Below are 186,452 nucleotides of genomic sequence, written 5' to 3' on the forward strand. Positions count from 1 at the left end.
GGGCCCCACCGGCATCGTCGGGGTCATCGCCGATGCGGCAGTCCAGGTCGGGGTCAGCTCGATCTCGGTGTGGGCGGCCGTCCCCCACTACGCCCACCACACGCCCTCGCCCAAGGCGACGCGGGCGATCGTGTCCCGGCTCGAGGAGCTCCTCGACGCACCCATCGAGCACGCCGACCTCGACGAGGACGCCCGGGCCTGGGAGAACGGCCTCGACGCCCTGGCCTCCGAGGATTCCGAAGTCGCCGAGTACGTCGAATCCCTCGAGGAGGCGCAGGACACCGCCGACCTGCCGGAGGCGAGCGGCGACGCCATCGCCAAGGAGTTCGAGCGCTACCTGCGCAAGCGCGGCACCGAAGGCTGAGGCGCGATCCGCCGATCGCAGCTCAGGACTGGATGTCGGTTTGGCCCATCAGACTCGGACGCCAAGAAGTGCGTCGAGCGCCCGGGCCAGCACCCCCGGCGCGGAGGCCTCCGGGCCGCCCACGGACAGCGTGCGTTCGGTCCAGGCGTCGACCGCCGCCAGGGCACGCGGCGCATCGAGGTCGTCGGACAGTGCCGCCCGGATCGCTGCGACCGTGTCGTCGGCGTCGGGTGCGGTGTTGACCGACAGGGCCTCGCGCCAGCGCTCCAGCCGGCTCTGCGCCACGACGAGCAGCTCGTTCGTGTAGTCCCAGTCCGACCGGTAGTGCTGGGCCAGCAGGACGAGCCGGATGGCCATGGGATCGACCCCGTCGGCGCGCAACTGCGACACCAGCACGAGATTGCCCCGGGACTTGCTCATCTTGTGGCCATCCAGGCCCACCATGCCCGCGTGAGCGTGCAGGGCGGCATAGGACTCGACGCCGACGGCGCTCGCCTGGGCAACGGTCATCTCGTGGTGCGGGAAGATCAGGTCCGAACCGCCGCCGTTGACGTCCATCGGGACGCCGAGCCGGTCGAGCGCGATGGCCGTGCACTCGACGTGCCAACCGGGCCGCCCCGCCGGCAGTCCCTCGAACTCCCAGGACGGCTCGCCGTCGCGTGCTGCGCGCCACAGGAGCGGGTCGAGCGCGTTGCGTTTGCCGGGTCGGTCCGGGTCACCGCCCCTCTCGGCGAAGACGGCGAGCATCTCGTCGCGCGTCCACCCCGAGACCTGGCCGAAACCGTGAACCTGAGACAGGTCGACATAGAGGTCGGGGCCGTCGGCGTCCTCGTTCGGGAGTTCGTATGCCGTCCCGCTGGCGATCGTGCGCCGCACCAGGTCCGCGATCGTCGGGAGCGCCTCGACCACACCGACGTAGTCGTCGGGCGGGAGCACCTGCAGGGCGGTCATGTCCTCACGGAAGAGGTCGGCCTCGGCCACGGCGAGGTCGCGCCAGTCGATCCCGTCGCGCTCGGCACGTTCGAGCAGCGGGTCGTCGACGTCGGTGACGTTCTGGGTGTAGTGCACCTCGTGGCCGTTGTCGCGCAGGACCCGACCCACGAGATCGAACGCGACGTAGGTCGCGGCGTGACCGAGATGCGTCGCGTCGTAGGGCGTGATGCCACAGACATAGAGCCGCGCGACCGGGCCGGGTGCCACGGGTCGCAGCTCACCGCTGCTCGTGTCGTGCAGGTGCAGGCCCGCTCCGTCTCCGGGAATGGCGGGCAGGAAGGGGGTCGGCCACGAGATCACGAGGGAAGCCTACGGCGCACCGGTCAGAGCGCCGGCCACGGGATCGCCGGCCACCCGGGACGGGGCAGAGGGTGGCGGCGCTCGTCGAGCAGGGACCGTGCCCGATCGGCCAGTGCCGCCAGTTCCGGCCCGGTGAGGAGTGGTGCCAACGCGGCACGGAGGTCCCCTTCGACGAGGCCGTTCAACACTGCACGGACCTTGTCCACGTCAGAGTCGGGGAGGACCTCCCCCGCCCAGCCCCACAGCACCGTCCGCAGTTTGGGCTCGACCCCGAGGCTCACCCCGTGGTCGACGCCCCAGAGGGTGTCGTGCACGCGGAGCAGGTGGCCACCCTTGCGGTCGGAGTTGTTGATGAGGGCGTCGAAGACGGCGGCCGAGCGGACCGCAGCGTCTGTGGCGTGGGCGACGACCACTTCCTCACCATCGGGCGTCTCGCCGCGCAGCACTTCTCGCCATCCGGGAGGCACGTCGGGCGGGGGCAGCACGTCGACGACCATGCCCGGCGCCAGGTGCGGCTCGCCGACCCACTCCTGGGTGGCGGCCGGCCCCCAGGGACCCTCGTGCAACACGGTCGTCGGAACGATTCCGAAGCCGCCGGCTTCACTGATCAGGTATGCCGCCCGCTCACGACCTGCGAGCGTCCCGTCGGGGTAGTCCCACAACGGTCTCTCCAGAGCCACCGGCTTGTGGATGGCCAGCCGCGATGCGTCGTCCAACGTGACCCGCACCAACACGGCCCCGTTGGACGACTCGGTGATCCGGCCAAGCGGCTGGACCTCCCCCGACGCGAGAAGCCGCTCCGTGTCGTCCGCCAACGGTCAGCGCCGGTAGCCGTTGGCCCGTGGGCAGATGTGCCCCTCCGGGTCGAGCGGCTGCCCACAGAACGGGCAGGGCGGGCGCCCGGCGGCCACGATGGCCTGACACCGCCTCGCGAAGGCGCGCGCGGCGGTGGGGTCGAGCACGACCCGGACCGTGTCGGAGGGCTCGGTGTCCTCGGGGTCGGAGTCGTGGCACTCGATGACGATCCGTGAGCGGTCCTCATCCCAGGCGAGGCTGACCGTGTCGACCCGGAACTCGTCCTCGATGGGCGTCTCGAGGGCCTCGGTGTCCGCGTGGTGCTCGGCCACGGCGTCCGACCCTTCCGGGCCACCCACGGTGTCGAGCAGGTCCGCGATGCGGTCGGCGAGGATGCTCACCTGGACCTTTTCGATCGAGACCGAGACGAGCCGGCCGGCCCCGCGTGCCTGCAGGAAGAAGGTGCGGCCACCGGGAGGGCCGACGGTGCCGGCGACGAAGCGCTCTGGCGGGTCGAAGTCACTGATCGCCATGCGCGCAGACTAACCCGAGAAGCCCCACGGGAGTTCGAGCCGATGCCGTCCGAGCAGGTCGGCGTCCTCCAGAATCGCCCGGGTGGGCCCATCTGCCGCGACGATCCCGTCGGAGAGGATCACCGCTCGCTCGCAGAGCTGGAGGGCGAAGGCGAGGTCGTGCGTGACCATCAGCAGCGTGACGTCGAGGGACTGGATGAGCTCGGCCAGTTCACGACGGGTGGTGGGGTCGAGGTTCGAGGAGGGTTCGTCGAGGACGAGGATCTCGGGCTCCATGGCCAGGACGGTCGCGATGGCCACCCGACGGCGCTGTCCGAACGACAGGTGGTGCGGCGCCCGATCCGCGAACTCCGACATGCCCACGGCGGCCAGGGCTGATTCGACTCGGGCATCGAGCTCTGCGCCGCGCAGGCCCAGGTTCGCCGGACCGAAGGCGACGTCGTCGCGGACCGTGGGCATGAAGAGCTGGTCATCGGGGTCCTGGAAGACGATCCCCACGCGGCGTCGGATCTCGAGGTGGTTCCCCGACTCCACCGGGAGTCCGGACACCGAGACCGAACCTGCTCCGGCCGTGAGGATGCCGTTGAGGTGCAGCACCAGCGTCGTCTTGCCTGCGCCGTTGGGGCCCAGTAGGGCGACCCTCTCGCCGCGGTGGACGTGCAGGTCGACTCCGAAGAGCGCCTGGTGACCGTCCGGGTAGGCGAAGGCAAGGCCACGGATGTCGAGGACTGGGGCGCTCATGACACCACCACGGCCACGAGGGTGACGAGGGCGAGAGCGCCGGGCAGAAGGCCATGCCCCCACTGTGTCGGCGTGGCCCGCAATGGATCCGTGACCGGCATGCGTCCGGTGTAGCCGCGGGACATCATCGCGAGGTGGACCCGTTCACCGCGCTCGTAGCTGCGGATGAAGAGGGCGCCGGCACTCGTCGCGATGACCGGCCACGACCGGACCGAGCGCGGTGCGAAACCACGGGACTCACGGGCGACCTTCATGCGCTGGGCCTGTGATCCGACGACACCGAGGTATCGCACCATGAAGGCAAGGATCTGCACGAGCCGGTCCGGCACGTGGAGGTGCTGGAGGGCGCGCACGAGATCCCGGCTCGACGTCGTCGTCGCGAAGGCGACCGCCATGAGGACACTCGTCGTCGCGGTGACCAACAGTGCGAGGCCGGCCTCCAGCCCCGGTCGCGACACCGTGACCGGGCCGATCGTCGTCCGGGGTCCGGTCGCGACGAAGGGCAGGACGACGGCGAAGACGACGAAGGGCGTCTCGACGACCAATCGGGACAGCACGTGACGGACGGGTACCCGGGTCAGGGCGACGACGATCACTGCAACCGCGAGAGTCGCCGCGCGGGCCAGGTGTGCGTCTCGGGGCAGAGCCACGACGAGCAGCACGAAGACGACGAGCCCGATGAGCTTGACGTGGGCCGGGAGCCGGTGGACGGGGGAGTCGCCCTCGACGTGCAGGTGGTCCCCGAGTTGCCCGCCCACCTCAGTCCTGGTCGTCGGTCGTGCCGCGACGGCGCAGCAGGTGCATGAGGCCGAACGCGACTGCCGCGACCACCACGACGCCGATGAGCCCGGCAAGCCCGCCCGACAGTCGGGCATTGTCGATCCCCGCCACGCCGTAGTCGGCCAGTGGCGAGTCACCCGTGGCGTGTTCGCCCGCGCTGTCGATGAAGCCGAGCTTCTCGGCGACGAACTCGAGTCCGTCAGGGTGCCCCGACGCCCAGAACGACACGATTGCGGCCAGGACCACACAGACGACCAGTCCTGCAACCACGAGACGTGGGGTGGTGATCGGCTGACGAGGGGCGGTGGTCATGCTGGGACCTCCGTACGGATCTGGAGCGGACGGGCGGACAGGAGGCCCCTTGCGCCGTGGACGAGGTCGGGACGCGTGGCGATGATGCTGCCGACCGCGAGCAGCGTGATGACGCCCTCACCGATACCGATGACCGTGTGCCAGCCCACCATCGCGGCCGTCAGCTCACCGAGCGGGATCGGCGCACGTCCGCCCACGGCATACAGCGCCGTGAAGGCGAGTGCGGCGGTCGGCACCGAGACCAGTGCGGCGACTCCCGCCAGCGCGGGAACGACCTTGGGTCCGGCGGAGCGGGCCACGCGTCGCAAACCGACGAAGACGAGCCAGCCGGCCCAGACCCCGACAAGCGCCATGAGCGTGATGTTGGTCCCGAGGGCCGTGATGCCACCGTCGGCGAAAAGGAGCGCCTGCACCGCGAGCACGACCGTGAGACACAACGTGGCCGTCCACGGCCCGACAAGGACTGCAGCCAGGGTGCCGCCGAGCAGGTGCCCGGACGTCCCCGCTCCCACGGGGAAATTGAGCATCTGGGCCGCGAACACGAACACGGCCACGAGGCCGGCGAGTGGAGCCGTGCGGTCGTCGAGCTCACGCCGAGCCCGGCTCAGGGCGAGGCCGACGCCAGCGACAGCGACAGCCGCCGTGGCCACCGAGGTCGGGGCGTCGAGGAAGCCATCGGGGACGTGCATGTCGGAGCCCTTTCGCACGGGCACGTGCTTGTTGCACATGCTTTGCAACAAGCACTCTATCCGGTGCCCCCACCGACCGTGGCGTCGCCCGGCGGGACCACCGCGGAAGGTTTCTGATGACGGCGGATCGCGTCGCCCGCCGAGTTCACTGCGAGCACCATCTGGCGCTCGCCGGTCCGCCGGACCACCGAGACCGAGGCAGGGTCAACGTGGACGCGCTGCAGCCCGCGCAGCCCGGCACCCAGGGCGTCCGTGAGGGCCGCCTTGATCGGGTCACCGTGACTCACCGCCACCCAGACCGCGTCCGGCCCCTGCTCCGCCTCGACCTCGGCATCGATGCGCCCCAGCGCGGCCACGACCCGTGAGGACATCTGCGCGAGGGACTCCCCGGCATACTCCTCACTGTCCGGGAAGCGCGCCGATTCCGGGTCGTCCTGCACGGTGCGCCACAGCGGCTCCGAGGTGAGCTCGGCCAGGGGCCGACCGGTCCACGCGCCGTAGTGGCACTCCCCCAGATCGTCCACGATCTCGGGCGTGGCATCGGGCAGGAGGATCTGCGACGTCTCACGGCAGCGCTGAAGAGGGCTGGTCACGAGACGGGCGACCCGAACTTCTGCGTCCACCATCCGCGCGGCCAGCCGGGCCACCTCTTCCCGCCCCCGTTCGGTGAGACCCACACCCTCGGTCCAGCCGGCGAGCACGGCGTTGGCGTTCGCCACGGAGTGTCCGTGTCGCACGAGCAGAAGCAGGGCCACGGCGCCCACTGTAGGCAACAATGGCGCGCGTGATCATCGACAAGGCGCTCTACAGCGCTGGCCGTCGCGAATCCTGCGGAGACCTGAGCGACGAACTCGACACCCTGCGCTCCGGTGGCCGGACCAACGACTTCCTGTGGATCGGCCTCAAGGACCCGACCATGGCCGAGCTCGAACACGTCAACGACGAGCTCGGTCTGCAACTGCACCCGCTCGCCATCGAGGATGCCGTGAGCGGTCGCCAGCGGGCCAAGATCGAGCTCTACGGCAGCAACGTCTTCGTCGTGCTCAAGACCCTCAGTTACATCGAGGCCACGTCGGACATCGAAACGGGCGAACTGATGGTCCATGTGGGCGAGCACTTCGTCCTCACGATTCGTCGTGGGGAGTTGAGCCCTCTCGCGGGGGTGCGCAAGAAGCTGGAGGACGACCCGGCCAAGCTGGCCATGGGTCCGATGTCGGCACTGCACGCCATCATGGACCGGGTCGTGGACGAGTACCGCAACATCGACGTCGAGGTCGCACGCGACGTCGACGAGATCGAGGAGGAGGTCTTCAGCGACGGTCTGGTCTCCTCCGACACGATCTATCGCCTCAAGCGAGAGGTCCTCGAGTTCCGTCGGGCCATCACGCCGCTCATCACACCCCTTCGGATGCTCCACACGAGCCCCCGGTCCCCCGTCCACCACGACGAGCTGCGGCTTCTCTTCCGGGACATCGACGACCACCTGCACTTCGTGTCCGACCGCATCGAGTCCTACGACCGGCTTCTCACCGATGTGCTCAGCGCCAACCTCGCCAAGATCTCGGTCCAGCAGAACGCCGACATGCGCAAGATTTCGGCCTGGGTTGCCATCGCGGCAGTGCCCACGATGATCGCGGGCATCTACGGGATGAACTTCGACAACATGCCCGAATTGCGTTGGCACTACGGCTATTTCGCCGTGCTCGGACTCATGGCCGCAGCGTGCGTCGGCCTGTTCGTCACGTTCAAGAAGGTGAAGTGGCTCTGATGCCCGCACCCACGATTCCCACGGTCAGGTCGCGGTGATCCACCCAGCTCCGAGCGCGAGGAACATGATCGCGCCGAGCACGACGCGGTAGGCAATGAACGACATGAGCGAGTTGCTCTGGACGAACTTGAGGAGCCACGCGATCGAGGCGTAGGCGACGACGAACGCGACGACACAGCCCGTGATGATCGGACCGACTCCGAGGACCTTGAGGGCATCGACGTTGTCGAGCGTCTCGTAGATGCCCGCACCGGTGAGTGCCGGGATCGCGAGGAAGAACGACAACTCCGTCGACGTGACCCGGTCGATGCCTCGCATGAGGCCGGCGGAGATGGTCGCACCCGAGCGCGACACACCGGGGATCAGCGAGAAGCACTGCACGAGGCCGATGACGAGACCGTCCTTGACGGTCAGCGCGTCCTCACCGCGCTGGATGCCCTCCGACTCGAGCTGGTCGTGGCGCCTCTCCGCGAACCACATGACGGCACTCCAGAGCACGAGCGCGCCGGCCACGACCCACAGGCTGCGCAGCGGCCCGGAGATGAGGTCCTTGAGCAGCAGGGCGACGACGACGACCGGGATGGAGCCGACGATCACGGCCCAGGCCAACTGGTAGTCGTGGTGCTCCCGGGCCTCCGCGCTGCGGAGGCCGGCCACCCACGCGAGGAAGAGACGCAGGATCTTCTTGCCGAAGTACGTGAACGTCGCGAGGATCGCGCCGATCTGGATCAGGGCCGTGTATGCCGTGACCGCCGGCGCGTCGACCGGCATCCCCAGCAGCTTCTCGGCGATCGTCAGGTGGCCGGTCGAGGACACCGGAAGGTACTCGGTGAGCCCCTCGACGATGCCGAGGACGATCGACTGGAAATAGCTGAGCTCGACAGGAACGTCGACGGCAGGAATCACGTGGTGGGACCTTCGCTGGCGGTGGTCGGGACGACGTCGGACATGGTGCGCAGGGTAGCGACCCGCTCTTCGAGAGTCAGTGCGAAGGGCGACACGTTGAGGGTGGTCACGCCGGCGGCGGCATAGCGTCCCACCCGTTCCTGAATGCGGTCTGGGGGTCCGATGAGAGCGGTCGAGTCGATGAACTCGAAGGGCACCGCCGCCGCAGCGTCACGGTGCTGGCCCGCGAGGAAGAGCTTCTGGATGCGCGCCGCTTCCTCCTCGAAGCCCATCCGGCACGCGAGCTGGTTGTAGAAGTTCTTCTCCCGGGAACCCATGCCCCCGATGTAGAGGGCGGAATAGGCGGCGACGGCCTGGGCACCGGCCTCGACGTCGTCGGTGATGACGACCGGGACGGTGGGCACGACGTCGAAGCCGTCGAGCGGGTTGTCCTCGGTTCCTCGCGCGGCTGCACGGCGACCCGCCGAGATCGACTCGACGAGCTCACCCGAGTGCTCGGGCGAGAAGAAGATGGCGAGCCAGCCGTCGGCGATCTCCCCGGCCAACTCGAGATTCTTGGGTCCGACCGCAGCGAGGTAGATCGGCAGGTGGTCCTGCGTCGGCGAGATCGTCAGCTTGAGAGCCTTCCCGGGACCATCGGGAAGGGGCAGCGTGAAGTGCTCCCCGGCATACTCCACGCGTTGGCGCGACAGCGCCGCCCGAACGATGTCGACGTACTCACGCGTGCGGGCCAAGGGCTTCGCGAAACGGACGCCGTGCCATCCCTCACTCACCTGCGGGCCGGACACGCCGAGCCCGAGCCGGAATCGGCCGCCGGACAGGTGGTCGAGCGTGGCCGCCGTCATTGCCGTCATGGCAGGAGAGCGCCCGGGGATCTGCATGACTGCGGACCCGAGACCGATCTGCTCGGTCTTCGCCCCGATCCACGCGAGGAAACTCACCGCGTCGCTGCCGTAGGCCTCGGCGACCCACGCCGAGTCATAGCCGAGCCAGTCCGCCTCCACGGCGAGGGCGAGCATGTCCTCGCTCGAGGACAGTCCCATGTATCCGAGGTTGACTCCGAGTCGCATGCGCCAACCGTAGTGGTGGCCGGCTACGGCCTCGGCACCGATGCAGGATCAGCGTTGCGCGTCGTCCTCGGTGCTGTCGTCCTCGGCGTCGCCGTCGAACTCGTCCTCGTCGTCGAAGTCCTCGTCGTCGAGCCCGGAGTAGACGCCGTCGTCATCGTCGTCGTCCTCATCGAGGTCGTCGTCCTCGTCATCGTCATCCCCGTCGTCGAGGTCGTCGTCCTCGTCATCGTCAGGGCCGTCGTCGTCGCCGGTGTAGACGTCGAGCGGCGTCATCTCGCCGTAGGCCTCGTAGAGCGCGTTGTCATAGGTCTCGAACGCATCCAGCAGGTCGTCGTAGGCGGCAGCGACCGTCGGGTCGTCCTCACCGCGACGGCCGGCGCAGGCCTCGAGGTGGCGTTCGAAGGCGGACACGAGGAGGGAAAGGGCGGCACGCGGGTCGGCGCTCATAGTCCAGAACGGTAGCGCCTCGTACCGCACAATGGGTCGATGGTCGAATATGAGTATCGGGTCCTGTCGTTCGGACGCGAGACCGCGCGGGGCGACATCCGCCGAGCGCTGACCGAACACGCCGAGTACGGGCACTGGGAGTTGCACCGGACGCGCATCTACATCGGTGGCATCACGCGAACGTGGTTGCGCCGCAAGATCATCCGCGTGCCCCGGGCGTCCTGACCGGCGCCGCAGCCTGCTCGGAGCGATCAGCTCGTCTCGATGAGACGCAGCAGCACGCGCGTGCCGAAGCGGAGGGACTCGACCGGCACCCGCTCGTTGATGCCATGGAACATCGGCGCGAAGTCGAGGTCGGCGGGCAGGCGGAGCGGAGCGAAGCCGTAGCCCGTGATGCCGAGGAGGGACAGCGCCTTGTTGTCGGTCCCGCCCGACAGGCAGTAGGGCAACACCTCGGCCTCCGGGTCCTCCGCCTGGAGTGCGGCGACCATGGCCTCGACGAGGGGGCCCTCGAACGGTGCGTCCAGGGCGATGTCCCGGTGGAGCACCTCGATCTCCACGTGTTCGCCCACGAGGTCCTTGATCGTCTGCATGAGGTCCTCCTCGTGTCCGGGGAGGAAGCGGCAGTCGACGTTGGCGCTGGCGTGTTGCGGGATGACGTTGTGCTTGTAGCCGGCGTCGAGCATCGTCACGTTGCTCGTGTCCTGGAGCGTGCCTCTGACGAAGCCCTGCGCCCCGCCCAGGTGCTCGAGCAAGTCCTCAATGTCCTCGTCGGAGTAGCTGACACCGGTGAGCTCGCTGAGCCCGTCGAGGAGGGTCCGGACCGACGGAATGTATTCGCGCGGCCACTTGTGCGCCGCCAGTCGGGTGATGGCCTCGGCCAGACGCGCGATGGGATTCTCGTCGTTGGGGACCGACCCGTGGCCGGCGCGACCGGTTGCGGTGAGCCGGATCCAGGCGATGCCCTTTTCCGCGGTCTGGAGGAGGTAGGCGCGCTTCTCGCCGCCGTCCTTGGTCGGGATGGTCACGCTGTAGCCGCCGACCTCACTGATGGCCTCGGTGACGCCGTCGAACAGCTCCGGTCGGTTCTGGACGAGGTGGTGCGAGCCCTTGATGCCACCGGCCTCCTCGTCGGCGAAGAACGCGATGACGAGATCCCGGGGCGGAACGATGCCCTCGCGGGCGATGTGTCGCACGCTCGCCAGGATCATCGCGTCCATGTCCTTCATGTCGACCGCCCCACGGCCCCAGATGCATCCGTCCCGCTCGAGTCCGGAGAACGGGTCGACCTCCCAGTCGTCGGCGTTGGCGGGCACGACGTCGAGGTGACCGTGAATGCACAGGGCGCCGCGTTCGCGGTCGGCTCCGGGGATGCGCACCACGACGGACGCCCGCCCGGGGTCGGACTCGATGATTTCGGGTTCGAGTCCGACCTCTCGCAGCAGTCCGGCCACGTGGTCCGCAGCGGCCCGCTCCCCCGGTCCGGAACCGTCGCCGTAGTTCGACGTATCGATGCGAATGAGGTCCTGGCAGATGCCGACGACCTCGTCCTCCGGGCGGCTGTGCGCGGTCTCCGTCATGCGTCCCAGCCTAGGCGGGAGGCCCGATTTCATGTTGTGCCGGTAGGCGTGTAAAGTTCCGGCTCGTTGCAGGAACCGCCCACAGGGTCCTGGAACACACCCGGTCCGGGTGGCGGAATTGGCAGACGCGCTAGCTTGAGGTGCTAGTCCTCGTATAGAGGGTGGGGGTTCAAGTCCCCCCTCGGACACAGAGTGCGCCCCGAGTCTCTGCAGGTCAGAGACTCGGGGCGCTTTCTTGTCCCGCGGCCGATCCCCGGCCTGAAACCGAAGGTGCCACCTCAGCGGCGGCGGGACGGCGAAGCGGGCGCGCCCGCCTCCGGGGTGCCCAGGACACCGCGATTGCGGACGATCAGGCCGAACGCCGCCGCGATCGGGAACATCAGGACGCCGTAGACGGCGGACGGCACGGACATCTGGGCGTTGCCGATGACAGTGAGCGCCATGGCGATCGCGAGCGTGCTGTTGTGGATGCCGATCTCGAAGCCACTCGCCACCGCCTGGTCCTCGGTGAGTCCGAGCCGTCGCGGCACGAAGTAGCCCACGCTGAGGCTCAGGATGCAGAAGAGCGTGGCGATGAGGCCGACCTCGGCGAGGTAGGTCGTGATGTTCTCCTTCTCGGTCCACATGGCACCGATGACGACGAGAAGGAGCAGGACAGCGGATGCGGTGCGCACCGGTCGATCCATGCGGTCGGCAAACTCGGGAGAACGCCGCCGCACGAACATGCCGATGAGCACGGGGATGAGCACGATGGCGAAAACCTGGAGCAGCTTGTCGAACTGGAGGCCGATGTCGCTGGACTCGTCCACGAAGTGCCCGATGGCCCATCCCGTGATGAGCGGCAGCGTGACGATGGCGATGACCGAGTTGATGGCGGTCAGGGTGATGTTGAGCGCCACGTCTCCCCGGAAGAGGTGGCTGTAGAGGTTGGCAGTCGTCCCACCCGGCGAGGCCGCGAGGATCATGAAACCGACAGCGAGCAACGGCGGCAGTCCGAACAGTTCGACCAGTCCGAACGCCACGAGCGGCAGGACCAGGAGCTGGCACACCAGGGCGATCACGACCGCCCGCGGACTCTGCCGGACCCGGCGGAAGTCGTCGGGCGTGAGCGACAGTCCCAGGCCGAACATGATGATGGCCAGCGGAACGGGCAGGCCAATGGTGAGCAGCGCGGAATCCATTCGCGGAGGCTACCGGCGCGTTAGCTCCCTGAGGGCTGGAAGGCGGTGGCGGCTTCGTTGAGTCGAGCGAGAGGGCCGGCAACCGCCGCCTGTCCGGGCTGACTCAATTTCTCCTCGCCTGCGGCCTGCGCCAGCTCGTCATTGATGTCGCCGACCTTGGATCGGACCGCCTCGGCGTCATCATCGCGCACGCCCTTGGTGACGTCGCGCAACAGGCCCTGAATCGACTTGGCGACATCCGGGTCGAGGTCGTCGGCCGAGAGGCCGGTGACCGCGGAGCTCATCTCGTCGACGGCATTCGTGACGGCCGCGCCCGTGTCGACGGCGTCCGTGGGGGTCGTCGACGGCGTGGACGTCACGGTCTCCCTGACCGTTGTGGTCGGGTTCGGAGTGGAGGACGTGGGGGTCGGCTCGGGCGTCTCACTCGTCGGGGTCTCGCTCGGCGTGGACTGCGACGTGGACGGTCCCGGATTCGGGTTGTCACCCGAGTTGTCGTTCTGGCTCAGGATGTACCAGATCCCGGCGGCGGCGAGAGCAGCCGCGAAGAGGAGCAACCAGATCCAGGCACGCGAACCACGGCGCTCCGGTTCGTCGTAGCCGTACCGATCGGTCTCGTATGCCGGCTCGCTCCACTCCTGCTGCCGTGGCACCACCGCGGTCGGCGCGGCAGCGGCGGCGGGCCGGAGCACCTCCGTGGCCGCGGGGGCCCGGTGCGCCTGCAGGAGCTCGGCCACCTCGCGCCCGGACTGGGGACGGTGGGCCGGGTCCTTGGCCAGGAGCCCGTTCACGAGTCCGGCGAGGTCCGCCGGGGTGTCCGGCCGCAGGTCGCGCACGTCGGCAGGGACGTCGTGTGCGTGCTTCATGAGGATGGCGACCGGGGTAGGCGCGGTGAACGGTGGCTGACCCGTGAGCAGGGTCGTGAGGACGCAGCCCAGGGCGTAGAGGTCGGCTCGCGAGTCGACGCGTTGCCCCGTGGCCTGCTCCGGCGCGAGGTACTCGGCCGTCCCGACGATCGTGTCGGTCATCGTGAGCTGGTGGTGTCCCAGCGCCTCGTCCACGAGCTGGGTGATGCCGAAGTCCAGCACCTTGACCGTGCCGTCGGCGGCGTAGGAGATGTTGCCCGGCTTGATGTCGCGGTGGATGATCCCGGCGTCGTGCGCCGCCTGCAGCGCGCCGGCGACCTCGTAGCCGATGGTGCGCACTTCCTCGACCGGCAGCGGACCGGAGTCGCGCACCTCCTCGGCCAGCGTCGGGCCGGGCAGCAACTCCATGACGAGGTAGGCGGTGTCGGCCTCGACCCCCGTGTCGTAGACGGTCACGATGTGCGGGTGGTTGAGGGCGGCCGTTGCTCGAGCCTCGCGCCGGAACCTCTCCCCTGCGTTGTCGCTGTCGGGCCCGGTGAGGTCGAGCGTCTTGACCGCGACCTCACGCCCGAGCATCTCGTCATCGGCGCGCCAGACGACCGCCATGCCGCCGCGGCCCAGCGGTGCTCCCAGACGGTAGCGACCGCCGAGCAGCCGTCCTTGCGTCGTGCTCAATGCATCTCCTCGAGTGGGCGTCCGTTCGACCCTAGTCCCTCCCGTAGCCTGTGAACGTGCTGCCCCAGATCACCGCGACGCGGTTCCTGACACCCCTTCGGGAGGGCGGCTCCCTGCCGGGGCTGGTCGAGGCCTCGGACTGCGGCACCTACGTCATCAAGTTCCGTGGTGCCGGGCAGGGCCTCAAGGTGCTCGTGGCCGAGGTGATCGTCGGTGAACTCGCCCGCAGGCTCGACATCCGGGTCCCCGAGATGGCCGTCGTCGACCTGCCTGCGGCCATCGCGCGCTACGAGGCGGACGAGGAGGTCCAGGACCTCCTCAAGGCGAGCCTCGGCGACAACCTCGCGGTCGACTTCCTCCCGGGATCCTTCGGCTACGACGGATCACGCACACCGTCGCCGGACGAGGCCGCGGACATCCTGTGGCTCGACGCCTTCACCGCGAATGTCGATCGCACGTGGGCCAACCCCAACCTCCTCGTGTGGCACCGGCAGGTGTGGGCGATCGACCACGGCGCCGCAATCTGGTTCCACCACTCGTGGCCGAGTCGGGGCGCCGATGCGGCCCGCTTCGCCGCTCAGCCCTTCGACCTGAGCGAGCACGTCCTGCGGGATGTCGCCGGGGATCTCGCTGCTGCCCATTCCCGGGCCGCGTCGGCGCTGACGCCCGAAGCTCTCGCTGACGTCGTCGCGCTGGTCCCCGAGCAGTGGCTCGAGCCGGCACCCGGTCTCGATGACCCGAAAGCCGTGCGGACGGCATACGTCGAGCATCTGTCGCGTCGTCTCGAGAACGCCACCGCGTGGTGGGAGGCCGCATCATGAGCCACCCGTACCAGTACGTCGTCCTCAAGTGCGTGCCCCGCGTGGACCGCGGCGAGTGCCTCAACGTCGGCGTGGTCCTCTACTCGCAGTCGGCCGGCTTCCTGCGCGCGGCGTGCCACGTCGACGAGGCACGACTGCGTGCGTTCGCGACCGACCTCGACATCGAGGCGGTCACTGCGTCGCTCGTCATCGTGGACGACGTCTGCGCCGGGAAGACGGGCGGCGGGCGGCCGACGCTGGCCACACCCGGGAAGCGGTTCGGCTGGCTCAGCGCCCCGCGCAGCACGGTGATCCAACCGTCAGGGGTCCACGGCGGCACCACGGACGACCCCGAGGCCGAACTGCGGATGCTGCTCGACCAGCTCGTCCGATGACGTCGGCTCCGCCACCGGCGGCACCCCCGTTCGCCCTCGTCCCGGCGTCGTACGTCTACCTCCGACGCGGCGACGAGGTGCTCCTCCAACGGCGCGCGAACACCGGCTACATGGATGGTCACTGGATCGCGGGTGCAGCCGGTCACGTCGAACCCGGTGAGACTGCGCTCCAGGCTGCCGTGCGAGAGGTCGCCGAGGAGATCGGCGTCGTCGTGGACCCCCACGACCTCACCCTGGTGACGGTCATGCACCGGACGAGCGGCACCGACGATCCGATCGAGCAGCGCATCGACTGGTTCTGGAGCGCAACCCGCTGGGCCGGCGAGCCTGAAATCCAGGAGCCGCACAAGTGCGCTGATCTGGCCTGGCACCGTCTCGATGCTCTTCCCGAGCCGGTCCCGGCCTACGAGCGCATCGTGCTCGACGGTCTGACGACAGGGCTGCCCGCAACGACGGCCTTCGGATTCAGCGACCCTGACGTGGCAACGACGACTCGGCCAGAGAGGGCCGGGATCGTGTGCCTCTGCGGCTCGGCGCAGTTCGTGGACCGGATGCGTGAGGCCAACCGAGCGCTGACCCTGGCCGGTGAGGTGGTCCTCGCTCCCGCCGAGATGGGCGGTGACGTCACGCCCGAGCAGAAGTCCACTCTGTCGGCCCTGCACCTGCGCAAGATCGACCTGGCGGACCGGGTGCTCGTCGTCAACCCGGGCGGTTACGTGGGCGAGTCCACGCGCAGGGAAATCGCACATGCACGCGCCACCGGCAAGCCGGTCTCCTTCACCGATCCCGCCTGACCGGACGTGCTCAGCGGACGCGCAGGGCCCAGGCCGCGACGGCACCGGCCGCGGCGACGTTGAGGGAGTCCACTCCCCCAGCCATCGGGATGGTCACGACGACGTCGGCGCCGTCGACCGTGCGCCGGCTGAGGCCGTCACCCTCCGTTCCCAGCACGAGGGCGAGCCGCTCGGGCGGGTTCGCAGCCAACTCGTCAAGACTGACGGCGTCGTCGCTGAGCGCCAGTGCGGCCACCGTGAAACCGTTGTCCCGCAAGAGATCCATGCCACCCGGCCAGGGGTCGATGCGCGTCCACGGGACCTGGAACACCGTCCCCATCGAGACGCGGATGGCCCGACGATAGAGCGGATCGGCGCACCGAGGTGTGACGAGCACGGCGTCCATACCCAGAGCTGCGGCACTGCGAAACACCGCACCCACGTTCGTGTGGTCGACCACGTCCTCGATGACGAGGACCCTGCGTGCCTTCGCGACGACCTCCGCCACGGGCGCCAACTCGGGTCGCTGCATCGACGCCAGAGCGCCCCGGTGGAGGTGGAAACCCGTGAAGCCTTCGATCACGTCGTGGTCGGCGACATAGACGGGTATGCCGTCCTGCTCGGCCTGCGTGACCAGGTCACCGAGGTCGGTGAGCCAGCGCTCGGCCATGAGGTAGGACCGCGGTCGGTGGCCGGCGGCGAGGGCGCGACGGATCACCTTCTCCGACTCGGCGATGTAGAGCCCGCGCTCGGGCTCGCTGCGCCGCCGCAGGGCGACATCGGTGAGGCCCACGTAGTCGTGGACGCGCTCGTCGTCTGGGTCAGTGATGCGGATCGGCACGAGGAGAGGCTAGAAGATCAGTGCGCGGATCAGGATCCCGGCACCGGCCAGGGCGCAGAAGCCCAGGACCGCCGACCGCAGGTGGGAGTGCGAGAGTCGGGCTCGCAAAGGTGCGGCGACGGCATACCCGAGCAGGACGAACGGCACCCAGGTGAGGCCGGCGAGGAGCTGGTGCCGGGTGAACTCGCCCACGAGACCCAGCGACACCATGGAGATCACGGCGCCGAGCAGGAAGAAGGCGGCGAGGGTCGCGCGCAACCGCTCGGGCCGCTCGTGCTGGAGGACGAGTGCGAGGAACGGTCCTCCGATGCTCGTCGCCGTGCCGGATATCCCCGCGAGGCCACCAGCCCCCACGGCGGTGACCGGGGTGTTGCGCACCTGCCACGACGTCAGGGACGCCGCCACGGTGACGAGGATGAGCATCGCCACGCCGATCGAGATGGACCGGACGGACAGCAACGCCACCGCAGCCACACCGAGCGGTGTGAGCAGCAGACGCCCCGCCACCGACCACGTGAGCGACCGCCACGCGATGTCGGCCTCCGCATGGAGCAGCTGCAACACCGGAAGCGAGAAGCTCGTGACGAGGAGCGACCCCGGCATGAGCTCCGGAGCGAAGGTCACGACGAACGGTGCCGCGACGACCGCGAGACCGAAGCCGATCGAGGACTGGACGAAGGCACCGGCCAGGAGGGTGAAGCCGAGCCCGAGAATGACGGGCCAGGTGGTCACGAGAACCAGACCATCCGCACGATCGCGACGATGCCGATGACGACGATGACGGCCCGCAGCACGTTGGGCGGGAGTCGCCGGCCCACCTTTGCTCCGATGACGCCACCCAGCAGTGACCCTGCCGCGATCAGTCCGGCCGCCGCCCAGTTGACCTGTTCCGGTGCAACGAGGACGAACGTCACGGCAGCGACGACATTCACGATCGTCGTGAGGACGTTCTTCATCGCGTTGAGGCTCTGCAGCGACTCACTCGTCAGCGTCGTGAGCAGCCCCATGAGGATGACGCCCTGCGCCGCACCGAAGTAGCCGCCGTAGACCGCCGTGACGAACACACAGGCCATGAGGACGGCGATCCGCGATCCGGTGTGGTCGTGCACCGACATCGGTGCCTCGTCGCCCCGGCGCGCCGACGTCCACGCGGTGATGCGTGGCCCGACGGCGACGAGGACGACACCGAGGGCGATCAGCGCGGGAACGACGGCCTGAAAGGCCGCCGGGTCGAGGACGAGAAGCAGAACGGCACCGGCGATGCCGCCGAGCAGTGACATCGGCACCCACTTGCGCAGCGTCCGACCGGCACCGCGCAACTCGTGCCGGTAGCCCCACGAACCCGTGAGGCCACCGGCGACGAGGCCGATCGTGTTGGACACGTTGGCCGTGACCGGCGCGTATCCGAAGAACAACAGGGTGGGGAAGGTGACGAGTGTGCCCGACCCCACCACGGTGTTGATGGTTCCGGCGACGACACCGGCAAGGAGGATGAGCGCGGCTTCTGCGGCGCCCACCTCAGCTCTCGCGCGGCGGGTTCGGCTGCGTCGGCGGAGTCGGTGCAGCCGGCTGGGTCGGCGCGGCGGGCTCCTGCTCGACCGGTGCCGGGCGCGGCGGGACCGCGTCGGCCGGAGGCGTCAGCGGAGGCTGCTGGCGAGCCGGCGGCATCGCGTGATCCTTGGCCTCGCGCTGCGCTTCGCCGGCCTGGTCGCGGGCCTCGGCGAGCGCCTGCGCGGGGTCGACGAGTTCGGTCTGGTCGAACGGCGTCGACAGGTCCTCGCCCGGCTCCCACGCGTCGGAGTCGTCGTCGTTGAAGCCGCCGCCGCCCTCGCCGCGGCCCAGTGCGCCGCCGATGCCCTTGAGCGCATCGGTGAGCTCGCTCGGGATGATCCACATCTTGTTGGAGTCACCGCGGGCGATCTGCGGGAGCACCTGGAGGTACTGGTAGGCGAGCAGCTTCTGGGTCGGCTTGCCGCGGTGGATGGCGTCGAAGACCTGCTGGATGGCACGGGCCTGGCCCTGGGCCTCGAGGACTCGCGCCTGGGCCGAACCCTCGGCCCGCAGGATCTGGCTCTGCTTCTCACCCTCGGCCGTGAGGATGTTGGACTGCTTGACACCCTCGGCGTTGAGGATCTGGGCGCGACGCTCACGCTCGGCCTTCATCTGCTTCTCCATCGACTCCTGGATCGACATCGGCGGATCGATGGCCTTGAGCTCGACGCGGTTGACGCGGATGCCCCACTTGCCCGTCGCCTCGTCGAGCGCGCCACGCAGCTGCGCGTTGATCTGGTCACGACTCGTGAGGGTCTGCTCGAGGTCGAGCGAACCGATGACGTTGCGGAGCGTGGTGACGGTGAGCTGCTCGATGCCCTGGATGAAGTTCGCGATCTCGTAGACCGCGGACTTCGCGTCGATGACCGTGTAGTAGATGACGGTGTCGATGTTGACGACGAGGTTGTCGCTCGTGATCACCGGCTGCGGCGGGAAGGAGACGACCTGCTCGCGAAGGTCGATGTTGGCGCGCACCTTGTCCACGAACGGCACGAGGAAGTGAATGCCGCCCTCGAGCGTGGAGTGGTAGCGACCGAGGCGCTCGATGATGAGTGCCGTCTGCTGCGGCACGATCCGCACCGTGCGGACGAGGACGATCACTGCGAACAGCAGCAACAGCCCCAGGATGACGAGTTCGATCATGGTTCCCCTCGGGATCAGTGACGGTCGGCGGCGACGATGGCCGTCGCACCGTGAATGGCGATGACACGAGCGTCGTCGCCCGGACGCAGCGGCTCGGAGCCCTGCGCGATCCGGGCCGACCACGTCTCGCCGGCAAGCTTGATGCGCCCGTCGGTGTCGGTGACGGTCTGGAGGACCCGCGCCTCGCGGCCGACGAGGCTGGACGCACCGATGCTGTGGTCCAGCTCCCCCTCCGTGAACTTGCGCTTGACGATCGGGCGCACGACGAACAGGAGGAGCCCACCCACGATGATGGCGACGATGACCTGCACGGTGGCGTTGCCACCGAGTCCGGCCGCGAGGCCGCCGGCGAGCGCACCACCGGCGAGCATGACGAACACGAAGTCGACCGTGGCCGCCTCGATCGCGGCGAGGATCAGGGCGACCCCCACCCAGGCAACCCACGGATTGTCGGTGAGCCACTCCATGACACTCCCCTTTCGTGCCGTCGCCCTCGACGGCCTCTTGTCAGGACAACGATCCCATGCGATGAATCGTGTCCGTCATCGGGACCACGCTGCATATCTCGCGCCGCGCTGTTCGAGTTCGAGCGGCAGCCCGAACGTGGCACTGAGGTTCTCGGCGGTCAGGGTGATCTCGAGGGGCCCCTGGGCCACGACTCGACCGTCACGCATCAGCAGGACGTCGGTGAAGTTCGGCGGAATCTCCTCGACATGGTGGGTGACCAGAATGAGGGCCGGTGCCATCACGTCCCCGGCGATGGCACCCAGTCGGGCGACAAGGTCCTCGCGGCCACCGAGGTCGAGGCCTGCCGCCGGCTCGTCGAGGAGCATCAACTCGGGATCGGTCATGAGCGCCCGAGCGATCTGCACCCTCTTGCGTTCACCCTCCGACAGCGTGCCGTAGGTGCGGTCGGCCAGATGGCCGGCGCCGAGGGCACCGAGGAGCTCACCGGCCCGGGCATGGTCGAGGTCGTCGTAGTTTTCGCGCCAGCGACCGACGACGCCGTAGGACGCCGTGACGACGACGTCACTCACTCGCTCCCCACCGGGGATGCGTTCGGCCAGCGAGACCGATGCGAGACCGATGCGGGGGCGGAGCTCGAACACGTCCACGGCACCGAGCACCTCGCCCAGGACGCCCGCGACACCGCGAGTCGGATGCATGCGCCCCGCGGCCAGTTGGAGGAGCGTCGTCTTGCCGGCACCGTTCGGGCCGAGCACGACCCAGCGCTGCCCCTCCTCGACCTCCCAGGAGATGTCGTCGAGCAGCGTCGCTCCCCCGCGGACGACGCTCACACCCGCCATCGCCAGCACATCGCTCATGACCGGAACCCTAGTTGAACCAGGCGTGCCTACGATGACGGCATGCCCGAGCTGCCCGCATCCGTTCGGATCGCCCTGTGGGCCACGTCCGCGTGGACCCGAGGGGAGGAACTCGAGGACGCTCTGACGTCCGCGCTCCCCGACATCGACGCAGTCGGCGCCGGGGTCCGCACGCTCGACCTGTGGCGCGACCTGGGCGAACGCACCGTCCTCGTGGCGCTGCCGGCCAGTGGTGACACGACCGGCCTTCCGGGGTGCTCGCCCGACGCCCGCGCCGCCGCTGTCGACGCCGAGGAGTGCCTCGTCGCACCGGGTCTCGGCGCGCTCCTCGTCCCGACCTGGTCCACCTTCGGTCCCCCCGGAGCCACCGGTCCGGACGCGGGAACGCGACTGGACTGGACGGCATACGACTGCGATCCGGTCCCCATCCACCGCGTCGAGGCGCTCGATCCGCGGGAGTCGACCCGACTCCTCACGACCACGGTTCTCGAGATGACCGCGCAACTCGACGCGCTCGGAGGTCAACCGTTCGACGCTGCCGCAGCGCGCGAGGCACTACCCAAACCGGGTGCGTGGGCCCTGCCGGAGGAACTCCCCGGCACGACTCTGCGGGCCATCACCTTCGCGGCGAGCATCGGCGCTGCGGCGGCCGCCGGGATCGATGGCCCCCAGGACGCCCTCGACAGCCGAACACACCACCGGCGCCTCGACCTGCTCCGAGAACTCCACCGCGTCGCCGAACGCGCTCTCGCCGACGCGACGAACGCCGGAGTCGTCGCCGTCGCTCACCCGAGGACGTCGCGATAGACCGTCAGGGTCTCCTCACCGATCCGCGACCACGAGAACGACTCCACCGCCCTGGCACGGCCGGCCCGACCGAAACGCCCCGCACGATCCTCATCCGAGACCGCCTCGTTGAGTGCCGCCGCGAGATCCGCCACGAACCGGTCCGGGTCGACGGGCGTGCCCGATCCGTCCTGCACCTGGTCGATCGGGACGAGCCAGCCCGTCTCGCCGTCGACGACGACCTCGGGGATGCCGCCGGTGGCCGTGGCCACGACGGGGAGATCGCACGCCATGGCCTCGAGGTTGACGATGCCCAACGGCTCATAGACCGACGGGCAGACGAAAACCGTTGCGGCAGAGAGCATTGCGATGACCTCGTTGCGCGGAAGCATCTCCGGCACCCAGACGATGCCGTCGCGGTGCTCGCGCAGTTCGGCGATGAGTCCCTCGACCTCGGCCTTGATCTCCGGGGTGTCCGGGGCACCCGCCAGCAGCACGAGCTGGACCTCCGGAGGAAGCTCGGCGGCAGCCCGAAGCAGGTAGGGCAGACCCTTCTGCCGCGTGATCCGTCCGACGAAGATGACGCTGGGGCGGTCGGGGTCCACGCCGTGCCGACGCACCGTGTCGAGGTCCTCCGCGCGCTTCCAGAGTTCGCTGGCGATCCCGTTGTGGACGACCCGCACCTTGTCGGGGTCGATCGACGGGTAGCTCCGCAGCACGTCCTTGCGCATCCCGTCGCTCACCGCGATGACGGCAGCGGCGCCCTCGTATGCCGTCCGCTCGATCCACGAGGACAAGCGGTAACCGCCGCCGAGTTGCTCGGCCTTCCACGGCCTCATGGGCTCGAGGCTGTGCGCGCTCACGACGTGTGGGACGCCCTCGAGGAGCGACGCCGTGTGCCCTGCGAAGTTCGCGTACCAGGTGTGTGAGTGGACGAGGTCCGTCCCGCCGCAGTCGGCCGCGATGGCGAGGTCGACGCCCATCGTGACGAGCGCGGCGTTGGCTCCCTCGAGGGCCGGCAGGTCGGCGTACCCCGACGTTCCCTCCTCGTCGCGGGGCGGGCCGAAAGCCCGCACGCGGACGTCGATGTCGCCCCGCTCCCGCAGAGCCCGGGTCAACTCGGCGACGTGCACCCCCGCTCCGCCATAGATGGTGGGTGGGTACTCCTTGCTGAGGATGTCGACGCGCACGGTCCGACCCTAGCGCCGACCGGCATTGGTGAGACGCGGCTCACACAACCGGTGTCGTTCCACTAGGTTGGTTCCATGGCTTACCGCAGCGGTGGACCCAAGGTGCTCGTCATCGTCCTCGCAGGTGGGGAGGGCAAACGGCTCATGCCGCTCACCGCCGACCGAGCCAAGCCAGCAGTGCCGTTCGGCGGCATCTATCGCCTCATCGACTTCGCCCTCAGCAACGTCGTGAACTCCGGCTACCTCAAGATCGTCGTGCTGACGCAATACAAGTCGCACAGCCTCGACCGACACGTCACCAAGACGTGGCGCATGTCGACGATGCTCGGCAACTACGTCGCCCCGATCCCGGCCCAGCAGCGGGTCGACAAGTCCTGGTACCAGGGCAGCGCCGACGCGATCTTCCAGAGCCTCAACACCATCACCGACGAGCGTCCCGACATCGTCGTGGTCGTCGGAGCGGACCACGTCTATCGCATGGACTTCTCGCAGATGGTCGACCAGCACGTCGAGTCCGGCGCCGGGGTGACCGTCGCCGCCATCCGCCAGCCCATCGGCATGGCCGACCAGTTCGGTGTCATCGAGGTGGAGCACGACGACCACACGCGCATCAAGGCGTTCCGCGAGAAGCCGAGCGACCCCGACGGCCTCCCCGACTCCCCCGACGAGATCCTCGCGTCCATGGGCAATTACGTCTTCGACGCCGAGGTCCTCCAGGACGCCGTCACCCGCGACTCCGAGAACCGGGACAGCGCCCACGACATGGGTGGCGACATCGTGCCGGCCCTCGTCGCGCAGGGTGCGGCCTACACCTACGACTTCAAGAAGAACGTCATCCCCGGCGGAACCGAACGCGACCAAGGATATTGGCGCGACGTCGGGACGCTCGACTCGTACTTCGACGCGCACATGGACCTCATCTCGATCCATCCGGTCTTCAATCTCTACAACTACGACTGGCCCCTGTTCACGAGCTACGGCCCCTACCCACCGGCCAAGTTCGTCCACGGCGCTTCGGGTCGCTTCGGTGAGGCCCTCAACTCGATGGTATCCCCCGGCGTCATCATCAGCGGCGCCCGCGTGAACTCATCGGTGGTCTCCCCCGACGTCACCGTCCACAGCTACACCGAGATCGACGACTCGGTCATCCTCGATGGCGTCGACATCGGTCGAAACTGTCGCATCCGCCGCGCCATCATCGACAAGAACGTGCACGTGCCCGAAGGGACCGCGATCGGCTTCGACGCCGAACTCGATCGGTCGCGGGGCTTCACCGTCACGGACTCGGGCATCACGATCGTCGGCAAGGGAACGGTCCTCGGGTCGTGACCCGCGCGCGCATCGGCGTACAGGTCCAACCGCAGCACACGGCATACGCGGATCTGCGCCGCATCTGCTCGCAGGTCGAGGAGCTGGGCGTCGACGTGCTCTTCAACTGGGACCACTTCTTCCCGCTCAACGGCGATCCGGACGGCGTCCACTTCGAGTGCTGGACGATGCTGGCAGCCTGGGCAGAGGCGACCGAGCGCGTGGAGATCGGTGCCCTCGTGACGTGCAACTCCTACCGCAATCCGCAGCTGCTCGCCGACATGGCCCGGACCGTCGACCACATCTCGGCCCGCGGAGGTGAGGGCCGCCTGATCCTGGGCATCGGGTCCGGTTGGTTCGAGCGCGACTATCTCGAGTATGGCTACGAGTTCGGTTCTGCCGGAGGCCGATTGAACGCCCTCGATCGCGACCTTCCGCTCATCAAGGAGCGCTGGAGCAAACTGAACCCAGCGCCGACCCGGTCGATCCCGGTCCTCATCGGTGGGGGCGGTGAGCGCAAGACCCTCCGCATCGTGGCCGAGCACGCCGACATCTGGCACGGGTTCGGCGACGCCGAACGGATCGCCCACAAGCACGCCGTCCTCGACGAGTGGTGTGAACGCGTCGGGCGCGATCCCGCGAGCATCGAACGTTCCGCGGGGGTCAGCCCGCGCCCCGGCCGCTTCCCCGAGGACGTGCGCGACTACGCCGCTGGCGCAGAGGCCCTGTATGCCGTGGGGACCCGTCTGTTCACGACCGGACTTCACGGACCCTCACCCGACCTCGGTCCGGTGCGTGATCTCGTTGCGTGGCGGGACGCGGTCAACTCCTAACCTGAGCAGGTGACCACGCCGACCACGCCCGATCAGTCCCCCACGCTGCTCGTCACCCTCACCGGTGACGACCGACCGGGTGTCACCAGCGCCCTCTTCGACGCCGTCGCCCCGACCGGAGCCCTGGTCCTCGACCTCGAACAGGTCGTCGTGCGCGGGCAGTTGACCCTTGGAGTGCTGCTGCGTCCGTCCGGGCACGTGTCTGACGTGCGCGAGGCCGTGGGACGGGTCGCCGAGGACCTCGATCTCAGCGTCACCATCGCCGATGGCCGCGGCGACAACCGCAGGCGACCCACGGGCCGCGCCGCCGTCGTCGTGCTCGGTGCGCCGTTGCGCGCCCGCGCCGTCGCTGCCGTCTCGCGCTCGGTCGCCGCCCACGGGGCCAACATCGACCGCATCCGGCGGCTGTCCCGCTATCCCGTCACGACCCTCGAGTTCGACGTCAGTGGCGCCGACCTGCACTCCCTGCGGCGGGAACTGTCACTCGTCGCCGCCGAGGAGTCCGTCGACATCGCCGTCTCCCCGGCCGGTCTCGCTCGCCGCGGACGCCGGCTCGTCGTCATGGACGTCGACTCGACGCTCATCCAGGATGAGGTCATCGAACTGCTCGCCCGGCATGCCGGCCGCGAGGCCGAGGTCGCTGCGGTGACCGAGCGGGCGATGGCCGGTGAGCTGGATTTCGCCGAGAGCCTGCACGCACGCGTTGCCACCCTGGCCGGCCTGGATGCGAGCGTCCTCGAGGAGGTCCGTCAGGCCGTTCGGCTCACCCCCGGCGCGCGGACACTCGTGCGAACGCTCAAGCGTCTTGGGTTCACCGTGGCTCTCGTCTCCGGCGGCTTCATCGAGATCGTCCAACCCATCGCCGACGAGCTCTCCATCGACCACGCCCGAGCCAACCGCCTCGAGGTCGTGGACGGTCGCCTCACTGGTCGTGTCGTCGGTGGAGTCGTCGACCGCGAGGGCAAGGCCGCAGCACTGCGTGAGTTCGCCGAGGAGGCCGGGTTGCCCCTGGCGCGGACCGTGGCCATCGGTGACGGCGCCAACGATCTCGACATGCTCGGCACCGCCGGACTGGGGATCGCATTCAACGCCAAACAGGTCGTGCGCGAACAGGCTGACACAGCCGTGAACGTGCCCTATCTTGACGCAGTACTCCACCTGCTCGGAATCACCCGGGAAGAAATCGAGGAGGCCGACGACGCCGACGGCACACCGACACCCGCGCCTGCCGTCGAGCACGGCTGAATCCTCCTAGGCTGGTCCAATGCCCCGCTTTCCATCCACGACACCGACCCTCTTCATCATCGGTGGTGCCGAGGACCGCGTCGGTCGCGCTGCGCTGCTGCGCCGATTCGTCCGCATCAGTGGGGGACGGCGAGCTCGGCTCGTGATCATCCCGACCGCGTCGTCCTTCCAGGACGAAGTCGTTGCGTCCTATTCCGAGGTGTTCACGCGATTCGGGGTTTCGTCCATCGAGGTCGTCAATCCGCAGTCGCGTCGTGACGCCCACGTCCCGGAGGCGGTTGCCAGGATCGATGACGCCACCGGCATCTTCATGAGCGGCGGGTCGCAGTTGCGACTGTCGCAGTTCTTCCCCGGCACCCCGCTGGGCGACGCCCTGCACCGGGCACACGCGCGCGGGGCCGTGGTTGCCGGCACGTCGGCCGGAGCGTCGATCATGAGCGAGTTCATGATCTCCATGGGCGACGAGGGCATCACACCGGTCCAGCGCGCCAGCCAGATCAGCGCCGGGATGGGATTGCTCAAGGGCGTCATCGTGGACCAGCACTTCGCCCAGCGATCGCGCTATGGGCGGCTGATGTCCGTCGTGGCGTCCTCGCCCAGCCTGCTCGGCGTCGGGATCGACGAGGACACCGCGATCGAGGTCACCGACGGCACGCGCTTCACGGTCCATGGACGCGGCGGAGTTCTCGTGATCGACTGCCGCGATGTCACGACCGACGCCCCGGATGCGCGACGCGGCGCACCGCTGCTCGTGTCCGGTGCACGGATCCACACGCTCCCGGCGGGCGCGACCTTCGACCTCAGCACGGCCGAACTCGTGGATTTTGTCGAACAGCACCCCGACGTCGGCGTCACGATCGCCTCCGCGAAGTCCTGATCGCCCGAGCCCACGAACTGCACGATCCTCAACACCAGCACCGCAGCACCACCGCACCACCAGCAGCGCCAGGCACCCACCGCACCACACCTGCCAGCCTCGAGGAGTCCGATGTCCCAGGATCGCCCGACCCCCAGCGGCCCCGCCGCCCCGGAGCTCACCATCGTCGAGTCGCGCGTCTATCGCGGCGGCAACGTCTGGTCCTATGATCCTGCGATCCATCTCGTCGTGGATCTCGGAATCCTCGAGGAGTACCCCACCGACCTGCTCGACGGCTTCACGGACCACCTCCTCGAACTGCTGCCGGGCATCGAGAACCACACGTGCTCTCGCGGGGTCAAGGGCGGCTTCGTCCAGCGGCTGCGGGAAGGCACGTGGCTGGGCCACGTCAGCGAACACGTCGCCCTCCAGCTGCAGCAGGAGGCCGGGCACGACCAGCGGCGCGGCAAGACGCGCATGGTCAAGGGCCAACCCGGGCGCTACAACGTCATCTACGGCTACTCCGACGAAGGCGTCGGCATGGCGGCGGGACGTCTCGCCGTCCGGCTCGTGAACAACCTCGTCCGCGCCGAGGAGGGGTTCGACTTCCGCGAGGAGCTCGACACCTTCCTCCGTCGAGCCGACCGCACCGCCTTCGGCCCGTCGACCGCAGCCATTCTCGAGGAGGCCGTGAGCCGCGACATCCCCTACATCCGCCTCAACAGCGCGAGCCTGGTCCAGCTCGGCCAGGGAGTCCACGCTCAACGCATCCGCGCCACGATGACCTCCAAGACCGGCGCCCTCGCCGTCGACATCGCCTCCGACAAGGACCTCACGACCAAGCTCCTCGGGTCCGCCGGCCTCCCGGTCCCCAAGCAGGAGACCGTCCGTGGCCCCAATGACGCCGTGGCCGCCGCGCGACGAGTCGGTTACCCCGTCGTACTCAAGCCCCTCGACGGCAACCACGGCCGTGGCGTCTGCCTCGACCTCCAGACCGATGACGAGGTCCGCGAGGCCTTCCACGTCGCCCGCGAACAGTCGCGGCGCGGCAACGTCATCGTCGAGTCCTTCATCACCGGCAAGGACTACCGCTGCCTCATCGTCGGCGGACGCATGCAGGCCATTGCAGAGCGGGTGCCCGCCCACGTCGTCGGGGACGGCGAACACACGGTCGCCGAACTGGTCGACATCACCAACTCGGATCCCCGCCGCGGTGTCGGCCACGAGAAGGTCCTCACGAGGATCAAGGTCGATGCCGCCGCCGAGCAGCTCGTGCACGACCAGGGCTTCGCCATGGACGAGGTTCCCCCGCAGGGGACGATGGTCAAGCTCGCTCTCACCGGCAACATGTCCACCGGCGGCATCTCGGTCGACCGGACGTTCGACGCCCACCCCGACAACGTCGAGATCGCCGAGGAAGCCGCGCGCATGGTCGGCCTCGACGTGGCCGGGATCGACTTCATCTGCCCCGACATCGCCTCCCCCGTGCGCGAGACCGGCGGCGCGATCTGCGAGGTGAACGCCGCACCGGGGTTCCGCATGCACACGCACCCGACGATCGGCGAGCCACAGTTCATCGCCAAGCCCGTGGTCGACCTGCTGTTCCCACCCGGTGCACCGTCGCGCGTTCCGATCGTCGCCGTGACGGGAACGAACGGCAAGACGACGACCTCGCGCATGATCGCCCACATCATGAAGGGTGTCGGCCGCAAGGTCGGCATGACCTCCACCGACGGCATCGTGGTCGACGAGCGACTCGTCTTCAAGGCCGACGCATCCGGTCCCAAGTCGGCACGCATGGTCCTCCAGAACCCCCGTGTCGACTTCGCCGTCATGGAGGTCGCGCGAGGTGGCATCCTGCGCGAAGGGCTCGGCTACGACCGCAACGACGTCGCCGTCGTCACCAACGTTGCCCCGGACCACTTGGGCCTGCGCGGCATCGAGACGGTCGAGCAGTTGGCCGACGTCAAGGCTGTGGTCGTGGAAGCGGTGCCCCGCAACGGATTTGCCGTCCTCAACGCCGATGACGCACTCGTGCGCAAGATGCGTCGGCGCTGCTCCGGCTCGATCGTCTGGTTCACGACGTCGACACCCGGCACGGCGGTTCGGGACTTCGTCGATGAGCACTGCCGACGTGGTGGGCGGGCCGTCGTCCTCGAACCCTCCGACAAGGGCGACATGATCGTCATCCGGCACGGTCGTCGGTCCATGCAACTCGCGTGGACCCACCTCCTGCCGTCGACGTTCGGTGGCACGGCCATGTTCAACGTCTCCAACGCCATGGCAGCGGCAGGCGCCGCGTTCGCGATCGGAACCGGGCTCCACGAGATCCGTCAGGGCCTGCGAACCTTCTCGACGAGTTACTACCTCTCCCCCGGCCGCATGAACCAGGTGAACGTCAACAACGTCGACGTCATCGTCGACTACTGCCACAACGCTCCCGGCATGAAGGTGCTCGGCGAGTTCGTCGAGCGCTACGCCGAGGCCAAGTCGGGCGCCACCGAACTCGGCAAACTCTCCCGACTGGGCGTCATCGCGACCGCCGGCGACCGCCGGGACGCCGACATGCGCGAGTTGGGCACGATCGCCGCGCAACACTTCGACGTCATCGTCGTCCGCGAGGACGAGCGCCTCCGCGGGCGCAAGCCCGGCGAGACAGCCGGACTCGTTGCCGAGGGTGCGAAGGCCGCGATGGCCGACGGGGCCCGTTGCCGTCAGGTCGAGATCGTCACCGACGAGCTGTCTGCGGTGCGGCACGTCATGGCACGCGCCAACCCCGGCGACATCGTCGTGGTGTGCGTCGACCAGCACGGTGTCGTCATGAACGAGCTGGAGACCATGACCAAGCAGGCCCAGCCCGGCACGCACACAGCAGGGTCAGTCGCCGATCCTGACCTCGACCCGACGACCATCACGGCGGAGGCGCACGTCAGCGGCGAGGAAGCCACGGGTCAGGGGCTGGCCGAACACGAGGCGGACGACACCGAGGTTGGCTCGACCGAGGACCCGAAGGATGTCGTCGACCCCGACGAAGCACCTGAGGCACCACAGCACTGACAGCCCGTGCCCGTGATCGTCGTGCGCTCAGGGCACGACGATCACGGGCACGGGCGCGTGCCGAACGATCTTCGTCGCGCTCGACCCCAGGAAGATCCGCTCCACGAGGTTCTCGCGCGTCGAGCCGACGACGAGCACGTCGTCCCGCTCCCAGCCGATGGCGTCCAGAGCCCCCGCCCACGTGCGGCCGGCCCCGACAACGGTCGTGACATCGTCCGGCAGGATGTCTGCCTCACCCAACGCCTCGAGCGCGCGCTCCTGAGCCGTGACCGCCTGATCGACCCAACTCCGGAGGACCTCGTCCTCGGCGTCGAAACCGACCTCCGGCGGATACATGGTCCGGCCCCGGACGGCGAACGTCGCCAGTCGCAGGCTGGCTCCGACCTCGCGGCAGATCCTGGCGGTCCGTTCGAGGGTGGATCGGGACGAGTCGTCTCCACGGAAGGCGCAGGTGGCCCGCCCGACGCGACTGCCGGCCGGCTGTTGGTGGCCACGAGGCGCCAGGGCCACCGGGACGGGTGACGAGTGCAGCAGTCGGTTCGCGGTGGAGCCGAGGTTCACCTGGCCATGCCCGGCCTCCGCCGAGGACCCGATGACGAGCATCGCCACGTCATCGCGCGCGGCGACCTCGAGGAGTCCCGTCGCGACAGAGCGAGCCGCCACGGATCGCGTGGTGGTGGTGAGGTCACTCGCGATCTCGGCCACCAACTGGTCCGCCTCCGCCACGGCAGCTGCGCCCTGCTCGGCCGCCCAGCGACTGAAGTCGCGGTCCGCGGCCCCCATGACCGGTGTGGGCCACGAAGCCGGCACAACGGCAACGACCTCGAGGGGGATCTGGCTCGACCTCGCCAGGGTCACGGCGAGTTCGAGCCCGGACCGATCGTCAGCGCCTCCGCGGAAGCCGACGACGATCGTCACGACGCCTCCTCATCCGCGGTCTGGAGCCGGGAATTGCGGCGCCCCCACAGGAAGTAGAAGGCGAGGACGACGGCGAGCCAGATCCCGAAGACGATCCACGTCGTCGCAGCGAGGCCGGACAGCACGTAGGCGCAGACGATGATCGTCAGCACCGGCGTCACGGGGTAGCCCGGAACCTTGAACGGACGGTGGAGATCGGGACGGGTGCGACGGAGGACGAGCACGCCGAGTGCCACGACCGAGAACGCCATGAGGGTGCCGATGGAGACCGTGTCCCACAGATAGTCGGACGGAACGAAACCGGCGATCAGGGCGACGACGACCCCGACGACCACCGTGTTGAAGACCGGTGTGAGCGTGCGCGGGTGCACCTCGGCGAAGCGATCCGGGAGCATGCGGTCGCGTCCCATCGCGAAGAGAATGCGGGTCTGACCATAGAGGGTCACCAGGGTCACCGAGAAGATCGAGATCACCGCCCCAGCCGCGAGGACCGTCCCGGCGACCGCATTCCCGGTGATGTTCTCCAGGATCACGGCCAGACCGGCGCTCTGCTGCTCATCGCTCGAGAACTCCTCCAGTGGCTGGGCCCCGACGCCGGCAAGTGCCACGAGGACGTAGACCGAGATGACGATGACCAGGGCGGCCATGAGCGCCCGCGGCAACGCCCGTTGTGGGTCCTTCACCTCCTCACCGGCTGTCGATACGGCATCGAGACCGATGAAGGAGAAGAAGATCGTTCCGGCGGCCGCACTGATCCCGGCCGAACCCGACGCCCAGAAGTTGTCGAAGCGGTCGGTCTGGAACGCTGTCAGACCGATGATGATGAAGAGGACGAGCACGGCGAGCTTGACGAGCACCATGATCGTGTTGGCCCTCGCAGACTCACTCGCACCCCGCACGAGCAACAGGGTGCAGAGGAGGACGAGCACCACGGCCGGCAGATTGATGATGCCGGTGGTGTTGTCCTCGAACGGGATCGGGCTGTACGACAGCGCGTCCGGGAACGGCATACCGATCGTCTTGTCCAGGAACTCGTTGAGGTAACCGCTCCACCCGACGGCCACGGCGGAGGCGGCCACGCCGTACTCGAGGAGGACGCAGGCGGCAATCACCATGGCGACCAGTTCGCCGAGGGCGTGGTACGCGTAGGAGTAGGTCGAGCCACTCACGGGAATGGCGCTGGCCAACTCCGCGTAGCAGAGCGCCGACAGGCCCGCCGCGAGTCCGGCGATGATGAACGAGATGATGACCGCCGGCCCTGCGTCGGGCACGGCTTCCTGCAGTACGAAGAAGATGCCCGTGCCGACCGTGGCACCGACGCCGAACATCGTCAGGGCGAACGTCCCGATGGTTCGGTTGAGTTCGGGTCCGGCGTGATGGTGCTCGGGGTGACTGGGATCGGTGGCGAGCGCGATCGGCTTCTTGCGCGTCAACTGCTGCGACAACGAGATGGTCATGGCCACTCCCCTGCTCGGCGGGATGTTCACGATCTGTACTCGTGAACGTAGACCCATCGGAGCGGGTTCGACCACAACTTGGCCGGAGCACTCAGTCGCGGCGCCCGGCGAGCTCCCCCGCATAGGCCGTCAGCGCGCGGCGGTAGCGCAAGACGTCCTCATCCGTGCTTCCCTGTGCCACCACGCTCAACAGGCGGCCGAGCGCTTCCTCGGATCGCCCGGCCGAGCTCAGCGCGAGAGCGAGGAAGCCCGCAATACCCACCGACTCGGGACGGTCCTGCGCCAGCGACTCGAGCAGCTGCACGGCCTCTTCCGACCGCCCCACGTTGCGCAGGGAAGAAGCCAGCTGGACCACGGCCCGGTGCCGGAACGGTTCGCGCAGACCGGAATTCAGCGCTTCACGGTAGAGCTCGATGGCCCGTTCCTCCTGACCGGCGGAGTCGAAGGTTCCGGCGTACTCGTAGGTGATCCGCGCATCTCCCGGGTGGGCCGCGACCAGTTCCGCACCTCTGCGGATGCGCCCCTCGGCGTCCTCGTCCGCCCACAGTGCGGTGATCTCGTCCTCGGCCTGGTGCTCCCCTCGGGCCCCGACCACCTTGCGTCGGATGGTTCCGGCATCGTCGGACCGCGCTCCCGTGCGAGCCAACCAGTCGTAGACATCCTGACGCTCCGCGTGGCACATGAGTGCGACGACGTCGCCGTCGTGCGCGCCCGCCACGAGCGCCTCGAGCCCCGCGAGCTCCGTATCGAAGGACGCGACGTCGGCCACGCCCGCCCGCTGGAGTCCGATCCGGAAGTGTCCCTCGATGTCCTCACGGGTCCGCCCCCGCAGGTAGTGGGGCTTGTGCAGCAGGACGATGTGATCGGCTCGGTGTCCGGCGATCTCGCCGAGGTTCTCGAGGATCTCGTCGGTCCGGTCGCCGCTGGCTCCCAGTCCGAGGTGGACCCTCGAACCCGGCTGCCGCAGCCCGTCGGTGACGTCCATCAGGGCCTCGAGGCCGGCCTCGTTGTGCGCGAGGTCGATGACGACCGTGCACTCTCCGCCGTCGGCACTGGCCGTGCTGTAGGTGTTCATCCGCCCCGGGTTGAGGTCCGCGTCGGGGCGGAAGGACCGCAGTCCTTCGACGACCGCCGCCCGATCGAGGCCCAGTCCCAGTGCTGCCGCGGTCGCCGCCAGGGCGTTGGCCACGTTGTGTCGCGACAGGCCACTGATCGTCATCGGGACGTCGACGACCTTGATGAGCGGGTCGCTCGTTCCGTCCGTGATCACGGTGATGCGATCGTCGAGGACGGTGATCGCGCGACCCCCGATTCCCAGGGCCTCACGAATGGCGGGTGAGCTGGGGTCGAGTGTGAACACCCACGGCTTGGCGGAGGCGCCGGCACGCATGGCCCACACTCGGGGGTCGTCGCCGTTGAGCACGGCCCAGCCGGCGGGGCGCGTCGCGCGGGTGATGATCGCCTTGACCTCGGCGAGTTGGTCGACCGTGTCGACGCCCTGGAGTCCGAGGTGGTCGGCCGTGACGTTGGTGACGACGGAGACATCGTTGTGGGCGACACCCAGGCCCTTGAGGAGCATTCCTCCGCGCGCGGTCTCGAGGATGCCGATCTCGACTCCGGGCGCTCCGAGCACACCTCGCGCACCAGCAGGTCCCGAGTAGTCGCCCGGCTCGATCATGGTGCCGTGGTCGACGACTCCATCGGTGGAACTCCACGCGGTGTGCTTGCCCGCGGTCATGGCGATGTGCGCGAGGAGGCGGGTCGTCGTCGTCTTCCCGTTGGTGCCGGTGATCGATGCCACCGGGATGCGAGGAGTGACGATCCGAGGCGGGGGCCCATCGGGGGCGGCACGGACAATGTCGGCCTGCTCGGCCACGACGTCGTGTCCACGCAGCCAGGCATCGAGAACCGGAGCAACGGACTCGCCGAGCGCTTGGGCCGAACCGCGGCGCCGCCACACGAAGGCCACGACCACCACGGACCGGTCGTTGCCCGACCGCGCACGGACTCCGAGCCGGCTGGTTCCGGACGCGCGTGACACGTGCCGGACGGCTCGCTCCGCGAGCCGGGCGAGAACTGCCTGCCGCTGTTCGGTTCCGGGCGCTCCCGCCTGGACGGCACGGAGTCCCGCTGTCCGCGCGACAGCGCGGATGGTCTCCTTGTCCGCATTAAGGTATGCCGTGAGGTCGAGGGTGACCTTGACCGCCGGCTTGGGGAAATAGAGGTTGGGTCCCTCCAGGACCCGGACCTCGGTGGCGGTCACGGACGGCACGTCAGGGGTCGTCACGGTGGGTGCACTGCTGAGGTCACTGGTCACCTCGCCGAGCCTAGTTCGTCGCAGCGCGTTCAGAAGCCCATCGCGTGCACGCCGCCGTCGACGTGGACGATCTCGCCGGTCGTCGCGGGGAACCAGTCGGAGAGCAGGGCCGCGCAGGCCTTGGCGGCGGGCACGGCGTCGTTGACGTCCCACCCCAGTGGAGCGCGTTCGCCCCAGGAGTCCTCGAACGTCTGGAACCCGGGGATCGACTTCGCGGCCGTGGTGCGGATCGGCCCGGCTGCGACGAGGTTGCAGCGCACGCCCTTGGGACCGAGGTCGCGGGCGAGGTAGCGGTTCGTCGATTCGAAGGCGGCCTTGGCCACACCCATCCAGTCATAGACCGGCCACGCGAACTTGGCGTCGAAGGTGAGCCCCACCACCGACGAGCCGGGGCTCAGAAGGGGCAGCGCGGCAACCGCGAGGGACTTGAGCGAGTAGGCCGAGGCGTGCATCGCGGTGGAGACGTCCTCGAACGTGCCCTCGAGGAAGTTGAACGCACCCTGGGGGGCGAACCCGATCGAGTGGAGGACACCGTCGAGGTGGTCAACGTGTTCGCCGAGCCGAGCGGCCAGGGTGTCCAGGTGATCGGTGTCGGTGACGTCGAGCTCGACGACGGGTGGGGTCGTCGGCAGCCGCTTGGCGATGGTCGACGTGATCTTCATCGTCCGGCCGAAGGAGGTGAGGACAACTTCAGCGCCCTGCTCTTGGGCGAGCTTGGCGACGTGGAAGGCGATCGAGGAATCCATGAGGACTCCGGTGATGAGCAGCTTCTTGCCCTCGAGCAGCATCGTGTCGTTCTCCTTGTCGGTGGCGTGCGGGGTGGAAGGGAAGGTCAGTGGCCCATGCCGAGGCCGCCGTCGACGGGGATGACGGCGCCCGTGACGTACGCCGCGTCGTCGGACGCGAGGAACCGCACGACGGCTGCAACCTCGGCCGCCTGCGCAAAACGACCAGCCGGTATGCCGGCCTTGTAAGACTTCTGGGTGTCCTCCGGGAGCGCTGCGGTCATGTCGGTCTCGATGAATCCGGGCGCCACGACGTTGGCGGTGATCCCCCTGCCGCCGAGTTCACGCGTCACCGACCGGGCGAGGCCGACGAGGGCCGCCTTGCTGGCCGCATAGTTCGCCTGTCCGGGCCCGCCGTAGAGGCCGACGACACTCGAGATCAGGATGATGCGTCCGCCCCTGGCCTTGATCATGCCGGTGCTCGCCCGCCGGACGCAGCGGAACGTCCCGGCGAGGTTGGTGTCGATGACCGCGTCGAAGTCCTCGTCGCTCATCCGCATGAGCAGACCGTCCTTGGTGATGCCGGCATTCGCGACGAGCACCTGCACCGGCCCACCGAAGATCTCCTCGGCCGCACCGAACGCCTCATTCACCGACTCGGTGCTTGTCACGTCGCAGGTGACGGCGCGCAGACCCTCGGGGGCCTGGCCGTTGCGACTCGTCACGATGACGTTGTCGCCAGCATCTGCGAAGGCCTGGGCGATGGCGAGACCGATGCCTCGGTTGCCCCCGGTGACGAGGACATTGCGTGCGCTGCTCATGGCGCCCGACGCTAGTGGACTACCCACCGGTAGCCCTCATCGCCGCTGCGGAGTGGGACGTTCAGGTTGCGGACGTACAGTGGTCAGGTGAGCACGATCCGGCGAGGCGAGCCGACGGTGCAGTCCGTCACGAGTGCACGGTCGCGAGCCGACGACGACATCAACGCGAGGATGAAGCACTACCTCGTGACGATGGGGATCCGCACGGCCTGCTTCTTCCTCGCCGTCGTGACGCAGGGGTGGGTGCGCTGGACCTGCGTGGCCCTGGCCGTCGTCCTCCCCTACATCGCGGTGCTCTTCGCCAATGCCCGGTCACCTCGTGCGGCCGGTCGCCTCGCACCGGTCACGCCGCAAGAGCCCCACCGGGAGCAGCTGGAGAAGTGAGCGATGCGTCCCTGACCTGTAGTGCCAAGGCCTGTCGCGAGATGGCCACGTGGGCTCTCTTGTGGAACAACCCGAAGGTTCACACTCCCGACCGACGCAAGGTCTGGCTCGCGTGCGACGAGCACCGCGTGACCCTGGGTGACTTCCTCTCGCTGCGTGGCTTCCTGCGTGCGACCGTCCCGGTCGACGACATCCCCGCGGACGCCGGCTGAACAGGAGCCGCCCCGACGGGCGGGTCCGCCTCGGTCTCAGCCGCCGATGGCGCTCATGGGTCGGATCGGCTGCACGAAGTCGGGGTCGGCGATCCCGTGCCCCTTCGCCTTGCGCCACATCTCGCCCGTGATCAGGTCGGCGAGTTCGTCGTCGCTGGCACCATCCCGCATCGGACCACGGAGGTCGGTCTCGCGCTGCGAGAAGAGGCAGTTGCGGACCTGCCCGTCGGCCGTGAGGCGCGTGCGGTCGCAGGCACCACAGAACGGTGCGCTGACGCTGGCGATGATGCCGACCGACGAAGGGCCACCATCCACGAGGAAGCGCTCCGCCGGTGCGCTCCCGCGATCGGCTGCGGGCAGCGGTGTGAGCGTGAAGCGCTCCGACAACCGGGAGCGGATCTCGTCAGCCCCGATCATCGTCGAGGCATCCCAGCCGTGCTGGGCATCGAGCGGCATCTGCTCGATGAACCGCAACTCATAGCCCCGCTCGAGACACCAGGCGAGTAGGTCCGCCACGGAGTGGTCGTTGATACCGCGCATGGCAACGGCGTTGACCTTCACCGGCACCAGCCCTGCGTCCCTGGCCCCGGCCAGGCCGGCCTCGACGTCGGCGAGTCGGTCGCGACGCGTCAGGTCGGCGAACTCCTGGGGGTCAATCGTGTCGAGACTGACGTTGACCCGGTCCAGCCCGGCCGCAGCGAGTGGGGCTGCGAGTCGAGCGAGACCCACCCCGTTGGTCGTCATGGCGATCCGAGGTCGGGGCTTCAGTGCCGCGATGCGGGCCACGACCTCGGTGACGGAGCGGCGCAACAGGGGCTCCCCGCCCGTGAGTCGCACCTGCTCAACGCCCAGTCCGACGAAGATCGAGACGAGCCGGACGAGTTCGTCGTCGGTCAGCATCTCCGGCTTGGCCAACCACGGGAGCCCTTCGGCGGGCATGCAGTAGCGGCAGCGCAGGTTGCACCGGTCGGTCACCGACACCCTGAGGTCACGCGCGACGCGACCGTACTGGTCGGCCAGGCGAGCGGCTGTCGGGGTGGTGGACATGGTCCCATCGTAGGCCGGGTAGGGTGACCGCGTGTTTCGGCGTCTGTTCACCCCCCGTTGGCTGGGTGCGCTCGCCATCGCGCTGCTCTACGCCGTCGCGGCATATCACCTCGGGCACTGGCAGTACGGTCGCCACGAATACAAGGTGGAGCGCAATGCCCTCCTCGACGCCCACTACCGCGCTGCCCCCGTTCCCGTGCGTCAGGTGCTCGATGACCGTCCGGTGAACAGGTCGGACGCCGACTGGACCAAGGTGACCGCGACCGGGACCTACCACGGCGAGCAGTTGCTCGTGCGCAACCGTCCCAACAACGGGGTCTACGGCTACGAGGTCCTCGCTCCCCTGCACCTCGGCGACGGGACGACCGTGGTCGTCGACCGGGGGTGGGTGGAGAACTCACCTCGCGGTGCCGCAGTCGTGCCGGAGGTGTCGGAAGCCCCCGCGGGTGAGGTCACCGTCACCGGCTGGGTTCGCCCGGCGGAGAACTCCGACGACAAGCGCCTGCCGTCCGGTCAGGTGGCCAGCGTTGCCAAGCCCGACGTCGAAAAGGCCTGGGGCAGAACGGTGCTCGACGGCTACATCGTCCTCGACTCCGAGGTGTCGGCCGACGGCACCACTCCTCCGCGGCCAGACCGCCTCGAGGACCCCGATCGCAGCCTCGGGCCGCACCAGGCCTATGCGTTCCAGTGGTGGCTCTCCATGCCGGTGGGGATGCTGCTCATCTGGTTGGGGCTGCGACGTGAACTGCGTGACGAGCAACCCGACCGACCGGCGAAGCCCAAGAAGGTTCGCATCTGGGACGAAGAGGACTACTAGCACCCAGTCCTCCGGGCACACGCCGACGGCGCCCTCTCCTACGAGAGGGCGCCGTCTGCGTCGTACGCGGGACGAGCCTCAGGCGTGCGTTCCTCGGCGACGGACGACTGCTGTGGTGCCGGCAGCGGCTCCGATGAGCAGGGCGAGCGCGCCACCGATCGCGGCCGGATTCATGCCGTCGTCAACGAGGTCGGTCTCCACAACCGGACCCGTGGGAGTCGGCGTCGTGGACGGCGTCGTCGGCGTGGTCGGCGTCGTGGTCGGAGTCGTGGTCGGGGTCGGCGTCGTGGACGTGGTCGGAGTCGTGGTCGGGGTCGGAGTCGTGGACGTGCTCGGCGTCGTGGTGGGCGTCGGCGTCGACGTGACGGGCACACAGAGGGACTTGTCGACGTCCTCGAGGGCGACGCCCTCGCCGTTGGTCTTCCAGTTGTCGTCCCAGTTGAGGCCCGGGTAGCTCACCTCATCGCCACCGTTCCCGGCGATGTAGGTGAACGGCGGGATGACGTCCTCGCGGTTCTGGTGCTGGTCGTGACCGTTGTCCTTGACGATCGACGCAGCATCCACGGTGATCACGACGAACGGGTTGGTCTCCGACGCGGTCGCGTGGCAGATGGTGATGTTTGCGTTGGGGTCGGCCTGCGCCGCCGCTGCAAAGACGACGCTCGAGGCCCCCACCATCGAAAGTCCGAGTGCTGCGCCCGCCAGTCGACGGGTCATGTGCCGTGCCATGTCTTGTTTCCCTCCACCAAAGGTTTCCCCGGAGGTGCACAGGTCGCACATCCCCCACCCTTGACCATCACAAAACCTTGCAACGCATGCCGGGCATCGGGCCCAAATTGGCCCGAAAGGACCAACCGGATGGCCCCGAGCGCGTCCGAAGTATGGCCCGAACTGACTAGGGCGACGTGGTCGCCACAGCCGGCCCATCCGCAAACTGTGTGGTGTAGAGGTCGTGGTAGAGACCACCTCGCTGCAACAGCTCGGCATGGGTGCCGCGCTCGACGATCCGTCCGCCGTCGAGCACGAGGATGAGGTCGGCATGCCGGACGGTGGAGAGCCGGTGAGCGATCACGAGCGCCGTGCGTCCGTCTAGCGCGGTGTCCAGGGCCCGTTGCACGGCCACTTCGCTCTCGCTGTCGAGGTGCGCGGTGGCCTCGTCGAGCACCACGAGACGTGGACCCTTGAGCAGCAGGCGCGCGATCGCGATGCGCTGCTTCTCCCCGCCGCTCAGACGGTGCCCCCGATCCCCGACCACGGTGTCCAGCCCCGCAGGCAGTCTTTCGACCAGGCTCCACACCCGAGCCGCGCGAAGTGCGGCCTCGAGATCGGCATCGGAAGCCGAGGGCGCGGCATACAGAAGGTTGGCCCGGATCGTGTCGTGGAAGAGGTGCGCCTCCTGCGTGACGACCGAGACGGTGTTGCGCAACGAGTCCAGGGTGACCGTCCGCAGGTCGGCCCCGTTGATGCGCACAGCTCCGCTCGTCGGGTCATAGAGGCGGGCCACGAGCCCCGTGAGGGTCGACTTGCCGGCGCCGCTCGGGCCGACGAGGGCCACGAGCTGCCCCGGTTCGATCGTGACGTCGATGCCATCGAGGACGACGGATCCGGCGTCGCGGTCCCCGGTCGCGGACGCCTCGAGCGAGCTGAGCGAGACCTCACTCGCGGCCGGATAGGCGAAGCCGACCCCGTCGAGATCCACTCTCACGGGCCCGCTCGGCACGGCAGTCGCGCCCGGGGCCTCGGCCACCAGCGGCTCGAGGTCCAGGACCTCGAAGACACGCTCGAACGAGACGAGTGCGGTCATGATGTCGACCCGGGCGTTCGAGATCGTCGTGAGGGGACCGTAGAGGCGGGCCAGCAGCGCGGTGAGCGCCAGCAGAGTGCCGACCGTGAGGGCGCCGTTGACGGCCATCACCCCGCCGAAGCCGTAGACGAGCGCCGTGGCGAGAGCGGCCACGAGCGTGAGCCCCACGAAGAAGACGGAACGGTTCACGGCGATGCGGACGCCGATGTCGCGAACCCGACCAGCCCGCTGCGAGTACTCACGATCCTCGACCTCGGGGCTGCCATAGATCTTCACGAGGAGGGCCCCCGCGACGTTGAAGCGCTCGGTCATGCGGGTGCCGAGCTCGGCGTTGAGACCCATCTGGTCGTGCGCCATCGCCGCCAGCCGGCCACCCATGGCGCGTGCCGGAAGCAGGAACAGCGGCACGAGGAGGAGCGACGCCAGGGTCAACTGCCAGGAGAGCACGAGCATGGCGCCCACGATGAGCACGAGCGAGACCCCATTGCTCACCACGCTGGAGAGCACCGAGGTGAAGGCCTGCTGGGCGCCGATGACGTCGTTGTTGAGCCGGGACACCAGCGCTCCCGTCTGGGCGCGGGTGAAGAACGCGATCGGCTGGCGCAGCACGTGTGAGAACACCTGCGTTCGCAGGTCGACGATGAGGCCCTCGCCGATGCGCGCCGAAAGCCACCGCGAGACGAGCGTGACGATCGCGCTCACGACCGCGAGAGCGGCCACGAGCAATGACAGCCGCACCACCAGGCCCGAATCGCGGGGATAGATGCCGTCGTCGATGAGGCTCTTGAGCAGCAAGGGCGTCGCGACGATGAGGGCTGCGTCGACCACCACGAGCGCGAGGAACGCCGCGATGATCCGGCGGTAGGGGCGTGCGTACGACAGGACCCGTCGGGCCGTCCCCGGTGCGAGCTCCTTGCCCCTGACGCTGGAGTCCTTGCTCAGGCTCTGGAGGACCTGCCAACCGGCCATGCTCATGTCGCGGTCACTCTCGCCCGGTCACGTCGTGTCATGCGTTCATCCTCGATCCTCAAGTGCACGTGAGGTCAACTCGCGCACCTGACTCAACCACGCGACACCGACAGCGCATTCCCCTCGGGGTCACGCGGAAGGTCGGTCGCCGCCGCCTCGAGAGCCGCTGGGCCTCGCACGCACGCCACACACTCAGGCGAGGGTGACGAGGTCCTTGTAGTCCGGACCCCACAGGTCCTCGACGCCGTCCGGAAGGAGCAGGATGCGCTCGGGCTCCAGGGCGTCGACGGCTCCCTCGTCGTGCGTCACGAGCACGACGGCGCCCTTGTAGGTCTTGAGGGCTCCGAGGATCTCGGCGCGCGAGGCCGGATCGAGGTTGTTGGTCGGCTCGTCGAGCAGGAGGACGTTGGCGGACGACACGACGAGGAGGGCCAGCGACAGTCGCGTCTTCTCACCACCGGAGAGGACTCCGGCGGGCTTGTCGACGTCATCCCCTGTGAAGAGGAACGACCCGAGCACCTTGCGGACCTCGGTCTCCCCCAACTCGGGAGCCGACGACTTCATGTTGTCGAGAACCGACCGGTCGACGTCGAGGTTCTCGTGTTCCTGGGCGTAGTAGCCGATCTTGAGCCCGTGGCCCGGTTCGACCCGGCCGGTGTCCGGGGCATCCACTCCCGCGAGCATGCGCAGGAGCGTCGTCTTGCCGGCGCCGTTGAGGCCCAGCACGACGACCCGCGAGCCGCGGTCGATGGCAAGGTCCACGTCCGTGAAGATCTCGAGCGACCCGTAGGAGCGCGACAGCCCGCTCGCGCGCAGCGGCGTCTTGCCACACGGAGCCGGATCCGGGAAGCGAAGCTTGGCGACGCGGTCGCTGACCCGCTCGGTCTCCAGACCGGCCAGCAGTCGCTCGGCCCGCCGGGCCATGTTCTGGGCAGCGACCGTCTTCGTCGCCTTGGCGCGCATCTTGTCGGCCTGAGCCATGAGGACGCCGGCCTTCTTCTCGGCGTTCGCCCGCTCGCGCTTGCGGCGGCGCTCGTCGGTCTCGCGCTGCTGGAGATAGGCCTTCCACCCGAGGTTGTAGATGTCGAGCTCGGCCCGGTTGGCGTCGAGGTGATAGACCTTGTTGACGACGGCGTCGAGCAGGTCGACGTCGTGCGAGATGACGATGAGCCCACCCTTGTAGCCCTTGAGGTGGTCGCGCAACCAGACGATGGAATCGGCATCGAGGTGGTTAGTCGGCTCGTCGAGAAGCAGGGTCTCCGCGCCGGAGAACAGGATGCGGGACAGTTCGATGCGGCGGCGCTGGCCACCGGAGAGGGTCCCGAGCGTCTGGTCCAGGTGCCGCTCCTCGAGGGCCAGGGCACTCGCGATCGACGCGGCCTCGGACTCCGCGGCATACCCGCCGGCGGCGAGGAACTCGCCCTCGAGGCGACCATAACGGCGCATGGCCTGTTCGAGCCTGTCACCGGTCTGTTCGGACATCGCCTTCTCGGCGGCCCGCAACTCCCGCACGATCCGGTCCAGTCCACGCGCCGACAGGATGCGGTCGCGGCCGGTGACGTCGAGGTCACCCGTCCGCGGGTCCTGAGGCAGATAGCCGACCTCCCCCGACGACGACACCGAACCCGCGGCCGGCTGGCCGGCCCCGGCGAGGACCTTGGTCAGCGTGGTCTTGCCGGCGCCGTTGCGCCCGACGAGCCCGATGCGGTCGCCCGCGGCGACCCGGAAGGAAGCGTTGTCGAGAAGGAGTCGGGACCCCGCGCGCAGCTCGATCGCGGCGGCAGTGAGCACAGGAAAGTCCTTCGTCGGGGAAACTGGGGTGGATGAACAGGCGCACCGCTCACGCACCGCGGGCCTTTCGCCCCTTAGTCTAAGTGGGCCGTGCACGGCACGGAAAACGCGATTCATGGGAGGCCTTGGATGAGCTTCAACGACGACGTCCGTCTCGACACCTCGCAGGTGGAGTCCGGTGGCGGCGGCGGAGGCGCGCCCGGCGGCATTGTCGTCGGCGGTGGCATCGGCGGCATCATCCTGCTCATCCTCAGCCTGATCTTCGGCATCCCGATGGGCACCGACCAGCAGACCGCTCCCCCGAGCAGCCAGGAGCAGGTCGACGGAACGAGCGGCAACGCGTTCGAGAACTGCAAGACCGGCGCGGACGCCAACGCCGACGTGCAGTGCCGCGTCATCGGCACCGTGAACTCGGTGCAGGCCTTCTGGACGGCCGAGCTCCCCCGCTACCAGAAGCAGTGGCAGCCCACCAAGACCGTCCTCTACTCCGGTGCCACCCAGTCGCAGTGCGGCACAGCCAGCAACCAGGTCGGTCCGTTCTACTGCCCGCTCGACCAGAAGGTCTACATCGACGCCGACTTCTTCGCGATCCTCACGCAGCAATTCGGGTCCGACGACGGTGCCCTCGCGCAGGAGTACGTCGTCGCCCACGAGTACGGCCACGCCCTGCAGGACCAGCTCGGCCTGCTCGGGCGAGCGCAGCAGGACCCGCAGGGCGCCAACAGCGGTGCGGTCCGCATCGAGCTCATGGCCGACTGCCTCGCCGGAGTTTGGGCCCAGCACGCCTCGACGGCCAACGGACCTGACGGCAAGCCCTACCTCAAGCAGCTCACCGAGGCGGACATCAAGAGCGCCCTGTCGGCCGCCGCCGCCGTGGGTGACGACCGCATCCAGGAGAAGACCCAGGGCCAGGTGAACCCGGAGGCCTGGACGCACGGATCGGCGGAGGCCCGCCAGCGCTGGTTCCTCCAGGGATACAAGACCGGCGACCTCAACCAGTGCAACACCTTCAACGTCGACCAGGTGAGCTGACCCGCCGCTCCCCCGATGTCATCGACTGGACCGCCCCGCGCCCATCGCGCCGGGGCGGTCAGTCGTTCTCGGGGTACTTCTTGTCGAGTTCCTGCAGGAGCCGGTGAGCGGCGAGCTCCACCTTCTTGTGGCGCCATTCCGACGCGCGGTACACACAGGCGATGAGGGCGCTGCGGTGCACCTTGTCGAAGTCGCCGACAACGAACGCGTGGCGCGCCTTGGTCTCGTCGTTCGCGCCCTCCGTGAGCCCGAGGTGCCACGCACCGTAGGCCGCCCAGTCGTTGTCCTCGAGGAACGCGTTCTGCGTATCGGCGTCGGGCTGCACCTGACCCCAGTCGCTGTCGAGGACGACCTTGCCCTGGGCGATGAGGTCACGACAGTGCCGGACGGCCTTGCGGTTCACCGTGTAGGAGGCCATGCCCCCATCATGCGCCGGGACCGTCGTCGATGCTCACCTGCACGGCCCGGGCCCGCCGCACGACCTCGTCCAGGACGGCCCGGCGCGGGTCGGCGATGTCATAGAACTCCCGTCGCGCCAGGTCCCGCAGCGTCGCCAACCGCGGGTCGCTGAGGACGTCCCTCACCAACGTCTTGTCCCCGCCGACGACAAGACCATCCGGTATGCCGTCCGGCACCGTTCGCAGGAGGTGCTCGGCGACCGCTCGGACGAGTTCGTCGGCCTGGTTGCCCCGGCGTCGCGCGAACCGCTGCTGCGACCACCCACCCGCCGCCGTGCGCGACTGGACGTGACGCGTCCCGACCTTGTGCGCGACGAGAGCGGACCCGGAGACGTGCGCCACGGCATACCCTCCGCGTCTGATCAACAGGACGGCAAGGTGCGGTGCCTCGAAACGCGAGATCCCGACGACCCGCTGGGGGCCGTCGGGATTCGCGGTGTCGAAGCGCTCGCGCCACGCGGGGTACCGCTCAGGCGAAACCTCAACGACTCGGGTCATGAAGACATTGTCGAATGTTGAATCTAGATATTGAAACCCAGGGCGCGCAGCTGCTCGCGACCGTCGTCGGTGATCTTGTCCGGACCCCACGGCGGCATCCAGACCCAGTTGACGCGGTAGGACGCCACGAGCCCTTCGAGGGACTGCGCCGTCTGGTCCTCGATGACGTCGGTCAGCGGGCACGCCGCGGACGTGAGCGTCATGTCGATGACGGCGTGGTTCTGGCCGTCGACGGTGATGCCGTAGACGAGGCCGAGGTCGACGACGTTGATCCCGAGCTCGGGGTCGACGACATCACGCAGGGCCTCCTCGACATCAGCCACATTGGCCTGTGCGGTGGTCTCGCTCATGACGTTCCTTCCTTCGCCGGGATGGGCGTGGTCTCGGTGCTGTGACCGCTCTGGTGCAACGCGTCGGTGAAGGCCATCCATCCGAGGAGGGCGCACTTGACGCGGGCGGGGTACTTGCCGACGCCGGAGAGCGCGACACCGTCGCCGATGACCTCTTCGTCGCCCGGGTCCTCACCCTTGGACGTGAGCATGGCCTTCATCGCCTCGTAGGTCGTGAGGACCTCGGAGAGCGGGCGACCGATGGTCTCCTCAGCGAGGATCGACGTCGACGCCATGCTGATCGAGCAGCCGAGGGCGTCGTAGGACACGTCGCGCACGACGGGCCCGTCGGGGGTGTCCTCGACGTGCACGCGCAGGGTCACCTCGTCGCCGCACGTCGGGTTGACGTGGTGCACCTCGGCCTCGAAGGGGTCGCGGAGACCGGCATGCTGCGGGTTCTTGGAGTGCTCGAGGATGAGCTGCTGGTAGAGGTCCATCAGCCGGCCATCCCGAAGATCTGCGGGACGGTGTCGAGCGCGGTGAGCAGCGCGTCGACCTCGTCGACGGTGTTGTATGCCGCGAAGCTCGCTCGCGTCGTCGCCGCCACCTTGAAGCGGCGGTGCAGCGGCCACGCGCAGTGGTGACCGACCCGGACGGCGACGCCCGAGCCGTCGAGCACCTGGCCGACGTCGTGAGCGTGAACGCCGTCGACGACGAACGCGACCGTGCCGCCTCGCGACTCGAGGTCGGACGGACCGACGACCGTGACCCACGGCCGGGCCGCGAGACCCGCGAGCAGCCTCTCGGTGAGGGCGAGCTCGTGCGCATGGATCCGGTCCACTCCCCCGATGGACTCGATGTAGTCGACGGCGGCGGCGAGACCGATCGCCTGCGCGGTCATCGGCACACCGGCCTCGAAGCGCTGCGGCGGCGGGGCGTAGGTGCTGCCCTCCATCCGGACGGTCTCGATCATCGACCCACCGGTGAGGAACGGCGGCATCGCCTCGAGCAGCTCGCGCCGGCCCCAGAGGACGCCGATGCCGCTCGGGCCGAACATCTTGTGGCCCGAGAACGCGAGGAGGTCGACGTCGAGGTCGGTGACGTCGACGCCGAGGTGCGGCACCGACTGGCACGCATCGAGGACGACGAGGGCGCCGACCTCGCGGGACCGCGCCACGATCTCGGCCACCGGGTTGACCGTGCCGAGGACGTTGGACGCGTGGACGAACGCCACGACCTTGGTCCGCTCGGTGAGCAGCTCGTCGAGCCCCGAGAGGTCGAGCCGGCCCTCGTCGGTGACGGGGACCCACCGCAGGGTCGCGCCGGTGCGCCGGCACAGCTCCTGCCACGGCACGAGGTTGGCGTGGTGCTCCATCTCGGTGACGAGCACCTCGTCGCCCTCGCCGAGCGCGAACCGCTCGCTGCCCGGGATGCCGGGGTGCGGGCTGTTCGAGAACGCGTAGGCCGCGAGGTTCAGCGACTCCGTGGCGTTCTTGGTGAAGACGACGTCCTGCGCCTGCGCGCCGATGAATGCCGCGATGCGCTCGCGGGCACCCTCGTAGGCGGCCGTGGCCTCCTCCGAGAGCGCGTGCGCGCCGCGGTGCGGTGCCGAGTTGAGCCGCTCGTAGAAGTCACGCTCGGCGTCGAGCACCGCCGTGGGCTTCTGTGACGTGGCGCCGGAGTCGAGGTAGACGAGCGGCGCACCGTCGCGCACGGTGCGCGCGAGGATCGGGAAGTCGGCCCGGATGCGGGCGACCTCCTCGGTCGTGAACGGTGTCGCGGTCATGTCGGTGCTCCCGGTCAGGCGTTGGCGGGGGTGGCGGCCTCGTCGGTCGCGGCGGCGGGCGCGGCCTGGAAGCGGTCGTAGCCCTCGGCCTCGAGGCGGTCGGCGAGCTCGGGGCCACCCTGCTCGGCGATCCGGCCGTCGACGAAGACGTGGACGAAGTCGGGCTTGATGTAGCGCAGGATCCGCGTGTAGTGGGTGATGAGCAGGACACCGGAGCCGGTGGCCTCCTTGGCGCGGTTGACGCCCTCGGAGACGATGCGCAGCGCGTCGACGTCCAGGCCCGAGTCGGTCTCGTCGAGGATCGCGATCTTGGGCTTGAGCAGCTCCATCTGGAGGATCTCGTGGCGCTTCTTCTCGCCGCCGGAGAAGCCCTCGTTGACGCCGCGGTCGGAGACGGCCGGGTCCATCTTGAGGTCAGCCATCGACTGCTTGAGGTCCTTGACCCAGGTGCGGAGCTTGGGGGCCTCGCCGTCGATCGCGGTCTTGGCGGTGCGCAGGAAGTTGCTCACCGTGACACCGGGGACCTCGACGGGGTACTGCATCGCGAGGAAGAGGCCGGCGCGGGCGCGCTCGTCGACGCTCATCTCGAGGACGTCCTCGCCGTCGAGGGTGACCGTGCCGCTCGTGATCGTGTACTTGGGGTGGCCGGCGATCGAGTAGGCGAGGGTCGACTTGCCCGAGCCGTTGGGGCCCATGATCGCGTGGGTCTCACCGGAGTTGATGGTGAGCGTGACGCCGCGGAGGATCTCCTTGGTGCCCTGCTCGGTGTCGACGGTGACGTGGAGGTCACGAATCTCGAGGGTGCTCATGTGCTCAGTTCTCCTGGTTCAGGGCGACGTAGACGTCGTCGCCCTCGATCTTGACGGTGTGGACGGCGATGGGCGCCGTGGCGGGCGGCCCCGACGGGTCGCCGGTGCGGATGTCGAAACGGGAGCCGTGCAGCCAGCACTCGAGGGTGCAGCCGTCGAGCTCGCCCTCGGAGAGCGAGACGTTGGCGTGGCTGCAGGTGTCGTCGACCGCGTGGACGTCACCGTCGGCGGTGCGCACGATCGCGACGATGCGGCCGTCGATGTCGGCCGCGGCCGCGCCGATGCTCGGCAGCTCGTCGAGCGCGCAGACGCGCACGAAGTCGGCGGTGGTCTCCCGGACCTCGCTCATGCCACGCCCTCGAGCTCGCGGTCGATGGCCTCCATGAGGCGCTCCTCGACCTCGGGGACGCCGATGCGGCCGACGATCGAGGCGAAGAAGCCGCGCACGACGAGGCGCCGGGCGGTGTCCTCGTCGATGCCACGGGCCTGCAGGTAGAAGAGCTGCTGGTCGTCGAAGCGACCGGTGGCCGAGGCGTGACCCGCGCCGGCGATCTCGCCGGTCTCGATCTCGAGGTTGGGCACCGAGTCGGCGCGGGCGCCGTCGGTGAGGATGAGGTTGCGGTTGAGCTCGTAGGTGTCGGTGCCCTCCGCCGCGGCGCGGATGAGGACGTCGCCGACCCAGACGGTGTGGGCGGTCTCGCCCTGAAGCGCGCCCTTGTACTCGACGTTCGAGTGGCAGTGCGGCGCCTCGTGGTCGACGAAGAGGCGGTGCTCCTGGTGCTGGCCGGCGTCGGCGAAGTAGACGCCGAGGCCCTCGAAGGAGCCGCCGGGACCGGCATACGAGGCGTTGGTGTTGAGCCGGACGATGCCGCCGCCGAGGGTGACCGCGATGTGGCGGACCTTGGCATCGCGGCCGACGACGACGTCGTGCTGGCCGAGGTGGAGGGCGGTGTCGTCCCACTCCTGGACGCTGACGAGCGTGACGTCGGCGCCATCGCCGACGACGACGGACAGCAGCTCCGAGTACTGGGCGTCGCCCTCGTGGCGGAGCACGATCGTCGCCTTGGCGAAGTTGCCGACGCGCACGAGCGTGTGACCGTGCGAGAGCGCGCCCTCGCCGGTGAGGGTGAGGCGGACCGGCTCGGTGAGCTCGGCCTCGGCGGGCACGTCGATCACGAGGACCGACTCGGCCTGGGCGGTCGCGACGACGGCAGCGCGGTCGGCGGGCTTCGGAGCACCGCTCCCCTGCCAGTCCTCGTGCGACACGGTGGAGACGGTCACGCCCTGGGGCAGCGACTCGTCGCGACGCAGCGCGGTGCCGGCGGTGTCGGCGAAGAGCGCCTGAAGTCGGTCGACGGGGGTGAAGCGCCACTCCTCCTCACGGCCGCTCGGCAGCGGGAAGTCGGCGACGGCATACGACGTCTTCCGCTCAGCGCGCGACTGGTCGGGGACGAAAGCGGCAGCAGAGTCGGTGTGCCCCGGCTGCTCGGCGGACTGGGGCTTGTTGGCCAGAAGGCTCATCAGCCAACGGCTCCTTCCATCTGAAGCTCGATGAGGCGGTTCAGCTCGAGGGCGTACTCCATGGGGAGTTCCTTGGCGATCGGCTCGACGAAGCCGCGCACGATCATCGCCATCGCCTCGGTCTCGGACATGCCTCGGGACATGAGGTAGAACATCTGGTCCTCGGACACCTTGGAGACCGTGGCCTCGTGACCCATGGTCACGTCGTCCTCGCGGATGTCGACGTAGGGGTAGGTGTCGGAGCGGCTGATCGTGTCGACGAGCAGCGCGTCGCAGACGACGCTCGACTTCGACCCGTGTGCGCCCTCCATGACCTGCACGAGACCGCGGTAGGACGTGCGACCGCCGCCACGTGCGACCGACTTCGACACGATCGTCGACGAGGTGTTGGGGGCCGCGTGGACCATCTTGGAGCCGGCGTCCTGGTGCTGGCCCTCGCCCGCGAACGCGACGGAGAGCGTCTCGCCCTTGGCGTGCTCGCCCATGAGGAAGACGGCGGGATACTTCATCGTCACCTTGGAGCCGATGTTGCCGTCGATCCACTCCATCGTCGCGCCCTCGGCGCAGGTCGCGCGCTTGGTGACGAGGTTGTAGACGTTGTTGGACCAGTTCTGGATCGTCGTGTAGCGCACGCGGGCGTTCTTCTTGACGACGATCTCGACGACGGCGCTGTGCAGCGAGTCCGACTGGTAGATCGGCGCGGTGCAGCCCTCGACGTAGTGCACGTACGAGCCCTCGTCCGCGATGATCAGGGTCCGCTCGAACTGGCCCATGTTCTCGGTGTTGATCCGGAAGTAGGCCTGGAGCGGGATGTCGACGTGGACGCCCGGTGGGACGTAGATGAACGAGCCACCCGACCACACGGCCGTGTTGAGCGCGGCGAACTTGTTGTCACCGGCGGGGATGACCGACGCGAAGTACTCGCGGAAGAGGCCCTCGTGCTCGCGCAGGCCGGTGTCGGTGTCGACGAAGATGACGCCCTTCTCCTCCAGGTCCTCACGGATCTGGTGGTAGACGACCTCGGACTCGTACTGGGCCGCGACACCGGCGACCAGACGCTGCTTCTCGGCCTCGGGGATGCCCAGACGGTCATACGTCGCCTTGATGTCCTCGGGCAGGTCCTCCCACGAGGTGGCCTGCTTCTCGGTCGACTTCACGAAGTACTTGATGTTCTGGAAGTCGATGCCGGTGAGGTCACTCCCCCACGTCGGCATGGGCTTCTTGCCGAAGAGGCGCAGCGACTTGAGGCGGAGGTCCTCCATCCACTGCGGCTCGCTCTTGCGTCGCGAGATGTCGAGGACGACATCCTCGTTGAGCCCGCGCTTCGCGGTCGCGCCGGCAGTGTCGCTGTCGGCCCAGCCGTACTCGTAGCGGCCCAGGTCCTTCAGACCCGGGTTCAGCTCCTCGATGGTGCTCATCGCGAAGACCTTTCTGTTGACATCTCAGACTTGGTGGGAACGAACGTCGTGCACACGTGATCTCCGTGCGCGAGAGTGGCAAGTCGTTGCACGTGGACGCCGAGCAGACGCGAGAACGCGTCTGTTTCAGCGTCACAGAACTGGGGAAATTCCCGAGCGGCGTGCTGGACGGGGCAGTGCCCCTGGCACAGCTGTATGCCGGAGAGCGCAGTGAGTGGGGCCTCGCCGTGCTCGCCGACCGGACGTGCGGATGCCGCAAAGCCGTCGCGCGTCAGCGCGGCGACGAGGGCCTCGACCCGAGCGGCAGTGTCCGTACCCACGGCAGCCAGCTCCCCGGCATACCGGGTCTCGAGTTCGCCGACCCGGGACTCCGCGAACTTCCGCACGGCCTCGGGGCCGACCTCGGTGGCCAGGAAGCGCAGGGCCTCCGTGGCGAGGTGGTCGTAGTCGGACTCCAGCGCCTGGTGCCCGCCCTCGCTGAGGACGAACGACCGGGCGGGGCGACCGCGACCGCCGGTCGTCGTGGCCTCCCGGTCGGCGATGAGACCGGACTCGGTGAGGTTGTCGAGGTGGCGCCGGACCGCCGGCACCGTGAGGCCGAGCTCGTCCGCGAGAGCCGCACACGTGATCGGGCCACGCTCACCGATGGCCTGCAGGACCCGGTCGCGCGTGCGCGACTCCAGAACCTGTGGCACCGCTGCGGTGGCCGGGATATTCACAACAACGATGTTACGTAATTGCCCCGCCAGAGGTAAACGAAGGTGAACCTAACCCCTCAGGCGTCGTCGCCGTCGGGTTCGGGCAGGAAGACCGACGGCATCCGGTGACGTCGGGGCGCAACTGCCTCGGGACCGAGAAGCCGCTCCCTCAACGGGGCGGTCAACACTCCGAAGGGCGCCTGGAGGACGTAGCCGTAGGCGATGACGAGGCCGGTCAGCCCGGGGTTGAGCACGAGTCCGACGATGATCGCCACCACGACGAGACCCGTGCCGATCCAGGCATTCCGACTCTGGGGCGAGAGCAGGTTGCGGAACGAGCGGAACCGGATCGAGGTGACCATGAGGATGGCCGGGACGAAGCTGATGATCACCGGCACGATGAGCGAGGTGTCGTAGGCCCCGGACTGCGGTTGGTTCAGGGCAAAGATCGTCGCCATGACGACCGCAGCCGCCGCCGGACTGGGCAGTCCGACGAAGTAGCGCTTGTCCGCGGTCGGGTCGACGGTGACGTTGAACCGCGCGAGGCGGAACGCCGCACACGCCAGCCAGAAGTAGGCCGCGAGCCACGACAGCACGGGATATTCGGGCAGCGCCCAGGTGTGCACGAGGATCGCTGGCGCGAATCCGAACGAGATGAGATCGGCGAGCGAGTCCATCTGGAGTCCGAACGGCGACGTGGCCCCGACGAGGCGCGCGACCCCGCCATCGGCGATGTCCATGATGATCGACACAGCGATGAGGACAGCGGCCCAGGTGAACTCCCCCCGGAACGCCAGCAGCACCGAGGACAGCCCGCTCATCATGTTGATGATCGTGAAGATCGTCGGCGCGGTGACGCGCAGTCGCTCGCGCTTGCTCAGCTGGCGCAGCGAGACGACCTCGGCACCCGTCGGGGAGACGAGCCGCCAGCGGTCGAACCGGCGACGTTTCGCAGGGGCGTTGTCGCTCACGAGACCGCGTCCGCGGAGGGCCATCGTGCGATGACGGTCTCGCCGGCGACAACGCGCGCGCCGGCCCGAACCGTCAGGTCGACCTCCGGCGGCACGAAGACGTCCATGCGGGAGCCGAACTTCATGAGTCCGATGCGTTCGCCCGTGGCGAGTTCGTCGCCGGCCGCGACACGGGTCACGACCCGTCGCGCCATCAGACCGACGATCTGGCGGAAGTGGACGGCGCGCACCTGCCCGTCGACCTCGCGCTCGATGACGAGATCGGTGCGCTCGTTCTGGTGTGCGCTCTCATGCTTATAGGCCGCGAGCCACCGTCCCGGCTTGTAGGTCACCTCGCGCAGCCGCCCGCCGTAGGGCGCCCGGTTGATGTGGACGTCGAAGGCCGAGAGGAAGATGCTCACCTGCTGCCATTCGCCCTCCGGCGCGACACCGTCCTGGCCGGGGCCGGCATACATGACCTTGCCGTCGGCAGGCGAAACGACCGTGTCGGCGTCGAACGCGGCCCGGTCGACGTCGGGGCGCCGCTCGGGGTCACGGAAGAAGAGGGCAACGGCAGCGGGAAGCGCACCGAGGGCGAGGGCCGCACCTCGCCGCCCGGCGAGGGCCGCCACGAGGGCGGGGACGGCTGCCACGGCAGTGGCCGGGGCGGCCTCGCGGTCGATGGTGACCATGTGACTCCTTGGGTCGAGTGGGGGCCAGCCTAGGATGTCCGCCGTGTCTGCAGTCGAGGTCATCGGTCTGCGCCGTGACGTCGGCGCGGTGCGAGCCGTCGACGACGCCTCGTGGTCTGCCCAGTCTGGCGCAGTGACGGCGGTCCTCGGACCCAACGGGGCAGGCAAGACCACGACGATGGAGTGCCTCGAGGGCCTCCAGCGCCCGACCGCCGGAGTCGCACGCGTCCTCGGCGTCGACCCGTGGCACGCACCGGCCGAGCACCGCGCCCGTGTCGGCGTGATGCTCCAGGAGGGCGGACTGCCGGTGACGACGACGGCCCGCCGACTTCTGCACCACATCTCCCGGCTCCACGCCGCCCCCGCCGACATCGAGGCCCTCATGGCCCGACTGGGTGTGGATCGCGTCTCCGGTCGGTCGATTCGCCGCCTCTCGGGCGGTGAGCGTCAACGCGTCGCACTCGCCGCCGCCCTCGTCGGTCGCCCTGATGTGGCGTTCCTCGACGAACCGACTGCCGGCCTGGATCCCCACGCCCGGCTCGACGTCTGGGACCTCATCCGCGAGACCGCGACCGCGGGAGCCGCCGTCGTCGTCACGACCCACTCGTTCGAGGAGGCCGAACGCCTCGCCGACCATGTCGTCATCATGAGCTCCGGGCGGGTCGTCGCCGAGGGGTCGCTCGACGAGGTGCGCGCCGGCGACACGCTCGAGGAGCGCTACTTCGCGCTCACGGCCGGAGGCCGCCGATGAGCTCCCCCATCAGCCCCGCGCCCGCCACTGTCCCGGGTCCGGCAACCGGTCCGGCGACGCCGGTGCAGCGCTGGCTCGCTCAGGCCAGGTTCGAGACGATGACGATCCTCGGACACGGCGAGCAGCTCCTCGTGGCCCTCGTCCTCCCAGCCATGGCCCTCGTCGGACTCGCCCTGAGCGACGTCCCCGATCTCGGTCCCGGGCGGCGCATCGACGTCGCGACCGCTGGCGTCCTCGCGCTCGCCGTCGTGTCCACGGCCTTCACCGGGCAGGCCATCGCGACCGGCTTCGACCGCCGCTACGGCGTCCTGCGTTTCCTCGGCGCGAGTCCTCTCGGGCGCGACGGCCTCATCCTGGGCAAGCTCGGTGCCGTCGGAGTCGTCATCACGGTGCAGCTCGTGGTCCTCGGTGGATTGGCCGCCGTGCTCGGCTGGCGCCCGGAGGCAACGGGACTCGTGCCGGCCCTCGTCACCGTCGCCCTCGGCGCCGCGGCCTTCCTCGCCCTCGGGCTCCTCCTGGCCGGCACCGTCCGCGCCGAGGGTGTGCTCGCGCTCGCAAACCTCGCTTGGGTCCTCCTGCTGGGACTCGGAGTCCTCCTCCCGACGGATCGGTTGCCCGACGCGGTGCAGGGTCTCGCCCGACTCCTGCCCTCGGGCGCCCTCGGGGACGGCCTGCGCCTCGCACTCGTCGAGGGGCACTGGCCGCTGGCCCAATGGCTCGTCCTGCTCGTCTGGGCCGGGCTCGCGGGCGCTGCGACCGTCCGCTGGTTCCGCTGGTCCGACTGACTGCGGCACGACCACAAACGTGACGTATGCCGGGAGGCGCGCTCCCGGCCTACGTCACGTTGTGTGTCGCGGGGATTCTCAGGCGACGTCGGCCGCCAGCTCGACCCGATCGCCACTCTCCGGCGCCCGCGCGGGAACCGGGCGGCGCGACCTCAGGGTGAGCAGCGCGATGACGAGGGCGACACCGACGAAGAGGGCCGACGTGTGGAAGGCCGTGTCCGTGCCGGGCACGAAGCGCCCGGGAATCGACGCCGACGCGTAGACGCTGACGATGACGGCCAGCCCCACTGCCCCGCCGAGCTGCTGGGCCGTCTGCAGCAGACCCGAGACCGTCCCCGCGAGCGATCGGTCGACGCCGCCCAGGACGATGACCGATACAGGCATGAACACGAGCGCAGCCGACGCGCCGTTGAGGACGAGCGGTCCGAGCAGGTCGAGGGCGTAGGTGCTCGACTCCGAGATGTTGGCGAGCCACAGGAAACTGCCCGTCAGGCCCGTGGCGCCGAGGATGACGAGCTGGCCTGCGCCGACCCGGGCGACGAGACGGGCGGCCACCCGCGACACCGCGAAGATCGCCAGGCTCAGCGGCAGGAACGCCGCGCCCGTCGCGATGGGGCTGAAGTCGAGGACCCGCTGGAGGTACTGCGTCACGAGGAAGAACGTCGAGAACTGCGCCCCGACGACGAGCATCATGACGACGAGGGCGGCGCCGCGCTGACGGTTGCGGACCAACCCGAGCGGGAGCAGCGGCGCGGCCACGCGCGCCTCGGTCCGGACGAACGCCGCAAGGAGCACGGCCCCGAGGGCGAACGAGACAAGCGTCGAGGTCGCGAGCCACCCCGCGTCGGCGGCGCTGATGAAGCCGTTGACGAGGGCCACGGCGCCGACCGTGGCCGAGACCGCGCCGACGACGTCGAAACGGCTCGTCTGCCGCGGAGTCTCGGTCACGAAGCGACGTGCGAGCAGGAGGACGGCGACACCGATCGGCACGTTCACGAAGAGGGTCCAGTGCCAGCTCAGCACCTCGGTCAGCGCTCCGCCGAGCAGGAGGCCCAGCGAGGCGCCGGCCGAGGACACGGCTGCGAACAGCGCGAGCCCGCGGTTGCGAGCAGCCTCGTCGGGGGCGCTCGTCGTCACGAGGGCGAGCACTCCGGGCGCGGCGAGTGCGGCGCCGATGCCCTGAAGGGTGCGGGCCGCGATGAGCCACTCCGGGGTCGTGGCAAGTCCGCCGAGCAGGCTGGCGACGGTGAAGACCGCCAGGCCGACCTCGAACGTGCGCAGACGGCCGAGGACGTCACCGAGACGACCGCCCAGGAGCAGGAGGCCACCGAAGGCGAGGGTGTAGGCGTTGAGCACCCAGGACAGGCTTGCCGGAGTGAACCCGAGGTCGGTCTGGATGTGTGGGAGGGCCACGTTCACGACCGTGGCGTCGAGGACGAGCATGAGCTGGGCGATGAGGACGATGCCGACGCCGATCGCGGCGCGTCGTCGTTGCTGGTTCTGCGGGTCGGGGAACGTGCGTGGCACGTCGGTCGTGCGGGTGGAGTCGGTGGTGCTGGTCGACATCTGTGCCTCAGGCTTCGCGAGTCATGGGGGTGAACGCCGTCGCCCGAGTGCGGGCGCGGTCACGGGGGCGCGGCGACAGTGGCGCGCGGTGGGACGTGGAGAGGTGGGACCGGTGCAGGCGCAGGGCCTGGGCGGTCGGACGCAGGGTCGTGCTCATGGGTGCCGGACTCCTCTGTGGTCGGCGAAACGGCGTAGTATTAACGGAGAGCCACTCCGGTTCTGCAGTGACCACAATACGGAGACACTCTCCGTTTTAGCAAGGAGACTTCTGGTGACGCCTGCGAAGACTGGTCGAGCCACCCTTGACAGGGCGGCGGAATCCGTTGTGGCACAGGCGGATTCGTCTCCTGAGGCGGCCGCGGAAGCGGAGGAGAATGTTCGGCCGATGCGCGCCGATGCACGCCGCAACTACGACAAGATCCTCGCCACGGCCCGCATCGTGTTCGCCGAGAAGGGCACCGACGGGTCGCTCGACGAGGTCGCCAAGCGTGCCGGAGTGGGCGCCGGGACGCTCTACCGACACTTCCCCACCCGCGAGGCGCTCATCGACGCGCTCATGAAGGACTGGGCCGACAGGGTCTCCGCCGACGCCGATGCGGCCATCGCCACGGACCTGCCCGCGCGCGCCCTGCTCCTGGGCTGGTTCGGGCACTTCGTCGAGCACATCACGCTGCACCGTGGCGCCGCGAGCAAGATCTGCGCCGCGATGGACGACCCCTCCTCCCCCATGTTCCGCAAGTGCCGAGTCATGGGTGACGCCAACCGTCGCGTCGTCGAGCACCTCGGGGCGCGCGGTGAGCTGCGGGGTGACGTCGATCCCGCCAATGTCATGCGCCTCGTGAGCGGGGTGGCCAGCGTTGCCGACATGAGCCCCGAGGGGCTCGACGTCCGCCCCATGCTCGAGGTCGTCGTGGACGGGATCGTCCGCCCCTGATCCGTCCTCCCCTCCCCCACCACGACAGTGCGCCGCCGACGTTGATGTCGGCGGCGCACTGTCGTCACCCACCACGGGTGGGGGTCAGGCGCTGACCCTCAGCAGCGGGTTGCGCCTTGGTGGCGCCAGCGACGGTGGGCGCAGGCCCGGAGGTGACCACGCCCACCGCCACGAAGGTTGGGCGGTCAGCTCGTGGCGACCGCCGCGTCGTCGACGACGAACGACGTCTGCAGGGACGAGTCCTCGTTCATGAGGAACTTCACGACGACAGTCCTGCCCTTGTACGCCGTGATGTTGAACGACTTCTGCGTGTAGGTCGCGTTGGTGCCCACGTTGGAGTAGGTCGCCAGGGTCGTCGTCGACGAGCCGTCGACGATCTGGACCTTCACGGTGTCGTAGGCCGTCGAGCCGGACTCCGCCGTGTCGGTGCGCAGCCAGAAGGACAGGGTCGCTGCGGTGGCGGTCGACGGGATCGCGACGCTCTGCTGGACCGTCTCGGTCGACGTCGACCCGTTGCCACCGAGCCACGCCTTCCACGCTCCCGTCCGTGCGGGGCGACCCGAGTTGTTGGTGATGGGGCCCGACGTGCCTGTCCAGCTCACCGCACCCGACTCGAAGCCCGGGTTCTGCAGAAGGTTGCCGGTCGGCTGCGGCGTCGTGCCGTAGTCCTTTGCTGCATAGAGCCACAGCATGTGCCCGATGAGATCGGCTCCGCGGTCCAGCGCCGTCGCGTTGATGTTGCTCGTCGTGTCGCAGGACGAGTGGTAGCACGGGTCGAAGGCACGACCCGCGGTCCCGCCCCACTTCTGGGCCTGACTGCTCGACTTGAGGGTCTCCGCGCCGCTGAAGATTCCGGCGGTGGGGATGCCGTAGGACCGGAAAGCCGCATGGTCGCTGCGCCCCTGGACGTCGATGTACTCCCAGGGGATGCCCTTGGCGGTGTACCAGGCGGTGAGCTCGTCACGGGCTCCGTTGCCTGCCGGGTTGTCGTCGTAGACGAAGTACCCGGGGTTGGGTGAACCGATCATGTCGAAATTGAGGTAGACCTTGATCCGGTTCTTCTCGGTCGTCGACAGGCTGCTCATGTAGTGCTTGGAGCCGAGGAGGCCGAGCTCCTCGGCACCCCAGAACGCCACGCGCAGACGGTTCTTCGCAGTCTGGCCGCTCGCGGCATACGCCAGCGCCGACTCGAGCACTCCTGCACTGCCGGATCCGTTGTCGTTGATCCCGGCACCGTTCGACACGCTGTCGAGATGGCCGCCCAGCATGACGACGTTGTTGGCGTGGCCGACGGGCCATTCGGCGATGAGGTTCGAGGACTGCCCGGCAGACGTGCTGAACGTCTGCACGGTCGTGGTGAATCCTGCATCGTCGAGCTTGCCCTTCACGTAGGCGATCGAGGCGGTGTATCCGGCTCGGCCGGTGTAGCGATTGCCTCCGTTGGCCGTCGCGATCGACTGCAACTGGTTCAGGTGGGCCTGGGTGTTGGCCAGCGAGATGTCGGGGCTGGCTGCCGCGGTGGCTGTGGCGGTCGACGTGGCGCTGCGCGCAGCAGCCGTTGACTCCGCCTGCGTCGCGGGCGCCAGGGCGACACCGGCCGCGACCAGGGTCACGGTCATGGGGGCGAGGGCGCCCCGAAGGTTGGTGGGCATGAGGTCTCCTTGAGGTCAGCACAAGGGCCGGGCCGACGCTCGGTGAGAGCGCCGACCCGGCCCGGGACAACTAGCTGGTGGCCAGCGCCGTGTCGTCGACGACGAACGACGTCTGCAGGGAGGAGTCCTCGTTCATGAGGAACCGCACCGTGACCGTCTTGCCCTTGTAGGCCGCGACATTGAACGACTTCTGCGTGTACGTCGCGTTGGTGCCCACGTTGGTGTAGGTCGCCAGCGTGTTCACCGTCGAGCCGTCGACGATCTGGACCTTCATCGTGTCGTAGGCGGTCGAGCCGGACTCCGCCGTGTCGGTGCGCAGCCAGAACGACAGGGTCGCCGCAGTGGCGGTGGACGGGATCGCGACGCTCTGGTTGATCGTCTCGGTCGACCTCGAGCCGTTGCCACCGAGCCACAACTTCCAGGAACCCGTGCGGGCCGGACGACCCGAGTTGTTCGTGACCGGGCCGGACGTGCCGGTCCAGTTCACCGCGCCCGACTCGAAGCCCGGGTTCTGGAGGAGGTTGCCCCCGGTCGGCGGCGGGGTGGTGCCGCCGTCGCAGGCCTCGCTACCGGCCGGCACCGAGATGGCGTTGAACGCCGCCTCCACGGACTTGCACGTCTGGCTCGTGGCGCCGTACAGCTCCTTGGCGGAGGCGATGGCACCGTTGCGGGCTGCCGCGTAGTTGCTGCTCGAGGTCAGCTTCGTCGAGAGCGTGCGGTACCAGACCTTCTCGATGTTGCTGCGGCCTGCGCCGGTCACCGCGGGAGCCCCGCCACAGGTCGGGCTGTTGTAGCTCACGCCATTGATGGTCTTGGCGCCCGAACCCTCGGAAGCCATGTAGAACCAGTGGTTCAGCGCACCGGACGAGTAGTGCGGATCGAGGTTCTTCGTGTTCGTCGACCAGCAATCGGGGCTCGAGCCATCCTTGCTCGGCTTGTCCATGTAGCGCAGCGGCGTGCCGTTGCCGTTGATGTTGATCTTCTCGCCGATGAGGTAGTCACCCACGTCGGCCGAGGAGTTGGCGTAGAACTCGACGGCGGCTCCGAAGATGTCTGAGGTCGCCTCGTTGAGGCCGCCGGCGTCGCCGCTGTAGTTGAGGTTCGCGGTGTTCTCGGTGACGCCGTGCGACATCTCGTGGGCGGCCACGTCGATCGAGGTGAGCGGGTGCGTGTTGCCCGACCCGTCGCCGTAGGTCATCTGGGTGCCATCCCAGAACGCGTTGACGTAGGAGTTCCCGTAGTGGACCCGGCTACGAGCACCGGTGCCGTTGTTCCAGATGCCGCGGCGACCAAGGACCGAGTTGTAGTACGCGTAGGTCTTCTCGGCGCCGTACTGCGCGTCGACACCCGCCGTCTGGCGGCTCGTGCTCGAGCCGTTCCCCCACACGTTGTCCGCGTCCGTGAACTGCGTGCCCGTGCCGGACGTCGAGCCGTTGAGATCGGTCGTGTGGTTGCCGAGTGAGTCCTTGAGCAGCCAGCTGCTGCCGGACTGGATCGTGTTGAGCGTGACCGTGCCGGAGTACATCGAGCTGCCGGAGCCGTGCTTGATGTCGTCCCACGACTGGAGGATCGCTCCGGTGTCGGCGTCGACGAGGGTGTGGAGTCGGGTGGGGGTCTGGTCGGCCTTGATGCCTTCGGTGATGACCTCATAGGCGAGTCGCGCCGCACCGTCACCGGCCCAGACGACGAGCTCGCTGTCCTCGACGTTCGCCGGCGAGGCCTTGCGGGCGTTCGCCGTCGCAACCGAGGACGCCTGGGCTTCGGTCTTCCTGGGGGTTGTCGAGGCCACGGCAACCTTGCCGGAGGCGTTGACGTGGGCGTCCTTCCTGGAACCGTTCTTCTTCTCGAGCACGAGGTCACCGCCGATGACGCGCAGACCCTTGAAGGTGCGGTTGTAGCGGATGTGCTGGGTGCCGTCCGGATCGGTCACGACCGACGTGACGACGAGCTTCTCGTCGGCAGACAGGCCGAGCGCCGCGTGGTCGGCGGCGGTGTCGACCTTTGCCGTGGGCGCCGGGCTGGGGCCGGCCGGGGCGCCGTAGGCCCCTGCGAGGGGCAGGGCCAGGGGCAGGGCCAGGGCGAAGGTGACCGCCATGGCACCGGTGGAACGTCGGAACACGTCGTACCTCTTCTCGTTCGGACCGCACGGGGTGATGTGCGATCACGGATGGAAGCGTCGTCCCCCTCCGGAGCGGCCACAGGTTGTGCCGCGGGCTTCGGCGCGTCTCGAACCCAAGCGGCGAACACCGCTGCGCGTCAACGAAACTGACCAATCCTTTGCCAAACCCGGACTTTGTCAGCCGGGAGCACACCGAGAGTCAAGCCCGGGTCAAGAAATGGTCAAGTGGGTGAAGCGGACTCCCCTGTCGATGAGGCGAGGCAGGGCTCGGGACATGCCCTCGGACGTCGCACCATCGGGTCGGTTGAAGTGTCCGATGACGACGTCGCCGGGCTTGACTCCTGCCATCGCGCGCACGATGGCCCCGCGCGATGCCGTTGCGCCGCTGTCCGCGTTGACGGAGAAGCCCGCCACGGGCTGCCCGAGGCGTCGGGCAATGGTGGCCGCGACGGTGTCGACGTGGGCCGTGCCCGGTCGGAACCATCGCGGGCGGGCACCGGTGCGCTCGAGGAACCAGGGGGTTGCTGCCTCGATCTCGTCGACCACCTCACCCACGTCTCGGGTTCCGTGAATCCCGTATGCCGTCCGCTCCCGAACCGTGAGCGGCCGGTGCCGGTGCCCGTGGTTGGCCAATTCGAACAGGGGGTCGTCGGCGAGCTCGTGCGCGAATCCTCGATTGGCCTCGATCCAGCGCGTGTTGAGGAAGAGCGTCGCCGGGACGGCGAGCCGGCGCAGGGTGGCCAGGAGGTCGTGGTCGACCGCACTCCCCTTCCCTGGGCCACCGCACGCGTCGAAGGTGAGAGCGACCGCTCCATCGCGGCACGCCCCCACGACACCGGGAACGTCGAGTCCGAAGGCTGTCGGCCGCGCACCGTCGAACTCCTCGATGAGCTCGCGTCGAGTCGGGACCGCCATCTCACCCACAGGGGTGCGCCCCGGCGTGGCAGTCGGCCTCGTGCGTGTCGTGGCACTCGCAGGTGGAGCAGGTGAGGAACTCGGGGTCCCCGTGGGCGCAGCGGACGCGCCCGACCCGTCGGTGTGCGGGTCGACCTGCGCCCGCTGCGTTCCGCAGCCCGCCAGCAGCAGAGCGCCGAGCAGCACCGCATGCCGACGTCGCAGCACGTGCGACTCCCCCGCGCGTGACTCCCCCACCTGTGGCTCCCCATGTCCGTGCGCCCGGTGCTCCCCACCGGGACTTCCCCTCTGCCGGTGCCGTCGTCGGCACCTCGGCAACGGTCCCATACCCTGCGGTGGTGAGCATGCCGTTTCCGCAGAACTACCACCGCATCCTGTTCGCCAACCTCGTGGCGCAGGTCGCGATCATCGTCTCGGGTGGGCTCGTGCGCCTCACCGGCAGCGGACTCGGCTGCCCGACGTGGCCCCAATGCGTGCCCGGCTCATACGTTCCGGTGCCGCACCAGGAGCAGGGGTTCCACAAGATCATCGAGTTCGGCAATCGCACGCTGACGGGCGTGCTCGGCATCATCGCGATCCTGGCCGTCATCGCCGTGTGGCGGTGGGCACCGGTGCGCCGCTTGAAGATCGCTGCCGTCACCGTCCTTGCCGGCGTCGTGCTCCAGGCCGTCCTCGGCGGCATCACCGTGCTCACCGAACTGCACCCCGTGACCGTGGCCACGCACTTCCTCGTGTCCGCCGCTCTCGTGGCGGCCGCGGCATACCTCTGGTTTGCCCGGACCGAACCGGAGGGTGAGCCGCGCCCGCTCGTCCACGCCCTCGTCCGCCGCGTCGCCGTGGGCACGACCGCGGTGGGTGCCGTCGTCCTCGTGCTGGGGACCGTCGTCACGGGCTCGGGTCCCCACTCCGGGGATGCCGAGGCACCGGCGCGCTTCGGCTTCGACCCACGCACGATCTCGTGGCTGCATGCCGACGCCGTCATGCTCTTCGTCGGCCTGGTGGTCGCCGTGTGGCTCGCCACTCGCCTGTCGTCCGCCCCCGCGCCGACCAGCCGGGCGTGGCAGACCGTCCTCCTCGTGACCCTCGCCCAGGGCCTGATCGGCTACACCCAGTACCTCACCGACCTGCCCGAGGTGCTGGTGCTGACGCACATGTTCGGCGCCGCGGCGCTCGTCGTGGCCCTCGTCAACGGCCTGGTCCACCTGCGCGAGATTGCACAAGACTAGTTGCACAAGAGTTCTTGTGGGTCTATGGTCGCACCATGACCCCCACTGAACGACCCCACGAACAGTCGCCGTCGCGCACCCCCGACGGCGTCCGGACCATCACCGACGCCAAGGCCCTGTCGGCCATGGCCAACCCCTTCCGCTCACGCATGATGGACGCGCTCAAGGTCGACGGGCCCTCCACCGCGTCGGGCCTGGCCGCCCGCACCGGGCAGGCAGTGGGCTCGGCCAGCCATCACCTCAAGGTCCTCAACGAGGCCGGGCTCGTCGAGGAGGCACCCGAGCTCGCCAAGGACAGGCGCGAGCGCTGGTGGAAACTCGTCGACCCGGGAACGCGGTGGTCGCGCGCCGACTTCGCGTCCGACACCGCGGCTGTGACGGCGGCGTATGCCGCGGAGGCGCTCGCACTCCAGCGCCAGTTCGAACGGGTCCAGGAATGGAACGCCAACGCAGCCACCGTTCCCGAGTGGGACGACGCCGCGTTCGCGACGCAGAACTGGATGCGCCTCTCCCCCGCCGAGATGCGCGAGATGGCCGAGGAGCTCGTCGAGATCCTCGTGCGCTGGAGTCGGCGCGACGTACCCGACGACGGCGTTGAGCGCGAGTCGGTCTTCGTCTTCGCCCGCGGCTTCCCGGCGCAGCCATGAGTGTTCTCGGGAAGACCCTCACTCCCCCACCCGGGCCGGGCCACAACTTCCGACTCCTCTGGGCCGGCGAGGGCATCAGCGTTCTCGGGTCGATGACGACCACCGTCGTCTTCCCCCTCATCGCCGTCACGCGCTTCGACGCCGGCCCTCTCTGGATGGGCGTCCTCGCCGGCGCCATCTGGTTGCCCTGGCTCGTCCTCGGCCTCGTCGCCGGAGCCTGGGTGGACCGCTCCGACCCACGTCAGGTCATGATGCGTGCCGACCTCGCGTCGGCCGCCATCGTCGGCAGCGTCCCGGTCGCCTGGGCCTTCGACGTCCTCACGCTCCCCCATCTCGTGGTGACCGCGCTGGGACTGGGCTGCTGCACGGTCTTCTTCCGGACGGCATACGCAACGTTTGTCCCCCGCGTCGTCGCGAGCGACGACCTCGAACGCGCCAACGCACGGATCTACGGAACCGAGTCGGCCATGCAGATCGCCGGTCCCGGGATCGGCGGACTTCTCGTCCAGCTCCTGTCGGCCGCGTATGCCGTGGTGCTCGACGTCGTGACCTTCCTCGCCTCGTGGTGGTGTCTGGCCCGGATGCGCACGGAAGAGCTGGGTGCAGGCCCGGAGCGCGCTCCCCGCGAGCCGTTGGGTCCGCAGATCCGCGAGGGGGTCGCGATCGTCGTACGCGACCCGTATCTCCGCTTCATCTCGATCCTCGGGAGCGTGGGCAACTTCGCCCTGACCGGCTACGGCGCCCTCATGGTGCTCTTCATGGTGCGGGACCTCGACCTCGCGCCCGGCTCGGTCGGCTTCGTCCTGGCCGCGGGTTCGGTCGGTGGGCTCCTCGGCGCCACTCTGGCGACCAGGGCCACCCGATGGTGGGGTGACGCCGGGGCACTGCGCTGGCTCCAGGTCATCGGCGGACCGCCCGCGCTGCTCATCGGGCTCGCGTGGCCCGGCGCCGGCGTGCTGCTCGTCGTGGTCGGCTCGTTCTTCGTCGGCCTCGGCGTCGTGGGCGCGAACGTCGTGCGTGCGTCCTTCCGGGTCCGCTACACGCCGGCTGAGCTGCTCGGCCGGACCATGGCGACGTCGTCGGTGCTGAACTTCGGAACCATGCCGTTGGCCGGCCTCGTCGCCGGGCTGCTCGGATCCTGGATCGGCGTGAGGGAGACGATCCTGCTCATGGCCGCGGTCCACGCCATGGGTTCGCTGGCGGTGTTCGTCGGGCCCTATGCGCGCGGGCGGGACCTGCCGGATCAACCGATGAAAGGACGGGCTCGCCATCACCAACCAGCCTGAAGGTGCCCGGTAACGTCACCGCTCTCGTGGCGAGCTCCGCAGGCCCCGCACGTCCGGGCGAAGCGCTGCCATGGACCGCATCCGCAGAACGCCGAACCACAGCCCGGCACCGTAGGCCAGGTCATCCAGACGATGAGCCACGACATACCTCACCGGATCCAGCTCGGCATGCACCCGGTGCCTGTCCGCGAGACCCTCGGCCACGGCCGCGACCACGAGAGCACGCCGGGCCCGAGGCGACCGCGTGGCCAACAGGACGGTCAACGGCCAGTAGTGCCTGTTCAGCGCGGCAGCCGTCTGCCACAGCACGGCGACACTTCCCTCCAGCGTGAGCACCGCGGCCGCCCGCAGCGGGCGCTCACTGCGAGCGAGCCGGCGTGACGTGCCCAGAGTGGCGAACGCCGCAGCGCCGAGAGCCACGGGAACCGACCAACGGCGCTGAGCTTGGCGGCGTCGATCACCGAGCCTCCGCCGATCGCGATGATGACGTCGCACTCCTGCTCTGCGTAGAGCGCGTGTGCCCTGCGAATCTCATGGTCCTTGGGGTTGGGCGTGACCTCGCTCCAGATGATGGGGGCCAGCCCCTCCTCCTTGAGCACCGCGAGCAGCAGTGACACCCAGCCGGCCTCGATGATGCCCGGATCCGTCACGAGGAACGGCCGACGGGCACCCAGGCGAATGGCGGCGTACCCCGCCTCGCCCACGGAGTCGGCTCCGAACACCACCTCCGGTGCGTGGAACTTCGCCAAGGTCGACGGAGCCTGAACGTCATGACGTGGCGGAAGGAGGGCTGACACCACGGCGCCTCCTCACTCGGGTCAACGACAGAAGATCCCGCCGGCGAGTCCGGACCCCGTCGTTGGGACGCACTCACCTTAGACGCCCGGGCTGCGCCGGTGCGTGCCCGGGAGGGAGAGGGCGTACCTCTCCATGAGGGCAGGTATGCCGTCCGGAGACTCAGCGGATCCCTCCGCCGACGTCCACGACCGACCCGTTGAGCAGCCCACCCGGGACCGAGCAGCAGTGCACGATGGTGGCGGCCACCTCCTCCGGCTCGTGCACTCGCTGGGTGAGCTGGTGTTCTGCCAGTTTCGACGGGTCTGCCAGCCCGTACAGGCGAGCCGTGGCGTCGAGCATCGCGGTGCGCGTCGCTCCCGGTGAGACCGCCACAGCGCTGACCCCGGTGCCGACGAGATCAGCTGCCAGCCCACGCACCAGGCCGATGACGGCGTGCTTGACAGCCGCGTACGCCGACAGCCCGAACATCCCCCGTGTACCGGCTGTCGACGCAATCGCCACGAAGCGGCAGCCCGACGGGTCAGGACCGGAGAGCATCACTGGAATGGCGGCCACCGCCGCGTTCCACACGCCGAGCACGTCCACCTCCCAGAGGGTCTGGAGGTCCCCTGGCGGCGTCTCCCAGGCACAACGACCACCGACCATCACTGCTGCCGCCGCGACGACCACATCCAGCCGACCCCAACGATCCTGCGCCAACGACACCGCCGCGCGAAGGGCCTCAGCGTCTCGAACGTCGGCCACGAACGCCTCGATGGCGTCACCGAGGTCTGCCAGATCATCGAGGTCCGACACCGACGCCAGCGGGTACTCGACTCCCTGCATACCGTGGCCATCGCCCAGGCAGGCGTCGAAGGCCACGACCCGGTAGCCGCTCGCCACGAGTGACCGCACCGTTGCCGCGCCCACCCCCCGGGCCGCTCCGGTGACGAGGGCGACCCGGGATGCACTCACGTTCGGCTGACGCCCAGCACCCGGGTGAAACCCGTGGGCACGATGACGTCCTCCGGTGTGAGGTCGTGGATCGAGGAATGGCCGAGCCCGAGCAGGGCCGAGTCAATCCCCCCGCGCAGGATGTCCAGGACATTCTCGACACCGGGTTGGCCACCGGCTGCGAGACCCCACAGGTAGGCCCGCCCGATCATCACCGCTTTGGCGCCGAGAGCCAGTGCCTTGACGACGTCGCTCCCTCGCCGGATCCCGGAGTCGAGGACCACCTCGACGTCGTGTCCGACAGCGGTCGCAATGGCCGGCAGCGCACGAATGGGCGCCGGCGTGCTGTCGAGGTTGTTGCCACCGTGGTTGGACACGGAGATGGCGGTGACTCCCGCGTCACGAGCAGCCAGCGCGTCGTCGACCCGGCAGATGCCCTTCAACATGAACGGTCCACCCCACGTCTCGCGCAGCCACGCAACGTCCTCCCAACTCGGCGGCGGTGTGGTCATCCACTCGCCGTAGGCACCGAAGAAGGTGGGCGCTTGGGCGCCTGGCTCTGCCAGATTCGGAGTACTGAGGTCGGGAAGGCGGCCGGACCGGACGAAGTCGGCCAGCCACCGGGGACGGCGCAGGACTTCGGGCGCGAACTTCGCCATCGCCTTGAGGTCGAGTCGCTCCGGGATCTTGGGACTCCCCCAGTCTCGCCCGTGGGAGAACGACCAGTCCAGTGTGGCGATCAGCCCGACCGCCCCGGCGTCGCGGGCACGATCCATCCGTCGAACCATTGCGTCGCGGTCACCCATCCAGTACGTCTGGAAGAACGTCTGCGGGTTGGCCTCGACCACGTCGGCCAACGGCTTGCTGGCGAACGAGCTCAGCCCCATCGCCGTTCCCCGTGCGGCAGCTGCCCTCGCAACGGCGACCTCGCCCTCCGGGTGCACTGCTTGCACCCCCGTGGGCGAGATCAGCACGGGAAGCGAGATGTCCTGCCCCATGATCGTGGTGGACAGGTCTCGCTTCGCGGCCAGCCCGGCCACATGGGGCGCCAGTCCGAGCTCCCCGAACGCCGCGGTGTTGTCGCTGTAGGACACACCCTTCTCGGATCCTGCCAGGAGCGCGGAGTACACGGACGGTGGCAACCGTCGCTTCGCCCGTTGTTGAGCCTCGTTCACCGTCTCGAACCACTGGCCCATGTGGCCTCCTCCTCGTGTCGTCCAGATGACGCTAGGACGCTGACGGAGACGTGTGAACTGCCCGTCCGAAGGGGACGGAGCCCACCCCGACCTGCCGGATCAGCCGATGGAGAGATGGACCAGCGGGTCGATGGCGACCGCGAGGAACAGCAACGTCACATAGGTGATCGAGAAGTGGAAGAGGCGCATCGGCTTGAGCACCTTGGTGGCGGCACCCTGCTTCGCGAGGTGAAGGAGTCGGTGCGCCTCGCCGATGAAGAGGCCGCCACTGGCCAGGGCGGCGACGAGATAGATCCAGCCCATGTCGGCAACCGGGACCAGAGTCAGTGACACGGCGACCATGACCCAGCTGTAGGCGACGATCTGCCGGGCGACGGCGATGGCACCACGCTCCACCGGGAGCATCGGGACGTGGGCGTTGGCGTAGTCGTCCTTGAAGGCCATCGAGAGCGGCCAGTAGTGCGGCGGCGTCCAGAAGAAGATGACGAGGAACAGGATCACCGCCGGCCACCCGACGGTGCCCGTCACCGCGGACCAACCGATGAGCGTCGGCATGCAGCCGGCGACGCCGCCCCAGACGATGTTCTGCGGCGTCCGCCGCTTGAGGATCATCGTGTAGAGCACGGCGTAGAGCGCGATCGCGGCCAGGGACAGGAGCGCCGACGCGACGTTGACGAACGCGACGAACCACGCTGTGGAGATCACCGTGAGCGCCAGGCCGAAGATCACGCCGGCTCGCGGGGTGATCTCACCGGTGACCATGGGCCGGTTCTTCGTGCGGTCCATGAGGGCGTCGATGTCGCGGTCGTAGACACAGTTGAACGTGTTGGCCGCGCCGGCACTCAGCGTGCCACCGACGAGCGTCGCCACGACGAGCCACAGGTCGGGCACCCCGCGCGCTGCCAGGAACATCACCGGAACCGTTGTCACGAGCAGCAATTCGATGATGCGAGGCTTTGTGAGGGCGACGTAGTTGCCGACCGATCGCTTCCAACCGGTCGTCGGCGACGCCGTCGAGGTGGTGGTGATCGGGGCGGTTGCCACGGCGTCCTTCGGGGTCATTCGCGGTGCGAGGGGGCTGTGAAGTCACTGCGAGTCTAACCGTGGGGTCCGATGTGGTGAGACACGGTCGTCCCATGCCCGGTGGTGCGGTCTAGGGTGGGATCGACGGTTTGACCTGCATCACATTCCTCGACGTCAGAGAGGCTCCTCCGTGACCACTACCCCGACGAAGGCAGGCAAGGGTTCGACCCGCCGCGCCTCGGCTGCAGCCGCCGCTCGTTCCACCGACCTGGCCCGCCCGACGGCTCGCAAGGCCAAGTGGAACGACCTCGATGTCCGAGCGGTCGACACCGTCCGCGTCCTCGCGGCCGACGCCGTCCAGAAGGTCGGCAACGGGCACCCCGGAACGGCCATGAGCCTGGCCCCCGCGGCATACCTGCTGTTCCAGAACGTCATGACGCACGACCCGTCCGACCCGACCTGGCTCGGCCGTGACCGGTTCGTCCTCTCGTGCGGCCACTCGAGCCTCACCCAATACATCCAGCTCTACCTCTCCGGCTACGGCCTCGAACTCAAGGACCTCAAGGCGTTGCGGACGTGGGGCTCGCTGACCCCCGGCCACCCCGAGGTCCACCACACGCCCGGCGTCGAGATCACGACCGGTCCGCTCGGCTCCGGGCTCGCCTCCGCCGTCGGCATGGCCATGGCGCAGCGTCGTCAGCGCGGCCTCCTCGACCCTGATGCAAAGGCGGGCACGAGCCCGTTCGACCACCACGTCTGGGTCATTGCCTCCGACGGTGACCTGATGGAAGGCGTTGCCTCCGAGGCCAGCTCGCTCGCCGGCCACCAGGAGCTCGGCAACCTCACCGTCGTCTACGACGCCAACCAGATCTCGATCGAGGACGACACCGACATCTCGTTCTCCGAGGACGTGGCGATGCGCTACGAGTCCTACGGCTGGAACGTCGTCGACGTCGACTGGCGCCAGAGCAACGACCCGGCGGGATCGGCCGACTACGTCGAGGACGTCGACGCACTGCTCACTGCACTCACCGCGAGCAAGAAGTCGTCGAAGCCGACGCTCATCCGCCTGCACACCGTCATTGCCTGGCCCTCCCCCACCAAGAAGGGCACCGGCAAGTCCCACGGCTCCGCCCTCGGGGACGAGGAGATCGCCGGACTCAAGGAGTTGCTCGGCTTCGACCCCAAGAAGACGTTCGAGGTCGACAAGGACGTCCTGGCGCACGCCCGCAAGGTCAAGGCACGGGGCAAGGCCGCGCACAAGGACTGGAACAAGGGCTACGCGGCGTGGCGCCGCAAGAACAAGGACGCCGCCGCCCTCCTCGACCGTCTCGTCGCCGGCGACCTGCCCGACGACTTCGAGAAGGCGCTGCCGACCTTCCCCGCCGACGAGAAGGGCATCGCGACCCGCGCTGCCTCCGGCAAGGTGCTCGGCGCCCTCGCCCCGGTGCTCCCCGAGCTGTGGGGTGGCTCCGCCGACCTGGCCGAGTCCAACAACACGACGATGACGGGTGAGCCCTCCTTCATCCCCAAGTCGAAGCAGACGCACGAGTGGAAGGGCGGCCCCTACGGCCGCACGCTGCACTTCGGCATCCGCGAGAACGGCATGGGCATGATCCTCAACGGGATCGCGCTCGAGGGTCTGACCCGCCCCTACGGCGGCACCTTCCTCGTCTTCTCGGACTACATGCGCCCGGCCGTTCGCCTCGCCGCGATCCAGCAGTTGCCGGTGACCTTCGTCTGGACCCACGACTCCATCGGTCTGGGTGAGGACGGTCCCACCCACCAGCCCATCGAGCACCTCGCCTCGCTGCGCGCCATGCCCGGCCTGGACGTCGTGCGTCCCGCTGACGCCAACGAGACAGCGGCGGCATGGGGTGCCATCCTCCGCAACGCCGCGCCGGCTGCCCTCGCGCTCAGCCGTCAGGCGCTCCCGACCGTCGACCGGTCGACCCACGCCAAGGCGAGCAACGTCGCCAAGGGCGGATATGTCCTCATCGACGGAGGCGACGACGGCAAGCAGGCCCCCGAGGTCATCCTCGTCGCCACCGGCTCCGAGGTCTCCGTCGCTCTCGAAGCTCGACTCGCCCTCGAGAAGTCGGGTGTCTCCACACGCGTGGTGTCGATGCCGTGCCGCGAGTGGTTCGACGCCCAGACCAAGGCCTACCGCGACAAGGTGCTCCCGCCCGCCGTGCGCGCCCGCGTCAGCGTCGAGGCCGGCGTGGCCCAGGGCTGGCGCGAGATCGTCGGCGACGCCGGCCGCTCGATCAGCATCGAGCACTTCGGTGCCTCGGCCGATGCCGGAACGCTCTTCCGTGAGTTCGGCTTCACTCCTGACGCCGTCGTGAAGGCCGCGAAGGAATCCATCAAGGCTGCACAGGCCGATGCCACGGTCGCCGGCGCCGTCGAGACCGCACCGCGCAGTCGCAAGGACACCGGAACCGACGTACCCACCACCAAGAAGCCTGCCCGCAAGAGCGCGGCAACGGCTGGGAAGTGAGTTCTCATGACCACCAACAACACCGCTCTCAAGGGACTCGCCGACAACGGCGTCTCCATCTGGCTCGACGACCTCTCGCGCGAGCGCATCAGCTCGGGGAACCTGCAGGAGGTCATCGACACCAAGGGCGTCGTCGGCGTGACGACCAACCCGTCGATCTTCCAGGTGGCACTGTCCGACGGTGAGGCCTACAGCGAGCAGGTCGCGCAGCTCGCAGCCGACAACGCCACGCTCGACGAGGCCGTCACCGCCATGACGACCCAGGACGTCCGTGACGCCTGCGACGTGATGCTTCCGGTCTTCCAGGCCAGCAACGGCCTCGACGGCCGGGTGTCGATCGAGGTCGACCCGCGGCTCGCCCACGAGACCGACGCAACGGTCGAACAGGCAAAAGAGCTCTCGGCTCTCGTTGACCGCCCCAACCTGCTGGTCAAGATCCCGGCCACAGTCGAGGGCCTCCCCGCCATCAGCAAGGTTCTCGCAGAAGGCATTTCGGTCAACGTCACGCTGATCTTCAGCCTCGACCGCTATCGCGCGGTCATGAACGCATTCCTCACTGGCCTCGAGCAGGCCCGCGAGGCGGGCAAGGACATCAGCACGCTCGAGTCGGTCGCCTCCTTCTTCGTCTCGCGCGTCGACACCGAGATCGACAAGCGCCTCGACGCGATCGAGGGAGAGGATGCCGAGAAGGCCAAGGCCCTCAAGGGCAAGGCGGGCATCGCCAACGCGCGACTGGCCTACCAGGCCTACGAAGAGGTCTTCTCGACTCCACGCTGGAAGAGCCTCGAGGCCGACGGAGCCAAGCCACAGCGGCCGCTGTGGGCGTCCACGGGAGTCAAGGACCCGGCATACCCCGACACGATGTATGTCACCGAGCTCGTCGCACCGGGAACCGTCAACACGATGCCCGAGAAGACGCTCGACGCCGTCAAGGACCACGGCGAGATCACGGGCAACACGATCGCGGGCACCTACGAGGAGGCAGCGAAGGTCCTCGACGACCTCGAAGGCCTCGGGATCTCGTACTCCGAAGTCACGGCGCTCCTCGAGAAGGAAGGCGTCGACAAGTTCGAGAAGTCGTGGGGAGAGTTGCTCGACGGCGTGCAGTCCGAGCTCGACAAGGCCTCGCGATGAGCAGCCTGGAGGTCACCGCTCGGGGCGCCGCCGCCGACGCGATCGGCAACCACGTCCCGGACCTCGTGCGCGACGAGGTCGCCAGCAAGCTCTTTGCTCAGGACGCCACGCTGTGGGGCAAGGCGGCCGAGGAGGAGTCGGCCAAGCGGCTCTCCTGGGTCGGGCTCCCCCGCTCGTCACGGCCACTCCTCGGCGAGATCGCGGCGCTGCGCGAGGAACTGCGCGGCGACGGCGTCTCTCGGATCGTCCTCTGCGGCATGGGCGGCTCGTCCCTCGCGCCCGAGGTCATCTGCGCCACCGCTGGCGTCGACATCGTCGTGCTCGACTCGTCCTCACCCGACGTCGTCCGGCGTGCCATCACCACCGACCTCCAGAAGTCCGCGGTCGTCGTCTCGTCGAAGTCGGGCTCGACCGTGGAGACCGACTCGCAACGGCGCGCCTTCGAGGCGGCCTTCACCGAGGCCGGCATCGACCCGACCACCCGCATCGTCGTCGTGACCGATCCCGGCAGTCCTCTCGACGAGGAGGCGCGTGGTGCGGGGTACCGGGTCATCAACGCCGATCCCCATGTCGGCGGGCGCTATTCGGCACTCACGGCCTTCGGGCTCGTGCCCTCCGGGCTGGCCGGTGCCGACATCGGTGCCCTGCTCGACGACGCCGAGGCCGTGGCCGACCTCCTTGCCGCCGATGACGAGGGCAACCCGGCCCTGCGCCTCGGTGCTGCGATGGGTGGCACGAAGCCGCTGCGCGACAAACTCGTCCTCGTCGACGCCGGCACTGAGAACGTCGGCTTCGGTGCCTGGGCCGAGCAGCTCATCGCCGAGTCGACCGGCAAGGACGGCACCGGCATCCTCCCCGTCGTCGCCGACGGGCAGGCACCCAAGCACACCTACGCCGACGCCAATGTCGTGCGCCTTGTCGCCATCGGTGACGAGGACGACTTCGACGCCGACGCGGACAGCACGTTGCGTCACCCGGACTCCGTCGCGGCGGAGCAGCCCGGGCCGGCCGACCCCACCCCCGAGGAGAATCTCGGCGACAGCGGATCAGTCATCAGCGTGGCCGGGAGCCTCGGCGCCCAGTTCCTGCTGTGGGAGGCCGCCACGGCGGTCGCTGGGCGGCTGCTCGACATCAACCCGTTCGACCAGCCTGACGTCGAGAGTGCCAAGAAGGCCGCCCGAGGTCTGCTCGACGCGGCCGGCTCGCAGGAGGAGCCGCCGGCCTTCGTCGACGGTGCCGTCGAGGTGCGTGCTCTCGGAGGTGACTGGCTCGGGGATGCCGCGACGCTGCCGAGTGCCCTCGTCGCGCTCGTTCGCGAACTCGACAAGGAGCACGGCTACATCGCGATCATGGCCTACCTCGATCGCGAGCAGGATGCCGACCTCGAGCACGTGGCCCGGGCCCTCTTCGACCGTGTCGGAAGGCCGGTGACCTTCGGTTGGGGGCCCCGGTTCCTCCACTCGACGGGCCAGTACCACAAGGGCGGTCCGGCCAACGGGGTGTTCATCCAGGTCACGGCCGACCCGCAGGAGGACCTCGCCGTGCCCGGACGCGAGTTCACCTTCGGCGAGTTCATCGCGGCCCAGGCCGGCGGCGACGCCCAGGTGCTCGCCGAGCACGACCGCCCCGTCCTCCGCCTCCACCTCACCCAGCACGGGCGCGGCCTGAGCCAGGTTCGCGCGGCCCTCACATCTCCAGGAGCCTGATGAGTCCGGCGCGCATCTCCGCCACCCACAACCCGCTCCGGGACCCGCGCGACAAGCGGCTCCCCCGCATCGCCGGACCGTGCAGCCTCGTGCTGTTCGGCGTCACGGGCGACCTCGCGACGAAGAAGCTCATGCCGGCGATCTATGACCTCGCCAACCGCGGACTGCTCCCGCCGGGCTTCTCGCTCATCGGCTTCGCGCGCCGCGACTGGGCCGATCAGGACTTCGGCAAGATCGTCTACGAGTCCGTCAAGCAGCGCTCCCGCACCCCGTTCCGTGAGGACGTCTGGCGTTCGCTCAGCGAGGGCATCCGGTTCGTGCCGGGGACCTTCGACGACCCCAAGGCGTTCGACCTCCTTGCCGAAACCGTCAAGGACCTCGACGAGCAGCGCGGCACGGGTGGCAACCACGCGTTCTACCTCTCGATCCCGCCGTCGTTCTTCGCGACCGTCTGCGAGCAGCTCAAGCGGTCGGGACTGTCGACGCCGGAGGAGGGCTCCTGGCGGCGCGTCGTCATCGAGAAGCCGTTCGGGCACGACCTCAAGAGCGCACGTGAGCTCAACGAGATCGTCGCGGAAGTCTTCCCGGCCGACTCGGTCTTCCGGATCGACCACTACCTCGGCAAGGAGACCGTCCAGAACCTCCTCGCCCTGCGCTTCGCCAACCAGATGTTCGAGCCGGTCTGGAACAGCCACTACGTCGACCACGTCCAGATCACGATGGCCGAGGACATCGGCATCGGAGGACGGGCCGGCTACTACGACGGCATCGGCGCAGCCCGCGACGTCATCCAGAACCACCTCCTCCAGCTCCTGGCCCTCACCGCCATGGAGGAGCCGGTCTCGTTCGATGCCGACCACCTCCGCAGCGAGAAGGAGAAGGTCCTCTCGGCGGTGCGCCTGCCCAAGGACCTCGCCAAGGGCACCGCCCGCGGTCAGTACGCCAAGGGCTGGCAGGGCGGCGAAGAAGCGATCTCCTATCTCGAGGAGGACGGCGTCGCCGCCGCTTCGACGACCGAGACGTATGCCGCGGTGAAGCTCGAGATCGACACTCGCCGTTGGGCGGGTGTCCCGTTCTACCTGCGCACCGGCAAGCGACTCGGGAAGCGCGTCACCGAGATCGCCGTCGTCTTCAAGAAGGCGCCCCACCTCCCGTTCACCGACACCGCGACCGAGGAGCTCGGTCAGAACGCGGTCGTCATCCGCGTCCAGCCGGACGAGGGCGTGACCATGCGCTTCGGCGCCAAGGTCCCCGGTGCCCAGATGGAGGTGCGCGACGTGACGATGGACTTCGGCTACGGGCGCGCGTTCACCGAGAGCTCTCCCGAGGCCTACGAGCGCCTCATCCTCGACGTGCTCCTCGGCGAGCCGCCGCTCTTCCCCCGGCACGAGGAGGTCGAGCTCTCCTGGGAGATTCTCGACCCGATCGAGGAGTTCTGGGCCAGGAGCGGTGCAGCCATCGACCAATACACCTCCGGCACCTGGGGACCCCAGAGCGCCGACGACCTCATGCGCCGCGACGGCCGTGAATGGAGGCTCCCGTGACCACCGCACGACGTCCTGCGCTCCTGTCCCACGTCGATTCCTCGAGGGGGTCCCGGTGATCGTCGACCTCCCGAGCACCACGACGGCCGACATCTCCAAGCGGCTGGTCCGACTGCGTTCCGAGACGGGCTCGATGGCCCTGACCCGCGTCCTGACCCTCGTCGTCGTCGTCGACGAGAGCGATGCTGACGCGGCCATCGAGACGGCGAACGACGCGAGTCGCCAGCACCCCTGCCGGATCATCGTCGTCGTCATCGCGAACCGTCGCGGCGCGGCGCGGCTCGACGGGCAGATCCGCATCGGCGGCGACGCCGGGGCGAGTGAGGTCGTCGTCCTCCGCCTCTTCGGTCCGCTCGCCTCGCACGGCCGGGCCGTCGTCACGCCGCTCCTCCTGGCCGACGCGCCCATCGTGGCGTGGTGGCCCACCGAGCCGCCGAAGGATCCCTCGGCCGACCCGATCGGCGAGATGGCCCAGCGCCGGGTCACCGACGTCTCACGCGTCTCCGGCACGTCCAAGAGCCCGCTCACGCGACTCGCCTCGGCCTACAGTCCCGGCGACACCGACCTCGCCTGGTCTCGCATCACCCTGTGGCGAGCCCTCCTCACGGCCGCCCTCGACCAGGCTCCATTCGAGCCCGTCACGTCGGTCGTCGTGACCGGTGGAGGAGACTCCCCCTCGGCGAAGCTGCTCGCAGGTTGGCTGGCCCACCGGCTCAAGGTCCCCGTGAGTCTTGTCCCGTCGCGCAACGGCAGCGGCATCATCAGCGTGCGACTCGACCGTCCGAGCGGGCCTCTCGACCTCGTCCGCCCCCAGGACGGCACGACGGCGCTGCTGTCCCAGCCCGGTCGTCCCGAGCGCACCATCGCCCTGCCTCCGCGCAGCGATGCGGAGTGTCTCGCCGACGAGCTCCGCCGTCTCGACCCGGACGAGGTCTACGCGGACGCGCTCCGACTGGGACTCGACCACGTGTCACACAGCCGCCGCACGTCGACCCAGGCACAGCGCAAGGGCATCACTCCCTCCGTGGCCGAGACCCGCGAGGACACCGAGCGGTTGCGCCGCGAGGCGCGCGTCGGAGTCGCAGCGGCCATGATCGAGGCACCCATGCCCGAGAAGGTCGACGACCCCAAGAAGGTCAAGAAGGCCGCGGCCCGCAAGCTCGACACGGTGCGCGCCAAGCGCGAGAAGAAGGCCTGAGAGGACCTCGACGATGACCGACGACACCCGCAGCCAGCCGACCCCCGACGGAGACGGCGGTGCCGCCCCCGAGGTCGTCGTCCACCCCGGCAAACAGGAACTCAGCGATGCCATCGCGGCCCGGCTCGTCACGGCCCTCATCGACGCCCAGGCCGAACAGGACGTCGTGCAGGTCTCGCTCACGGGCGGCTCACTCGGCTCCGACCTGTGGGCCTCGGTGGCAGCCCTACCGGCTCGCGCCGCCGTGGACTGGGCCCGGGTCGAGTTCTGGTGGGGGGACGAGCGCTACCTCCCGGCCGGGGACGCGGACCGCAACGACGTCCAGAACGACGCCGCAGGCCTGGCGTCTCTCCCAGTCGACCCGACACGCATCCACCGGGTTCCCGGCCCCGACCGGTCCGAGTCCGCGGAAGCCAGCGCGACGGCATACGGGGAAGAAATCCGAGCCACGGACGCAGGTGCGTTCGGCATCATGATTCTCGGTGTCGGACCCGACGGGCACATTGCGTCGCTCTTCCCGGGGCATCCTGCCCAGCAGACGACCGACGCCATCGCGGTGGCGGTGCACGACTCCCCCAAGCCGCCACCGGACCGGGTGAGCCTGACGTTCGAGGCGCTCCGCCGCTCGCGCGAGGTGTGGTTCATCGTTGCTGGCGCCGACAAGGCGGAGGCCGTGGCGAACGGTGTCGCGGATGCCGGACCCGACGTCAACTCCGCAGCCCAGGTCAAGGGCGAGGAGCGGACCCTCTGGCTCATCGACGCGGACGCCGCCACGGCACTCCCGACCGACTGATTGCGCGGTTGGGACAGCTCGCTTGGCGCTCGCTGTCCCAACCGCGCAATCAGTGGGGCGACTACTGGATCAGGCCGCGCTCACGCAGGGCCCCGAGGGCCTCGTCGAGGATTGCTTCGCCGTCCTTGTCGGAGCGACGCTCCTTCACATAGGCCAGGTGCGTCTTGTAGGGCTCGACCTTGCTCGGCGCCGGCGGGTTGTCCTTGTCCTGACCGGCCGGGAAACCACACCGCGGGCAGTCCCAGGTCTCCGGGATCTCGAGGTCGGGCTCCTGCGCGAAACTCGGTCGCGTCTCGTGGCCGTTCGAGCACCAGAACGAGACGTGGATGCGCGGAGCAGCCTCGCCGCGCTCGGCCTCGCCCATGGGGCCGGCCCCCACTCGACTGCCACGGATCGCGTTGCCACCGGACATCGCCATCGGTTGCTCTCTCTCGGTTCAGGAGGACCTGCTGCGCAGGGTCGTCAGGAATGGATCAGGAGGCGAAACGGTCAAGCACACCGAGTCCGACGATGCAGACGAACCACACCACCGCCACGGCAATCGTGATGCGGTCCAGGTTGCGCTCGGCGACCGACGAACCGCCCAGGGAAGTCGACATGCCACCGCCGAACATGTCGGAGAGACCTCCGCCCTTGCCCTTGTGGAGCAGGATGAGCAGGGTGAGGAAGAGTCCACCCAGGACCAGCAGGGCCTGGAGACCGATGCGTACCGCGTCCACGGCGCTCCTTCGGTTGGTTCGTGAGGTGTGCGCCCGGTGGGGCGCCGCTACAGGATACCTGCCGCGTCAGCTCGTCTTGAGATGGTCGCGGTAGCGGCAGATCGCCGCGAACTCGACCGGATCGATCGACGCACCGCCGACGAGGGCGCCGTCGACGTCCGCCTGCTCCATGATCGCCGCGACGTTGCCGGACTTGACCGAGCCGCCGTAGAGGATACGAACCCGGTCGGCCAGGTCGCCGGAGTACAGCTCCGCGAGGAGCGTGCGGATCGCGCCACACACCTCCTGGGCGTCGGCAGGGGTCGCGACCTCGCCGGTTCCGATGGCCCACACGGGCTCATAGGCGATGACGATCGAGGCGGCCTTGTCGGCCGGGAGGCCCTCGAGACCGGCCCGCACCTGGTCGAGCACGTGCTCGACATGCGTCCCGGCCTGGCGAATCTCGAGCCCCTCGCCGACGCAGAAGATCGGCACGAGGTCGTTCGCGTAGGCCGCGGCCACCTTGGCGTTGACCGTCTCGTCGGTCTCGCCGTGGTATTCACGCCGCTCGCTGTGACCGACGGTGACGTAGGTGCAGCCGAGCTTGGCGAGGAACGCACCGCTCACCTCGCCCGTGTAGGCACCGCTCTGGTGCTTCGACAGGTCCTGCGCGCCGTACTTGATCGCGAGGCGGTCACCGTCCACGAGCGTCTGCACGCTGCGCAGGTCGGTGAACGGGGGCAGCACCGCAACCTCGACCGCGGCGTGGTCGTGCTTGGCATCCCGCAGGGTCCAGTCGAGCTTCTGCACCAGGTGGGTGGCCTGGAGGTGGTCGAGGTTCATCTTCCAGTTGCCCGCGAGGAGCGGGACGCGCTGGGGTGACTTCGTGGCCAAGGTGGTGGCGCCTTTCAGGATTCGTCGAGGACGGTGAGTCCGGGCAGCTGCTTGCCCTCGAGGTACTCGAGGCTGGCGCCGCCGCCGGTGGAGATGTGACCGAACTGGTCATCGGTGAACCCGAGCTGGCGCACGGCAGCGGCCGAGTCGCCGCCACCGACGACGGTGAGGGCGCCGTCCGCGGTGATGTCCACGAGCGCCTTGGCGATCGCGGCAGTGCCGGCGGCGTAGGGCTCCATCTCGAAAGCACCCATGGGGCCGTTCCAGAAGACGGTGCGGCAGTCCGCGAGCTTCTCGGCGAAGAGCGTCGATGACTCCGGGCCGATGTCGAGGCCCATCCGCTCGGACGGGATCGCGTCGACGGCCACGACGTCGTGCTCGGCGTCGGCCGAGAACTCGGTGGCGGCCACGACGTCGACGGGCAGGACGATCTCGACGCCGCGCTCCTGCGCCTGCTCGAGGTAGCCCTTGACGGTGTCGACCTGGTCCTGCTCGAGCAGGCTCTTGCCGACCTCGTGCCCCTGGGCCTTGAGGAAGGTGAAGACCATGCCGCCACCGATGAGGAGCCGGTCCGCCGTCTGGATGAGGTTGTCGATCACCGCCAGCTTGTCGGACACCTTCGCGCCACCCAGCACCACGGCATACGGGCGCTCGGGGTCGGTCGTGAGCCGACGCAGCACGTCGACCTCGGTCTCGACCAGACCACCGACGGCCGAAGGCAAGAGGCGCGCCACGTCGAAGACGGACGCCTGCTCACGGTGGACGACCCCGAAGCCGTCAGAGACGAAAACGTCTGCGAGAGAAGCCAATTGGCCCGCGAACTCGGCTCGCTCCTCCGCACTCTTGGCCGTTTCTCCGGCGTTGAAGCGCAGGTTCTCGAGAAGCACCACGTCGCCCTCGCCCGCTCCATCGACGGCGGACCGGGCGCCCTCCCCCACCGTGTCGGTGGCGAAGGTGACGTCGCGGCCGAGCAGCTCCCCGAGCCGCGTCGCGACGGGAGCCAGGGAGTACTTGGCCTCCGGCACGCCCTTGGGCCGCCCGAGGTGCGCGGCCACGATGACCCGCGCACCCGCGTCGGACAGCGACTTGATCGTCGGAACGGACGCGCGAATCCGCCCATCATCAGTAATGGCCGGTGATCCCGTTGAGTCGTTCTCCAGGGGAACGTTGAGGTCGGAGCGAACGAGGACGCGCTTGCCCCGCAGGTCGCCCAGGTCGGCGATCGAGTGCATGTGGTGGTGGCCTTTGCTGGAGGTCAGAGGGACGAGCCGACGAGCGTGACGAGGTCGGCGAGGCGGTTGGAGTAGCCCCACTCGTTGTCGTACCAGCCAACCACCTTGACCTGGTTGCCGATGACCTTGGTCAGGCCGGCGTCGAAGATGCAGGAGGCCGGGTCGGTCTCGATGTCCTTGGACACGATCGGGTCCTCGGTGTAGACGAGGATGCCCTTGAGCGGGCCCTCGGCCGCCTTCTTGATCGCGGCGTTGACCTCTTCGACGGTCGTGTCGCGGCCGGCCTCGAAGGTGAGGTCGGTGGCCGAGCCGGTCGGGGTCGGGACGCGCAGGGCGTAGCCGTCGAGCTTGCCCTTGAGCTCGGGCAGGACGAGGCCGATGGCCTTGGCGGCACCGGTCGACGTCGGGACGATGTTGAGAGCGGCGGCGCGGGCGCGACGGAGGTCCTTGTGCGGCGCGTCCTGCAGGTTCTGGTCCTGCGTGTAGGCGTGGATGGTCGTCATGAGGCCCTTGACGATGCCGAACTCGTCGTTGAGGACCTTGGCCATCGGGCCGAGGCAGTTCGTCGTGCACGACGCGTTGGAGATGATGTTGTGGCTCGCCGCGTCGTAGTCGCCGTCGTTGACGCCCATGACGATGGTGACGTCCTCGTTCTTGGCCGGGGCCGAGATGATGACCTTCTTGGCGCCACCCTCGAGGTGGACCTTGGCCTGCTCGGCGTCGGTGAAGATGCCCGTGGACTCGACGACGATGTCGGCGCCGACCTCTCCCCACGGGAGCTTCGCGGGGTCGCGCTCGGCAAAGGCCTTGAACGTCTTGCCGCCGGCGGTGATCTCGGTGTCGGTCGAGGTGACGTCACCGTCGAAGCGGCCGAGGATCGAGTCGTACTTGAGCAGGTGGGCCAGCGTGGCGTTGTCGGTGAGGTCGTTGACGGCAACGATCTCGATGTCGGCGCCGGACGCGATCACGGCGCGGTAGAAGTTGCGGCCGATGCGACCAAAGCCATTGATACCAACGCGGACAGTCACGAGCAGTCTGCCTTCCGGGAGGGAGCGGGCGTGGCCTTGCCACGGCACCGGGATACGAACCAAACCCTAATGGTGTGACTCCGGTCACCCCTCAGTGGTCCGAAGTACGGGCAGGTAACATGGCCGCCCCATTATCGGGTGACCCCACACCGGCCCGCTCGACCCGACCTGCCATCCCGGGTTGAGAGGGCTTTTGTCGGGTCCGGCCGGGTCACGTCGGCGCGCACGACGCACGCGTCCAGCTGGACGCACCGCAGCTCAGGCGGCAGCGGCCGCGGACTGAATCCACGCCACGACGCGGGCTGGGCTCTGCAGGTCGGCCCAGGTGACTCGCACGACGGTGTAGCCGAGGCGACGGAGGCGATCCTCGCGACGCTTCTCCGCAAAGAGGGCGTCCAGCCCACCGTCCGTGTACTTCACCTTGCCGTCGAACTCGACGATGACCTTCGTCCCCTCAACGACGAAGTCCACTCTCGCGACGACCTCCCCGTCGATGTCGAGGATCTGCACCTGGGGAACGAGTCGTATGCCGGCGGCGAGCGCGAGAATGGCCAGCCGCGTCTCCCCGACCGACTCGCGGCGACCGTCCATGAAGCCGAACATCGACCTGCATCGCGCGCTCTGAGGATGGCCCCTGACGGTTTGGTAGGCGGCTCGCAGGGCTTCCTCCTCGACCAGTCCTTCGTGCAGGGCGTAGTCGACAGCCACCGTGCCCGACGTCGCCCCCTGGTCCATCGTGTAGCGGATCAGCGTGGAGGGCACATCGCACAGAGTCATCCCGTCGAGGTCTTCGACATCGCCGTACAACGGGCGAATCCGAAAGGACTGCGTCAGCACCTCGTGATTCACAGGGCGAACGAGGTCGACCCGCTCGGGGATCGTGGGCCACACCGGCACCTTGCGCATCACGAGGTTCGTCGCGTGGCTGAGGCGCGCGTCTGGATACAGGATCAGCCCGGCATGGGCGAGCCTGCGATGGGTCTCCACGTCGGAGAGTTGCGCCTGCCCATGGGCGTGAACTCCACGGCATACGGGCTCGATCACCTTGCGCTGTCGAAGGCGCGCGAGGCTCTTGCGGTCGTGCCCGAGGGCCGCCGCTTCGGAGGTGGTGAACAACTCGAACTCGGTGCGCCCCGTAGGGAGTGGATCTGTCATGCGATCGAGCCTGAAGCGACCTCGACGACCCGGCCAGAGGCCCGGTGAGATCTGTGGACAAGAGACGCCGCCCGACATGGCTGTGGACAACCGACTCGCAGCCGCATGACCCGACAAGGGGCCACTCGACCCCGACTGGGAACCCGGGCCGAGCGGCCCATTATCGGGTCACCCGATAAAGGGCCGCCCCGATGCGGGTCAGGTGTCGAGCATGTCCGGCGTGAGATCGGCGTCGGTCCCGGGGATGCCCAGCTCCTCGGCGCGCTTGTCGGCCATGGCGAGCAGGCGCCGGATCCGCCCGGCCACTGCGTCCTTGGTCATGGCGGGCTGGGCGAGCTGGCCGAGCTCCTCGAGGGAGGCCTGCTTGTGCTGGAGTCGCAACTGGCCGGCTTCACGCAGGTGGTCCGGGATGTCGTCGCCGAGGATCTCGAGCGCGCGTCCGACGCGGGAACCGGCGGCCACGGCCGCACGTGCCGATCGGCGGAGATTGGCGTCGTCGAAGTTGGCCAGACGGTTGGCGGTCGCCCGCACCTCGCGACGCATCCGCCGCTCCTCCCACGCGAGCACGGCGTCGTGGGCGCCGAGCCGCGTGAGCATCGCCCCGATGGCGTCTCCGTCACGGATGACGACACGATCGATGCCGCGGACCTCGCGTGCCTTGGCCTGGATGCCGAGGCGACGTGCGGCTCCGACGAGGGCGAGGGCGGCTTCGGGACCGGGACAGGTGAGCTCGAGCGCCGACGAGCGTCCCGGCTCGGTGAGCGATCCGTGCGCGATGAAGGCGCCACGCCAGGCCGCCTCGGCGTCGCACACCGATCCGGACACGACCTTGGGCGGGAGCCCTCGGACGGGCCGGCCCCGACCGTCGATGAGTCCGGTCTGGCGGGCGAGAGCCTCGCCGTCCTGCACGACGCGGACGACGTAGCGACTCCCCTTGCGCAGCCCCCCGGCGGCCAGGACGAGGATCTCGGGCGACTGGCCATAGAGCTCGTGGATCTCACGGCGCAGTCGCCGCGCGGCGTTCGCCGTGTCGAGCTCCGCCTCGACGACGATGCGCCCCCCGATGATGTGCAGCCCACCTGCGAACCGCAGCGTGGCGGCCACTTCGGCCTTTCGGCAGCACGGCTTGGTCACCTCGTGGCGGCTGAGTTCGTCCTTCACCTTCGCCGTCATAGCCATGCCGGTCATCCTGCCACGCGTCATCAGGGCCGCCGGCCAGAGCCGAGGACGTCCTGCAATGCGGTCGCCAGACGCAGCCGGTCATGCTGGGTCGGGGCGGTCGAGTTCGCGACCCGGTGGACGTGGAGTTCGGCTCCGAGTGCGGCACAGGCCTCCTCGAGTTCGCCCTGGTCCTCGACGACTGACGGGTCGGCGAGGACCGCGTCGAGGCGGATCCCCGGCGCGTGCGCCGCGAACGACTCGAGGTGGTGGATCGCACTGAAACCAGCTGTCTCGTTGGTCACCATCTCGAGGTTGAGGACGAGAAGCCGACGGGCACGGGTCACGGCCAGTGCGTCGGCGAGGTCGGGCACGAGGAGGTGCGGCATGACGGAGGTGAACCACGAACCCGGGCCAAGGATGACCCAGTCCGCGGCGCGGATCGCGGCAATCGACTCGGGATAGGCGGGTGGGGCGTCGGGCAGCAACCTGAGGTCCTGCACCTTGCCCTTGGTCGTGGCGACCTGCGCCTGGCCCCGGACGAGCGTGACCTCCGTGGGCGCCTTGGGATCGGCCCCGAGAACGTCGGCCTCGATGTCGAGGGGCACCGACGCCATCGGGAGGACGCGACCCCGGGCGTTGAGCAGGCGCCCCACGAGTTCGAGTCCCGCGACCGGGTCCTCGTGCAGCTCCCAGAGCGCGACGATGAGGAGGTTGCCGAGGGCGTGCCCGCCCAGGGGTCCGGTGCCCTCGAAGCGGTGCTGGAGCACGTCCCGCCACGTGTGCCCCCACTCGGTCTCCTCGCACAGAGCCGACAGCGCCATGCGCAGGTCGCCCGGGGGCAACACCCCGAACTCACCGCGGAGCCGACCGGACGATCCACCGTTGTCCGCGACCGTGACGATGGCCGTGATCTCGTCGGTGACGAAGCGCAGCGCGGCGAGCGAGGCGGCCAGACCGTGTCCCCCGCCCAGCGCCGCGACGACCGGCCCGCTCACTCGCGCCCCAGGTCGCGGTGCACGAGGAAGGTCTCGATCCGGTCGGACTTCAGCCGCTCGGCCAACGCCTCGGCCATGGCGACCGACCGGTGCTTGCCCCCGGTGCACCCGATGGCGATCGTGGCGTAGCGGCGACCCTCCGAGTGGTAGCCGCGCGTCACCGGCTCCATCAGCGCCTGCACGCGTTCGAGGAAGTCTCCCGCGTCACCCTGACCGAGGACGTACGCCGAGACCTCGGGATCCCGTCCGTCGAGCGCGCGCAGCTCCGGCACCCAGAAAGGGTTGGGCAGGAAGCGCATGTCGAAGACGAAATCCGCGTCGAGGGGCACGCCGTACTTGAACCCGAAGGAGAGCAGCGCGAGCCGCAGCGACGGCCCGGTCCCCGCACCGAAAAGCGGGGCGACCTTGCGCGACAGCTGGTGGACGTTGAGGCCCGAGGTGTCGACGACGATCTGGGCCCGGGAACGGAGGTCGCGCAGGATCTCGCGCTCGCGCTGGATGCCGTCGAGGAGCCGGCCGTCACCCTGGAGGGGATGCGGTCGACGCACGGATTCGAATCGCCGGACGAGCGCCTCGTCGGTGGCGTCGAGGAAGAGGAGCTGCGGGGTCCAGCCGGCCGAACGCAGGTGCTCGGTCGCACTCTCGAACTCGGTGAAGAAGTGCTGGCTGCGGACGTCGACGACGGCCGCGATCCGGATGGCCCGGCCCTCGGCGCGGGCCTGGGTGCCGAGCTCGGCCATGGCCGAGAGCAGTTGCGGCGGAAGGTTGTCGACGACGTACCAGCCCTGGTCCTCCATGACGTTGGCCGTCGTCGTCCGACCGGCACCGCTCATGCCGGTGACGATGACGAAGTCGGCACCAGATGGGTCGCTCGGTCCCCAATCAGCTCCGGGGAGGGAACCTTCAGGCATCGTTGCCCCTCTCGTCGTCGATGATCTCCCCGGTCATGAGGTTGACCGTGGGCTCCATCGGTGTGCCGCTCAGTTCACGGTGAATCGTTGCCGCCAGCGTAGGCCCGATCCCCGAGACCTCGGCGAGTTCGGCGGGCTCGGCGGCGCGGATCTTCTTGACCGAGCCGAAGTGGCGCAGCAACGCCTTGCGCTTGACCTCGCCGAGACCCGGTATGCCGTCCAACGCCGAGTTCGTCATGGCCTTGCTGCGGCGTTGCCGGTGGAAGGTGATGGCGAAGCGGTGCGCCTCGTCACGCAGTCGCTGGAGGAGGTAGAGGCCCTCGCTGGTGCGCGGCAGGACGACCGGGAAGTCCTGCCCCGGAACCCAGACCTCCTCGAGTCGCTTGGCCAGTCCGACGACGGCGACGTCGACGATGCCGAGGTCCTCGATCGCCCTGGCCGCGGCATTGACCTGCGGCAGGCCACCGTCGACGACGACCAGTTGCGGCGGGTAGGCGAACCGGGTCGGCCGGCCGGTCTCCTCGTCAAGTCCGCGGGGTTCGTCGCGGTCCTTCAGGTAGCGACGGAAGCGGCGGGTCAGCACCTCGTGCATCGCTGCCGTGTCGTCGATCGTCACGGGACCCTCGGACGGTGCGGCGTCGCCGTCCTCGTGTCCACGGATGATGAACCGGCGGTACTCCCCCTTGCGCGCCAGTCCGTCCTCGAAGACGACCATCGACCCGACGACCTGCGTCCCCTGGACGTGACTGATGTCGTAGCACTCGATCCGCAGCGGTGACTCGTCGAGCTCGAGGAACTCCTGCAGTTGCTGGAGCGCCTGCGACCGCGCGGTGAGGTCTCCGGCCCGGGCCACCTTGTGCCGGGCCAGACTCTGGGTGGCGTTGCGCTCGACGGTCTCCATGAGCGTCTTCTTGTCGCCGCGCTGGGGCACCCGGAGATCAACCCGGCTCCCGCGCAGGCCCGAGAGCCAGTCGCCCATCGACGCGGCGTCCTCGGGGAGGACGGGCACGAGGACCTCGCGCGGCACGCCTTCGCCCTCCTCGCCGCCGTAGAGCTGCTGGAGGAGGTGCCCGACCACCTCGGGCACGGTCTCGAACTCCTTCTCGGCGACCCATCCGCGTTGCCCACGGATGCGCCCGCCACGGACATGGAACACCTGAACGGCCACTTCGAGCTCGTCGTCGGCGAGGGCGAAGACGTCGGCATCGGTGCCGTCCCCGAACACGACCGCCGACTTCTCGAGGACCCGCTCGAGCGCGGCGATGTCGTCGCGCAGCCGGGCCGCCTGCTCGAACTCGAGCGCGTCGGACGCCTCCCGCATCTTCTTGTCGAGCCGCTTGACGAACCTCGAGCTCTCCCCCGCCATGAAGTCGCAGAACTCCTCTGCGATGGCGCGGTGCTCGTCGGCGTCGACGCGACCGACACAGGGTGCGGAGCACTTGTCGATGTAGCCGAGCAGGCACGGGCGCCCAACCTGCCCGGCCCGCTTGAAGACGCCGGCCGAGCAGGTGCGCATCGGGAAGACGCGCATCGCCTGGTCGAGCGTCTCCCGGATCGCCCACGCGTGGGCGTACGGGCCGAAGTAGCGGGTCCCCTTGCGCTTCGCACCGCGCATGACCTGCGCGCGCGGGAACTCCTCGCCCATGGTCACGGCCAGGTAGGGATAGGACTTGTCATCGCGGTACTTGACGTTGAACCGCGGGTCGAACTCCTTGATCCACGAGTACTCGAGCTGGAGCGCCTCGACCTCGGTCGTGACCACGGTCCACTCGACGCTGGCGCCCGATGTGACCATGGATGCCGTGCGCGGGTGCAGCTGCCCGATGTCCTGGAAGTACGACGACAGCCGCGACCGCAACGACTTGGCCTTGCCGACGTAGATGACGCGGCCGTCCTTGTCCCGGAACCGGTAGACCCCGGGATCGGTCGGGATCTCCCCCGGCTTCGGGCGGTAGGACGACGGATGAGCCACACCGCAACCCTAGGACGCGGCACCGACGTTGCCACACGGCATACGCGATCGACGGGACCACACGGCATACGGAGAAAGAAGGACGGCGTATGCCGTCCGCTAGCTGACGCTGATCCCGTCCGCTCCCACGGTCACGGACTTCGCAGGCAGTGCCGACGTGGCCGGTCCCTGCTTCACCTCTCCCGTCGCGATGTCGAACTTGCTGCCGTGGCACGAGCAGTTGATCGTGCCGCCGTCGACGCCCGTCACGGTGCAGCCCTGGTGGGTGCAGACTGCCGAGAAGGCCTTGAAGTCACCGTCCGTGGGTTGCGTGATGACGACCTTGGCGTCCGCGAAGATCTTGCCGCCGCCGACCGGGATGTCCGCCGCCTTGGCGAGGTCCTGGGCAGCTGACGCCGCCGAGGAGGCCGCGTCCTTGACGTCGTCGACGGCGGTGCCCGCGTCGGTCCCGCAGGCGGTCAGGCCGGCCCCGGCAATGGCGACGACGCCGGCCGCTCGAAGTGCTTCCCGGCGACCGCAGCACGCGAACGGTGTCGCGGCTTCCTCGACTGTCGGGTCCTGTCGCTCCACTGTTGCCATGATCGTCAACCTCTCGTCGGCGAAAGTAGTTCGGTGGGTAGCCAGTATGCCGACGGTTCCTGTTCGCCGCCTGTGGAGATTGCACAAGAAACTGTGCACCACGACCTTGGTAACGACTCTGCACAATCTCGACAAACCTGCCCGGAAACAGGGGTTGGCGTGGCTATTGTTCGCGGTGCTCGCACACCCGTCGCGGGCTCCTCGACACCGCGTCGCAGGAGAAGAAATTCAGGAGGAAACGTGGCTCAGCGTTCCGTCATGACCATGGGTGCATCACTGCTGGTGGCCTCGATCGCACTGGCCGGCTGTGGCTCCCGCGGCGACAGCGGCGACAGCAGCGACAGTGGTGACACCGGCAGCAGCAGCAAGGTTGCCAAGATCGGCGTTATCGCGCCCCTCTCGGGCGACCTGTCCGCGCTCGGCAAGGGCATCCAGCACTCCGTCGAGCTCGCCGTCAAGCAGGCCAACGACTCCAAGGCCATCCCCGGCTGGACCCTCGAGGTCGAGGCCGTGGACGACGAGGGCAAGGCCGACGTCGGCAAGAACGGCGCGACCAAGCTCGCCGGAGACGACCAGGTCGTCGGTGTCGTCGGCAACCTCAACTCGAGCGTGTCGCAGCAGACCCAGCCGGTCTTCGCCGCCGCCAACATCACCCAGATCTCCCCGGCCAACACCGGCCCCACGCTGACCCGTGGCGCCGACCTCAACGCGCCGGCACGTCCCTACAAGACGTTCTTCCGCACCTGCGCGACCGACATCGCCCAGGGTGGCTTCGCGGCCAAGTTCCTGATCGACCAGGGCATCAAGACGGTCGCGACGATCCACGACAAGAAGACCTACGGTCAGGGTCTGGTGTTCCACTTCACCGAGGCCTACAAGGCCGCTGGTGGCACCGTGGTCGCCGCCGAGACGATCAACCCGGACGAGTCCAACTACGCCCCGGTCGTCTCCAAGGTCGCCCCGTCCAAGCCGGGTGCTGTCTTCTACGGTGGCGAGTACCCGCAGGCGGGCCCGCTGTCCAAGCAGATGAAGGCCGGTGGCCTCAACGTCCCGCTCATGGGTGGCGACGGCATCTACGACCCGAAGTTCATCGAGCTCGCGGGCTCGACGTCCAACGGTGACCTGGCCACGTCGGTCGGCGAGCCCACCGACGCCACGGACGCCGGCAAGAAGTTCCTTGCCGAGTACGAGGCCGCCAAGTACCCCGAGCCCTCTGCGGCCTACGGTGGCTACGCCTACGACGCGGCGAACGCCATCATCGAGGCCCTCAAGGTCTCGCTGAAGGACGCCGCTGACGCCAAGAGCGCCCGCCAGGCCACGGTCGACGCGGTCGGCAAGGTCTCCTTCGACGGTGTGACCGGCAAGGTCTCCTTCGACGAGTACGGCGACACGACCGTCAAGGTCATCTCCGGCTACAAGGTCGAGGGCGGCAAGTGGACCTTCGTCAAGTCCGAGAACGTGGGCTGATCCGGCATAACGCCACACAGCTGACGTAGTGAATTCGAGCAGGGGCGGGCGCAAGTCCGCCCCTGCTTGAATGTGCCAGCCCCACACACAGAGAGGACCGGCTCAACGATGACCGAGTTCCTGCAACAGATCGTGAACGGCTTGACCCTCGGGTCGCTGTACGCGCTGATCGCCGTCGGCTACACCGTCGTCTACGGCATCGTCCAGCTCATCAACTTCGCCCACGGCGAGGTCTTCATGATCGGCGCGTTCGGCGCGCTGGCCACGTGGACCGTGCTGTTCAAGGGCCAGCACGGACTTTGGGTCCTGCCGATCATGGTGCTCGGCGCCGTGATCGTGTCCGTGCTCACCGCAGTCGTGATGGAGCGCATCGCCTACCGGCCTCTGCGCGGAGCTCCACGACTCGCCCCGCTCATCACCGCCATCGGAATCTCGATCTTCCTCCAGGAGGCCGTGCGCCTCTTCTACCCCGGCGCCAAGAGCAAGCTCACCTTCCCCGAGATCGAGGTCGTGAGCGGAACCGCCCTCCAGGTCGGTGGCCTCACGATCCAACGCGCAGCGGTGTTCACCGTCGGCGCGCTCGCCGTGTCCGCCGTCCTCCTCTGGTTCTTCGTCAACCGGACGCGGCTGGGCCAGGGCATGCAGGCCGTCTCGCAGGACCCCGACACCGCCCAGCTCATGGGCATCAACGTCAACCGGATCATCGTCATCGCGTTCGCACTCGGTGCAGCGCTGGCGGCCGTGGGCGGCGTGGCGCAGGGTCTGCTCAACTCCAACATCGACTTCCGCATGGGATTCCTCGCCGGCCTCAAGGCCTTCACGGCGGCCGTCCTCGGCGGCATCGGCAACATCCAGGGAGCCATCGTGGGTGGCCTCACCCTCGGTATCGCTGAGTCGATGGCCACCCAGTTCATCCCCGGCCAGTTCGGTGGATCGGCATGGAAGGACGTGTGGGCGTTCGTGCTCCTCATCCTCGTTCTCGTCTTCAGGCCCCAGGGCCTCCTCGGCGCCCGGGTGGTGGACCGCGCATGAGCACCTCGACACCCGACCTCACGCACGGCGCCGGCCACGGCGACCACGACGACCACGTCACAGTCCCGCTCCTCGAGCGCTTCCCCGGACGTGGCAGCGCGGCGGCCTGGCCCCTCGGCCTCGTCGGCGTCCTCCTTCTCGTCGGTGGCACGTTCCTCTCGTGGAGCTACACCGGCGACGTCCTCGGCGACCTGTCCATCAACTTCTACCCGGGCGGCGTGCAGATCTGCATGATCGTGCTCGGGCTCGTGGCACTCGCCTTCCTGCTCGCCCACCGGGGACCCCTGAGTCGACTCGGTGACTGGCTCGACTCGGCCGCCGCCGTGCGCAACCTCGGCCTCGGAGCCGTGGCCTACATGGCCGTGGCGATCGGCGTCATCGCCTACGAGTCCGGCGGACTCATCAACGTCAACCCCGGTGGTTGGGTCTCGCTCGTGGGCGCCCTGCTGCTCGCCGCCTCCGGGCTCATGCTCGTGTCGCGGCAGCACAAGGACCCGCTCTTCGCCAAGACCACGTCGTGGTTGGAGATCTGCGCGATCATCGTCCTCATGGCCCTGGTGCTCTTCGGAGCGGCCTACGCCCTCGGCATCGGCGACGGCGCGAGTTTCGTGCTCTTCCTGATGTTCGTCGCGGCGGCTGCGACGGCGCTCGCCAAGTCCGGCGTGTTCACGTGGATCGGGCTCATCGCGCAGAAGAACCGTCCGGTGCTCATGCTCGGCGCCTTCGCGGTGGCGTTCCTCTTCCCGTTCACGCAGGGCGGATCCGACGAGAACATGTCGATCGCCACGCAGGTTCTGATCTTCGCGGCGACCGCCCTCGGCCTCAACATCGTCGTGGGTCTGGCCGGCCTGCTCGACCTCGGCTACATCGCCTTCCTCGGCGCCGGTGCCTACGTCGGAGCAGTTCTGTCGAACTCGGCGTTCGCCACGATCGGGTGGAAGCCCCCGTTCCTCGTGGTCGTTCTCGTGGGCGCGATCTTCTCGTCGATCCTGGGTCTCATCATCGGCTCGCCGACGCTGCGCGTCTCCGGTGACTACCTCGCCATCGTGACGCTGGCCTTCGGTGAGATCTTCCGCTTCACCATGGGCAACCTCGACGGCAACAACGGCCCCGACCTGACCAACGGCCCCAACGGCGTCCCGGCCATCCCGGATCTCAACTTCTTCGGGTTCGACTTCGGGCAGCCGCACAACGTCGCCGGCATCACGCTGGGACGGTTCGCGAACTACTACTTCCTCCTGCTCGTCATCGCGGCGATCATCATCTTCGTCTTCGTCCGGCTCAACAACAGCCGGATCGGGCGGGGCTGGGTCGCCATCCGTGAGGACGAGAAGGCGGCCGAGGCCATGGGCGTCAACGTCTTCGGTCTCAAGCTGTTCGCGTTCGCCGGTGGCGCGTTCCTGGCCGGCATGGCCGGAACGGTCAAGGCCCACCACGATGTGTCGGTCACGCCCGACCAATACATCTTCCTCGAGTCGGCGTTTCTCCTGGCCGCCATCGTGCTCGGCGGTATGGGCACGGTCGCCGGCGTCCTCGTCGGTGCGACGATCCTCAAACTCCTCCCCGAGAAGCTGCGGTTCATCGCCGACTACCGACTGCTCATCTTCGGTCTCGTGCTCGTCCTCATGATGCGCTTCCGTCCGGAAGGCATCATCGCCAACCAGCGTCGCAAGCTCGAATTCCACGAGGACGACGAGGACTTGGCGGAGCGCATCGAAGAAGTCCACCTCGAGGAAGCGGAGGCCAAGGCATGACCGTCACCGACACTCCCCCACCCCCCGCAACCCCGTCGACCGTCGGTGCCCCGATCCTCGAGGCGCGTGGCGTCACGATGCGCTTCGGTGGTCTCACGGCGGTCAAGGACGTCGACATGACCGTCAACGAGGGCGAGATCGTCGGTCTCATCGGCCCCAACGGTGCCGGCAAGACGACGTTCTTCAACTGCCTCACGGGTCTCTACAAGCCGACGGAGGGTGTCGTCACCCTCTCTGGTCAGGTGATCCCCCCGAAGCCGCGCGCCGTCGTGGTTGCCGGGATGGCCCGCACGTTCCAGAACATTCGTTTGTTCGCGAACATGACGGCCCTCGAGAACGTCATGGTGGGGCGCTACTGCCGCACCAGCTCGATGGCGCTCACGTCGATCCTGCGCGGCCCGAAGTTCCGTCGCGAGGAGGCAGCCACGCGGGCCCGCGCCCAGGAGCTCCTCGAGTTCGTCGGCCTCGGCGACTCGGCGGAGAACCTCGCGCGCAACATGCCGTACGGCGACCAACGGCGACTCGAGATCGCTCGAGCGCTGGCCACCGACCCCAAGCTCATCCTTCTCGACGAGCCCACGGCCGGCATGAACCCGCAGGAGACCAAGCAGGCCAGTGACCTCATCTTCCGCATCCGCGACAGCGGTCTGGCGGTCGTCGTGATCGAGCACGACATGAGGTTCATCTTCAACCTGTGCGACCGGGTCCTCTGTCTCGTCCGCGGTGAGGTGCTCGTCCAGGGTTCGCCCGGCGAGGTCCAGTCCGACCCGCGCGTCATCGAGGCCTACATCGGTGGCGGCGATGACGACGAGGATGACGACCCCACCCCGTCCCTCGATGCAGGTACGACCCAGGAGGAGCAGCAGTGAGCGCCATGCTCGAGGTCAAGGACCTCGTCGTCGCCTACGGCAAGATCAAGGCCGTCAAGGGCATCAGCTTCACCGTCGACGAAGGTGAGGTCGTCACCCTGATCGGCACCAACGGTGCCGGCAAGACGACGACGCTGCGGACCATCTCGGGTCTGCTGCGCCCGGCCAGCGGCTCGATCCGCTTCCAGGGCAAGCGCATCGACAGCTCTCCGGCGCACGACATCGTCACGCTGGGTCTGGCCCACTCCCCCGAGGGGCGGCGGATCTTCCCGCGGCTCACGGTCGAGCAGAACCTTCTGCTGGGGGCCTTCTCCCGCCGCGACAACGACGTCAAGAAGGATCTCCAGGCGGCCTACGACCTCTTCCCGATCCTCGGGGAGCGCAAGGCCCAGGCTGCGGGAACCTTCTCCGGTGGCGAGCAGCAGATGCTCGCGATGGGTCGGGCCATGATGAGCCGCCCCAAGCTGCTCATGCTCGACGAGCCGTCGATGGGTCTGTCGCCGCTCATGATGAAGACCGTCATGTCCACGGTGACGACGCTCCAGGAGCAGGGCACGACGATCCTGCTCGTCGAGCAGAACGCCCAGGCAGCCCTCAAGCGGGCCACGAAGGGCTACGTCCTCGAGGTCGGCAAGATCGTCCTGTCGGGCACGGGTCAGGAGTTGCTCACGAGCGACGACGTCCGCAAGGCGTACCTCGGCGAGGACTGATCCCGCAACCTCCGACCCGCGCGGTCGAGAGAGCCGAGAAAGTGCCGCTTCCCTTCACAGGGAGGCGGCACTTTCTCTACTCTCGGCTTCCTGTCCAGATCGAACTGACGGTGTATGCCGCCCGCTCGCCTCAGGCGCTCTTGCGCGGCGTCCGCTTCGTGGCCCTGGCCGTGGTCGCCTTCGTGGGAGTGGTCTTCTTCGCCGCATTCGTCGTCGACGCGGTCGTCTGGCCCGCGGTGGCTGCGCGAGCGGCCGCAGTGGCCTTGGCCGTGGTGGTGGCCGTCTTCGTGGAGGCTGCCTTCTTTGAGGTCGCCTTCGTGGTCGAGGACTTCTTCGTCGCTGCCTTCGAGCCACCCGCCGACTTCTCCGCTGGTGCCTTCTGTGCCGCTGCCGCTCTGCCGCTCGTCGGCCGGCTCACGGTTCGCGAGGTCTTGGCGATGACGGGCGCAAGGAATCGGCCCGTGTGGCTGTCGGGGTTGGCCGCGACCTGCTCGGGCGTACCCGTTGCGACGATGGTGCCGCCCTTGTTGCCACCCTCGGGCCCGAGGTCAACGATCCAGTCGGCGCTCTTGATGACGTCGAGGTTGTGCTCGATCACGAGGACGGTGTTGCCCTTGTCGACTAGCCCCTGGAGGACGCCGAGCAGCTTGCGGATGTCCTCGAAGTGCAGACCCGTGGTCGGCTCGTCGAGGACGTAGATCGTGCGCCCGGTCGATCGCTTCTGGAGTTCGGTCGCGAGCTTGACTCGCTGAGCCTCACCACCGGAGAGCGTCGGCGCCGGCTGACCGAGGCGCACATAGCCCAGCCCGACCTCGTTCAACGTGATCATGTGCCGGGCGATGGCAGGCACCGCGGCGAAGAACTCGGCAGCCTCCTCGATCGGCATGTCGAGCACATCGGCGATCGTCTTGCCCTTGAAGTGCACCTCCAGCGTCTCGCGGTTGTAGCGCGCGCCGTGGCAGACCTCGCACGGGACGTAGACGTCCGGCAGGAAGTTCATCTCGATCTTGATCGTGCCGTCACCCGAGCACGCGTCGCAGCGGCCGCCCTTGACGTTGAACGAGAACCGCCCCGGCTGGTAGCCGCGCATCTTGGCCTCGGTCGTGGTCGCGAAGAGCTTGCGGATCGCGTCGAAGACACCGGTGTAGGTCGCCGGGTTGGACCGCGGAGTGCGGCCGATCGGACCCTGGTCGACGTGGACGACCTTGTCGAGGTGCTCCAGACCGGTCACGGTCTTGTGCCGGCCCGGCACGTGTCGAGCGCCGTTGAGCTTGTTCGCCAACACGTGGTACAGGATGTCGTTCACGAGGGTCGACTTGCCCGAACCGGACACGCCGGTGACGGCCACGAGGTTGCCGAGGGGGAAGCTCGCGGTGACGTCGTGCAGGTTGTGCTCGCGGGCCCCGACGACCGTGACCTCGCGTCCCTTCTCCTGCGGTCGGCGCACCGCCGGCAGGGGGATCTCCTCACGGCCGGACAGGTACTTGCCGGTGAGCGACGTCTCGTGGGTGAGCAGGTCGGCGACGGTGCCGGAGTGGACGACCGCTCCCCCGTGCTCACCGGCTCCGGGACCGATGTCGACGACCCAGTCCGCGGTGGCGATGGTGTCCTCGTCGTGCTCGACGACGATGAGCGTGTTGCCGAGATCGCGCAGTCGGGTCAGCGTCTCGATGAGCCGGTGGTTGTCGCGCTGGTGCAGACCGATGCTCGGCTCGTCGAGAACGTAGAGCACGCCGACGAGTCCGGACCCGATCTGGGTCGCGAGCCGGATGCGCTGAGCCTCACCGCCGGACAGGGTGCCCGCCGGTCGGTCGAGCGAGAGGTAGTCGAGGCCGACGTCGAGGAGGAACCCGAGCCGGGCGTTGATCTCCTTGATGACGCGCTCGGCGATCTGCTTCTCGCGGACGGTGAAGTCGACGTGCTCGAGGAAGCCCGCCGAGTCCGAGATCGGGAGGGCACACACTTCGGCGATGCTCTTGCCGCCGATGAGGACGGCGAGCGACTCGGGCTTGAGGCGGCTGCCGCGGCAGGCGGGGCAGGGCACCTCGCGCATGTAGCCCTCGTAGCGCTCGCGGCTCCACTCGGAGTCGGTTTCGGCGTGCCGACGCTTGACGAAGGGGATCGCACCCTCGAAGCCCGTCGTGTAGGACCGCTCGCGCCCGAACCGGTTGCGGTAGCGCACGTGCACCTTGTGGTTGCGGCCGTGCAGCAGCGACTCCTTGGCCCGCTCGGGCAGGGCCCGCCACGGCTGGTCGACGCTGAACTTCATCTCCTCGGCGAGAGCACCCAGGACGCGTTGGAAATACTCCGACGCTCCACTGCCCGAGGCCCAGGGAGCGATGGCACCCTCGGCGAGCGACAGGTCCTCGTTGGGCACGACGAGTTCGGGGTCGACCTCGAGCTCGGTGCCGATACCGGTGCAGACCGGGCAGGCGCCGAACGGCGAGTTGAACGAGAACGAGCGCGGCTCGACCTCGTCCATCGCGAGTGGGTGGTTGTTGGGGCAGGCCATCTTCTCGGAGAAGCGACGCTCGCGCGGCAGCTCACCCTCGCCGGAGCCGTCGGCGTCCTCGGGGGCGTCGACGAACTCGATGATGACCACACCACCGGCCAGACCGAGGGCGGTCTCGACGGAGTCGGTGAGTCGACGCTTCGACGACGCGTCATCGCCCTTGGCGACGAGGCGGTCGACGACGACGTCGATCGTGTGCTTGATCTGCTTCTCGAGCGTCGGTGGCTCGGTGAGCGACACGACCTCGCCGTCGACCCGAGCCCGGGCGAACCCCTTGGACTGGAGCTCGGCGAACAGGTCGACGTATTCGCCCTTGCGGGCCCGCACGACGGGAGCCAGCACCTGGAAGCGAGTCCGCTCGGGCAGGGCCAGCAGCTGGTCGACGATCTGCTGTGGGCTCTGACGGGTGATCGGCTCGCCACAGGTCGGGCAGTGCGGACGCCCGGCCCGGGCGAAGAGGAGTCGGAGGTAGTCGTAGACCTCGGTGATCGTGCCGACCGTCGACCGGGGGTTGCGGTTCGTCGACTTCTGGTCGATGGACACTGCCGGCGAGAGTCCCTCGATGAAGTCCACGTCCGGCTTGTCCATCTGACCGAGGAACTGGCGCGCGTAGGCCGACAGTGACTCGACGTAGCGCCGCTGCCCTTCGGCGAAGATCGTGTCGAACGCCAGCGACGACTTGCCCGACCCCGAGAGGCCAGTGAAGACGACGAGGGAGTCACGGGGCAGATCGACCGACACGTCCTTGAGGTTGTGCTCCCGAGCGCCACGCACGATGAGGCGGTCGTGGGTGGCACTTCCGGAGCGTCGGACGGGCGCAGGGGTCACGGCAGAAGTCACGATCACCATGCTAGGTGTCGCCACCGACAGCCTCCGACCCTCAGCGTCCGCAACGGCTCGTGAGGACCTCTCCGGGCCTACAGTGACGAGCGTGAGCCTGCGCCCGCTGCTCGTCACGACCGCTGTCCTCTCCGTGCTCCTTCCGGCCACGGGCTGCACGTCGGACGACTCGGCCACGCCCGCGCCCCGCCCGTCGGTCGGTGCCCGCCTGGACTGGCAGCGCCTGTCCCTGCCCGAAGGGCAATCCCCCGTCACCCTCACGGTCACCGAGGACCGGGTGCTCGTGGGCACGTACGGCGCCAGCAGACCGCATCCCCACCTCCTCTCGACCACGGACGGCGACACCTGGCACGAGGTGCCGCTCGCCCCTCGCTCGCCCTACGCGTTCGAGGGCCGGTGGTTCCAGATCGTGACCCATGCCGGCCGCGTCGACGCCATCGCCGGCGCCCGGGGCGGCGCCCACGGCAACTACCGCTGGACGACGTGGACCGGCACCGAGGATGGCGTCGCCGAACAGGAACAACCCTTCGGGGTCTTCGGCAGCTATGGAGCGGGAGACCTTGCCGGCATCGCGTATGCCGCTGGGTCGCCCGTGATTCTCGGCGCCTGGCAGAGCGAACGCACGGGACTCGACATCGCCACATGGACTCGAGCGGGGACGCGCTGGTCCCGGCAGCCCTCTACGGCAACACCCCTCGGCAGCACCGCGGAGTCACTGGCGGCCGGCACCGCCATCGCCTCCGCGGGGGACGGCGTCGTCGTTGCCGGTTCGGTCACCCGGCTCGCCAGTGGTTCGGTCACCGTCGGGGCGGCACTCTGGTCCGCACCCGGATCCGGTGGCCCGTGGACCCGCCTCGATCTCCCCGGGGCGCCAGCGACGGATGGACCCGGTCTGGCGGACTCCGCCACCTGCACACCGCACTCCTGCCTCGTCGTCGGGACCGAGGACGGACGGTTCGCGGGCTGGGACGTGACGGAGGGCGCGGCGCGGCGAGCGGACGGCATACCGGAGATTTCGGTGACGGAGAACAGGTCGGTCGTGGCACCCGTCATGGTCGGCGAGAAGGACGACATCGTCCTCGTTCCGACGCCCCGGGGGGCGGTCGTGGCCCGGCGAGCCGGAACGACGTGGTCGACCACCGACGGTCCGAGTGGGACGCCGACCGCCGCCATCCCCCACGGCAACGACCTCTGGGTGATCACGACGGACGTGCAAGGTGGGGGCACGTTGTGGCGTGCGCGCGTACGGTGACCTCGTGACCGATCTCCTCGATGCCCTCGACCGTCAGACCACGCTCCTCGTCGCCGACATCCGCGCCCTCGACGACCTCTCGGCGCCGAGTCTGTGCCCCGGCTGGAGCAGGGACCACGTGCTCAACCACATCGCCCGCAACGCCGAAGCCCTCTCACGGCTCGTCGGGGCGGCCGTCGACGGAACCGGCGAGACGATGTACTCGTCACCCGAGGGTCGCGACGCCGACATCGACGCCGGCGTGGGCCGGCCGGCCGCGGTGGTCGTCGATGAGGTGGCGGCGACCGCGGTCCCCCTGGCCGAGGACCTGAGGCGCCTCGGCCCGGAGCACCGCGACATCGAGCTCGAGCGAACGCCCGGCGGACCGACGTTCAAGGGCGGCATGCTGCCCTTCATGCGGCTGCGTGAGGTGGTCTACCACCACGTCGACCTCGACACCGGCTTCGGTTTCGACGACCTCGACGGCGAGCTCCAGACGCTCTTCATCGAGAACGAGATCAAGCGTCAGCAGGGCGGTCCGAGCCCGTTGTCGGCCACGATCCGCAGCACTGAGGGCGACACGTGGACCCTGGGTGACGGCGCCACCGAGGTCACCGGCACTCGCGGCGCAATCCTCCGCTGGTTGGCGCGTCAGGATCCGTCCGGCGTGACCTCGTCCGGCGACCTGCCCTCCCTGACGGCTGGGCTCTGACCATGGGCACCCCGTCCGACTACACCGGCGACGTCTCCCCCGGCGGGCCGACCGACGTCCGCGAGCTGACGCACCTCGTCATCCGCAAGATCGCCGTGTCGGAGATGTCGAACAACGTCTATCTCCTGACCTGCCGCGCCACCGGCGAGCAGCTGCTCATCGACGCCGCCGACGAACCCGGACGGCTCGGGCACCTCATCGGCGAGGGGACCGGCGACCTGGGCCACGTCGTCACGACCCACCAGCACTGGGACCATGTGCGAGCCCTGCCCGACGTCGTCGGAGCGTTCGGTGCGACGACCTATGCCGGCGAGGAGGACGCCGATGCCCTGCCGGTCGACGTCGTCGTCCGACTCGTGCACGGGGACGTCATCACGTTCGGGGACTGCACGCTCGATGTCGTGCACCTGCGGGGGCACACGCCAGGGTCGGTCGCCCTGGCCTACTCCGACCCGTCCGACGGCGGGCACATGCACCTCTTCACCGGCGACTCGCTCTTCCCCGGCGGCATCGGGAACACCAAGAACCCCGGCCAGAGCTTCGACAGCCTCATCGAGGACGTCACGACGCGCGTCTTCGACGTCTACGACGACTCGACCTGGGTCTATCCGGGTCACGGCGGCGACACCACGCTCGGCGCCGAGCGGCCCCACCTCCCGGAGTGGCGCGAACGCGGTTGGTGACCAGGACGCGGCCGGGCGCGGCTCGGTCTCACCGTGTGGCCCGGATCACGGGACACGACGCCCGGATCTAGCCTGTCGTGGTGTCGCGTCTCGAGTCCGTCCCCGCTCCCCTGCTCGTCCTCGCCGGGATCGTCTCCGTCCAGTTCGGCGGAGCACTCGCAGCCACGCTCGTCCCCGAGATCGGTGCCGGCGGCTCGGTCGTCATGCGGCTCCTCTTCGCGACGGTCATCCTCGTCGCCATCGCGCGGCCCCGCTTCCGTGGACACTCGCGCCGGGCGTGGCTGACAGTCGTCGGCTTCGGGCTGGCGCTGGGACTCATGAACTTCACGTTCTACGGATCACTCGCCCACCTGCCCATCGGTGTCGCCGTCACCGTCGAGTTCCTCGGACCCCTCCTGCTTGCCGCCTCGCTGTCCCGCCGCCCGATCGACTTCATCGCCGTGCTCGCCGCCGCCGGTGGTGTCCTCCTGATCTCCGAGGCCCTGTCCGTGCCCTTCGCCGATCTGGACTGGACCGGGCTGGGACTGGCCGGGATGGCGGGAGCCTGCTGGGCGGCATACATCATCTTCAGCGGGCGGACGGGAGCCGAGTTCGACAAGCTCGAAGGGCTCGCGCTTGCCATGATCGTCGCAACCCTCGTGACCCTGCCGTTCGGGCTCGCGTCGGTGCCCGAATGGACCGGCGAGACACTCGCCAAGGGTCTGGGCATTGCGGTGCTGTCGTCGGTGCTGCCGTACTCCCTCGAACTCACCGCGCTGCGCCGACTCACCGCGCAGGTCTTCGGCATCCTGCTCAGCCTCGAGCCTGCCGTCGCTGCCCTCGCCGGGCTCATCATCCTCAGCCAGACCCTCGACGGCATCCAGCTGCTCGGCATGGCTCTCGTCGTCGTCGCCTCCGCGATCGTCCTCGGCCTCGGAGCGCGCAAGGACCCCGCCGAATCGACGGGGTCCTGACGCGTTCGAGCGAGGTATGCCGGGTGGCTCAGTCGCCCTTGTAGAAGCCGTCGTCGTCGCTCGAGTCGGGGCCCTGGCCGGCACCGACCTGGGCGAACTCCGCCTTCGCGTCGCGCTTGGACTTCCAGAGGCTGGCCACGGTCGTGACGCCGAGGATGACGACGATCGCGCCGAGCGAGACAGCGATCGGGATCTCCGGGACGTCGAAGTGCTCGCCGCCGTTGATGAACGGCAGCTCGTTCTCGTGCAGCGCGTGGAGGATGAGCTTGACGCCGATGAAGGCGAGCAGCACGGACAGGCCCAGGCTGAGGTAGACGAGCTTCTGGAGCAGGCCGCCCAGGAGGAAGTACAGCTGGCGCAGACCCATGAGGGCGAAGAGGTTCGCGGTGAGGACGAGGTACGGCTCCTTGGTGAGGCCGTAGATCGCCGGGATCGAGTCGAGTGCGAAGAGCAGGTCCGTGGTGCCGAGCGCCAGGACGACGATGAAGAGCGGGGTGACGACGCGCTTCGCGTTCTCCTTGACGAAGAGCTTGTTGGTCCACTCCTTCGTCGAGGGCAGGGTGTTCTCGACCCACTTCATGAAGCGGTTCTCCTCGTACTCCTCGTCGTCGCTCTCACCCTCGGTCGCGAGCTTGACCGCGGTGTAGATGAGGAAGGCGCCGAAGATGTAGAAGACCCACGAGAAGTTGTTGATCGCCGCGGCCCCGAGCCAGATGAAGATGCCTCGCAGCACGATCGCGATGATGATGCCCCACATGAGGGCGGTCTGCTGGAACTTCTCGGGCACGGCGAACTTCGCCATGATCAACAGGAAGATGAAGAGGTTGTCGACCGACAACGAGTACTCCGTCAACCAGCCGGCATAGAACTCGCCGGCGAGCTGGCTTCCGTGGCTCATCCAGACCCAGATGCCGAAGACGATCGCCGCGCCGATGTAGAACGACAGGGCGACGACCAGTTCCTTGGTCGAGGGACGGTGCGGGTTCCTGGCGATCATGATCACGTCGAACAACAGGACGGCGGCAGCAAGGCCGATCGTAAGGAACCACTGCCACGGGGCGACGTTCATGGATTCCGTCGCCGCGGGGAGCGCGGTGGAGAGGGTGAGCAACGCGGACAACCTTTCAAGGGTTGGGGACATGGCCCGGAGGTCTCTCCCGCCCAAGGGCTGGACCGGCTCCCCGGGCTCGCCGTGGGGCGAGCCGTGATGACGAGGACACCGCGCTGGGGATACTCCCCTCCGCTGGTCAGGATTCTCTCACGGCTCCGCGCGTGAGATGAATCCTGACCACCGGAGTGGGCCCGCTCCGGGTGGTGTGCTGCAGGGGGCGCAATATCCCGCGCCTCTTGCAGCACACCCGCGGCGAGGGCCCTGAGCCTGTGGATGACCGCGGGACCGAGTTCGCCAGGTCCGGCAGGCTGGACACATGACGGATCCGCGCCGACACCGCCTCCCCCGCGCCGAGCGGGCACGACGCGCTGCCTTGATCGCGGAGGAGCATGCAGGTCTGGCCCACCGCAGGGATCTCCGCGAAGTTGGCGTGAGCCGGGCCGACGTGCGGTCCGAAATAGCGGCCGGCCGATGGTCCGCGATCGGTCGCCACACCGTGGCCATCACCACGTCCCAGCCCTTGACGGGTGAGGCGGCACTGTGGCATGCGGTGTGGGAGAGCGGTTCGGGCGCCGTACTCGACGGCGTGAGCGCGTTGGAGGCGGCAGGACTGAGCGGTTTCACGGCCGATCACGTCGACGTCGCCATCCCTGCCAACCATCACGTCCACAAGCTCCCGGGCGTACGGGTCCACCGGCGCCGCGACATCGGACCGGTTCGAGGTGCCGGGATACCTCGCACGACCGTGGAGTGGGCCGCGATCCGGGCCGCTCAGTGGGCCCGCACGGACCGTACTGCGGTGCTCATCCTGTGTCTCGTGGTGCAGCAACGACTCGTCGCACCGGCACGTCTCCTCGAGATCTGGACCACGACACGCGGGGGTGCCCGACGTGGGTTGCTGCGGCAGGTCATCCCGGACATCTGCGACGGGGCGCACTCGCTGGGTGAGCTCGACTTCGGTCAACTGTGTGTGGACCGTGGACTCCCGCCACCATCCCGCCAGGTGGTCCGGACCATGGCGCGAGGGCGGGCCTACCTCGACGCGTTCTGGGAGGACATCGGACTGCTGGTCGAAATCGACGGCGGCCACCACGCAAGGGCACTCGCACCCGTCGACGACGCGCTCCGCCAGAACGACGTCACGCTCACGGATGCCGTGGTGCTGCGCATCCCCGTGCTGGGTCTTCGGCTCGAATGCGACGCGTTCATGGACCAAGTGGTCCGGGCTCACGAACTCCTCACCGAACGCAGGGCCGCCTGACCCCTCAACAACAGCAACCGTGATGCACAAGGGCAGCATGTTGCGCCTTCTGCATCACAACAGCCTCACCTACGCTGCGATCGTGCCCACTCGCCGGTCGGTCGTCCTCGCAGCGGCGGCCTTGCCTCTCGCGGCGTGCGGCAGCCCGGGCACTTCAACCACCACGCCGTCCGAGGAGACTCCCCGAGCCATGCGAATCACCTACGGCGAGGACACGAGCCAGTTCGCCGAACTGACCCGGCCCGAGGGCACCAGCAAGGGCGTCGTGGTCGTCATCCACGGCGGCTTCTGGAAGGCGCAGTACGACCTGGGCCTGGGCCGGCCCCTCGCCCGCTCCCTCGCCGAGCACGGCTGGACCGCGTGGAACATCGAGTACCGCCGCGTCGGCAACGGCGGCGGCGCCCCCGAGACCTTCGACGACGTGCACGCCGCGATCGACCTGCTCGCCTCGATCCCGGACGTCGACCTCTCCACCGTCCTCACCCTCGGGCACTCCGCGGGCGGTCACCTCGCCGTGTGGGCTGCGGGACGGCACCGGTATGCCGCGTGGTCCGGAGCGTCCGTCCGGGTCACCGGCGCGCTGTCCCAGGCCGGGGTCCTCGACCTTCAGCGGGCAGACCGCGAGGACCTCGGGGCGGGCGCGGTCCAGCGACTCCTCGGGCACCCCGCGACAACCGACGACGAGGCCTACGACCCGCAGCAGCACCTGCCTCTTGAGGTGCCTGTGCGGTGCATCCATGGCCGGGCGGACGACACCGTGCCGACCGACCAGTCCACGAACTACGTGGCTGCGGCGACCGATGCCGGTGCCGACGCGGCAGTGGACCTCGTGGACGGAGACCACTTCGTCGTCATCGACCCCGGCAGCCAGGCATGGACACGTCAGCTCGAACTGCTCGACGAACTCGCCGGCCACGCCTGAATCGCCGCCGCCGGCCGACGCGCCAGCGTCGAACCACGACAGCTCGGGTCAGGGACGCTGGCGCTTCGGGAGCTTGGCCACGACCAGCTCGTACGACGTGTCGATCGCCTCACGCAGCGCCTCGTCGGGGATGGCGCCACCAACGGTGAGCGTGTTCCAGCCGTGCCGGCCGATGTAGGGCGACACCGCTGCATCGTCCGGGAACTCCGCGATCCACTCGTCGGCCTCGGCCCGGGTGCCCAGCTTCACGCCCACGGTCGGCTCGTCGCCGGACCCGAGTCCACCCAGGAAGGCGAAGATCTTGTCCCCGACCTTGGCCACGTCGTCGCCCTCCCACGGCTGATCGGCCCACGCTCCGGGCTTGGCCAGGGCGTAGGCAGACACCTCCTCGGGCGTCATGCCACGCCCGATGCCGAGGACGACGCAGACATTCTCACTTGGTGGCCTCGTTCATCTGCCGGAGCTCCTTCTTGAGGTCACCGACCTCGTCGCGGAGGCGAGCAGCCAGCTCGAAATGGAGGTCGGTCGCGGCCTGGTGCATCTGCGTCGTGAGCTCCTGGATGAGGTTCGCGAGATCGCCCGCCGCCATCGTCCCGACCCGCCCCGCACCCGCAGTCGCCTGATCGGCGGCCAGGGCGCCACGCCCGCCACGGCCACCGCCGTCGGCCTTCCCGCGCGACCGGGCCCGACCCGAACCCAGTAGGGCCTCGGTGTCCGCGTCCTCGCGCTCGAGCAGGTCGGTGATGTCGGCGATCTTCTTGCGCAACGGCTGCGGGTCGACGCCGCGCTCGAGGTTGTAGGCGATCTGCTTCTCGCGGCGCCGCTGGGTCTCCTCGACGGCCTCCTGCATCGAGGGAGTCACCTTGTCGGCATACATGTGGACCTGGCCCGACACGTTGCGGGCGGCGCGACCGATGGTCTGGATGAGCGAACGCGAGGACCGCAGGAAGCCTTCCTTGTCCGCGTCGAGGATGGACACGAGCGACACCTCGGGCAGGTCGAGTCCCTCACGCAGGAGGTTGATGCCGACGAGGACGTCGAACTCGCCCATTCGCAACTCGCGCAGCAGCTCGACCCGTCGCAGGGTGTCGATGTCGGAGTGGAGGTAGCGAACACGCACACCCTTGTCGAGGAGGTAGTCCGTGAGGTCCTCGGCCATCTTCTTGGTCAACGTCGTGACGAGCACCCGCTCGTCCTTGGCCGCGCGCTCGTTGATCTCGTGGAGCAGGTCGTCGATCTGGCCCTTCGTCGGCTTGAGGACGATCTCGGGGTCGACCAGTCCGGTGGGTCGGATGATCTGCTCGACGACGCCGTCTGCCTGGGCGAGCTCGTAGTTCCCCGGCGTGGCCGACAGATACACCGTCTGGCCGATGCGCTCGAGGAACTCCTCCCACTTGAGTGGCCGGTTGTCCATCGCGGACGGCAGGCGGAAGCCGTGGTCGACGAGGGTGCGCTTGCGCGACATGTCGCCCTCGAACATCGCCCCGATCTGCGGAACGGTCACGTGCGACTCGTCGAGGACGAGCAGGAAGTCCTCGGGGAAGTAGTCGAGCAGGCAGTTCGGCGCCGAACCGGGGCTGCGCCCGTCGAGGTGCATCGAGTAGTTCTCGATCCCCGAACAGGACCCCACCTGTCGCATCATCTCGATGTCGTAGGTCGTGCGCATCCGGAGCCGCTGGGCCTCGAGCATCTTGCCCTGTGCCTCGAACGCCTTGAGCTGTTCCTCGAGCTCGTGCTCGATCCCGGCGATGGCCCGCTCCATGCGCTCCGGGCCGGCGACGTAGTGCGAGGCCGGGAAGACGTACATCTCCGACTCCTCGCGCACGACCTCACCGGTGAGCGGGTGCAGCGTGTAGATCTTGTCGATCTCGTCGCCGAAGAACTCGACGCGCACCGCGAGCTCTTCGTATTGCGGGATGATCTCGACGGTGTCGCCGCGCACCCGGAACGTGCCGCGCGTGAACGCCAGATCGTTGCGCGTGTATTGCATCTGCACGAACCGCCGCAGCAGGTCGTCGCGATCGAGCTCGTCGCCGACGCGCAGTTGCACCATGCGGTCGACGTACTCCTGCGGCGTCCCGAGGCCATAGATGCACGACACCGACGCGACGACGATGACGTCACGCCGGGTCAACAACGAGTTCGTCGCCGAGTGCCGCAGGCGCTCGACCTCGTCGTTGATCGACGAGTCCTTCTCGATGTAGGTGTCCGTCTGCGGGACGTACGCCTCGGGCTGGTAGTAGTCGTAGTAGCTGACGAAGTACTCCACCGCGTTGTTGGGCAGCAACTCCCTGAATTCATTCGCGAGTTGGGCGGCCAACGTCTTGTTGGGCGCCATCACGAGGGTCGGCCGCTGCACCTGCTCCACGAGCCAGGCCGTGGTCGCCGACTTGCCCGTGCCGGTCGCGCCCAGGAGCACGACGTTCTGCTGACCGGCGTTGATCCGCTCGGCGAGGTCCTTGATCGCGGCCGGCTGGTCACCGGCCGGCTCGAACTCGGACTCGACCTTGAACGGGGCGACGGTGCGCTTCAGGTCGGTGGTGGGACGCATACGACAACGGTATGCCGTGCCACCGACAGTCCCCCACGCCATGCCTTGGACAGTCCCGTATGCCGGCCGCCCGCCTCCCCGGGATCCCGCGCCCGGGTGCCACGATGGTTCCGTGACGACGACCCCGACTTCGCTGCCCGCACCCCGCACGCCCGACCCCCACTCTGCACCGACACTGCGCTGGGGCGTCCTCGGCCCCGGCTACATCGCCCGGGCGATGTCGACGGCCCTCGCCGCCGAGACGGACCAGGTCATCCAGGCGGTGGCGTCACGCGACCTGAGCCGAGCGCAAGGATTCGCGGACGACTTCGGCGCGCACACGGCATACGGGTCCTATGACGAGCTGGTCAACGACCCGAACGTCGACATCGTCTACGTCGCGACCCCTCACTCAGAGCACCACGAGCACGCGCGGCTCGCGCTCGACGCAGGCAAGCCGGTGCTCGTCGAGAAGGCGTTCGCCCGCAATGCCGCAGAGGCGCGCGACATCCTCGACACCGCGCGGGACAGGGGTCTGCTCGCGATGGAGGCGATGTGGACGCGCTTCCTGCCGGGTGTCGACGTCGTGCGCCAGTGCCTCGAACAGGGCCTCCTCGGCGAGGTCGAAAACGTCTTCGCCGACCACGGCCAGCCACTCTTCCCCAACGGCCCGCAGCGGCTCTCCGATCCCGCACTGGCCGGCGGAGCCCTCCTCGATCTCGGCATCTATCCGATCAGCTTTGCCAACTTCGCCCTCGGCGGCATCACCTCCGTCGCCGCGACCGGCCGCCTCACCGATGAAGGCGTCGATGCGGAGGAGACCGTCCTCGTGACGGGCGCCGGTGGCCGTGGGGTGCTCCACGCCACCATGACCTCGCGCACGCCCACGACCGCGAGCATCAACGGCACCGCCGGGCGTCTCGAACTCGGCGACCCGGACGATCCGAACAACCGGTGGTACGCACCGTCGCGGGTCCGCTTCGTCTCCCGCGATACGACGACCGACATCTCGTGGGAGCCCGAGGACCGGATGCACGGGCTGCACTTCGAGGCCTGCGAGGCGGCGCGACTCGTCGATGCCGGGCTGACCGAGAGCCCGTTGCTGCCCGCTGCCGAGACGCTCCGGATCATGGAGGTCCTCGACGAGGTGCGCTCACAGATCGGGGTGCGCTACCCCGGCGAGTGACCCTCGTGGCCCACGACGCGGTCGTGCACCGAGTCGAACCACGGCTCCTTCGCCTCGGCGTAGTCCCCCGTCGACAGCACCCTTGACGCCAGGTCCTGCTTGAGCTCGGAGTACTCCCTGCGCCCCTCCGGGTCGGCCCGAAGCCAGTCCCGGAAACCCAGCGCCCAGCGGTAGCCCGGGCCGTCGACCTCACGCACGTGGACGTGCGCGACGCGTCCCGGGTCGGCACTGCCGTGGAACCGCTTGGGCCACTCCGTCCCGTCCTTGCCGTTGTCGTGCGCCACTCCCCCGATCCGCGGAAAACCCTTGCGGGACAACGCTTCCAGGAACGCGGGCTCGTCCGCGTCAGCGAGCGACCGCACCCCCACCTGGAGGTCGATGACGTCCTTGGCCAGCAACCCGGGCACCGCGGTGGATCCGATGTGCTCGATGGCAACAGCCGTGTCCCCCAAGGCTTTTCGCAGTCGCGCGATGAGGCGTTCGGCCTGTGCGGGCCACTCCGCGTTGGGCTCACTGAGCGTCAGTGCGTCAGGACGACGAGCCCGTATGCCGTGAATCAGGTTCTCGTTGAACGGTTCCAGCCGTTCGGCCCAGATCCGTCGCACCCGCTGATCGAGGTGCTCACGGGTGCCGTTGTTGTCGAGCCAGATGTCGGCGGCGGCCCGGCGCGCGTCGTCGTCGGCCTGGGCGTCGATCCTGGACTGCGCGTCCTCGGCGCTCATCCCCCGGTCGCGGACGAGTCGGGCGAGGCGCTCCTCCTCCGTCACGCCCACAACGATGACGAGGTGGTAGTCGGCGCCCATGCCCTTCTCGACGATGAGTGGCATGTCGTGGACGAGGATGGCGTCGTCGGGTGCGCCCGCCATGAGCTCGGCCGTGCGCTTCCAGATCGCGGGGTGGGTGATGCCCTCGAGGTCCTTCAGCGCGGCCGGCTCCGTGAAGACGACACGTCCGAGAGCCGGACGATCGAGGGCTCCATCGGAGCCGAACACCGCGTCACCGAAACGTTCACGGATGGCCTGGAGGGCCGGCATACCGGGTTCGACGACCTCGCGGGCCACGGCGTCCGCGTCGACGACCACGGCACCGAGGTCCCCAAGCGTGCGAGCCACCGTCGACTTGCCGGAACCGATTCCGCCGGTCAGACCCACACGAAGCATGGGGTCAACGTACCCGTCACGACATAGGGTCGCCTTCATGACCTCGGCCCTCGTGGTGGGTCTCGTGCTAGCGGGGCTCGCCGTCCTCGCACTCGTCTGGTGGGTGACCCGGCTCCGAGCCGCACTGGCACGGAGCCAACACGAGATCAGTCGGCTCGAGGGGGTGGCCCTGCGCCGGGCCGACCAGGTGTCCGTGCTGAGCCACGAGGTCCGCACGCCACTCGCCCTCATCAAGGGCCCTTCTGGTGCGTGTCCATCGCGGCGGCCATCGACGGCGAGGTCGTGGCCGGAGTCATCGCTGCACCCGCCCTGGGTGAGGTCTATGCCGCCGATCTGACCGGCGTCACCGTCAACGGAGTCCCCGCCGCCCCACGACGCCGTGAGCGCGAGCTCGACTCGCTGGTCGTCTCGACGTTCCCCCGCGACCTCGACCTCGAGACCGTCGGCGACAACGCCCTGGCCGCGAGCGGGCGCCTCGTCCACGCGTACGGAGCCGTGCGCACGCTCGGCAGCGGCGCCCTCGGTCTGGCCATGGTTGCCACCGGACGGGCGGACGCGACCTTCGACCTGCACACGAACGCGTGGGATGTCGCCGCCGGGGCCTTCATGGTGCGACTGGGCGGTGGCCGCTATCACGGCTGCGAGGACGGCGTCGTCGACGACGACCCGCGCACGTCCTACCAGCGCCCGGCCTACTGGTCGACCGCCGCCGACGTGGACCACCCCACGCTGCGCGACCTCGTCACCGAACTCGCGACCTGATCCCCCGGCGGGTTCGCCCTGCCGACTCCGCTCAAGGAATCAGGTGCGGCAGCCCGCTGGCGTGAGCCCACAGGACAACTGGGGGTACACGTATTCGACGGACGGACGTGCGGCCGCGATCAGGGTCGGGTCCACGCGTTCGGTCCCGGCGATCGGACCGGATGCCCCCGACAGGGCCACGGCACTGCCGGAGCGGACAGCGATCACGACCGATCCATGCGAGACCGTCGGCTGGTTCGCGAAGGAGCTGAGTGCCAGACCGTCACTCCACGGACCACTGAGCGCTTCGACGATCCCCCGGGTGGTTCCGTCACTGGCGGTGACGCAGGCGCGACTCTGGGAGCGGAGCTCGTTCATGAACGCCGAAGCATCCGCAGTACTCGGGAAGAACAGGTAGGCCTCGCGGTCGGCACGCCCATCGGCCGCACTGGTGCTTCGCGAGTCGTAGCTGTAGGCGTTGCCCCGCGCTGCGACCGGGAAGATGTCGGTGCCACAGGCGCCAGCAAAGCTGCTCGATGGCCTCCACGAGTCGGCGTGCAGCAGGCTGACAGGTCGTTGGGTCGTTGGAGTCGAACCACTCGCGGACGGCCGCGGCCCGGTGGATGCGCTCGCACCGGGGTTCGGTGCCGCAGTGGACGAGGAGCTCGCCGTCGGCGTCGACGACACCGACGTCGAGGCCGTCGCTGAGGGGCTTGCCGTCGGCGACCCGGTTGGCGAACCGGTCGGCGTGACCACGGGCGTCCCGTCGAGGATCGGCGATGGCCTGGCCGGCAGGGCCTCATCGGGGCCGATCCGGTCGCTCAGGGCGAATGCGCCGACGGCAATCACGGCGGTGGCGGCGGCCACGGCGACGGTCCCGAGCATCCGGCGGCGGCGTCGGCGCGCCCGGCCAGCGCCGACGATGTGCTCGGCATACTCCTGCGACATCGGTGTCGGCGAGACGGACCGTAGTCGGGCGCGCAGCTCGTCTTCGCTGATCGGGCTCATGACAACCATCCTTCTTCGACGCGCTCGCTGTTCATCCGGGCCAAGGCCCGTGAGCAGGTCGATTTCACTGTTCCTACGGAAATCTCGAGTTCTTCTGCGACCTGACTCTCAGTGAGGTCGAGGTAGTAGCGCAGGACGATGATGGTCCGCTCCCGCGTCGACAGGCCGGCGAGTTCGTGCACGATCGTGTCGCGCTGCTCGACGGTGGTGTGACCCGCTTGGGTGCTGAGATGGTCGTCGCCGATGTCACCGAGTGCGGGCTCGAGGTGGCGTCGACGCCACCGGTCCGTGTTGAGGTTGACGAGGATCCTGCGCGTGTATGCGTAGGCACCCTCGGGCCGGACCTTCCCCCAGTTCAGGTAGGTCCGGATCAGCGCTTCCTGCACGAGGTCCTCGGCCGCCGTCCGGTTGCCGGTGAGCAGCACCGCCACTCGCGACAGGCGCGTCTGCACCCCTTCGACGAACGCCGTGAACTCGGCGTCCATCCGCTCCGGTGTCCCCATGCCGCCCCTCCATTCGACCCTCTTGTCACCCATCCCTACGAGAGAGAGGCGTCGGGGGTTGAGTGTTCCAGCAGAAATTCTCGCGCGCCTCCGCACAGGCCGAAGGCCCGGCTCCCCGCAAGGGGAACCGGGCCTTCAGTGGTGAGCGGACGGCATACGGAATCCGTATGCCGGTGGGCTCAGTTTCCGGTGAGCTTCTCGCGCAGCGCGGCGAGGGCCTCGTCGGAGGCGAGGGTGCCCTCGGCGACCGGCGGAGCGGCCGGACGCGAGTCCGAACCGTCAGCGTCGGACGACGACGAGGACGAGGACGAGTCGCTGCTGTAGGACGTGGCGGTGTCGCCACCGGCAGCGGCCTCGGCGTCGGCCTTGGCGGCCTCCTCGACCTGGGTGCGGTGCGCCTCCCAGCGAGCGTGCGCCTCGGCGTACTGCTTCTCCCAGACCTCACGCTGCTTCTCGTAGCCCTCGAGCCACTCGTTGGTCTCGGGGTCGAAGCCCTCGGGGTACTTGTAGTTGCCCTGCTCGTCGTACTCGGCAGCCATGCCGTAGAGGGTCGGGTCGAACTCGGTGAGTCCGGCGCCGTCCTCGTTGGCCTGCTTGAGCGAGAGCGAGATGCGACGACGCTCGAGGTCGATGTCGATGACCTTGACGAAGATGTCGGCGCCGACGGTGACGACCTGCTCCGGCAGCTCCACGTGGCGCTCGGCCAGCTCGGAGATGTGGACGAGGCCCTCGATGCCGTCCTCGACGCGAACGAACGAGCCGAACGGGACGAGCTTGGTGACCTTACCCGGGACGACCTGGCCGATGGCGTGCGTGCGGGCGAAGTGCTGCCACGGGTCCTCCTGCGTCGCCTTGAGCGACAGGGAGACGCGCTCGCGGTCCATGTCGACGTCGAGCACCTCGACGGTGACCTCGTCGCCGACCTCGACAACCTCGGACGGGTGGTCGATGTGCTTCCAGGACAGCTCCGAGACGTGCACGAGACCGTCGACGCCGCCGAGGTCCACGAACGCACCGAAGTTGACGATGGAGGACACGACGCCCGAACGGACCTGGCCCTTCTGGAGCTCCTTGAGGAACGTCGTGCGCACCTCGGACTGCGTCTGCTCGAGCCACGCGCGGCGCGACAGGACGACGTTGTTGCGGTTCTTGTCGAGCTCGATGATCTTGGCCTCGATCTCCTTGCCGACGTACGGCTGGAGGTCGCGGACGCGACGCATCTCGACGAGGGAGGCGGGGAGGAAGCCGCGCAGGCCGATGTCGAGGATGAGACCACCCTTGACGACCTCGATGACGGTGCCGGTGACGACGCCGTCCTCTTCCTTGACCTTCTCGATGGTGCCCCAGGCGCGCTCGTACTGCGCACGCTTCTTGGAGAGGATGAGGCGGCCTTCCTTGTCCTCCTTCTGGAGAACGAGGGCTTCGACCTCGTCGCCGACGGCGACGACCTCGTTGGGGTCGATGTCGTGCTTGATCGACAGCTCACGCGAGGGGATGACGCCCTCGGTCTTGTAGCCGATGTCGAGCAGAACCTCGTCGCGGTCGACCTTGACGATGCGGCCTTCGACGATGTCGCCATCGTTGAAGTGCTTGATCGTCGCGTCGATGGCGGCGAGAAGGTCTTCCTCAGAGCCGATGTCGTTGATGGCAATCTGAGGGGCGGTCGTGTCGACCGTGCTGGCAGTCATGTAGTAGGAACTCCGATGTGGACAGATGGATTCGATGGGTTGGTACTGAGTGCGTTCGGCCCGTCCCCGGGCCCACAAGGGCACGCGAGAACACACACGAATGCTCGTCCACCTTACCGAGGTTGTCAGTGCACGGTCAAAGCGGGGTATGCCGGTGAGTGACTCCGTGGGACGGCGCACCGCCGGGACCGGCGAGACCCATGCCGCGAACCGCGCGTGGTGGGACGGCGAGGCCGCCGACTACTACGCCGAACACGGCTCGTTCCTCGGCGACGAGGAGTTCGTGTGGGGGCCCGAAGGGTGGACCGAGGAAACCCTGGGCCTGCTGCAGGCGTCCTCCGAGCAGCGCATCCTGGAGATCGGTGCGGGCGCCGGCCAGTGCGCTCGGTGGCTGACCCGACACGTGGGGGCGTCGGTCGTCGCGACGGACCTCTCGGCCGGGATGCTGCGCGTCGGCGCGGACGTGAGTCGACGCACGGGCGTCTCTCCCCCGCTGGTGCAGTGCGACGGTCTGGCGCTCCCCTTCGGTGACGCGACCTTTGACACCGTCTTCACGGCATACGGCGTCGTTCCGTTCGTCGCCGACAGCGCCGCGGTCATGGCCGAGGTGGCCCGCGTGCTGCGCCCGGGCGGCCGGTTCGTCTTCTCGACGACCCACCCGATCCGGTGGGCGTTCCCTGACGATCCGACCGAGACGGGGCTCGTTGCTCGGCTCAGCTACTTCGACCGGACTCCGTATGTCGAATCGGATGCGTCCGGGCACGCGACCTACGTCGAGCACCACCGAACCCTCGGTGACCGCATCCGCGAGATCGTCGCCGGTGGACTGCTCGTCGAGGACGTCGTCGAACCCGAATGGCCGCTGGACAACACCGAGACGTGGGGTGGCTGGTCCCCGACGCGTGGCGCGATCATCCCCGGCACCGCGATCTTCGTCTGCCGCAAACCCTGATTGACCACGCTGCCACCACCTGGCGGGTCACACGACAGGGCCCCGTCACCGGGGAGGTGACGGGGCCTTGTCGTCGGCAGAGTGGGAGCGGGTCAGCGGCGGTGGATGTCCGCCCGGCTCGTCGTCTCGGCGTTGTCGCCGAAGACGTCAAGGGTGTTGGTGCCATTGTCCGCGCCCGCGTAGGCGTTGCCATCGTCGTTCCGGCCTGCCGGCGTACGCGGCAGGGACTCACCACCAGCGTTCCGTGCACCCCGCCACAGGAAGAAGCCGATGAGACCGGAGAGGAGCCCGAGGAGACCGGTGATCAGCGGGAGCTTGCCGACGAGACCCAGCTTGGAGTCATTGGCCTTGGCGTCCTTGATGTTCGCGGCGATCGTCTCGTCGGTGAAGCCGAAGTCGAGGTCGAGGACCGTCTGCCCGTTGTCGAGCTTGCGGACCTGCTGCTCGGTCTGGTTCTGGATGGCACCCGTGCGGGGGTCGATCCACATCGTCTTCAGGGACGAGTAGGTGCCCTGGATGCCGGAGGAGATCTCGGCCGGCTCGTCCTGGACGTCGATGACGAACTTGTAGGTGTTCCAGCCGTTGACCTCCTCCTCACCCTCGAAGGTCGCGTCGACCGTGCGGCCGAGGATGCCGTCCCAGAAGGGGTAGGTCTTCTTCTCGACGTCGAACGGGAACTTGTTGATGAGCCCCTCGTGGGTCTGCTCGATGCCGTACTTGCTGTCGTCCTTCGACGCGATCGCCATGCCTGTGCGGCGATCCGTGGCGAACCGGTCCGTGGTGGCACTCACGAGGCGCTTGTCGGGGTCGGTGTCGTCGACGCAGTCCGGCGAGTCGCCGTTGGGGTCGGTCAGGAGACACGTGAAGGTGTCAAAGACCACGACTCCCCCGTCGGACTTCTGGCCGTCGGAGACCGTGTGGCTCAGGGCCTTGACCGGCGCGCTGCCACCGGCCGGGAGAACAGCCGCAGTGCCCGTGAGACGGGTGTAGGAGTCAGTGTCGAGCGGGGTCTTCTTCACCGCCCCCGGGACATAGGCGACCGCGAGGAGCGCTGTCATCAGGAGGAAACCAGCAAGGCCCATGAGAACCAGACCGATGATTCTGCGCATCAGTGGGGACACCTTTGTCTCAAGTGGAACGCGAACGGAAGTGGTCGAGACCCTACCAGTCAGTACCGCGTCCGGGCTGCTGTCCGGGCCGGTGAGGTGGGTCTCCCCTACAGTGCCCCCATGAGCACAGGGCCAGCACGCACCGCACCCGTCGGTGCGGTCACCGTGATCCCGGCGCTCGATGGCCTGCGCGCCGTCGCCGCCACCCTGGTCATCCTGACCCACGCGGCCTTCCTGACCGGCTTCGGAGCGACCGGCGACCTGGTGGGACGGCTGTGGTCCCGCGGCGACTTCGGAGTGGGGATCTTCTTCGCCCTCTCTGGTTTCCTCCTCCACCGGGGCCTCATCGCGGCACCCTCGGGCAAGGTTGCCGTGGGCGCCTATGCCCTCCGCCGGGCAGCCCGCGTCCTGCCCGCATACTGGGTCACGCTCGCCGCTGTCGTGGTGTTCGCCAACCCACCCCTGCGTGACTGGCTGCTGCATGTCGCCGGCCTCCAGATCTATGTCGGCGACGCGTGGATCTCGTCCTTCAACCAGTCGTGGAGCCTGGCGACCGAGATCTCGTTCTACGTTGCGCTTCCCTTCGTCGTCATGGCGCTCAGCCCGCTCCGACGACGGCACCCCGCGGGGCCGCTGGTCGTCATGGTTGTCGCCATCGTGGGACTCACCCTGCTGTCGGTCCTGCGCAGTGGCGAAGTGTTCGGCGTCGACGTGATCACCCACATGTGGCTCCACGCGCGCGGCCCACAGTTCCTCATCGGGATGCTGTGCGCAGAGGCGCTGTTGCTCCCCGATCACGCGATCTCGCGCACTCTGCACAGGTGGGGCGGTGACACAGTGGGATGCCTCGCCGTCGCCGGTGGCGCCTACCTGTTGTCGACCACCGCAATCACCGGGCCCCTGACCGTGGCACCGGCGACGGGCTCCGAACTCCTCGTGCGATCAGCCCTGGGCACCCTGGTCGCGTTCTGCCTGCTGCTGCCACTGACCCATGGGCGACCCTCCACCTACTCGCACGCGTTGAGCCTGCCCTGGATGCGCTGGCTCGGGGTCATCAGCTACGGCGTCTTCCTCTGGCACCTCCCGGTGTTCATGGCGATCTACGACGTCACGGGAGTCGCCAACTTCACGGGGGGACTCCTCCCGCTGCTCGCAGTCGGGCTCCCTATCACCCTGCTTCTGTCAGCGGTCAGCCACTACTGGGTCGAAGTGCCGGCTTCACGCCTCGCCGGACGGGTGCTCGCGCGGCGGCGACATCGCCAGCACGAACGCACCCAGCACGAGGAGTCGCAGGGAGCCCTCCAGAGCTGACCCACCGACGGCGCCGGGGGCCAACCACGCCTGGGCGACGGCGGCGGACAACGCCAGGAGGGCGGCGGCCGTGAGGACCCACTTGTGCCGGCCCCCGGAGAATCTGGTCACGGCCACGCCGACGAGCCCCACTGCCAGCCCTGCGGGACCGGCGATCACGGCGGCCCCGATCAGGAGCCCCACCGTCACGCGGAGATCGTGGTGGCGAACGTCGGGCATCGCCGGATCCACCGACGGCGCCTCGGTGCGGCCTCGTCGCCGTTCGGGCCACAGCGCGCCGACGAAGACCACCCCAGCGAGCAGGAGTCCAACGAACAGTCCCCATCGATACCGAGTGTCCGGCGCGAACGTGATGACGAGCGTCCCGGAAGCCTCCGCAGGCACGACGAAGCCCTGCCTCCGGCCGTCCACGACCTGCGGCTCGAGTCGGGTGCCGTCCAACCGCGCCTGCCACCCCGCATTGGCGTTGTCCGCCATCACGAGAAGTCGCTGGGGGCCGGACGCGATGGCTCCGTGAACCTCGGTCGGGCTCACCCGGTTGCTGCTGACCGTCGCCCCCGACGGGCTGTCGTCGGCACCGTCGTCGCGGGTGAGGATGGCTGAGCGCGGGACCAGGCCACGCCAGACGCCAACCTCGATGCGATGGGATTCCCTCGAGTCCAACTCCACGGGCTCGCACGCAGACCAGGTGATGTCGGCCAGCCCGAGGAGACCCTCGTGCGTGGCCGTGGCCGACGTGCGCACGGTGCGACCATCGACGGTCACCTGCGGACCAGACCCACACGCAGCGACCTCGGCGGCTGGCTGTTGGAAGGGGTGACCGAGCAGCTCGATCTCCTCGAGCTCCAGGGACGCGAGACCCGGACGTCCCGGACCCGGAACGTTGACGAAGGTGACCGTGATCCGACGGCCGGTCATGGCAGGGAACGTCACCACGCCGTGTTCGGGGAGCCTGCGCGTGACCTCGGTGCCGTCGACATCCACCGTGAGCGCCGGGGCGGCCTTCCTGGCCCAGTCCCCCCGCACCTGGAAGCGAAGGGCGTCGATACGGGTCGGCTCATCGAGGGTGAGGGTGACCGAAGGGCTGCGATCCGACCCGGAGGGGCTCCACGCCGTGCGCGCGTCCGAATCGATGAGCGCGCTGGGGAGCTCGGCGGGTGCGTACCCGCGCTGACTGGACGCCTCGACCTTCACACCCGCAACGTCGAGGAGGCTCGCCGCCGGCGCCTGCGGGTCGACTCCCAGGGTGCCCCGCAAGGAACTCGTCCCCGCAGCGAGTCCCGTCACGTCGCGGGTGAGTGCTCCCGACGATTCGGGATCCAGGAGCATCCCCGGCAGACACCGGATCTCGTTGTGGACCGCCGAGCATCCATCCCGACCCGGGAGGTCGGCACCCAGAATCGCGCTGTCGGCCGGCACGCCGGCGGCCGCGCGTTCAGGCGTCCGGACAACTTCTCGAGGTTCGATGCCAGGGATGCGAACGTCCGCGAGCCCGGTGAGGGTGCTCGCCGGTGACCCCGCAGTGGTGGCCGTGATCCGGACCCGGAGAGTGGTCGTCGGTTCGGAGGGCAACGAGATCGCCGTGCGCTCCCCCGACGTCGACAACCGCGATTCGACAGAACCATGGTCGGTGGACACGACCACTCGGGTGGCGATACCCAGCGCGTCCCCGAACCGGTCCCGGCTCGTCAGAGGCAGGATCGACACCGACGGCAACTGCACGGCACGTCCGAACTCCACCCGGAGCTCGGGAGACGCATCCCCGGTCACGACCCACGAGGTGGTGGGGTTCCCGTCGATGGCCGCGAAGGGTCGGTGAGCCGGCTGCAGGTCACCCACGCGGTAGTCCTGAGCGACGGAGGTCGTGGCCGAGACATCACGGATCCCGTCGTAGGCCATCGTCGATCGTCGGTTCACGTCGCCCCAAGGCAGATAGTCCGGCGCGTGCCGGGCTGCGTCCTGCGTCAACGTGCTCGTCACGTCCTGGCCTCGGGGTGCGCCGAACCATCTGGTCCGCGCCCGGAAGCCGTCCGTCACCACGCTTCGCTCGGGCATGAGGGCACTCGTGAGATCGCCATCGAAGATGACCGGCCGACCACCCAGACCTGCGTCCTCCAACCGGGCCAGATCCTCCGCAGCTCCCGTGGCACCGATGACGTCGGCAGCGTTCCAGAGCGTCAGCTCGTCCGCGACCACGCCGTCCAGGGAGTAGACCTCGAGCGGAAACACCCGCTCATTCGCTGCGTCGACCCACGTGGACCCGAAGCCCTTGGTCAGGGTGATGCCGGGTGAGTTGAGGAGCGCAGAGCGGGCCAGCGCCACCGGCGGTTGCCCCGAGGCGCCCGTCGACAGGTCGTTGCGGAGAACGAGGTGCCGGACCCCGGACTGCCGCAACATCGCCATGGCACCATCGAGCGACCTGCCGGTCTGGAGGCGTGACTCGACCTCGTCGAGCAGCCGGATGGTCCCGGCCGGCGTCAGCGGAACCGCATCGCGAACGGCATACGCGGCCGTTGTCAACGCGCGAAGCGGCTCGTCCATGGGACGACCCCAGACGTACTCCCCGAAACTGGACGCGGGCACAATCAGGGCGCGCTCCCCCGGCCGCTGATCGAGCCATGAGCCGAGCTGCTGCCACTGAGGGGCGTACTCGGTGAAGGTGCCGCGCGCAGCGATCGCGCCGCTGAAGCCGGGAGCCGCCGCGGCGACGACGAGCAGTGCAGCAGCGCCGACGACCGCCTCCCGGGCCCAGGCCACCCGGGACTTCCACTCGGGGACTCGCCCCAAGAGGTGCGCCAATCCGACCGCGAGTGGCAGCCGCACGAGGAGGTCGGCCTTGTGGATGTTCCGGAGTGGTGCCAGTGGCCCGTCCAACGCCGCCTGGACCTGTTCCGTGAGCGGGGAACCGAAGGGAGCCTCGTGCGGAACCGCGATCACGAGCAGACCGGTGGCCAGCAGTGCCAGGAAGAAAGTGCGGTGCGGCAGCCCTCGCAGCGCCAGGCCGACGAGACCCAGCGTCATCACGGCCGTCGTGAAGAGGATGCTCGACCTGGCCGAGACGATCTGCTGCCCGGCTGGCCACCAGGCACCACCAGCCGTGACGAGATGGCCGAGCCAATGGGTCGTCCCCCGGAGGACGTCAAGCAGGGTGATCTGGGACGAGACCGTCCCGGCGTTCTCGATCCAGTCGAGGAACGGCGGCGAGTAGCGTCCCAGCGTCAGCAGTGGGACCACCCACCAGCTGGTCGCCGCGGCCACACACGCCACCCACCAATAGGTCACGGTCCGCCGCCACCACCGCGTGCGAGTCACCAACCAGATGGCCGCGGGCAGGACGGCGAAAGCGGTCGCCGTTGCGTTGACCCCACCGCAGCACAGAACCGCGAGCCCGCTGAGGGCTGCCCCCTTGCGCGCGCCCAGTCGCCCGCGATCGACGAGCACGAGCGGCCACAGGATCAGGGGGGCGAGGAGTTGCGGGTGGGCCTCCGACGACACCGTGCCGATGGTGCTCACCACTCGCGGCGCGAGGGCGTAGGCCAGGGCCGCAATCACACGAACTCGCGGACCACCCACCTGCAGCGCCCGCAGAAGACCGAGCATCCCTGCGAAGCCCGCAGTGAGGAGGGTTGCCCACCACAACCGCTGCACGACCCACATGGGCAACAGTTCGGAGCCCAGTCCGAAGAACGGCCCCATCGGGAACAGGTAGCCGTAGGCCTGGTTCTGGAGACCACCCCATGACACCTGCGGGTCCCAGAGATGGAGGGCACTCGCGAGGAAGCCCCACGGATCGACGTACAGATCGGACTTGGTGTCGGCAGCGATCCGACCCGGCGCCACGGAGGCCGCGACTGCCCACACGACCAATAGCCCCGCGCAGACAGCGGGGTCAGGGAAACGCCACCTCCACCTCACCGGCGACGGAGGACCAACATCAGATTCCAGCTGGCCACTTCCCGGAGGCCGGGCACCCGCAGGATCAGGTCCGCCCAGTCAGGGTGATAGCGAGGTGCGGCCTCGAGGAGCTCCGCGTCCAGACGATCACGTGCCCAGCCCAAACCCTCCGCCACGGTCACAGCATGCATCGTCTCCCCGAAGCGGTTCTTGGGGGCGCGGCCGTGCTTGCGCTCGTAGCGTGCACGCGCCCGCTCCCCGCCCAGGAGGTGCCACGGCGAGGTCTCATGACCACCCCACGGGCCGAACCACGCCGTGTAGGAGATGAAGACCAGGCCCCCGGGTCGGACGACTCGCATCATCTCGTCGACGAGTGCCCCACGGTCGACGACGTGCTCCATGACGTTGTTCGACATGACGACATCGGCCACCCCGTCGGGGAACGGCAACCGCTCTCCCTGCGCCACCACCGCACCGCTCTCCGGACCAGGATTGAGCGATCCGCGTTCGATGTCCACGGCGAGGTATCGAGCGCCGTGTTCGACGAATCGGCGACCGAACTGGTCCTGTCCCGCACCGACGTCGAGCACCGTCCGACCCCGAAGGTCCTCGTGCCGTGAGATGAGGGCAATGGTGTCCTCGGCGACATCGGTGTAGAACCGTTCCGGGTCCGTCTGCTCGACGAGGAACGATCGGAACAGGGTGACCGACCTTGCTACTGTTCGGTACCTGCCGGTCGACGTGCGATGCATGACGGGAATCTAACCACCTCCCTCTGTGCCAGCTCCGACCCTCGTTCCTCGATTGCACCGTGGAGGTGACGGCGCCGTGCCCCTCCGGGTTCTGCTGCTCAACTGGCGCGACATGCACCACCCCGAGGCGGGCGGTGCCGAGAAGTATCTCGTGACTGTCGCCGAGGGATTGGCCGCACGGGGCCACGAGATCACCTTCCGGACCGCTGCCTATCCCGGCGCGGTGGCCGAGGAGGTCGTCAACGGAGTCCGCTACATCCGCCGCGGCGGGCGCCTGGGGATCTACCCCCGCGCGTTGATGGCGAACCTCGTGCGTCGCTACGACGTGGACGTCGTGGTCGACGTCCAGAACGGTATGCCGTATCTCAGCCCCCTGACCCGTCGACCGGTGGTCAATCTGGTCCACCACGTCCACAAGGAGCAGTGGCCGGTCGTCTTCGGACCACGACTCGCCAAGGCCGGATGGTGGCTGGAGTCCCGCCTGGCTCCGATCGTCTATCGCCGCACTGACTATGTCGCGGTGAGCGACGCAACGAAGGCCGAACTCGCCGGATTGGGTGTTCGGTCACCTCAGATTCAGGTCATCCACAACGGCACCGATCACACACCTGCCGGGAACACCCCACGGTCGACGGAGCCGACCATCATCGTGTTGGGTCGCCTCGTCCCGCAGAAGCGCGTGGAAATCGCGCTGGAGACGCTCGATCGGCTGCGAGATGAGCTGCCGACTCTCACTCTCGACATCGTCGGGAGCGGCTGGTGGGACACCCACCTGCACGAGAAGGCCACTGCGTTGGGCCTGAACGACCGGGTCACGTTCCACGGGCATGTCTCCGAGGCAGAGAAGCACCGCCTCCTCGCCCGAGCGTGGGTGCACGCGATGCCGAGCCTCAAGGAGGGGTGGGGCCTCGTGGTCGTCGAGGCGGGAGTGCACGGAACACCAACCGTGGCCTTCTCGGAGGCGGGTGGCCCGACGAACTCCATCGTCCACGGTCGTACCGGTCTGCTCGTCGATCAAGGAGTCGATGCGTTCGTGGAGGCCGTCCGATTGCTCCTCACCGATGACGCCCTGCGTCACGACATGAGTCAAGAGGTGGCCCAGTGGGTGACTCAGTTCCATTGGGACGAGTCGGTTGACCGATGGGAACGAGCCCTCACGGCAGCTGCGTCACGCCGATGCTGACTGCTTCGAGTGTCCGCCGGAGGGGTGCGGTCACACCAAGAGGCCGGCTCCCGCAGGGGCCGGCCTCTTCGATTGCGTCCATTGGGACGCGTGAATCACGGAGCGTCGTAGATGACCACGCGCTCGCTCTTGGCAGCCGAGTTGGCCGAGGGCGAAATGGCGGCGACGCCGCCGAAGATGGCCACCAGAGCCAGAATGGCACCGGCAGCAACGGATCCGAGAGCAGTGGTCATGGGCGAGATCGTAACAGACCGGCGGGTAACCTTCGGCGAACCACACGAACCCCTCCAAGGGTGACGAGCACCACAGAGGTCAGGAGCGTGATCTCCCAACCCACTGTGTTGGCGCGAGGCATCTGCACGGCGCCGAACCCGCCTCCGGGCAGTTCGACGAGGAGCACGGACTCGGTCTCGGCGACCACTCGACCCGCGGCCCGCGCGGCTGCCTCGTCGGTCCCGTCTTCCTCGAATCCAGCGCCACGCTCCACGAAGAGGTAGCGCACTCCGGCCCGGGACAGAGCCGCGACCGGAGTGAGCCCCGAGGCGATGTCTTCGGAGACCTGAGCAGATCGCGGCGACTCCCCCGAGATGACACCCGACCGGAGTGGAAGGGAGTCATCGCTCAGCACTCGCTGATCGATCATGCGGGGGGCGAGGGTGAGCGACACCCGGTCGCCGTTCCAGGCATAGCGTCGATATTGACTCCAGGGCAGGACCCCGACCTCGCCCGGAGGCATGGTCGACAGCGCCGCCGCGGCCGCCCGATAGTCGGCCGGCACTCGCACCGCGTCCAGCCGACCGCCAACACCCCACACCAACTGGCTCGACAACACCACCACAGAACCGATGACCACCACCGCGCCGGGAGTCCCCCACGGACGTCGGTCTCGGCGCAACGAGTCGACGACGAGACCGACTCCCACGGCAACCGCAACCATCCATGGGGCAAGGAACTTCTGACTGTCGCGCAGCGCTCCCCCGCCCGGCACCTCGGTGACGAGCCACTCCCACATCGTTCGCAACGCGGGCAGGGCACTCAGCACGACCACGAGGGCGCCCACGATCACAGGTGCCGCGAGCTCCAGGGCGTTCCGACGCCGGACCTCGACCAAGTAGATGCCCATGGCCACCAGGGAGAGTGCCGCGGCAGTCACGGAGACGAAGACCGTGTCACGGGCTGCCGGATGGGCGGCGACGTTCCAGAAGCCGCCCCCACTGACAAGCGATCCCCACACCCCCAGCGGCGTGTCGGGGGCAGGGCCGAACGCGGCTACGGACCTGGAGTCCACGGCGATCTCGGCGACCAGCGAAGGCACCATCCACGCAGCAGAGATCCCGAGGGTCGCACCGGTGGCAACACAGAGGTGCGCGATCATCCGCCGTGGCGCCCGCCTCGCTCCCGCCAGCAGGATCGCGAACACGCCCAGGACCACGAGCAGGACGGAGTTCACTCCACCAACACCGCTCACCCCCAACCAGAGCGCCACCGGCAGTGAGCCCGTCTGGCCGACCACGGCGCGACGTGCGGCACGCACGGCCCACGGCAACACGGCATACCCCAGAAGGACAGTCCACTGTCCGATCACGAGACGTTCGGACACAAAGGGGTTCCACACCGCCGCGAGGGCTGCGGCGCAGAGGCCCCAACGCCCCGCCACAGGGCGCACCTCGCGAAGGAGAGCGGCAGCACCGAGAGACGCGCCGATCAGGAGCGCTGCGAGCACCACTTTCTGAGCCAACGAGGGCGTGATGGCTGCGCCGAGAAGCCATACGAAGGCGTCGCTGGGCACGGCGCGAGGGGTGGGCGTCGTGATGCCAGTCGCGAAGGGTGTCAGGCGCGCATCTGGTGACCAGGCAAGGTCGTAGGCAAGGACGACACCGCGGCCAAGTGCCGGCCCAAGAATCACGCCAGCCAGAACCACGGAGCAGAGGATGACGAGCCCCCGCACCTGTCCGACCTCTCCGAGATCGGATCGAAGGCCACCGGCGCGGTCACCTACCCCCGCGGGTGAACCTGACGAGCCCATGGACATTGAGTGGCCCTTTCTGGTCGGAGTGAACCTACCAATGCCATCGGTTGGAGCCGCCGTGGTGGGCTGACGCCGGGGCAGCGATTACCGTTCATGCCATGGATTCCCGGCCCCAGCAGACCAGTGCTCGCATGGATGCCCTGGACGGCATCCGGGGTTTGACCATCATTCTCGTGGTGCTGGGCCACCTGTGGATCGTGTATCCGAAGGAGTCGCTCGACCGATTCCCCATCGTGAGAGCAGTGTTCAACGGCGGCGCCGTCACCATGTTCTTCGTCATCGGCGGGTTCATCGTCACGCGCAACCTGCTCCGAGAGAACGCCGAGGGCCGGCTGGATCCGTTCCGCTTCTATCTGCGACGGATCGTCCGACTCGGCGTGCAGCTCGTGCCCCTTGCCCTGGCGATCCTGGTGCTGGCGCGTTACGACGACACCGACACCTCGGACAGTTCGACCACCATCAGGTCCGTTCTCAGCGTGCTGACGTTCACGTGGAACAACTACCTGATCGATCACGCACTGGAGGCGCGCAGCGAGTTGGGTCACCTCTGGTACCTCAGTGTGCAACAACAGGTGTACTTGGCCTTCCCCATTGCCGTCCTGCTGCTTTCTCGCTGGCGCAGAGCGCTCGGCCTGGTCTTCATCGCCGCCGGCGTGGGCGTGATCATCCATCGGTTCGTGGTCTTGAACGGCGGCCCGAACAGTGAATGGGCCGCGTCCCTGTCAACGTTCACCCGGGCCGACGGTCTTTTCCTCGGCGCAGCCCTTGCGTGCCTGGCCCCGTGGATCCCTGACCGGGGTGCCGTGAACAAGCACGTCGCAAACGGCGCCCTGGTGGCGCTCGGCCTCCTCATCGCTCTGTTACCCGAACTGGGCTCGCAGCAATACCTTCGCGAGTGGTCAGTGGTTTACGTGGTGGTGGCCACGCTCCTGGTGGCCGCCGTCACGAGCAAGACGCAGCGGGCGGGATTCGCCACGACTGTCCTCCAACGCCGCACACTGGTCTGGCTCGGCAACGCATCCCTCTCCCTTTATGTCTGGCATTTCCCTATCTTCTGGACCGTGAGTCACCACACGCCGGCCCTCACGCCCCTCTCACGAACCTTCCTGAGCCTGGGCCTCCTCGCCGCGGTCACCGTGATCTCCCAGCGCTTCATCGAGGCACCCACGCGGCGCTGGCTTCGAACCTCGTCACTGTTCCGAACGCCGGCACTTCCGACGAGCGAGGCAAGGGCCAACGTGAAGTGATATACGGTGACGGCCGTGCCAGACACCGAACGATCCAACTCACGGAATGCGACCCTCGACGGCCTCCGTGGGCTCGCCGTCTTCCTCGTGGTGCTTGCGCACGTGTGGATCGTGTATCCCTTCGACCGGCTCGAGGACATTGCACCGCTGGACGGATGGTTCCGCGGAGGCAACATCGCCGTCTCGATGCTCCTCGTCCTGAGTGGATTTCTGTTCACTCGTAGCCTGCTTCGCGCGCACGAGACATCCGGCCCGTCGGGCCTGCTGGGCCCCCTGCTGCGGCGGACGCTTCGGATCAGCGCACAGATCTACCTGGTCCTGCTCGCGGTCCTGGTCCTGGCTGAGGTTGACTCAACCGACACGACCAGCCCGGACACGAACACGCGATCGGCAGTCGCCATCGGTACCTACACGTGGAACTGGTACGTCAGGGACCACGCGCTCGATGCACGCCCCGATCTGGGACACCTCTGGTATCTGAATGCCGAACTCCACGTCTTCCTCCTCCTCACGCTGGCCATCGCGTTCTGGGGTCGTCGACGGACGCTTCTGACCATCGGGGTCGTGGCACTGATCGCTGCCGTGACGTGGTGGCGGTGGTACGTCCACGACACCGAGGGCTGGTACAGCGCCTCACTACGGACGTCGACTCGTGCGGATGCGGCCCTGTACGGCGTGCTCGCAGGCTTGATGTGGGACCGGGTGCAACAGTGGCGCCGGGAAGCGCCAGCGGCCGCAGGGGCATCAGCCCTGCTGATCATCGGCACGATCTTCAGCTGTTCAATGCTCGGGATCGACGCGTACTTCAAGGGCCAGGGCATCGTGATCGCCTTTGCGACGGCCGTCTTCGTCGTCGCCGCTTCCATGGGCGGCACGGACGGGGGGCCCGTCGGCCGGCTGTTCGGCTCAGCCCCCCTGACGCGTCTCGGGACCGTGTCATTGACCCTGTACGTGTGGCACCTGCCGGTCTACTGGTTCATGTCGCGGCACACCAAGGACTGGAGCAACCTCTCCCGCGCCATGGCCACGGCCGCAGTTCTGATCGTCCTCGTGTCACTGGTCCACAGGTTTGTCGACGAGCCGGTTCGACGGTGGACCTCGAACCTGATGCGCAAGGAAGGGAACAGTTCACCCACGAGCCGTCCCGCTAGCCGCACGCGATCGAGCCGGAGTTCGTGACAAGAGAGGCCGGGTCCGGGCATGTGCCCGGGACCCGGCCTCTCGGCTGTTCGTCGTGCGTCTACTTCTTGGGGCGGCGGAACTTGTTGACCTTCTCGAGCACACCGCTCACCTTGTCGGCGTCGAGTCCCACCTTGCGCAGCGTCCGGTCGTAGACGTCGAGCACGTTCCGATCCACTGCGATCGCGGCCTTCTTGAGGCCCGACTCCTCGGGGCGGGCCCGGTAGTTCGTGGCCTTCCGCACGGGCGCAGCCTCCTCGGTGAAGTAGTACAGCGCCATCGAACGGCGAGCCACCCCGTCGGGGCAGGTCAGCGCGTCCGGGTGCCCGTGGAAGCTGTCATCACTCGTGGTGAAGATGAGCATGCGGTTGCCCGCGGGCTGGACCTTGGCCTGGGCTGCGGTCATCTTCTGGTCCCAGAGTTCGAGCTGGCCGCCCCACTCCTCGGGCCACTCCTCGTTGAGGTACAGGAGGATGTTGACCCGCCGGCTCCAGTTGAGCTTCTCGTGGTGCGTGGTGAAGTCGGCGTGGATGTTCAGGTGTCCTCCACGCAGCGTCTGGTGGAGGCCACCACCGTCCATGCTCCAGTCCGGCAGCAGGTTCTCGATGCCCGTGAGCTCCTCGAGGAACGAGACGAACTCCGGCGAGCAGAACTCCTTGGCGATGGCGTTGAGCGTCGTGCCCCAGGTGTCCGGCTGGGTGTTGCCGTACTTGGTCTCGTTGACGTGGAGGTAGCCCTTCCAGAAGGGGTCTCGGATCGCAGGAAACTCCTCCACCGCACGAGCGAAGGCCTCCGGGTGGAGAACGTCATCGACAACAACGTGCGGGAACGGCTGTGCGGACTGGTAGCTCGGAGCAAGCTCCGGCAGGCGAGCCCGCAGGGACTCAAGATCTACGAGGGTGGCGACAGTCATGCCGCGGAGTATGCCAGAGCGTAGCCGCCGAACATTACCAATGGGTAAGATCTCACGGTGCCTCGGGTCTCGAGGTGCCTTAAGGCCCCATGTGGGGCGCATGGAGAGGGATGACGATGACGTCAGTTCGCAGGACCGACCGCACCGCTGCGCCACGGATCGGCGTCCTGGTCGTTGCCTACAACGCAGCATCGACGCTGCGCGCGGTCCTCGATCGCATCCCCGACGACTTCCGCGCGCAGATCGAGCACGTTCTCGTGTGTGACGATGCCAGCGAGGACGAGACCTATCAGATCGGGCTCGAGTACCAGTCCGGTACGACCCTCCCCCTCACAGTGGTGAAGCACGTCGAGAACCTGGGCTACGGCGGCAACCAGAAGTTCGGCTACCGCTGGGCCATGGACCAGGGTCTGGACATCGTGGTCATGCTGCACGGCGACGGGCAGTACGCGCCCGAGATCATGGACCGCATCGTCGAGCCGCTCGTCAACGGCGAGGCCGACGTGGTGATGGGCTCCCGCATGATGGAACGAGGCTCCGCGCGCAAGGGCGGCATGCCCCTCTACAAGTACGTGGGCAACCGCGTCCTCACGGGCTTCCAGAACGCGATGACTGGCGCCTCCCTCACGGAGTGGCACAGCGGGTACCGCGCCTACAGCACCGACGCACTCCGCGACGTGCCCTTCGCCGACTACTCCAACGATTTCGACTTCGACACAGAGATCATCCTTGGGATGCTGGGGGCCCAGAAGCGCATCGTCGAGGTGCCGATCCCCACGTACTACGGCGACGAGATCTGCTACGTCAACGGGATGTCCTACGCGCGCGATGTGACGATGGACGTCCTGCGCCACCGTGCACACCGCATGGGTTTCGGCGGGGGAAGCGCCGGCGGGATCGACACCCAGGCCTACGAGATCAAGCACAGCCCGCACTCGTCCCACGGGCAGCTGCTGAACTGGCTGACGGCCATGCCGTCCGCCAAGGTGCTCGACGTCGGCTGCTCGGATGCCCACTTTGCGGGGCTTGTTCGCGCCATGGGCCACCACGTCGTCGGAGTCGATCTCGTCAAGCACGACGGAGTGGGTGAGCGGCTTGACGGTTTCGTCGAGGCTGACCTCAATCAGGGCCTTCCTCGGGAGGCGGGATCGGACTATGACGCCATCGTTGCCGGTGATGTGCTCGAGCACGTCATCGATCCGGACGCCCTGATGGCCGACATGGTCTCGCGACTTGCCGATGGCGGCAGCATTCTGGTCAGCGTGCCCAACTTCGGGCACTGGTACCCGCGCATCCGCGCCGCCTCTGGCACCTTCGACTACGACCAGCGAGGCCCACTGGACCGAGGTCACGTCCGCTTCTTCACCCGGCGCAGCTTCGAGCGGCTCATCGATCAGGCCGGTCTCCGAATCGTCGAGCGGCGCACCGTCGGCTCACCCTTGGACGTCCTCGAGCGGGGTGGCAGCACCGCCGTCGGGAAGGCCGCCCGATACGCTTCCGCTGTCGACCGTGCTGCCGTGAAGGTGCGCCCGACGCTGTTCGGTTATCAGTTCCTCTACAAGTTGGAACGCGTTTGAGTTCTGTCGCCCAGCCGCGCACCCCTGCTGCACCCACCGCCCTCGGACTTCTCCTCGGTGGCGTTCCGTTCTTCCTGATTCTCCTGAACTTCCGCCTCGACCCACTGCGAACGGCTGTGGCGAAGCGATTCGCCTCGAACTTCTTCGATCTTCAGGCAACTGCCTTCCTCGATGGACGCCTCGACGTTCCCAACGGGGCACTGGGCATTGAAGGCTTCGAAATCGGCGGGAAGACCTATATGTACTTCCCACCGTTCCCCGCCCTCCTGCGTGTGCCGGTGCAGATGCTCACGCACGAACTCGACGGCCGACTCACTCTCCTGTCCATGGCACTGGCCTGGGCCGTTCTCGCGATCACCGCGACTCGGCTCGTCTGGCTCGTTCGCGAATGCCTTCGCCCCAGGACGCCGTTGAGCGGGACGGACAAGGCCCTGGGCGCCATCTTGCTGGCCGCCATCACGGGCGGCACGGTCCTCACCTTCGACGCGGCGCTGCCCTGGGTGTACCACGAGGTCTACATGTGGGCCACGGCTCTCGCGGTCGGGTCCGCGTACTGGTTGCTTCGCGTGGCCCTCGAACCGACGCGCGACTCCGTTGCCTGGCTCGGCGGATTCGTCCTTGCGACGGCCCTGACCAGAACGCCGGGAGGAATCGCCCTGAGCGCAGCAACCATGGGCCTTGGCGGATGGCTCCTGTGGCGGCGGCGCTCCGACTTCCAGGACCGTCGCCGGATCATCCCCTGGGCCGTGCTCGGCGCGGGCCTCGGCCCGGCTGTGGCCTCGGTGACCTACAACTGGATCAAGTTCGGCCACCCCTATCTCTTCCCGCTTGAGTCCCAGGTCTGGACCAAGGTGAACGCGCACCGCCGCGAGGCCCTCGAGATCAACGGCGGCACCATCACGGGGCCTCAGTTCCTCGAAACCACGCTGGTCAACTACCTCCGGCCCGACGGCATCCGGTTCGTCGACTATTTCCCGTGGATCACTCTTCCGTCGGAACCCGCGAAGTCCTACGGCGGCGCGTTCCTCGATCAGACCTACCGAACCGGAAGCATCACGGCATTCATGCCACTGCTGTGCCTCTTGTGCCTGGCCGCCGTTCCTCTTTTGCTTCAGCGCAAGGCACCCGCGGCGGTCGTGGCCCTGCGGTGGCCGGCCGTGGGTACAGCCGTCATTGGCGGCGCCGTCCTGGAGTACGGCTACCTGGCCCACCGCTACACGAGCGACTTCGTCCCCGGCCTCGTCGTCGTCGGAACGATCGGGGCGTGGTACTTGGCGCCCGGCATCGACGCACTTCCCGGGATCGCACGCCGAGCCATGGTGGGGATGATGTCGGTTCTCTGCGCCTTCAGCATCGCCGCGCAGATGGCGACGGCCTCACTGATTGCGGCGCACACCCATCGCGGCGACGACCTCACCCGCTACTTGTCCCTCCAGGAACAACTGAGCGGCGGACCCAATTCGGCGGTCTCGAAGCTGGTGACGCATACCAAGTTCCTTCCCGTCGATGGCATGACCGACGGACTCCACGTCGTCGGTGACTGTGCAGCCCTCTACGTGAACACCGGCGACCAGTACGAGCCGTGGAACGTCGTCGAACAGCGCGACATGATCGTGACCGTCACGCCGACCTTCGTGCGCTACCGCGCCGGCAAGTTGCCGCTCTTCAACCAACTGGGCATCGAGGACCGGACAGTGTCCCTGGAGTTCGCCAGCTCAGTTCCGCAAGCCCGATTGGTGATCGAGGATCAGGACGGGAACTTCTACTCGCCATGGTTCCCCGTGGAGCGTGGTCGCCCGATCAAGGTGACCGCTCATGGGCTGCCCGATCGATTCGAGACCCGGATCAGCGTCGATGGCAGTTCGGACTACGACCTGTACCTGCCGACGACTGAGTGGAACAAGGACTGGTACAACGAACTCACCGAGCTGACCTTCATCGCCAACCGCGATCCGGGCACCGCCGACCACGCGCGGGTCTCCAATCAGTGGGGACCGCTGCCACCGTTGTGCGAGCGTCTGACCAGTCAGTCAGCCCTCGGCCGATGACGACCACCATGCCGCCCACCGACCAAGAGCAGGCACCTCCAGCACGTGCCCGGGCGACGTCGTTGAAGGCCGGGGCCGTGGCCGTCGGAACGCTCCTGGCCAATGTCTTTGCCTACGGTCTGTTTCTCATCCTCAACCGCCAGCTCGGACCGGACGACCTGGGCGCCGTGGCGTCGCTCCTCAATCTCGTCATCATCGCTGGCGTGGCGGCACTCTCCACCCAACTCGTCAGCGCGTGGCGCGTGGCCCATCGCCGTCCGGATGCGCATGCGAGTGCGCTGCGGACGGGCGCGATCGTGGGGCTCATCGTCACCCTGACGGTCACTGCGGTCTCCCCCGTGCTCGTCCGCGCCCTTCACCTCGACAGTTACCTCCCCGTCCTCGTCGTGGCTGCCGCCATGTTCCCCACCTGCCTCACGGCCGGAGTGCAGGGCAGTCTTCAGGGGTCGGAGCGTTTCGTCGCCCTCGGCTCCCTGTACGCGATCGTCTCTATCGCCCGGACCGGTGGTGGCATCGCAGCCGGATGGGCGGGCTGGGGCGTCTCCGGAGTCATGGCCCTCACCTCACTCGCGGCCTGGCTGACGGCGCTGGGCGCACTGTTGTTCGTCCGGCGAGACGTGGCCCGCGCCCTCAGCGCGGACGTCCCCACGCAGGTCCGCCGGGTCCTCGCAGGCATGGCGGGCACCTCCGCCCTTCTTGTGGCCTCGACCATCGATACCCCCGTCGCGCGTCACGTTCTCTCAGGAGCCGATTCCGGCGCGTATGCCGTCCTCAGCCTTTTCGCGAAGGCCGCGTTCTGGGGGCCGGCCTTCCTGGCGACCGTGCTCTTCCCGCACATGTCCCGTGCGAAGGGGACGCGACCCCTCTTCGTGGCACTCGGCGGCACCGCCGCCATCGTTGCCGTGGGCGTCGCGTTCTCGGCCCTCCTCCAGAGTCCACTGATCCGCATCGTCGGCGGGACGGCATACACGCATCTCGGCACGCTGGTGCCGGTCTTCACCGCTCTCGGTGGGGCGTGGGCCCTGGCCCAGGTGCTCGTCTTCTGGGGTGCCGCGCGAGGACGTCACGTCGTCGGTTATCTCGTCTGGGCCGCCGTCGGTGTGGCCACGCTCGCGGTCGTCCTCTGGCGCCACGGCTCCGTCGCAGAGGTCGCGACGACGTTCCTCGCCGCGTCCCTCGTCGTCGCCGTGGTCGGCCTCGCGGTCAGTGTGCCGCGTCGTGCCAGGAACGCCCCAGACCCACGCTGACGTCGAGCGGGACGTCCATCTCGACGGCCCGACCCATCTCGGCACGAACGAGCGCCTCGACGTCGTCCCGCTCGCCCGGTGCCACCTCGAGCACGAGTTCGTCGTGGACCTGGAGCAGCATCCGCGACTTCGCCCCGGACTCGCGGAGGGCACCGTCGACGCCCTTCATGGCGAGCTTGATGATGTCGGCAGCGGACCCCTGGATCGGTGCGTTGAGCGCCATCCGCTCGGCACCCTCGCGTCGCTGCCGGTTGTCGGAGGTCAGGTCGGGCAGGTAGCGGCGCCGACCCAGCATCGTCGCGGTGTAACCCGTCGCGCGCGCCTCGGCCACGACCTCGTGGAGGTAGTCGCGCACCCCGCCGAACCGTGCAAAGTACTCGTCCATGAGCCCCTGCGCCTCGCCGGTGGAGATCGACAGCTGCTTGGACAGGCCGAATGCCGACAGCCCGTAGGCCAGGCCGTAGCTCATCGCCTTGACCTTGCTCCGCATCTCGGCGGTGACGTCCTCCGGCTCGACCGAGAACACCCGCGCGCCCACGAAACGGTGCAGGTCCTCCCCCGTCCGGAACGCCTCGATGAGACCTTCGTCGCCGGACAGGTGAGCCATGATCCGCATCTCGATCTGGCTGTAGTCCGCCGACATGAGCGATTCGTAGCCGTCTCCCACAACGAACACATCGCGGATGCGTCGCCCCTCCTCGGTGCGAATCGGCACGTTCTGGAGATTCGGATCCGTCGACGAGAGGCGCCCCGTCGCGGCGATCGTCTGGATGTAGGTCGTGTGGATCCGCTGGTCCTCGGCGACCGACTTGATGAGCCCCTCGACCGTGACTCGGAGTCGGGTCGCGTCCCGGTGCCGGAGCAGCGCCTCGAGGAACGGGTGCTCGGTCTTGGCGTAGAGGTCGGTCAGCGCGTCCGCGTCGGTCGTGTAGCCGGTCTTGGTGCGGCGCGTCTTGGGCAACCCGAGCGTCTCGAAGAGCACCGTCTGCAGCTGCTTGGGCGACCCGAGGTTGATCGTGTCGCCACCGATCGCGTCGTAGGCATCCTGCTGGGCCTCACGCACCTTGGCGTCGAAGTCGGCCGCCAGAGAACTCAGCGCATCGGTGTCCACGGCGATGCCGGTCCGCTCCATCGAGCCGAGGATGTCGACGAGAGGCAGCTCGATGTCACGCAGCAGCTCGGCGCCGCCCGTCGCGTCGAGCTGCTCACCGAGCGGGCCGGCGAGGTCAAGCACTGCACGGGCGCGCACCATGGCGTCCTGACCGACCACCTCGTCATCGGTCCCGAAGTCGAGAACGCCCTGCCCACCCGCGTGCTCCTCGGCCTTGAGCTCACGCCCGAGGTGGCGCACGACGAGGTCGGCGAGGTCGAAGCTGCGCTGATCCGGCTTGACGAGATAGGCCGCGAGGGCGGTGTCCATCGTCACTCCACGCAACGGCATACCCCGCGCTTCGAGGGCGTGCATCGGTCCCTTCGCGTCGTGCAGCACCTTGGGCCGATCCGGGTCGGCGAGCCATCCCGCGAGCGCCTGTTCGCCGGGCTCGTCAAGGTCCACGACATCGATGTATGCCGCGTGGTCGCCGGCCGTGGCCAGCGCCAACGCCGTGACGTCACCGGTCCCGCGACCCCACGCGCCCACGACGTGGACTCCGGTCGGCTCGGTCGTCGCGTGCTCGTCGAGCCAGGCCCGGACCTCGCCCGACGTGAGGACCTCGGCGTCGAGGTCGAAGCCGCCCTCGGCCTCGTCGGGTGCGGCGTCGAAGGTCTCGAAGAGACGATCGCGCAGCACGCGGAACTCGAGACCGTCGAAGACCTTGTGGACCTCCTCGCGGTCCCACGTCGCCCGCTCGAGGTCGGCGATCGTCACGGGGAGCGAGAGGTCGCGCACGAGTTGATTCAGCCGGCGGTTGCGCAGCACTCCATTGAGGTGCTCCCGCAGGGACTCCCCCGCCTTGCCCTTGATCTCGTCGGCGTGGGCGACGACGCCCTGAAGGTCGCCGTAGAGACCGAGCCACTTGGCAGCCGTCTTGGGACCGACACCGGGCACACCCGGAAGATTGTCACTCGTCTCGCCGACGAGTGCTGCGAGGTCGCTGTAGCGCTCGGGGGGCACGAGGTACTTCTCCTCGACCGCCTGGGGGTCCATCCGCCACACGTCGGAGACGCCACGAACGGGATAGATCAACGACACCTTGTCGGTGACGAGTTGGAACGCGTCCCGATCCCCCGTGCAGATGACGACCTCCATGCCCTCGGCCTCGGCCATGGTCGTGAGCGTCGCGATGACGTCGTCGGCCTCGAAACCGTCGAGCTGGACGTGCTTGATGCGGAGCGCGTCGAGCACCTCCCTCACGAGCGCCACCTGCCCCTGGAACTCACTCGGGGTGGAGGAACGAGTCGCCTTGTATTCGGCGTACTCCTCCGAGCGGAAGGTCTGTCGGGAGACGTCGAAGGCCACGGCGACGTGCGTCGGGTTCTCGTCACGCAGGACGTTGATGAGCATCGAGGTGAAGCCGTAGACCCCGTTGGTGTGCTGTCCCGTGCTCGTCGAGAAGTTCTCGACCGGCAACGCGAAGAACGCGCGGTAGGCAAGGGAATGACCGTCGAGGAGAAGGAGGCGACTCACACATGGCAGCCTATGGCCAGCCCCCGACAAGACAGAAGGCGACCACCGATGAGCCAGTCCCCGATCGACCCCACCACCGACCTGCTGCCGATGGTCAAGCAGTTGAACGAGCTCAACCCGAACTCACTCCTGCACCGCATGCACATCGAGGTGACCGAGGCGACCCGTGACCGCATCGTCGCGACGATGCCGGTCGAGGGCAACACCCAGCCCTACGGCCTGCTCCACGGCGGCGCATCGGTCGTGCTCGCGGAGACGCTGGGGTCCATCGGAGCGGCCATCCACGCCGGTCCCGACCGCATCGTCGTCGGCACCGACATCAACGCGACCCACCACCGCGCCGCCAGGTCGGGACTCGTCACCGGCGTGGCCACCCCGATCTCGACCGGCAACACCCTCAGCGCGTGGGAGATCGTCGTCAGCGCCGAGGACGGCAAGCGGGTGTGCACCTCACGCATCACCTGCCTCGTGCGCGAGGCGCCTCCCGGCAGCTGAACCGTCGGGCGGTGCCAAGTGCCGACCCGATGGGTCAGGTGACGGGTCGTGTCAGCTTGCGCGCGTCCCGATCGACCGCAGCGACCGACGTCGACGGATGAGTTGGTCGACCGCCGTGTTGATCGCGCTGCCCTGAGGCGCGAGCCGACGACGCAGCTGGGTGGTGCTGACGACGCGTCGCACCACCACGGACGAGAATCCGAGCCGCGCGAAGAAGCGGTGGGCCTCGCGACTCTGCGTCGGGACGTTGCTCACGATGACGTCCGAGCCCGAACGTTCGGCGTGGCCGACCACGGCACACAACAGCGACCGTGCGACACCATGCCGGCGTGCGGTCGGGTCGACATAGAGCTGCTCGACCGCCACCTCGGGTTCGGGGTTGAGACCGAACGGATTCTCCGAGGTCAGGACGTAGCCGACCGGCCGTCCGTCGATCCGCGCGAGGTGCGCGTTGACGTCGGCGCGCTGGATCGCGGACTCGAAACGACCGTCGTTCGCGAATCGAGTTGCGACCTCGAGGGGTACGCCCGCATCAACCTTGGCTGCAACCCAGAGTCCGACCAGGTCCCCGAGATCCTCCTTGGGTACCGCAGACACCTCGACCATGTTGCGTGCCAAAGCAACTCCTCGACCTCACAGCCCCCTGCTCGGTTGACGTACCGACCTTACGGGTCCGCGGACGGTCTCGGTGGACAATCGCAAAGGTCGTTTTGCAAGCCGCCGTAGAGTCGCCGTCGTGGATGCCTCGTTCCCCGGTCTCGGCACCGTCATCAACGTCGCGACGGTCACCGTCGGAGCCCTCCTGGGAATGGCGGTCGGGCACCGCTTCCCCGACCGGACCCGGTCGGTCGTCACCGATTGCCTCGGACTGACGACACTGCTCATGGCCGGACTTTCCGCAGTGAGCGTGACGGACCGAGCGCTCTCCGACGCGACCGGAGACGGCGCTCCGGTCCTCATCGTCCTCGGGTCCCTGCTCATCGGCTCCATCGCCGGATCTCTGCTGCGGATCGGCGACCGGCTCGAGTCCCTCGCCGGCACGATCGAGGCCTGGTTCTCGCGCCGCTCCCCCGCTCTGGCCGACTCCGACGACAGCGACGCCCCCGTGGTCGACGGGGCGCCGCGCGGCACGACCGCGCGCGAGAAGTTCATCGAGGGGTGGCTCGGCGCCTCGTTGCTCTTCTGCGTCGGGCCGTTGACGATCCTCGGATCGCTCTCCGACGGCCTCGGCCGCGGCATCGACCAACTCCTGCTCAAGTCGGTGCTCGATGGCTTCGCCGCTCTCGCCTTCGCGTCGACGTTCGGCGTCGGGGTCCTGCTCTCCGCGGCGTCCGTCGCGGTGGTCCAGGGCACCCTCACCGTGGTGGGCGTGCTGCTCGGTTCGATCCTCCCCGAGCCCCACATCCTCGCCCTCACCGCCACCGGTGGTCTCATGCTCGCAGGCATCGGCCTCCGGCTCCTCCGGATCAAGGATGTGCCGGTCGCCGACATGCTGCCGGCCCTGCTCGTGGCACCGCTGCTCACGCAGCTCGTGATCGCTCTCAGGTGAGGGCCACGAAGGTGAACCGATCCGGTATGCCGGCCGACCGGCATACCCCACGCCTGACTCTTTATCGGGTCACCCGATAAAGGGTCGCTCCGCCGCAGTTCGCACCTCGGGCCGAGCGGACGTTTGTCGGGTCACCCGACAAAGGGCAGCGCGGGTCAGGCCTTTTCCATGCCCGCGACGACCGCGTCGGCAACTTCCTTCATGCCCATGCGGCGATCCATCGCCGTCTTCTGGATCCAGCGGAAGGCCTCGGACTCGGTGATCTTCAGCTTGGTCATGAGCACGCCCTTGGCGCGATCGACGGCCTTGCGCGTCTCGAGGCGCTCACCCAGGTCCGCGACCTCGGCCTCGAGGGTCTTGAGCTCGCCCCACCGGGACAGCGCGATGTTGATGGCCGGCACGACGTCGGTCGCCGTGAACGGCTTGACGATGTAGGCCATGACACCGGCGTCGCGGGCCCGCTCGACGAGCTCCGTCTGGCTGAACGCCGTGAGCATGACGACGGGGCAGATCCGCTCCTTGCCGATCTGCTCGGCCGCGGAGATCCCGTCGAGGACCGGCATCTTGACGTCCATGATGACGAGGTCGGGTCGCAACGCGGTCGCCATCTCGATCGCCTGCTCGCCGTTGCTGGCCTGCCCGACGACGTCGTAGCCGGCCTCGCCCAGCATCTCGGCCAGGTCGAGGCGGATGATCGCCTCGTCCTCGGCCACGAGGATCCGCTTCGCGGTGGTAGGAGTCGCGTCAGACCCGGACGGCTCGGGATTCGTGGTGCTCACGAGCCCAGCCTAGGCGACGTCGCCGCGTGGGCGCGCACGACTGGCGGTGAGTGCCGAGGGCGGGACTTGAACCCGCACGCCCTTGCGGGCAAAGCATTTTGAGTGCTCCGTGTCTGCCATTCCACCACCCCGGCGGGTGTGCGGCGCCAAGTCTAACGGCGACCTCGGTGTGGTCCGGTCACACCCGCCCGCTGCGGTCAGGTGGTGGTCTCGCCGGCGACGTCGCTGTATGCCGGTGCCACCCTGTTCTTCGCGTCACCGATGCGGTGGACCCGGAGCGCGTTGGTCGAGCCAGGGATGCCGGGCGGGGAACCCGCGACGATGACGACGAGGTCACCCTCCTCCGCCTTGCCGCAGGCCAGCAACTCCTCGTCGACCTGGAGCGCGAACTGGTCGGTGTGCCGGGCCGGCGCGGTGATGAACGTTTCGACACCCCAGGTCAGCGCAAGCTGGGAGCGGGTCCACTGGTGCGGCGTGAAGGCCAGCATCGGGATGCGGGGACGCACTCGGGCCAACCGTCGGGACGAGTCGCCGCTGACGGTGAACGTGATGAGGTACTTGCAGCCGATGAGGTTGCCGATCTCAGCCGCGGCGGCAGTGACCGCACCACCCTTGGTGCGCGGCTTGGTGTCGAGAGGCCGGATCCGCCCGAGGCCGTGTTCCTCCGTGTTCTCGATGATCCGGGCCATGGTGCTCACGGCCTCGATGGGGTGCGCACCCACACTCGTCTCGCCCGAGAGCATGAGAGCGTCGGCACCGTCGAGCACGGCGTTGGCCGCGTCCGAGGCCTCGGCGCGCGTGGGGCGACTGTTGGTGATCATCGACTCGAGCACCTGGGTCGCCACGATGACCGGCTTCGCGTTGCGGCGACCGAGCTCACAGGCCCGCTTCTGCACGAGTGGCACCGTCTCGAGCGGCATCTCGACGCCCAGGTCACCGCGGGCGACCATGAGCCCGTCGAAGACCCGGACGATCTCGTCGAGGTTGTCGACGGCCTGGGGCTTCTCGATCTTGGCGATGACGGGGACCCGGATGCCCTTCTCGTCCATGATCCGGTGCACCGGCTCGATGTCGGCAGCGCTGCGGACGAACGAGAGCGCGATCATGTCGACCCGGGTGTCGAGGGCCCAACGCAGGTCCTCCTCGTCCTTCTCGGACAGCGCCGGAACGCTCATCGCTGCCCCGGGGACGTTGATGCCCTTGTTGTTGCTCAGGACTCCACCCTCGACGACCTCGCAGACGATGTCCGTCCCATCGGAGGAGACGACCGTCAGATTGAGCTTCCCGTCATCAATGAGGATGGTGTCGCCCGCGGACACATCGCCGGGCAGGCCCGCATAAGTGGTGCCGACCTCGTCGATGGTCCCTTCGACCTCACGGTTGGTGATGGTGAACCTCGCGCCGGGCTCGAGCATGACGGACCCGTCCTTGAACCGCCCGGTGCGGATCTTGGGGCCCTGGAGGTCGGCGAGGATGCCCACCGCGTGACCGAGCTCATCGCTGGCGCGACGCACGTCCATATAGACCTTGGCGTGGTCGGCGAGGTCGCCGTGGGAGAGGTTGAACCGGGCCACGTCCATCCCCGAGCGGACGAGCTCGCGGAGTTGCTCGGGGCTGGACGTGGCAGGTCCCAGGGTGCAAACGATCTTGGCGCGGCGCATGCGCTCAGCCTAGTGGCGAAAGCGTTTGCACCGTGACGCGGCTCACACCGTGAGAGGACGGTCCGTGGGGTTGACGGGACGGGGCAGTCGAGACGGCTTGCCGGACAGCCAGGCATCGACGTGGTGGGCCGCCGCGCGGCCCTCGGCGATGGCCCAGACGATGAGCGACTGGCCGCGGCCAGCGTCGCCCGCGACGAAGACACCGGGCACCGACGACATGTAGTCCGCACCGCGACGCACGTTGGAGCGCTCGTCGAGTTCGACGCCGAGCTGGGCCACGAGGGTCTCGGTCTGCGGGCCGAGGAAGCCCATGGCGAGCAGCACGAGCTGAGCCGGAATGATCCGCTCGGACCCCTCGACCGACTCGAAGCCGGACTCGGCGCGACGCACCTCGTGCACACGCAGCCCAGTGACCTGACCGTCCTCGTCGGTGACGACCTCCTGGGTGCTCATGGCATAGAGGCGGTCACCACCCTCCTCGTGGGCCGAGGCGACACGGAAGAGCATGGGGTAGGTCGGCCACGGCTGCCCCGGGGCCCGGTCCTCGCCCGGCTGGGGCATGATCTCGAGGCTGGTGACGGAACGCGCACCCTGGCGGTGCGAGGTGCCGATGCAGTCCGCACCGGTGTCACCGCCACCGATGACGATGACGTCCTTGCCCTCGGCGGTGACCTGACCGTCCACGGTCTCGCCCAGAGCGACCCGGTTGGCGGGCGGCAGGAAGTCCATGGCCTGCAAGACACCCTTGGCGCCGGCGCGGCCCGACACATCGAGGTCACGCGGGACCGTCGCACCCATCGCGATGACGACGGCGTCGTAGCGGGCACGCAACTGCTCCCACGTCACGTCGGCGCCGACGTCGACCGAGCTGCGGAAGCGCGTGCCCTCCGCCTGCATCTGCTGGAGACGGCGGTCGAGGACCGACTTCTCCATCTTGAACTCGGGGATGCCATAACGGAGCAGGCCACCGGGACGGTCGGCCCGCTCGTAGACGGCGACCGTGTGACCAGCCCGGGTCAGCTGTTGCGCCGCGGCGAGACCGGCCGGGCCGGAGCCGACGACGGCCACGGTCTTGCCGGAGAGCCGCTCCGGCGGACGCGGTGCCACTCCCCCGTCAGCGAACGCCTTCTCGATCGTCGTGACCTCGACCTGCTTGATCGTCACAGCCGGCTGGTTGATGCCCAGCACGCACGCGGTCTCACAGGGGGCCGGACAGAGACGACCGGTGAACTCCGGGAAGTTGTTCGTGGCGTGGAGCCGCTCGATCGCGTCGCGCCAGTCACCCTTCCAGGCGAGGTCGTTCCACTCGGGGATGAGGTTCCCGAGGGGACACCCGCTGTGGCAGAAGGGGATGCCGCAATCCATGCAGCGCCCTGCCTGCCGCTGGAGCTGGCCGAGCTCCTGCTCCTCGTAGACCTCACGCCAGTCCTTGATCCGGACGGGAACGGGTCGACGAGCCGGCAGTTCACGCTCGCGGGTCCTGAGAAAGCCTTGCGGGTCAGCCACGGGAAGCCTCCATGATTCGGTCCCAGACCTCGGTGCCCTCGAGGTCGAGGCCCTCGGCCTCGGCTGCGGAGCGCACGTCCAGGACTCGCTGGTAGTCGCGGGGAAGGACGAGGGAGAAGCGCGTCTGCGCCGAGTCCCAGTCCTCGAGAAGGTGGGCAGCGACGGTCGAGCCCGTGGTGTCGCGGTGGCGCTCGAGGAGGTCCCTGACCACCTCGACATCGCTGCCGCGCAGCCCGGAGACATCGACGAGTTCGCCGTTGACGCGGGAGGCGTCGAGGTCAAGCACGTAGGCCACGCCTCCGGACATGCCGGCCGCCACGTTGCGCCCGGTCGACCCGAGGATGAGGACCGTGCCGCCCGTCATGTACTCGAGGCCGTGGTCACCCACCCCCTCGACGACTGCGGTGGCACCCGAGTTGCGGACGCAGAAGCGCTCGCCGACCCGTCCGCGCAGGAAGATCTCGCCGGAGGTGGCGCCGTAGCCGATGACGTTGCCGGCGATGACGTTGTCCTCGGCGGTGAGCGGCGCGCTGGGGTCCGGTGCCACGACGATCCGGCCTCCGGAGAGACCCTTGCCGACGTAGTCGTTGGCGTCACCGACCAGGCGCAGGGTCACGCCCTTGGGGACGAACGCGCCGAAGCTCTGACCGGCAGAGCCCCGCAGGGTGAGGTCGATGGTGCCGTCCGGAAGTCCGTTCGAGTGCGCTCGAGTGACCTCGTGGCCCAGCATCGTTCCCACGGTCCGGTTGACGTTGCGGACCGAGAACTCTCCGGTCACGGCGTGGCCGTTGTCGATGGCGTCCCGCGCCACCGCGATGAGCTCGTGGTCGAGCGCCTTCTCGAGGCCGTGGTCCTGTCCCACCGTGTGCCGGATACCCGAGCCGTCCGGACTCTCGACCTCGGCAAGGATCGGTGCGAGGTCAAGTCCGGAGGCCTTCCAGTGAGCCACGGCCTTGCTCGTGTCGAGAGCGCCGATCTGGCCGATCGCCTCCTCGATGTTGCGGAATCCGAGGGAGGCGAGGTGCTCGCGCACCTCCTCGGCGATGTACTCGAAGAACGTCTCGACGAACTCGGGCTTGCCGGAGAAGCGCGCACGGAGCTCGGGGTTCTGCGTCGCGATGCCGACGGGGCAGGTGTCGAGGTGACAGACGCGCATGAGGATGCAGCCACTGACGACGAGAGGTGCCGTGGCGAAGCCGAACTCCTCGGCACCGAGGAGTGCCGCAATGACGACGTCGCGTCCGGTCTTGATCTGGCCGTCGACCTGGACGACGATCCGGTCCCGCAGCCCGTTGAGCACCAACGTCTGCTGGGTCTCGGCAAGACCGAGCTCCCAGGGACCGCCCGCGTGCTTGAGCGACGTGAGCGGTGAGGCTCCCGTGCCACCGTCGTGGCCGGAGATGAGCACGACGTCGGCGTGCGCCTTGGACACACCCGCTGCAACCGTCCCAACGCCGACCTCGGACACGAGCTTGACGTGGATCCGGGCCTGCGGGTTGGCGTTCTTGAGGTCGTGGATCAGCTGGGCGAGATCCTCGATGGAGTAGATGTCGTGGTGCGGCGGCGGACTGATGAGACCGACGCCGGGCGTGCTGTGTCGGGTGCGCGCCACCCAGGGATAGACCTTGGGCCCGGGCAGCTGACCACCCTCACCGGGCTTGGCGCCCTGGGCCATCTTGATCTGGATGTCGTCGGCGTTGGTCAGGTAGACGGACGTGACACCGAAGCGACCCGACGCAACCTGCTTGATGGCGGAGCGGCGCTCGGGGTCGAGCAGTCGTTCGAGGTCCTCGCCGCCCTCACCGGTGTTGGACCGACCGCCCAGCCGGTTCATCGCGATGGCGAGGGTCTCGTGCGCCTCCTTGCTCACCGAGCCATAGCTCATGGCTCCGGTGTTGAAGCGCTTGACGATCTCGCTGACGGGCTCGACCTCGTCGATGGAGATCGGCTCCCGGGCCGCCCGACCGCCGAGCTCGAAAAGACCACGCAGCGTCATGAGGCGCTCCGCCTGGTTGTCGATGCGCTCGGTGTACTGCTTGAAGATGTCGTATCGACGCTCACGCGTCGCGTGCTGGAGGCGGAACACGGTGTCGGGGTCGAACAGGTGCGGCTCGCCCTCGCGACGCCACTGGTACTCGCCGCCGACCCGGAGCTTGCGGTGCGACAGGATGACACCGTCGGTCGGGTAGGCCGAGTCGTGCCGCGCCGCCGTCTCCTGGGCAATGACGTCGAGGCCGATGCCACCGAGCTGGGACACCGTGCCCGTGAAGTACTCGTCGACGAGCTCCTGGGAGAGGCCGAGTGCCTCGAAGACCTGGGCGCCACGGTAGGACGCCACGGTCGAGATGCCCATCTTGGACATGACCTTGAGGATGCCCTTGCCCAGAGCCTTGATGAGGTTCTTGACGGCCTGCTCCGCCGTGACATCCGTGATGGCGCCGGTGCGGACCATGTCCTCGACGGTCTCCATGGCGAGGTAGGGGTTGATGGCCGCCGCGCCGAAGCCCACGAGCAGGGCCACGTGGTGCACCTCGCGGACGTCGCCCGCCTCGACGAGCAGACCCACGGTGTTGCGGGTCTTCTCGCGGATGAGGTGGTGGTGCACGGCGGAGGTGAGGAGCAGCGACGGGATCGGCGCGTGGTCGCGGTCGGAGTCGCGGTCGGAGAGCACGACGAACCGGGCACCCCCGGCGATGGCCTCGCTCACCTCGGCGCAGATCTCGGCGAGACGGCTCCGCAGCGCGGACTCTCCCTCGTCGACGAGGTAGGTGCCGCGGACGACGTGGGTCGCATAGCCCGGGAGGTCACCGTCGGCGTTGATGTGGACGATCTTGGCCAGCTCGTCGTTGTCGATGACCGGGAAGGGCAGCACGACCTGGCGGGCGTGGACCGGGGTCGCGTCGAGCATGTTGCCCTCGGGACCGATGGTCGTGCCGAGTGAGGTGACGAGCTCCTCGCGAATGGCGTCGAGCGGCGGGTTCGTCACCTGCGCGAAGAGCTGGGTGAAGTAGTCGAAGAGCAGGCGCGGCTTCTCCGACAGCACCGCGACCGGAGTGTCGGTGCCCATCGACCCCAGGGCCTCACCACCGGTGCGGGCCATCGGCGCGAGGATGACCTTGAGCTCTTCCTCGGTGTAGCCGAAGGTCCGCTGACGACGTGCCACCGACGCTGCGGTGTGGATGATGTGCTCGCGCTCGGGCAGCTCCCCGAGGGAGAGCAGGCCCGCGTGCAGCCACTCCTCGTAGGGGTTCTCCGCAGCGAGCTGCGACTTGACCTCCTCGTCGCTGATGATGCGGCCGGCAGCCGTGTCGATGAGAAACATCCGCCCCGGCTGGAGCCGGCCACGCTTGACGACCTTGTCGGTCGGCAGGTCGAGAACTCCGGCCTCGGAGGCGAGCACCACGAGCCCGTCGTCGGTGACCCAGTAGCGGCCCGGGCGCAGTCCGTTGCGGTCGAGCACCGCCCCGATGAGCGTGCCGTCGGTGAAGGCGACGCAGGCCGGGCCGTCCCAGGGTTCCATGAAGGTCGAGTGGAACTCGTAGAAGGCGCGGCGGGCCGGGTCCATCTCGGCGTGGTTCTCCCACGCCTCGGGGATCATCATGAGCACGGCGTGCGGGAGCGACCGACCGCCGAGGTGGATGAGTTCGAGGACCTCGTCGAAGCTCGCCGAGTCGGAGGCATCCGGCGTGCAGATCGGGAAGAGCCGGTCGAGGTCGCCGGGGATGACGTCGGAGACGAGCTGAGCCTCGCGCGCACGCATCCAGTTGCGGTTGCCACGGACCGTGTTGATCTCACCGTTGTGCGCCATGAGGCGGTACGGGTGGGCGAGCGGCCAGCTCGGGAAGGTGTTGGTCGAGAACCGCGAGTGCACCAGGGCCAGCTCGCTGGCGAAGCGCTCGTCGGACAGGTCCGGGAAGAACGGCTCCAACTGACCGGTCGTGAGCATGCCCTTGTAGACGATCGTGCGCGCCGACAGTGACGGGAAGTAGACCTCGGCCTCACGCTCGGCACGCTTGCGCAGGCAGAAGGCGAGACGGTCAAGCTCGATCCCCGAGACCCCAGCACCGGGAGCCGCGACGAAGAGCTGCCGGAAGACCGGCATACAGGCTCGGGCCATCTCGCCCACGAGGTCCGGCGTGACGGGAACGTCGCGCCACGCGAGGACCTCGAGGCCCTCTTCCGCGGCGATCGCTGCGATGCGCTCCTCGGCTGCGGCGCGCTCGGAGTCCTCCTGGGGAAGGTAGGCCATGCCGGCGGCGTACGCGCCGGCCTCGGGGAGCTCGACGTCGAGGACCGCACGGAAGAAGGCGTCCGGCAACTGGGTGAGGATGCCGGCTCCGTCACCGACGAGTGGGTCCGCGCCCGTGGCACCACGGTGGTCGAGGTTGCGCAGGGCCGTCAGCGCGTGCTCGACGATGTCGTGGCCCGCCGTCCCACGCATGGTCGCAACCATGGCGACGCCACAGGCGTCGTGCTCGTGGTCGCGCCGGTAGAGACCGGTGTCGGCCGGATGGGCGGAGAAGCGCGTCAGGGACACGTCGGGTCACCGTCCTCAGGGAGTCGGGGCCGGACACGCGGGAGTGCGTGGATCCGGGCGCGGAAAGGTCAAGGGACGCGGACAGCGGTGGCCACGTTTGCGACGGATGCTATCCCACCGGCGTCTTGCAATGCGAGCGGGTGTATCTCACATCGTGGATGCTTGCGTGGACGCCCCCGGGCCCTCCGGGCCCTCAGTGTTGTCCGGCTCGGAGTCATCGGACTCCCCCGGTGTCGAGCCGTTCGGGTCGCGGCGCCGCCCGGTGTGGACGACGATCGCCACACCGAGAAGGAAGACGAGGATGCTCGTCCACACGTTGAGGCGCTGCCCGAGGATGAGTTCGGCCTCGTCGGTGCGCATCTTCTCGATGATGATCCGCCCGATCGGATAGCCGGCGACGTAGAGCCCGAACAGCTGACCGCGCCGCAGCGACCAGCGCCGCTCGATGAGCAGCAGCACGACGGCGAGCAGCAGGACGAAGAGCGATTCGTAGAGGAACGTCGGGTGGTAGACGCCCTGCACGATGGCGTCGCCGTTCGCGTCGGTGACGGCCCGCCCGGCCGCGGCATCCCACTGGTGGATCTCAAGGCCCCAGGGCAGGTCGGTCGGCCCGCCGTACAACTCGTTGTTGAACCAGTTGCCCCAGCGTCCGATGCCCTGCGCAACGGCGACACCTGGCGCGGCGGCGTCCGCGAAGTCGAGAAATCTCACACCGACCCGGCGGCATCCGAACCAGGCTCCGAGCGCCCCCAGCGCGATGGCGCCCCAGATGCCGAGCCCGCCCTCCCAGATCTTGAGCGCGTCGAGCGGGTTGCCGTCCTTGCCCCAGTAGGGCTCGGGCGTCGTGATGACGTGATAGATCCGCCCTCCGATGATGCCCGCAACGACGGCGTATGCCGCGACGTCGAGTGCCTGTCCCGGCTCACCTCCGCGGGTGCGGAGTCGGCGATCCGTGATCCAGACGGCGACGACGATGCCGAGGAGGATGCAGAGCGCGTAGCCCCGAACCGGCAACGGCCCCAGGTGGAGGACGCCGGCCGTCGGGCTGGGAATGGTGACCGGCAACGCCGCCGGCAGGGCGGCCACGAGGCCCGCGGCGCTCACTTCGTCGCCGCCGCAACAGCCTGCACGAGCGCGTCCGGCGTCGAGACCTGCTGGAAGTCGACCTTCTCTCCGCCGAGAAGAACAGTTGGCGTCCCCGTGATGCCGGCCTTGCCCGAGGCATCCTCGGTGGACTCGACGTACTTGGCGTAGGTCCGCTCCTCGACGCACGTCGACCACGTGTCGAGCGCACTTCCAGAGATCCCAGCCTTCTCGGCAAAGCCCTTGGTCTGGGCGTCGGTCCAGCCCTGCCCCTCGGTGGCCGGCTGGTTCGCGAAGACGTCATCGTGGAACGGCTGCCACTTGCCGGCGTCCGCCGCGCACAGGGCCGCGTTCGCCATCGTCAGCGAGTGCGTCGTGCCCATGTTGGCGTCGATGATCGTCTTGAGGTGGTAGACCAGCTTGACCTTGCCCTGCGAGGCGAGGTCGTCGATCGTCGCGCCCATGACCTGCTCGAACTGGGCACACGCCGGGCACTGGAAGTCCTCGTAGACGTCGAGGGTCGGCGCCCCCGCGACGAGGGTGACGTCCTTGTTGGCCACGAAACCCTCACCCATGGCTCCGGCTGCCGCCGGAACCGCCGTGCTCGTCCCGACCCGGGCCTGCTTGTTCTGCTGCGCCACGACGACCGCGCCGACGACCCCGATGATGGCCACGATGAGGACGATCGCACCGACGACGATCTTGTTCGCGCCGCTGCCGGTGTTCTTGCGGGCGGCCTCGATCTTGGCCTGACGGACGGTCTGCGCCGCCGATGCCTTCTTCGCCATGGTGGTCGTGCTCCTCGGGATCAGCTGGTGGGGTCGGATGCACCGGCACCGAACAGGAGCCGGTCAAGGGACAGGAAAGAGGTCGGACGCCACGAGAGCCAGAGACCGCATGCCAGCAGTCCGAGATCCTCGAGGATCCGCGGGAGGTACGACGTGTCCTCGGCGGAGACTGCTCCGCCGCCGCCGAAGCAACCGCAATCGATGGTCAGCCCGCGCTCCCATGCCTGCGCAATGCCGATGATGAACGCGACGAGCAGCAGGGAGGTGATGGCGGCCGAGATGCGCGTGAAGAGCCCGAGCACGAGCAGCAACCCGAGGACGATCTCGATCGTGGGCAGTGCGTAGCCGACGTAGGCCGCCAGGTCGTGAGGGAGCACCTGATAGGCCTGAGTGGCCTTGGCGAGCGCTTCGGGCGTGGTGACCTTGAGGCCACCCGCGACGAGGAAGACTGCGCCGAGGACGAGACGGGCGATCAGCCCGAGGCCGTCCGCGACACGAGTGTTCACCTCGCCCCTTCCCTCACTCCCCTGGCCAGATCGGTCGTCAACTCCCGCAACGCGTCAAGGCGTGCCTCGAGTTCCCCCTCGCCCGAAAGTGCCCGGACGAAGGCCGTGCCGACGATGACGCCGTCGGCGTACTGGGCCAGCTCGGCAGCCTGGTCGCCGTTCGAGACCCCGAGGCCGACACACACGGGCAGGTCGGTGACCGCCTTGGTGCGGTCGACGAGGTCGCGAGCCGCCGAGCCGACACTCGTCCGCTCGCCGGTGACCCCCATGGTGGAAGCCGCGTAGACAAAGCCACGGCAGGCGTCGGTGACACGCGAGAGCCGCTCCGGCGTCGAACTCGGCGCGACGAGGAAGACGCGATCAAGACCCTCTCGTTCGCTCGCCGCGATCCATTCCTCCGCCTCGTCCGGAATGAGGTCGGGGGTGATCAGGCCGGCGCCGCCAGCGGCGGCCAGCTCCGCGGCATACCGATCGGCCCCGCGCCGAAGGATGAGGTTCCAATAGCTCATGACCAGCGCGGGGGCACCCGCGTCGCGGATTGCCCGGGTCGCCCGGAAGCCGTCGATCACGTGCGTGCCGCCGGCGAGGGCGGCTTCGACGGCGTGCTGGATCACGGGGCCGTCCATGAGGGGGTCGGAGTACGGGAGTCCGACCTCGACGATGTCCACACCGGACTCCACCATCGCCACCATGGCCCGGATCGATCCCTCGACATCCGGGAAGCCGACGGGGAGGTAGCCGATGAGCGCCGCGCGCCCTTCGGCACGGCAGCGTGCGAGGACGTCGCCCACGCCAAGGCTCGACTCAGCCACAGGACCCTCCCGACTCGCCCTTGCCGCCGTCCACCAAGTTGAACCACTCGGCGGCCGTGTGCATGTCCTTGTCACCGCGTCCTGACAGGTTGACGAGGATGATGCCGTCGGGTCCGAGCTCACGTCCGAGGACAAGGGCACCGGCGAGTGCGTGGGAGGACTCGAGCGCGGGAATGATGCCTTCGGTGCGGCAGAGCAGGGCGAAAGCCTCCATGGCCTCGTCGTCCGTGGCGAAGACATAGTCCGCCCGGCCGCTGTCCCGCAGGAACGAGTGCTCGGGTCCCACGCTGGGATAGTCCAGCCCCGCGGAGACCGAATGGGACTCGACCGTCTGACCGTCCTCGTCCTGCATGAGGTAGCTCATGGCGCCGTGGAGGACGCCGGGCACGGCCGACGCGAAGCGGGCCGCGTGCCGACCGTCGAGACCCTCTCCCCCGGCCTCGACGCCCACGAGTCGCACGCCCTCGTCCTCGATGAACCGGTGGAAGATACCCATGGCGTTCGAGCCCCCGCCGACACAGGCCACGACCGCATCGGGCAGGCGCCCGGTCAGTTCGAGAACCTGCTCGCGCGCCTCGACGCCGATGATCCGGTGGAAGTCCCGCACCATCTCGGGGAATGGGTGGGGACCCGTCACGGTCCCGATGAGGTAGTGCGTGTGGTCGACGTTGGTGACCCAGTCACGCAGGGCCTCGTTGATGGCGTCCTTGAGGGTGGCGCTGCCGTGCTCGACGGCGACGACCTCGGCGCCGAGCATCCGCATGCGCGCGACGTTGAGTGCCTGCCGCTCGGTGTCGACCTTGCCCATGTAGACGACGCAGTCCAGGCCCATGAGGGCCGCAGCGGTCGCCGTGGCGACACCGTGCTGACCGGCCCCGGTCTCGGCGATGACGCGCGTCTTGCCCATGCGCTTGGTCAGCAGCGCCTGGGCGATGACGTTGTTGATCTTGTGCGAGCCGGTGTGGTTGAGGTCCTCACGCTTGAGGATGATCCGGGCACCGCCGGCGTGTGCGGCGAAGCGCGGCACCTCGGTGATGATGCTCGGACGCCCGGTGTAGGTGCGGTGCAGGGTGTCGAGCTCGGCGAGGAACGTCGGGTCCTGCATGGCCTCGAGCCGTGCCCTGTCGAGCTCCTCGAGCGCAGGGATGAGCGCTTCTGGCACGTAGCGACCACCGAACGCGCCAAAACGTCCGGCCGTCATGACGCGCCCGAGGGTGTGCTGTCCGCGGACGGGGACGGAGTCCCGAAGGCGGCGCCTGTTGACAGACCGAGACGGGCGGCCGAACCGGCGTCGATGATGGCCCGCACCTCCGCAGCAGGGTCGTCGCCGCGCACCAACGTCTCGCCGACGAGGACCGCCTCGGCGCCCTGTGCGGCATACATGGCTGCGTCGTCGGCACCGCGGATGCCGGACTCCGCCACCGTGACGATGCCCGGTGGAATGAGCGGGACGAGCCGCGAGAACGTGTCGGGGTGGATCTCGAGGGTCTTGAGATTGCGGGCGTTGACGCCGATGACCCGGGCTCCGGCGTCGACGGCGCGCTGGGTCTCACCCTCGTCGTGGACCTCGACGAGAGCCGTCATGCCGAGATCCTGGGCGAGCGTGTGCATGCGCACGAGCTCTGCGTCGGTCAGCGACGCGACGATCAGGAGCACGATGTCGGCGCCATGCGCCCGCGCCTCCCAGATCTGATAGTCGGTGACCATGAAGTCCTTGCGGAGCACCGGAACCCGGACGGCGGCGCGCACGGCGTCGAGGTCGTCGAGACTCCCGCCGAACCGACGCTGCTCGGTGAGAACACTGATCGCGGTGGCGCCGGCGGCCGCATAGATGTCCGCCAGGGCCGCGGGATCGGCGATCTCAGCGAGCGCCCCCTTGCTCGGGCTCGCCCGCTTGACCTCGGCGATGAGTGACAGGCCGTCGGCGCGCAGCAACGCCTCGGCATCCAGTGCCCCGGGCAGGTCAGAGACGCGGCGCTCCAGGTCGGAGAGGCTCACGCGGTCCTGCCGCTGCGCGAGGTCCTCGCGCACACCGGCCACGATGGAGTCGAGCACGGTGCTCATGCGAACCGACTCAGGAGACGTGGCTGTCGCCGCGAACCGCAGCACCATTGATGCCGTGGCCCGCCAGGGCGAGCACCTTGCCGGCGATGAGACCCGCAAGGATCACCACGACGCCGGCGATGCCGAGTGCCGTGTTCGGGATGATGAATGCGATCGAGACGATCAGGCAGCCCAGGAGGACGACACCGACCAGAACCCAAGCGGCCAGACTGTGGCCGTGGTTGTCATCGTCGTGCTCAGCCATGAAATGCCTCCAGGGAAGATGTGGGTTCGCGGGTCATTGTGTCAGGTGCGCGGTTCGGGGCCGACATCGGTGGGATCGTCGCCCGCCGTCAACTGGTCCCAGTCGCTGGTGGCCACCCGCCCGGGAACCTCGTAGCGCGACGACAGTCCCGGCGTCGCCTTCGGCGTCCGGACGAGCCCTGCGAGCGCCGCGCCGGCGAGGGCGAATCCGACCGCCGCGGCCCAGGGCCATCCGTTGGCGTTCGAGTGCGTCTCCAGCGACCCCGTGCGTCCGGCCGCGGCAGCGGCGATCGGGCCGAGGACACCGTCCGGATCGAGGAGGACGCGACCCACCGACGCCAGGCCCGCCAGCACGGCCAGGGCCGTGAGGACCAGCGCCACGATCCGAGCGCGAGGACCGGCCGTGGCGGAGGCGATGGCCCCAGCAAGGACGACCAGGGCGAGTGCCACGACGCCACTGGCCGCCTCGGCTCCGGTCGCGGAGACCGACGTCGCACCGAGCACGACGTCATCCACGGATCCGGTCACCCAGGTCCGCGACGCCGTCACGACGACGAGGAAGGCACCGAGGACGGTGATCAGGACGAGGACACCTCGACGGCGCAGGACGCTCACGGCACCTTCCTCAGGGCCGAGGCGGTCGCGACGGCGCGCAGGACCGCCGTGGCCTTGGCGACGCATTCCTCGTGTTCGTTGCGTGGGACGGAGTCGGCGACGATCCCCGCGCCGGCCTGGACGTGCGCGGTCCCGCCGTCGATGAGTGCCGTGCGGATGGCGATGGCCATGTCGAGGTCGCCGTGGAAGTCGAGGTAGCCCACGACACCGCCATAGACCCCCCGACGCGATGGTTCGTACTGCTCGATGAGCGAGAGGGCCCGTGGTTTCGGCGCGCCGGACAACGTCCCGGCCGGGAACGTCGACACGAGGACGTCATAGGCCGCAACACCGTCACGCAGCTCGCCCACCACGGTCGACTCGAGATGCATCACGTGGCTGTAGCGGCGCACGTCCATGAACTCGACGACGTCGACGGTCCCGGGTCGGCACACGCGCCCGAGGTCATTGCGTCCGAGGTCGACGAGCATGACGTGCTCGGACCGCTCCTTGGGGTCGGCGAGGAGGTCCTCGGCCAATCGCACGTCGTCCTCGGGAGACTTGCCGCGCGGACGCGACCCGGCGATGGGGTGGGTGATCGCCTGCGTGCCCGTCACCTTGACGAGCGCCTCCGGCGAACTGCCGACGACGTCGTATGCCGTCCCGTCCGGTCGCGTGAACCGGAAGAGGTACATGTAGGGGCTGGGATTTCCGGCCCGCAGGGCGCGGTAGACGTCGAGGGCGTCGGCCTCGCAGGGCATCGAGAAGCGTTGTGACAGGACGACCTGGAACACCTCGCCGGCCCGAATGTCCTCCTTGGCGGAATCGACCAGGCGCTCGTAGTCGTCACGCGAGAGGTTGCCGGTGACGGTCTCGAGTGCCGTGTCGACGACCCCGGGCTCCACGAGGGCCACGGTGCTCTCGGCGGCTGCGGCGAGGTCGTGCGTCATGGTGTCGAGGCGGGCGACGGCGTCGGCCCACGCCTCCTCGACCCGCTCGTCGGTGGCGTCGTAGTTGATCGCATTGGCGATGAGCAGCACGGAGCCGTCGGCGTGGTCGAGCACGGCCAGATCCGTGGCGAGCATCATCGCGATCTCGGGGAGGTGGAGCACGTCGGGCGTCGTCGCCGGAACCCTCTCCCATCGACGCACTGCGTCGTAGGAGATCATGCCGACCATGCCGCCGGTGAGCGGTGGAAGCCCGGGAATCGGGTCGGTCGCGAGCGCAGCGACGGTGTCCCGCAACGCTTCCGTGGCCAGACCGGCCGTGGGGACACCGACCGGTGGCTCACCGATCCAGTGCGCCTCGCCGTCCTTCTCGGTGAGGGTGGCGCGGCTCGCCACCCCGACGATGGAGTAGCGCGACCACACTCCCCCGTGCTCGGCCGACTCGAGCAGGAAGGTACCGGGGCGGCTCTGGGCGAGCTTGCGATAGAGACCGACCGGAGTCTCGGCGTCAGCCATGAGACGGCGCACGACGGGGATGACCCGGCGGTCCTGGGCCAACACCGAGAAGACGTCGAGCGAGGGCCAGGTCGTCCCGAAGCCGAGCTCCGGCGTCGGTTGGGGTCGAGCGGTCACGAGGCCTCCCCGACGACGACGTCGAGGGCACCGACGTCGAAGCAGGTGCGGTCGCCGGTGTGGCACGCCGCGCCGACCTGCTCCACCCGCACGAGCAGGGCGTCACCGTCGCAGTCGAGTGCCACGGACTTCACGAACTGGGCGTGCCCGGAGGTGTCGCCCTTGCGCCAGTACTCCTGACGGCTGCGCGACCAGAACGTCACGCGCCCCTCGGTGAGAGTGCGGCGCAGGGCCTCGGCGTCCATCCAGCCGAGCATGAGGACCTCACCGCTGTCGTGCTGCTGGATGATCGCGGCCACGAGGCCGCGGTCGTCGAAGCGGAGACGGTCGGACACGGCTGGGTCGAGATCGGGCACGCGATCATTGTGCCGCGCCGGGGTTTTGGCGAGAGGATGGGTCCATGTCGACAGGCGCCGGGCACATCGCACGCAGAGAACGTTTCGACCTCTGCGACACCTTCGAGCGCGTCGGTCCCGACGCACCAACCCTGTGTATGCCGTGGACCACCCGGGACCTCGCGGCGCACCTCGTCGTCCGCGAGGGTCGTCCGGACCTCGCCTCGGGCATCTGGGTCCCCTTCCTCAAGGACCGCACCGAGCGCGAGCAGGCCCGCATCGCCGCCCAGCCCTGGGCCGATCTCGTCGAGGCCGTCCGTTCCGGACCCCCCGGCTGGCACCCCACCCAGCTTCCGGCCGTCGACAACGCCGTGAACTTCGCCGAGATGGTCGTCCACCACGAGGACGTGCTCCGCGGCGACGGTGCACCGGGCCCGCGCCGCGAGCCGGATGCCCACCTCGAGGCGGCCGTCTGGGCGCTGCTGTCCCGCATGGGCCGCATCCTCTTCCGCCGGGTGCCCGTGGGCGTGGAACTGCGCGCGCCCGGGCGCAACACCCTCACGGTGCGCGGCGGGGACGAGACCGTCCGCGTCACGGGAGCTCCGCTGGAACTCCTGCTCACGGCATACGGGAGAAGGAACGTCGCGGAGATCGAGGTGAGTGGGCCCCCCGAGGCGGTCACCGCATTCGAGACCGCCCGCTTCGGGCTCTGAGGGTCAGCGAACGGGGAAGCCGTCGGCGCGCAGGGCGCCCTTGACGTCGCCGATCGTGAGGTCGCCGAAATGGAAGACGCTCGCCGCGAGGACTGCGTCAGCACCCGCGTGGACCGCGGGCGCGAAGTGCTCGACGGCACCTGCGCCACCGCTCGCGATGACCGGGATGGAGACCTCGCGACGGACGCGCGCGATGAGGTCGAGGTCGAACCCGGCCCTGGTGCCATCGGCGTCCATCGAGTTGAGCAGGATCTCGCCGGCGCCGAGTTCGGCGGCCCGCACGCACCACTCGATCGCGTCGAGTCCGGTGCCCTGTCGACCGCCGTGCGTCGTCACCTCGACGTCGTCGGTCGGGACGCCCTCATCGCCCGGGCGACGGCGCACGTCGGCAGAGAGGACGAGCACCTGGGAGCCGAAGCGGTCGGCCGTCTCGGCGATGAGTTCCGGCCGGGCGATGGCGGCGGTGTTGACACCGACCTTGTCCGCGCCGCTGCGCAGGAGGCGGTCGACGTCGTCGACGGTGCGCACGCCCCCACCGACGGTGAGCGGGATGAAGACCTGCTCCGCAGTGCGGCGCACGACGTCATAGGTCGTCGCCCGGTCGCCACTGCTCGCGGTGACGTCGAGGAAGGTCAACTCGTCGGCGCCCTGATCGCCATAGCTGCGCGCCAGCTCGACCGGGTCGCCCGCGTCACGGAGGTTCTCGAAGTTCACACCCTTGACGACGCGTCCGGCATCGACGTCGAGACACGGGATGACACGGATGGCGACGCTCACGGTGGCAGGTTATCCGGCAGGGAATGATGAGCCGTATGCCGTCCGCCGCCGACCTGCCTGGCCGCGTCGCTCGGCGTTCGCGCACCGAGGCGCGAATCCGGACCGACCGGTTGTCGAGCCGGCTCGCCTTCATCCTCCAGTGCGGCGTGGGGGCCGCCCTCGCGTGGTGGCTCGCTGGCGACGTCTTCGACCACCGGCTGCCGTTCTTCGCTCCGGTGACGGCGATCATCACGCTCGGCATGTCCTACGGGCAGCGGGTTCGTCGCGCCGTCGAGGTGATGATCGGGGTCGCTCTGGGTGTGTTCATCGGCGACGTCTTCTCGCACGTCTTCGGCACCGGGGTGATCCAGGTCTTGGTCGTCGTCGTGCTCGCGATGACGGTCGCCTCGCTCGTCGGTGCCGGCCTATTGCTCACGATCCAGGCCGGGGTGCAGGCTGCGATCATCACGACGTTGCTGGCCGCTCCCGGCCAGGCGTTCACGCGCTGGCTCGACGCGGTCATCGGCGGCGTCGTCGCCCTCGTCATCAGCGTTCTCGTCCCGGCCACCGGGCTCCAGCGACCGCGCCAGAAGGCCGCCCGCGTGGTCCAGGAGATCTCGGCCATCCTCACCGAGACAACCCGGGTGATCCGCACCGACGACGCCGACCTGGCGAGCAGGGTGCTCCGCCGGGCCCGCGCGTCCGAGGGCATGCTCGACGAACTCCAGGACCTCGCTTCCGAGGGCGTGGCGGTCGTGCGGCTCTCACCGTTCCGGCGCCGCCACCTGCCGGGAGCTCAGGCCATCGCCGACCTCCTCGAACCCCTCGACCGGGCCATCCGCAACCTGCGAGTCCTCGTCCGCCGCGCCCTCGTGGCGACCCGGCGCGGAGAAGTGATCCCACCGGCATACACAGCCCTGCTCTACGACCTGGCGCGGTCCTGTGACGACATCGCCCGCGAACTCCACGAACGCCACGAACCGACCGCGGCCCGCGCCGGGCTCAACCGGCTTGCCGTCCGCAGCGCCGCCATCGATCCCGCATCCGGGCTGTCGGGTGAGGTGATCCGGGCGCAGGTGCGGTCGATGGTCGTCGACCTGCTCGTCCTCACGGGCCTGAGCGTCGAGGAGGCGAGCGCGGTCGTGCCCGACTCCGAGGGGTGGGCGCACCACGACGATGACGCACACGATCGCGACGACATCCCGGACGCGGCCGACGATGAGGACGGCGACCACGAGCCCGATGAGCCCGATGACGAGGGACGGCCCATGAGCGGTGAGATCCGCCACCCCTAGGGTGGTTGAGTGCTGAACGACCCGGTGACCGATTCCGAAACGCTGGCCGACGCGGTGCGAGAACTCGTCACGACGCGCGGGAACCGTTGCGGCACAGTCACGCTCATCGCCATCGACGGTCCCAGCGGTTCCGGCAAGACGACACTCGCCGGCCGGTTGGGCGACGAGCTCGGCGCCCTCGTCCTCCACGTCGACGACATGCACCAGGGATGGACCGGTCTCCTCGAGACCGTCGACCTGGCCCGGGCCTCCCTCGTCGACGCCTGGCGGCAGGCCGACCCGGCCAGCCACCCGACCTGGGACTGGGAAGAGAATGTCCCGGGTCCGGCCCAAGCTGTCCCGCAGTCGGACCTCGTGATCCTCGAAGGCGTCGGGGCGTTCGCGATCGCCGGAGACGCAGCCTCCGCTTCGGTGTGGGTCGAGGCCCCCGACGAGGTGCGCCATGACCGCGCGATCGCCCGCGACGGCGAGGTCTTCGCATCCCACTGGGACGTGTGGGCCGACCAGGAGCGTCAGCTCTACTCGGCGCACCCCGGGAAGTCGCGGGCCGATCTCGTCCTCGACACCGACGGCATTGACGGCGTCGACGACGAGGACGCCGCCAGCGGGACCGTCGACGCGACACGCGACGAACCGGCCGACGTGGCCGGCGCCGGTCCCTCCCTCGCGCTCATCGTGATCGGCGTCGTCGCGGTGGCGCTGAGCATGCGCACGCTCATGACCGCCGTGCCTCCGCTCCTCCCCCGCATCCGCGAGGACCTCGGCCTCAGCTCGGTGTGGCTCGGAGTCCTGACGACCGTCCCCGTCCTCTGCATGGGCGTCTTCGCGCCGGCGTCCGCCCGCCTCGGATTGCGTCTCGGCGTCGCGCGGTGCACGTCCCTGGCGATGGTCGCCGTGGCCCTGGGCAATCTCGTGCGCGGTGTCGGTCACGAGGCCTTCGCGCTCTATGCCGGAACCCTGCTCGCCGGGGCGGGCATCGCCCTCGCCGGAACCCTGCTTCCGGGCATCGTCAAGAGTTCCTTTCCCGCCGGACGCGCAGGGCTCGCCACCGGCCTGCAGATGTTCGCGATGATGGGCGGCGCCGCACTCGCGGCGGGCGTGTCCGTGCCGCTCGCCGACGCCTTCGGCGACTGGGACCTCTCCCTGGGCTTCTGGGGTGTCATCGCCGTCGTCGGTCTCGTCCTGTGGCTGCCGGTGGACCGAGCCGTGCACCGCGGCGGCGACCACGACCGTCACCCGCCGGACACGAGCCACCGCCTGCCGTGGCGCAGCGCGACCGCCTGGCTGGTCGCCGGCTATCTCGCGATCCAGTCGTGGCAGTTCTATTCGACGCTGGCCTGGCTCTCGCCCACCTACGTCGCGCACGGCTGGGAGGCGCAGGACGCCGGGCTGCTCTTGTCGGTCTTCACCGGGGCCCAGTTCGTGTCGGGGCTCGTCGGCCCGGCGATCACCGACAGGGTCCGAGACTGGCGGATTCCGCTCGTGGGCGCCTGTTTGTGCGGGCTCGCCGGCCAGTTCGGTGTGTGGGCCGCCCCCGACGCCGCGCCCTGGCTGTGGGCCATCCTGCTCGGCACCGCTCAGGGCGCGAGTTTCGCGATCGGTCTCGTCCTGCTCGTCCGGTATGCCGTGTCGCCGGCCGCCGCGGCCCGGCTCACCGCCATGGCCTTCCTCGTGTCGTACACCATCGCCTCACTCGGCCCGACGACGATGGGTGCCATCCGCGACGTCACCGGCGGCTACTCGGCGATCTTCCTCGTGCTGGGCTGCCTCATGGTGGTCCAGTTGGGAGCCGCACTGTTTCTCAATCCCCGCCGCGAACCCGTCCGCTGAGCGCGTCGCATGTGGGTCACGGCTGGTGGCGCGATGCGGCGACGAGGTCGGCCAGACGCTGGGCCTCGGCCCGCGACGAGGGGCCATCGGCCCGCTGGATCGCCATGACCGCAACCGTTTCGGTGTCCTTGAGATGCAGACTCACCCAGGGGTCGCCGTCGTCGAAGGTGACGTCCTCGATCTCGTCCCAGGCGATATGGCGTTGCCCGATGAGGTTGTGCACGTTCAGACCGGTGTCGTCCGGCACCGCACGGACTGCGGCCCACCGCCACAGCACGAGCGCCAGACCGACCCCGATGACCGCCATCATGACCCGGTCCGCGACGACCCAGCCGCCCTCGTCGACGCCCGATACGAGCACCGCGAGGAGCGCGAACAGGACGATCGAGACGACGGCCATGACGGTCGCCATGAGTCGACCGCGGCGCGACCGGAACGGCTCGCGCGACGGAGCCGACACGGGCTGCGGGTCGGGTGCGCCCTCGGACGTCACAGGCGGCACGCGGCGATGTCGGTCACGAGGATGGCGCGCGCGCCCAACTCGTAGAGCTCGTCCATGACCCGGTTCGTCACCGTGCGAGGAACCATGGCCCGGACAGCCTTCCAGTCCGGGTTCTGCAGGCTCGACACGGTCGGCGACTCCAGCCCCGGCGTCACGGCGCAGGCGGCATCGACGAAGGCCGCCGGAACGTCGTAGTCGAGCATGACGTAGTGCCGCGCCGTGACGACACCGAGCATGCGGCGCCGGAGCACCTCGATGGCCGAGTCCTCGTGACTCCCATCGCGGCGGATGAGCACCGCCTCGCTGCGCAGGATCGGGTCGCCGAAGACCTCGAGGCCCTGACTGCGCAGGGTCGCGCCGGTCTCGACGACATCGGCGATGACGTCGGCGACACCGAGGGTGATGGCGGTCTCGACGGCGCCATCAAGTCGGACGACTTCCGCCTGCACACCGTGGTCGGCGAGGTGCTTCTCCACCAACCCGGGGTAGCTCGTCGCCACTCGGCGACCACCGATGTCGGTGACGGTCGCAACATGACCGGGGCGGCCGGCATACCGGAACGTCGAACCGCCGAAGCCGAGCGTCATCACCTCGGTGGCGGCGCTGCCCGAGTCGAGCAGGAGGTCACGACCGGTGATGCCGCAGTCGACGGTGCCCGAACCGACGTAGACGGCGATGTCGCGCGGGCGGAGATAGAAGAGCTCGACGCCGTTGGCCTCGTCGTTGACGACGAGTTCCTTGGAGTCGCGGCGGGTGCGGTAGCCGGCCTCGCGCAGCATCTCGGCTGCCGGGTCGGCCAGGGATCCCTTGTTGGGAACGGCAATGCGAAGCATGGCTCGCCTCTCAGAGGTGGGCGTAGACGTCGTCGAGGGTCAGACCCTTGGCGACCATGAGGACCTGGAGGTGGTAGAGCAGCTGCGAGATCTCCTCGGCTGCTCGCTCGTCGCTCTCGTGCTCGGCGGCCATCCACACCTCGGCGGCCTCCTCGACGATCTTCTTGCCGATGGCATGCACGCCGGCGTCGAGCTGCGCCACCGTCCCGGATCCCTCCGGACGGGTCGCGGCCTTGTCGGTGAGCTCGGCGAACAGGGCGTCGAAGGTCTTCACGGCACCAATCGTACGAGGATGCGACTCAGGCCCCGGACAGCGGACGAGGCGCGAGACCGGCCAGGGTCACGGCGGTCGAGACCGCGGCGAGTGCCGCCTCTGCGCCCTTGTCCTCGCTCGAGCCCTCCAGTCCGGCGCGGTCGAGGGCCTGCTCCTCCGTGTCGCAGGTGAGGACGCCGAAACCGACGGGGACGCCCGTCCGGGTGCTCACGTCGGTGAGGCCGTGGGTGACGCCGCTGCAGACGTAGTCGAAGTGCGGGGTGCCGCCGCGGATGACCACGCCGAGCGCCACGAGGGCGTCGTGGGTCGGCGCGAGCCGCGCTGCGGCCACGGACAGCTCGACGGTGCCGGGAACCCGGATGACGGGCGCGTCCGGGATGCCGGCATCGGCGAGGGCGCGGACCGCACCGTCGATGAGTCCGTTCATGACGACGTCGTGCCAGGAGGCCGCGATGACCGCGACCCTGAGCCCGGTGCCGTCGACGTGAACCTCGGGTGCTCCTGCCTTCATGCGCTGGCCTCCGTGCTGTCGCTGGAATCGAGCACGAGGTCGTGCCCGAGTTTGTCGCGCTTGGTGCGCAGGTAAGCCGCGTTCGTCGCGACCGGCGCCACCTGGAGGCGCTCGATGGCGCTCACCTCGATGCCCGCGGCGGTGACGGCGGCGACCTTGTCGGGATTGTTGGTGAGCAACCGCACGGCGCCGACACCGAGGTCGTGGAGGATCGCCGTGGCCGCCGAGTAGTCCCGGGCGTCGACGGGCAGACCCAGCTCCTCCTGGGCGGCAACCGTGTCGATTCCGGTGTCCTGCACGGCATACGCCGCCATCTTGTCCGCGAGTCCGACGCCGCGACCCTCGTGGCCGCGCACATAGACGACCACGCCGCCCTCGCGCGCCACGCGGGCCTGCGCCCGACGGAGCTGCGGGCCGCAGTCGCAGCGCGCAGATCCGAAGACATCGCCCGTGAGGCACTCGCTGTGGAGGCGGGCGAGGACGGAGCCGTCACCGAGTCCGCGCGGGCTGACGAGAGCGAGGTGCTCGTCGCCGGTGAGCGTGTCGCGGTAGGCGTGCACCGTGAACGTCCCGTCCGGCGTCGGCAGCGTCGTCGTGGCGTGCCGGACCACGCGGTCGTGGCGCTGGCGGTGGGCGACGAGCTGCTCGATCGTGATGACCGGCAGGTCGTGCTCCTCGCCGAGCTCGAGGACCGCCGGGAGGCGCATCATCATGCCGTCGTCGTGGGTGAGCTCGGCGATGGCGCCGACGGGTGCCAGGCCGGCGAGGCGGCAGAGGTCGACGGCCGCCTCGGTGTGTCCGCGGCGGGCCAGGACTCCCCCGTCGCGGGCGCGCAGCGGGACGACGTGGCCGGGGCGGACAAAGTCCGTGGCCGTGGCGGTCGCCTCGGCGAGGAGCCGCACGGTGTGGGCGCGGTCCGCGGCGCTGATGCCGGTCGTCACGCCCTCGGCCGCGTCGACCGTGATCGTGTATGCCGTCCGCAACCGGTCCGCGTTGTCCCTCACCATGAGCGGGAGGTCGAGGCGGTCGGCAACCGCGTCGGGCATGGGGGCGCAGACGTATCCGCTGGAGTGGCGGATGGTCCACGCCATCCACTCGTCGGCGAGGGTCTGCGCGGCGAGGATGACGTCACCCTCGTTCTCACGGTCCTCGTCGTCCGTGACGAGCACCGGACGGCCGAGGCGCAGGGCCTCGAGGGCCTCGTCGATGGTGGACAGCTCGGTCATGAGATCGCCTCCGTCACCTCGGGCTGCAGGTCCCGCTCCTCACGGGAGGCCTTGAGCCACACCGTGAAGCCGTACAGGACCAGGGCGCCGTACACGACGAAGAGAATCGCGGTCGGGTAATAGCCCGAGTGCCAGAGGAGCGGCACGCCGACGAGGTCGACGGCGATCCACATGAGCCAGAAGTCGTTCCAGCCGCGGGCCATCGCATAGGTCGCGAGCATCGAGCCGACGAAGATCCAGGCGTCGCACCAGAAGTACCAGCGCGGGGCGGGCCAACTCGCACCGATGACCGCGAAAACCCACTGCGTGAGCAGGACACCAGCCACGGCCACGAGGAGGTATCCGACGCGCTCGCGGGCTGTCGCCCACCGCGGAGTGATGGCGTGACCGCTGGCGTCCCGCCTCGCCTTGCGGTGCTCGTTCCAGCGCCACCATCCGTAGATGCTCGTGATGATGAAGAAGACCTGACGACCCGCCTGCCCGAAGAGGGGCTGTTGGGCCTCCGCGTCGAACGTGGCCGCGATGAAGACCGTGAAGAGCAGGACATTGCCGACGATGCCGATCGGCCAGGCCCAGACGCGACGACGCATGCCACCGATTGCCGAGGCGAAGCCGAAGGCGTTGCCGACGATCTCGCGCCACGCAATCTCATGCCCACCGATGGTCAGGTGCGCGTCGTAGAGCCATTCGAGAATATTCATGCGGGAACCTCCGAGGTGGCAGGGGTAGTGAGGTCTGCTGGGGCGGTGGAGTCGGCAAGCGTGCTGCGGCCGATGAGAAGCCGCTCGACGTACTTCGCGAGCACGTCGACCTCGAGGTTGACCGTGTCGCCGACCGCGCGGGCGCCGAGCGTCGTGAGGGCCAGGGTCGTGGGGATCAGGGAGACCGAAAAGGTCGTGTCCGTGACGGCCGAGACCGTGAGGCTGACTCCGTCGACGGTGATCGAGCCCTTCTCGACGACGTAGCGCGCCAACTCGGCGGGAAGGGTGAAGGTGACGACCTCCCACCGGTCTCCCGGCTGCCGCTCGACCACGGTCGCGGTGCCGTCGACGTGGCCCTGGACGATGTGACCGCCGAACCGCGCCGACGCCGCCATGGCGCGCTCGAGATTGACCGGCGCGCCGGCCTCGAGGTCGCCAAGACCGCTGCGGGACAACGTCTCCGCCATGACGTCGACGGTGAACCATCCCTGCTCGGCGTCGTGCTCGACCACCGTGAGACAGACGCCGTTGACGGCGATGGACGCCCCGTGGATGGCGTCGCTCGTGACGAGCGGGCCGTGGAGCGTGAGCCGCGCCGACTCGGTGCCGTGGTCGATCGTGTCGACCCGGCCGAGTTCTTCGACGATGCCGGTGAACATCAGTGGTCCTCCTCGAGGATGGCGGTGATGCGGATGTCGTGGCCGATGATGCGGGTGTCCGTGGGTTCGAGACGGAGCGCGTCGGAGATGGTCGTGATGCCGAGGTCGCTCACCGACTGACGTCCACGCCCGAGCAGGACGGGCGCGACATAGGCGACGATCTCGTTGACAAGTCCGTCGGCCATGAACGCCGCGGCGAGCGTCGGCCCGCCCTCGAGCCAGACGTGGTGGATCTCGCGCTCGCCGAGGTGGGCGAGGACCTCACGCGGGCTACGAGTGCGCAGATGGATGGTCTCGGCCGAGTCGTCGAAGACGCGCGCATCGACCGGCAGGTCTCGCTGACCCACGACGACGCGCAGCGGCTGCCGGTCGTGCAGGGTGCCGTCGCGGTGCCGGGCAGTGAGCTGGGGGTTGTCGGTGAGCGCCGTTCCGGTGCCGACGACGATCGCACCGCAACGAGCGCGCTGGTCGTGGACATCGGCACGCGCGTCCTCGCCGGTGATCCACTGGCTCGTACCGTCGGCGGCGGCGCTGCGGCCGTCGAGCGTCGTCGCGAGCTTCCACGTCACCCATGGCCGTCCCGTGCGCACGCGGTGGAGCCAGGTCCGGTTGAGCTCACGCGCTTCGGTCTCGAGCAGCCCGGACTCGACGCCGATGCCCTGCTCGGCCAGCCACGCACCTCCGCCGGCGGCGGCAGCGTTGGGGTCGCGGACGGCATACACGACGCGGGAAACGCCAGCAGCCGCGAGGGCGCGCGAACACGGATCGGTGCGCCCGGTGTGGTGGCACGGTTCGAGCGTGACGTATGCCGTAGCGCCCTTCGCGCGGTCGCCTGCGGCTGCCAGCGCGGCAGCCTCTGCGTGCGGCGTGCCTGCGCCGAGGTGCCAGCCCTCCGCGACCAGGGCGCCGTCGGCGTCGACGAGGACGCACCCGACGCGGGGGTTCGCGTCGGCTTCGGGGCCGTTCGTGGCCACGACCAGAGCGCGCAGCATCCACTGCTCGTCGGTCGTGCGTGTGTCCTGCATGCGTCCTGCCCTCGTGCTCGAGACCTGTCGGTCGAGCTCCGGGGGACGTGCGGAGCGGCTGGGTGCAGAGCCGCCGCCACGGCTGCGTGACGTCGGATGGCACGACCCCTGAGGGTCCCGCTGTCGCGTGCTGCCTACCATCCGGACTTTCACCGTCGGTCTGGGAGTTCCACCCAGTCAACCGGCCGCTGGCTGCGGTCGGGTCGCGGACTGTCACCGCCGGTTCGGAATTACACCGACCCCGGAGCACGTCAGGGCCAGTATGCCGCAGCCACCCCGCCTCGCCGAACCTCTGTCCACCGTGACGTCCCCCACTGGACCTGTTGCATCACTACGTGAACTGCACGCCGAAGACGTCGAGGAGGCCGGGGGCGGCATCGAGGTCGAGGCGGGCTCCCTTGACGCGGTTCTCGCGAGGGTCGAGCGAGAGGGCGCGGGTCCCCCGCAGGTCGGCGTCGCGCAGGTCGGTCCCGACGAACCGAGCCCCGGCGAGACTCGAACCACCGAGGTCGGCCCGGCGCAGCTCGGCCTCGGTGAAGTCGACGTCGGTGAGGTCGCAGTCGCGGAAGGTGAAGCCGGAGAGGTCCATGCCCGCGAAGGTCGCACCGTCGAGTCGGCAGCGCTCGAAGCGCAGCGGCTGGGCCAGCAGCGACCCGGCGGCGGTGGCTGTCCAGTTGAGGGCGAGCATCTTGCATCCCACGAACGTGCAGTCTACGAACCGCGTGTCGGTGAGGATGGCCATCGACAGGTTGCACCCCGTGAAGGTCACCTCTTCGAACGTGCAGCCCACGAGCTTCGCGGACTCCCACGTGAGCCCTTCGAGGTCGGTCGCAACGACCTCTCGACCGCGCAGGGTCTCCCCCGGCACGAGCGACGCCAGCGGCGCGACGGCCATCGTCAGTGCGCGTGCTGCGTTGCGAGAGAACGGAGTTCGTCGATCGCGGCCGCCGCGGACTCGGCACCGTAGACCGCCGACCCAGCGACGAACACGTCGGCCCCTGCCTCGGCGCACTGCTCGATCGTCGTGGCCGACACTCCCCCGTCGACCTGCACCCAGACGTCGCCACCGTGCCGCGCCACGGCCTCACGGACGGCGCGGACCTTGGGCATCTGGTCGGCCATGAACGACTGCCCGCCGAACCCGGGCTCGACCGTCATGACGAGCACCATGTCGAGCTCAGGAAGCAGCTCCTCGTAGGGCTCCCAGGCGGTCCCCGGCTTGATCGCCATCCCGGCCCGCGCGCCGGCCGAACGCAGGGCCCGAGCCAGGGTGCGCGGGTCGCGCGCCGCCTCGACGTGGAAGGTCACGGATTGCGCCCCCGCCTCGGCGTAGGCCGGCGCCCACCGGTCCGGGTCCTCGATCATGAGGTGGCAGTCGAGCGGGATCGGCGAGACCTTGAGCAGCGCCTCGACGATCGGCAACCCGAGGGTGAGGTTCGGGACGAAGTGGTTGTCCATGACATCGACGTGCGCCCAGTCGGCGTTCTTGATCGCGTCCAGCTCGGACTGGAGGTTGGCGAAGTCGGCGGAGAGGATCGACGGTGAGATCTGCACGGCGCTCACCCTATCGACGCCACCCGCCGCGTCCGGTCAGGCCTTCTTGCGCAGCAGGGTGAAGAACATCGCGTCGGTGCCGTGCACGTGCGGCCACAGCTGCACCTCGGGTCCATCGCCGAGATCGTGGAGCACCTCACCGGACGCGTCGCGGAAGAACTCGCGAGCGTCGATGACCTCGATGTCGTCGCGCTTCTTGAGGACGTCGCGCACGACGAACGTCGTCTCGGCCGGGTGCGGGCTGCACGTCGCGTAGCCGACGAGACCTCCCGGCGCCACCGCGTCCAGCGCGCTGCGCAGCAGGTCGCGCTGGAGTGGTCCGAGCTGGGCGAGGTCGCTCGGCTGGCGGCGCCACCGTGCCTCGGGTCGGCGGCGCAGCGCGCCGAGGCCCGTGCAGGGCGCATCGACGAGAACGCGTCCGTATGCCGCGGGCTCGCCTTCCCCGACCTCGCGACCATCCGCGGTGCGCACCTCCACGGAGGCGCCCGCCTCGGCGGCGCGTGCCATCACGGGTTCGAGCGTGGAGCGGACGAGGTCGGCACGGTGCTCGCTCACCTCGACGGCCACGAGATCCGCGCCGGACTGCACGGCGAGGGCGCCGAGGACGCCACTCTTGCCGCCGGGGCCGGCACACAGGTCGAGCCATCGGTCCGGAACGCCCTCGGCAACGGGCGCCGCCGCGAGGGCAGCGGCGAGCAGCTGGGAGCCTTCGTCCTGCACGGCGGCGCGCCGCTCCCGGATCGCGGGGATCGCGCCCGGGTCCCCGTGGTCCAGCACGGCGCCGAACGGCGAGGTCGGGCTCGCCGTGGCGCCCGACGCGACGAGCTCGCCGACGCTCGACAACCCTGGGCGCGCCACGAGGCTCACCTTGGCCGGGGTGTTGTCGCTCTCGAGGAGCGCACGCAGCTCCCCCGACACGGTTCCGGTCGTGGCACGGCCGTGGCCGAGCAGGGCTCCGCGCAGGGCGCTCACGACCCACTCGGGGTGGGAGAACTCGGTGGCCAGGGCCGCCGTGGACCCATCGTTGGGGACGACGATGGCCTGCCACTCGTCGCGGGTCTTCTCGCTGACCCGGCGCATGACGGCGTTGACGAAGCCGCTGGCCCCGGCTCCACTGACGGTCCGGGCGAGGCCGACCGTCTGGTCCGCGGCCGCGTGGGTGGCAACCCGCATGCCGAGCAGCTGGTGGGCACCCAGGCGCAGCACGTCGAGCACTCCCGGGTCGATCTTGCTCGTCGGCCGGGCGGCAGCCTCGGCGATGACGGCGTCGTAGAAGCCCTGCATCCGCAGCGTGCCGAAGCCGAGCTCGGTCGCGAAGGCGGCATCCCGGGCGTCGAGCCGGTGGCGTCGGATGATCGAGGGGAACTCGAGGTTGGCGTAGGCGCCATCGGCGACAGCTCGCAGCAGCGTGTAGGCAGCGAACCGGGCCGGCTCGGCCTGCTTGGACCGGTCACTCGGCCGCTGGCGCGAGCGCTGCTGACCTCCGGGCGCGGACGCGCGGGAGCCGGAGCCCCGTGAACCGGAACTCCGCGAGTCCGAGCCGCGTGGCCCGGCGCCACGCGATCCTGAGCCGCGCTGTGGGCGGCCGGGCTGGCGGGAGTTGTCCGAGGCAGGCATCAGGTCAGCGTAGTGGCGCGACCGAGCGCCTCGTCCACACCGATGCGGACGCCGCGGGCCCAGTCGGCCGCCGACATGGCCTTCTTTCCCTGGGGGCGCACCTCACCGAGCGTCACCGCTCCGGCGGCCGTACCGACGTGGACGGCCTTCTTCGTCGCGTGGATCTCGCCGGGCGCGAGCGCCTCGTCGGTCTCGCGTCCGCTGAGGGCGTCGCCCGCAGCAGCACGCACGGGACCGAGACCGAGCCGCTCACCACGGAACGTCGTCCACGCGCCGGGCGCGGGGGTGCACCCGCGCACCTGGCGCGACACGGCATACGCCGGTCTGTTCCAGTCCACCTCGGCATCAGCGGTGGTGAGCTTCGCCGCGTGCGAGACGCCCTCGGCAGGCTGCGCCACGGGTGTCAGTCGGCCGCTCTCGAGGCCGTCCATCGTCGCGACGAGAAGGCCGGCGCCGGCGTGGGCGAGGCGGTCGAGCAGCGTCCCCGACGTGTCGTCGGGTCGGATGGTCTCGGTCATGGTGCCGAGGACGGGACCCGTGTCGAGCCCCTCCTCGATGACGAACGTCGATGCGCCGGTCGTCTCGTCGCCGGCCATGATGGCTCGCTGGACGGGGGCCGCGCCGCGCCAGGCCGGGAGCAGCGAGAAGTGCAGGTTGATCCACCCGTGGGTCGGGATGTCGAGAACCTCACGCGGCAGCAGCGCGCCGTAGGCCACGACGGGGCAGGCATCTGGAGCGATCTCTCGCAGCCGCTGCTGGAACTCCGGGTCACGCGGTGTCGTCGGGGTGAGGACCTCGATGCCGTGCTCGAGGGCAACCACCTTGACCGGCGACGGGTGCAGGGTACGACCGCGACCCGCGCGAGCGTCGGGGCGGGTCACCAGCGCGACGACCTCGTGCGGGCTCGCGAGCAGCGCCTCGAGGGCGGGCGCTGCGGTGTCTGGGGTGCCGGCGAAGACCAGCCTCATCGGGTGTGGTTCCGGTTCGTCACGCGCCCAGTCTATGGACGACCGGACGTGAGCCTGTGCAGCGCTTCAACGACGGTATCGGGGCGTTCGACGTGCGGCGAGTGCCCGCAGCCCTCGAGTCGGGTCTCCGTGAACCGCCCTCCAGCAGCAGCGTAGCGCTCGAGCACGGCCCGGGTCTGTCCCACCATCGGCTGGGGTGGGCAGGCCTCGGCGCCGGGCCACCCGGGCACCACCCCGAGCTGTCCGAGGTAGGCCAGGTCGAAGAGGGACGTGTCGCTGACAATCGCGTCAGCAGTGCCCCAGAGCCACTCGACCGGCGGCTTGGGCTCGAGCGCCACGAGGTCCTCGGCGACCGAGAACCACTTCGGCGACATCGTGTTGAGCACCCCGCGCTCCCCCGGACCGACCATCGGCCAGTTGTCGCTCGGGGCCGAGTCGCCCGGGTAGTTGTCGACACCGGTCGCCGTCGACAGAACCGTGTCGAGCATCGCCTCCTCGTCGGCACCGAAGATGTCCGCGTCGGCGACGTAGGCCGACCGCAGCACCGCGCGTGGACTGGTCTGCTCGTCACCCGATCGATCCGCCGCGTCGAGTCGGGCGACGAAGTCCGGGTTGGCGGTACCGCCACCGGTCCCCGCGAAGTCGGGCGTGGTCGGCGTTCCCTCGAGGTCCTTGGTCCCGCCGAACCCGTAGGGCGACACCGGCGCCGTGAGGACGAGGCCAGCGACCCGGTCCGCGTGGTCGATGGCGAACTGCATCGCGACGCCGCACCCCATCGAGTGCCCCACGACGACGACCGGTGCCTCGGAACCGAAGACACCTTCCGCGCCGAGCAGCCCGTCCAAGTCGTCGGCGAAGTCCCGCAGCCCTCGAGTGGCGTCCACCGGAGCCGTGTCGGTGTCGCCGTAGCCGCGGAGGTCCGGAGCCACGATGCGCAGCTCGGTGGCGTCACCGCCGAGGTGGTCGCGCACGAACGGTTCCCAGTAGCCACCGGACGAGCAGTTGCCGTGGACGAGCAGCACCGGAGTGCCGTCAATGGGCCCCCAGGTCCGCACATGCTGCCTGATTCCGCCCGCCTCGATGAACTTACCCATGCGGAGGACCGTATGCCGTCCGCCCGCCTAGCGGACATGTGTCGCCGACCCATGTGCGCACCTCGCGCCTGTGGCGCCACGTCAGCTCGTGGGTCGAACCAGCTGGTGGGTCGCGTCAGCTGGTGGGGTCGCGTGGGTCGAGCTTCACGGTGAGGGTGGCGGTCTCCTTGCGTGCGGACCGCCGCGCCCGCATCGCCGCGACCTCCGCGGCCAGCTGCTCCCCCTCGTCGAGCGGAGCCGTGAGGACGAGCCGCTCAATACCCTCCGCGACCGGGAGCGGGCCGAGCCGACGCACCGCCGGTCCGAGCCGCATCTCCTCCACGGCGGCGTGGAGAGCAGGGCGCGCGCCCGTGAGTGCGGCGACGCGGGTCGTGGGCGGAAGCCCGAGCTCGACCCGTTCGGCCAGTTCGCGCTCCGCGAACCAGGCCGGATCCCAGCGCACGAGCCCCTCCACTGCCGGGATCGTCGTGTGGGTCGGTGTCCCCGCGAGCACGACGACTCCCCCATGGGCGCTCCCCCGGCAGAGCGCAACGGCGTTGGTCCAGCGCCGCAGGGTCTCCTCGGCGGCATCGAGCGACGCCCGGTCGAGGAGTGCCCAGGCATCGAGCAGGAGGCAGGCGGCATACCCACCCGGGGCCACCGGTTCGGCGCCCGGGGTGGAGATGACGAGGCGTGGCCTGTCGTCGACCTCGTCGACGACGGCTCCGGCGCCGGACGTCGTCACGGGCACCCCCGGGAAGGCGCGACCGAGCTCTTCGGCCGTTCGGCGGGCCCCCACCACCGATGAACGGAGTCGGGGCGAACCGCAGTTCGGGCACTCGAACCTCGTCTCGACGGCACCACACCAACGACAGGTCGGGGGTGCCCCCGGCGCACGCAGGCCCAGCGGCCCAGCACAGACGGTGCAGCGCGCCGGGCGACGGCAGTCCTGGCACGACAGCGCCGGAAGGTAGCCGCGGCGAGGCACCTGCACGAGGACCGGCCCTCGCGTGAGCGCGTCCTTGGCGACCTGCCAGGCGGCCGAGGGCAGGTGCGCGCGAGCCGCCGCGGGGTCACGCGCGAGGTCGGACCCCTCTCCCGCAACGCGCACCCGGGCCACCGAGCGGCGCAGCGTGGACCGATCCACTTCGAGCGCCACCGCGCGACCCGTTGCGCACCACTGGGTCATGGCGACGGTGCGGGTGTGCCCGGCGCTGAGCAGTGCCGCGCCCTCGACCTCGGCGCGAACCCCGAGCACCTCCCGCACGTGGGGGTACGGCGCGCGCGGCTCGTCGTGCAGATCGTCGCCGTCGTCCCACCACGCGACGAGCCCGAGGTCGGCCACGGGGGCAAAGGCCGCCGCCCGCGTCCCCACGACGATGCGCACGTGCCCCCGAAGAACCTTGAGGTATGCCGTGTAGCGCGCCTGCGGTCCTTGGTCGGCTGAGAGGCGCACGTGGTGGCCTTTGCCGAGCCGCTCGATGAGCGCCGCCTCGACCCGGGCGACGTCGCGAGCATCGGGAACGATGAGGATGCTGCCCCGCCCGCCGACGACGGCTGCTGTGGCCGCGTCGGCGAGCAACCGTGGCCAGGCCAGTTCGGGCTCGATCGCGGGAGCGACCAGGACGGACGCGAACGGGCGCTCCCCGGCGGTGACGCGGGACACGAAAGCCGGCCCGCCGGCATACCGGCTCCAAGCGGCCGACTCGAGAGGTGCGACGTCCTCGGTCTCCGGGCCCTCCACGGGAAGCGCCTTCTCCGCGGCCGCGTGGCGCGGCGGCACCGCGAGGCGCAGGACGTCGCCGAGGACCCCGCCGTAGTGGCCGGCCACCCTGCGCGCTGACTCGAGGACGGCCGGCGTGAGCACGGCCTCCGGCGAGACGACCCGTCGGATCGTGGCCAGGCGCCCCTCGTGCTCGGCCTCGGCAGCCCGCGCGACGACGAACCCGTCAAGATCCTGGCCGGCGAAGCGCACCTTGACTCGAGCACCCGGCACGGCGTCATCGGCCATGCTCGCGGGCACGAGGTACTCGAACGGCCGGTCGAGGTGGGCCAGCCCGGTGTCGACGACCACCGAGGCGACTGGATCGACGTCGGTGATCGGCTCACCACCCGACTTCGGTTTCGGACGCGAACGCACCGAGGGCTGGATCAGCTCCAGCTGCGTCCCCTCGACCGACTCGCTCACGGTCCGAAACTAGACGACCGGAGCGACACCCCTGCCGTCGAGGTGGGCCAGAAGCAGGTCCGCGACGGCCACGGGGCGCTCCAAAGCCGGGAGGTGACCGGCCCAGTCGAGCTCCACGAGGGCCGAGCTCTCGATCTCGCGGGTGAGCAGCGCGGCGACCTCACGGAAGTGGGTCGCGTCGTGGGCACCGGTGACGATCGTCGTCGGCAGGTGGAGCTGCGTCGCGTCGACCTCGAGCCGGTCCGGCTGCGGCGGTGGATCGAGCTCATCTGCTGCGAGCTGGACCTCGAAGGCGTGACGCTGCATCCGGGCGAGATCGACACGGGCCTCGTCGGTCGCCGCGGGCCCGAGCCACAGATCGACATTGAGGGACACTGCTCCGTCGATGTCTCCGGACTCGAGCAGAGCGTCCTCCTGCTCGTCGAACTCGATGATCGCCGGGTCGGTGACCTCGAGTCCGCGGTAGGCGGGGTTGAGGAGCACCAGGGTGTCGACGCGATCCGGGTGCATCGCCGCGAACTCAAGGGCGACTCGCCCGCCGAAGGAGGCGCCGACGAGCGTGGCCCGGTCGATACCCAGCTCGTCGAGGAGATGGGCAAGGTCATCGGCATCGGTGTAGCGACCACCGGGAAGCGGCGTCTCCCCCCACCCCCGCAGGTCGGGCGTGACGACGCGGTGCGCCGCAGACAGCGCCGGCACGAGTGGCCGCCACATCCTGCGGTCGGCAACGCCTGCGTGGAGGAGGACGACAGCGGGCCCGCTGCCCTCGTCGTCGTGCACGAGGAGGAGCGGGCCCGCCTGGCTGGTCTGGTCGGTGCTCAGTGGTCAGCCCTTGACCGCGCGCTGGAGGTCCTCGACGCGGTCGGTGCGCTCCCACGTGAAGGGGTTGTCGACACCGTGCGCAGTCGTGCGACCGAAGTGGCCGTAGGCCGCCGTGGGCTTGTAGATCGGGCGGAGCAGGTCGAGGGCGTCGAGGATCGCCGCGGGACGCAGGTCGAAGACCGAGAGGATCGCCTCCTGGATCTTGTCGGCAGGTGCCGTCTCGGTGCCGAACGTCTCGACGTAGATGCCGACCGGCTGCGCCTTGCCGATGGCGTAGGCAACCTGGACCTCGCACCGACGGGCAAGGCCCGCGGCGACGACGTTCTTGGCGACCCAGCGGGTGGCGTAGGCGGCGGAGCGGTCGACCTTCGACGGGTCCTTGCCGGAGAAGGCGCCGCCACCGTGGCGGGCCATGCCGCCGTAGGTGTCGACGATGATCTTGCGACCGGTCAGACCGGCGTCACCCATGGGTCCACCGATGACGAACGTGCCCGTCGGGTTGATGAGCGAGCGGTAGTCGGACGTGTCGAGGTCGGTGCCGGAGTCGGCGAGCTCGGCGAGGACCGGCGCGATGACGTGCTTCTCGATGTCGGGGCTGAGCAGACCGTCGAGCGAGATGCCGTCGGCGTGCTGCGTCGAGAGGACGACGGTGTCGAGCTTGACCGCCTTGTCACCCTCGTAGCTGATCGTCACCTGGGTCTTGCCGTCGGGACGGAGGTAGGCGAGCTCCTCGCTCTTGCGCACCGCCGTCAGTCGCTCGGACAGACGGTGGGCGAGGTAGATCGGGAGCGGCATGAGCTCCGCCGTGTCGTCGCACGCGTAGCCGAACATCAGGCCCTGGTCGCCGGCGCCCTGCTTGTCGAGCGGGTCGACGCCACCGGTGCGGTTCTCGTAGGCCGTGTCGACGCCCTGCGCGATGTCAGGGCTCTGCTGACCGATGGAGACCTCAACGCCACACGACGCACCGTCGAAGCCCTTGGTCGACGAGTCGTAGCCGATGCCGAGAACCGTGTCGCGCACGATCTTGGGAATCTCGACGTAGGCCTCGGTCGTGACCTCACCGGCGACGTGGACCAGGCCGGTCGTCACCATCGTCTCGACGGCGACGCGGGCGCGCGGGTCCTGCGCGAGCATGGCGTCGAGGATGGAGTCCGAGATCTGGTCACAGATCTTGTCGGGGTGCCCCTCGGTGACGGACTCGGACGTGAACAGGCGTGCAGCCACCCGGGACTCTCCTTCGTGTGGTGTCAGATGGTGGCGCCGTGTCGGCGCGCAAGGACACAAATCTAACGGGTCTGTCCACCGCGTGGACACCCTGCCCACGACCTGAGCGGTGACGGGACCGACATCGGCACCCGTGCGCGCCCGGCAGGACGGCTTCCCGGAAGGTGCCAGAATGTCCCGCGTGAACGACGGGCCGGAGCCAGGGTCGGCGCCCCCCGGGTCGTCAGCAGCGGTGGACACCGCAGCAGCACTCTCGACCCCGAGCAGCCCTCTCGACCTCCTGTCCAGAGCGCAGCAGATCGCCGAACAGGTGCGGGCGGACTCGCTGCGCGAAGTCGCCGAGGCGCGCCGCGAAGCTGCCCATTTGCGCGCCCGGACGTCCGCGACCCGCGCTGAACTCGAAGGCTCGCTCCGAGGCCGCGTCGATCGTCGATGCGGCACGCGATGAGCCCAAGGGCATCCTCCAGGACGCCTCGGCCCAGACCTCGCTGGTCCGATTGAGGTCCATGCGGGCGGCGGACGAGGCCATGTCCATTGCGCAGGAGGACGCCGCACGGCGCATCGCGGCCGCCGACCTCAAGGCTCACGAGATCCTCACCGAGGCCGAGGAATCGCGACGCGACCTTCTCGACCGCACCGCCGAGGACGTCGCTGCAGCGCGCTCGGCGTGGGAGGCCGAACGGACCCGGGCCAGGATCGAGCTCGCGAACCTACGTGAGATCACCGAGGCCGAGGCTGCTCGCATCCGCGCCGAAGCAGAGGTGTTTGCCTTCGGGCAGATTGACGAGCTCGAGCGCGTCGTCGCGTCCCGCGAGGCGGAGCTCCAGGCGAAGCACGACGAGGTCGGTCGAGAACGCGAAACCATCCTCGAGCACGCCCGTGCCGAGGCCATCGGCCACCTTGACGCGGCGCGGGCCGAGGCGGGCGAGGTGATGGAAGCGGCCCGCACTCACTTGGCATGGGCCCAGAGCACCGTCCGGGACATCCTCGAGAAGACCGATCGCGAGACGACAGCCCAGCTCCGCGAGCACCACCACAAACTCGGCACCCTGGCCAGGACACACCGTGAGCGCGCGGCGACTCTGCTCGCCAGCGCGACAACACGCGCCGAAGACCTCACCGCAGAGGCACAGGCGGAGTCCGAACGGCTCCGTGGGACGGCGGTGTCGGTTCTCGACGCGGCCCGAGTCGATTGAGAGCGCACGCTCGAGGATGCACGCACTGAGGCCGAACGCTTCGTCGCTGAGGCCAGGCATCGGTGCGCAGGGGTGAGGCCGAGGCCTACTTCGAGAACCGCGTGCGCGCGCCGCGGCGGCCGCCGCTGACTTCGAGAGCACCCTGCAGGAGCGTCGCGACAAGGCCACGAGCGAGTTCACGGTTGCCCAGAGCCTGCACGAGGAGCGCCTGCGCGAGCTCCAGGACCGCGCCGATCAGCTCGCCCGCGAGGCGGAGCAGGAGCGCGCCACCCGCACCGCGGAGGCCACGTCCATCCTCGACCAGGCCAAGGCCGAGGCCTCGGCGATGGTGACGACCGCCAAGGAGCAGGCGGACCGCATCAAGCGCGACTCGGAGCGCGAGCTCGCCGCCGCCACCGCCCGCCGCGACAGCATCACGGCCCAGCTGAGCAACGTCCGCAACATGCTCGGCACGCTCGGTGGTGCATCCAGCCTCGGTGAGCCGTTCGGTGACCAGGCACCGGCCGCACCGGCGGCACCGGTCAAGTCCGCCGCGGAGACCACCGAGGACGACGAGGAGCCCGAGGAGGTCGTGGAGACCACCGGCGGCAAGGCCGAGGCGAAGGCCGGCAAGGGTCGCTGACCAGGGCGCGCACGCGACGAACGCCGCATCCGGGATCACCCGGATGCGGCGTTCGTGTCCTGTGGAGGCTCGGTCAGAGCAGGGTGACGACGACGTCCCAGACGGCGTCCGAGACCGCTGCCTTGGTCGCCGGACCCACCTCGACGCTCTCGGCACTCCCCCGGCGCAGGACGGTCACCGTGTTGTCGTCCGCGCCGAAGGTCTTGCCCTCGCCCACTTCGTTGACGACGAGGACGTCGCACCCCTTGCGCTCGAGCTTGGCGCGACCGTGGTCCAGGACCGATCCGTTCTCGTCACCGGTCTCTGCGGCAAACCCCACGATGATCGGAGCAGGGGAAGCCCCACGGGACTCGACGAGCTCGGCGAGGATGTCGGGATTGCGGACGAGCGCGATCGTCGGCGCCGAGTCGTCCTCCGCGCCGTCGGGCCCCACTTCGTGCGTCTTCTTGATCTTGGACGGCGCATAGGTCGCCGGGCGGAAGTCGGCCACGGCGGCGGCCATGACGACAACATCCGCGTCGGCTGCGGCAGCGTGCATCGCGTCTCGCAGTTGCAACGCCGTCTCGATGGTCACCACGTCGACGTCGGGAAGGTCTGCCGCAGCAGAGGTCACGAGCGTCACCTGCGCGCCACGTGCCGCCGCTGCAGCCGCCAGGGCGTGCCCCTGCTTACCCGAGCTGCGATTGCCGAGATAGCGCACCGGGTCGAGCGGTTCCCGGGTCCCGCCGGCGCTCACGACCACGCGACGTCCCGAGAGGTCGCCGCGCCCCTGCGCCGACCGCTTGTCGGCTGCGTTCGCGCCGGTGCGAGCAGTCACGCCCGCAGAGGCGGCAGCGGTGCCCGAAGCGGACGCCGCCCGGGCGAGCTCACGCTCGCACACGGCATACAGCTCCTCGGGTTCGGGAAGACGGCCGGGACCGGAGTCCTTCCCCGTGAGGCGACCACTCGCAGGTGGTACGACGTGAACGCCTCGTTCGGACAACGTGGCGACGTTGGCCTGCGTGGCCGGGTGATCCCACATCTCGGTGTGCATGGCCGGGGCCATGACGACAGGACATCGTGCCGTGAGCAGGACATTGGTGAGCAGGTCGTCGGCCTGACCCGTCGCAGCCTTGGCCAGGAGATCGGCCGTGGCGGGGGCGACCACCACGAGGTCCGCCTCCTGCCCGAGCCGGACGTGCGGCACTTCATGGACGTTGGTCCACACGTCGGTGCTCACGGGTTTGCCGGAGAGCGCCGACCATGTGGGTGCGCCGACGAAGTTCAGGGCCGCGGCCGTGGGCACGACCGTGACGTCGTGCCCAGCCTCGGTGAGGAGACGCAGGAGTGAGCAGGCCTTGTAGGCCGCGATGCCGCCCGCCACACCGAGGACGACGCGCACGGGAGGCTCAGTCCTCGATCTTCTCTGAGGTGAGCAGGTTGCCGTTGATCTCGCGGAGCGCGATCGAGAGCGGCTTCTCGTGGACCTCGGAGTCGACGAGCGGGCCGACGTACTCGAGCAGACCGTCCTGGAGCTGCGCGTAGTAGGCGTTGATCTGGCGAGCGCGCTTGGCCGAGTAGAGGACCAGTGAGTACTTGGAGTCGGCGTGCGTGAGGAGCTCGTCGATCGGCGGGTTGGTGATGCCGATGGGGTTGGCCTGGGTGCCGGACACGGAATCAGTCTCGTTTCGTCTGGGGCGGGGTGCGCATCAATGATACGAGTTCGTCGGCTGCACGCCGAACGTCGTCGTTGACGATGGTGACGTCGAACTCCTCGGCGGCCGCCAACTCGGCCCGTGCCGTGGTGAGCCGGACCTCGCGTTCCTCGGCCGACTCGGTGCCGCGACCCACGAGCCGCCGCACGAGTTCATCCCAGCTCGGAGGGGCGAGGAACACGAAGAGGGCCTCGGGCATGGTCTGCCGGACCTGGCGTGCGCCCTGCAGGTCGATCTCGAGCAGCGCCGGGCGACCCTGCGCCAGGGCGGCCTCCACGGGACCGCGAGGCGTGCCGTACTGCGCCCGGCCATGGACGGTCGCCCACTCCAGGAACTCGTCGTGGTCGACCATGCGACCGAATTCCTCGTTGCTCACGAAGTGGTAGTGGCGACCGTCGACCTCAGTGGGACGCGGCTTGCGCGTCGTTGCCGAGACGGACAGCCACACGTCGGGGTGGTGCTCACGAACCCAGGCGGCAACGGTGCCCTTGCCGACGGCCGTGGGACCGGCGAGGACCGTGAGGCGGGACGTGCTGCTCACGCCTTGTCGAACCGGGCCAGCAGGGCGGTGATCTGGTTCTGGCCGAGACCCCGCACACGCCGGCTCTCGCTGATCCCGATCTCCTCCATGAGCGCGCGGGCCTTGACCCGGCCGACACCCGGCATCGACTCGAGGAGTGCGGAGACCCGCATCTTGCCGATGACATCGTTGGACTTGCCCTGGTTGATGACCTCACCAAGGTCGCCCTGGGCGTACTTGAGACGGTTCTTGACGGCTGCCCTCTCGCGACGGGCGTCGGCGGCCTTGGCCAGCGCGGCAGCGCGTTGCTCCGATGTCAGCGGCGGCAGAGCCATGGCGGAAGTCCTCCAGTCGTCTCGATGACGCTGCTTCTCAACGCCTTCCGGCGATTTAACCACGCCGAGCAGGGTGATCCGCGGCCCACGATCGGGGGCATGCCCAAAGCGGTTTGCGAACCAGAACCTGCTTCGACTCCCGGATCGATCCGCATGTCGAAGCACCGTGCGGTTCGCAAACCGCTCTGTGCATCGATCAGCTGAGCAGGGCGGCCAGAGATTCGTTCGTTTCGTGTGCACGGGCCCGCAGCGCTGCCACATCAGGGCCTGCCGACAGGACCTCTCGACTGCTTGCCGGAAGGACGTTGGGCAGTGCGTCACCGAAGACCCGACGAAGGGAGTCCGCGTTCCCGCCCTGGGCGCCGACTCCGGGGGCCAGGAGTGGTCCGTTGACGGCCGCGAGGTCGATTCCGAGGTCACGCACCGCGTCGCCGACCGTCGCACCCACGACGAGACCGACACTGCCGAGGTCGCCCGCAACCGCAGCCTCGGCGTTCTCGGCAGCCGCCCCACGCACCATGGCCTCGGCAACGCTGACCTCTCCGGCACGCGCGTGTTGCACCGAGGCACCCTCGGGGTTTGACGTCAGTGCGAGGACGAACACGCCACGACCGTGCGCTGCAGCAGTGTCGAGCGCCGGCCGGAGGGACTCGAACCCGAGGTACGGACTCACGGTCAGGGCATCACCGGGGGCCACGGCGGAGTCGCCGAGGTAGGCCGTGGCATAGGCCTCCATCGTCGATCCGATGTCACCGCGCTTGGCGTCGAGGAGGACGAGGGTGCCCGCCTCCTGCAGGCCGTGGATGACCGACTCGAGGATCGCCACGCCACCGGAGCCGAAGACCTCGAAGAAGGCCGACTGCGGCTTGACCACACCGACGTGCCCGCCGAACGCGTCGACACAGGCGTCGGCGAAGGCCCTGAGTCCGTCGAGGTCGTAGGCCAGTCCCCAGGACTCGAGGAGGGCGCGGTGGGGGTCGATACCGGCGCAGAGCGGACCGTGTTGCTGCGTTGCGGCGCGCAGCCGCTGACCGAACGTCGCGGTCGTCGTACTCATGGGATCACCATCCTGTCGTGGGCGATCCCGACCAGCTCGGTGATGCGTGCGACCCCGTGGGAGTCGGCCAGCGCCTCGAGTTCGGTCAGGACCCGTTGCGGTGCGTTGGGGTCGTTGAAGGTCGCCGTTCCGACCTGTATGCCGGTCGCTCCCGCCGCGATGAGCTCGAGGGCGTCACGTCCGGTCCGGACTCCCCCGACGCCGATCAGCGGAACGGTCTGGAAGCGTCCCTCACGCATGGCTGCGGTGACCTGCCAGAGGGCGCGCACGGCCACGGGCCGGATCGACGGGCCGGACAGCCCACCGGTGATGCCGCCGAGGTGCGGCCGTAGCCGGTCGGTGTCGATGACCATGCCGAGCAGGGTGTTGATCATCGTCAGGCCCGTGGCACCGGACTTCACCGCTGCGTCGGCGATGGACACGATGTCGGTGACGTCGGGCGTGAGTTTGGCGAACATCGGGACATCGCGAGGCAGTTGCTCGCGCACCAGGGCGATGACCTTGCCCGAAGCCAAGGGGTCGCAGGCGAAGACGAGGCCGCGGTTGGCGACGTTGGGGCACGAGATGTTGACCTCGACCCCGACAACGCAGTCGAACGCATCGCTCGCGACGAGCACCTTGGCCACGTCGGCGAACTCACCTGCGGTGTTGCCGGCGATGGAGACGAGAACGCGTGCCCCGACGGACTTGAGCCACGGCAGGTCCTGCTCGACGAAGGCGTGGATGCCCGGGCCCTGGAGCCCGATCGAGTTGAGCATCCCCGACGCCGTCTCGGCCATGCGGGGCGTGCCGCGGCCGGAGCGCGGGTCCATCATCACGGTCTTGGTGACGAAGGCGCCGAGCTTCGAAACGTCGAAGAAACGGTGCAGTTCGCGCCCGTTGGCGGCGCATCCGGACGCGGTCATGACCGGGTTGGGCAGGGTTCGGGTGCCGAACGTCACCGACATGTCGACTGCCATCAGTGACCTCCCACCTTCGGTGCGCCGACCGCATCCTCGGGCACGCCGCACACGCCGTCGTGGAAGGCCTCCCAGCGGATCCGGTCGCCCCGGAACACCGGTCCTTCGACGCACGAGCGGACCATCTTGGTCACGCCCAGCTTGTCGCGGACCGGCATGACGCAGGTCATGCACACGCCGACGCCGCAGGCCATGGCCTCCTCGACGGCGACCTGTGCGACGGCGCCGTGCTCGCTCGCGACCCGAGTGACGGACTGGAGCATCCCCATCGGTCCGCAGGCGTAGGCGACCGGTGCGCCGGTCCGCGTGAAGACCTCGGGCAGGACGTCGCTCACCCACCCCTTGACCCCGGCCGAACCGTCGTCGGTCGTCACCGTCACGCCATCGGCCGAACGCCGCGCCTCGACCACGCCGAAGAGGCGGTCCTCCGACGCGGCGCCGAGGACCATCTCGACCGTGCAGCCCCTCTCGCGCAGGACGTCGGCGAGCCAGAAAAGCGGAGCCGAGCCGTAGCCGCCCCCGACGAGGACGCAGGGAACCGGCTCGGTCGGCAACGGGAAGGCCCGTCCGAGCGGCGCGACGACATCGACCGCGTCGTGTGCACGCAGCGACGTGAGCCACTCGGTCCCGGCGCCCTTGGCGGCGATGACGAGGTCGAGCGTTCCGCCGTAGGTGCCGGACGGGCTGACCTTGTGGATGGAGAACGAGCGCCGCAGCAGGTTCCCCGTGGTGAGGCCACCGACCGACAGGGCGGCGAACTGCCCCGGTCGGGCGAGCTCCGCCACGCCCGGGGCGACGATCGTCAGGTGGTGGTAGGCGCCCACCCGTCGGGTCGCGATGACCTCACCCTGAACCTGGACCACTCCGGACTGCTCGGCTCGACTCATCGCGAACCCACCTGCAGCAGGTCGAGCGCGCGAGCGTGGTCCTGGAGGGACGTCACAGTGAGGTCACCCCGCCGCAGTGCCTCGATCGCCTGCACCGCGGCGGCGAACTCCTGAACGGTCGTGATGAGCGGAACGTCGGCCGTGTTGGCCGCGGCGCGGATGGCGTAGCCGTCAGCGCGCGCACTCTGACCGGTCGGGGTGTTGATGACCATCGCGATCTCGCCGTCGAGGATCAGCTCGCCGATGGAGCGCGCGTCGGTCGCCTCGGCATCGCCCTCGCGCTCCGTGATCTTCCGGACCACCTGGGCCGGAATTCCATTGCGGCGCAACACATCTGCCGTGCCCGAGGTCGCCACGACGTCGAACCCGAGGTCGACGAGCCGGCTCACGGGGAAGAGCATCGCGCGCTTGTCGCGGTTCGCGACCGAGACGAAGACCGTGCCGGTCGAGGGCAGACCACCGTATGCCGCGAGCTGGCTCTTGCCGAAGGCTCGCCCGAACGTGGAGTCGATTCCCATGACCTCACCGGTCGAGCGCATCTCGGGTCCGAGCAGGCTGTCGACCATCGTGCCGTCGGCCGTGCGGAACCGGTGGAACGGGAGCACGGCTTCCTTGACCGAGATCGGCGCGTCGGGCGGCAGGGTGCCGCCGTCACCAGTGGGGGGCAGCACTCCCTCGGCGCGGAGCTCGGCGATGGTGGCGCCCAACATGATCCGGCTCGCCGCGTTGGCGAGGGCGACGCCGGTCGCCTTGGCGACGAACGGCACGGTGCGCGAGGCCCGCGGGTTCGCCTCGAGGACGTAGAGGATGTCCTGGGCCAGGGCGAACTGGACGTTCATCAGGCCGACGACGCCGATGCCCTCGGCCAGCTTGCGGGCCGACTCGCGCACGAGCTCGATCTCGGCGTTGCCGAGGGTTGCCGGCGGCAGCGCACAGGCGGAGTCGCCGGAGTGGATACCGGCCTCCTCGATGTGCTCCATGACGCCACCGAGATACATCTCGGTGCCGTCGTAGAGGACGTCGACGTCGATCTCGATCGCGTCGTCGAGGAAGCGGTCGACAAGCACCGGGTGCTCCGGCGACGCGTTCGTCGCCCGCTCGACGTAGGTGACGAGGGTGTCGTCGTCGTAGACGATCTCCATTCCCCGACCGCCGAGAACATAGGACGGGCGGACGAGGACCGGGTAGCCGATGTCCTGCGCCACCGCGAGTGCTTCCGCAGCGCTGTATGCCGTCCCGTGCTTCGGGGCGGGCAGCTTCGCCTCCGCGAGAACTCGCCCGAAGGCACCGCGGTCCTCGGCGAGGTCGATCGCCTCCGGTGACGTGCCCACGATGGGCACGCCTGCGTCCTTGAGCGCCCTGGCAAGGCCCAGCGGGGTCTGACCGCCGAGCTGGACGATGACGCCCGCGATCGGGCCCGCCTGCTTCTCGGCGTGGAAGACCTCGAGCACGTCCTCGAGGGTCAGCGGCTCGAAGTAGAGGCGACTCGAGGTGTCGTAGTCCGTCGACACCGTCTCCGGGTTGCAGTTGACCATGATTGTGTCGTAGCCCGCGTCCCGGAGGGCGAAGCTCGCGTGGACGCACGAGTAGTCGAACTCGACGCCCTGGCCGATCCGGTTCGGGCCCGAGCCGAGGATGATGACCGCCTCGCGCTCGCGCGGGGCCACCTCGGTCTCCTCGTCGTACGAGCTGTAGTGGTACGGCGTGCGGGCGGCGAACTCGGCCGCGCAGGTGTCCACGGTCTTGAAGACCGGTCGGACCCCGAGAGCGTGACGTACTCCGCGAACGACACTCTCCGGCATACCCCGAAGTTCACTCAGCTGAACGTCACTGAAGCCGTGTCGCTTGGCCAGCCGCAGGAGGTCCGGCGACAGCTCCGGCGCATCGCCGACCTCGCGAGCGACGTCGTTGATGAGCTCGATCTGGTCGAGGAACCAGGGGTCGATGCCGGTCGCCGCGTGCGTCTCCTCGACGGTCGCGCCACCGCGCATCGCCTGCTGGACCGTGATGATCCGTCCGTCGGTCGGGCGACTCGCGATGCGCAGCAGCTCGAGGGCTTCCTCGCGCGACGGCGTCTCGCCGCGCCAGTGGAAGGACGACTCCTTGCGCTCGATGGAGCGCAACGCCTTCTGCATCGCCTCGGTGAAGTTGCGGCCGATCGACATCGCCTCACCGACCGACTTCATCGTCGTCGTGAGGGTGTCGTCCGCGGCCGGGAACTTCTCGAACGCGAACCGCGGCACCTTGACGACGACGTAGTCGAGGCTCGGTTCGAAGCTCGCCGGCGTCTCCTGGGTGATGTCGTTGGGGACCTCGTCGAGGGTGTAGCCGATGGCCATCTTCGCGGCGATCTTGGCGATGGGGAAGCCCGTCGCCTTGGACGCCAGCGCAGAGGAGCGGGAGACGCGCGGGTTCATCTCGATGACGATGATCCGGCCATCGCGCGGGTTGATCGCGAACTGGATGTTGCAGCCGCCGGTGTCGACTCCGACCTCGCGGATGATGGCGATGCCGACGTCGCGCAGGCGCTGGTACTCACGGTCGGTCAGGGTGAGGGCCGGCGCGACGGTGATCGAGTCACCGGTGTGCACGCCCATCGGGTCGAGGTTCTCGATCGAGCAGACGACGACGACATTGTCGACGTTGTCGCGCATGACCTCGAGCTCGTACTCCTTCCAGCCGAGGATCGACTCCTCGAGGAGCACCTCCGTCGTCGGGCTCGCCTGCAGCCCGGCACCGGCCATACGGCGCAGCTCGGCCTCGTCGTGCGCGAACCCGGACCCGAGACCGCCCATGGTGAACGAGGGGCGGACGACGACCGGGTAGCCGAGCTCGGCGGCGCCGGCGAGGACCTCGTCCATCGTGTGGCAGATGACCGAGCGGGCGCTCTCGGCGCCGCAGCGCTCGACGACACCCTTGAAGAGCTGGCGGTCCTCGCCGAGTTGGATCGCCTCGACGTTGGCGCCGATGAGCGGGCAGTCGTACTTCTCGAGCACGCCCGCGTCGTGCAGGGCGATCGCACAGTTGAGGGCCGTCTGGCCACCGAGGGTCGCGAGCACCGCGTCGGGGCGCTCCTTCTCGATGATCTTCTCGACGACCTCGGGGGTGATCGGCTCGATGTAGGTGGCGTCCGCGAACTCCGGGTCGGTCATGATCGTCGCCGGGTTCGAGTTCACGAGGATGACGCGCACGCCCTCCTCGCGCAGGACGCGGCAGGCCTGGGTGCCGGAGTAGTCGAACTCGCAGGCCTGTCCGATGACGATCGGGCCGGACCCGATGACGAGGACGCTCTTGATGTCGTCACGCTTCGGCATCAGGCAGACGCCCCTTCCGTGGTCTTCGGGTTGGCTGTGCCCTCTGTCGCGCTCGTCGGCGCTCCGGGCCTCGCTCGTTCCTCGCTCGTGTCCTCGCGCTGTCCTCGCCGCTCCGTGAGGAGATCGACAAAGCGATCGAACAGGTATGCCGCGTCGTGCGGTCCCGCTGCCGCCTCCGGGTGGTACTGCACGGAGAAGGCCTTCAACTCGCCTGTGGCAGAACGGAGTTCAAGTCCCTCGACGACGTCGTCGTTGAGGCAGACGTGCGAGACGCGCGCCGACCCGAACTCGGTCTCGGTCTCACGGTCGAGTGGCGCGTCCACGGCGAACCCGTGGTTGTGCGCCGTGACCTCGACCTTGCCGGTTGTGCGGTCCATGACCGGCTGGTTGATGCCGCGGTGGCCGTACTTGAGCTTGTAGGTGCCGAAGCCGAGCGCCCGTCCGAGGAGCTGGTTGCCGAAGCAGATTCCGAAGAAGGGAATGCCGGCCGCGAGCGTTGCGCGCAGCACCTCCACCTCGGCATCGGCCGTCCCGGGGTCGCCCGGTCCGTTGCTGAAGAACACCCCGTCAAGGCCCTCGATCGACGAGATCTCCTCGAACGTCGCAGTGGCGGGAACGACGTGCACCTCGATGCCGCGCTGCGCCATCTGCTGCGGCGTCATCGCCTTGATGCCGAGGTCGACGGCTGCCACGGTGAACCGCTTCTCCCCCACCGCCGGGACGACGTAGGTTTCGTCAGTGCTCACCTCCTGCGCGAGTGCGGCGCCCTTCATGAGGGGCGCGGAGGTGACGCGCTCGAGGAGGTGGGCGGCCGGCATACCGGCTGCTTCTCCGGAGAAGATCCCGACGCGCATGGCGCCGCGCTCACGGAGGTGACGCGTCAGGGCGCGCGTGTCGATGTCGCAGATGCCGACGACGCCCTGGGCGTCGAGCTCGTCCTCGAGGGTCCGTTGCGAGCGCCAGTTCGAGGGCCGCAGGGCGGGGTCGCGAACGACGTAGCCGGAGACCCAGATGCGGGAGGACTCGTCGTCCTCGTCGTTCCACCCTGTGTTGCCGACGTGCGGCGCGGTCATGATGACGACCTGACGGTGGTAGCTCGGGTCGGTGAGCGTCTCCTGGTAACCCGTCATCGCCGTGCAGAAGACGGCCTCGCCGACCGTCTCGCCTCGGTGACCGTAGGCACGACCGGAGAAGGTGCGACCGTCCTCGAGCACGAGCACCGCCGGCTCGCGGGTCTGGAGTGTGGACGTCATGCGGTCTCCCCCTGTCGGGCCGTGACCCTGCCCCGCAGGATCGTCGTGTGGACGGCGCCGGTGAAGGTCCTGCCGTCCCAAGGATTGTTGCGGGACAGCGATTTCGACGCGGCGGCGTCCACCGTCCGGTTCGCCTCGGTGTCGACGAGCACGAGGTTGGCGGGTGCACCGGCCTCGATCGCTCGGCCGTGGTCGGTGAGCCCGGCGATGCGCGCCGGGGCGACCGACATCCGGTCGGCCAGCGTCGCGAGGTCGAACTGTCCGCTGCGGACCATCGTGTCGTGGACCACCGCGAAGGCCGTCTCGAGGCCGAGCATTCCGAAGGCCGCGTCGACGAAGGCGTGCTCCTTGTCGTGGCGGGCGTGCGGCGCGTGGTCCGTCGCGACGGCGTCGATGGTGCCGTCCGCGAGGGCCGCGCGCACCGCGTCGACGTCCTCACTCGGGCGCAGCGGCGGGTTGACCTTGAAGGTCGGGGCATAGCTGCTCAG

General features: G+C 68.9%; 176 protein-coding genes, 2 tRNA genes and 1 riboswitch (1 of these 179 cut by a window edge). Of the genes, 58 read left to right on the forward strand and 120 right to left on the reverse strand.

Annotation, left to right across the window (positions count from 1 at the left end; all coding sequences use genetic code 11):
- On the forward strand, positions 1-364 hold the final stretch of the coding sequence (locus tag N803_RS05105; RefSeq protein ID WP_035903094.1) for a PAC2 family protein. Its footprint begins 482 nt before the window's first position; the window shows 364 of its 846 coding nt (coding positions 483-846); its start codon lies off the left edge, out of view; it ends in the stop codon at positions 362-364.
- Between the two features lie 48 nt (positions 365-412).
- Here the strand turns inward: N803_RS05105 and mshC are convergent, their stop codons facing one another.
- Genes mshC through N803_RS05145 form a run of 8 tightly spaced genes read right to left on the reverse strand, consistent with a single transcriptional unit; the run spans position 413 to position 6,262 of the window.
- A complete protein-coding gene (gene mshC / locus N803_RS05110; protein WP_035903096.1) occupies positions 413-1,657 on the reverse strand; it encodes a cysteine--1-D-myo-inosityl 2-amino-2-deoxy-alpha-D-glucopyranoside ligase in 1,245 nt (414 codons plus the stop codon).
- 23 nt (positions 1,658-1,680) lie between these two features.
- Complete coding sequence (locus tag N803_RS05115; RefSeq protein ID WP_035903097.1) at positions 1,681-2,472, reverse strand: SCO1664 family protein; 792 nt, start codon at positions 2,470-2,472, stop codon at positions 1,681-1,683.
- 3 nt (positions 2,473-2,475) lie between these two features.
- Positions 2,476-2,985 (reverse strand): DUF3090 domain-containing protein, encoded by a 510-nt coding sequence (locus N803_RS05120; protein WP_035903098.1) that lies wholly within the window; start codon positions 2,983-2,985, stop codon positions 2,476-2,478.
- A 9-nt stretch (positions 2,986-2,994) separates the two neighbouring features.
- The gene (locus N803_RS05125; RefSeq protein ID WP_035903099.1) at positions 2,995-3,726 is read right to left on the reverse strand and encodes an energy-coupling factor ABC transporter ATP-binding protein; all 732 of its coding nucleotides are present in this window, start codon (positions 3,724-3,726) and stop codon (positions 2,995-2,997) included.
- The gene (gene cbiQ / locus N803_RS05130; protein ID WP_035903100.1) at positions 3,723-4,484 is read right to left on the reverse strand and encodes a cobalt ECF transporter T component CbiQ; all 762 of its coding nucleotides are present in this window, start codon (positions 4,482-4,484) and stop codon (positions 3,723-3,725) included. Before cbiQ ends, N803_RS05125 begins: the two co-directional genes overlap by 4 nt.
- Position 4,485: 1 nt before the next feature.
- Positions 4,486-4,818 (reverse strand): PDGLE domain-containing protein, encoded by a 333-nt coding sequence (locus N803_RS05135; protein ID WP_052111802.1) that lies wholly within the window; start codon positions 4,816-4,818, stop codon positions 4,486-4,488.
- Positions 4,815-5,546: an energy-coupling factor ABC transporter permease gene (locus N803_RS05140; protein ID WP_245617019.1), complete on the reverse strand. Its 732-nt coding sequence runs from the start codon at positions 5,544-5,546 to the stop codon at positions 4,815-4,817. Before N803_RS05140 ends, N803_RS05135 begins: the two co-directional genes overlap by 4 nt.
- Before the next feature lie 17 nt (positions 5,547-5,563).
- Positions 5,564-6,262: an MSMEG_4193 family putative phosphomutase gene (locus N803_RS05145; protein WP_035903376.1), complete on the reverse strand. Its 699-nt coding sequence runs from the start codon at positions 6,260-6,262 to the stop codon at positions 5,564-5,566.
- Between the two features lie 20 nt (positions 6,263-6,282).
- Here N803_RS05145 and N803_RS05150 point away from each other — a divergent pair, with 20 nt between their 5' ends.
- Positions 6,283-7,275 carry a magnesium and cobalt transport protein CorA gene (locus N803_RS05150; RefSeq protein ID WP_084764037.1) on the forward strand — a complete coding sequence of 331 codons (993 nt, stop codon included), beginning with the start codon at positions 6,283-6,285 and terminating at the stop codon, positions 7,273-7,275.
- Between the two features lie 24 nt (positions 7,276-7,299).
- Here N803_RS05150 and N803_RS05155 read toward each other — a convergent pair whose 3' ends face one another.
- From N803_RS05155 to N803_RS05165, 3 genes are read right to left on the reverse strand one after another with little or no spacing between them, the layout of a single operon-like run.
- On the reverse strand, positions 7,300-8,181 hold the full coding sequence (locus N803_RS05155; protein WP_035903101.1) for an undecaprenyl-diphosphate phosphatase: 882 nt from the start codon (positions 8,179-8,181) through the stop codon (positions 7,300-7,302).
- Positions 8,178-9,251 carry an LLM class F420-dependent oxidoreductase gene (locus N803_RS05160; protein WP_035903102.1) on the reverse strand — a complete coding sequence of 358 codons (1,074 nt, stop codon included), beginning with the start codon at positions 9,249-9,251 and terminating at the stop codon, positions 8,178-8,180. Before N803_RS05160 ends, N803_RS05155 begins: the two co-directional genes overlap by 4 nt.
- Positions 9,252-9,299: 48 nt before the next feature.
- Complete coding sequence (locus N803_RS05165; RefSeq protein ID WP_035903103.1) at positions 9,300-9,698, reverse strand: hypothetical protein; 399 nt, start codon at positions 9,696-9,698, stop codon at positions 9,300-9,302.
- 39 nt (positions 9,699-9,737) lie between these two features.
- On the opposite strand from N803_RS05165, the gene N803_RS05170 reads away from it, so the two are divergent.
- On the forward strand, positions 9,738-9,923 hold the full coding sequence (locus N803_RS05170; protein ID WP_035903104.1) for a DUF5703 family protein: 186 nt from the start codon (positions 9,738-9,740) through the stop codon (positions 9,921-9,923).
- Positions 9,924-9,949: 26 nt separating this feature from the next.
- Here the strand turns inward: N803_RS05170 and N803_RS05175 are convergent, their stop codons facing one another.
- Positions 9,950-11,278, reverse strand: coding sequence for a M20/M25/M40 family metallo-hydrolase (locus N803_RS05175; RefSeq protein WP_035903107.1), 1,329 nt, complete (start codon positions 11,276-11,278; stop codon positions 9,950-9,952).
- Positions 11,279-11,381: 103 nt separating this feature from the next.
- Between N803_RS05175 and N803_RS05180 the strand changes: the two genes are divergently transcribed.
- A tRNA-Leu gene (locus tag N803_RS05180) sits at positions 11,382-11,466 on the forward strand.
- 90 nt (positions 11,467-11,556) lie between these two features.
- Here N803_RS05180 and N803_RS05185 read toward each other — a convergent pair.
- Positions 11,557-12,459, reverse strand: coding sequence for a bile acid:sodium symporter family protein (locus N803_RS05185; protein WP_052111804.1), 903 nt, complete (start codon positions 12,457-12,459; stop codon positions 11,557-11,559).
- A 20-nt stretch (positions 12,460-12,479) separates the two neighbouring features.
- Positions 12,480-13,997: a serine/threonine-protein kinase gene (locus tag N803_RS05190; RefSeq protein WP_052111805.1), complete on the reverse strand. Its 1,518-nt coding sequence runs from the start codon at positions 13,995-13,997 to the stop codon at positions 12,480-12,482.
- 56 nt (positions 13,998-14,053) lie between these two features.
- Between N803_RS05190 and N803_RS05195 the strand changes: the two genes are divergently transcribed.
- From N803_RS05195 to N803_RS19085, 3 genes are read left to right on the forward strand one after another with little or no spacing between them, the layout of a single operon-like run.
- Complete coding sequence (locus N803_RS05195; protein ID WP_035903381.1) at positions 14,054-14,818, forward strand: HipA family kinase; 765 nt, start codon at positions 14,054-14,056, stop codon at positions 14,816-14,818.
- Positions 14,815-15,192, forward strand: a complete 378-nt coding sequence (locus tag N803_RS05200) for a DUF3037 domain-containing protein (protein ID WP_035903109.1) — start codon at positions 14,815-14,817, stop codon at positions 15,190-15,192. The genes N803_RS05195 and N803_RS05200 overlap by 4 nt, the downstream gene beginning before the upstream one ends.
- Positions 15,189-15,986: an NUDIX hydrolase gene (locus N803_RS19085; RefSeq protein WP_342666679.1), complete on the forward strand. Its 798-nt coding sequence runs from the start codon at positions 15,189-15,191 to the stop codon at positions 15,984-15,986. Before N803_RS05200 ends, N803_RS19085 begins: the two co-directional genes overlap by 4 nt.
- A gap of 10 nt (positions 15,987-15,996) precedes the next feature.
- Here the strand turns inward: N803_RS19085 and N803_RS05215 are convergent, their stop codons facing one another.
- The 6 genes from N803_RS05215 to N803_RS05240 all read right to left on the reverse strand — a co-directional run bounded on the left by N803_RS05215 (position 15,997) and on the right by N803_RS05240 (position 20,825).
- On the reverse strand, positions 15,997-16,806 hold the full coding sequence (locus N803_RS05215) for a TrmH family RNA methyltransferase (RefSeq protein WP_035903110.1): 810 nt from the start codon (positions 16,804-16,806) through the stop codon (positions 15,997-15,999).
- A 9-nt stretch (positions 16,807-16,815) separates the two neighbouring features.
- Positions 16,816-17,538 (reverse strand): sulfite exporter TauE/SafE family protein, encoded by a 723-nt coding sequence (locus N803_RS05220; RefSeq protein ID WP_052111808.1) that lies wholly within the window; start codon positions 17,536-17,538, stop codon positions 16,816-16,818.
- Positions 17,535-18,323: a sulfite exporter TauE/SafE family protein gene (locus N803_RS05225; RefSeq protein ID WP_035903112.1), complete on the reverse strand. Its 789-nt coding sequence runs from the start codon at positions 18,321-18,323 to the stop codon at positions 17,535-17,537. The genes N803_RS05220 and N803_RS05225 overlap by 4 nt, the downstream gene beginning before the upstream one ends.
- A 1-nt stretch (position 18,324) precedes the next feature.
- On the reverse strand, positions 18,325-19,500 hold the full coding sequence (locus N803_RS05230; RefSeq protein ID WP_035903113.1) for an SPFH domain-containing protein: 1,176 nt from the start codon (positions 19,498-19,500) through the stop codon (positions 18,325-18,327).
- A 14-nt stretch (positions 19,501-19,514) separates the two neighbouring features.
- Positions 19,515-19,967, reverse strand: a complete 453-nt coding sequence (locus N803_RS05235; RefSeq protein ID WP_035903115.1) for an NfeD family protein — start codon at positions 19,965-19,967, stop codon at positions 19,515-19,517.
- Positions 19,968-20,042: 75 nt separating this feature from the next.
- A complete protein-coding gene (locus N803_RS05240; RefSeq protein ID WP_035903116.1) occupies positions 20,043-20,825 on the reverse strand; it encodes an ABC transporter ATP-binding protein in 783 nt (260 codons plus the stop codon).
- 42 nt (positions 20,826-20,867) lie between these two features.
- Between N803_RS05240 and N803_RS05245 the strand changes: the two genes are divergently transcribed.
- Positions 20,868-21,632, forward strand: coding sequence for a hypothetical protein (locus N803_RS05245; RefSeq protein WP_035903117.1), 765 nt, complete (start codon positions 20,868-20,870; stop codon positions 21,630-21,632).
- Here N803_RS05245 and glgA read toward each other — a convergent pair.
- Positions 21,611-22,801 (reverse strand): glycogen synthase, encoded by a 1,191-nt coding sequence (gene glgA, locus N803_RS05250; protein ID WP_035903118.1) that lies wholly within the window; start codon positions 22,799-22,801, stop codon positions 21,611-21,613. The genes N803_RS05245 and glgA overlap by 22 nt on opposite strands.
- 75 nt (positions 22,802-22,876) lie before the next feature.
- On the opposite strand from glgA, the gene glgC reads away from it, so the two are divergent.
- From glgC to cphA, 5 genes are all read left to right on the forward strand, one after another.
- Positions 22,877-24,130 (forward strand): glucose-1-phosphate adenylyltransferase, encoded by a 1,254-nt coding sequence (glgC, locus tag N803_RS05255; RefSeq protein ID WP_035903120.1) that lies wholly within the window; start codon positions 22,877-22,879, stop codon positions 24,128-24,130.
- Positions 24,127-24,942: an LLM class F420-dependent oxidoreductase gene (locus N803_RS05260; protein ID WP_035903121.1), complete on the forward strand. Its 816-nt coding sequence runs from the start codon at positions 24,127-24,129 to the stop codon at positions 24,940-24,942. The genes glgC and N803_RS05260 overlap by 4 nt, the downstream gene beginning before the upstream one ends.
- A 9-nt stretch (positions 24,943-24,951) precedes the next feature.
- On the forward strand, positions 24,952-26,187 hold the full coding sequence (gene serB / locus N803_RS05265) for a phosphoserine phosphatase SerB (RefSeq protein WP_035903122.1): 1,236 nt from the start codon (positions 24,952-24,954) through the stop codon (positions 26,185-26,187).
- A 19-nt stretch (positions 26,188-26,206) separates the two neighbouring features.
- Entirely contained in the window at positions 26,207-27,064 is an 858-nt protein-coding gene (locus tag N803_RS05270; RefSeq protein ID WP_035903124.1) for a cyanophycinase, read from the forward strand.
- Between the two features lie 111 nt (positions 27,065-27,175).
- On the forward strand, positions 27,176-30,100 hold the full coding sequence (gene cphA / locus N803_RS05275) for a cyanophycin synthetase (RefSeq protein ID WP_084764044.1): 2,925 nt from the start codon (positions 27,176-27,178) through the stop codon (positions 30,098-30,100).
- 27 nt (positions 30,101-30,127) lie between these two features.
- Here the strand turns inward: cphA and N803_RS05280 are convergent, their stop codons facing one another.
- The 5 genes from N803_RS05280 to fabG all read right to left on the reverse strand — a co-directional run bounded on the left by N803_RS05280 (position 30,128) and on the right by fabG (position 36,338).
- Entirely contained in the window at positions 30,128-31,018 is an 891-nt protein-coding gene (locus tag N803_RS05280) for a universal stress protein (protein WP_035903125.1), read from the reverse strand.
- Positions 31,015-32,475 carry an amino acid permease gene (locus tag N803_RS05285; protein ID WP_035903126.1) on the reverse strand — a complete coding sequence of 487 codons (1,461 nt, stop codon included), beginning with the start codon at positions 32,473-32,475 and terminating at the stop codon, positions 31,015-31,017. The genes N803_RS05280 and N803_RS05285 overlap by 4 nt, the downstream gene beginning before the upstream one ends.
- Positions 32,476-32,566: 91 nt before the next feature.
- On the reverse strand, positions 32,567-34,792 hold the full coding sequence (locus tag N803_RS05290; RefSeq protein ID WP_084764045.1) for a tetratricopeptide repeat protein: 2,226 nt from the start codon (positions 34,790-34,792) through the stop codon (positions 32,567-32,569).
- A gap of 29 nt (positions 34,793-34,821) precedes the next feature.
- On the reverse strand, positions 34,822-35,580 hold the full coding sequence (gene fabI, locus N803_RS05295) for an enoyl-ACP reductase FabI (protein WP_035903127.1): 759 nt from the start codon (positions 35,578-35,580) through the stop codon (positions 34,822-34,824).
- 44 nt (positions 35,581-35,624) lie between these two features.
- Positions 35,625-36,338, reverse strand: a complete 714-nt coding sequence (gene fabG / locus N803_RS05300) for a 3-oxoacyl-ACP reductase FabG (RefSeq protein WP_035903128.1) — start codon at positions 36,336-36,338, stop codon at positions 35,625-35,627.
- 87 nt (positions 36,339-36,425) lie between these two features.
- Between fabG and N803_RS05305 the strand changes: the two genes are divergently transcribed.
- Together N803_RS05305 and N803_RS18485 are read left to right on the forward strand one after the other, a co-directional pair.
- Complete coding sequence (locus N803_RS05305) at positions 36,426-36,722, forward strand: DUF3099 domain-containing protein (protein WP_052111810.1); 297 nt, start codon at positions 36,426-36,428, stop codon at positions 36,720-36,722.
- A gap of 41 nt (positions 36,723-36,763) precedes the next feature.
- Complete coding sequence (locus tag N803_RS18485; protein ID WP_169743043.1) at positions 36,764-36,934, forward strand: hypothetical protein; 171 nt, start codon at positions 36,764-36,766, stop codon at positions 36,932-36,934.
- A gap of 36 nt (positions 36,935-36,970) precedes the next feature.
- On the opposite strand, the gene moaA is transcribed toward N803_RS18485, so the two are convergent.
- Complete coding sequence (gene moaA, locus N803_RS05315) at positions 36,971-37,981, reverse strand: GTP 3',8-cyclase MoaA (RefSeq protein ID WP_035903130.1); 1,011 nt, start codon at positions 37,979-37,981, stop codon at positions 36,971-36,973.
- 31 nt (positions 37,982-38,012) lie between these two features.
- On the opposite strand from moaA, the gene N803_RS05320 reads away from it, so the two are divergent.
- The gene (locus N803_RS05320) at positions 38,013-38,798 is read left to right on the forward strand and encodes an SURF1 family cytochrome oxidase biogenesis protein (RefSeq protein ID WP_035903132.1); all 786 of its coding nucleotides are present in this window, start codon (positions 38,013-38,015) and stop codon (positions 38,796-38,798) included.
- Positions 38,799-38,876: 78 nt separating this feature from the next.
- Here the strand turns inward: N803_RS05320 and N803_RS17335 are convergent, their stop codons facing one another.
- The 3 genes from N803_RS17335 to N803_RS05335 form a co-directional block, all read right to left on the reverse strand.
- Positions 38,877-39,515 (reverse strand): hypothetical protein, encoded by a 639-nt coding sequence (locus tag N803_RS17335; RefSeq protein WP_156969659.1) that lies wholly within the window; start codon positions 39,513-39,515, stop codon positions 38,877-38,879.
- A 178-nt stretch (positions 39,516-39,693) separates the two neighbouring features.
- Positions 39,694-41,577: an ABC transporter ATP-binding protein gene (locus N803_RS05330; protein ID WP_035903133.1), complete on the reverse strand. Its 1,884-nt coding sequence runs from the start codon at positions 41,575-41,577 to the stop codon at positions 39,694-39,696.
- A 186-nt stretch (positions 41,578-41,763) separates the two neighbouring features.
- Positions 41,764-43,362 carry an ABC-F family ATP-binding cassette domain-containing protein gene (locus tag N803_RS05335; RefSeq protein WP_035903134.1) on the reverse strand — a complete coding sequence of 533 codons (1,599 nt, stop codon included), beginning with the start codon at positions 43,360-43,362 and terminating at the stop codon, positions 41,764-41,766.
- 129 nt (positions 43,363-43,491) lie between these two features.
- On the opposite strand from N803_RS05335, the gene ypfJ reads away from it, so the two are divergent.
- Positions 43,492-44,394, forward strand: a complete 903-nt coding sequence (ypfJ, locus tag N803_RS05340; protein WP_035903135.1) for a KPN_02809 family neutral zinc metallopeptidase — start codon at positions 43,492-43,494, stop codon at positions 44,392-44,394.
- A 58-nt stretch (positions 44,395-44,452) separates the two neighbouring features.
- Here the strand turns inward: ypfJ and N803_RS05345 are convergent, their stop codons facing one another.
- From N803_RS05345 to N803_RS05400, 12 genes are read right to left on the reverse strand one after another with little or no spacing between them, the layout of a single operon-like run.
- Positions 44,453-44,812: a hypothetical protein gene (locus N803_RS05345; protein ID WP_035903136.1), complete on the reverse strand. Its 360-nt coding sequence runs from the start codon at positions 44,810-44,812 to the stop codon at positions 44,453-44,455.
- A 7-nt stretch (positions 44,813-44,819) separates the two neighbouring features.
- Complete coding sequence (locus N803_RS05350) at positions 44,820-45,350, reverse strand: acVLRF1 family peptidyl-tRNA hydrolase (RefSeq protein WP_035903137.1); 531 nt, start codon at positions 45,348-45,350, stop codon at positions 44,820-44,822.
- Between the two features lie 23 nt (positions 45,351-45,373).
- Positions 45,374-45,700, reverse strand: a complete 327-nt coding sequence (locus tag N803_RS05355) for a metal-sulfur cluster assembly factor (RefSeq protein WP_035903138.1) — start codon at positions 45,698-45,700, stop codon at positions 45,374-45,376.
- Entirely contained in the window at positions 45,697-46,176 is a 480-nt protein-coding gene (gene sufU / locus N803_RS05360; RefSeq protein WP_035903140.1) for a Fe-S cluster assembly sulfur transfer protein SufU, read from the reverse strand. The genes N803_RS05355 and sufU overlap by 4 nt, the downstream gene beginning before the upstream one ends.
- On the reverse strand, positions 46,176-47,465 hold the full coding sequence (locus N803_RS05365; protein WP_035903141.1) for a cysteine desulfurase: 1,290 nt from the start codon (positions 47,463-47,465) through the stop codon (positions 46,176-46,178). The genes sufU and N803_RS05365 overlap by 1 nt, the downstream gene beginning before the upstream one ends.
- 14 nt (positions 47,466-47,479) lie before the next feature.
- On the reverse strand, positions 47,480-48,274 hold the full coding sequence (gene sufC, locus N803_RS05370; RefSeq protein WP_035903143.1) for a Fe-S cluster assembly ATPase SufC: 795 nt from the start codon (positions 48,272-48,274) through the stop codon (positions 47,480-47,482).
- Positions 48,275-48,278: 4 nt separating this feature from the next.
- Positions 48,279-48,623, reverse strand: coding sequence for a non-heme iron oxygenase ferredoxin subunit (locus N803_RS05375; protein ID WP_035903145.1), 345 nt, complete (start codon positions 48,621-48,623; stop codon positions 48,279-48,281).
- Entirely contained in the window at positions 48,620-49,795 is a 1,176-nt protein-coding gene (gene sufD, locus N803_RS05380) for a Fe-S cluster assembly protein SufD (protein WP_035903146.1), read from the reverse strand. Before sufD ends, N803_RS05375 begins: the two co-directional genes overlap by 4 nt.
- Entirely contained in the window at positions 49,795-51,213 is a 1,419-nt protein-coding gene (gene sufB / locus N803_RS05385) for a Fe-S cluster assembly protein SufB (RefSeq protein WP_035903149.1), read from the reverse strand. The genes sufD and sufB overlap by 1 nt, the downstream gene beginning before the upstream one ends.
- Complete coding sequence (locus tag N803_RS05390; protein ID WP_052111814.1) at positions 51,210-51,932, reverse strand: helix-turn-helix transcriptional regulator; 723 nt, start codon at positions 51,930-51,932, stop codon at positions 51,210-51,212. The genes sufB and N803_RS05390 overlap by 4 nt, the downstream gene beginning before the upstream one ends.
- A gap of 56 nt (positions 51,933-51,988) precedes the next feature.
- Entirely contained in the window at positions 51,989-52,882 is an 894-nt protein-coding gene (gene pssA, locus N803_RS05395; RefSeq protein WP_245617020.1) for a CDP-diacylglycerol--serine O-phosphatidyltransferase, read from the reverse strand.
- Entirely contained in the window at positions 52,879-53,553 is a 675-nt protein-coding gene (locus N803_RS05400; protein ID WP_035903152.1) for a phosphatidylserine decarboxylase, read from the reverse strand. The genes pssA and N803_RS05400 overlap by 4 nt, the downstream gene beginning before the upstream one ends.
- A gap of 34 nt (positions 53,554-53,587) precedes the next feature.
- Between N803_RS05400 and N803_RS05405 the strand changes: the two genes are divergently transcribed.
- Together N803_RS05405 and N803_RS05410 are read left to right on the forward strand one after the other, a co-directional pair.
- Positions 53,588-54,304: an ABC transporter ATP-binding protein gene (locus N803_RS05405; RefSeq protein WP_035903153.1), complete on the forward strand. Its 717-nt coding sequence runs from the start codon at positions 53,588-53,590 to the stop codon at positions 54,302-54,304.
- Positions 54,301-55,089, forward strand: coding sequence for an ABC transporter permease (locus N803_RS05410; RefSeq protein WP_052111816.1), 789 nt, complete (start codon positions 54,301-54,303; stop codon positions 55,087-55,089). The genes N803_RS05405 and N803_RS05410 overlap by 4 nt, the downstream gene beginning before the upstream one ends.
- 78 nt (positions 55,090-55,167) lie before the next feature.
- Here the strand turns inward: N803_RS05410 and N803_RS05415 are convergent, their stop codons facing one another.
- Both N803_RS05415 and N803_RS18225 read right to left on the reverse strand, forming a co-directional pair.
- The gene (locus N803_RS05415; RefSeq protein ID WP_084764046.1) at positions 55,168-56,655 is read right to left on the reverse strand and encodes an MFS transporter; all 1,488 of its coding nucleotides are present in this window, start codon (positions 56,653-56,655) and stop codon (positions 55,168-55,170) included.
- Positions 56,656-56,662: 7 nt separating this feature from the next.
- The gene (locus tag N803_RS18225) at positions 56,663-56,812 is read right to left on the reverse strand and encodes a hypothetical protein (protein WP_156969660.1); all 150 of its coding nucleotides are present in this window, start codon (positions 56,810-56,812) and stop codon (positions 56,663-56,665) included.
- Between the two features lie 228 nt (positions 56,813-57,040).
- Between N803_RS18225 and N803_RS05420 the strand changes: the two genes are divergently transcribed.
- A complete protein-coding gene (locus N803_RS05420) occupies positions 57,041-57,589 on the forward strand; it encodes a TetR/AcrR family transcriptional regulator (RefSeq protein WP_035903154.1) in 549 nt (182 codons plus the stop codon).
- 185 nt (positions 57,590-57,774) lie between these two features.
- Here N803_RS05420 and N803_RS05425 read toward each other — a convergent pair whose 3' ends face one another.
- The 3 genes from N803_RS05425 to N803_RS05435 all read right to left on the reverse strand — a co-directional run bounded on the left by N803_RS05425 (position 57,775) and on the right by N803_RS05435 (position 62,512).
- Positions 57,775-59,241, reverse strand: a complete 1,467-nt coding sequence (locus N803_RS05425; RefSeq protein WP_035903155.1) for a M28 family peptidase — start codon at positions 59,239-59,241, stop codon at positions 57,775-57,777.
- A gap of 70 nt (positions 59,242-59,311) precedes the next feature.
- A complete protein-coding gene (locus N803_RS05430) occupies positions 59,312-61,360 on the reverse strand; it encodes a M4 family metallopeptidase (protein ID WP_245617021.1) in 2,049 nt (682 codons plus the stop codon).
- Between the two features lie 210 nt (positions 61,361-61,570).
- The gene (locus N803_RS05435; protein WP_035903156.1) at positions 61,571-62,512 is read right to left on the reverse strand and encodes a polysaccharide deacetylase family protein; all 942 of its coding nucleotides are present in this window, start codon (positions 62,510-62,512) and stop codon (positions 61,571-61,573) included.
- A gap of 107 nt (positions 62,513-62,619) precedes the next feature.
- On the opposite strand from N803_RS05435, the gene N803_RS05440 reads away from it, so the two are divergent.
- The 3 genes from N803_RS05440 to N803_RS05450 are packed head-to-tail and all read left to right on the forward strand — an operon-like array spanning position 62,620 to position 65,434.
- The gene (locus N803_RS05440) at positions 62,620-63,501 is read left to right on the forward strand and encodes a COX15/CtaA family protein (protein ID WP_035903395.1); all 882 of its coding nucleotides are present in this window, start codon (positions 62,620-62,622) and stop codon (positions 63,499-63,501) included.
- Between the two features lie 35 nt (positions 63,502-63,536).
- Entirely contained in the window at positions 63,537-64,148 is a 612-nt protein-coding gene (locus N803_RS05445) for an ArsR/SmtB family transcription factor (protein ID WP_084764048.1), read from the forward strand.
- Positions 64,145-65,434, forward strand: coding sequence for an MFS transporter (locus N803_RS05450; protein ID WP_052111818.1), 1,290 nt, complete (start codon positions 64,145-64,147; stop codon positions 65,432-65,434). Before N803_RS05445 ends, N803_RS05450 begins: the two co-directional genes overlap by 4 nt.
- A 281-nt stretch (positions 65,435-65,715) precedes the next feature.
- Here the strand turns inward: N803_RS05450 and N803_RS05460 are convergent, their stop codons facing one another.
- The 4 genes from N803_RS05460 to N803_RS05475 form a co-directional block, all read right to left on the reverse strand.
- A complete protein-coding gene (locus tag N803_RS05460) occupies positions 65,716-66,234 on the reverse strand; it encodes an iron-containing alcohol dehydrogenase (protein WP_035903158.1) in 519 nt (172 codons plus the stop codon).
- Positions 66,235-66,391: 157 nt separating this feature from the next.
- Positions 66,392-67,186 carry a mycofactocin-coupled SDR family oxidoreductase gene (locus N803_RS05465; RefSeq protein ID WP_035903159.1) on the reverse strand — a complete coding sequence of 265 codons (795 nt, stop codon included), beginning with the start codon at positions 67,184-67,186 and terminating at the stop codon, positions 66,392-66,394.
- Positions 67,183-68,361, reverse strand: a complete 1,179-nt coding sequence (mftD, locus tag N803_RS05470) for a pre-mycofactocin synthase MftD (protein ID WP_035903160.1) — start codon at positions 68,359-68,361, stop codon at positions 67,183-67,185. Before mftD ends, N803_RS05465 begins: the two co-directional genes overlap by 4 nt.
- Before the next feature lie 99 nt (positions 68,362-68,460).
- Entirely contained in the window at positions 68,461-69,423 is a 963-nt protein-coding gene (locus N803_RS05475) for a heme o synthase (RefSeq protein WP_425402398.1), read from the reverse strand.
- A 151-nt stretch (positions 69,424-69,574) separates the two neighbouring features.
- Here N803_RS05475 and tkt point away from each other — a divergent pair, with 151 nt between their 5' ends.
- The 6 genes from tkt to pgl are packed head-to-tail and all read left to right on the forward strand — an operon-like array spanning position 69,575 to position 78,259.
- Positions 69,575-71,884, forward strand: coding sequence for a transketolase (tkt, locus tag N803_RS05480; protein ID WP_035903162.1), 2,310 nt, complete (start codon positions 69,575-69,577; stop codon positions 71,882-71,884).
- A 6-nt stretch (positions 71,885-71,890) separates the two neighbouring features.
- On the forward strand, positions 71,891-73,018 hold the full coding sequence (tal, locus tag N803_RS05485) for a transaldolase (RefSeq protein ID WP_035903163.1): 1,128 nt from the start codon (positions 71,891-71,893) through the stop codon (positions 73,016-73,018).
- Positions 73,015-74,724: a glucose-6-phosphate isomerase gene (locus tag N803_RS05490; protein WP_035903165.1), complete on the forward strand. Its 1,710-nt coding sequence runs from the start codon at positions 73,015-73,017 to the stop codon at positions 74,722-74,724. The genes tal and N803_RS05490 overlap by 4 nt, the downstream gene beginning before the upstream one ends.
- Positions 74,724-76,268: a glucose-6-phosphate dehydrogenase gene (gene zwf / locus N803_RS05495; protein ID WP_035903166.1), complete on the forward strand. Its 1,545-nt coding sequence runs from the start codon at positions 74,724-74,726 to the stop codon at positions 76,266-76,268. Before N803_RS05490 ends, zwf begins: the two co-directional genes overlap by 1 nt.
- 55 nt (positions 76,269-76,323) lie before the next feature.
- A complete protein-coding gene (locus N803_RS05500; protein WP_035903167.1) occupies positions 76,324-77,466 on the forward strand; it encodes a glucose-6-phosphate dehydrogenase assembly protein OpcA in 1,143 nt (380 codons plus the stop codon).
- Between the two features lie 13 nt (positions 77,467-77,479).
- On the forward strand, positions 77,480-78,259 hold the full coding sequence (pgl, locus tag N803_RS05505; RefSeq protein WP_052111820.1) for a 6-phosphogluconolactonase: 780 nt from the start codon (positions 77,480-77,482) through the stop codon (positions 78,257-78,259).
- Between the two features lie 61 nt (positions 78,260-78,320).
- On the opposite strand, the gene N803_RS05510 is transcribed toward pgl, so the two are convergent.
- The 11 genes from N803_RS05510 to N803_RS05560 form a co-directional block, all read right to left on the reverse strand.
- Positions 78,321-78,671 (reverse strand): RNA polymerase-binding protein RbpA, encoded by a 351-nt coding sequence (locus N803_RS05510; RefSeq protein WP_035903401.1) that lies wholly within the window; start codon positions 78,669-78,671, stop codon positions 78,321-78,323.
- Between the two features lie 61 nt (positions 78,672-78,732).
- Complete coding sequence (gene secG, locus N803_RS05515; RefSeq protein ID WP_035903169.1) at positions 78,733-78,978, reverse strand: preprotein translocase subunit SecG; 246 nt, start codon at positions 78,976-78,978, stop codon at positions 78,733-78,735.
- A 66-nt stretch (positions 78,979-79,044) separates the two neighbouring features.
- Positions 79,045-79,851 carry a triose-phosphate isomerase gene (gene tpiA / locus N803_RS05520; RefSeq protein ID WP_035903170.1) on the reverse strand — a complete coding sequence of 269 codons (807 nt, stop codon included), beginning with the start codon at positions 79,849-79,851 and terminating at the stop codon, positions 79,045-79,047.
- A 14-nt stretch (positions 79,852-79,865) separates the two neighbouring features.
- On the reverse strand, positions 79,866-81,083 hold the full coding sequence (locus N803_RS05525) for a phosphoglycerate kinase (protein WP_035903171.1): 1,218 nt from the start codon (positions 81,081-81,083) through the stop codon (positions 79,866-79,868).
- Between the two features lie 23 nt (positions 81,084-81,106).
- Positions 81,107-82,111 (reverse strand): type I glyceraldehyde-3-phosphate dehydrogenase, encoded by a 1,005-nt coding sequence (gene gap / locus N803_RS05530; RefSeq protein ID WP_035903172.1) that lies wholly within the window; start codon positions 82,109-82,111, stop codon positions 81,107-81,109.
- Positions 82,112-82,369: 258 nt separating this feature from the next.
- The gene (locus tag N803_RS17340; RefSeq protein WP_052111822.1) at positions 82,370-83,266 is read right to left on the reverse strand and encodes a type IV toxin-antitoxin system AbiEi family antitoxin domain-containing protein; all 897 of its coding nucleotides are present in this window, start codon (positions 83,264-83,266) and stop codon (positions 82,370-82,372) included.
- 198 nt (positions 83,267-83,464) lie between these two features.
- Entirely contained in the window at positions 83,465-84,445 is a 981-nt protein-coding gene (gene whiA / locus N803_RS05540; RefSeq protein WP_035903403.1) for a DNA-binding protein WhiA, read from the reverse strand.
- A gap of 23 nt (positions 84,446-84,468) precedes the next feature.
- Positions 84,469-85,422 carry a gluconeogenesis factor YvcK family protein gene (locus N803_RS05545; protein WP_035903174.1) on the reverse strand — a complete coding sequence of 318 codons (954 nt, stop codon included), beginning with the start codon at positions 85,420-85,422 and terminating at the stop codon, positions 84,469-84,471.
- Positions 85,419-86,333: an RNase adapter RapZ gene (rapZ, locus tag N803_RS05550; RefSeq protein WP_035903176.1), complete on the reverse strand. Its 915-nt coding sequence runs from the start codon at positions 86,331-86,333 to the stop codon at positions 85,419-85,421. The genes N803_RS05545 and rapZ overlap by 4 nt, the downstream gene beginning before the upstream one ends.
- On the reverse strand, positions 86,326-88,305 hold the full coding sequence (gene uvrC / locus N803_RS05555) for an excinuclease ABC subunit UvrC (protein WP_035903178.1): 1,980 nt from the start codon (positions 88,303-88,305) through the stop codon (positions 86,326-86,328). The genes rapZ and uvrC overlap by 8 nt, the downstream gene beginning before the upstream one ends.
- 99 nt (positions 88,306-88,404) lie before the next feature.
- The gene (locus tag N803_RS05560) at positions 88,405-88,884 is read right to left on the reverse strand and encodes a Rieske (2Fe-2S) protein (protein ID WP_035903180.1); all 480 of its coding nucleotides are present in this window, start codon (positions 88,882-88,884) and stop codon (positions 88,405-88,407) included.
- Between the two features lie 240 nt (positions 88,885-89,124).
- On the opposite strand from N803_RS05560, the gene N803_RS05565 reads away from it, so the two are divergent.
- The 5 genes from N803_RS05565 (at position 89,125) to N803_RS05585 (ending at position 94,716) form a co-directional block, all read left to right on the forward strand.
- Entirely contained in the window at positions 89,125-90,351 is a 1,227-nt protein-coding gene (locus N803_RS05565) for a branched-chain amino acid ABC transporter substrate-binding protein (protein WP_245617023.1), read from the forward strand.
- A 108-nt stretch (positions 90,352-90,459) separates the two neighbouring features.
- Positions 90,460-91,383 carry a branched-chain amino acid ABC transporter permease gene (locus tag N803_RS05570; protein WP_035903182.1) on the forward strand — a complete coding sequence of 308 codons (924 nt, stop codon included), beginning with the start codon at positions 90,460-90,462 and terminating at the stop codon, positions 91,381-91,383.
- Complete coding sequence (locus N803_RS05575; RefSeq protein ID WP_035903184.1) at positions 91,380-93,137, forward strand: branched-chain amino acid ABC transporter permease; 1,758 nt, start codon at positions 91,380-91,382, stop codon at positions 93,135-93,137. The genes N803_RS05570 and N803_RS05575 overlap by 4 nt, the downstream gene beginning before the upstream one ends.
- Positions 93,134-94,006 (forward strand): ABC transporter ATP-binding protein, encoded by an 873-nt coding sequence (locus tag N803_RS05580; RefSeq protein WP_035903185.1) that lies wholly within the window; start codon positions 93,134-93,136, stop codon positions 94,004-94,006. Before N803_RS05575 ends, N803_RS05580 begins: the two co-directional genes overlap by 4 nt.
- Positions 94,007-94,011: 5 nt before the next feature.
- Entirely contained in the window at positions 94,012-94,716 is a 705-nt protein-coding gene (locus N803_RS05585) for an ABC transporter ATP-binding protein (RefSeq protein WP_245617039.1), read from the forward strand.
- 130 nt (positions 94,717-94,846) lie between these two features.
- Here N803_RS05585 and uvrA read toward each other — a convergent pair whose 3' ends face one another.
- Positions 94,847-98,077 (reverse strand): excinuclease ABC subunit UvrA, encoded by a 3,231-nt coding sequence (gene uvrA, locus N803_RS05590; protein WP_035903187.1) that lies wholly within the window; start codon positions 98,075-98,077, stop codon positions 94,847-94,849.
- A gap of 82 nt (positions 98,078-98,159) precedes the next feature.
- Here uvrA and N803_RS05595 point away from each other — a divergent pair, with 82 nt between their 5' ends.
- The 4 genes from N803_RS05595 to N803_RS05610 all read left to right on the forward strand — a co-directional run bounded on the left by N803_RS05595 (position 98,160) and on the right by N803_RS05610 (position 101,647).
- Positions 98,160-99,320 (forward strand): hypothetical protein, encoded by a 1,161-nt coding sequence (locus N803_RS05595; RefSeq protein ID WP_156969663.1) that lies wholly within the window; start codon positions 98,160-98,162, stop codon positions 99,318-99,320.
- A gap of 4 nt (positions 99,321-99,324) precedes the next feature.
- The gene (locus N803_RS05600) at positions 99,325-100,011 is read left to right on the forward strand and encodes a maleylpyruvate isomerase family mycothiol-dependent enzyme (RefSeq protein WP_169743044.1); all 687 of its coding nucleotides are present in this window, start codon (positions 99,325-99,327) and stop codon (positions 100,009-100,011) included.
- 2 nt (positions 100,012-100,013) lie between these two features.
- Positions 100,014-100,694: an MBL fold metallo-hydrolase gene (locus N803_RS05605; protein ID WP_035903191.1), complete on the forward strand. Its 681-nt coding sequence runs from the start codon at positions 100,014-100,016 to the stop codon at positions 100,692-100,694.
- An 80-nt stretch (positions 100,695-100,774) separates the two neighbouring features.
- On the forward strand, positions 100,775-101,647 hold the full coding sequence (locus tag N803_RS05610; protein ID WP_035903407.1) for an EamA family transporter: 873 nt from the start codon (positions 100,775-100,777) through the stop codon (positions 101,645-101,647).
- Positions 101,648-101,675: 28 nt separating this feature from the next.
- On the opposite strand, the gene N803_RS05615 is transcribed toward N803_RS05610, so the two are convergent.
- Positions 101,676-102,716: a TerC family protein gene (locus tag N803_RS05615; protein ID WP_052111891.1), complete on the reverse strand. Its 1,041-nt coding sequence runs from the start codon at positions 102,714-102,716 to the stop codon at positions 101,676-101,678.
- A 358-nt stretch (positions 102,717-103,074) separates the two neighbouring features.
- Here N803_RS05615 and N803_RS05620 point away from each other — a divergent pair, with 358 nt between their 5' ends.
- Together N803_RS05620 and N803_RS05625 are read left to right on the forward strand one after the other, a co-directional pair.
- Positions 103,075-104,019: a hypothetical protein gene (locus tag N803_RS05620; RefSeq protein WP_035903192.1), complete on the forward strand. Its 945-nt coding sequence runs from the start codon at positions 103,075-103,077 to the stop codon at positions 104,017-104,019.
- 82 nt (positions 104,020-104,101) lie between these two features.
- Complete coding sequence (locus N803_RS05625; protein ID WP_035903409.1) at positions 104,102-104,941, forward strand: alpha/beta hydrolase family protein; 840 nt, start codon at positions 104,102-104,104, stop codon at positions 104,939-104,941.
- A gap of 48 nt (positions 104,942-104,989) precedes the next feature.
- Here the strand turns inward: N803_RS05625 and N803_RS05630 are convergent, their stop codons facing one another.
- On the reverse strand, positions 104,990-105,340 hold the full coding sequence (locus N803_RS05630; RefSeq protein ID WP_035903193.1) for an MmcQ/YjbR family DNA-binding protein: 351 nt from the start codon (positions 105,338-105,340) through the stop codon (positions 104,990-104,992).
- 34 nt (positions 105,341-105,374) lie between these two features.
- The gene (gene uvrB, locus N803_RS05635) at positions 105,375-107,492 is read right to left on the reverse strand and encodes an excinuclease ABC subunit UvrB (protein WP_035903194.1); all 2,118 of its coding nucleotides are present in this window, start codon (positions 107,490-107,492) and stop codon (positions 105,375-105,377) included.
- A gap of 112 nt (positions 107,493-107,604) precedes the next feature.
- Here uvrB and N803_RS05640 point away from each other — a divergent pair, with 112 nt between their 5' ends.
- The gene (locus tag N803_RS05640; RefSeq protein ID WP_035903195.1) at positions 107,605-108,657 is read left to right on the forward strand and encodes a Gfo/Idh/MocA family protein; all 1,053 of its coding nucleotides are present in this window, start codon (positions 107,605-107,607) and stop codon (positions 108,655-108,657) included.
- Here the strand turns inward: N803_RS05640 and coaE are convergent.
- A complete protein-coding gene (gene coaE, locus N803_RS05645; RefSeq protein ID WP_035903198.1) occupies positions 108,642-109,817 on the reverse strand; it encodes a dephospho-CoA kinase in 1,176 nt (391 codons plus the stop codon). The two genes, N803_RS05640 and coaE, sit on opposite strands and share 16 nt — an antisense overlap.
- 99 nt (positions 109,818-109,916) lie before the next feature.
- Here coaE and N803_RS05650 point away from each other — a divergent pair, with 99 nt between their 5' ends.
- Positions 109,917-110,579 (forward strand): inositol monophosphatase family protein, encoded by a 663-nt coding sequence (locus N803_RS05650; RefSeq protein ID WP_281174974.1) that lies wholly within the window; start codon positions 109,917-109,919, stop codon positions 110,577-110,579.
- Positions 110,580-110,618: 39 nt separating this feature from the next.
- Here the strand turns inward: N803_RS05650 and N803_RS17345 are convergent, their stop codons facing one another.
- The 3 genes from N803_RS17345 to rpsA all read right to left on the reverse strand — a co-directional run bounded on the left by N803_RS17345 (position 110,619) and on the right by rpsA (position 113,757).
- On the reverse strand, positions 110,619-111,566 hold the full coding sequence (locus N803_RS17345; RefSeq protein WP_052111827.1) for a hypothetical protein: 948 nt from the start codon (positions 111,564-111,566) through the stop codon (positions 110,619-110,621).
- Positions 111,563-112,069, reverse strand: coding sequence for a SigE family RNA polymerase sigma factor (locus N803_RS05660; protein WP_035903199.1), 507 nt, complete (start codon positions 112,067-112,069; stop codon positions 111,563-111,565). The genes N803_RS17345 and N803_RS05660 overlap by 4 nt, the downstream gene beginning before the upstream one ends.
- 179 nt (positions 112,070-112,248) lie before the next feature.
- Entirely contained in the window at positions 112,249-113,757 is a 1,509-nt protein-coding gene (gene rpsA, locus N803_RS05665) for a 30S ribosomal protein S1 (protein WP_035903200.1), read from the reverse strand.
- Between the two features lie 148 nt (positions 113,758-113,905).
- Here rpsA and N803_RS05670 point away from each other — a divergent pair, with 148 nt between their 5' ends.
- Positions 113,906-114,709, forward strand: a complete 804-nt coding sequence (locus N803_RS05670) for a class I SAM-dependent methyltransferase (RefSeq protein WP_035903201.1) — start codon at positions 113,906-113,908, stop codon at positions 114,707-114,709.
- A 92-nt stretch (positions 114,710-114,801) separates the two neighbouring features.
- Here the strand turns inward: N803_RS05670 and N803_RS05675 are convergent, their stop codons facing one another.
- Positions 114,802-115,818 carry a PorA family protein gene (locus tag N803_RS05675; protein ID WP_035903202.1) on the reverse strand — a complete coding sequence of 339 codons (1,017 nt, stop codon included), beginning with the start codon at positions 115,816-115,818 and terminating at the stop codon, positions 114,802-114,804.
- A gap of 120 nt (positions 115,819-115,938) precedes the next feature.
- On the opposite strand from N803_RS05675, the gene N803_RS05680 reads away from it, so the two are divergent.
- Complete coding sequence (locus N803_RS05680) at positions 115,939-117,129, forward strand: acyltransferase family protein (protein ID WP_035903203.1); 1,191 nt, start codon at positions 115,939-115,941, stop codon at positions 117,127-117,129.
- On the opposite strand, the gene N803_RS05685 is transcribed toward N803_RS05680, so the two are convergent.
- A complete protein-coding gene (locus tag N803_RS05685) occupies positions 117,037-120,990 on the reverse strand; it encodes an alpha-(1->3)-arabinofuranosyltransferase domain-containing protein (RefSeq protein WP_156969664.1) in 3,954 nt (1,317 codons plus the stop codon). The genes N803_RS05680 and N803_RS05685 overlap by 93 nt on opposite strands.
- A gap of 50 nt (positions 120,991-121,040) precedes the next feature.
- Complete coding sequence (locus N803_RS05690; protein WP_035903205.1) at positions 121,041-121,775, reverse strand: class I SAM-dependent methyltransferase; 735 nt, start codon at positions 121,773-121,775, stop codon at positions 121,041-121,043.
- 76 nt (positions 121,776-121,851) lie between these two features.
- On the opposite strand from N803_RS05690, the gene N803_RS05695 reads away from it, so the two are divergent.
- The gene (locus tag N803_RS05695; protein ID WP_084764055.1) at positions 121,852-122,958 is read left to right on the forward strand and encodes a glycosyltransferase family 4 protein; all 1,107 of its coding nucleotides are present in this window, start codon (positions 121,852-121,854) and stop codon (positions 122,956-122,958) included.
- 95 nt (positions 122,959-123,053) lie between these two features.
- On the opposite strand, the gene N803_RS18230 is transcribed toward N803_RS05695, so the two are convergent.
- Both N803_RS18230 and N803_RS05700 read right to left on the reverse strand, forming a co-directional pair.
- Positions 123,054-123,191, reverse strand: a complete 138-nt coding sequence (locus tag N803_RS18230) for a hypothetical protein (RefSeq protein WP_156969665.1) — start codon at positions 123,189-123,191, stop codon at positions 123,054-123,056.
- The gene (locus N803_RS05700; protein WP_483790087.1) at positions 123,188-124,990 is read right to left on the reverse strand and encodes an MmpA family trehalose lipid delivery protein; all 1,803 of its coding nucleotides are present in this window, start codon (positions 124,988-124,990) and stop codon (positions 123,188-123,190) included. The genes N803_RS18230 and N803_RS05700 overlap by 4 nt, the downstream gene beginning before the upstream one ends.
- A gap of 95 nt (positions 124,991-125,085) precedes the next feature.
- Between N803_RS05700 and N803_RS05705 the strand changes: the two genes are divergently transcribed.
- Positions 125,086-126,234, forward strand: a complete 1,149-nt coding sequence (locus tag N803_RS05705) for an acyltransferase family protein (protein ID WP_084764057.1) — start codon at positions 125,086-125,088, stop codon at positions 126,232-126,234.
- Between the two features lie 15 nt (positions 126,235-126,249).
- Positions 126,250-127,413: an acyltransferase family protein gene (locus tag N803_RS05710; protein WP_169743046.1), complete on the forward strand. Its 1,164-nt coding sequence runs from the start codon at positions 126,250-126,252 to the stop codon at positions 127,411-127,413.
- Between the two features lie 61 nt (positions 127,414-127,474).
- Here N803_RS05710 and N803_RS05715 read toward each other — a convergent pair whose 3' ends face one another.
- Positions 127,475-128,326, reverse strand: coding sequence for a 2OG-Fe(II) oxygenase (locus N803_RS05715; protein WP_052111830.1), 852 nt, complete (start codon positions 128,324-128,326; stop codon positions 127,475-127,477).
- Between the two features lie 116 nt (positions 128,327-128,442).
- Between N803_RS05715 and N803_RS05720 the strand changes: the two genes are divergently transcribed.
- The 3 genes from N803_RS05720 to N803_RS05730 are packed head-to-tail and all read left to right on the forward strand — an operon-like array spanning position 128,443 to position 133,198.
- A complete protein-coding gene (locus tag N803_RS05720; protein WP_035903415.1) occupies positions 128,443-129,903 on the forward strand; it encodes a bifunctional glycosyltransferase/class I SAM-dependent methyltransferase in 1,461 nt (486 codons plus the stop codon).
- Positions 129,900-131,951: a hypothetical protein gene (locus N803_RS05725; protein WP_035903212.1), complete on the forward strand. Its 2,052-nt coding sequence runs from the start codon at positions 129,900-129,902 to the stop codon at positions 131,949-131,951. The genes N803_RS05720 and N803_RS05725 overlap by 4 nt, the downstream gene beginning before the upstream one ends.
- Positions 131,948-133,198 (forward strand): MATE family efflux transporter, encoded by a 1,251-nt coding sequence (locus N803_RS05730; RefSeq protein WP_035903213.1) that lies wholly within the window; start codon positions 131,948-131,950, stop codon positions 133,196-133,198. The genes N803_RS05725 and N803_RS05730 overlap by 4 nt, the downstream gene beginning before the upstream one ends.
- Here the strand turns inward: N803_RS05730 and polA are convergent.
- A complete protein-coding gene (gene polA / locus N803_RS05735) occupies positions 133,155-135,824 on the reverse strand; it encodes a DNA polymerase I (RefSeq protein WP_035903214.1) in 2,670 nt (889 codons plus the stop codon). The genes N803_RS05730 and polA overlap by 44 nt on opposite strands.
- Positions 135,825-135,872: 48 nt before the next feature.
- Here polA and N803_RS05740 point away from each other — a divergent pair, with 48 nt between their 5' ends.
- Positions 135,873-136,319 (forward strand): hotdog fold thioesterase, encoded by a 447-nt coding sequence (locus tag N803_RS05740; protein WP_035903216.1) that lies wholly within the window; start codon positions 135,873-135,875, stop codon positions 136,317-136,319.
- Between the two features lie 51 nt (positions 136,320-136,370).
- Here N803_RS05740 and N803_RS05745 read toward each other — a convergent pair whose 3' ends face one another.
- On the reverse strand, positions 136,371-136,937 hold the full coding sequence (locus tag N803_RS05745; RefSeq protein WP_156969667.1) for a GNAT family N-acetyltransferase: 567 nt from the start codon (positions 136,935-136,937) through the stop codon (positions 136,371-136,373).
- Between the two features lie 118 nt (positions 136,938-137,055).
- Between N803_RS05745 and N803_RS05750 the strand changes: the two genes are divergently transcribed.
- Positions 137,056-137,868, forward strand: a complete 813-nt coding sequence (locus N803_RS05750) for a DUF554 domain-containing protein (protein ID WP_035903217.1) — start codon at positions 137,056-137,058, stop codon at positions 137,866-137,868.
- 155 nt (positions 137,869-138,023) lie between these two features.
- On the opposite strand, the gene N803_RS05755 is transcribed toward N803_RS05750, so the two are convergent.
- The 15 genes from N803_RS05755 to hisI all read right to left on the reverse strand — a co-directional run bounded on the left by N803_RS05755 (position 138,024) and on the right by hisI (position 154,377).
- Positions 138,024-138,647 carry an ANTAR domain-containing response regulator gene (locus tag N803_RS05755; RefSeq protein ID WP_035903218.1) on the reverse strand — a complete coding sequence of 208 codons (624 nt, stop codon included), beginning with the start codon at positions 138,645-138,647 and terminating at the stop codon, positions 138,024-138,026.
- A 51-nt stretch (positions 138,648-138,698) separates the two neighbouring features.
- A tRNA-Leu gene (locus N803_RS05760) sits at positions 138,699-138,781 on the reverse strand.
- 63 nt (positions 138,782-138,844) lie between these two features.
- Positions 138,845-140,308: a pyruvate kinase gene (gene pyk / locus N803_RS05765; protein WP_035903220.1), complete on the reverse strand. Its 1,464-nt coding sequence runs from the start codon at positions 140,306-140,308 to the stop codon at positions 138,845-138,847.
- A 42-nt stretch (positions 140,309-140,350) separates the two neighbouring features.
- Positions 140,351-141,814 carry a glutamate synthase subunit beta gene (locus N803_RS05770; RefSeq protein WP_035903221.1) on the reverse strand — a complete coding sequence of 488 codons (1,464 nt, stop codon included), beginning with the start codon at positions 141,812-141,814 and terminating at the stop codon, positions 140,351-140,353.
- The gene (gene gltB / locus N803_RS05775) at positions 141,807-146,351 is read right to left on the reverse strand and encodes a glutamate synthase large subunit (protein ID WP_035903222.1); all 4,545 of its coding nucleotides are present in this window, start codon (positions 146,349-146,351) and stop codon (positions 141,807-141,809) included. Before gltB ends, N803_RS05770 begins: the two co-directional genes overlap by 8 nt.
- Positions 146,352-146,498: 147 nt before the next feature.
- Entirely contained in the window at positions 146,499-147,455 is a 957-nt protein-coding gene (gene lgt / locus N803_RS05780) for a prolipoprotein diacylglyceryl transferase (protein WP_245617028.1), read from the reverse strand.
- Positions 147,452-148,222 (reverse strand): DsbA family protein, encoded by a 771-nt coding sequence (locus tag N803_RS05785; protein ID WP_052111834.1) that lies wholly within the window; start codon positions 148,220-148,222, stop codon positions 147,452-147,454. The genes lgt and N803_RS05785 overlap by 4 nt, the downstream gene beginning before the upstream one ends.
- 20 nt (positions 148,223-148,242) lie before the next feature.
- A complete protein-coding gene (locus N803_RS05790) occupies positions 148,243-148,728 on the reverse strand; it encodes a MauE/DoxX family redox-associated membrane protein (RefSeq protein WP_035903225.1) in 486 nt (161 codons plus the stop codon).
- Complete coding sequence (gene trpA, locus N803_RS05795) at positions 148,725-149,540, reverse strand: tryptophan synthase subunit alpha (protein ID WP_052111837.1); 816 nt, start codon at positions 149,538-149,540, stop codon at positions 148,725-148,727. Before trpA ends, N803_RS05790 begins: the two co-directional genes overlap by 4 nt.
- A complete protein-coding gene (trpB, locus tag N803_RS05800) occupies positions 149,533-150,741 on the reverse strand; it encodes a tryptophan synthase subunit beta (RefSeq protein ID WP_035903226.1) in 1,209 nt (402 codons plus the stop codon). Before trpB ends, trpA begins: the two co-directional genes overlap by 8 nt.
- Positions 150,738-151,604 carry an indole-3-glycerol phosphate synthase TrpC gene (gene trpC, locus N803_RS05805; protein ID WP_084764111.1) on the reverse strand — a complete coding sequence of 289 codons (867 nt, stop codon included), beginning with the start codon at positions 151,602-151,604 and terminating at the stop codon, positions 150,738-150,740. Before trpC ends, trpB begins: the two co-directional genes overlap by 4 nt.
- Before the next feature lie 10 nt (positions 151,605-151,614).
- The gene (locus N803_RS05810) at positions 151,615-151,848 is read right to left on the reverse strand and encodes an HGxxPAAW family protein (protein ID WP_035903227.1); all 234 of its coding nucleotides are present in this window, start codon (positions 151,846-151,848) and stop codon (positions 151,615-151,617) included.
- Positions 151,849-151,889: 41 nt separating this feature from the next.
- Entirely contained in the window at positions 151,890-152,462 is a 573-nt protein-coding gene (locus N803_RS17350; RefSeq protein ID WP_052111839.1) for a Trp biosynthesis-associated membrane protein, read from the reverse strand.
- Positions 152,459-154,021, reverse strand: a complete 1,563-nt coding sequence (locus tag N803_RS05820) for an anthranilate synthase component I (protein ID WP_035903230.1) — start codon at positions 154,019-154,021, stop codon at positions 152,459-152,461. The genes N803_RS17350 and N803_RS05820 overlap by 4 nt, the downstream gene beginning before the upstream one ends.
- Positions 154,018-154,377, reverse strand: a complete 360-nt coding sequence (gene hisI, locus N803_RS05825) for a phosphoribosyl-AMP cyclohydrolase (RefSeq protein ID WP_035903231.1) — start codon at positions 154,375-154,377, stop codon at positions 154,018-154,020. The genes N803_RS05820 and hisI overlap by 4 nt, the downstream gene beginning before the upstream one ends.
- Positions 154,378-154,421: 44 nt before the next feature.
- Between hisI and N803_RS05830 the strand changes: the two genes are divergently transcribed.
- Positions 154,422-155,069 (forward strand): TIGR03085 family metal-binding protein, encoded by a 648-nt coding sequence (locus N803_RS05830; RefSeq protein WP_035903234.1) that lies wholly within the window; start codon positions 154,422-154,424, stop codon positions 155,067-155,069.
- 3 nt (positions 155,070-155,072) lie between these two features.
- Here N803_RS05830 and hisF read toward each other — a convergent pair whose 3' ends face one another.
- Complete coding sequence (hisF, locus tag N803_RS05835) at positions 155,073-155,846, reverse strand: imidazole glycerol phosphate synthase subunit HisF (RefSeq protein ID WP_035903237.1); 774 nt, start codon at positions 155,844-155,846, stop codon at positions 155,073-155,075.
- 35 nt (positions 155,847-155,881) lie between these two features.
- On the opposite strand from hisF, the gene N803_RS05840 reads away from it, so the two are divergent.
- Together N803_RS05840 and N803_RS05845 are read left to right on the forward strand one after the other, a co-directional pair.
- Complete coding sequence (locus tag N803_RS05840; RefSeq protein ID WP_084764064.1) at positions 155,882-157,120, forward strand: FUSC family protein; 1,239 nt, start codon at positions 155,882-155,884, stop codon at positions 157,118-157,120.
- A 9-nt stretch (positions 157,121-157,129) separates the two neighbouring features.
- Positions 157,130-158,950: an MFS transporter gene (locus N803_RS05845; protein WP_156969668.1), complete on the forward strand. Its 1,821-nt coding sequence runs from the start codon at positions 157,130-157,132 to the stop codon at positions 158,948-158,950.
- Positions 158,951-158,966: 16 nt separating this feature from the next.
- Here N803_RS05845 and N803_RS05850 read toward each other — a convergent pair whose 3' ends face one another.
- The 16 genes from N803_RS05850 to metK form a co-directional block, all read right to left on the reverse strand.
- Positions 158,967-159,443 (reverse strand): PH domain-containing protein, encoded by a 477-nt coding sequence (locus N803_RS05850; RefSeq protein ID WP_052111841.1) that lies wholly within the window; start codon positions 159,441-159,443, stop codon positions 158,967-158,969.
- Complete coding sequence (hisG, locus tag N803_RS05855; protein WP_035903239.1) at positions 159,440-160,285, reverse strand: ATP phosphoribosyltransferase; 846 nt, start codon at positions 160,283-160,285, stop codon at positions 159,440-159,442. The genes N803_RS05850 and hisG overlap by 4 nt, the downstream gene beginning before the upstream one ends.
- A 10-nt stretch (positions 160,286-160,295) precedes the next feature.
- Positions 160,296-160,559: a phosphoribosyl-ATP diphosphatase gene (locus N803_RS05860; RefSeq protein ID WP_035903240.1), complete on the reverse strand. Its 264-nt coding sequence runs from the start codon at positions 160,557-160,559 to the stop codon at positions 160,296-160,298.
- A gap of 25 nt (positions 160,560-160,584) precedes the next feature.
- Positions 160,585-161,070: a 6,7-dimethyl-8-ribityllumazine synthase gene (gene ribH, locus N803_RS05865; RefSeq protein ID WP_035903241.1), complete on the reverse strand. Its 486-nt coding sequence runs from the start codon at positions 161,068-161,070 to the stop codon at positions 160,585-160,587.
- Positions 161,067-162,296: a bifunctional 3,4-dihydroxy-2-butanone-4-phosphate synthase/GTP cyclohydrolase II gene (locus N803_RS05870; protein WP_035903242.1), complete on the reverse strand. Its 1,230-nt coding sequence runs from the start codon at positions 162,294-162,296 to the stop codon at positions 161,067-161,069. Before N803_RS05870 ends, ribH begins: the two co-directional genes overlap by 4 nt.
- The gene (pnuC, locus tag N803_RS05875) at positions 162,293-162,997 is read right to left on the reverse strand and encodes a nicotinamide riboside transporter PnuC (protein WP_035903243.1); all 705 of its coding nucleotides are present in this window, start codon (positions 162,995-162,997) and stop codon (positions 162,293-162,295) included. The genes N803_RS05870 and pnuC overlap by 4 nt, the downstream gene beginning before the upstream one ends.
- Positions 162,994-163,656, reverse strand: coding sequence for a riboflavin synthase (locus N803_RS05880; protein ID WP_052111843.1), 663 nt, complete (start codon positions 163,654-163,656; stop codon positions 162,994-162,996). The genes pnuC and N803_RS05880 overlap by 4 nt, the downstream gene beginning before the upstream one ends.
- Positions 163,656-164,681, reverse strand: coding sequence for a bifunctional diaminohydroxyphosphoribosylaminopyrimidine deaminase/5-amino-6-(5-phosphoribosylamino)uracil reductase RibD (gene ribD, locus N803_RS05885; protein WP_035903245.1), 1,026 nt, complete (start codon positions 164,679-164,681; stop codon positions 163,656-163,658). Before ribD ends, N803_RS05880 begins: the two co-directional genes overlap by 1 nt.
- A 124-nt stretch (positions 164,682-164,805) precedes the next feature.
- Positions 164,806-164,934, reverse strand: a riboswitch (FMN riboswitch).
- Between the two features lie 78 nt (positions 164,935-165,012).
- Positions 165,013-165,576: a pentapeptide repeat-containing protein gene (locus N803_RS17355; RefSeq protein WP_052111845.1), complete on the reverse strand. Its 564-nt coding sequence runs from the start codon at positions 165,574-165,576 to the stop codon at positions 165,013-165,015.
- A 2-nt stretch (positions 165,577-165,578) separates the two neighbouring features.
- Positions 165,579-166,235 carry a ribulose-phosphate 3-epimerase gene (gene rpe, locus N803_RS05895; protein ID WP_035903246.1) on the reverse strand — a complete coding sequence of 219 codons (657 nt, stop codon included), beginning with the start codon at positions 166,233-166,235 and terminating at the stop codon, positions 165,579-165,581.
- A gap of 36 nt (positions 166,236-166,271) precedes the next feature.
- The gene (locus tag N803_RS05900; RefSeq protein ID WP_035903249.1) at positions 166,272-167,852 is read right to left on the reverse strand and encodes an RsmB/NOP family class I SAM-dependent RNA methyltransferase; all 1,581 of its coding nucleotides are present in this window, start codon (positions 167,850-167,852) and stop codon (positions 166,272-166,274) included.
- Positions 167,852-168,820: a methionyl-tRNA formyltransferase gene (fmt, locus tag N803_RS05905; protein WP_035903250.1), complete on the reverse strand. Its 969-nt coding sequence runs from the start codon at positions 168,818-168,820 to the stop codon at positions 167,852-167,854. Before fmt ends, N803_RS05900 begins: the two co-directional genes overlap by 1 nt.
- 32 nt (positions 168,821-168,852) lie before the next feature.
- Positions 168,853-169,914 (reverse strand): alpha/beta hydrolase, encoded by a 1,062-nt coding sequence (locus N803_RS05910; protein WP_035903251.1) that lies wholly within the window; start codon positions 169,912-169,914, stop codon positions 168,853-168,855.
- Between the two features lie 115 nt (positions 169,915-170,029).
- Complete coding sequence (locus N803_RS05915) at positions 170,030-172,081, reverse strand: primosomal protein N' (RefSeq protein ID WP_035903253.1); 2,052 nt, start codon at positions 172,079-172,081, stop codon at positions 170,030-170,032.
- Between the two features lie 9 nt (positions 172,082-172,090).
- Positions 172,091-172,861: an alpha/beta fold hydrolase gene (locus N803_RS05920; protein ID WP_035903254.1), complete on the reverse strand. Its 771-nt coding sequence runs from the start codon at positions 172,859-172,861 to the stop codon at positions 172,091-172,093.
- Between the two features lie 45 nt (positions 172,862-172,906).
- Complete coding sequence (metK, locus tag N803_RS05925) at positions 172,907-174,127, reverse strand: methionine adenosyltransferase (RefSeq protein WP_035903255.1); 1,221 nt, start codon at positions 174,125-174,127, stop codon at positions 172,907-172,909.
- Between the two features lie 181 nt (positions 174,128-174,308).
- Between metK and N803_RS18235 the strand changes: the two genes are divergently transcribed.
- The 3 genes from N803_RS18235 (at position 174,309) to N803_RS17360 (ending at position 175,945) form a co-directional block, all read left to right on the forward strand.
- Positions 174,309-174,575, forward strand: a complete 267-nt coding sequence (locus tag N803_RS18235; RefSeq protein ID WP_156969669.1) for a hypothetical protein — start codon at positions 174,309-174,311, stop codon at positions 174,573-174,575.
- Positions 174,576-174,654: 79 nt separating this feature from the next.
- A complete protein-coding gene (locus tag N803_RS05935; protein WP_156969670.1) occupies positions 174,655-175,323 on the forward strand; it encodes a hypothetical protein in 669 nt (222 codons plus the stop codon).
- Positions 175,324-175,648: 325 nt separating this feature from the next.
- Positions 175,649-175,945, forward strand: a complete 297-nt coding sequence (locus tag N803_RS17360) for a hypothetical protein (protein WP_052111848.1) — start codon at positions 175,649-175,651, stop codon at positions 175,943-175,945.
- 73 nt (positions 175,946-176,018) lie between these two features.
- On the opposite strand, the gene N803_RS05945 is transcribed toward N803_RS17360, so the two are convergent.
- The 10 genes from N803_RS05945 to N803_RS05990 all read right to left on the reverse strand — a co-directional run.
- Positions 176,019-177,326: a bifunctional phosphopantothenoylcysteine decarboxylase/phosphopantothenate synthase gene (locus tag N803_RS05945; RefSeq protein WP_035903261.1), complete on the reverse strand. Its 1,308-nt coding sequence runs from the start codon at positions 177,324-177,326 to the stop codon at positions 176,019-176,021.
- 7 nt (positions 177,327-177,333) lie between these two features.
- Entirely contained in the window at positions 177,334-177,597 is a 264-nt protein-coding gene (rpoZ, locus tag N803_RS05950) for a DNA-directed RNA polymerase subunit omega (RefSeq protein WP_035903263.1), read from the reverse strand.
- 4 nt (positions 177,598-177,601) lie between these two features.
- The gene (gmk, locus tag N803_RS05955; RefSeq protein WP_035903266.1) at positions 177,602-178,180 is read right to left on the reverse strand and encodes a guanylate kinase; all 579 of its coding nucleotides are present in this window, start codon (positions 178,178-178,180) and stop codon (positions 177,602-177,604) included.
- Positions 178,177-178,494, reverse strand: a complete 318-nt coding sequence (gene mihF / locus N803_RS05960) for an integration host factor, actinobacterial type (protein ID WP_035903267.1) — start codon at positions 178,492-178,494, stop codon at positions 178,177-178,179. The genes gmk and mihF overlap by 4 nt, the downstream gene beginning before the upstream one ends.
- Before the next feature lie 196 nt (positions 178,495-178,690).
- Positions 178,691-179,551, reverse strand: coding sequence for an orotidine-5'-phosphate decarboxylase (pyrF, locus tag N803_RS05965; RefSeq protein ID WP_035903268.1), 861 nt, complete (start codon positions 179,549-179,551; stop codon positions 178,691-178,693).
- Positions 179,548-180,510, reverse strand: a complete 963-nt coding sequence (locus tag N803_RS05970; protein WP_035903269.1) for a dihydroorotate dehydrogenase — start codon at positions 180,508-180,510, stop codon at positions 179,548-179,550. The genes pyrF and N803_RS05970 overlap by 4 nt, the downstream gene beginning before the upstream one ends.
- Positions 180,510-181,397 carry a dihydroorotate dehydrogenase electron transfer subunit gene (locus N803_RS05975; protein ID WP_035903271.1) on the reverse strand — a complete coding sequence of 296 codons (888 nt, stop codon included), beginning with the start codon at positions 181,395-181,397 and terminating at the stop codon, positions 180,510-180,512. The genes N803_RS05970 and N803_RS05975 overlap by 1 nt, the downstream gene beginning before the upstream one ends.
- Positions 181,394-184,711, reverse strand: a complete 3,318-nt coding sequence (carB, locus tag N803_RS05980) for a carbamoyl-phosphate synthase large subunit (RefSeq protein WP_035903273.1) — start codon at positions 184,709-184,711, stop codon at positions 181,394-181,396. The genes N803_RS05975 and carB overlap by 4 nt, the downstream gene beginning before the upstream one ends.
- Entirely contained in the window at positions 184,711-185,964 is a 1,254-nt protein-coding gene (gene carA, locus N803_RS05985; RefSeq protein ID WP_084764067.1) for a glutamine-hydrolyzing carbamoyl-phosphate synthase small subunit, read from the reverse strand. Before carA ends, carB begins: the two co-directional genes overlap by 1 nt.
- A partial coding sequence (locus N803_RS05990) for an amidohydrolase family protein (RefSeq protein WP_035903275.1) occupies positions 185,961-186,452 on the reverse strand: 492 nt, incomplete at its 5' end. The genes N803_RS05990 and carA, both read right to left, overlap by 4 nt.

It is taken from the genome of Knoellia subterranea KCTC 19937, from assembly GCF_000768685.1.
GTDB classification, from domain to species: Bacteria; Actinomycetota; Actinomycetes; order Actinomycetales; family Dermatophilaceae; genus Knoellia; species Knoellia subterranea.

What these genes read in the sequence shown, in the direction of transcription:
- N803_RS05120 (WP_035903098.1), bottom strand. Translation starts at nt 2,985, where the DNA reads ATGGCGATCAGTGACTTCGACCCGCCAGAGCGCTTCGTCGCCGGCACC.
- N803_RS05125 (WP_035903099.1), bottom strand. Translation starts at nt 3,726, where the DNA reads ATGAGCGCCCCAGTCCTCGACATCCGTGGCCTTGCCTTCGCCTACCCG.
- N803_RS05135 (WP_052111802.1), bottom strand. Translation starts at nt 4,818, where the DNA reads ATGACCACCGCCCCTCGTCAGCCGATCACCACCCCACGTCTCGTGGTT.
- N803_RS05140 (WP_245617019.1), bottom strand. Translation starts at nt 5,546, where the DNA reads ATGTGCAACAAGCACGTGCCCGTGCGAAAGGGCTCCGACATGCACGTC.
- N803_RS05150 (WP_084764037.1), top strand. Translation starts at nt 6,283, where the DNA reads ATGGCGCGCGTGATCATCGACAAGGCGCTCTACAGCGCTGGCCGTCGC.
- N803_RS05160 (WP_035903102.1), bottom strand. Translation starts at nt 9,251, where the DNA reads ATGCGACTCGGAGTCAACCTCGGATACATGGGACTGTCCTCGAGCGAG.
- N803_RS05165 (WP_035903103.1), bottom strand. Translation starts at nt 9,698, where the DNA reads ATGAGCGCCGACCCGCGTGCCGCCCTTTCCCTCCTCGTGTCCGCCTTC.
- N803_RS05170 (WP_035903104.1), top strand. Translation starts at nt 9,738, where the DNA reads ATGGTCGAATATGAGTATCGGGTCCTGTCGTTCGGACGCGAGACCGCG.
- N803_RS05175 (WP_035903107.1), bottom strand. Translation starts at nt 11,278, where the DNA reads ATGACGGAGACCGCGCACAGCCGCCCGGAGGACGAGGTCGTCGGCATC.
- N803_RS05185 (WP_052111804.1), bottom strand. Translation starts at nt 12,459, where the DNA reads ATGGATTCCGCGCTGCTCACCATTGGCCTGCCCGTTCCGCTGGCCATC.
- N803_RS05200 (WP_035903109.1), top strand. Translation starts at nt 14,815, where the DNA reads ATGAGCCACCCGTACCAGTACGTCGTCCTCAAGTGCGTGCCCCGCGTG.
- N803_RS19085 (WP_342666679.1), top strand. Translation starts at nt 15,189, where the DNA reads ATGACGTCGGCTCCGCCACCGGCGGCACCCCCGTTCGCCCTCGTCCCG.
- N803_RS05230 (WP_035903113.1), bottom strand. Translation starts at nt 19,500, where the DNA reads ATGATCGAACTCGTCATCCTGGGGCTGTTGCTGCTGTTCGCAGTGATC.
- N803_RS05235 (WP_035903115.1), bottom strand. Translation starts at nt 19,967, where the DNA reads ATGGAGTGGCTCACCGACAATCCGTGGGTTGCCTGGGTGGGGGTCGCC.
- N803_RS05240 (WP_035903116.1), bottom strand. Translation starts at nt 20,825, where the DNA reads ATGAGCGATGTGCTGGCGATGGCGGGTGTGAGCGTCGTCCGCGGGGGA.
- N803_RS05245 (WP_035903117.1), top strand. Translation starts at nt 20,868, where the DNA reads ATGCCCGAGCTGCCCGCATCCGTTCGGATCGCCCTGTGGGCCACGTCC.
- glgC (WP_035903120.1), top strand. Translation starts at nt 22,877, where the DNA reads ATGGCTTACCGCAGCGGTGGACCCAAGGTGCTCGTCATCGTCCTCGCA.
- N803_RS05270 (WP_035903124.1), top strand. Translation starts at nt 26,207, where the DNA reads ATGCCCCGCTTTCCATCCACGACACCGACCCTCTTCATCATCGGTGGT.
- cphA (WP_084764044.1), top strand. Translation starts at nt 27,176, where the DNA reads ATGTCCCAGGATCGCCCGACCCCCAGCGGCCCCGCCGCCCCGGAGCTC.
- N803_RS05285 (WP_035903126.1), bottom strand. Translation starts at nt 32,475, where the DNA reads ATGACCATCTCGTTGTCGCAGCAGTTGACGCGCAAGAAGCCGATCGCG.
- fabI (WP_035903127.1), bottom strand. Translation starts at nt 35,580, where the DNA reads ATGCTGCTCGAGGGCAAGAAGCTGCTCATCACCGGAGTCCTCATGGAT.
- fabG (WP_035903128.1), bottom strand. Translation starts at nt 36,338, where the DNA reads ATGAGCAGCGCACGCAATGTCCTCGTCACCGGGGGCAACCGAGGCATC.
- N803_RS18485 (WP_169743043.1), top strand. Translation starts at nt 36,764, where the DNA reads ATGGCCACGTGGGCTCTCTTGTGGAACAACCCGAAGGTTCACACTCCC.
- moaA (WP_035903130.1), bottom strand. Translation starts at nt 37,981, where the DNA reads ATGTCCACCACCCCGACAGCCGCTCGCCTGGCCGACCAGTACGGTCGC.
- N803_RS17335 (WP_156969659.1), bottom strand. Translation starts at nt 39,515, where the DNA reads ATGACCCGTCGACTGGCGGGCGCAGCACTCGGACTTTCGATGGTGGGG.
- N803_RS05330 (WP_035903133.1), bottom strand. Translation starts at nt 41,577, where the DNA reads ATGAGCATGGCCGGTTGGCAGGTCCTCCAGAGCCTGAGCAAGGACTCC.
- ypfJ (WP_035903135.1), top strand. Translation starts at nt 43,492, where the DNA reads ATGAGCTTCAACGACGACGTCCGTCTCGACACCTCGCAGGTGGAGTCC.
- N803_RS05345 (WP_035903136.1), bottom strand. Translation starts at nt 44,812, where the DNA reads ATGGCCTCCTACACGGTGAACCGCAAGGCCGTCCGGCACTGTCGTGAC.
- N803_RS05350 (WP_035903137.1), bottom strand. Translation starts at nt 45,350, where the DNA reads ATGACCCGAGTCGTTGAGGTTTCGCCTGAGCGGTACCCCGCGTGGCGC.
- N803_RS05355 (WP_035903138.1), bottom strand. Translation starts at nt 45,700, where the DNA reads ATGAGCGAGACCACCGCACAGGCCAATGTGGCTGATGTCGAGGAGGCC.
- sufU (WP_035903140.1), bottom strand. Translation starts at nt 46,176, where the DNA reads ATGGACCTCTACCAGCAGCTCATCCTCGAGCACTCCAAGAACCCGCAG.
- N803_RS05365 (WP_035903141.1), bottom strand. Translation starts at nt 47,465, where the DNA reads ATGACCGCGACACCGTTCACGACCGAGGAGGTCGCCCGCATCCGGGCC.
- sufC (WP_035903143.1), bottom strand. Translation starts at nt 48,274, where the DNA reads ATGAGCACCCTCGAGATTCGTGACCTCCACGTCACCGTCGACACCGAG.
- N803_RS05375 (WP_035903145.1), bottom strand. Translation starts at nt 48,623, where the DNA reads ATGAGCGAGGTCCGGGAGACCACCGCCGACTTCGTGCGCGTCTGCGCG.
- sufD (WP_035903146.1), bottom strand. Translation starts at nt 49,795, where the DNA reads ATGAGCCTTCTGGCCAACAAGCCCCAGTCCGCCGAGCAGCCGGGGCAC.
- sufB (WP_035903149.1), bottom strand. Translation starts at nt 51,213, where the DNA reads ATGAGCACCATCGAGGAGCTGAACCCGGGTCTGAAGGACCTGGGCCGC.
- N803_RS05400 (WP_035903152.1), bottom strand. Translation starts at nt 53,553, where the DNA reads ATGGTCACCATCGACCGCGAGGCCGCCCCGGCCACTGCCGTGGCAGCC.
- N803_RS05405 (WP_035903153.1), top strand. Translation starts at nt 53,588, where the DNA reads ATGTCCGCCGTGTCTGCAGTCGAGGTCATCGGTCTGCGCCGTGACGTC.
- N803_RS05410 (WP_052111816.1), top strand. Translation starts at nt 54,301, where the DNA reads ATGAGCTCCCCCATCAGCCCCGCGCCCGCCACTGTCCCGGGTCCGGCA.
- N803_RS05415 (WP_084764046.1), bottom strand. Translation starts at nt 56,655, where the DNA reads ATGTCGACCAGCACCACCGACTCCACCCGCACGACCGACGTGCCACGC.
- N803_RS18225 (WP_156969660.1), bottom strand. Translation starts at nt 56,812, where the DNA reads ATGAGCACGACCCTGCGTCCGACCGCCCAGGCCCTGCGCCTGCACCGG.
- N803_RS05420 (WP_035903154.1), top strand. Translation starts at nt 57,041, where the DNA reads ATGCGCGCCGATGCACGCCGCAACTACGACAAGATCCTCGCCACGGCC.
- N803_RS05425 (WP_035903155.1), bottom strand. Translation starts at nt 59,241, where the DNA reads ATGCCCACCAACCTTCGGGGCGCCCTCGCCCCCATGACCGTGACCCTG.
- N803_RS05440 (WP_035903395.1), top strand. Translation starts at nt 62,620, where the DNA reads ATGCCGTTTCCGCAGAACTACCACCGCATCCTGTTCGCCAACCTCGTG.
- N803_RS05445 (WP_084764048.1), top strand. Translation starts at nt 63,537, where the DNA reads ATGACCCCCACTGAACGACCCCACGAACAGTCGCCGTCGCGCACCCCC.
- N803_RS05450 (WP_052111818.1), top strand. Translation starts at nt 64,145, where the DNA reads ATGAGTGTTCTCGGGAAGACCCTCACTCCCCCACCCGGGCCGGGCCAC.
- mftD (WP_035903160.1), bottom strand. Translation starts at nt 68,361, where the DNA reads ATGGGCCAGTGGTTCGAGACGGTGAACGAGGCTCAACAACGGGCGAAG.
- N803_RS05475 (WP_425402398.1), bottom strand. Translation starts at nt 69,423, where the DNA reads ATGACCCCGAAGGACGCCGTGGCAACCGCCCCGATCACCACCACCTCG.
- tal (WP_035903163.1), top strand. Translation starts at nt 71,891, where the DNA reads ATGACCACCAACAACACCGCTCTCAAGGGACTCGCCGACAACGGCGTC.
- N803_RS05490 (WP_035903165.1), top strand. Translation starts at nt 73,015, where the DNA reads ATGAGCAGCCTGGAGGTCACCGCTCGGGGCGCCGCCGCCGACGCGATC.
- zwf (WP_035903166.1), top strand. Translation starts at nt 74,724, where the DNA reads ATGAGTCCGGCGCGCATCTCCGCCACCCACAACCCGCTCCGGGACCCG.
- pgl (WP_052111820.1), top strand. Translation starts at nt 77,480, where the DNA reads ATGACCGACGACACCCGCAGCCAGCCGACCCCCGACGGAGACGGCGGT.
- N803_RS05510 (WP_035903401.1), bottom strand. Translation starts at nt 78,671, where the DNA reads ATGTCCGGTGGCAACGCGATCCGTGGCAGTCGAGTGGGGGCCGGCCCC.
- N803_RS05525 (WP_035903171.1), bottom strand. Translation starts at nt 81,083, where the DNA reads ATGCACTCGATCGCCGACCTGGGCGACCTGCGGGGCAAGCGCGTCCTC.
- N803_RS17340 (WP_052111822.1), bottom strand. Translation starts at nt 83,266, where the DNA reads ATGACAGATCCACTCCCTACGGGGCGCACCGAGTTCGAGTTGTTCACC.
- whiA (WP_035903403.1), bottom strand. Translation starts at nt 84,445, where the DNA reads ATGGCTATGACGGCGAAGGTGAAGGACGAACTCAGCCGCCACGAGGTG.
- rapZ (WP_035903176.1), bottom strand. Translation starts at nt 86,333, where the DNA reads ATGCCTGAAGGTTCCCTCCCCGGAGCTGATTGGGGACCGAGCGACCCA.
- N803_RS05560 (WP_035903180.1), bottom strand. Translation starts at nt 88,884, where the DNA reads ATGGCAACAGTGGAGCGACAGGACCCGACAGTCGAGGAAGCCGCGACA.
- N803_RS05570 (WP_035903182.1), top strand. Translation starts at nt 90,460, where the DNA reads ATGACCGAGTTCCTGCAACAGATCGTGAACGGCTTGACCCTCGGGTCG.
- N803_RS05575 (WP_035903184.1), top strand. Translation starts at nt 91,380, where the DNA reads ATGAGCACCTCGACACCCGACCTCACGCACGGCGCCGGCCACGGCGAC.
- N803_RS05580 (WP_035903185.1), top strand. Translation starts at nt 93,134, where the DNA reads ATGACCGTCACCGACACTCCCCCACCCCCCGCAACCCCGTCGACCGTC.
- N803_RS05585 (WP_245617039.1), top strand. Translation starts at nt 94,012, where the DNA reads ATGCTCGAGGTCAAGGACCTCGTCGTCGCCTACGGCAAGATCAAGGCC.
- uvrA (WP_035903187.1), bottom strand. Translation starts at nt 98,077, where the DNA reads ATGGTGATCGTGACTTCTGCCGTGACCCCTGCGCCCGTCCGACGCTCC.
- N803_RS05605 (WP_035903191.1), top strand. Translation starts at nt 100,014, where the DNA reads ATGGGCACCCCGTCCGACTACACCGGCGACGTCTCCCCCGGCGGGCCG.
- N803_RS05615 (WP_052111891.1), bottom strand. Translation starts at nt 102,716, where the DNA reads ATGAACGTCGCCCCGTGGCAGTGGTTCCTTACGATCGGCCTTGCTGCC.
- N803_RS05620 (WP_035903192.1), top strand. Translation starts at nt 103,075, where the DNA reads ATGACGGATCCGCGCCGACACCGCCTCCCCCGCGCCGAGCGGGCACGA.
- N803_RS05630 (WP_035903193.1), bottom strand. Translation starts at nt 105,340, where the DNA reads ATGACGCCCGAGGAGGTGTCTGCCTACGCCCTGGCCAAGCCCGGAGCG.
- uvrB (WP_035903194.1), bottom strand. Translation starts at nt 107,492, where the DNA reads ATGCGTCCCACCACCGACCTGAAGCGCACCGTCGCCCCGTTCAAGGTC.
- coaE (WP_035903198.1), bottom strand. Translation starts at nt 109,817, where the DNA reads ATGCTTCGTGTGGGTCTGACCGGCGGAATCGGTTCCGGCAAGTCGACG.
- N803_RS17345 (WP_052111827.1), bottom strand. Translation starts at nt 111,566, where the DNA reads ATGAGCCCGATCAGCGAAGACGAGCTGCGCGCCCGACTACGGTCCGTC.
- N803_RS05660 (WP_035903199.1), bottom strand. Translation starts at nt 112,069, where the DNA reads ATGGGGACACCGGAGCGGATGGACGCCGAGTTCACGGCGTTCGTCGAA.
- rpsA (WP_035903200.1), bottom strand. Translation starts at nt 113,757, where the DNA reads ATGACTGCCAGCACGGTCGACACGACCGCCCCTCAGATTGCCATCAAC.
- N803_RS05670 (WP_035903201.1), top strand. Translation starts at nt 113,906, where the DNA reads ATGCCGGTGAGTGACTCCGTGGGACGGCGCACCGCCGGGACCGGCGAG.
- N803_RS05675 (WP_035903202.1), bottom strand. Translation starts at nt 115,818, where the DNA reads ATGCGCAGAATCATCGGTCTGGTTCTCATGGGCCTTGCTGGTTTCCTC.
- N803_RS05680 (WP_035903203.1), top strand. Translation starts at nt 115,939, where the DNA reads ATGAGCACAGGGCCAGCACGCACCGCACCCGTCGGTGCGGTCACCGTG.
- N803_RS05690 (WP_035903205.1), bottom strand. Translation starts at nt 121,775, where the DNA reads ATGCATCGCACGTCGACCGGCAGGTACCGAACAGTAGCAAGGTCGGTC.
- N803_RS18230 (WP_156969665.1), bottom strand. Translation starts at nt 123,191, where the DNA reads ATGACCACTGCTCTCGGATCCGTTGCTGCCGGTGCCATTCTGGCTCTG.
- N803_RS05700 (WP_483790087.1), bottom strand. Translation starts at nt 124,990, where the DNA reads ATGTCCATGGGCTCGTCAGGTTCACCCGCGGGGGTAGGTGACCGCGCC.
- N803_RS05705 (WP_084764057.1), top strand. Translation starts at nt 125,086, where the DNA reads ATGGATTCCCGGCCCCAGCAGACCAGTGCTCGCATGGATGCCCTGGAC.
- N803_RS05715 (WP_052111830.1), bottom strand. Translation starts at nt 128,326, where the DNA reads ATGACTGTCGCCACCCTCGTAGATCTTGAGTCCCTGCGGGCTCGCCTG.
- N803_RS05720 (WP_035903415.1), top strand. Translation starts at nt 128,443, where the DNA reads ATGACGTCAGTTCGCAGGACCGACCGCACCGCTGCGCCACGGATCGGC.
- N803_RS05730 (WP_035903213.1), top strand. Translation starts at nt 131,948, where the DNA reads ATGACGACCACCATGCCGCCCACCGACCAAGAGCAGGCACCTCCAGCA.
- N803_RS05740 (WP_035903216.1), top strand. Translation starts at nt 135,873, where the DNA reads ATGAGCCAGTCCCCGATCGACCCCACCACCGACCTGCTGCCGATGGTC.
- pyk (WP_035903220.1), bottom strand. Translation starts at nt 140,308, where the DNA reads ATGCGCCGCGCCAAGATCGTTTGCACCCTGGGACCTGCCACGTCCAGC.
- N803_RS05785 (WP_052111834.1), bottom strand. Translation starts at nt 148,222, where the DNA reads ATGGCGAAGAAGGCATCGGCGGCGCAGACCGTCCGTCAGGCCAAGATC.
- trpB (WP_035903226.1), bottom strand. Translation starts at nt 150,741, where the DNA reads ATGACGGCCGGACGTTTTGGCGCGTTCGGTGGTCGCTACGTGCCAGAA.
- trpC (WP_084764111.1), bottom strand. Translation starts at nt 151,604, where the DNA reads ATGAGCACCGTGCTCGACTCCATCGTGGCCGGTGTGCGCGAGGACCTC.
- N803_RS05810 (WP_035903227.1), bottom strand. Translation starts at nt 151,848, where the DNA reads ATGGCTGAGCACGACGATGACAACCACGGCCACAGTCTGGCCGCTTGG.
- N803_RS05830 (WP_035903234.1), top strand. Translation starts at nt 154,422, where the DNA reads ATGTCGACAGGCGCCGGGCACATCGCACGCAGAGAACGTTTCGACCTC.
- N803_RS05840 (WP_084764064.1), top strand. Translation starts at nt 155,882, where the DNA reads ATGCCGTCCGCCGCCGACCTGCCTGGCCGCGTCGCTCGGCGTTCGCGC.
- hisG (WP_035903239.1), bottom strand. Translation starts at nt 160,285, where the DNA reads ATGCTTCGCATTGCCGTTCCCAACAAGGGATCCCTGGCCGACCCGGCA.
- ribH (WP_035903241.1), bottom strand. Translation starts at nt 161,070, where the DNA reads ATGAAGGCAGGAGCACCCGAGGTTCACGTCGACGGCACCGGGCTCAGG.
- N803_RS05870 (WP_035903242.1), bottom strand. Translation starts at nt 162,296, where the DNA reads ATGACCGAGCTGTCCACCATCGACGAGGCCCTCGAGGCCCTGCGCCTC.
- pnuC (WP_035903243.1), bottom strand. Translation starts at nt 162,997, where the DNA reads ATGAATATTCTCGAATGGCTCTACGACGCGCACCTGACCATCGGTGGG.
- N803_RS05880 (WP_052111843.1), bottom strand. Translation starts at nt 163,656, where the DNA reads ATGTTCACCGGCATCGTCGAAGAACTCGGCCGGGTCGACACGATCGAC.
- ribD (WP_035903245.1), bottom strand. Translation starts at nt 164,681, where the DNA reads ATGCAGGACACACGCACGACCGACGAGCAGTGGATGCTGCGCGCTCTG.
- N803_RS17355 (WP_052111845.1), bottom strand. Translation starts at nt 165,576, where the DNA reads ATGGCCGTCGCGCCGCTGGCGTCGCTCGTGCCGGGGGAGACCCTGCGC.
- N803_RS05900 (WP_035903249.1), bottom strand. Translation starts at nt 167,852, where the DNA reads ATGCCTGCCTCGGACAACTCCCGCCAGCCCGGCCGCCCACAGCGCGGC.
- fmt (WP_035903250.1), bottom strand. Translation starts at nt 168,820, where the DNA reads ATGAGGCTGGTCTTCGCCGGCACCCCAGACACCGCAGCGCCCGCCCTC.
- N803_RS05910 (WP_035903251.1), bottom strand. Translation starts at nt 169,914, where the DNA reads ATGGGTAAGTTCATCGAGGCGGGCGGAATCAGGCAGCATGTGCGGACC.
- N803_RS05935 (WP_156969670.1), top strand. Translation starts at nt 174,655, where the DNA reads ATGTCCATTGCGCAGGAGGACGCCGCACGGCGCATCGCGGCCGCCGAC.
- N803_RS17360 (WP_052111848.1), top strand. Translation starts at nt 175,649, where the DNA reads ATGGTGACGACCGCCAAGGAGCAGGCGGACCGCATCAAGCGCGACTCG.
- mihF (WP_035903267.1), bottom strand. Translation starts at nt 178,494, where the DNA reads ATGGCTCTGCCGCCGCTGACATCGGAGCAACGCGCTGCCGCGCTGGCC.
- pyrF (WP_035903268.1), bottom strand. Translation starts at nt 179,551, where the DNA reads ATGAGTACGACGACCGCGACGTTCGGTCAGCGGCTGCGCGCCGCAACG.
- N803_RS05970 (WP_035903269.1), bottom strand. Translation starts at nt 180,510, where the DNA reads ATGGCAGTCGACATGTCGGTGACGTTCGGCACCCGAACCCTGCCCAAC.
- N803_RS05975 (WP_035903271.1), bottom strand. Translation starts at nt 181,397, where the DNA reads ATGAGTCGAGCCGAGCAGTCCGGAGTGGTCCAGGTTCAGGGTGAGGTC.
- carB (WP_035903273.1), bottom strand. Translation starts at nt 184,711, where the DNA reads ATGCCGAAGCGTGACGACATCAAGAGCGTCCTCGTCATCGGGTCCGGC.
- carA (WP_084764067.1), bottom strand. Translation starts at nt 185,964, where the DNA reads ATGACGTCCACACTCCAGACCCGCGAGCCGGCGGTGCTCGTGCTCGAG.